This window comes from Microbacterium sp. AC145, from assembly GCF_979258505.1.
The window spans coordinates 1,526,286-1,752,206 of the sequence record NZ_OZ409859.1; the positions used below are offsets into that span (position 1 = coordinate 1,526,286).

Annotated in this window: 214 protein-coding genes, 4 tRNA genes, 1 other RNA gene and 1 pseudogene (2 of these 220 running past the window's edge); 76 read left to right on the plus strand and 144 right to left on the minus strand. The window is 67.4% G+C overall.

Translation table 11 applies throughout. The features are described 5' to 3' along the window. On the minus strand, positions 1–1,379 hold the start of the coding sequence (gene smc, locus ACZZZN_RS07535; RefSeq protein ID WP_463504548.1) for a chromosome segregation protein SMC. Its footprint begins 2,167 nt before the window's first position; 1,379 of the gene's 3,546 nt are visible here — the first part of the coding sequence; the start codon lies at positions 1,377–1,379; its stop codon lies off the left edge, out of view. A 542-nt stretch (positions 1,380–1,921) separates the two neighbouring features. Between smc and ACZZZN_RS07540 the strand changes: the two genes are divergently transcribed. From ACZZZN_RS07540 to ACZZZN_RS07560, 5 genes are all read left to right on the plus strand, one after another. Further along, positions 1,922–2,200: a hypothetical protein gene (locus ACZZZN_RS07540; protein WP_463504549.1), complete on the plus strand. Its 279-nt coding sequence runs from the start codon at positions 1,922–1,924 to the stop codon at positions 2,198–2,200. Positions 2,201–2,213: 13 nt separating this feature from the next. Then, positions 2,214–3,302, plus strand: coding sequence for a GNAT family N-acetyltransferase (locus tag ACZZZN_RS07545; protein ID WP_463504550.1), 1,089 nt, complete (start codon positions 2,214–2,216; stop codon positions 3,300–3,302). Next, on the plus strand, positions 3,299–4,378 hold the full coding sequence (locus ACZZZN_RS07550) for a GNAT family N-acetyltransferase (RefSeq protein ID WP_463504551.1): 1,080 nt from the start codon (positions 3,299–3,301) through the stop codon (positions 4,376–4,378). The genes ACZZZN_RS07545 and ACZZZN_RS07550 overlap by 4 nt, the downstream gene beginning before the upstream one ends. A gap of 85 nt (positions 4,379–4,463) precedes the next feature. After that, on the plus strand, positions 4,464–5,159 hold the full coding sequence (locus ACZZZN_RS07555) for an ABC transporter ATP-binding protein (RefSeq protein WP_463504552.1): 696 nt from the start codon (positions 4,464–4,466) through the stop codon (positions 5,157–5,159). Further along, positions 5,156–6,478, plus strand: coding sequence for a permease (locus ACZZZN_RS07560; RefSeq protein ID WP_463504553.1), 1,323 nt, complete (start codon positions 5,156–5,158; stop codon positions 6,476–6,478). Before ACZZZN_RS07555 ends, ACZZZN_RS07560 begins: the two co-directional genes overlap by 4 nt. 6 nt (positions 6,479–6,484) lie before the next feature. Here the strand turns inward: ACZZZN_RS07560 and mutM are convergent, their stop codons facing one another. From mutM to ACZZZN_RS07590, 6 genes are all read right to left on the minus strand, one after another. Beyond that, the gene (gene mutM / locus ACZZZN_RS07565) at positions 6,485–7,348 is read right to left on the minus strand and encodes a bifunctional DNA-formamidopyrimidine glycosylase/DNA-(apurinic or apyrimidinic site) lyase (protein WP_463504554.1); all 864 of its coding nucleotides are present in this window, start codon (positions 7,346–7,348) and stop codon (positions 6,485–6,487) included. Further along, positions 7,341–8,033 (minus strand): ribonuclease III, encoded by a 693-nt coding sequence (gene rnc, locus ACZZZN_RS07570; protein WP_463504555.1) that lies wholly within the window; start codon positions 8,031–8,033, stop codon positions 7,341–7,343. Before rnc ends, mutM begins: the two co-directional genes overlap by 8 nt. A 17-nt stretch (positions 8,034–8,050) precedes the next feature. After that, positions 8,051–8,260 (minus strand): 50S ribosomal protein L32, encoded by a 210-nt coding sequence (gene rpmF / locus ACZZZN_RS07575; protein ID WP_017830754.1) that lies wholly within the window; start codon positions 8,258–8,260, stop codon positions 8,051–8,053. 2 nt (positions 8,261–8,262) lie between these two features. Then, positions 8,263–8,757 carry a YceD family protein gene (locus ACZZZN_RS07580; protein WP_463506564.1) on the minus strand — a complete coding sequence of 165 codons (495 nt, stop codon included), beginning with the start codon at positions 8,755–8,757 and terminating at the stop codon, positions 8,263–8,265. 135 nt (positions 8,758–8,892) lie between these two features. After that, the gene (gene coaD, locus ACZZZN_RS07585; RefSeq protein ID WP_463504556.1) at positions 8,893–9,390 is read right to left on the minus strand and encodes a pantetheine-phosphate adenylyltransferase; all 498 of its coding nucleotides are present in this window, start codon (positions 9,388–9,390) and stop codon (positions 8,893–8,895) included. A gap of 30 nt (positions 9,391–9,420) precedes the next feature. Further along, complete coding sequence (locus ACZZZN_RS07590; RefSeq protein WP_463504557.1) at positions 9,421–11,595, minus strand: ATP-dependent DNA helicase RecG; 2,175 nt, start codon at positions 11,593–11,595, stop codon at positions 9,421–9,423. Between the two features lie 67 nt (positions 11,596–11,662). On the opposite strand from ACZZZN_RS07590, the gene rsmD reads away from it, so the two are divergent. After that, positions 11,663–12,256 (plus strand): 16S rRNA (guanine(966)-N(2))-methyltransferase RsmD, encoded by a 594-nt coding sequence (gene rsmD, locus ACZZZN_RS07595; RefSeq protein ID WP_463504558.1) that lies wholly within the window; start codon positions 11,663–11,665, stop codon positions 12,254–12,256. Here the strand turns inward: rsmD and thiL are convergent. Beyond that, complete coding sequence (thiL, locus tag ACZZZN_RS07600; RefSeq protein ID WP_463504559.1) at positions 12,226–13,221, minus strand: thiamine-phosphate kinase; 996 nt, start codon at positions 13,219–13,221, stop codon at positions 12,226–12,228. The two genes, rsmD and thiL, sit on opposite strands and share 31 nt — an antisense overlap. Before the next feature lie 23 nt (positions 13,222–13,244). Here thiL and ACZZZN_RS07605 point away from each other — a divergent pair, with 23 nt between their 5' ends. Further along, positions 13,245–13,739: a DUF3515 family protein gene (locus ACZZZN_RS07605; protein ID WP_463504560.1), complete on the plus strand. Its 495-nt coding sequence runs from the start codon at positions 13,245–13,247 to the stop codon at positions 13,737–13,739. 19 nt (positions 13,740–13,758) lie between these two features. Here the strand turns inward: ACZZZN_RS07605 and ACZZZN_RS07610 are convergent, their stop codons facing one another. The 6 genes from ACZZZN_RS07610 to leuC all read right to left on the minus strand — a co-directional run bounded on the left by ACZZZN_RS07610 (position 13,759) and on the right by leuC (position 20,112). Continuing rightward, complete coding sequence (locus ACZZZN_RS07610; RefSeq protein ID WP_463504561.1) at positions 13,759–14,841, minus strand: D-alanine--D-alanine ligase family protein; 1,083 nt, start codon at positions 14,839–14,841, stop codon at positions 13,759–13,761. Then, positions 14,747–15,880: an NAD(P)H-dependent glycerol-3-phosphate dehydrogenase gene (locus ACZZZN_RS07615; protein ID WP_463504562.1), complete on the minus strand. Its 1,134-nt coding sequence runs from the start codon at positions 15,878–15,880 to the stop codon at positions 14,747–14,749. Before ACZZZN_RS07615 ends, ACZZZN_RS07610 begins: the two co-directional genes overlap by 95 nt. Further along, complete coding sequence (locus tag ACZZZN_RS07620; protein ID WP_463504563.1) at positions 15,870–16,625, minus strand: lysophospholipid acyltransferase family protein; 756 nt, start codon at positions 16,623–16,625, stop codon at positions 15,870–15,872. The genes ACZZZN_RS07615 and ACZZZN_RS07620 overlap by 11 nt, the downstream gene beginning before the upstream one ends. Before the next feature lie 5 nt (positions 16,626–16,630). Then, entirely contained in the window at positions 16,631–17,998 is a 1,368-nt protein-coding gene (gene murA / locus ACZZZN_RS07625; protein WP_463504564.1) for a UDP-N-acetylglucosamine 1-carboxyvinyltransferase, read from the minus strand. A 63-nt stretch (positions 17,999–18,061) separates the two neighbouring features. After that, entirely contained in the window at positions 18,062–18,658 is a 597-nt protein-coding gene (leuD, locus tag ACZZZN_RS07630) for a 3-isopropylmalate dehydratase small subunit (RefSeq protein ID WP_463504565.1), read from the minus strand. 2 nt (positions 18,659–18,660) lie between these two features. Next, positions 18,661–20,112: a 3-isopropylmalate dehydratase large subunit gene (leuC, locus tag ACZZZN_RS07635; protein WP_463504566.1), complete on the minus strand. Its 1,452-nt coding sequence runs from the start codon at positions 20,110–20,112 to the stop codon at positions 18,661–18,663. A 187-nt stretch (positions 20,113–20,299) separates the two neighbouring features. Between leuC and ACZZZN_RS07640 the strand changes: the two genes are divergently transcribed. Together ACZZZN_RS07640 and ACZZZN_RS07645 are read left to right on the plus strand one after the other, a co-directional pair. Then, positions 20,300–21,595: an O-acetylhomoserine aminocarboxypropyltransferase/cysteine synthase family protein gene (locus ACZZZN_RS07640; protein ID WP_463504567.1), complete on the plus strand. Its 1,296-nt coding sequence runs from the start codon at positions 20,300–20,302 to the stop codon at positions 21,593–21,595. Beyond that, entirely contained in the window at positions 21,592–22,905 is a 1,314-nt protein-coding gene (locus ACZZZN_RS07645) for an LLM class flavin-dependent oxidoreductase (protein WP_463504568.1), read from the plus strand. The genes ACZZZN_RS07640 and ACZZZN_RS07645 overlap by 4 nt, the downstream gene beginning before the upstream one ends. 18 nt (positions 22,906–22,923) lie before the next feature. Here the strand turns inward: ACZZZN_RS07645 and ACZZZN_RS07650 are convergent, their stop codons facing one another. Next, positions 22,924–23,421 carry a DUF427 domain-containing protein gene (locus ACZZZN_RS07650; protein ID WP_463504569.1) on the minus strand — a complete coding sequence of 166 codons (498 nt, stop codon included), beginning with the start codon at positions 23,419–23,421 and terminating at the stop codon, positions 22,924–22,926. A gap of 86 nt (positions 23,422–23,507) precedes the next feature. Between ACZZZN_RS07650 and ACZZZN_RS07655 the strand changes: the two genes are divergently transcribed. Beyond that, a complete protein-coding gene (locus ACZZZN_RS07655) occupies positions 23,508–24,101 on the plus strand; it encodes an LON peptidase substrate-binding domain-containing protein (RefSeq protein ID WP_463504570.1) in 594 nt (197 codons plus the stop codon). A 12-nt stretch (positions 24,102–24,113) separates the two neighbouring features. Here ACZZZN_RS07655 and ACZZZN_RS07660 read toward each other — a convergent pair whose 3' ends face one another. Further along, positions 24,114–25,118, minus strand: a complete 1,005-nt coding sequence (locus ACZZZN_RS07660; protein WP_463504571.1) for a TerC/Alx family metal homeostasis membrane protein — start codon at positions 25,116–25,118, stop codon at positions 24,114–24,116. Between the two features lie 276 nt (positions 25,119–25,394). On the opposite strand from ACZZZN_RS07660, the gene ACZZZN_RS07665 reads away from it, so the two are divergent. The 3 genes from ACZZZN_RS07665 (at position 25,395) to ACZZZN_RS07675 (ending at position 28,440) form a co-directional block, all read left to right on the plus strand. Continuing rightward, positions 25,395–25,952, plus strand: coding sequence for an RNA polymerase sigma factor (locus ACZZZN_RS07665; protein ID WP_463504572.1), 558 nt, complete (start codon positions 25,395–25,397; stop codon positions 25,950–25,952). After that, complete coding sequence (locus ACZZZN_RS07670) at positions 25,949–27,037, plus strand: DUF4349 domain-containing protein (protein ID WP_463504573.1); 1,089 nt, start codon at positions 25,949–25,951, stop codon at positions 27,035–27,037. Before ACZZZN_RS07665 ends, ACZZZN_RS07670 begins: the two co-directional genes overlap by 4 nt. 83 nt (positions 27,038–27,120) lie before the next feature. Beyond that, the gene (locus ACZZZN_RS07675) at positions 27,121–28,440 is read left to right on the plus strand and encodes an acyltransferase family protein (protein WP_463504574.1); all 1,320 of its coding nucleotides are present in this window, start codon (positions 27,121–27,123) and stop codon (positions 28,438–28,440) included. Between the two features lie 73 nt (positions 28,441–28,513). Here the strand turns inward: ACZZZN_RS07675 and ACZZZN_RS07680 are convergent. Then, positions 28,514–28,586, minus strand: a tRNA-Glu gene (locus tag ACZZZN_RS07680). Between the two features lie 153 nt (positions 28,587–28,739). Here ACZZZN_RS07680 and ACZZZN_RS07685 point away from each other — a divergent pair. Both ACZZZN_RS07685 and ACZZZN_RS07690 read left to right on the plus strand, forming a co-directional pair. Further along, on the plus strand, positions 28,740–29,378 hold the full coding sequence (locus tag ACZZZN_RS07685; protein ID WP_463504575.1) for an MBL fold metallo-hydrolase: 639 nt from the start codon (positions 28,740–28,742) through the stop codon (positions 29,376–29,378). 2 nt (positions 29,379–29,380) lie between these two features. Next, positions 29,381–30,259: an aminoglycoside phosphotransferase family protein gene (locus ACZZZN_RS07690; protein WP_463504576.1), complete on the plus strand. Its 879-nt coding sequence runs from the start codon at positions 29,381–29,383 to the stop codon at positions 30,257–30,259. Here the strand turns inward: ACZZZN_RS07690 and pepN are convergent. After that, positions 30,226–32,739 carry an aminopeptidase N gene (gene pepN / locus ACZZZN_RS07695; protein WP_463504577.1) on the minus strand — a complete coding sequence of 838 codons (2,514 nt, stop codon included), beginning with the start codon at positions 32,737–32,739 and terminating at the stop codon, positions 30,226–30,228. The two genes, ACZZZN_RS07690 and pepN, sit on opposite strands and share 34 nt — an antisense overlap. An 88-nt stretch (positions 32,740–32,827) precedes the next feature. Between pepN and ACZZZN_RS07700 the strand changes: the two genes are divergently transcribed. Continuing rightward, positions 32,828–33,274: a MarR family winged helix-turn-helix transcriptional regulator gene (locus ACZZZN_RS07700; protein ID WP_463504578.1), complete on the plus strand. Its 447-nt coding sequence runs from the start codon at positions 32,828–32,830 to the stop codon at positions 33,272–33,274. A gap of 35 nt (positions 33,275–33,309) precedes the next feature. Then, on the plus strand, positions 33,310–34,167 hold the full coding sequence (locus ACZZZN_RS07705; protein ID WP_463504579.1) for a 3-hydroxyacyl-CoA dehydrogenase: 858 nt from the start codon (positions 33,310–33,312) through the stop codon (positions 34,165–34,167). Between the two features lie 4 nt (positions 34,168–34,171). Here the strand turns inward: ACZZZN_RS07705 and ACZZZN_RS07710 are convergent, their stop codons facing one another. The 4 genes from ACZZZN_RS07710 to gltX form a co-directional block, all read right to left on the minus strand. Next, on the minus strand, positions 34,172–35,131 hold the full coding sequence (locus ACZZZN_RS07710) for a DNA topoisomerase IB (RefSeq protein WP_463504580.1): 960 nt from the start codon (positions 35,129–35,131) through the stop codon (positions 34,172–34,174). A 150-nt stretch (positions 35,132–35,281) separates the two neighbouring features. Next, positions 35,282–35,770, minus strand: a complete 489-nt coding sequence (locus tag ACZZZN_RS07715) for a DUF2087 domain-containing protein (RefSeq protein ID WP_463504581.1) — start codon at positions 35,768–35,770, stop codon at positions 35,282–35,284. A gap of 90 nt (positions 35,771–35,860) precedes the next feature. Continuing rightward, positions 35,861–35,932: transfer RNA gene (locus ACZZZN_RS07720), tRNA-Gln, on the minus strand. A gap of 173 nt (positions 35,933–36,105) precedes the next feature. Further along, positions 36,106–37,611, minus strand: a complete 1,506-nt coding sequence (gene gltX, locus ACZZZN_RS07725; RefSeq protein WP_463504582.1) for a glutamate--tRNA ligase — start codon at positions 37,609–37,611, stop codon at positions 36,106–36,108. Between the two features lie 188 nt (positions 37,612–37,799). Here gltX and ACZZZN_RS07730 point away from each other — a divergent pair, with 188 nt between their 5' ends. Then, on the plus strand, positions 37,800–39,044 hold the full coding sequence (locus tag ACZZZN_RS07730) for an acyl-CoA dehydrogenase family protein (RefSeq protein ID WP_463504583.1): 1,245 nt from the start codon (positions 37,800–37,802) through the stop codon (positions 39,042–39,044). Positions 39,045–39,107: 63 nt separating this feature from the next. Here the strand turns inward: ACZZZN_RS07730 and ACZZZN_RS07735 are convergent, their stop codons facing one another. The 5 genes from ACZZZN_RS07735 to ACZZZN_RS07755 all read right to left on the minus strand — a co-directional run bounded on the left by ACZZZN_RS07735 (position 39,108) and on the right by ACZZZN_RS07755 (position 45,042). Then, positions 39,108–40,367, minus strand: coding sequence for an MFS transporter (locus ACZZZN_RS07735; RefSeq protein WP_463504584.1), 1,260 nt, complete (start codon positions 40,365–40,367; stop codon positions 39,108–39,110). Further along, positions 40,364–41,140: a fumarylacetoacetate hydrolase family protein gene (locus ACZZZN_RS07740; RefSeq protein WP_463504585.1), complete on the minus strand. Its 777-nt coding sequence runs from the start codon at positions 41,138–41,140 to the stop codon at positions 40,364–40,366. The genes ACZZZN_RS07735 and ACZZZN_RS07740 overlap by 4 nt, the downstream gene beginning before the upstream one ends. Before the next feature lie 86 nt (positions 41,141–41,226). Beyond that, on the minus strand, positions 41,227–42,327 hold the full coding sequence (locus tag ACZZZN_RS07745) for a branched-chain amino acid aminotransferase (RefSeq protein WP_463504586.1): 1,101 nt from the start codon (positions 42,325–42,327) through the stop codon (positions 41,227–41,229). A 60-nt stretch (positions 42,328–42,387) separates the two neighbouring features. Then, the gene (locus ACZZZN_RS07750) at positions 42,388–43,431 is read right to left on the minus strand and encodes a 3-isopropylmalate dehydrogenase (RefSeq protein WP_463504587.1); all 1,044 of its coding nucleotides are present in this window, start codon (positions 43,429–43,431) and stop codon (positions 42,388–42,390) included. Between the two features lie 75 nt (positions 43,432–43,506). Beyond that, the gene (locus tag ACZZZN_RS07755) at positions 43,507–45,042 is read right to left on the minus strand and encodes an MFS transporter (RefSeq protein WP_463504588.1); all 1,536 of its coding nucleotides are present in this window, start codon (positions 45,040–45,042) and stop codon (positions 43,507–43,509) included. 111 nt (positions 45,043–45,153) lie between these two features. Between ACZZZN_RS07755 and ACZZZN_RS07760 the strand changes: the two genes are divergently transcribed. Continuing rightward, a complete protein-coding gene (locus ACZZZN_RS07760) occupies positions 45,154–45,699 on the plus strand; it encodes a TetR/AcrR family transcriptional regulator (protein ID WP_463504589.1) in 546 nt (181 codons plus the stop codon). 79 nt (positions 45,700–45,778) lie between these two features. Here the strand turns inward: ACZZZN_RS07760 and serA are convergent, their stop codons facing one another. The 3 genes from serA to ACZZZN_RS07775 form a co-directional block, all read right to left on the minus strand. Next, positions 45,779–47,383 (minus strand): phosphoglycerate dehydrogenase, encoded by a 1,605-nt coding sequence (gene serA, locus ACZZZN_RS07765; RefSeq protein ID WP_463504590.1) that lies wholly within the window; start codon positions 47,381–47,383, stop codon positions 45,779–45,781. A gap of 114 nt (positions 47,384–47,497) precedes the next feature. Continuing rightward, positions 47,498–47,851, minus strand: a complete 354-nt coding sequence (locus tag ACZZZN_RS07770) for a hypothetical protein (RefSeq protein WP_463504591.1) — start codon at positions 47,849–47,851, stop codon at positions 47,498–47,500. Further along, entirely contained in the window at positions 47,848–48,384 is a 537-nt protein-coding gene (locus ACZZZN_RS07775; RefSeq protein WP_463504592.1) for a hypothetical protein, read from the minus strand. Before ACZZZN_RS07775 ends, ACZZZN_RS07770 begins: the two co-directional genes overlap by 4 nt. A 29-nt stretch (positions 48,385–48,413) precedes the next feature. On the opposite strand from ACZZZN_RS07775, the gene ACZZZN_RS07780 reads away from it, so the two are divergent. Beyond that, complete coding sequence (locus ACZZZN_RS07780; protein WP_463506565.1) at positions 48,414–49,412, plus strand: hypothetical protein; 999 nt, start codon at positions 48,414–48,416, stop codon at positions 49,410–49,412. Positions 49,413–49,478: 66 nt separating this feature from the next. Here the strand turns inward: ACZZZN_RS07780 and ilvC are convergent, their stop codons facing one another. Genes ilvC through ACZZZN_RS07815 form a run of 7 tightly spaced genes read right to left on the minus strand, consistent with a single transcriptional unit; the run spans position 49,479 to position 58,234 of the window. Continuing rightward, entirely contained in the window at positions 49,479–50,528 is a 1,050-nt protein-coding gene (gene ilvC / locus ACZZZN_RS07785; RefSeq protein ID WP_463506566.1) for a ketol-acid reductoisomerase, read from the minus strand. 27 nt (positions 50,529–50,555) lie between these two features. Next, the gene (ilvN, locus tag ACZZZN_RS07790) at positions 50,556–51,065 is read right to left on the minus strand and encodes an acetolactate synthase small subunit (protein ID WP_056278631.1); all 510 of its coding nucleotides are present in this window, start codon (positions 51,063–51,065) and stop codon (positions 50,556–50,558) included. Positions 51,066–51,067: 2 nt separating this feature from the next. After that, positions 51,068–52,870, minus strand: a complete 1,803-nt coding sequence (locus ACZZZN_RS07795) for an acetolactate synthase large subunit (RefSeq protein ID WP_463504593.1) — start codon at positions 52,868–52,870, stop codon at positions 51,068–51,070. A gap of 60 nt (positions 52,871–52,930) precedes the next feature. Next, positions 52,931–54,649 carry a dihydroxy-acid dehydratase gene (ilvD, locus tag ACZZZN_RS07800; RefSeq protein WP_463504594.1) on the minus strand — a complete coding sequence of 573 codons (1,719 nt, stop codon included), beginning with the start codon at positions 54,647–54,649 and terminating at the stop codon, positions 52,931–52,933. Positions 54,650–54,658: 9 nt separating this feature from the next. After that, on the minus strand, positions 54,659–55,456 hold the full coding sequence (gene otsB / locus ACZZZN_RS07805) for a trehalose-phosphatase (RefSeq protein WP_463504595.1): 798 nt from the start codon (positions 55,454–55,456) through the stop codon (positions 54,659–54,661). 50 nt (positions 55,457–55,506) lie between these two features. Further along, positions 55,507–56,916, minus strand: coding sequence for an alpha,alpha-trehalose-phosphate synthase (UDP-forming) (locus tag ACZZZN_RS07810; RefSeq protein WP_463504596.1), 1,410 nt, complete (start codon positions 56,914–56,916; stop codon positions 55,507–55,509). A gap of 31 nt (positions 56,917–56,947) precedes the next feature. Then, a complete protein-coding gene (locus tag ACZZZN_RS07815; protein ID WP_463504597.1) occupies positions 56,948–58,234 on the minus strand; it encodes an MFS transporter in 1,287 nt (428 codons plus the stop codon). Positions 58,235–58,455: 221 nt separating this feature from the next. Here ACZZZN_RS07815 and ACZZZN_RS07820 point away from each other — a divergent pair, with 221 nt between their 5' ends. After that, positions 58,456–58,731 (plus strand): hypothetical protein, encoded by a 276-nt coding sequence (locus ACZZZN_RS07820; RefSeq protein WP_463504598.1) that lies wholly within the window; start codon positions 58,456–58,458, stop codon positions 58,729–58,731. Positions 58,732–58,735: 4 nt separating this feature from the next. Here the strand turns inward: ACZZZN_RS07820 and ACZZZN_RS07825 are convergent, their stop codons facing one another. Genes ACZZZN_RS07825 through ACZZZN_RS07835 form a run of 3 tightly spaced genes read right to left on the minus strand, consistent with a single transcriptional unit; the run spans position 58,736 to position 61,379 of the window. Further along, positions 58,736–59,938, minus strand: coding sequence for an acetyl-CoA C-acetyltransferase (locus ACZZZN_RS07825; RefSeq protein WP_463504599.1), 1,203 nt, complete (start codon positions 59,936–59,938; stop codon positions 58,736–58,738). Between the two features lie 18 nt (positions 59,939–59,956). Beyond that, positions 59,957–60,604 carry a CoA transferase subunit B gene (locus ACZZZN_RS07830; protein WP_463504600.1) on the minus strand — a complete coding sequence of 216 codons (648 nt, stop codon included), beginning with the start codon at positions 60,602–60,604 and terminating at the stop codon, positions 59,957–59,959. A gap of 1 nt (position 60,605) precedes the next feature. Beyond that, complete coding sequence (locus ACZZZN_RS07835; RefSeq protein ID WP_463504601.1) at positions 60,606–61,379, minus strand: CoA transferase subunit A; 774 nt, start codon at positions 61,377–61,379, stop codon at positions 60,606–60,608. 104 nt (positions 61,380–61,483) lie between these two features. Between ACZZZN_RS07835 and ACZZZN_RS07840 the strand changes: the two genes are divergently transcribed. Genes ACZZZN_RS07840 through ACZZZN_RS07855 form a run of 4 tightly spaced genes read left to right on the plus strand, consistent with a single transcriptional unit; the run spans position 61,484 to position 64,509 of the window. Further along, entirely contained in the window at positions 61,484–62,272 is a 789-nt protein-coding gene (locus ACZZZN_RS07840; RefSeq protein WP_463504602.1) for an IclR family transcriptional regulator, read from the plus strand. A gap of 52 nt (positions 62,273–62,324) precedes the next feature. After that, entirely contained in the window at positions 62,325–62,762 is a 438-nt protein-coding gene (locus tag ACZZZN_RS07845) for a MarR family winged helix-turn-helix transcriptional regulator (protein WP_463504603.1), read from the plus strand. After that, positions 62,759–63,985: an MFS transporter gene (locus ACZZZN_RS07850; protein ID WP_463504604.1), complete on the plus strand. Its 1,227-nt coding sequence runs from the start codon at positions 62,759–62,761 to the stop codon at positions 63,983–63,985. The genes ACZZZN_RS07845 and ACZZZN_RS07850 overlap by 4 nt, the downstream gene beginning before the upstream one ends. 50 nt (positions 63,986–64,035) lie before the next feature. Beyond that, positions 64,036–64,509, plus strand: a complete 474-nt coding sequence (locus tag ACZZZN_RS07855; RefSeq protein ID WP_463504605.1) for a YbaK/EbsC family protein — start codon at positions 64,036–64,038, stop codon at positions 64,507–64,509. A 6-nt stretch (positions 64,510–64,515) separates the two neighbouring features. Here the strand turns inward: ACZZZN_RS07855 and ACZZZN_RS07860 are convergent, their stop codons facing one another. Both ACZZZN_RS07860 and ACZZZN_RS07865 read right to left on the minus strand, forming a co-directional pair. Continuing rightward, entirely contained in the window at positions 64,516–64,926 is a 411-nt protein-coding gene (locus ACZZZN_RS07860; protein WP_463504606.1) for a hypothetical protein, read from the minus strand. Between the two features lie 101 nt (positions 64,927–65,027). Continuing rightward, a tRNA-Lys gene (locus ACZZZN_RS07865) sits at positions 65,028–65,100 on the minus strand. 147 nt (positions 65,101–65,247) lie between these two features. Between ACZZZN_RS07865 and ACZZZN_RS07870 the strand changes: the two genes are divergently transcribed. The 3 genes from ACZZZN_RS07870 to ACZZZN_RS07880 all read left to right on the plus strand — a co-directional run bounded on the left by ACZZZN_RS07870 (position 65,248) and on the right by ACZZZN_RS07880 (position 67,532). Next, the gene (locus tag ACZZZN_RS07870; RefSeq protein WP_463504607.1) at positions 65,248–66,045 is read left to right on the plus strand and encodes an inositol monophosphatase family protein; all 798 of its coding nucleotides are present in this window, start codon (positions 65,248–65,250) and stop codon (positions 66,043–66,045) included. 20 nt (positions 66,046–66,065) lie between these two features. Beyond that, a complete protein-coding gene (locus ACZZZN_RS07875; RefSeq protein WP_463504608.1) occupies positions 66,066–66,635 on the plus strand; it encodes a hypothetical protein in 570 nt (189 codons plus the stop codon). Positions 66,636–66,833: 198 nt separating this feature from the next. Then, complete coding sequence (locus ACZZZN_RS07880) at positions 66,834–67,532, plus strand: transposase (protein ID WP_463504609.1); 699 nt, start codon at positions 66,834–66,836, stop codon at positions 67,530–67,532. A 102-nt stretch (positions 67,533–67,634) separates the two neighbouring features. Here the strand turns inward: ACZZZN_RS07880 and ssrA are convergent. Continuing rightward, positions 67,635–68,004, minus strand: a transfer-messenger RNA (tmRNA) gene (ssrA, locus tag ACZZZN_RS07885). Between the two features lie 144 nt (positions 68,005–68,148). Between ssrA and ACZZZN_RS07890 the strand changes: the two genes are divergently transcribed. Further along, the gene (locus tag ACZZZN_RS07890) at positions 68,149–68,817 is read left to right on the plus strand and encodes an SIMPL domain-containing protein (RefSeq protein ID WP_463504610.1); all 669 of its coding nucleotides are present in this window, start codon (positions 68,149–68,151) and stop codon (positions 68,815–68,817) included. 6 nt (positions 68,818–68,823) lie between these two features. Here ACZZZN_RS07890 and hflX read toward each other — a convergent pair whose 3' ends face one another. Then, positions 68,824–70,335 (minus strand): GTPase HflX, encoded by a 1,512-nt coding sequence (hflX, locus tag ACZZZN_RS07895; protein WP_463504611.1) that lies wholly within the window; start codon positions 70,333–70,335, stop codon positions 68,824–68,826. Between the two features lie 68 nt (positions 70,336–70,403). On the opposite strand from hflX, the gene ACZZZN_RS07900 reads away from it, so the two are divergent. Further along, a complete protein-coding gene (locus tag ACZZZN_RS07900) occupies positions 70,404–71,057 on the plus strand; it encodes a class I SAM-dependent methyltransferase (RefSeq protein ID WP_463504612.1) in 654 nt (217 codons plus the stop codon). Between the two features lie 66 nt (positions 71,058–71,123). Here ACZZZN_RS07900 and dapF read toward each other — a convergent pair whose 3' ends face one another. The 16 genes from dapF to ACZZZN_RS07980 all read right to left on the minus strand — a co-directional run bounded on the left by dapF (position 71,124) and on the right by ACZZZN_RS07980 (position 85,851). After that, positions 71,124–71,996: a diaminopimelate epimerase gene (dapF, locus tag ACZZZN_RS07905; protein ID WP_463504613.1), complete on the minus strand. Its 873-nt coding sequence runs from the start codon at positions 71,994–71,996 to the stop codon at positions 71,124–71,126. A 22-nt stretch (positions 71,997–72,018) separates the two neighbouring features. Continuing rightward, positions 72,019–72,459, minus strand: a complete 441-nt coding sequence (locus tag ACZZZN_RS07910) for a GNAT family acetyltransferase (protein ID WP_463504614.1) — start codon at positions 72,457–72,459, stop codon at positions 72,019–72,021. 16 nt (positions 72,460–72,475) lie between these two features. Continuing rightward, positions 72,476–73,012, minus strand: a complete 537-nt coding sequence (locus ACZZZN_RS07915; RefSeq protein WP_463504615.1) for a dihydrofolate reductase family protein — start codon at positions 73,010–73,012, stop codon at positions 72,476–72,478. Positions 73,013–73,069: 57 nt separating this feature from the next. Next, the gene (gene miaA, locus ACZZZN_RS07920) at positions 73,070–73,993 is read right to left on the minus strand and encodes a tRNA (adenosine(37)-N6)-dimethylallyltransferase MiaA (RefSeq protein WP_463504616.1); all 924 of its coding nucleotides are present in this window, start codon (positions 73,991–73,993) and stop codon (positions 73,070–73,072) included. After that, a complete protein-coding gene (miaB, locus tag ACZZZN_RS07925; protein ID WP_463504617.1) occupies positions 73,990–75,537 on the minus strand; it encodes a tRNA (N6-isopentenyl adenosine(37)-C2)-methylthiotransferase MiaB in 1,548 nt (515 codons plus the stop codon). Before miaB ends, miaA begins: the two co-directional genes overlap by 4 nt. 64 nt (positions 75,538–75,601) lie before the next feature. Beyond that, the gene (locus tag ACZZZN_RS07930) at positions 75,602–76,477 is read right to left on the minus strand and encodes a regulatory protein RecX (protein WP_463504618.1); all 876 of its coding nucleotides are present in this window, start codon (positions 76,475–76,477) and stop codon (positions 75,602–75,604) included. A 2-nt stretch (positions 76,478–76,479) separates the two neighbouring features. Further along, positions 76,480–77,523 (minus strand): recombinase RecA, encoded by a 1,044-nt coding sequence (gene recA / locus ACZZZN_RS07935; RefSeq protein ID WP_463504619.1) that lies wholly within the window; start codon positions 77,521–77,523, stop codon positions 76,480–76,482. A 266-nt stretch (positions 77,524–77,789) separates the two neighbouring features. Further along, entirely contained in the window at positions 77,790–78,014 is a 225-nt protein-coding gene (locus ACZZZN_RS07940) for a DUF3046 domain-containing protein (RefSeq protein ID WP_463504620.1), read from the minus strand. 21 nt (positions 78,015–78,035) lie between these two features. Then, a complete protein-coding gene (locus tag ACZZZN_RS07945) occupies positions 78,036–78,344 on the minus strand; it encodes a helix-turn-helix domain-containing protein (RefSeq protein WP_463504621.1) in 309 nt (102 codons plus the stop codon). Positions 78,345–78,485: 141 nt separating this feature from the next. Beyond that, positions 78,486–78,968, minus strand: a complete 483-nt coding sequence (locus ACZZZN_RS07950) for a CinA family protein (protein ID WP_463504623.1) — start codon at positions 78,966–78,968, stop codon at positions 78,486–78,488. Continuing rightward, positions 78,965–79,540, minus strand: coding sequence for a CDP-diacylglycerol--glycerol-3-phosphate 3-phosphatidyltransferase (pgsA, locus tag ACZZZN_RS07955; protein WP_463504624.1), 576 nt, complete (start codon positions 79,538–79,540; stop codon positions 78,965–78,967). Before pgsA ends, ACZZZN_RS07950 begins: the two co-directional genes overlap by 4 nt. Beyond that, the gene (locus ACZZZN_RS07960; protein ID WP_463504625.1) at positions 79,540–82,263 is read right to left on the minus strand and encodes an FtsK/SpoIIIE family DNA translocase; all 2,724 of its coding nucleotides are present in this window, start codon (positions 82,261–82,263) and stop codon (positions 79,540–79,542) included. Before ACZZZN_RS07960 ends, pgsA begins: the two co-directional genes overlap by 1 nt. 82 nt (positions 82,264–82,345) lie before the next feature. After that, complete coding sequence (locus tag ACZZZN_RS07965) at positions 82,346–82,840, minus strand: N-acetyltransferase family protein (RefSeq protein ID WP_463504626.1); 495 nt, start codon at positions 82,838–82,840, stop codon at positions 82,346–82,348. 67 nt (positions 82,841–82,907) lie between these two features. Then, positions 82,908–84,584: a ribonuclease J gene (locus tag ACZZZN_RS07970; RefSeq protein ID WP_463504627.1), complete on the minus strand. Its 1,677-nt coding sequence runs from the start codon at positions 84,582–84,584 to the stop codon at positions 82,908–82,910. Between the two features lie 68 nt (positions 84,585–84,652). Then, on the minus strand, positions 84,653–85,630 hold the full coding sequence (gene dapA, locus ACZZZN_RS07975; RefSeq protein ID WP_056308113.1) for a 4-hydroxy-tetrahydrodipicolinate synthase: 978 nt from the start codon (positions 85,628–85,630) through the stop codon (positions 84,653–84,655). 29 nt (positions 85,631–85,659) lie between these two features. After that, positions 85,660–85,851, minus strand: a complete 192-nt coding sequence (locus ACZZZN_RS07980; protein WP_463504628.1) for an EF-Tu/IF-2/RF-3 family GTPase — start codon at positions 85,849–85,851, stop codon at positions 85,660–85,662. A gap of 18 nt (positions 85,852–85,869) precedes the next feature. Between ACZZZN_RS07980 and ACZZZN_RS07985 the strand changes: the two genes are divergently transcribed. Together ACZZZN_RS07985 and ACZZZN_RS07990 are read left to right on the plus strand one after the other, a co-directional pair. Further along, entirely contained in the window at positions 85,870–86,046 is a 177-nt protein-coding gene (locus ACZZZN_RS07985) for a hypothetical protein (protein ID WP_463504629.1), read from the plus strand. Positions 86,047–86,141: 95 nt separating this feature from the next. Then, positions 86,142–86,681 (plus strand): NUDIX domain-containing protein, encoded by a 540-nt coding sequence (locus tag ACZZZN_RS07990; RefSeq protein WP_463504630.1) that lies wholly within the window; start codon positions 86,142–86,144, stop codon positions 86,679–86,681. A 37-nt stretch (positions 86,682–86,718) separates the two neighbouring features. Here ACZZZN_RS07990 and ACZZZN_RS07995 read toward each other — a convergent pair whose 3' ends face one another. Genes ACZZZN_RS07995 through ACZZZN_RS08005 form a run of 3 tightly spaced genes read right to left on the minus strand, consistent with a single transcriptional unit; the run spans position 86,719 to position 88,762 of the window. Next, entirely contained in the window at positions 86,719–87,480 is a 762-nt protein-coding gene (locus tag ACZZZN_RS07995) for an SDR family NAD(P)-dependent oxidoreductase (protein ID WP_463504631.1), read from the minus strand. Then, positions 87,480–87,956, minus strand: coding sequence for a dihydrofolate reductase (locus ACZZZN_RS08000; RefSeq protein ID WP_463504632.1), 477 nt, complete (start codon positions 87,954–87,956; stop codon positions 87,480–87,482). Before ACZZZN_RS08000 ends, ACZZZN_RS07995 begins: the two co-directional genes overlap by 1 nt. Further along, entirely contained in the window at positions 87,953–88,762 is an 810-nt protein-coding gene (locus ACZZZN_RS08005; protein WP_463504633.1) for a thymidylate synthase, read from the minus strand. Before ACZZZN_RS08005 ends, ACZZZN_RS08000 begins: the two co-directional genes overlap by 4 nt. Before the next feature lie 96 nt (positions 88,763–88,858). On the opposite strand from ACZZZN_RS08005, the gene ACZZZN_RS08010 reads away from it, so the two are divergent. The 3 genes from ACZZZN_RS08010 (at position 88,859) to ACZZZN_RS08020 (ending at position 90,370) form a co-directional block, all read left to right on the plus strand. Beyond that, positions 88,859–89,272, plus strand: coding sequence for a thioredoxin family protein (locus ACZZZN_RS08010; protein ID WP_463504634.1), 414 nt, complete (start codon positions 88,859–88,861; stop codon positions 89,270–89,272). 22 nt (positions 89,273–89,294) lie between these two features. Further along, the gene (locus tag ACZZZN_RS08015) at positions 89,295–89,861 is read left to right on the plus strand and encodes a DUF4395 domain-containing protein (RefSeq protein WP_463504635.1); all 567 of its coding nucleotides are present in this window, start codon (positions 89,295–89,297) and stop codon (positions 89,859–89,861) included. A gap of 83 nt (positions 89,862–89,944) precedes the next feature. Further along, positions 89,945–90,370: an OsmC family peroxiredoxin gene (locus ACZZZN_RS08020; protein ID WP_463504636.1), complete on the plus strand. Its 426-nt coding sequence runs from the start codon at positions 89,945–89,947 to the stop codon at positions 90,368–90,370. A 6-nt stretch (positions 90,371–90,376) separates the two neighbouring features. Here the strand turns inward: ACZZZN_RS08020 and ACZZZN_RS08025 are convergent, their stop codons facing one another. The 5 genes from ACZZZN_RS08025 to ACZZZN_RS08045 all read right to left on the minus strand — a co-directional run bounded on the left by ACZZZN_RS08025 (position 90,377) and on the right by ACZZZN_RS08045 (position 95,834). Next, positions 90,377–90,811, minus strand: coding sequence for a hypothetical protein (locus ACZZZN_RS08025; RefSeq protein WP_463504637.1), 435 nt, complete (start codon positions 90,809–90,811; stop codon positions 90,377–90,379). Then, complete coding sequence (gene dapB / locus ACZZZN_RS08030) at positions 90,811–91,551, minus strand: 4-hydroxy-tetrahydrodipicolinate reductase (RefSeq protein WP_463504638.1); 741 nt, start codon at positions 91,549–91,551, stop codon at positions 90,811–90,813. Before dapB ends, ACZZZN_RS08025 begins: the two co-directional genes overlap by 1 nt. A gap of 86 nt (positions 91,552–91,637) precedes the next feature. Next, positions 91,638–92,240, minus strand: a complete 603-nt coding sequence (locus ACZZZN_RS08035) for a histidine phosphatase family protein (RefSeq protein WP_463504639.1) — start codon at positions 92,238–92,240, stop codon at positions 91,638–91,640. A 79-nt stretch (positions 92,241–92,319) separates the two neighbouring features. Next, positions 92,320–93,348 carry an aldo/keto reductase gene (locus ACZZZN_RS08040; RefSeq protein WP_463504640.1) on the minus strand — a complete coding sequence of 343 codons (1,029 nt, stop codon included), beginning with the start codon at positions 93,346–93,348 and terminating at the stop codon, positions 92,320–92,322. Between the two features lie 215 nt (positions 93,349–93,563). Further along, complete coding sequence (locus ACZZZN_RS08045; RefSeq protein WP_463504641.1) at positions 93,564–95,834, minus strand: polyribonucleotide nucleotidyltransferase; 2,271 nt, start codon at positions 95,832–95,834, stop codon at positions 93,564–93,566. 363 nt (positions 95,835–96,197) lie between these two features. On the opposite strand from ACZZZN_RS08045, the gene ACZZZN_RS08050 reads away from it, so the two are divergent. Beyond that, positions 96,198–97,508 carry a UDP-glucose dehydrogenase family protein gene (locus tag ACZZZN_RS08050; protein WP_463504642.1) on the plus strand — a complete coding sequence of 437 codons (1,311 nt, stop codon included), beginning with the start codon at positions 96,198–96,200 and terminating at the stop codon, positions 97,506–97,508. 33 nt (positions 97,509–97,541) lie between these two features. Here the strand turns inward: ACZZZN_RS08050 and ACZZZN_RS08055 are convergent, their stop codons facing one another. Further along, complete coding sequence (locus ACZZZN_RS08055) at positions 97,542–99,467, minus strand: GDSL-type esterase/lipase family protein (RefSeq protein ID WP_463504643.1); 1,926 nt, start codon at positions 99,465–99,467, stop codon at positions 97,542–97,544. A gap of 154 nt (positions 99,468–99,621) precedes the next feature. On the opposite strand from ACZZZN_RS08055, the gene ACZZZN_RS08060 reads away from it, so the two are divergent. Both ACZZZN_RS08060 and ACZZZN_RS08065 read left to right on the plus strand, forming a co-directional pair. Continuing rightward, positions 99,622–100,191: a DedA family protein gene (locus ACZZZN_RS08060; RefSeq protein ID WP_463504644.1), complete on the plus strand. Its 570-nt coding sequence runs from the start codon at positions 99,622–99,624 to the stop codon at positions 100,189–100,191. A 38-nt stretch (positions 100,192–100,229) separates the two neighbouring features. Then, on the plus strand, positions 100,230–100,406 hold the full coding sequence (locus ACZZZN_RS08065; protein WP_311243353.1) for a DUF5302 domain-containing protein: 177 nt from the start codon (positions 100,230–100,232) through the stop codon (positions 100,404–100,406). A gap of 61 nt (positions 100,407–100,467) precedes the next feature. Here ACZZZN_RS08065 and ACZZZN_RS08070 read toward each other — a convergent pair whose 3' ends face one another. Further along, positions 100,468–101,907 (minus strand): cation:dicarboxylate symporter family transporter, encoded by a 1,440-nt coding sequence (locus ACZZZN_RS08070; protein ID WP_463504645.1) that lies wholly within the window; start codon positions 101,905–101,907, stop codon positions 100,468–100,470. A 161-nt stretch (positions 101,908–102,068) separates the two neighbouring features. On the opposite strand from ACZZZN_RS08070, the gene ACZZZN_RS08075 reads away from it, so the two are divergent. Continuing rightward, a complete protein-coding gene (locus tag ACZZZN_RS08075; protein WP_463504646.1) occupies positions 102,069–103,349 on the plus strand; it encodes a sensor histidine kinase in 1,281 nt (426 codons plus the stop codon). Then, positions 103,346–104,044: a response regulator gene (locus ACZZZN_RS08080; protein ID WP_463504647.1), complete on the plus strand. Its 699-nt coding sequence runs from the start codon at positions 103,346–103,348 to the stop codon at positions 104,042–104,044. The genes ACZZZN_RS08075 and ACZZZN_RS08080 overlap by 4 nt, the downstream gene beginning before the upstream one ends. Before the next feature lie 76 nt (positions 104,045–104,120). On the opposite strand, the gene ACZZZN_RS08085 is transcribed toward ACZZZN_RS08080, so the two are convergent. The 3 genes from ACZZZN_RS08085 to ACZZZN_RS08095 all read right to left on the minus strand — a co-directional run bounded on the left by ACZZZN_RS08085 (position 104,121) and on the right by ACZZZN_RS08095 (position 107,423). Further along, positions 104,121–105,473: an FAD-binding oxidoreductase gene (locus ACZZZN_RS08085; RefSeq protein ID WP_463504648.1), complete on the minus strand. Its 1,353-nt coding sequence runs from the start codon at positions 105,471–105,473 to the stop codon at positions 104,121–104,123. Between the two features lie 80 nt (positions 105,474–105,553). After that, on the minus strand, positions 105,554–106,198 hold the full coding sequence (locus ACZZZN_RS08090; RefSeq protein WP_463504649.1) for an FMN reductase: 645 nt from the start codon (positions 106,196–106,198) through the stop codon (positions 105,554–105,556). Between the two features lies 1 nt (position 106,199). Then, positions 106,200–107,423, minus strand: coding sequence for an LLM class flavin-dependent oxidoreductase (locus tag ACZZZN_RS08095; RefSeq protein WP_463504650.1), 1,224 nt, complete (start codon positions 107,421–107,423; stop codon positions 106,200–106,202). A gap of 109 nt (positions 107,424–107,532) precedes the next feature. Between ACZZZN_RS08095 and ACZZZN_RS08100 the strand changes: the two genes are divergently transcribed. Continuing rightward, positions 107,533–108,690 (plus strand): acyltransferase family protein, encoded by a 1,158-nt coding sequence (locus tag ACZZZN_RS08100; protein WP_463504651.1) that lies wholly within the window; start codon positions 107,533–107,535, stop codon positions 108,688–108,690. After that, positions 108,687–109,550 (plus strand): serine hydrolase domain-containing protein, encoded by an 864-nt coding sequence (locus ACZZZN_RS08105; protein ID WP_463504652.1) that lies wholly within the window; start codon positions 108,687–108,689, stop codon positions 109,548–109,550. The genes ACZZZN_RS08100 and ACZZZN_RS08105 overlap by 4 nt, the downstream gene beginning before the upstream one ends. A 13-nt stretch (positions 109,551–109,563) precedes the next feature. Here the strand turns inward: ACZZZN_RS08105 and efeB are convergent, their stop codons facing one another. From efeB to efeU, 3 genes are read right to left on the minus strand one after another with little or no spacing between them, the layout of a single operon-like run. Beyond that, entirely contained in the window at positions 109,564–110,853 is a 1,290-nt protein-coding gene (efeB, locus tag ACZZZN_RS08110) for an iron uptake transporter deferrochelatase/peroxidase subunit (protein ID WP_463506567.1), read from the minus strand. A gap of 46 nt (positions 110,854–110,899) precedes the next feature. Next, positions 110,900–112,132, minus strand: coding sequence for an iron uptake system protein EfeO (gene efeO, locus ACZZZN_RS08115; RefSeq protein ID WP_463504653.1), 1,233 nt, complete (start codon positions 112,130–112,132; stop codon positions 110,900–110,902). Further along, complete coding sequence (gene efeU, locus ACZZZN_RS08120; RefSeq protein ID WP_463504654.1) at positions 112,129–113,079, minus strand: iron uptake transporter permease EfeU; 951 nt, start codon at positions 113,077–113,079, stop codon at positions 112,129–112,131. Before efeU ends, efeO begins: the two co-directional genes overlap by 4 nt. A 155-nt stretch (positions 113,080–113,234) precedes the next feature. Between efeU and ACZZZN_RS08125 the strand changes: the two genes are divergently transcribed. Then, positions 113,235–114,239 carry an isopenicillin N synthase family dioxygenase gene (locus ACZZZN_RS08125; RefSeq protein ID WP_463504655.1) on the plus strand — a complete coding sequence of 335 codons (1,005 nt, stop codon included), beginning with the start codon at positions 113,235–113,237 and terminating at the stop codon, positions 114,237–114,239. Positions 114,240–114,245: 6 nt separating this feature from the next. Here the strand turns inward: ACZZZN_RS08125 and ACZZZN_RS08130 are convergent, their stop codons facing one another. The 3 genes from ACZZZN_RS08130 to rpsO all read right to left on the minus strand — a co-directional run bounded on the left by ACZZZN_RS08130 (position 114,246) and on the right by rpsO (position 115,852). Beyond that, positions 114,246–114,575: a transcriptional regulator gene (locus ACZZZN_RS08130; RefSeq protein ID WP_463504656.1), complete on the minus strand. Its 330-nt coding sequence runs from the start codon at positions 114,573–114,575 to the stop codon at positions 114,246–114,248. Next, positions 114,568–115,428, minus strand: coding sequence for a hypothetical protein (locus ACZZZN_RS08135; RefSeq protein ID WP_463504657.1), 861 nt, complete (start codon positions 115,426–115,428; stop codon positions 114,568–114,570). Before ACZZZN_RS08135 ends, ACZZZN_RS08130 begins: the two co-directional genes overlap by 8 nt. 154 nt (positions 115,429–115,582) lie before the next feature. Next, on the minus strand, positions 115,583–115,852 hold the full coding sequence (rpsO, locus tag ACZZZN_RS08140) for a 30S ribosomal protein S15 (protein WP_017203073.1): 270 nt from the start codon (positions 115,850–115,852) through the stop codon (positions 115,583–115,585). 185 nt (positions 115,853–116,037) lie between these two features. Between rpsO and ACZZZN_RS08145 the strand changes: the two genes are divergently transcribed. Next, the gene (locus ACZZZN_RS08145) at positions 116,038–117,330 is read left to right on the plus strand and encodes an MFS transporter (protein ID WP_463504658.1); all 1,293 of its coding nucleotides are present in this window, start codon (positions 116,038–116,040) and stop codon (positions 117,328–117,330) included. A gap of 29 nt (positions 117,331–117,359) precedes the next feature. On the opposite strand, the gene ACZZZN_RS08150 is transcribed toward ACZZZN_RS08145, so the two are convergent. From ACZZZN_RS08150 to ACZZZN_RS08165, 4 genes are all read right to left on the minus strand, one after another. After that, on the minus strand, positions 117,360–117,914 hold the full coding sequence (locus ACZZZN_RS08150; RefSeq protein WP_463504659.1) for a YceI family protein: 555 nt from the start codon (positions 117,912–117,914) through the stop codon (positions 117,360–117,362). Positions 117,915–118,097: 183 nt separating this feature from the next. Continuing rightward, positions 118,098–118,466 carry an FKBP-type peptidyl-prolyl cis-trans isomerase gene (locus ACZZZN_RS08155; protein ID WP_463504660.1) on the minus strand — a complete coding sequence of 123 codons (369 nt, stop codon included), beginning with the start codon at positions 118,464–118,466 and terminating at the stop codon, positions 118,098–118,100. 224 nt (positions 118,467–118,690) lie between these two features. Continuing rightward, on the minus strand, positions 118,691–119,383 hold the full coding sequence (locus tag ACZZZN_RS08160) for an alpha/beta hydrolase (protein WP_463504661.1): 693 nt from the start codon (positions 119,381–119,383) through the stop codon (positions 118,691–118,693). 13 nt (positions 119,384–119,396) lie between these two features. After that, entirely contained in the window at positions 119,397–120,680 is a 1,284-nt protein-coding gene (locus ACZZZN_RS08165) for a PrsW family intramembrane metalloprotease (protein ID WP_463504662.1), read from the minus strand. An 89-nt stretch (positions 120,681–120,769) separates the two neighbouring features. Between ACZZZN_RS08165 and ACZZZN_RS08170 the strand changes: the two genes are divergently transcribed. Further along, a complete protein-coding gene (locus ACZZZN_RS08170; protein ID WP_463504663.1) occupies positions 120,770–121,639 on the plus strand; it encodes a fumarylacetoacetate hydrolase family protein in 870 nt (289 codons plus the stop codon). A 67-nt stretch (positions 121,640–121,706) separates the two neighbouring features. On the opposite strand, the gene ACZZZN_RS08175 is transcribed toward ACZZZN_RS08170, so the two are convergent. The 4 genes from ACZZZN_RS08175 to ACZZZN_RS08190 all read right to left on the minus strand — a co-directional run bounded on the left by ACZZZN_RS08175 (position 121,707) and on the right by ACZZZN_RS08190 (position 125,895). Further along, complete coding sequence (locus ACZZZN_RS08175) at positions 121,707–123,167, minus strand: aspartate ammonia-lyase (RefSeq protein WP_463504664.1); 1,461 nt, start codon at positions 123,165–123,167, stop codon at positions 121,707–121,709. Positions 123,168–123,260: 93 nt separating this feature from the next. Continuing rightward, a complete protein-coding gene (locus tag ACZZZN_RS08180) occupies positions 123,261–124,175 on the minus strand; it encodes a metallophosphoesterase (RefSeq protein ID WP_463504665.1) in 915 nt (304 codons plus the stop codon). A gap of 44 nt (positions 124,176–124,219) precedes the next feature. Further along, positions 124,220–124,555 carry a peptidase gene (locus ACZZZN_RS08185; protein ID WP_463504666.1) on the minus strand — a complete coding sequence of 112 codons (336 nt, stop codon included), beginning with the start codon at positions 124,553–124,555 and terminating at the stop codon, positions 124,220–124,222. Next, positions 124,552–125,895 carry an anion permease gene (locus ACZZZN_RS08190; RefSeq protein WP_463504667.1) on the minus strand — a complete coding sequence of 448 codons (1,344 nt, stop codon included), beginning with the start codon at positions 125,893–125,895 and terminating at the stop codon, positions 124,552–124,554. The genes ACZZZN_RS08185 and ACZZZN_RS08190 overlap by 4 nt, the downstream gene beginning before the upstream one ends. A gap of 156 nt (positions 125,896–126,051) precedes the next feature. Between ACZZZN_RS08190 and ACZZZN_RS08195 the strand changes: the two genes are divergently transcribed. Together ACZZZN_RS08195 and ACZZZN_RS08200 are read left to right on the plus strand one after the other, a co-directional pair. Beyond that, the gene (locus ACZZZN_RS08195) at positions 126,052–128,151 is read left to right on the plus strand and encodes a S9 family peptidase (RefSeq protein WP_463504668.1); all 2,100 of its coding nucleotides are present in this window, start codon (positions 126,052–126,054) and stop codon (positions 128,149–128,151) included. Positions 128,152–128,761: 610 nt separating this feature from the next. After that, positions 128,762–129,193 (plus strand): endonuclease domain-containing protein, encoded by a 432-nt coding sequence (locus ACZZZN_RS08200; protein ID WP_463504669.1) that lies wholly within the window; start codon positions 128,762–128,764, stop codon positions 129,191–129,193. A 148-nt stretch (positions 129,194–129,341) separates the two neighbouring features. Here the strand turns inward: ACZZZN_RS08200 and ACZZZN_RS08205 are convergent, their stop codons facing one another. From ACZZZN_RS08205 to truB, 6 genes are all read right to left on the minus strand, one after another. Next, complete coding sequence (locus ACZZZN_RS08205; RefSeq protein WP_463504670.1) at positions 129,342–130,370, minus strand: ATP-dependent 6-phosphofructokinase; 1,029 nt, start codon at positions 130,368–130,370, stop codon at positions 129,342–129,344. 212 nt (positions 130,371–130,582) lie between these two features. Continuing rightward, a complete protein-coding gene (locus tag ACZZZN_RS08210; RefSeq protein ID WP_463504671.1) occupies positions 130,583–132,739 on the minus strand; it encodes a DEAD/DEAH box helicase in 2,157 nt (718 codons plus the stop codon). 217 nt (positions 132,740–132,956) lie between these two features. Continuing rightward, the gene (locus ACZZZN_RS08215; RefSeq protein WP_463504672.1) at positions 132,957–133,910 is read right to left on the minus strand and encodes a bifunctional riboflavin kinase/FAD synthetase; all 954 of its coding nucleotides are present in this window, start codon (positions 133,908–133,910) and stop codon (positions 132,957–132,959) included. Further along, entirely contained in the window at positions 133,907–134,326 is a 420-nt protein-coding gene (locus tag ACZZZN_RS08220; protein WP_463506568.1) for a hypothetical protein, read from the minus strand. Before ACZZZN_RS08220 ends, ACZZZN_RS08215 begins: the two co-directional genes overlap by 4 nt. An 82-nt stretch (positions 134,327–134,408) precedes the next feature. Further along, positions 134,409–134,777, minus strand: a complete 369-nt coding sequence (locus ACZZZN_RS08225; protein ID WP_463504673.1) for a hypothetical protein — start codon at positions 134,775–134,777, stop codon at positions 134,409–134,411. Further along, positions 134,774–135,667, minus strand: a complete 894-nt coding sequence (truB, locus tag ACZZZN_RS08230; RefSeq protein ID WP_463504674.1) for a tRNA pseudouridine(55) synthase TruB — start codon at positions 135,665–135,667, stop codon at positions 134,774–134,776. Before truB ends, ACZZZN_RS08225 begins: the two co-directional genes overlap by 4 nt. A gap of 75 nt (positions 135,668–135,742) precedes the next feature. Between truB and ACZZZN_RS08235 the strand changes: the two genes are divergently transcribed. Continuing rightward, positions 135,743–136,642 carry an HhH-GPD family protein gene (locus ACZZZN_RS08235; RefSeq protein WP_463504675.1) on the plus strand — a complete coding sequence of 300 codons (900 nt, stop codon included), beginning with the start codon at positions 135,743–135,745 and terminating at the stop codon, positions 136,640–136,642. Positions 136,643–136,660: 18 nt separating this feature from the next. On the opposite strand, the gene ACZZZN_RS08240 is transcribed toward ACZZZN_RS08235, so the two are convergent. The 5 genes from ACZZZN_RS08240 to nusA all read right to left on the minus strand — a co-directional run bounded on the left by ACZZZN_RS08240 (position 136,661) and on the right by nusA (position 143,614). Continuing rightward, on the minus strand, positions 136,661–138,811 hold the full coding sequence (locus tag ACZZZN_RS08240; RefSeq protein ID WP_463504676.1) for a LuxR C-terminal-related transcriptional regulator: 2,151 nt from the start codon (positions 138,809–138,811) through the stop codon (positions 136,661–136,663). Positions 138,812–138,930: 119 nt separating this feature from the next. Continuing rightward, positions 138,931–139,365: a 30S ribosome-binding factor RbfA gene (rbfA, locus tag ACZZZN_RS08245; protein ID WP_463504677.1), complete on the minus strand. Its 435-nt coding sequence runs from the start codon at positions 139,363–139,365 to the stop codon at positions 138,931–138,933. Positions 139,366–139,440: 75 nt separating this feature from the next. Beyond that, complete coding sequence (infB, locus tag ACZZZN_RS08250) at positions 139,441–142,221, minus strand: translation initiation factor IF-2 (RefSeq protein WP_463504678.1); 2,781 nt, start codon at positions 142,219–142,221, stop codon at positions 139,441–139,443. Between the two features lie 95 nt (positions 142,222–142,316). Then, positions 142,317–142,571 (minus strand): YlxR family protein, encoded by a 255-nt coding sequence (locus ACZZZN_RS08255; RefSeq protein WP_463504679.1) that lies wholly within the window; start codon positions 142,569–142,571, stop codon positions 142,317–142,319. A gap of 59 nt (positions 142,572–142,630) precedes the next feature. Continuing rightward, a complete protein-coding gene (gene nusA / locus ACZZZN_RS08260) occupies positions 142,631–143,614 on the minus strand; it encodes a transcription termination factor NusA (protein WP_463504680.1) in 984 nt (327 codons plus the stop codon). Between nusA and ACZZZN_RS08265 the strand changes: the two genes are divergently transcribed. Beyond that, positions 143,613–145,100, plus strand: a complete 1,488-nt coding sequence (locus ACZZZN_RS08265) for a flavin monoamine oxidase family protein (protein ID WP_463504681.1) — start codon at positions 143,613–143,615, stop codon at positions 145,098–145,100. The genes nusA and ACZZZN_RS08265 overlap by 2 nt on opposite strands. Here ACZZZN_RS08265 and ACZZZN_RS08270 read toward each other — a convergent pair. Then, the gene (locus ACZZZN_RS08270; RefSeq protein WP_463504682.1) at positions 145,069–146,109 is read right to left on the minus strand and encodes an LOG family protein; all 1,041 of its coding nucleotides are present in this window, start codon (positions 146,107–146,109) and stop codon (positions 145,069–145,071) included. The two genes, ACZZZN_RS08265 and ACZZZN_RS08270, sit on opposite strands and share 32 nt — an antisense overlap. A 124-nt stretch (positions 146,110–146,233) precedes the next feature. Here ACZZZN_RS08270 and ACZZZN_RS08275 point away from each other — a divergent pair, with 124 nt between their 5' ends. Next, positions 146,234–146,737, plus strand: a complete 504-nt coding sequence (locus tag ACZZZN_RS08275) for a pyridoxamine 5'-phosphate oxidase family protein (protein WP_463504683.1) — start codon at positions 146,234–146,236, stop codon at positions 146,735–146,737. A 72-nt stretch (positions 146,738–146,809) separates the two neighbouring features. On the opposite strand, the gene ACZZZN_RS08280 is transcribed toward ACZZZN_RS08275, so the two are convergent. Next, entirely contained in the window at positions 146,810–148,567 is a 1,758-nt protein-coding gene (locus ACZZZN_RS08280) for a proline--tRNA ligase (protein ID WP_463504684.1), read from the minus strand. Between the two features lie 43 nt (positions 148,568–148,610). Beyond that, positions 148,611–149,381: an isocitrate lyase/PEP mutase family protein gene (locus tag ACZZZN_RS08285; RefSeq protein WP_463504685.1), complete on the minus strand. Its 771-nt coding sequence runs from the start codon at positions 149,379–149,381 to the stop codon at positions 148,611–148,613. Between the two features lie 198 nt (positions 149,382–149,579). Between ACZZZN_RS08285 and ACZZZN_RS08290 the strand changes: the two genes are divergently transcribed. Further along, positions 149,580–151,010, plus strand: a complete 1,431-nt coding sequence (locus tag ACZZZN_RS08290; RefSeq protein ID WP_463504686.1) for an RNB domain-containing ribonuclease — start codon at positions 149,580–149,582, stop codon at positions 151,008–151,010. A gap of 22 nt (positions 151,011–151,032) precedes the next feature. Here the strand turns inward: ACZZZN_RS08290 and ACZZZN_RS08295 are convergent, their stop codons facing one another. Both ACZZZN_RS08295 and ispG read right to left on the minus strand, forming a co-directional pair. After that, positions 151,033–151,899, minus strand: a complete 867-nt coding sequence (locus tag ACZZZN_RS08295; protein ID WP_463504687.1) for an alanyl-tRNA editing protein — start codon at positions 151,897–151,899, stop codon at positions 151,033–151,035. A gap of 85 nt (positions 151,900–151,984) precedes the next feature. Further along, the gene (gene ispG, locus ACZZZN_RS08300; protein WP_463504688.1) at positions 151,985–153,136 is read right to left on the minus strand and encodes a flavodoxin-dependent (E)-4-hydroxy-3-methylbut-2-enyl-diphosphate synthase; all 1,152 of its coding nucleotides are present in this window, start codon (positions 153,134–153,136) and stop codon (positions 151,985–151,987) included. 230 nt (positions 153,137–153,366) lie between these two features. Here ispG and ACZZZN_RS08305 point away from each other — a divergent pair, with 230 nt between their 5' ends. Beyond that, positions 153,367–155,250 carry a chorismate-binding protein gene (locus ACZZZN_RS08305; protein WP_463504689.1) on the plus strand — a complete coding sequence of 628 codons (1,884 nt, stop codon included), beginning with the start codon at positions 153,367–153,369 and terminating at the stop codon, positions 155,248–155,250. Positions 155,251–155,269: 19 nt separating this feature from the next. Here ACZZZN_RS08305 and ACZZZN_RS08310 read toward each other — a convergent pair whose 3' ends face one another. Continuing rightward, entirely contained in the window at positions 155,270–156,586 is a 1,317-nt protein-coding gene (locus ACZZZN_RS08310; protein WP_463504690.1) for a M50 family metallopeptidase, read from the minus strand. 81 nt (positions 156,587–156,667) lie between these two features. Between ACZZZN_RS08310 and ACZZZN_RS08315 the strand changes: the two genes are divergently transcribed. The 3 genes from ACZZZN_RS08315 (at position 156,668) to ACZZZN_RS08325 (ending at position 159,708) form a co-directional block, all read left to right on the plus strand. Continuing rightward, the gene (locus ACZZZN_RS08315; protein ID WP_463504691.1) at positions 156,668–157,240 is read left to right on the plus strand and encodes a hypothetical protein; all 573 of its coding nucleotides are present in this window, start codon (positions 156,668–156,670) and stop codon (positions 157,238–157,240) included. A gap of 88 nt (positions 157,241–157,328) precedes the next feature. Further along, positions 157,329–157,997, plus strand: coding sequence for a YcnI family copper-binding membrane protein (locus ACZZZN_RS08320; RefSeq protein WP_463504692.1), 669 nt, complete (start codon positions 157,329–157,331; stop codon positions 157,995–157,997). Positions 157,998–158,085: 88 nt separating this feature from the next. Then, positions 158,086–159,708 carry a Mur ligase family protein gene (locus ACZZZN_RS08325; RefSeq protein WP_463504693.1) on the plus strand — a complete coding sequence of 541 codons (1,623 nt, stop codon included), beginning with the start codon at positions 158,086–158,088 and terminating at the stop codon, positions 159,706–159,708. A 13-nt stretch (positions 159,709–159,721) separates the two neighbouring features. On the opposite strand, the gene dxr is transcribed toward ACZZZN_RS08325, so the two are convergent. Then, positions 159,722–160,804, minus strand: a complete 1,083-nt coding sequence (gene dxr / locus ACZZZN_RS08330; RefSeq protein WP_463504694.1) for a 1-deoxy-D-xylulose-5-phosphate reductoisomerase — start codon at positions 160,802–160,804, stop codon at positions 159,722–159,724. A gap of 37 nt (positions 160,805–160,841) precedes the next feature. Continuing rightward, entirely contained in the window at positions 160,842–161,831 is a 990-nt protein-coding gene (locus ACZZZN_RS08335) for an FKBP-type peptidyl-prolyl cis-trans isomerase (RefSeq protein WP_463504695.1), read from the minus strand. A 123-nt stretch (positions 161,832–161,954) separates the two neighbouring features. On the opposite strand from ACZZZN_RS08335, the gene ACZZZN_RS08340 reads away from it, so the two are divergent. Continuing rightward, positions 161,955–162,734, plus strand: a complete 780-nt coding sequence (locus tag ACZZZN_RS08340) for a lysophospholipid acyltransferase family protein (protein ID WP_463504696.1) — start codon at positions 161,955–161,957, stop codon at positions 162,732–162,734. Between the two features lie 21 nt (positions 162,735–162,755). Here the strand turns inward: ACZZZN_RS08340 and ACZZZN_RS08345 are convergent, their stop codons facing one another. Continuing rightward, complete coding sequence (locus ACZZZN_RS08345; protein WP_463504697.1) at positions 162,756–163,250, minus strand: OsmC family protein; 495 nt, start codon at positions 163,248–163,250, stop codon at positions 162,756–162,758. 82 nt (positions 163,251–163,332) lie between these two features. On the opposite strand from ACZZZN_RS08345, the gene ACZZZN_RS08350 reads away from it, so the two are divergent. After that, positions 163,333–164,328 (plus strand): asparaginase, encoded by a 996-nt coding sequence (locus tag ACZZZN_RS08350; protein WP_463504698.1) that lies wholly within the window; start codon positions 163,333–163,335, stop codon positions 164,326–164,328. A gap of 40 nt (positions 164,329–164,368) precedes the next feature. Here ACZZZN_RS08350 and ACZZZN_RS08355 read toward each other — a convergent pair whose 3' ends face one another. The 16 genes from ACZZZN_RS08355 to prmC all read right to left on the minus strand — a co-directional run bounded on the left by ACZZZN_RS08355 (position 164,369) and on the right by prmC (position 180,335). Beyond that, positions 164,369–167,119: an FtsK/SpoIIIE domain-containing protein gene (locus ACZZZN_RS08355; protein WP_463504699.1), complete on the minus strand. Its 2,751-nt coding sequence runs from the start codon at positions 167,117–167,119 to the stop codon at positions 164,369–164,371. A 58-nt stretch (positions 167,120–167,177) separates the two neighbouring features. Next, complete coding sequence (locus tag ACZZZN_RS08360) at positions 167,178–167,975, minus strand: PP2C family protein-serine/threonine phosphatase (protein WP_463504700.1); 798 nt, start codon at positions 167,973–167,975, stop codon at positions 167,178–167,180. A 262-nt stretch (positions 167,976–168,237) separates the two neighbouring features. Then, positions 168,238–169,068, minus strand: a complete 831-nt coding sequence (locus ACZZZN_RS08365; RefSeq protein ID WP_463504701.1) for a large exoprotein — start codon at positions 169,066–169,068, stop codon at positions 168,238–168,240. A gap of 119 nt (positions 169,069–169,187) precedes the next feature. Further along, positions 169,188–169,934 (minus strand): YaaA family protein, encoded by a 747-nt coding sequence (locus tag ACZZZN_RS08370; RefSeq protein ID WP_463504702.1) that lies wholly within the window; start codon positions 169,932–169,934, stop codon positions 169,188–169,190. A 75-nt stretch (positions 169,935–170,009) separates the two neighbouring features. Next, positions 170,010–170,270 (minus strand): F0F1 ATP synthase subunit epsilon, encoded by a 261-nt coding sequence (locus ACZZZN_RS08375; RefSeq protein WP_056308253.1) that lies wholly within the window; start codon positions 170,268–170,270, stop codon positions 170,010–170,012. A gap of 2 nt (positions 170,271–170,272) precedes the next feature. Beyond that, positions 170,273–171,727, minus strand: coding sequence for a F0F1 ATP synthase subunit beta (gene atpD, locus ACZZZN_RS08380; RefSeq protein ID WP_045255375.1), 1,455 nt, complete (start codon positions 171,725–171,727; stop codon positions 170,273–170,275). A gap of 21 nt (positions 171,728–171,748) precedes the next feature. After that, positions 171,749–172,648 carry a F0F1 ATP synthase subunit gamma gene (locus tag ACZZZN_RS08385; RefSeq protein ID WP_463504703.1) on the minus strand — a complete coding sequence of 300 codons (900 nt, stop codon included), beginning with the start codon at positions 172,646–172,648 and terminating at the stop codon, positions 171,749–171,751. Positions 172,649–172,668: 20 nt separating this feature from the next. Continuing rightward, positions 172,669–174,309, minus strand: coding sequence for a F0F1 ATP synthase subunit alpha (gene atpA, locus ACZZZN_RS08390; protein WP_045255377.1), 1,641 nt, complete (start codon positions 174,307–174,309; stop codon positions 172,669–172,671). Positions 174,310–174,356: 47 nt separating this feature from the next. Beyond that, positions 174,357–175,145 carry a F0F1 ATP synthase subunit delta gene (locus ACZZZN_RS08395; RefSeq protein WP_463504704.1) on the minus strand — a complete coding sequence of 263 codons (789 nt, stop codon included), beginning with the start codon at positions 175,143–175,145 and terminating at the stop codon, positions 174,357–174,359. Beyond that, positions 175,145–175,699 carry a F0F1 ATP synthase subunit B gene (locus tag ACZZZN_RS08400; protein WP_463504705.1) on the minus strand — a complete coding sequence of 185 codons (555 nt, stop codon included), beginning with the start codon at positions 175,697–175,699 and terminating at the stop codon, positions 175,145–175,147. The genes ACZZZN_RS08395 and ACZZZN_RS08400 overlap by 1 nt, the downstream gene beginning before the upstream one ends. A gap of 27 nt (positions 175,700–175,726) precedes the next feature. After that, a complete protein-coding gene (gene atpE / locus ACZZZN_RS08405; RefSeq protein ID WP_042541851.1) occupies positions 175,727–175,963 on the minus strand; it encodes an ATP synthase F0 subunit C in 237 nt (78 codons plus the stop codon). Positions 175,964–176,006: 43 nt separating this feature from the next. Further along, positions 176,007–176,792, minus strand: coding sequence for a F0F1 ATP synthase subunit A (gene atpB / locus ACZZZN_RS08410; protein ID WP_463504706.1), 786 nt, complete (start codon positions 176,790–176,792; stop codon positions 176,007–176,009). Between the two features lie 146 nt (positions 176,793–176,938). After that, complete coding sequence (locus ACZZZN_RS08415; protein WP_463504707.1) at positions 176,939–177,517, minus strand: hypothetical protein; 579 nt, start codon at positions 177,515–177,517, stop codon at positions 176,939–176,941. Further along, positions 177,514–178,686, minus strand: coding sequence for an MraY family glycosyltransferase (locus tag ACZZZN_RS08420; RefSeq protein WP_463504708.1), 1,173 nt, complete (start codon positions 178,684–178,686; stop codon positions 177,514–177,516). The genes ACZZZN_RS08415 and ACZZZN_RS08420 overlap by 4 nt, the downstream gene beginning before the upstream one ends. After that, positions 178,683–179,390: an L-threonylcarbamoyladenylate synthase gene (locus ACZZZN_RS08425; protein ID WP_463504709.1), complete on the minus strand. Its 708-nt coding sequence runs from the start codon at positions 179,388–179,390 to the stop codon at positions 178,683–178,685. The genes ACZZZN_RS08420 and ACZZZN_RS08425 overlap by 4 nt, the downstream gene beginning before the upstream one ends. Before the next feature lie 84 nt (positions 179,391–179,474). Then, the gene (gene prmC, locus ACZZZN_RS08430; RefSeq protein ID WP_463504710.1) at positions 179,475–180,335 is read right to left on the minus strand and encodes a peptide chain release factor N(5)-glutamine methyltransferase; all 861 of its coding nucleotides are present in this window, start codon (positions 180,333–180,335) and stop codon (positions 179,475–179,477) included. 99 nt (positions 180,336–180,434) lie between these two features. On the opposite strand from prmC, the gene cysK reads away from it, so the two are divergent. Continuing rightward, the gene (cysK, locus tag ACZZZN_RS08435) at positions 180,435–181,373 is read left to right on the plus strand and encodes a cysteine synthase A (RefSeq protein ID WP_463504711.1); all 939 of its coding nucleotides are present in this window, start codon (positions 180,435–180,437) and stop codon (positions 181,371–181,373) included. A gap of 8 nt (positions 181,374–181,381) precedes the next feature. Then, a complete protein-coding gene (epsC, locus tag ACZZZN_RS08440; protein WP_463504712.1) occupies positions 181,382–181,951 on the plus strand; it encodes a serine O-acetyltransferase EpsC in 570 nt (189 codons plus the stop codon). A gap of 27 nt (positions 181,952–181,978) precedes the next feature. Here the strand turns inward: epsC and ACZZZN_RS08445 are convergent, their stop codons facing one another. Beyond that, positions 181,979–182,380: a hypothetical protein gene (locus ACZZZN_RS08445; protein ID WP_463504713.1), complete on the minus strand. Its 402-nt coding sequence runs from the start codon at positions 182,378–182,380 to the stop codon at positions 181,979–181,981. An 88-nt stretch (positions 182,381–182,468) separates the two neighbouring features. Next, complete coding sequence (locus ACZZZN_RS08450) at positions 182,469–184,013, minus strand: CitMHS family transporter (protein WP_463504714.1); 1,545 nt, start codon at positions 184,011–184,013, stop codon at positions 182,469–182,471. Between the two features lie 164 nt (positions 184,014–184,177). On the opposite strand from ACZZZN_RS08450, the gene ACZZZN_RS08455 reads away from it, so the two are divergent. Beyond that, the gene (locus ACZZZN_RS08455; protein WP_463504715.1) at positions 184,178–185,836 is read left to right on the plus strand and encodes a sensor histidine kinase; all 1,659 of its coding nucleotides are present in this window, start codon (positions 184,178–184,180) and stop codon (positions 185,834–185,836) included. Next, on the plus strand, positions 185,833–186,489 hold the full coding sequence (locus tag ACZZZN_RS08460; RefSeq protein ID WP_463504716.1) for a response regulator: 657 nt from the start codon (positions 185,833–185,835) through the stop codon (positions 186,487–186,489). Before ACZZZN_RS08455 ends, ACZZZN_RS08460 begins: the two co-directional genes overlap by 4 nt. Before the next feature lie 37 nt (positions 186,490–186,526). Here the strand turns inward: ACZZZN_RS08460 and prfA are convergent, their stop codons facing one another. The 5 genes from prfA to lysA all read right to left on the minus strand — a co-directional run bounded on the left by prfA (position 186,527) and on the right by lysA (position 193,494). Next, positions 186,527–187,606, minus strand: coding sequence for a peptide chain release factor 1 (prfA, locus tag ACZZZN_RS08465; RefSeq protein WP_463504717.1), 1,080 nt, complete (start codon positions 187,604–187,606; stop codon positions 186,527–186,529). An 11-nt stretch (positions 187,607–187,617) separates the two neighbouring features. Beyond that, positions 187,618–189,576 (minus strand): transcription termination factor Rho, encoded by a 1,959-nt coding sequence (gene rho / locus ACZZZN_RS08470; protein ID WP_463504718.1) that lies wholly within the window; start codon positions 189,574–189,576, stop codon positions 187,618–187,620. A 197-nt stretch (positions 189,577–189,773) separates the two neighbouring features. Further along, a complete protein-coding gene (gene thrB, locus ACZZZN_RS08475) occupies positions 189,774–190,703 on the minus strand; it encodes a homoserine kinase (protein ID WP_463504719.1) in 930 nt (309 codons plus the stop codon). Between the two features lie 2 nt (positions 190,704–190,705). Beyond that, positions 190,706–192,013 carry a homoserine dehydrogenase gene (locus ACZZZN_RS08480; RefSeq protein WP_463504720.1) on the minus strand — a complete coding sequence of 436 codons (1,308 nt, stop codon included), beginning with the start codon at positions 192,011–192,013 and terminating at the stop codon, positions 190,706–190,708. 59 nt (positions 192,014–192,072) lie between these two features. Further along, positions 192,073–193,494, minus strand: coding sequence for a diaminopimelate decarboxylase (gene lysA / locus ACZZZN_RS08485; RefSeq protein WP_463504721.1), 1,422 nt, complete (start codon positions 193,492–193,494; stop codon positions 192,073–192,075). 146 nt (positions 193,495–193,640) lie between these two features. On the opposite strand from lysA, the gene ACZZZN_RS08490 reads away from it, so the two are divergent. Continuing rightward, a complete protein-coding gene (locus ACZZZN_RS08490) occupies positions 193,641–194,699 on the plus strand; it encodes a YihY/virulence factor BrkB family protein (RefSeq protein ID WP_463504722.1) in 1,059 nt (352 codons plus the stop codon). A gap of 3 nt (positions 194,700–194,702) precedes the next feature. On the opposite strand, the gene ACZZZN_RS08495 is transcribed toward ACZZZN_RS08490, so the two are convergent. Both ACZZZN_RS08495 and argS read right to left on the minus strand, forming a co-directional pair. Continuing rightward, positions 194,703–195,557: an LmeA family phospholipid-binding protein gene (locus ACZZZN_RS08495; RefSeq protein ID WP_463504723.1), complete on the minus strand. Its 855-nt coding sequence runs from the start codon at positions 195,555–195,557 to the stop codon at positions 194,703–194,705. A gap of 40 nt (positions 195,558–195,597) precedes the next feature. Beyond that, entirely contained in the window at positions 195,598–197,262 is a 1,665-nt protein-coding gene (gene argS, locus ACZZZN_RS08500; RefSeq protein ID WP_463504724.1) for an arginine--tRNA ligase, read from the minus strand. A gap of 70 nt (positions 197,263–197,332) precedes the next feature. Here argS and ACZZZN_RS08505 point away from each other — a divergent pair, with 70 nt between their 5' ends. From ACZZZN_RS08505 to ACZZZN_RS08515, 3 genes are all read left to right on the plus strand, one after another. Continuing rightward, positions 197,333–198,139, plus strand: a complete 807-nt coding sequence (locus tag ACZZZN_RS08505) for an SGNH/GDSL hydrolase family protein (RefSeq protein WP_463504725.1) — start codon at positions 197,333–197,335, stop codon at positions 198,137–198,139. A gap of 16 nt (positions 198,140–198,155) precedes the next feature. Next, positions 198,156–198,228: transfer RNA gene (locus ACZZZN_RS08510), tRNA-Arg, on the plus strand. 216 nt (positions 198,229–198,444) lie between these two features. Continuing rightward, positions 198,445–198,936, plus strand: coding sequence for a DUF1269 domain-containing protein (locus tag ACZZZN_RS08515; protein ID WP_463504726.1), 492 nt, complete (start codon positions 198,445–198,447; stop codon positions 198,934–198,936). Between the two features lie 42 nt (positions 198,937–198,978). Here ACZZZN_RS08515 and ACZZZN_RS08520 read toward each other — a convergent pair whose 3' ends face one another. The 3 genes from ACZZZN_RS08520 to ACZZZN_RS08530 are packed head-to-tail and all read right to left on the minus strand — an operon-like array spanning position 198,979 to position 200,510. After that, the gene (locus ACZZZN_RS08520; RefSeq protein ID WP_463504727.1) at positions 198,979–199,494 is read right to left on the minus strand and encodes an N-acetyltransferase family protein; all 516 of its coding nucleotides are present in this window, start codon (positions 199,492–199,494) and stop codon (positions 198,979–198,981) included. Between the two features lie 39 nt (positions 199,495–199,533). After that, positions 199,534–199,920 carry a hypothetical protein gene (locus tag ACZZZN_RS08525; protein WP_463504728.1) on the minus strand — a complete coding sequence of 129 codons (387 nt, stop codon included), beginning with the start codon at positions 199,918–199,920 and terminating at the stop codon, positions 199,534–199,536. Beyond that, positions 199,917–200,510, minus strand: coding sequence for a dihydrofolate reductase family protein (locus ACZZZN_RS08530; protein ID WP_463504729.1), 594 nt, complete (start codon positions 200,508–200,510; stop codon positions 199,917–199,919). Before ACZZZN_RS08530 ends, ACZZZN_RS08525 begins: the two co-directional genes overlap by 4 nt. Before the next feature lie 72 nt (positions 200,511–200,582). On the opposite strand from ACZZZN_RS08530, the gene ACZZZN_RS08535 reads away from it, so the two are divergent. Next, positions 200,583–201,167: a TetR/AcrR family transcriptional regulator gene (locus ACZZZN_RS08535; protein WP_463504730.1), complete on the plus strand. Its 585-nt coding sequence runs from the start codon at positions 200,583–200,585 to the stop codon at positions 201,165–201,167. 15 nt (positions 201,168–201,182) lie between these two features. Here ACZZZN_RS08535 and ACZZZN_RS08540 read toward each other — a convergent pair whose 3' ends face one another. From ACZZZN_RS08540 to aztA, 8 genes and pseudogenes are all read right to left on the minus strand, one after another. Further along, on the minus strand, positions 201,183–207,923 hold the full coding sequence (locus ACZZZN_RS08540; protein WP_463506569.1) for a DUF5979 domain-containing protein: 6,741 nt from the start codon (positions 207,921–207,923) through the stop codon (positions 201,183–201,185). 11 nt (positions 207,924–207,934) lie between these two features. Further along, the gene (locus ACZZZN_RS08545; RefSeq protein WP_463504731.1) at positions 207,935–210,160 is read right to left on the minus strand and encodes a COG1361 family protein; all 2,226 of its coding nucleotides are present in this window, start codon (positions 210,158–210,160) and stop codon (positions 207,935–207,937) included. Between the two features lie 166 nt (positions 210,161–210,326). Next, positions 210,327–210,902 (minus strand): annotated as a pseudogene (locus ACZZZN_RS08550) (NADPH-dependent FMN reductase). Further along, positions 210,899–211,051 (minus strand): hypothetical protein, encoded by a 153-nt coding sequence (locus ACZZZN_RS08555; RefSeq protein WP_463504732.1) that lies wholly within the window; start codon positions 211,049–211,051, stop codon positions 210,899–210,901. The pseudogene ACZZZN_RS08550 and the gene ACZZZN_RS08555 overlap by 4 nt, the downstream one beginning before the upstream one ends. Continuing rightward, positions 211,048–212,028 carry a zinc-binding dehydrogenase gene (locus ACZZZN_RS08560; RefSeq protein WP_463504733.1) on the minus strand — a complete coding sequence of 327 codons (981 nt, stop codon included), beginning with the start codon at positions 212,026–212,028 and terminating at the stop codon, positions 211,048–211,050. Before ACZZZN_RS08560 ends, ACZZZN_RS08555 begins: the two co-directional genes overlap by 4 nt. Beyond that, positions 212,025–212,462: a MarR family winged helix-turn-helix transcriptional regulator gene (locus ACZZZN_RS08565; protein WP_463504734.1), complete on the minus strand. Its 438-nt coding sequence runs from the start codon at positions 212,460–212,462 to the stop codon at positions 212,025–212,027. Before ACZZZN_RS08565 ends, ACZZZN_RS08560 begins: the two co-directional genes overlap by 4 nt. Before the next feature lie 54 nt (positions 212,463–212,516). Further along, entirely contained in the window at positions 212,517–214,121 is a 1,605-nt protein-coding gene (locus ACZZZN_RS08570) for an MFS transporter (RefSeq protein ID WP_463504735.1), read from the minus strand. Between the two features lie 10 nt (positions 214,122–214,131). Then, positions 214,132–214,809 (minus strand): zinc ABC transporter ATP-binding protein AztA, encoded by a 678-nt coding sequence (gene aztA, locus ACZZZN_RS08575; protein ID WP_463504736.1) that lies wholly within the window; start codon positions 214,807–214,809, stop codon positions 214,132–214,134. A 55-nt stretch (positions 214,810–214,864) separates the two neighbouring features. Here aztA and aztB point away from each other — a divergent pair, with 55 nt between their 5' ends. From aztB to aztD, 4 genes are read left to right on the plus strand one after another with little or no spacing between them, the layout of a single operon-like run. Beyond that, positions 214,865–215,734 carry a zinc ABC transporter permease AztB gene (gene aztB / locus ACZZZN_RS08580; protein WP_463504737.1) on the plus strand — a complete coding sequence of 290 codons (870 nt, stop codon included), beginning with the start codon at positions 214,865–214,867 and terminating at the stop codon, positions 215,732–215,734. After that, positions 215,731–217,008, plus strand: coding sequence for an ABC transporter (locus tag ACZZZN_RS08585; RefSeq protein ID WP_463504738.1), 1,278 nt, complete (start codon positions 215,731–215,733; stop codon positions 217,006–217,008). The genes aztB and ACZZZN_RS08585 overlap by 4 nt, the downstream gene beginning before the upstream one ends. A gap of 3 nt (positions 217,009–217,011) precedes the next feature. Next, positions 217,012–217,929: a zinc ABC transporter substrate-binding protein AztC gene (gene aztC, locus ACZZZN_RS08590; protein WP_463504739.1), complete on the plus strand. Its 918-nt coding sequence runs from the start codon at positions 217,012–217,014 to the stop codon at positions 217,927–217,929. Positions 217,930–217,958: 29 nt separating this feature from the next. Beyond that, positions 217,959–219,161, plus strand: a complete 1,203-nt coding sequence (gene aztD, locus ACZZZN_RS08595; protein WP_463504740.1) for a zinc metallochaperone AztD — start codon at positions 217,959–217,961, stop codon at positions 219,159–219,161. A gap of 79 nt (positions 219,162–219,240) precedes the next feature. Here aztD and ACZZZN_RS08600 read toward each other — a convergent pair whose 3' ends face one another. Beyond that, positions 219,241–219,657 (minus strand): hypothetical protein, encoded by a 417-nt coding sequence (locus tag ACZZZN_RS08600; RefSeq protein ID WP_463504741.1) that lies wholly within the window; start codon positions 219,655–219,657, stop codon positions 219,241–219,243. 255 nt (positions 219,658–219,912) lie between these two features. Between ACZZZN_RS08600 and ACZZZN_RS08605 the strand changes: the two genes are divergently transcribed. The 6 genes in view from ACZZZN_RS08605 to ACZZZN_RS08630 are tightly spaced (at most 48 nt apart) and all read left to right on the plus strand, a layout consistent with a single transcriptional unit that may run on beyond the window. Next, a complete protein-coding gene (locus ACZZZN_RS08605; protein ID WP_463504742.1) occupies positions 219,913–220,389 on the plus strand; it encodes a GtrA family protein in 477 nt (158 codons plus the stop codon). Further along, positions 220,386–221,858, plus strand: a complete 1,473-nt coding sequence (locus tag ACZZZN_RS08610; protein WP_463504743.1) for a glycosyltransferase — start codon at positions 220,386–220,388, stop codon at positions 221,856–221,858. Before ACZZZN_RS08605 ends, ACZZZN_RS08610 begins: the two co-directional genes overlap by 4 nt. Next, positions 221,855–223,864: an ArnT family glycosyltransferase gene (locus ACZZZN_RS08615; protein ID WP_463504744.1), complete on the plus strand. Its 2,010-nt coding sequence runs from the start codon at positions 221,855–221,857 to the stop codon at positions 223,862–223,864. The genes ACZZZN_RS08610 and ACZZZN_RS08615 overlap by 4 nt, the downstream gene beginning before the upstream one ends. 48 nt (positions 223,865–223,912) lie before the next feature. Continuing rightward, on the plus strand, positions 223,913–224,755 hold the full coding sequence (locus ACZZZN_RS08620; protein ID WP_463504745.1) for a DUF4397 domain-containing protein: 843 nt from the start codon (positions 223,913–223,915) through the stop codon (positions 224,753–224,755). Further along, positions 224,755–225,912: a glycosyl hydrolase family 8 gene (locus ACZZZN_RS08625; RefSeq protein ID WP_463504746.1), complete on the plus strand. Its 1,158-nt coding sequence runs from the start codon at positions 224,755–224,757 to the stop codon at positions 225,910–225,912. The genes ACZZZN_RS08620 and ACZZZN_RS08625 overlap by 1 nt, the downstream gene beginning before the upstream one ends. After that, a protein-coding gene (locus tag ACZZZN_RS08630; protein WP_463504747.1) for a class F sortase crosses the window boundary here: on the plus strand, positions 225,912–225,921 show its beginning. Its footprint extends 614 nt past the window's final position; the window shows 10 of its 624 coding nt (coding positions 1–10); its start codon is at positions 225,912–225,914; its stop codon lies beyond the right edge, outside the window. Before ACZZZN_RS08625 ends, ACZZZN_RS08630 begins: the two co-directional genes overlap by 1 nt.

Sequence of the window (225,921 nt, forward strand, 5' to 3'; positions counted from 1 at the left end):
TCTGCAGCTGTCGCCGCCCGCTGCGCGGTCTCATACGCAGCCGAATGCTCAGCCGCCGTTCCCTCAGGGGCTTCCGCATCGTCGATCGTCTCCAGTGCTTCAGCGGCCTCACGGCGACGAGTAGTCGCGGCGTCCAGCGCGTTCTCCTGACGCAGCACGGCACCGCGCACTGCGGCAAGGGCGGATGCCGCAGCGTCAGCCGTTCCGCGGAGCGTGCTGAGCCGCATGTCGTACTCGGAGACCAGAGCGCTCTGCTCGGCGATGTCCACATCGAGCGTGTCGAGCTCGGCGCGTGCATGCACGACCTCGCGACTTGCGACCGTCGCCGCATCCTGGGCGTCGCCGAGGCCCGCCGAGATCTCGGTGATCTCGTCCTGCGCCTCGTCGATCGTGCTCTGCGTCACGGTCACGGCGGTGACAGCGGCGTCGTCCTCTTCGGATCCGAGGAGCGCGAGCCGCTGGTTGGCGAGAGTGAAGAGCCCCCGCATCCGCTCCTGAACCTGCTCCAATCCGAAGGCCACTCCCCTCGCCTGGTCGACGGCGACCGAGTTCTGGTCCTGCTCGAGGCGCGCGATGCTCCCTCGCACGGCCTCCGCCTGGTCCGACAGCACCAGGCGCTCGGTGTGTCGTTCCTGCTCGGTGCGCGTGTGATCGGCGAGAGCGGTGCGGAGCGCCACGACGTCGTCTGCGAAGATACGCGCCTTGGCATCCCGGACGACCGCCGCGATGGTCTGCGCCTCGCGGGCGATCTCAGCCTGTCTGCCGAGCGGCTTGAGCTGACGCCGGATCTCTCCGGCGAGGTCGCTCAGGCGCGTCAGATTGGTCTCCATCGCATCGAGTTTGCGAAGGGTCTTCTCCTTGCGGCGCCGGTGCTTGAGGATGCCGGCAGCCTCCTCGATGAAGCCGCGACGGTCCTCCGGCGATGCCTGGAGCACCGTGTCGAGGCGCCCCTGCCCCACGATCACGTGCATCTCGCGGCCGAGACCGGAATCGCTCAGGAGTTCCTGCACATCGAGAAGACGACAGTTCTCGCCGTTGATCGCATACTCGCTCGAACCGTTTCGGAACAGCGTTCTGCTGATCGTGACCTCGGCGTAGTCGATGGGCAATGCACCGTCGCTGTTGTCGATCGTGAGCTGCACCTCGGCGCGCCCCAGCGGACCGCGAGTCGACGTGCCCGCGAAGATCACGTCTTCCATCTTGCCGCCGCGGAGCGTCTTCGCCCCCTGCTCGCCCATGACCCAGGCGAGAGCATCGACGACGTTCGACTTGCCTGACCCATTGGGGCCGACGATGCAGGTCACGCCCGGTTCGAAGACGAAGCTGGTCGGCTGCGCGAAGGACTTGAACCCTTTGAGGGTCAGGCTCTTCAGATGCATGCGCGGGCCGCGCTTCCGGGGTGAATCACGCCCATACGCTACCGGAATGACGGCTCAGGACAAGGATCCCGCGCGGGTTCCGAACGAACCGGTGCACGGCGCGACACGCCGGGCCGCGCTGCAGATGCTTGACGGACACGCCCGGGTTTCGCTACCGTAACCTCCGGATCGCCACACGAAAGGAGGTTACCGATGATGATCACACTCAACGCTCAGGCCACTGGCCTCGCCGCGCCATTCGCGCCGCGTCTTGCGCACTCGGTAACCGCCGGCGTCCGCACCACTGCGCTTTCGTAGAACCGCAGCAAGAGGACTCCGCCCTGCTTCACCCGCAGGGCACCGCCCCGTGAAGGGCAGACCTCAGCCGCGTGTCACCGCGCCCACCCGCTGATCCCTCCGCGGATCATGGATTCCCGCCGACCCCGGCGATCGCCTGCCGCGACGCCCGGGCTCTCGACCTTCTGTGCCCCTCCGGCCGCCTCTCGGCGGTCCGCGCCGGCGCTCCGACCCCCACCGACACCACAAGATCTCGAAGGATCACCGTGAACACCACGCTGCACCACACAACCACCCACCCACCGGATACCGAGGACCAGCAGGTCCTCCACCTCCCCGCACCCGACGAGCTGCGGCGCCTGGCGCTCGCCGATCGTCTCTCCCTCAAGATCGGCCTCTGGCTGCTCCGACGAGCACAGCGACCGCACAGAGAGCGGCGACCGGCGATCTCCGCTGACGATTCGGTCCGCCTGGACCGGAGACATCGCCCCGTCGACGACCCCTTGGCGCTGATGATGTTCGACCTGCAGCGCCAGCTGCGCTGATCTGGAGAGGACCATGAGCATTCACCTCGTCGACGGTGCATCGCTGCATCCGCTCGTGCTGCCTGCACGGGCGGATGCCGCGGATGCGGGCGAGTTCCGAGAACTCGCCCGCCTCCGCAATGCCGTCTATCGCGAGCTCACCGGACGCAGGGAGCAGGACCTGACGCCTCAGGCCCTGCTCCCGATCCTCCGCTCCCGGAAGGAGAGGACGACCGCGGTCTGGGTGGTACGCGCTGACGGCGAGATGGTCGGACGCGTCGTCGTCGACATTCCGCACGAGACGGGTTCCCGAGTCGCCATCGCCACCATCGAGATCCATCCGCGTGCGTGGGGTCGCGGCATCGGTACAGCGATCGTGCCGCACATCGAGGCGTTCGCCCGCGACCACGACCGCACCGTCATCCAGAACTGGACGGAACAGCAAGCCAGCGACGGGCCGCGCATAGACGCACTCACCGGGTTCGGCAGCGTGCCCGACGATCATGTCGCCCGTTTCCTGACTCGACAGGGATTCACCCTCGAACAGGTGTACCGGATCAGCCGACTCGATCTGCATCGCGCTGCGCTGGACCGTGCTGCCGCTCTCGTGGAGGACGCTCGCCGGCTCTCGACGGAGTACCGGGTGCTGCAGTGGTGCGTAACGACTCCGGCCGAGCATGTCGAGGCATACGGGTGGCTGAAGTCGAGGATGTCGACGGATGCGCCGTCTGCCGACCTCGAAACCGATGAGGAGTCCTGGGATGCAGAACGCCTGAGGGCGATGGAGGATCGCATCGCGGAGATGGAACAGACGATGCAGGTGACCGTCGCGCAGCACATCCAGACAGGTGAGCTCGCAGCATTCACCGAGCTCGGCATCGGCCCGGACCGCGACGCGACGACGCACCAGCACGACACTCTCGTGCTGAAGGAGCATCGGGGCAATCGTCTCGGCCAGCTCGTGAAGTGCGCCGCCCTGCTCTCCTGGGGAGATATCGCACCCGCCTCGCAGGAAGTCATCACCTATAACGCCGAAGAGAATCGGCCGATGCTCTCCATCAACGAAGCCATGGGCTTCACCGCCATCGCCTACGAAGGCGCCTGGAAGAAGGAACTGACATGACGACCACCGCGCTGACGATCTCTGCGCTGATCGTCCCCACGTCGATGGACGACGCCGACGGCGCGGACTTCCGCGCGTACGGGGATCTCAACCGCCAGATCTGCGACGAGCTCGTCGGCCTGCCTGAGATCGCGCCCGACGCCGCGCAGCTGCTGGCAGGGTGGCAGGACAGTACCGACACTCTGCACACCGGATTCGTCGCGCGACTCGGAGACGAGATCGTGGGGATGATCACGATCGATTACGCACAGGAGGAAGATGCCCATGCGGCGGAGATCGATCTGATGGTGCCGGAGCGGCTCTGGGGACGCGGCGTCGAAGATGCGCTGCTCTCGCTCGCGGAGACGGAGGCGCGCGCACACGGTCGCTCGCTCGTGCAGACCTGGACGCTCCACCGCCCTGTCGAGGCCGACCGGATGATCGTTCCCAGAACAGGATGGGGCCGCATCCCGGCGATCCCGCTGTCGGATGCACTCGAGGCCCGCGGCTACGAGTTCGAGCAGGTCGAGCGCAACAGCGAGTTCGATCTGCGCTCGGACCCTGCTCCGCTCCGCGCGGCATTGTCGGCGGCTCAGACCGCTGCCGGACCTGACTATCGCGTGATCCAGTGGATGGCTCCGACGCCCGCGAGCCGCAGAGAAGGTTACGCGGCGATCCTCGCGCGCCTGTCGACGGACGCCCCGAGCGGCGACATGGACTTCGTCGCCGAGGTCTGGGATGCCGACCGGGTGGTCCGTCGCGAGCACCGACTCACCGGGGCAGGTCAAGCGCTCTCCGTCGTGGTGGTGGAGCACGTGCCCAGTGGCGCGATCGTCGCGTACAACGAGCTGCTCGTCGGTGCCGACCGGACGGGCATCACCCATCAGCTCGGCACGCTCGTCGTGAGCGAACATCGCGGACACCGCCTCGGAACCATCGTCAAGTGCGCCAACCTGCTGCATTGGCAGGACCGGATGCCGCTGTCCCAGGCCGTCTCCACCTTCAACGCGGAAGAGAACCGTCCGATGCTGAGCATCAACGAGGCCGTGGGCTTCACACCGGTGTCGTACGCCGGAGCGTGGCAGAAGAGACTCTGAGATCATCCGCTCGGCGTATCCGTCCGACGACGGATACACCGAGCGACCGATGCGGCGGTCGGGTGCCCACCGCGACGCTGGAGTCATGAACACCTCTGTGCTCGAAGCCCGCTCCCTGACCAAGACCTACGGCACGACACGTGCACTCGCCGGGGTGGATCTGACGATCCGCCGCGGCGAGTCCGTGGCGATCATGGGAGCGTCGGGGTCGGGGAAGACCACGCTGCTGCACGTCCTCGCCGGGATCATCACCCCGGACTCGGGCACCGTCACCTTCCAGCCGTCTGCGGGCGATCCGGTCGACGTGGGCGGGCTCGGCGAATCGGCTCGGTCCCGTCTGCGCCGCGAACGATTCGGGTTCGTCTTCCAGCAGGGTCTGCTGATCCCGGAACTCACTGCGGTCGAGAACGTGGCGCTCGCATCGATGATCAACGGCGTGAAGCGCGCGGATGCCGTCTCCCACGCCGCCTCCTGGCTCGTCGCACTCGGACTCGGAGGCATGGAGGAGCGCCGCATCGGTGAACTGTCGGGCGGCCAGGCCCAGCGAGTCGCGATCGCTCGCGCTCAGGCGACCGGCGCCGACCTCGTGTTCGCGGACGAGCCGACCGGAGCACTCGACTCGCAGACGTCTCACGAGGTGATGGACGCCCTGCTGTGGTCGACGACAGGGCAGGGACGCACGCTCCTGGTCGTCACACACGACGCCGAAGTGGCTGCGCGGTGCTCCCGCACGGTCGCAGTGCGCGACGGCCGGATCGTCGGGACGGAGGTGTCTGCATGAACGCACAGACACTCATGCTGCTGCTCCGCCCGGCGAAGCAGCAGAGCGCAGTGCTCGTCCTCCCCGTCGTGGCCTTCTCCATCGTGACCGCGCTCGTGCTGACCGTCGTCGGAGGCGCCCAGGCCTTCTGGTCGTGGACCGATCCGGAGGCACCCGTCTACCAGGCGCTCGCTGCCATCGCACTGGTCCTCCTGGTCGTGCCACTGATGAATCTGGGAGGAGCGGCGGCACGCCTCTCCGCCCGCCGACGCGACGAACGTCTCTCCACTCTGCGGCTGCTGGGTGTGACGCCCCTCGGCGTCGGCGTCGCGACGATCCTCGAATCGGTGCTGGTCGCCACAGCCGGCGCTCTCATCGGGGTGCTCGTGCACCTCGCCATCTCACCCCTCGTCGGAATGATCCCGTTCCGCGGCATCCCGCTCGGCCTCGATTCGGTGCTCCTCTCTCCGCTCGGCGGCGCGGGTGTGGTTCTCGTGGTCCTGCTCGTCTCAGCGGCCAGCGCAGCGTTCGGGCTCCGTCGCGTGATCATCTCTCCGCTCGGTGTGCGTCTGCGCACGACGGCGTCGCGCGTGCATTGGCTTCGCGCGCTCGTCGGAGCGGCAGCCCTGGCGGGCATCTTCGTGATGATGAAGGTGTTCCCCTCGATCGCCGACCTCGGAGTGACGATCGCGGTGCTGGCCTCCCTGTTCGGAATCGCGCTCGCCGTGCTCAATGTGATCGGTCCGTGGATCCTCAGAATCGGAGCCTCCCGTCGACTGCGCCGGGCACAGCACCCGGCAGGGCTGCTCGCGGCTCGCCTCGTGCTCGACTCTCCCAAGTCTGCGTGGCGTCAGGTGAGCGGCATCGCGATGACCAGCTTCATCGCCGTGTTCGTGGGCACCGGTGTCTCACTTCTGAACGTGATGTCCGGCGAAGACGTCAACGCCGCCGATGCTGCACTCGCCACCGACATCCGCACCGGACTCATCATCACCCTCAGTGCATCGTTCCTCATGGTGGCAGCGTCCGTCGGGGTGAATCAGGCGGCATCCGTGCTCGACCACCGCGAACTGCACGCCAGTCTGCATCGCTTGGGAATGCCGTTCGAGACCATGGACGAAGCCCGACGATCGGCGATCATGTCACCCCTGCTCACCGTCGCGATCGGCTCGGCCGTGTGCGCGGGGGTCCTGGTGTTCCCACTCCTCGGGATCGCCCTGATCACCACCCCCGAGTCGCTGCTCACGATCGCAGTCGTCTTGGCAGTCGGAATCGCCCTGGTCTGGGCGAGCACGCGGGCGACAAGGCCTCTTCTCGCCGGAGCGTTCCATGAGGCGTGATCCCGGTCAGCGACGGCGCTGGCACCTCGGGCAGTAGTGGCTCGAGCGATTCATGAACGCCTCGCGCCGGATCAGGCCCCCGCAACGCGGGCAGGGCTGGCCGCCGCGGCCGTAGGCGTTGAGCGAATGCGCGAAGTACCCGGCCTGACCGTTCACATTCACGTACTGCGCGTCGAAGCTGGTGCCGCCCTCTGCGAGAGCTTTCGCGAGGACGGAGCGGACCTCGGCGAGCAGCCTCATCACGGCTCGAGCCGAGAGCCCACTCGCCGCGGAGTCAGGGTGAATCCGCGCGGCCCAGAGCGACTCGTCGGCATAGATGTTTCCGACGCCGCTGATCACCTGCTGGTCGAGCAGTACACGCTTGATCGCGCTCCCCCGCCTGCGGGTGGCCCGAACGAAGACGTCATCATCGAAGAACGGGTCGAGCGGATCCCTCGCGATGTGCGTGACCTGAGTCGGAATCGACGTCGGACCGTCGGGCACGAGCAGATCCACGGCGAGGGACCCGAAAGTGCGCTGGTCGGCGAACACCACGGCCAGCTCCCCGTGCCGAGGGTGCTCGATGGTCAGGCGGATGCGCTCATGCCGCTCTGCACCTGCATCGGGAGCGCGGAGCAGCATCTGCCCGCTCATCCCGAGATGCGCGATGAGCGCCGAGTCGCCATCGTCGAGCGGAAGCCACAGGAACTTTCCACGACGCGCAGCATCGGTGAATCTGCGGCCTTCCAGACGAGCGACGAAATCAGGGGCGCCCGCCGCGTGTCTGGTCAGTGCGCGCTCATCGAACACGCTGACGCCTGTGATCATCGAGCCGGTCGTCGCCGGTGCGAGCCCGGCTCTGACGACCTCGACCTCGGGAAGCTCAGGCACTTTCGTCGAGTACACGCCACGCGCTGAGCGCGGCGGCCATCTCCGCCGTCTTCTTGCTGCTGCCTCTGCCTGTCATGGTGAGTTCTCCGACGACCACCGTCGCCACGAACCGGCGATCGTGATCGGGACCGCTCGCTTCGACGGAGTACTGGGGAGGGGCACTTCCCTGACGAGCGGCGATCTCCTGCAGGCTCGTCTTCGGATCCATCGCGGCGCCATAGCGCTCCGGGTCCGCGAGCAGCGGTGCGGTCAGACGGAGCACCAGCTCGGTCGCGGCCTCCGGGCCCGCCGACAGATAGGTGGCACCGATCACCGCTTCCATCGTGTCAGCGAGGATCGAGTCCTTGTCGCGACCGCCGGTCTGCTCTTCGCCGCGTCCGAGACGAAGATGGCTGCCGAGGTCTATGCCACGGGCTACTTCGGCGAGGGCGACCGTCGAGACGACGCTCGCGCGCCGTTTGGCCAGCGACCCCTCATCGAGCTCGGGAAGGGTCGTGAAAAGCATCACGGTGACCGCCTGGCCGAGAACGGAGTCGCCGAGGAACTCCAGTCGCTCATTGTGCGGAATCGCACCGTGCTCGTACGCGTACGAGCGATGCGTGAGCGCCAACTCCAGAAGCTCCGCGTCGATATCGACGCGGAGCTTCTCGGGGAGAGGTCTCGACGCTCCGTCGACCTCTGTCACAACCGTGATGTCGCGACTCAGACGTCGGCGACCTTGCGGCCCTTGTACTCGAGGAACAGCTCGGTGCCCTGCGAGTCGGTGACGACCTTCGCCTGGTGGGGACGGCTGTAGACGACCTGGCCGTTCTCGATCGTCTTGACGAGCGCGACGGGCGCCGCCTTCCACTGCGCGCGGCGCGAGCGGGTGTTCGAACGGGATACCTTGCGCTTCGGGGGGTTACCAGCCATGACTAGCTCTCTTCTTTCTCGGCGGCGCGAGATTCTTCCGCGCCGTCTTGGTCTGTGATGTTCTGGAGCGCACTCCATCGAGGATCGATGGGAGCGGCCTGCTCCATTCCGGTTCTCTCGGTCAGCCTCTCGCCCGTTTCCGGGTCGAGACCCGGGCAATCCGGCTGACAGACCGGCTGAAAAGGAAGTGCCAGTACGGCAGCATCCCTGACCAGAGTTTCAAGATCCACGTGGTCGTCTTGAACCTCGAAGTCAGTTTCTTCCTCACCAGGATACGCGAAAAGCTCCTGGAACTCGACTTCGACGGGCCGAGTGATGTCGATGAGGCATCTTCCGCACACACCGGAGTAGTCGGCGTCGAGCGCTCCCGACACCAGAATGCCCTCGTGGACGGACTCCAGACGCACGTCGAGGTCGAGCTCGGAACCTGCCTCATAGGACACGATTCCCTCGCCCCAGGCCTCGGGAAGCGTCACTCTGAATTCATGCTCGCGCATCTCCCCCGGCTTGCGGACGATGTCGCGGACGGGGAGGACGAAGGGGCCATTGAGTCGGGAACGCACCCCGCAATGGTACCGGCTCCACGGACTCCTCGGCTGGTTCCGAGCTGAGCGCGAGGACCGGGACCTCGCTCAGATGCCGCGGGATCCCGTGTCGAGGAACGCCGCGACAGCCCGCGGAACGAACGGCGCGACATCGCCGCCGAGGCCGGCCACCTGCCGCACGAGAGAACTCGACACGAGTGCGTGCGCGGGATCCGGCAGCAGGAAGACGGTCTCGATATCGGCGAGGTGGCGGTTGACGATGGCCATCGGCGACTCGTACGCGACGTCGATCTGAGAGCGGATGCCTTTGACGAGTACCCCGGCACCCACGTCACGCGCATAGTCCACGAGCAGGCCCATGCTCCACGAGCCGATGACGACATTGCCGTCCATCCCGTCTTCGGCGATCGACTGCTCGAGCAACGACATACGCTGCGAGATCGGCAGCATCGCCTCCTTGCCCGGGTTGTGCACGACGAGCACATGGAGCTCGTCATACAGCTTGGCCGCGCGACGGATCACGTCGAGGTGACCCAGGGTCGGCGGATCGAACGAACCCGGGACGACGGCGATCCGACTGCTCATGCCAACAGCCTAAAGCACTCCTCGGGCGGCTCAGTTCTTGGCGAGCGCGGCACGATCCTCGTCGCTGACGCGGCGAGTGATGGCTGCCTTGAGCCCGGGGTTCGCCTCGAGGTCGGGGTCCTCCGCCAGAATCACCTCTGCGAGCTCGCGGGCCCTCACGATGAGACGGGAGTCCTTCACGACACGGAGGAGTTTGAGCGAGGAGCGCACGCCCGCCTGCGCGGCACCGAGCACATCGCCCTCACCGCGCAGCTCCAGATCGACCTCCGCGAGAGCGAACCCGTCGAGTGTGGCCGCGACCGCTTCGACGCGCTCACGCGCGACGGATCCCTCTTCGGCCTCCGTCACGAGGAGGCACAGACCCGGGACACCGCCTCGTCCGACGCGACCACGGAGCTGATGAAGCTGCGACACGCCGAAGCGGTCGGCGTCGAGGACGATCATCGTCGACGCGTTCGGAACGTCCACGCCCACCTCGATCACCGTGGTCGCCAGCAGCAGGTCGATCTCGCCACGCGCGAACGCCTGCATGACCGCGTCCTTCTCGTCGGACGGCATCCGTCCATGCAGCACCGCGCGCCGTAGACCTCCCAGCGTCGGGTGCGTCGCGAGCGCTTCGTCGAGCTGTACGACTCCCCATCGTGGGCCCGAAGCGCCCTCAGGCTGGACAGCGACGGGCTCGCCCGCTTCCGCGGTCTTCTTCGTCGTATCGATCGCCGCACACACCGCGAACACCTGGCGGCCCTGAGCGATCTCCTCGGCTGCACGCTCCCACACTCGGTTGAACCACCCCGGATGCTCGGCGAGTGGCGCCACGAACGACTCGATGCCCGCACGTCCCTTCGGCATCGTGCGGATCACGGAGGTGTCGAGATCGCCGAACACCGTCATCGCCACGGTGCGCGGAATCGGGGTCGCCGTCAGCACCAGGGCGTGTGGACTCGATCCTTTGGCCCGCAAGGCCTCGCGCTGCTCGACACCGAAACGGTGCTGCTCGTCGACCACGACGAGGCCGAGATCGGCGAAAGTGGTCTTCTCGCCCAGCAGCGCATGCGTTCCGACCACGATGAGCGCCTGCCCGGACGCCACGCGCAGCGCCGCCTTTCGACGTTCGGCAGCCGGCATCTGTCCGGTCAACAGCGTCGGCATCACGAGCGGTGCGAGCTGGGGGCCGAGCATCTTGGAGATCGAGCGCAGGTGTTGTCCCGCCAGAACCTCGGTCGGGGCGATGAGTGCGGCCTGCCCGCCGGACTCGGCGACCTGAAGCATCGCTCGCAAGGCCACGAGGGTCTTGCCGGAGCCCACCTCGCCCTGCACCAAGCGATTCATCGGCCAGGATCCGACCAGATCGGCCGTGACCTGTTCTCCCACCGTCTGCTGATCAGGCGTCAACGAGTACGGCAATGATGCGTCGAACCGCTCGAGCAGCCCCCCGCTCTTCGCAGGTCGGGCCGTCGCCGCGAGCGAGCGCACGGCGTCACGCTGCTGGAGCAGCGCGGTCTGCAGCGTCAAGGCCTCGTGCATGCGCAGGGTGCGCACCGCGGGGTCGATGTCGTTGCGGGTCTTGGGTCTGTGGATCTGCTCGAGAGCATCGCGCGCGGTGAGCAGCTCTTCGCGGGCACGCACGTCGGCGGCGAGCGGCTCGGGAACATCGTCGACGGCGTCCAGCACTCGCGTGACGAACTTCGCGATCTGCCACGTCTGCAGGCTCGCCGTGGCCGGATAGATCGGGATCAGAACGGCAGCTCGGGCATCGGCACGGCGCCGTGCTGCGTCTTCGTCATCGAACAGCTCATACTCGGGATGCGCGAACTGCGTGACGCCGTTGAACTCCCCCACCTTGCCGGAGAAGACGCCGCGCCGGCCCACGGCGAGGTCTTCCGAGCGCCATTTCGCCGCGCCGAGATTCTTCGCGAAGAAGGTCAACGACATCTTGCCGATGCCGTCTCCGATGACCACGTCGACCATCGCGCCGCGTCTGTTGCGCATGGCGCGCGCGCTCGAGGACAGCACCTCGGCGACGATCGTGACGGTCTCGCCGAGCGGCAGCTCACGAATCGGCGTCAGCTCGCCGGGGTCTGCATAGCGCCGCGGGTAGTGCGAGAGAAGATCACCGACCGACTTCAGCGCGAATGCCCGCTCCAGGCTCTTCGCCGGGGTGGCACCGAGGGCCTCCTCCAGTGAGGAATCGAGCGTGAGCGACATGGAATGAGTCTAGAAGGCGACGCCGACACTGCCGATCACGCGACCGCCCGCCGTATATCGTGAACGGGTGACGAGGATCATCGCAGGCAAGGCGCGTGGAGCCCGCTTGGGCGTGCCCCCCGCAGGGACCCGCCCCACGAGCGACAGGGTACGAGAGTCTCTCTTCGGCGCCCTCGAGTCGATCGACGTCTTCGCCGGGGCGCGCGTCCTCGATCTCTACGCCGGGTCCGGTGCCCTGGGCCTGGAATCACTCAGTCGTGGCGCGTCCACGGCAGATCTGGTGGAGTACGGCCGCCCTGCGGCCGCCGTGGTGCGCCGTAACGCCGAGACCGTCGCCAGGGCCGGAGACCTGCCCCTCGCACGTGTGCACGAGAGCACAGTTCGCTCGTTCCTGCAGCGCAGCGCGGGAACGTTCGATCTCGTGTTCTCCGATCCGCCGTACGATCTGGCCGACGAGGCCATGACAGCCGACCTCATGGCACTCGCAACGCTTCTGTCGCCGGATGCTCTCGTGATCATCGAGCGCGCGCGGCGTTCGACACCCCCCGAGCTCGCTGCGGCAGGCCTCGAGCTGATCCGCGAGAAGAACTACGGCGACACGACCCTCTGGTGGGCGGAACCGGTGATCCCTCAGCCCGACGCGGAATCCCAGTCCCGGTAGGGATCCCATCCCGTCACGTCGACGGGCACGCCATCGACCAAGACTCCCTCGTCGCTCCGTGCAACCACTGATCCGATGCCACGGAACCCCGGCGGCAGCGACCCGGCGGGGAAGGTCGCGAGGAGCGCATGGTCCTCCCCACCTGCAAGGGCTCGTTCGGGATGCTTCCCCAGAGCCGTCCCGTCGAGGGACAGAGTGATCCCGGACGCTGACGCGAGACGTCGGGCGTCGAGCACCAGCCCGTCCGAGACGTCCATCATCGCGGTCGCGCCCGCCAGCGCGGCGACGGGACCGAGGCCGATCGGCGGGGAAGGTCGCAGCTGCGCGACGAGCGCCGATCTCTCGCCCTCGCCGAGCCGTCCGACGTCGACAGGGATCGGGAGCTCGCCCTCGCGGAAGCGACCGAAGAGAACCGCGAGCCCGTGCGCGGCATGTCCCAGCTCACCGGCCACGGCGACGACGTCGCCGACGTTGGCTCCAGCCCGGGTGACGGGTGCGCGCCCCTCGAGATCGCCCAGGGCCGTCACTGCGACCGTGAGCACGTCCGACACCGTCAGATCGCCCCCGACGACGGCGCAGCCGGGGGCGAGAGCCTGGCAGGCTTCGCGAAGGCCGTCGGCGAGACTCTCCACGAATGACAGGCGCAGATCTCGAGGCACGGCCAGCGCGACCAGCAGCGCAGTGGGGCGAGCACCCATCGCCGCGACGTCCGCGAGATTCACGGCCGCAGATTTCCAGCCCAGGTCGTAGCCGCTCGACCAGGCCAGGCGGAAGTCGGGGCCGTGCACGAGAGTGTCGGTGGTGGCGACGATGCTCCCGGACGGGGCCGCGATCACGGCGGCGTCATCACCGGGCCCGAGGAGGGTGTGCGATCCGGGCGCGGTCCGCGCGAGGATCGCACGGAGGATCTCTCCCTCAGAGAGGTCTCCCAGGCGCGGATCGTCATCGTCAGGTCGGGAGGGCATGCAGTCAAAGGTAGCCTGGATGCATGCCCCGCTTCCGCCGTCTCACCGTCGTCGCCGGCGCACTGGCATTCGTCGCGGCGCTCTCCGGGTGCTCGACCACGATCCACCTCGAGCCCGCGTCGAACGCGAATGATCCGGGGTGCGCCGAAGTCTCCGTTCTGCTGCCCGACGCGGTCGGTGAACTGGATCGCGTCTGGACTGACGCGCAGGCGACCGGAGCCTGGGGCGACCCGACCGTCGTGCTCCGGTGCGGTGTCGAGCCGCCCGCGCCCTCCACCGAGGTCTGCACGACGATCGGCAGCGTGGACTGGCTCGTACTCGAGCAGGAGGAGGAGCGGCAGCGACTCGTGACCTACGGTCGCGATCCGGCGATCGAGGTCATCATCCGCCGCGGCGACTCCATCGACTTCCGCACCGTCGTCGAGAGCCTGTCGACGAGCATCCAGTCAGGGCTCGCACCCGCCACCGCACGGTGCACGGATCGAGTGCCGACCACAGGCGAGTCCGAGGCGGGCTGAACGCCCACCTCGGCGGCACTCAGCGGCGCAGCCCTGCCTCGATCAGCTCCGAGATCAGGTCGCCATAGCTGAGCCCCGAAGCCACCCAGCACTTGGGGAACATCGAGATCGGCGTGAACCCGGGCATCGTGTTCAGCTCGTTCACGACAAGCTCGCCCGTTCCGGTGAGGAACATGTCGACCCGGGCCAGGCCACGGCCGTCGACGGCCTCGAAGGCACGGACCGCTGCCTCCTGGATGGCCGCGATCTCCGAGTCCACGAGCTCCGCAGGGCACACGACGTCGACGCCGTCGCCACCGAGGTACTTTCCCTCGAAGTCGTAGAAACCGCGTGAGGTCAGCACGATCTCGCCGGGCAGCGAGGCGCGGATGCCGTCTGCGCCCTCGAGGACTGCGACCTCGATCTCGCGCCCTGACACGCCCGTCTCGATCAGTACCTTGTCGTCCTCCGCGAAGGCGATGGCCAAGGCCCCGTCGAGCTCTTCAGGTGATTCCACTTTGGAGACGCCCACGCTCGACCCCGCACGCGCGGGCTTGACGAACAGCGGCAGACCGAGATCAGTCGCCGAGGCGCGAACCGACGCCGGGTCCTGAGCCCAATGCCGTGCGCGCACCGTCACCCACGGCGCCACGGAAAGGCCGGCCGCCTGCAGAGCGATCTTCATGAAGTGCTTGTCCATGCACAGGGCGGAGTCGAGCACTCCACCGCCGGCGTAGGGAACCTCGATCGTGTCGAAGTATCCCTGGATCGTGCCGTCCTCGCCGTGCGGACCGTGCAGGATGGGGAGCACGATGTCGATCTCGCCGAACCCCTCGGTGGTGCCGTCGGATCGCACCACGCGAAGCGTGCGGTCTCCCCCGGGCTCGGGCCACAGCACGCGCGTTCCGTTATCGGCGACCTCGGGCAGATGTGCCGCATCCAGCGGGAACTTGGCAGGATCGTCGTCCTCGAGGACGAAAGCGCCCTCGCGAGTGATCCCTACGGGGATCACGTCGTAGCGGTCACGATCAATCGCGCCCAGCACTCCTCCCGCCGTTGCGGAACTGATCGAATGCTCGCTGGAGCGCCCGCCGAAGAGCACCACCACCGTCTGCTTGTCCATGGTTGGTCCTCTCACCCTGTGGGGTGTCGTCATCCGTCGTCAGGTGGGGTGCGATGTCGCGCGGGTTCATCTTGCCGTCGAGCACCATCTTCACCTGCTCGACGATGGGCATGTGAACGTCCGACTCGCGGGCGAGCTGCAGAACCGGAGCGACGGAGGCCAGCCCCTCGGCCGTCTGCTGCATCTGCTTCACGACGTCTTGAAAGCTGTACCCCTGGCCGAGAAGGCGACCGGCGGTGTTGTTGCGGCTCAGCGGAGACTGACATGTGGCGATCAGGTCGCCCAGACCCGCCAGGCCCTGCAGGGTCTCGGGGTGCGCACCGTTGGCCACAGCGAAGTCGGTCATCTCCACGAGACCTCGTGTGATGATCGACGCTTTGGTGTTCTCGCCGTAGCCGACGCCGTCGACGATACCGATGGCGACCGCGATCAGGTTCTTCAGCACTCCGCCGAATTCGGTTCCGATGACATCGGTGTTCACGAACGTGCGGAAATAGCTGTTGCGCGCGGCGCGCGCGACCTCTTCGGCCGTCTCTCGGCTGCGCGACGAGATCACGGCGGCGGTCGGCTGCTCCCGGGCGATCTCGAGCGCGAGGTTCGGCCCCGAGGCGACCGCGATGCGATCGGGGTCGCACCTCAGCTCCTGCTCGATCACCTGGCTCATGCGAAGTCCGCTGGTGCGCTCGACGCCCTTCATCAGACTGACGATCTTCGCATCGCTGTCAGCGATCAGCGGCCTCAGCGCCTTGAGGTTCTCCCGCAGCGACTGGCTGGGAACCGACAGGTACACCTGATCGACGTCGCGCAACGCGATGGCGATCTCATGCGTGGCCGCCATGGTTCGCGGGAGATTGATGCCCGGCAGGTATCGCGAGTTTCGCTTGGCCTCGTCGATCTCGTGCGCCAGCTCGGCGCGTCGAGCCCACATCGTGACCTGCGCGCCGCCGTCGGCGAGGATCTTCCCGAAAGTGGTCCCCCAGCTGCCGGCGCCGATCACGGCGACTCGGGGACCCGTGGCCGCGTTTCGCTTAGGAGTCAAGGCGACCCGTCTCCTTCTGGCCGTGGGATGACGGGTTCCATCGCTCCGCAGGCGCCTTCTCGCCGCGCAGGTCTTCGAGCAGCGCGGTGATGGCGTTCATCAGGCGGTTCGTGGCCTCGTTCAGCGCTGCAGCCTCACCGGCCCGACCGCGGAGGTCGGAGACATCGACGGGATCGCCGATGATGATGTCGACGGGCTTGCGGAGAGGCCAGAGGCTCAACCCCTTCTGATAGCGCCCCATGATCTCCTGTGTGCCCCAGTGGGCCATCGGGATGAGTGGGATTCCATCGGTCAGCGCGAGCCGCACGGCTCCGGATTTGCCCCGCATCGGCCACATGTCGGGATCGCGGGTCAGCGTCCCTTCGGGATACACGATCACGCCACGTCCGTGTTCGACCAGCTCGGCAGACTGCTTCAGCGTCTGCTTCGCGGCCGAGGCCGACGAGGAACGTGCCACCGGGATCATGCCCGTGCGGCGCAGGATCCCGCCGAGAACGGGCACCGAGAAGAGGCTTTCCTTGGCCATGAACCGCGGCGCACGACCGATACGCCAGACCGCGAGTGCGACGACGAGCGGATCGAACTCGGAGTAGTGGTTCGGCGCGAGCACGAACGCCCCCTCACGCGGCAGCTTCTCAGCGCCGGTGATGCGGAGCTTCGCGATCAGCGAGATCAACGGCACAGCGATCGCCGCGACCGGCCAGAACGCACTGGGCCGCGTGGTCTCCGATGACCGGGAACCCATCCGCGTCACCGGATGACGTCGAAGTCGGCGCCGAGCGCGTCGAGCTTTGCGAGGAACTTCTCGTATCCGCGGCTGAGGATGTCGACTCCCGAGACCTTCGATTCGCCCTCGGCCGTCAGCGCCGCGATCACGTGGCTGTACCCACCGCGGAGGTCGGGCACCACGATGTCGGCGCCGTGCAGAGGCGTCGGCCCTGTGATGACGGCGGCCTGCTCGAGATCGCGTCGCGGCACCCGTCGAGCGTCGTCCTGGAGTCCTCGCGGATGCACGACGATGTCAGCACCCATCTTGACCAGCGCTTCGGTGAAGCCCATACGGTTCTCGTACACGGTCTCGTGCACGACCGAGCGGCCGTTCGCCTGGGTCAGAGCGACCACGAGCGGCTGCTGCCAGTCAGTCATGAACCCGGGGTGCACGTCTGTCTCGACGACGACCGGCTTGAGCTCGCCCTCGCGACGGAACAGGATCCCGTCCTCCTGGATGTCGAACCAGCCGCCTGCCTTGCGGAAGACGTTGAGGAAGGTGAGCATCTCCTGCTGCTTGGCACCGCCGACGAAGATCTCGCCGTCCGTCGCCAGAGCCGCAGAGGCCCACGACGCCGCCTCGTTGCGATCGAAGATGGATCGGTGGTCGTAGCCGCGGAGCTTCTCGACGCCCTCGATGAAGATCACCCGATTCGGCTCGTACGAGATGATCGCGCCCATCTTCTGCAGCACCGCGATCAGGTCCATGATCTCGGGCTCGATGGCGGCATTGCGCAGCTCCGTCGTGCCCTCGGCGCGGACGGCGGTCAGCAGCACCTGCTCGGTGGCTCCGACACTCGGGTACGGGAGGTGGATCTTCGCACCGTGCAGACGCTCGCCACCGGTGGAGAGACGGATTCCGCTCGGCAGCTTCTCGACGACAGCGCCGAATTTGCGCAGCGCGTCGAGGTGGAAGTCGATCGGACGGTCGCCGATGCGGCAACCACCGAGATCCGGGATGAACGCCTGCCCGAGGCGATGAAGCAGAGGTCCGCAGAAGAGGATCGGGATCCGTGACGCACCGGCATGGGCGTCGATCTCCTCGAAGTGAGCCGACTCGACGCCGACCGGGTCGAACACCAGCGAGCCGGGCTCATCACCGGGGGTCACCTGGACGCCGTGCACCTCGAGCAGCGAACGCACGACGGCGACATCGCTGAGATCCGGGACGTCGCGCAGCGTGCTCGCCGTCTCGCCCAGGAGAGTGGCGACCATCGCCTTCGTCGCGAGGTTCTTCGCGCCCTTGACGTCGACGCGTCCGCGAAGCGGGCGCCCTCCGCGAATGGCGAGGACGTCTCCGGTGAGAGCGGGTGCTCCGTCGGGGAGAGCGTCGCGCACGGGTGTCGTCATTCGGGCCTCACTTCGTTCAGGGAATTCGGGGCGGGTCGCCCTTCAGCTCACCCGCCCCGCCGTTCACTGAACGGGAAGGGTGCGGGGCCGCCACGACTCGCGACGGGCCTCGAACTGCGCGATCTTGTCTTCGTTGCGCAGTGTGAGCCCGATGTCATCGAGCCCTTCGAGGAGCCGCCATCTAGTGTAATCGTCGATACCGAGGTCAGCCTGGATATCGCCGATCGAGGCGATCCTCTCCTCGAGGTTCACCGTGATCTGAGCCCCGGGATTCCGGTCGATCTCGGCCCAGATACGCTCGAGATCCTCCTCGGAGATCGTCGCCGCGAGCAGCCCCTGCTTGCCGGAGTTGCCTCGGAAGATGTCGGCGAAGCGGGGGCTGAGCACCACTGAGAAGCCGAAGTCGCGAAGTGCCCAGACCGCGTGCTCGCGGCTCGACCCCGTGCCGAAGTCGGGACCTGCGACGAGGACGGATGCGCCCTGGAAGGCCGGCTGGTTGAGCACGAAGTCCGGGTCCTGTCGCCATCCGTGGAAGAGCGCGTCTTCGAAGCCCGTCTTGGTGACCCGCTTGAGGAACACCGCAGGGATGATCTGATCGGTGTCGACGTTCGAGCGCTTCAGCGGCGCGGCGATGCCCGTGTGGGTGGTGAACTTCTCCATGGTCAGACCTCCGCCATCTCGTTCAGGTCGCTGGGGCTCGAGAGTGTGCCGCGGATCGCGGTCGCCGCAGCGACCAGCGGTGACACCAGGTGCGTGCGTCCGCCCTTGCCCTGTCGACCCTCGAAGTTGCGGTTGGAGGTCGACGCGCAGCGCTCCCCCGGGGCGAGCTGATCGGGGTTCATGCCGAGACACATCGAGCAGCCGGCGAATCGCCACTCGGCGCCGAAGTCCTTGATGATCTGGTCGAGGCCCTCGGCCTCCGCTTCGAGGCGCACCCGAGCGGAGCCGGGAACGACCATGACGCGGACGCCGTCGGCCTTCTTCTTGCCTGCGACGATCGATGCGAAGGCGCGGAGGTCCTCGATGCGGCTGTTGGTGCACGAGCCCATGAAGACGGCGTCCACGGGAACGTCCTTGAGAAGCGTTCCCGGTGTCAGATCCATGTACTCGAGGGCCCGCTCTGCTGCCGCGCGCTCGTTGGCGTCGACGATCTCGGCGGGGTCGGGGACGGCGGCGGAGAGGGAGCTGCCCTGACCAGGGTTCGTTCCCCAGGTCACGAACGGCTCGAGCTCGTCGGCGTCGATGAACACCTCGGCGTCGAACGTCGCCCCCTCGTCGGTGGGGAGCGTGCGCCAGTAGGCGACGGCGTCGTCCCAGTCCTGACCCTTGGGCGCGTGCGGGCGTCCCTTCAGGTACTCGAACGTCGTCTCGTCGGGGGCGACCATGCCTGCGCGGGCGCCGGCCTCGATCGACATGTTGCAGATCGTCATCCGGCCCTCCATCGACAGCGCGCGGATCGCGCTGCCGCGGAACTCCAGGACGTAGCCCTGACCGCCGCCGGTGGTGATCTTCGCGATGACGGCGAGGATGATGTCCTTCGCCGTGACACCGGGACGCAGGGTGCCGTCGACGTTGATCGCCATCGTCTTGAACGGCTTCAGCGGCAGCGTCTGAGTCGCCATCACGTGCTCGACCTCGCTCGTGCCGATGCCGAACGCCATGGCGCCGAAAGCGCCATGGGTCGACGTGTGCGAGTCACCGCAGACCACCGTGATGCCCGGCATCGTGAGTCCGAGCTGCGGGCCGACGACGTGCACGATGCCCTGCTCGGCGTCGCCGAGCGAGTGCAGACGCACGCCGAACTCGGCGGCGTTGCGGCGCAGCGTCTCGATCTGCGTGCGACTGGTGAGATCCGCGATGGGCTTGTCGATGTCCCACGTCGGGGTGTTGTGGTCTTCGGTGGCGATCGTGAGATCGAGCCGGCGCAGAGGGCGGTCCTCAGAGCGCAGGCCGTCGAAGGCCTGCGGGCTGGTGACCTCGTGCACGAGGTGCAGGTCGATGTAGATGAGGTCCGGCTCGCCGTTCTCGCCCTTGACGACGAGGTGGTCGTCCCAGACCTTCTCGGCGAGGGTCCTGCGGGGTGCGGGAGCAGAGTCTGCTGCGGGCATGTTCATTGCGTTTCTCCTGAAGCTGGCGGTTCGGCCCACGTTGGACTCCGCGACGAGGAGGGGCTCAGAACGAGGTCTCGTCGCGGCCGCTAAGAAGGAGCACGATCCGCATGACGTCAGATTACCACCGCTTCAGCGCGCCGAGTCGCCGCGTGACACGCTACTGTCACCCGCACCTTCGAGAGGCACCCGCATGACCGACGAGACCACCGGCTTCGCCACCAGGGCCGTCCACGCCGCCAGGAATCAGGGTGCCGCCTCCTCTCGCGCGACTCCCATCTATCTGACGGCGGGCTTCGAGTTCGACGACTTCGATCACGCGGCGAATCACTTCGGAACGGGCGCAGGGTTCGGCTACACGCGCACCGGCAATCCCACGATCCACGCGGTCGAGCGCCAGCTCGCCGCGCTGGAGTCCGGGGCGGACGCGGTTCTCGTCGCCAGCGGCCAGGCAGCGGTCGTCACCGCGCTCCTGACGGTGGCAGGCGCGGGCGATCACATCGTCTCGTCCACCCATATCTACGAGGGCACCCGCGGGCTGCTGCTCGACAATCTCGCCCGCCTCGGCATCGACGCCACGTTCATCGACGACATCGGGAACCCCGAGGCCTGGCGGCAGGCCATCCGTCCGAACACCAGAGCGCTGTTCGCCGAGTCGATCGCGAATGCCCGCAACGACATCATCGACATCGCAGCCGTGAGCGCCGTCGCCGACGACGCGGCGATCCCGCTCATCGTCGACAACACCCTCGCCACACCTTTCCTGGTGCGTCCTCTGGAGCATGGCGCCGCGATCGTGGTGCACTCCGCCTCGAAGTTCCTGGCCGGCCACGGATCGGTACTCGGCGGGGTCATCGTCGACGACGGACGCTTCGACGCCGAGAAGGCCGGTCACAATGCGCCGCACCTCGTGCTCCCCGGCCGCGGGGGGTTTCCGAGCGTCGCCTCCCGACATGGCGGCAAGGCCCGCATCGCCTATGCGCGAGAATCCGTGGCGCCCCGTTTCGGCGCCTCACCGTCTCCCCTCAACGCCTTCCTGATCGGGCAGGGCGCCGAGACGCTCGGCCTGCGGGTCGAACGCCAATCCCGCAACGCTCTCGAGGTGGCCCGCTGGCTCGCCGCACAGGACGCGGTCGAGAGCGTCGACTACGTGGGACTCGAGACGCACCCCGACCACGCGCTCGCGCAGAGGTACCTCCACGGCGGTCACGGCTCGATCTTCACGTTCACCCTCCGCGGCGGACTCGACGCGGCACGCGCCTTCGTCGAGAGCGTCGACGTCTTCACCCACATGACCCACATCGGCGACGTCCGCTCGCTCGTCCTCCACCCCGGCACCACCAGCCACGCGCACCGCACGCAGGAGGAGCGGGATGTCCTGGGCGTCCAACCCGGGACTCTCCGCGTGTCGATCGGCATCGAGGACGTCGCCGACCTCATCTCGGACCTCACCCGCGTGCTCGAGCCGGCACGGGAGGCTGTCGCATGAGCAGGCCCCAGCACTTCGGCTGGTTCCTGGCGCGTGGCTTCGGACCGCAGGGCTGGGGATACCCGTCACTCGACTGGGACTACGACTGGACGCGCCCCGAGATCTATCAGGACGCCGCCCGCACTCTGGAGCAGGCGGGGTTCGACCTCGTCATCATCGAGGATGCGCCCTCTCTCGGATCCGTCGAGACGATCGATCTGCGTGTGCGGCACGCGTTCGGCGGCCCGAAGCACGATCCGCTCCTCCTCGCTCCCTTCCTCTTCCAGGCGACCCGCCATCTCGGGGTCGTGCCGACCGTCAACCCCGCGGCATACCTGCCGTACACCGCGGCCAGGCAGTTCTCGACGCTGCAGCACCTCAGCGATCACCGGCTCGGTCTCAATGTCGTCACCGACACCGGAAGCGCGCGTCATTTCTCCGCCGCGGACCAGCTCGGCCACGACGCCGCGTACGACCGCGCCGAGGAGTGGCTCGACGGCATCCGATCGCTCTGGCGCAGCTGGGGCGAAGGCGCGCTCGTGCAGGACCGCGAGACGGGGGTGTTCGCCGACGGATCCAAGCTGCACGCCGTCAGGCACCGCGGCGAGCACTTCGCGTTCGACGGCCCCCTGAACGCCGTCCCCTTCACCGGTGGCGAACCGGCGATCGTCTCCCCCGGCGGCTCAGGCCGTGGACTCGGATTCGCGGGCGCCAACTCCGACGTGCAGCTCGCACTCGCACCGCTGGACGAAGCATCCGTCCGCGCGTACCGGGCGAAGATCCATGACGCCGCGATCGCTGCCGGCCGCTCCCCCGCCGACATCACGATCCTGTTCGCGATCCAGCCGGTCATCACGTCGTCGCCGGAGGAGGCGGATCGCATCGTCGCCGCATCCGCCCATCCCGACGACGCGGCCCTGGTGCAGATCGCTCGCAAACAGTCGAGCGATCTCGAGACCGATCTGACGTCGCTCGATCTCGACCGCCCACTCGATCAGTCCCTCTTCGGAGAGCACGTCTCGCAGGGCAGCATCAGGCGCCTGATCGGCGACCGCGGAGACGACGCCCCGCTGCGCGCACATCTGACGGCTCTCGCGCGCACCGGTCGGATCGCCGACCGATCGGGTTTCGTCGGGACGGCTGAAGAGTTCGCCGACCTCATCGAGGAACTCGGAGACTGGGGCAACGACGGCGTTCTCCTGTGGGGCGACTTCCACCCGGTGTCGCTGCACCGCACGCTCGACGAGCTCGTACCCGTGCTGCGACGCCGCGGAATCCTGCGCCGGGAGTACGTCGAGGGCGGGCTGCAGGCGAATCTGCGCGCTTTCTGAACCGACGGCGTCGGCCGGTCACCACCCCATGGAGCCGGGCACACCTTTGAACGGGCCGACGACGGAGGAGGTCACCCAACCGCCGTAGAAACCGCCCGGCTGCGGAACCACCGTCTCGCCCCCGACGATGCACTCGTCCATCGGTCCCGCGTACACGGCGACTCTCTTCGCCAGCATCTCGAACCCGGGCGTGGGATCGGGATAGTTCCAGGCGGCCCCTGCTGCGATGAGGCCCCCGCCGCGCACGTCGAGATACCGCGCGGCTCCCTTGAACTCGCAGAACGACGACCCCGGGGCATCTGTGAGCGCTCCCTCGACGAAGTCGGCGATCGGCAGGTAGAACACGGGCGGATGACTCGTCTCGAGAACCCGCACCGCATCATCGGTGTCGGCGATGAGCTCACCGCCCAGGCGGATGGTCACGCGCTCTCGCACCGGCTCCACCCGCGGCGGCCGAGGATAGTCCCACACGGATTCCTGTCCGGGAGCCGGGGTGATCGGATCGGGTCTGCGCATGACCTCACTGTACGGCGCTGTATCCGCTCGACGCCGTTCTCCGCTCGATGCTGTTCACACGAGGGCGTGCGGTGTTGACTGGGCCCATGGTCCCGCTCCCCATGTTCCCGCTCGGCTCGGTGCTCTTTCCGCACACGCCAGTGCTGCTCCGTGTGTTCGAGCCGCGCTATCTGACGATGATCGGACAGCTCCTCGACCAGGAAGACGCTCATTTCGGCGTCGTGCTGATCGAGCGCGGCCACGAGGTCGGAGGCGGTGATCGCCGCAGCAGCGTCGGCACGACGGCCAGACTCGCCACCGTGTCTGCGGATGCAGACGTACTGCACATCATCGCCGTGGGCACCGACCGGTTCACTGTCGAGCAGTGGGTGGAAGACGACCCCTACCCGAGGGCAGAGGTCGATCCATTGCCCGAGTTGACCTGGAACGATGCGCTCACCCCGCTGCGCACCGAAGCGGAGGTGATCGTGCGGCGAGTCCTCGCCCGTGTCGAGGGGCCGTGGGATCCCGAGACCGAGCTGTCGGACGACCCGATCGCCGCGTCGTGGCAGCTCGCAGCCATCGCGCCGCTCGGAGAGTACGACCGGCACGCACTGCTGCGGGCGACGACTGTCGGCGCCCTGCTGCGCCAGGTCATCGATCTCACGCTCGAGGCCGAGATCCTCTGGTCGGCCGAGTGACGGGCCTCGCTCCTACTCGACGATCGCCGCCTTCTTCGCCGCCGACTTCTCGCGCGACGCCGCGATCAGGCTGGCGACAGTGGCGACGGTCATCGACACGATGATGACACCGAGCGAGACGAGGTTGTCGATCTCGGGCACCCATTCGACGTGCTGGCCGCCGTTGATGAACGGCAGTTCGTTCTCGTGCAGGGCGTGCAGGATCAGCTTGATGCCGATGAACCCCAGGATCACGGCGATGCCGTAGTGCAGGTAGCGCAGGCGGTCGAGCAGGTCTCCGAGCAGGAAGTACAGCTGACGCAGGCCCATCAGAGCGAAGATGTTCGCCGCGAAGACGAGGAAACCGTTCGTCGTGATCTCGAAGATCGCGGGGATCGAATCGATCGCGAAGATGAGGTCGGTGACGCCGATCGTGATGAACACGATGACCATCGGGGTCCACATGCGCTTGCCGTCGACGGTGGTGCGGAGCCTGGCGCCGTCGTAGGTCTCGCTGATGTCGATACGGCGGCGCAGCAGACGCACGATGAAGTTCTCGCGCTTGATGTCGTCCTCGTGCTCGCCCTCGGGCATCGCCTGCTTGATCGCGGTGTAGATCAGGAAGGCGCCGAAGATGTAGAAGATCGGCGAGAAGTGCTCGATCACGGCCACGCCCACCAGGATGAACGCTCCGCGCAGGATGAGAGCGATGATGATGCCGAACATCAGCACCTGCTGCTGCAGACGTCGCGGCACGGCGAACTGCGCCATGATCAGCACGAAGACGAACAGGTTGTCGATCGAGAGGCTGTACTCCAAAGCCCACCCGGTGATGAAGTCACCGGCGTTGCGCCATCCCGCCACGTTGCCGAGGAGTACCGCGAAGAGCAGAGCGAGCCCGACGTAGAAGACGACCCACAGCGTCGACTCCTTCGTCGAGGGGATGTGCGGACGGAGGCGGATGAGGAGGAGGTCTCCGATCAGGATGATCGTGAGGACGACCATCGAGGTGATCTCGAACCAGACAGGAATGTCCAAGGGTGCTCTGCACCTTTCAGGGGGGCCGAATAATCGCAGGGGTCGGAAAACTGCCGAAAGTCTCTCCCACGCATGGAATGCGTCGCACGACCGGAGCAGCGATGACGGTGCTCGTGATGACGGTGGATGCGCTTGCGGGATACTCCCTCTCGCGTCCACGATTCTAGCCGGGCGAACGCGGAATGGCGGAACAGTTCCGTGCGACCCGTGAACTGATCTGAGACGATGAGGAATCCGTCGACACTTCCCAGGTGAGAGACACCGAACGGAAACGGGATGCCCGTGCAGACGAGTGATCAGAAATGGGTGGCGCAGGCCGCGACAGGTGACGAGAGTGCCTTCCGCGAGTTGTACCGCTCACATGTCCGACCGGTCTATTGGATCGCCCACGGCCTGCTGGGCTCACCCGCCGATGCCGAGGACGTGACGCAGGAGACGTTCGTCACCGCGTGGCGCAAGCTGCCGGGACTCGAGCTGCAGGGAGAGTCCCTGCTCCCCTGGCTCGCGACGATCTGCCGCTTCCAGGCCGCGAACCGTCTGCGACAGCGCAGACGCGACCAGGCGAACACGACGGATGCCGTCGATGACACCATCCCCTCGACGAGCAGCGTCGAGGAGCAGGTGATCACCGCAGCCCTGGCGGCGCGGATCGCGGCTGAGGTTGGCACCCTGAGCGATCTCGACCGCGAGATCTTCCGCCTCTGCGCAGCAGAGGGGTACGCCTACCAGGCTGCGGCCGACGAGCTCGGAGTGAGTCATGCCATCGTCCGAAACCGTCTCTCCCGAGTCCGCACCCAACTGCGCGGTGCCGTGAAGGAAGCGAGCGACGCATGAACGACAAGACCACCTCCGACGACCTCCCCGAGCTCTCGGATGCCGCGATGACCCGCATCGAGCGCGCGGTGTTCGCGGAGATCGCGACCGAGCGCCCTCGCGAGACCCCGGCGGCAGCCCGATCGCGAGCGCGCCGCCGCCGCTGGCTGACCGGCACCGGTATAGCCGCAGCGTTCGTGGTGGGAGTCCTGATCACTCCCCCGATACTCGGCATCGTGGGCGGGAGCGCCATGAGCACTGCGGGGAGCGGAGAGATGCCCTCAGGCGTGGCCCTGGAGGATTCGCGCGCAGGATCCGTCGACCAGAGCGCGCCGGGAGCCGCATCCGACTCTGCGGAGTCGTCGAGCCTGGTTCCGGGTGCCGTCGACGCCACGGACCGAGAGATCATCGCCACGGCGAACGCCATGGTGCAGGTGAACGACATCGGCGACGCCGCGGCCGCGATCACCGCACTCGCCGAGTCGTACGGCGGTTATGTCGAGAGCACCGAGATCGGCCAGAACGTCGACGCCACCTCGGAGCCTGCACCCGCCGATGCCGGGTACGGCTGGATCAGCATCCGCGTACCCTCGGCCGATCTCGCCGCCGTCGTCGACGAGCTCGCGGACTCGGGCGACGTTCTCTCCTCATCGATCTCGAAGCAGGATGTCACCTCCACGGCGATTGACCTGCGTGCGCGTGTCGATGCCACCAGGGCATCGGTGCAGAGATTGACCGAGTTGATGTCCCAGACCGGCACGGTCGCGGAACTCATCGAGGCCGAGGTCGCGCTCACCGATCGCCAGGCGCAGCTCGAGTCCTACGAGCAGCAGCTCGCCTCGCTGGACGACCAGGTCGCCATGTCCAGCCTGCAGGTGCAGCTGACGCGCACGACTCCACCGACGACCGCCGATCCCGCCGGCTTCGCAGACGGTCTGCTCGCCGGCTGGAACGGCCTCGTGGTGTCGGTGAACGCGCTGGTCGTCGCGGTCGGCTTCCTCCTGCCATGGCTCGCCCTCGCCGGCGCGGTCGTGCTGGTGATCTGGCTCATCCGTCGCGCACGGCGCACTCGCCGTGCAGCCGGCGAACCGCCCGCCGAGGACTGAGCCACAGGCGCCGAAGGATCCGCCCCTCCCGCTCCTGCGGCCGCTCCCGTCGGCAGCCTCCCGTCACCGCTAGAGTCGTCGGCATGAGCAGCGCCGCCACCGATTCGACGACCCGTACGGTCCCCGCAGGTCGCGATCTCACCCTCGATCTGGCACGGGTCGTCTGCGTCGTCCTGGTCGTGTTCGTGCACATCCTGTTCACGGGCGTCGGCCGGGCGCCGGACGGGTCGCTGCTGATCGAGCGCACCGTCGAAGCGCAGTCCTGGTTCACGGCGGCGTCCTGGATAGCGAACATCATGCCGCTGTTCTTCGTCGTCGGCGGATACGCTGCCCGCGCGGGATGGCGATCCGCGTCGACCCGCGGAGACTCCGCGGAGGACTTCGTGCGGGTGCGTCTTCTGCGACTCGCGCGCCCCGCGCTCCCCCTGTTCGTCTTCTTCACCGTCGTTCTCGGCGCGACGCGGTTGATCGGCATCGATCCGACGCTCGTCGACACCGTCGCCATCGGTGTCGGCTCTCCTCTGTGGTTCCTCGCCGCGTACATGATCGTCCAGGCGCTCGCACCGGCGATGATGCGGCTGCACGAGCGGTACGGCGCCTGGGTGCTTCTCGGCCTCCTCGCGGGCGCCGTGCTCGTCGACACCTTCCGGTTCACCGTCATCGGCGGATTCCTCGGCATCCAACCTGTCGCCGGAACGGGCTACGGGCTCGGCCAGGAGCTCTTCGGCATCCCGAACATCGTGTTCGTCTGGCTGTTCGCGCAGCAGATCGGGTTCTTCCTGTTCGACGGCTGGTTCGGTGCGTGCCGCTGGTGGCAGCTGCTGCTGCTCATCGGCGCCGGCTACGCGGCGCTCTGGGGCCTCGTGTCGATGGGCGGATACTCCTGGAACATGCTCGGCAACCAGTGGCCTCCGACCACAGCCATGGTCATGCTCGCCGTCATACAGGCCGCCGCCCTCACGCTGCTGCACGCACCCCTGACGGCGCTCATGAGGCATCGAGCGGCCCAGGGCGTGGTCTTCCTGATCGGCTCACGACTCATGACCATCTACCTGTGGCATCTGCCGATGATCATGGTCCTGATCGGCATCCAGCTCGCCCTGCCTATCCCGCTTCCGGCACCGGGAAGCGCTGTCTGGTGGTGGACCCGGCCGCTGTTCCTCATCGTCGTCCTCGCCGCCGTCTGGGTGCTGTCGCTCTGGCTGATCCGGTTCGAGAAGGTTCCGGCCGCGGGCCCCGCTCGTTTCTCATCGAAGGCCGCTGTGGTCGCCGCGGTGCTGGTCTTCATCGCACCGATCATCGCCATCACCGCGTACGGCCTCGACTTCCCACTCGCCGCATTCGCGCTCGCATGCACCGCTCTCGCGCTGTGGCTGACAGGGGCGCGACAGAATGCTGCCTGACGTACTCGCGGGCAGCGATGCGCGCCGGATACGACGAAAGCCCTCGGAGAACCGAGGGCTTTCGTGTGTTGTGTGACCCCAGCGGGATTCGAACCCGCGTTACCGCCGTGAGAGGGCAGCGTACTAGGCCGCTATACGATGGGGCCGTCTGGCAGAACGTTTCCGTGCCGCGACAACTGTTCAAGTATGCCACGACGATTCTCACGTCGCCAAATCGAGCCCGAACCTGCTCGATTCCCGGGCGTGGCGCGCCCGCTCGAGGGTTTGCCACGGACGCCGGGAAGGAGTTGACTCGTCCCATGCGCGTCACGAAATTCGAACATGCTGCTCTCCGCATCCAGCAGGGGGATGACCTCCTTCTCATCGATCCGGGTTCGTTCACCGCTCCTCTGAACGATCTCGCCGGCCTCGTCGCCGTCGTCATCACCCATGAGCACCCGGATCACTGGACCCCCGAGCACCTGGACCGCATCCTGCGCGCGGCTCCCGGCACACCGATCTACGCACCGGCCGGTGTCGCGCGCGCGGCCGAGGGCTACGAGATCTCGGTGGTCGCACCCGGCGATACCGTGGAGGTCGGAGCGTTCTCGCTGCACTTCTTCGGCGGTACGCACGAGGTCATCCACTCGTCCCTCCCGAGCGTCGAGAACGTCGGGGTTCTGGTGAACGATGAGTTCTACTACCCCGGAGACTCCTACGCCGTGCCAGAGGGCATCGAGGTCGGCACCCTCGCCGCGCCCCTCGGCGCTCCGTGGCTCAAGATCGGCGAGGCGATGGACTACGTCCTGGCTGTGAAGCCGCGTCGTGCGTTCGGCACGCATGACATGACGCTCTCGGTGGCAGGAAAGACGATGCACCGTCAGCGTCTGCAGTGGGCGACAGAGCAGGGCGGCGGCGTGTTCTCGGTGCTCGAGCCGGGCGAGTCGCTCGACATCTGAGCATGGCCGACTCCCCCTTGGCTGAGTTCTCGCTCGACGAAGACGGCGTGCGCGCGCTGCTTCGAACGGCGGCGCCCCAGTGGGCCGACCTTCCGCTCAGCCTCTTCGCCGAGGGGTGGGACAACGCGATGTGGCGTCTCGGTGCGGACCTCGTCGTGCGGCTGCCGCGGCGAGCCCTCGCAGTGCCGCTCATCACGAACGAGGAGCGCGCCCTGCCCGAGATCGGGCCGGCGCTGGCGGCGCTCGGCATCCGCACTCCGATCCCCGTGCTCGCCGGAGCTCCGAACGACGTGTTCCCCCGGCCGTGGTCGGTGATTCCCTGGATCGACGGGGCGAACGCCCTCGCGTCGTCGCGGGTCGAGAACTCCTCGTGGGCGCCACGGCTCGCAGAGGCGCTTCGCGCCCTGCACGCTCCGGCCCCCGACGACGCGGCGATCAATCCCGTGCGCGGTCGAGAGCTGGCCACTCGCGACGGCGCCATGCGTCCTCGCCTCGACGCCCTCTCGACTCGGTCGGCGTTGCGCGATGCCTGGGCCGCGGGGCTGGCGGCGACGCCGAGTGTCGAGCGCGTCTGGATCCACGGAGACCTTCACCCGGGCAACATCCTGGTGCACGCGGGCTCACTCGCGGCACTCATCGACTTCGGTGACGTCACCGTCGGCGACCCCGCCTACGACCTCGCGTCGGCATGGATGCTCTTCGATGCGCCGGGGCGCGAGGCATTCCGGGCAGCCGCAGGTTCTCGCTACGACGACGCGACATGGGTGCGCGCACGCGCCTGGGCCGCCTACATCGCGCTCGTGCTGCTGACGCAGAGCGACGATCGCCCCGACCACCTCGCGGTGGGTCAGAGCACCGCCGCGGAACTCGACGCCGACTGACCCTGCGCTGCCCGCACGCGAAGGTCACGGGCGAGGTGATCGCGCTGCTCGACGACGAGACGCCGCAGAGCGGCGGGTGCCGAGGCGTTGTCGGCGATCCAGGTATCCACCGGCGCAAGGCTGGGCGCGGCCGGGAACAGCCCGACCACCAGGCGCCGCGCCAGCTCGATGCTCCGCTCAGACCAGGCGCCGCCGAGCCTTGCGAAGTACTCGTCGTCGAAGACCGCGATCAGGTCGCGTCGTCCACCCGCGCGGAATCCGCTGATGACCGCGTCGAGATGATCGTTGCTGAGCGACTCGTCGTTCCACGCCTGCTCCCAGGCGGCGGCGCGCACGACGGCGTCCGGAAGCGATGCGAGCGCCCGGCGCGCCGCGGTACGGCCACTCCCGGTGTCATCGGACTGCTGCTCCGCCGTGATCTCGTCCACGCCGGCATGACCCGTCGTCACGAGAGCGGTCAGCAGCTGCCACCGGAGGTCCGGATCGACGACGAGTCCCTCAGGCGTCGCTCCGTCGAGGATCGCACGGATGTCTCGGGCGCGTGTGTCATCGAAGGCGGACGCCGCCGCGAGAGCGCGCGCCCACGAGAGCTGCGCGTCGCTGCCGGCATCCGCCGACTGGAGTGCACTCCACGCCGCCTCGATCCACTGCCTCTGCTCCTGTGCCCGGTCGTCGTCGGCGACATAGTGCCGGATCGCGAAGAGCGAGTTAGCGAGCACGCCGCTCAGGAGCCCGATGTTCGACTCATGAGCAGCATGTGCCCTCACGATCGACGTGTACCTGGTCGCTGCGAGCTCTCCGTCCCTGGTGGCGTTCCAGAGAGAGGACCAGATGACCGCTCGTGCGAGCGGATCCTCGACGGCGGACAGCGAGTTCTGCACAGTCGTCAGCGATGCCTCATCGAGGCGCACCTTGGCGTAGGTGAGATCGTCGTCGTTGAGCAGCACGAGGGAGGCGTCGGGCAGCTCCACCGGAGTCCGCTCGTCGTGGATGTCGAGCGCGATCTGGTCGCGGCGCACGACGCGGCCGTCGATGTCGTCGTAGAGACCGATGCGCAGCCGATGCGGGCGCGGGTCCGTCTGCACGAGCACGGATGCCCCGTCGGCATCCTTCTCGATCCACAGCGTCGAGACCCCGGTGGTCTGCAGCCAGGCGCGCGACCACTCGGACATGTCTCGGCCGGACACCGCGCTGAGCTGCACGAGGAAGTCGTCGAGCGTCGTGTTCCCGAACGCGTTCTCGGCGAAGTACCTGCGCGCGCCGTCGAAGAACGCGTCATCGCCGACGAAGGCGACCAGCTGCTTGAGCACGGCGGCGCCCTTGGCGTACGTGATCCCGTCGAAGTTCAGTTTGGCGGCTTCGAGGTCGGTGATGTCCGCGACGATCGGGTGGGTTGTCGGCAACTGGTCCTGCTGGTACGCCCAGGCCTTGCGGTTGGCGGCGAACTTCACCCAGGCGTCGTGGAAACGCGTCGCGACTGCGGACGCGTGTGAACCCATGTAATCGGCGAAGGACTCCTTGAGCCACAGGTCGTCCCACCACTTCATGGTCACGAGGTCGCCGAACCACATGTGCGCCATCTCGTGCAGGATCGTGTTCGCCCGAGCAGCCCGCTGGGCGTCCGTCGCCGCGCCCCGAGAGAGGTAGGCCTCGGTGAAGGTGACGAGCCCCGGGTTCTCCATCGCACCGAGGTTGTACTCGGGGACGAAGATCTGGTCGTACTTGCCCCAGGGATACGGGTACGCGAAAGCATCCGTGAAGAAGTCCAGACCCTGACGCGTGACATCGAGGATCTCGTCCGACTCCAGGTACTGCGCCAGCGATCGCCGCACGAACACGCCGAGCGCGATGTGCTGCTCGTCGCGCCGCCACTCGCCGTGCACGCGGGCGTACGGGCCCGCGGCGACAGAGGTGATGTAGCTCGAGATCGGCAGCGTCGAGGCGAACTCGACGCGCTGCACCCCGACGCCGGCGTCGACCGTCGCGGCGGACTGATTGGAGAGGACCTCCCATCCAGCCGGCGCGTCGATCACGAACGTGTAGGGAGCCTTGATGTCCGGCTGCTCGAAGCACGCCATGACGCGCCGAGAGTCGGCCGGCTCATACTGCGTATAGAGGTAGGTGCGGTCATCGACAGGATCGTGGAAGCGGTGCAGCCCCTCACCGGACCGACTGTAGATCCCGACCGCCTCGACGCGGATCGTGTTCACGCCCGCGAGATCGTGCACGACGATCCGGGCGCCGTCGTAGACGATCTCCTGGTCGACGCCGTTCACGACGACGCGCTCCACGCTCTCGCCGATGAAGTCGAGCCAGGTCGACGAGGTCGTCGATGCGAACTCGAGCGTCGTGACCGTCGGGAACCCACTGCGCGCCCGCTCGGGCGCTCCGGTCAGATCGAGTTCGACGCGGATGCTGCGAACGGAGATGGTGGCGGATCGCGCAGCGGTCTCCTCTCGCGTGAGGTTGGCGGTATGCATGTCTCCATCCTGTCATCCGGCACCGAAGACCATGCCCCCTACCCGTGCGCGCGTTGCGCTATGCAACAATCGGGTCTAGAGTTGCATTATGCAACAGGTGGATGAGTCGGACGCACGAGGTCAGGACAGCGCCACAGTACTGCGGTCCCTGCTGGCGATCACCCGCCGCGGCCTGGTCGATGCCCGGTCCGGCGAGACTCGACTCTCGATCACCGACCAGTCGATCGTGATGGCCATCGCCGACGAGCCCGGTATCCGCTCGACCGACATCGCCCAGATGTTCCGGCTCAACCGATCCACGGTGTCTCGGCAGCTCTCGTCCCTCATCACCCTCGGGCTCGTGCAGGAGATGCCCGCGACGGCAGGGCGCGGGCGCCCGCTGGCACTCACACCCGAGGGCGAAGAAGCCTTCCGGGGAACGCTCGACACGCTGCAGCACGTGATCGACACCCATCTCGCGCAGTGGTCGGATGCTGAGGTGTCGCGCTTCGCGCACGACCTCCAGCGCTTCGACCGCGGCGACGCCGCATCATGACCACGGCCCACAAGGCCATCGGAGAAGGAAGAGAAATGAAGAACATCACCGTTCTCGGCACCGGCGTCCTCGGATCGCAGATCGCGTTCCAGACCGCCTTCCACGGATTCGACGTCGTCGCATACGACATCGACCAGGCAGCGCTCGACCGTGCTGCCGAGCGTTTCGAAGCGCTCGCCGCGCGTTACGTCGCCGACGGCATCGAGAACGCGGCGGACGGTGGCGCGCAGGCGGCCGTCGGTCGCATCCGCCTCACCTCAGACCTCGCGGATGCCGCGGCGACCGCCGACCTCGTGATCGAGGCCGTCCCGGAGAGCCTCGAGCTCAAGCAGGGCATCTACCGCACCCTCGCCCTCGCGGCGCCGGCGACGACGATCTTCACGACGAACTCCTCGACCCTGCTGCCCAGCGCTCTGTCGGAGTCCACGGGCCGGCGGGATCGCTTCCTCGCACTGCACTTCGCGAACGAGATCTGGTCGCACAACACCGCCGAGGTGATGGGCACGCCCGACACCGACCCTGCCGTCTACGAGAAGGTCGTCGAGTTCGCCACGCAGATCGGCATGGTCCCGATCCAGATCAAGAAGGAGAAGGCGGGATATCTGCTGAACTCCCTCCTCGTGCCGTTCCTCGAAGCCGGAGCCGAACTCCTCGTCGACGGGATCGCAGAGCCCGAGGCGATCGACACCACCTGGCGCATCGGCACCGGCTCTCCCGCCGGTCCCTTCGAGATCTACGACATCGTGGGTCTGACCACCGCGTACAACATCTCCCGCATGGGCGGAGAGAAGCAGCAGCGCTTCGCCGACCTGCTCAAGGAGCAGTACATCGACAAGGGAAAGCTCGGCGTCGCCACCGGCGAGGGTTTCTACACCTACCCGCGGGAGAGCTGAGCGATCACTTCCCGAGGAGCTTTCGGATCGCCGTCTCGGGCGACACCGTGAGATCGAGGGTGCGACCGCGGGCGTATTGGCGGAACACTCGGGGGTCGATGTAACTCCCCCGCGCGACCGCCAGGGTGTTGCCGAGCCCCGAGGCCGTCGCCTGCACGGCGAGGCGCTCGGCACGCCGACGTTCATTCTTGGTCTCGAGACGGCCGATGCGAGCCAGAGCATCCGCCGCGAGGATCGTTCCGTGCAGCGTGCGGAAGTCCTTCGCCGTGAAGGCTGCACCGGTGATCTGTCGAAGATAGCCGTTCACCTCGCCCGAAGACAGCCGCACTCGGCGCCGACCCTTGCGGTACGCCAGCAGGGGTGCGCGAGGAGAACCGACGGCGAACTCCGAGAGGGCCTCAGCGAGGGCGGCATCCGCGATCTCGATCGAGGCGAGTTGACGGCTCTTGGCCGGGAAGCTCAGCGCCACGGTGCTGCCCTCGACTCGCACGTCGTGCCGACGCAGTGTGCTGAGTCCACGACTCCCGTTCTTGACGAGGTACCGCTCGGAGCCGATTCGCAGCGCCGCGTCGTCGAGCAACCGGAACGCGACGGCGAGGGCGCGTTCGCGCGTCAGACCGTCCTGAGTGATGGCCCGAGTGACCTGTGCTCTCGCCGAGGGCAGCGCCGCGGCGAGCCGCAGCGCTCTCGCGAACTTGCGCTGATCGCGTCCCGCACGCCAGAGCGGGTGGTAGAGATACTGCCGACGCCCCGCATCATCCGTGCCCACCGCCTGGATGTGCGCGAGCGGATCGGCCGCGATCCACACCTGCTTCCACGCGGGCGGGATGACGAGATCGTGGATGCGCTCACGATCGGCCTCGCCGACCGGCTGCTCTGCGGCGTCGACGTAGCGGAAGCCTGCACCTGAGCGGATGCGGCGGATGCCGGGTTCCTCGCCGGGTACCACTCGTCTCAGTGCCATCGTCGTCTCTCTCCGGCGCTCGTGTCGAGAAGAGCGTCCGAGCATGAGCATCCCGGGTGGTGGCGTTTCGGAGAAGGGCATGGCGTCAGGCGCGACGAACCTGCTATGCCGATGCTCTCCACTCGCCCACGTGCTTTCGCTGTGACGGCCTCAGTCGATCGCGGCGATCGGATCGCTCCCGGTCAACATGTACTCGCTTCCATCGGAGCGGCGCTCGACGAGTTGATAGTCCACAAGGTATCGACGGAGCACGGCGACATCCGCGGAGTACGAGAGAAGCCTGTCGTTCAGTTCACGTTCGGTCATCATCTCGTGAGCCGTGAAGACTCGGCTGGCCACCCATGCAAGGAGCTCGCCTCGTTCCCGCAGATTCGCCGGATATTGCCTGATCCGGGTGCCGTCCAGGAAACGATCGATCCCCCGCTTCTGAGGCAGGGCCGTCGAGTCAAGGACCCTCCGGAACACTTCAGGATCGATTGTCTGGGTGTCGACGTCGACAAGACCACTTCGCACGAGGGCCTCAGCCACACGTCGATGCCGCGACGGCGACAGACCCGCGGTGACCGACTCGACGGTGCCGCCCAGCATCAGCTCCGCGGCGGCACGACGGGTCTCCGGGTTCGCCAGAATCGCGATCAACGGACGCCACGTGTTCGAACTGTCCATCGTCGGACTTCTTCCGTGAGGTGAAAACAAGAAAACCCGCGGAAATCCGCGGGTTTTATCTTGCTGGGGTACCTGGACTCGAACCAAGAACAACGGAACCAGAAACCGCCGTGTTGCCAATTACACCATACCCCAAGGGCGAAACCGGAGCCTCGCACCGAGAGTCAAGCCTACCCGAGCCGCAGCCATAATGCCAAAACGCGGCGGGCAGTCCGGGCGCGTCGCCCGAACGGCGACTCCCCGAGGGCGCCAGGACGACAGGAGACGAGAGTGAGGGCACCGCCGGATGCCCTCACCCTCGTGACCTTTCAGTTCGCGAGGAACTCCGACAGCGCGCGAAGGCGTCGCAGCGACTCCTCCTTGCCCAGCAGCTCCATCGACTCGAACAGCGGCGGCGAGATGCGCCTGCCGGTGATCGCGACGCGCGGCGGCCCGTAGGCGATGCGCGGCTTCAGCTCGAGACCCTCGACCAGAGCTGCAGCGAGAGCATCCTGGATCTTCTCCGGAACGAACTCGGACACCGGCTCGAGAGCCGCGACGCACGCATCGAGCACCTCGGCCGCGTTCGCAGGGAGACCCTTGAGCGCGTCGGCGTCATACGAGACATCATCGGCGAAGAGGAATCCGACCATGCCAGGGACCTCGCCGAGGAGCTGTACGCGTTCCTGCACGAGCGGCGCGACACGGAAGGCCATCACCAGCTGCTCGTGCGTGGGCTCGTCGAACAGGCCGGCGGCAGCGAGGTACGGGATCGTCCGCTCCGCGAAGTCCTTCTCACCGAGTCGGCGGATGTGATCGCCGTTGATCGACTCGGCCTTCTTCTGGTCGAAGCGAGCCGGGTTCGGGTTCACGTTCACGATGTCGAACGCGGCGGTGAACTCATCGAGCGAGAACACATCACGGTCGGGACCGATCGACCAGCCGAGCAGCGCGAGGTAGTTCAGCAAGCCCTCATGGATGAAGCCGCGATCACGATGCAGGAACAGGTCCGCCTGCGGGTCGCGCTTGGAGAGCTTCTTGTTGCCGGTCTCCCCCAGCACGAGCGGCATGTGCGCGAAGCGCGGCATGAAGGTCGTGACGCCCGCCTCGATCAGCGCGGCGTACAGGGCGAGCTGACGTGCGGTCGAGGGCATGAGGTCCTCGCCGCGAAGCACGTGGGTGATGCCCATCAGTGCGTCGTCGACCGGGTTCACGAACGTGTACAGCGGAATGCCGTTGGGGCGAACGACGACGAAGTCGGGGAAGGAACCTGCCGGGAAGGTCACTTCGCCGCGGATGAGGTCGACGTATGTGAGGTCTTCGTCCGGAACCCGCAGCCGCAGCGCGGGCTGGCGCCCCTCAGCGCGGAAGGCGGTCTTCTGCTCATCGGTGAGGTCACGGTCGAAGTTGTCGTAGCCGAGCTGCTTCGCACGTCCCGCGGCCTCGTTGCGGGCGTCGATCTCATCAGCCGTCGAGTAGCTCTCGTAGAGGGCCCCCGCCTCGATGAGCTTGTCGATCACGCCACGGTAGATGTCGTGACGCTCGGACTGCCGGTACGGTGCGTGCGGGCCGCCGACTTCGACACCCTCGTCCCAGTCGATCTTGAGCCAGGTGAGCGCGTCGACGAGCTGGCGGAAGCTCTCTTCGCTGTCGCGGGCCGCATCGGTGTCCTCGATGCGGAACACCATCTTCCCGCCCGTGTGACGGGCGTAGGCCCAGTTGAAGAGAGCCGTCCGGACCATGCCGACGTGCGGCAGTCCCGTCGGTGAAGGGCAGAAGCGGACGCGGACGTCGGCACCACCGGCGGTCGTGGTGAGGGGGTGAGGAGTAGCCATAGCTCTTCGATTCTAGTTCCCGTCATGCTTCCTCCCACCGGCGATCGATCGAGGTCTCCGTGCGTGGAATCCGGTCACGGCGGGTAACAGTCACTCGCCCTGGGTAACAACCTGTACTCCGAGCCGGTGGGGTCTTAGCGTGGCGGCAATCCTCAGACCACGCATCACCCCACTCGAAAGGGAAGAACATGACACTCACAGATGCAGCAGCGGCCGCGCTCGACGATCGGTGGCGAGACGCAGAACGCCCCAGGAACAGCGCCGACTGGCTCGACCGCGCTCGAGAGGTGGCGGACATCCTCGCCGTCGACGCCGTCGAACGCGACCGAGCCAATGCGACGCCTCACGCCGAAGTTCGACTGCTCAAGGACTCCGGCCTCGTCACGCTGCTCGGTCCTGCCGCCCACGGCGGCGCCGGCGAGAGCTGGGACACCGCGTACAAAGTGATCCGTGCTGTTGCCCGAGGCGACGGATCGATCGGCCAACTGCTCGGATACCACTATCTCTGGGCGTGGGCCGCGCGCCTCGTGGCGACAGAGGATCAGATAGCTGCCGTCGAGGAGCTGTACACGACGAACGACTTCGTCTTCGGCGGAGCCGTGAACCCCCGCGACTCCGACCTGGTGGTCAGGGAAGACGGCGACGAACTCGTCTTCTCAGGGCGAAAGTCCTTCTCCACCGGTGGGCGAGTCTCCGACCTGACCGTGCTGGAAGGAGTGCTCGAAGGTACAGACACGCATATCTTCGCGATCGTCCCCACAGCGCAGGAAGGCATCGTGTTCGCCGGCGATTGGGACAGTCTCGGACAGCGGCTCACCGAATCCGGTTCTGTGGAGATCCGTGATGTGCGTGTGCCCTGGGCCGCCGCGGCAGGGTTCGTGGACAAGGAGTTCCAGCCGCTCACCTACAACACCCTGAACGTGCCTGCGATCCAGCTCGTGTTCGCCAACTTCTACCTCGGAATCGCTCAGGGCGCGATCGAGACGGCGTCCGCCTACACGCGCTCGGTGACTCGACCGTGGCCGTACGGAGGCGACGACAAGCAGCACGCCACAGACGAGTGGTACCTGCTCGAAGGCTATGGCGAGCTCGCATCCAAGCTCTGGGCCGATGAGGCCCTGCTGGATGCCGTCGGCGCAGAGATCAGCAGTGTGCTGCACGCGCCACGGGAGGAGCTCACCGCCCGCCGTCGAGGTGAGATCGCCGTTCGGATCGCGGCGGGCAAGCTGCGGATCGTCGACGACGGCCTGGAGGCCACGGCGAAGGTCTACGAGCTCACGGGGGCCCGTGCATCCGCGAACTCCGTCGGTCTCGACATCTTCTGGCGCAACCTGCGCACGCACAGCCTGCATGACCCGATCGCCTACAAGAAACGAGAGGTGGGCGGCTACGTGCTCCTCAACGACGTGCCCGAACCCACCTGGTACACCTGAGCCAGCGCCGTCGGTGTCGTATCGCGGCCGCCAACGCCCGATGACACGACACCGACGGCGTCATCACCGTGCCTTCGCGACTCCGAACGGCGCGAGCGCCACGATCGCGATCACCAGCACGGATGCCGCGATCCCGAGGCCTGCGTACTGGAAGTTCGACAGGATCACGCCGGCAAGCACGGCACCTGCGGCAGCCGACAGGCTCATCAGCGAATCGCTTCGCCCCTGCCGCCGGGTGCGGAGCTCGGGAGCGCTCGATTCGGTCAACAGCGCCGCGCCGGCGACCGTCGCAGCGCTCCAACCGAGTCCCAGCAGGATGAGCGCGACCATGACGCCCCATTCCTGGTCGTTCACGAACACGGCGAACGCCAGCGCGCCTCCCAGCAGCACCTGGCCGAGCAGCACGACGCGCAGGCGCCCCCAGCGGTCGGCGAGGATTCCGAAGAGGGGCGACAGGGCATACATGCCGCCGACGTGCAGAGCGATCGTGATACCCACGAGCGCCGAGACGTCTGCCGGCGTCGGGGCCATGCCGTGGCTGCCGTGCGCCATGTGCGCGAGGTGCACGGGAGTCATCGCCATGACGGATGCCATCACGACGTGCGAGCCTGCGACCGCGAAGATCGCGTATCGAGCCACCACCGGGCGGTCCGCCACGATCTTTCCCGTGGCGGCCGTCGCGGCCGTCGCGAGCCGCTGCGCCGAGAGCAGCGGATCCGGTCGCAGGGCGATCAGATAGAGAACGAGAGCCGCACATTGCGCCACGAAGGAGAAGGCATAGGACCCTGTCTGCGGCGGCATGCCGATGGCTGCCCCGACGATCTCGCCGGGCCCCAGCAGCAGGGGTCCCGCGACGCCTCCGATCGTCGTCGCCCACACCACGATCGAGAGGTCGCGACCGCGATGCCGGGGTGCGGCCAGGTCGGTGGCGGCGAATCGCGATTGCAGGTTGCCGGCGTTGCCTGCACCGATCATCAGGATGCCGACGAGCAGAAGCGGGAACACCCGGAGCGACGCGGCCAGGATCACCACCGCGATGCCGACGAGCGCGAACAGGTTGCCGAGGGTGAGCGCACGACGACGACCGACTTTTGAGGCCAACCGTGCCAGCGGGATCGCGCAGAGAGCTGCGCCGAGCGTGACGGACGCCGTCGCCAGTCCGGAGAGCGCATCGCTGCCCGAGAGGTCGGCGGCAAGCAGCGCACCGAGCGAGACCGTCGCTCCGAAGGCGATGCCGCCGAGCACCTGGCCCGTGGACAGCACGAGGACCGTGCGCCGCTGCACCACCACCTGCTGCCCGGCGGTCAGCGCGGCGGTGGTCATGACGCGCGCACGGCGTCTCGCACTGTGTTGCGCAGGATCCCCAGCCCGGTGATCTCGACCTCGACGGTGTCCCCCGCACCGAAGGCACCGACGCCGGCGGGAGTTCCCGTCAGGATGACGTCGCCGGGAAGCAGCGTGAACACGGCAGATGCGTACTCGATGATCGCCTCGACGGAGTGGATCATGTCGGTGAGCGGCGCCTGCTGTCGGACCTCTCCGTTGACCCGGGTCTGGATGGTCGCCGTCGACGGGTCGAAATCCGTGCTGATGGTCGGGCCGAGAGGGCAGAACGTGTCGAAGCCCTTCGCACGTGACCACTGGCCGTCCTTGCGCTGCAGGTCGCGAGCGGTGACGTCGTTGGCGATCGTGTATCCGAGCACGTGGTCCAGAGCGTTCGCCCGGGTGACGTTCTTGGCCACCTTGCCGATCACGACGGCGAGCTCGCCCTCGTATTCGGTCTGGTCCGAGATCGACGGACGCACGATCGCATCGCCGGGGCCGATGACGGCGGTGTTGGGCTTGAGGAAGAGCAGCGGCTCCTCGGGGGCGACTCCCCCCATCTCGGCGGCGTGGTCGTGGTAGTTCTTGCCGACGCAGACGATCTTCGAGCGCGGGATCACCGGTGCCAGAATAACCGCGTCGGCGATCGGCACACGATCGCCCGTCGGCTCGTATCCGGCGAAGAGCGGATCGCCCGAGAGGACGACGAGGTCGGTGTCATCGACGATCCCGAAGAGGATGGCGTCGTCATGGCTGAATCGGGCGATCTTCATGGCATCCAGCCTAGCCAGCGTCACGGACGACGAGACCCCGTCGCGCAGAGTTGGCGCGACGGGGTCTCGGGAGATCGTTCAGGTGGTCAGGCGTCGAGGCGCAGCAGCCATCCGTGCTTGTCCTCGCGGCGTCCGTACTGGATGTCGGTGAGCTCTTCGCGCAGCGACAGCGCGAGCTCGCCGAGCGGCTGCGGCTCGTCGAATCCGTCACCCACCAGCGCGCCGATCGGGGTCACGACAGCAGCGGTGCCGCAGGCGAAGACCTCGACGATGTCACCGGACGCGACGCCCTCGCGCCACTCGCCGATGGAGATCGGTCGCTTCTCGACCGTGTAACCGCGGTCCTCCGCGAGCTGCAGCAGCGAGTCGCGGGTGATGCCCTCGAGGATGCTGTCGGACTCGGGGGTGACCACGCGGCCGTCCTTGAACACGAACACGACGTTCATACCGCCGAGCTCCTCGACGTTGCGCTGCTCGTTGAGGAACACGACCTGGTCGCAGCCCTTCGCGCTGGCCTCGCTCTGTGCGAGCAGGCTCGACGCGTAGTTGCCGCCGGTCTTCGCCTTGCCTGTGCCGCCCTTGCCCGCACGGGCGTAGTCCTCGGAGAGCCAGATGCGCACGGGCTTCACTCCCCCGGTGAAGTATGCGCCCGCCGGGCTCGCGATGACGTAGTAGGCGACCTTCTGGGCTGCGCGGACCCCGAGGAAGGCCTCCTTCGCGAACATGAAGGGGCGCAGGTACAGGCTCTGATCGGCGCCGGACGGCACCCAGCGCCCGTCGACGGCGATGATCTCGCGCAACGACTGGATGAAGTACTCGGTCGGCAGCTCGGGCAGTGCGAGTCGGCGCGCGCTGGCCTGAAGGCGTGCGGCGTTGCGGTCGGGGCGGAACGTGTGGATGGAGCCGTCGGCATGGCGGTACGCCTTGATGCCCTCGAAGATCTCCTGCGCGTAGTGGAGCACGGATGCGGCGGGGTCGAGCGGGATCGGACCGTACGGCTGAACCCGTGGACGATGCCAGCCGCCCTTGACCGACCAGCAGATGTCGACCATGTGATCGGTGAAGACGACACCGAACCCAGGGTTCTCATGGACCTCGGCGACCCGGCCGGGGGTCGCTGCGGTCAGGTTCTTCGTCACCGCGAACTCCAGCGGAGCCACGGTGGTCTCGGCGTCGATGGTCGTCATCTCGTCATCCATTCCTCGTGCGGCGCGCATCCTCGCGCCGTCTCAGCCTACGCCTGTCGTTCAGAGCAGAGCGGTGATCGCGGAGCCGACCTCCGCGGTGGTGCGCGCCCCTGTGCCGGACGCGATGTCGGACTCGACGGCGGCACTCACGCGAGCAGCTTCTTCGGTGAGCCCGAGGTGGTCGAGCAGCAGCGCGACCGAGAGGATCGCGGCGGTGGGGTCGGCCTTCTGCTGACCCGCGATGTCGGGCGCCGATCCGTGCACCGGCTCGAACATCGACGGGAACGCACCCGCGGGGTTGATGTTGCCCGAGGCGGCGAGCCCGATTCCGCCGGTGACCGCTCCCGCGAGGTCGGTGAGGATGTCGCCGAACAGGTTGTCCGTCACGATCACGTCGAAACGAGAGGGATCGGTGACCAGGAAGATCGTCGCCGCATCGACGTGCAGGTAGTCGACCGTGACGTCGGGGTGCTCGGACGCGACCTCGTTCACGATGCGCTGCCAGATCGCACCCGCGTGCACGAGCACGTTGGTCTTGTGCACGAGCGTGACCTTCTTGCCGCGCCGCTCGGCGAGGTCGAAGGCGTAGCGCACGACCCGCTCGACGCCGAAGGCGGTGTTGACCGAGGTCTCATTCGCGACTTCGTGCGGCGTGCCCTTGCGGATCGCACCGCCGTTGCCGACGTAGGGACCCTCAGTGCCCTCTCGGACGACGACGAAATCGATGTCTCCCGGGTCAGCGAGCGGTCCCGCGGCCCCGGTGAAGAGCTTCGACGGCCGCAGGTTCACGTAGTGGTCGAGCGTGAAGCGGAGCTTGAGCAGCAGCCCGCGCTCGATGTTCGCGTCCTTGAGGCGGGGGTCGCCGGGCGTGCCCCCGACGGCTCCGAGCAGGATCGCGTCGTGCTCCGAGATCGCCTGAAGGTCGTCGTCGGTGAGGGTGTCGCCCGTCTCGAGGTACCGCGCGGCACCGAGCGAGAAGCGTGTCTTGTCGAATGTCACATCGCTGGACGCGGTGACCGCATCGAGCACCTTCTCGGCTTCGGCGACGACCTCGGGGCCGATTCCGTCACCGGGGATGACCGCCAGCTTCACGACACGCGACATGACACTCCTTGCATCGGGATGAACCGGCCGACGCTCGAGCGGATGCCGAGCGGGCCGGTTCTCCCAGCGTACTGGTCAGTGCGTGGGGGTCTTGCGCAGTGTGACGGCGGCGATCAGGCCCGCCAGCACCACGAGCCCCGCACCGATGAGCGAGGTCACCAGGACACCCGAGCCGAAGGCCGCGGATGCGGCATCCCAGAGCGCATCGCCGATCTGTGCCGGCAACTCCTGCGCGGCGGTGTAGGCGCCGGCAAGCGTCTCCTTCGCCGCGTGCGCCGCATCTGCCGGTATGCCCGGCGGGATGACCAGCGCCCCGCGGTAGAACGCGGTGATCAGGCCGCCGAGCACGGCTGTGCCGAGCACAGCGCCGAGCTCGTAGGCCGTCTCGGACACCGCGCTCGCGGCCCCTGCCTTCTCGGCCGGGGCGCTCGAGAGGATCAGCTCGTTCGAGATGGTCTCTGCGGCGCCGATCCCGATGCCGAGCACGACGAACGCGATGATCAGCGGCGCGACACCGTGGTCCGACGTCGTGAAGGCGACGAGCAGGTATCCGGCGAGGGAGAACACGAGTCCTGCCGGTACCAGGACGTGCGGGCGAACCCGACGCGAGATCGGGACGACCGAGAGTCCGGCCACGATCATCGCGAGCATTCCGGGCACGAGTGCGGCTCCGGCTGCCATCGGCGACAGGCCGAGAACCAGCTGCAGATGCTGCGAGACGAAGTAGAGGAAGCCGACGAGCGCGACGACGCTCAGCAGGTTCACCAGGATCGCACCGGAGAAGGAACCGCGGCGGAACAGCGCCATGTCGAGCATCGGCACCTCGGCATGCAGCTGGCGACGCACGAACAGGTAGCCCATCACGATGCCGAGCAGCGCCCAGCCGCCGGCCGTGAGGCTCGGGCCATCGACAGCGAGAGACTTGATGGCGTAGACCACAGGGATCATCGCGGCCATCGACAGCACGATGCTCACGATGTCGATGCGACCGGGGTTCGGGTCGCGGCTCTCGGGAACGAGCAGCGGCGCGGCGATGAGCAGCGGGATGAGCACGGGGACGGCGATCAGGAACACCGAGCCCCAGTCGAAGTGCTCGAGCAGGAAACCGCCCACGATCGGGCCGAGGGCGGATCCGGCGGAGAATGCTGACGCCCACACGGCGATCGCGAGGCGACGCTGGTCGCGGTTCTGGAAGATCGAACGCAGGAGCGACAGGGTCGACGGCATCAGCATCGCACCGAAGAAGCCGAGGAGGGCGCGGGCAGCGATCAGCAGGCCGGCGGTCGGGGCGAAGGCCGCGAGGGCCGACACCGCGGCGAAGCCGGTCGCCCCGATCAGCAGCATCCGCCGACGTCCGAAGCGATCGCCGAGGGTTCCCATCGTCACGAGGAGTCCGGCCAGCACCAGCGGGTAGACGTCGATGATCCACAGCTGCTCGGCGCCGGTGGGCGCGAGCGCGATGGATATCTCGGGGAGCGCGAAGCTCAGCACCGTGTTGTCCACCGACACCAGGAGCACTGGCAGCATGAGGACGACGAGCGCCGCCCAGCCTCGGGCTCCGACGCGGGGAGCATCCGTCTCTGTCGTCGGGATCGACGCAGTACGGGTCATGGAACACCTCTCAGGATCACGACGGCATCGTTACTAAACCGTCCAGATGGTATAGTAACAGAATCGTCACACTGCCGCGCTACTGTGATGCAAGACGAACAGAGGACCCCGATGCCCCGACCTCCCCTGGCCCGAGAACGCGTTCTCGACGCCTTCGAAGCGATCGTCATCGAAGACGGTGAGCGTGCAGCCACCCTCGACGCGACAGCCAAGGCCGCCGGCGTCTCGAAGGGCGGGCTGCTCTACCATTTCGGCTCCAAGGAAGACCTGGCCGCGGGGCTGATCGAACGTCTGGATGCACTCACGACAGTCGATCTCGAGCGAATGACGACGGCTGACGAGGGGCCGGTGGCGTATTACGTGCGCACGTCCGTCATGGAGGATGACGCCCTGGACCGCGCTCTGATCGCCGCGACCCGCCTCGCGCAGGGTGGCTCGACAGCCGCCGCCGACGCGCTGCGTCGCAACAGGGACCGCTGGGAGGACACGATCCGACCCCACGTGCGCGATGCCGCGAGCCTCGATCTCGTGATGCTGCTGAGCGACGGCCTCTACTTCAACAACTCACTCGATGTGCATGGTCCCGAACGCCTCGTGCCACGAAGCGATGAGCTCTCAGATCTCATCGCTCTCGTACTGCGCGCGACAGCGCCCTGACACGGCCCTCACGAACGAGAGAGCGGGAGGGGCAGCCGTACAGCTGCCCCTCCCGCTCTCATGAGATCGGTTCGCCCGATCAGACCTCGGTGATCTCGATCTGACGGAAGAGATCTGCGTCGATCGCGGCGCTCACCTCATCGAGCAGCTCATCCGACACCGGAGAATCAAGGGTCACGACGCTGAGCGCCTGATCGCCGGCACCGAGGCGAGAGATCTGCATGCCTGCGATGTTGACCCCGGCCTCGCCGAACTTCTGACCGTAGACGGCGACGATTCCGGGGCGGTCGGTGTAGAGCATCACGACGTGGTGCTTCTCGATCGGGAGCTCGAGGGCATGGTCGTTGATGGCGACCAGCTTCTCGGTCTGCTTCGGGCCGGTGAGCGTGCCCGACACCGAGAGCTGCGACCCGTCGGAGAGCGCTCCGCTCAGCGTGATGACGTTGCGGTACTCGTCGCTGACGTCGTCCTTGAGCAGACGAACGGCGATACCGCGCTGCTCGGCGAGCAGCGGAGCATTCACATACGACACCGTCTCACTGACGATGTTCGTGAAGACGCCCTTGAGCGCTGCGAGCTTGAGAACGCTGACGTCGTAGGCGTTCAACTCGCCATGCACCTCGACGTCGAGGCTCGTGAGGGGCGACGTCGAGAGCGCGGCGAAGATCTGGCCGAGCTTCTCGACGAGCGAGATGCCGGGGCGCACGTACGGGTCGATGATGCCACCCGCGACATTGACAGCATCCGGCACGAGGTCGCCACCGAGAGCGAGACGCACGGATCGGGCGACCGATACTCCGGCCTTCTCCTGCGCCTCCTCGGTGCTGGCTCCGAGGTGCGGGGTGACGACGACGTTCGGAAGGTCGAGCAGCGGACGAGCCGTGCCACCCTCGGCCGGGGGCTCAGAGGTGAAGACATCGAGCCCTGCACCGGCGATCTCGCCGGCGACGAGGGCTGCGTGAAGAGCCTCCTCGTCGATGAGTCCACCACGAGCGACGTTGACGACGAACGCCGTCGGCTTCATGGCCTTGAACTGCTCGGCACCGATCATTCCGGTGGTCTCGGGCGTCTTCGGCATGTGGATCGTCAGGAAGTCGGATTCGGCGACCAGCTCGTCGAGGGACAGCAGCTGAACACCGAGCTGCTGTGCGCGAGCCGAGGTGACGTAGGGGTCGTAGGCGACGACGCGCATGTCGAATGCCGCGAGGCGCGCGGCGACGAGTGCGCCGATACGGCCGAGACCGATGATGCCGACGGTCTTCTCGAAGAGCTCCGCGCCCGTGAACGAGCTGCGCTTCCACTGGCCCGCGGCGAGCGACGCGTGTGCGGCCGGGATGCGGCGAGCGAGGCTGAGGATGTGTCCGACAGTGAGCTCCGCGGCCGAGACGATGTTCGACGTCGGCGCGTTCACGACCATGACGCCGGCCGTCGTGGCGGCCTTGATGTCGACGTTGTCGAGTCCGACGCCCGCACGGGCGACGACCTTCAGCTTCGGCGCGTGAGCCAATGCCTCTTCATCGATCTGGGTCGCAGACCGGATGAGCACCGCGTCAGCGTCCGCGAGCGACGCGAAAAGCGCTGCACGATCGGTGCCGTCGACGTTGCGGACGTCGAAATCGGGGCCCAGAGCCTCGATCGTGGCGGGAGAGAGAACTTCGGCGAGGAGCACGACGGGCTTCGGCACAGGGATCCTTCGGGGCAGCGCGACAGGGGGCCGATGCGCCGCACACCGTGGGGGCGCGATCACTTCAACTGTACCCGAGCGACTCCGCTGCTCCGTGCCGTGTGACGCTCGGGATCAGGACGCGACCGTGACCAGATCCGACATGTTGAGGATGCTGTACCCGATGAGGCTCAGCCAGAAAACCGCCACGATCCCGAGGCCTGCCAGCAGCACGAGCCCGAGTTCACCGGCGTTCCGCCGTCTGCCGATCGCATAAGCGAACACGAACACGATCGCCGGGAAGATGACCCCGAAGACCAATGTCACCCACCCGACACCCGTCAGTCCGTTCTGGGCCATCGAGATCAGGTGCGCCACCGCGTTCCAGATCGCGTAGGCGTAGAAGAGGCCCGCAAGCCCGAGCACCGCTGCGCTGAGCCAGCGTGGAGAACCGGAGTGCGACGTAGCCTCTGTCTTCATCTCGGTCATGATCCGATCACCCCCACAGTCACGAAAGGCCACGGCACGAGCAGAACGACACCGACCAGCAGGAGCGCGATCCGGATCCACCCCGCCTTGGCCCTCGTCAGCACCCACGTCGCCAAGAACCACAGCGCGGGCGCGGCGACGGCGAGGACGAACCAGGGCAGGTACATCGCGTCGGCGACGATCAGGTTGGCGAGCGGCTTGAGACGCAATCCGCCGATGACCCAGCCCACGCTGTAGAGGAGGTAGACGCCGCCCACGATGCCGAGAGTCAGCAACATGCCTGTGCCGAGCGGCAGACGTTCGTCGTCGCCGGGGGCCTCTGCATGCGACATCGCGTCGCTTCCTCTTCCTACAGCGTTCCAGCCGTCAGGAAGGTCTGCGGCGGCTTGCCCATCGGCCGACGACTGTGCAGCCGTCTGCGGAGATCTCGTCGCCTCGGCCGGCGTCGGAGAGCGCTCCCCCGACGCGGGCTTCGGCGGAGCATCGCTCTCGTCTCCGTCCCAGCTCAGGGCGTCGTCGGAATCGGAAGTCATGTCTCCCAGCGTAGGACACCGTGTCCACTATGCTCGGTGGCATCTGGGCCGCCGAGGCCCCGGCGGGAGGGATCACCGTGGCTGAGAAGAACAAGGCTGAGCAGAACGAGGTCGTCGAGCAGAGCCCGACGGACGGCTCCGGCGGCGAACCCGCCGCGGGATGGAAGCCGACCGCTGCGGCGAAGACGAAGGCCACGACCTTCCGCTGGATCGCCGCCGCGCTGTGGGCCGTCGCGATCGCCGCTGAGGCTGTCGGCATCTTCTGGCTGCTTCGTCAGCGGGTGTACGTCGGAGAAGACGGCACTCTCGTGCGTGATCCTGACACCGGGTTGCTCGAGGAGCAGGGTGTCACGGCGCAGTTCCCACAATGGGCCTTCATCACACTGCTCGTGCTGCTCGTCGTCATCGCCGCACTCGCGATCACGGGTTCGATCCTGTGGAAGAAGGCGAACCGACTGGATCCCGCTCGGAAGTCCGAGACGGTGCGCTTCTTCGTGCAGAACCAGCTCGGCGCGATCATCGCGATCGTGGCGTTCCTCCCCCTGATCATCCTGATCTTCCTGAACAAGGACATGGACAAGGGCCAGAAGACGACTGCCGGCATCGTCGGAATCGCCCTCGCAGTCCTCGCCACGGTGATCGGAGTCGACTTCACGCCGCCTTCGGTCGAGCAGTACACCGCCGACCAGTCGACCGTGATCCAGCTGCTCGGCAAGGACGAGGTCGTCTGGGTCGATGGCGGAGCGGTTTATCACGTGTGCGACGAGGTGTCCGACATCCAGACCGGCAGCGAGAAGCGCACAGGCACCACAGCCGAGGCCGTCGAGGCAGGCAAGAGCCGCCTCACGCTGAAGTTCGCATCCGAGCTGCGGACCTGCGGCCTGGCGGTCCCTGAGAACGCGGAAGACATCGAGTCCGCCCTGCGCGAGATTCAGGCAGGGCAGGTCGACACGCTGCTTCCGGCGCCGGTCTGGGCGGACCCCGCTGACGCACCGATCGAGGTCGAGGACGCTGCTCCGTCCGAGTGATCGGCGGATGACACACGAAGGGCCCGGTGCGATCCGCACCGGGCCCTTCCTCATGTCGGCTGAGTGTCAGCGCGCAGCGCTGCCGTCGACGTAGTCGTCATCCTGCTGCTTCCAGGCGAAGAGCGACCGCAGTTCCTTGCCGGTCTCCTCGATCGGGTGCGTCTCCTCCTTCGCGCGCAGCGCCAGGAACTCCTCGGCTCCGTTGTCCTGGTCGTCGATGAAGCGCTTCGCGAAGGCGCCGCTCTGGATGTCGGCGAGGACCGCCTTCATCGACTCCTTGACCTCGGGCGTGACGACGCGGGGGCCCGAGACGTAGTCGCCGTACTCGGCCGTGTCGGAGATCGACCAGCGCTGCTTGGCGATGCCGCCCTCCCACATGAGGTCGACGATGAGCTTCAGCTCGTGGAGAACCTCGAAGTACGCGATCTGCGGCTGGTATCCCGCCTCGGTCAGCGTCTCGAATCCGGCCTGCACGAGGTGGCTGACGCCACCGCAGAGCACTGCCTGCTCGCCGAAGAGGTCGGTTTCGGTCTCTTCGGTGAACGTGGTCTTGATGACGCCGGCGCGGGTGCCGCCGATGGCCTTCGCATACGAGAGCGCGGTGTCCCACGCGTGGCCGGAGGCGTCGCGCTCGACGGCGATGATGTCCGGGATGCCACGACCCGCGACGAACTCACGACGCACGGTGTGACCCGGTGCCTTCGGAGCGACGAGGATGACGTCGACGCCCTCAGGCGCGTCGATGTAGCCGAAACGGATGTTGAAGCCGTGGGCGAACGCGAGAGTCTTGCCCTCGGACAGGTTCGGGGCGATCGATTCGCTGTAGATGCCGCGCTGGTGCTGGTCCGGCGCGAGGATCATGATGAGATCCGCCCACTTCGTCGCCTCGGCGACGGTCTTGACCGCGAATCCGGCCTCTTCCGCCTTCGGCGCGGACTTCGAGCCCTCCTTGAGGGCGATCGCGACCTCGACACCCGAGTCGCGAAGGTTCTGCGCGTGCGCGTGACCCTGCGATCCGTAGCCGACGATCGCGACCTTCTTGCCCTGGATGATCGACAGATCGGCGTCTGCGTCGTGGAAGATCTCGGTGCTCACTGGTTTCTCTCCTTGATTGATGTTCGTGTACGTGTGTGATGTATGTGTTCAGCCGCGCAATACGCGCTCGGTGATGCTCTTGCCGCCGCGACCGATGGCGAGGAGACCGGACTGCGCGATCTCCTTGATGCCGAAGGGCTCGAGGGCGCGCAGCATGGCGTCGACCTTGCCCCGGTCACCGGTGACCTCGATCACGAGTGCGTCGGACGCGTAGTCGACGACCGAGGCGCGGAACAGGTTCGCGACCTCGATGACATTCGAGCGAGTCGCGTTGTCGGTGCGCACCTTGACGAGCATGTGCTCGCGCTGCACCGAGGTCGGGAAGTCGAGCTCGACGATCTTGATGACGTTGATCAGCTTGTTGAGCTGCTTCGTCACCTGCTCGAGAGGAAGATCCTCGAGATCGACGACCACGGTGATGCGGGAGATCCCCGGCACCTCGGTCACTCCCACCGCGAGGGAGTCGATGTTGAAGCCGCGACGGGCGAAGAGCCCTGCGACTCGGGTCAGCAGCCCCGGGGTGTTCTCCACGAGGAGGCTCAGCACGTGAGTCGACATGGTCAGTCCTCCTCGTCGAATGCGGGCGCGTGCTCGCGGGCGTACTGGACGTAGCTGTTGCTCACGCCCTGGGGAACCATCGGCCAGACCATGGAGTCCGCGCTGACGACGAAGTCGATGACCACGGGGCGATCGTTCGTCTCGAGAGCGAGCTTGATCGCGGCATCCACCTCCTCTTCCTTCTCCACGCGGATGGCGAGGCAGCCGTAGGCCTCCGCCAGCTTCACGAAGTCGGGGATGCGCACGGTTCCGTGCCCCGTGTTGAGGTCGGTGTTCGAGTGGCGTCCGTCATAGAACAGCGTCTGCCACTGGCGCACCATGCCGAGCGACGAGTTGTTGATGATCGCGACCTTGATCGGGATGTTGTTGATCGTGCAGGTGGCGAGCTCCTGATTCGTCATCTGGAAGCAGCCGTCGCCGTCGATCGCCCACACGACGCGGTCGGGCTCCGCGACCTTCGCTCCCATGGCGGCGGGCACGGAGTAGCCCATGGTTCCCGCTCCCCCGGAGTTCAGCCAGGCGTTGGGACGCTCGTACTTGATGAACTGCGCGGCCCACATCTGGTGCTGTCCGACGCCTGCGGCGTAGATGCCCTCCGGGCCGGTGAGCTCGCCGATCCGCTGGATCACGTACTGCGGCGCGAGCAGACCGTCGGTCGTCGGCGCGAAGCCCAGAGGGAACTCGTTGCGGAGTCCGTCGAGGTACGACCACCATTCCTCGGTGTCGGGTGTGGTCGTGGTCGTCGCCGTGCGGAAGGCGGACTCCAGGTCGACGAGCACATCGCGGACGTCGCCCACGATCGGCACGTCGGCCATGCGGATCTTCGAGATCTCTGCGGGGTCGATGTCGACGTGCACGACCTTGGCGTTCGGAGCGAAGAGAGCGGCCTTGCCGGTCACGCGGTCGTCGAACCGCGCGCCGAGCGACACGATCAGGTCGGCTTCCTGCAGTGCCAACACCGCCGGAACGGTGCCGTGCATGCCCGGCATGCCGAGATGCTGCTGGTGCGAGTCCGGGAAGGCGCCGCGCGCCATGAGAGTCGTCACGACGGGCGCGTTGGTCGTCTCGGCCAGGGTGAGCAGCTCTGCCGATGCGCGACCGCGGATCACTCCGCCACCGACGTACAGCACCGGCTTCTTGGCCTCTGCCAGCAACGCGGCCGCAGCCTGGATCTGCTTGCCATGGGCCTTGGTCACCGGACGGTAGCCCGGGAGATCGAACTTCGCGGGCCAGACGAACGGGGCCATGGCCTGCTGAGCATCCTTGGTGATGTCAACGAGCACGGGGCCGGGGCGACCGGTCGACGCGATCTCGTAGGCAGCGGCCAGGGCGCCGGGGATCTCGGAAGCGTCCTTCACGAGGAAGGAGTGCTTCGTCACCGGCATCGTGATGCCGACGATGTCGGCCTCCTGGAACGCATCCGTTCCCATGAGCGTCGAGAACACCTGGCCGGTGATCGCCAGCAGCGGCACCGAATCCATGTAGGCATCCGCGATGGCCGTCACGAGGTTGGTGGCACCAGGACCCGAGGTCGCGATGCACACGCCGACCTTGCCGGACGAGGAGGCGTACCCCTCGGCCGCGTGGCCGGCTCCCTGCTCGTGGCGCACCAGGATGTGCCGGAGCTCGGAAGCGTCCATGAGCGGGTCGTAGACGGGCAGGATCGCGCCGCCGGGGAGGCCGAAGACGTCCTTGACGCCGAGGAGCTCGAGCGTGCGGACCACGGCCTCGGCTCCGGAGATCTCCGGCGCGGCGGACTTGGGTGCGGGCGGCCTCGGCACAGCCGAGACGGTGTCAGCAGTCATGACACTCCTTCTGGTGGTCTGTTGGCGACGTCGGAGGCGGGAAGCCGGAGCCGACGCGGATCAGCCGGTCGTCGCGCCCTCGGCGGCGGACCGCACGAGACGCGAGTACTTGGCAAGAACGCCACGGGTATAGCGCGGGGGTAGCGGCTCCCAGCCAGAGCGGCGGGAGGCGAGCTCCGCCTCGTCGACGAGTAGGTCGAGAGAGCGAGCTGCGATATCGACCCGTATCAGATCACCATCGCGCACGAAGGCGATAGGACCTGCGTCCACCGCTTCGGGTGCTATGTGGCCGATGCACAGGCCGGTTGTGCCGCCTGAGAATCGTCCGTCAGTCAAGAGTAGTACATCTTTTCCGAGCCCAGCGCCCTTGATGGCCGCGGTGATCGCCAGCATCTCGCGCATGCCCGGACCGCCCTTGGGCCCTTCGTAGCGGATCACGATGACGGTGCCGGCCTCGATCTCGCCGTTGGCGACGGCATCCATCGCCGCGCGCTCGCGCTCGAACACGCGCGCCGGGCCCTCGAAGACCGCAGCGTCGAAGCCGGCGGTCTTGACGACGGCGCCCTCGGGAGCCAGCGACCCGTGCAGGATCGTCAGGCCGCCGGTCGCGTGGATCGGGTTGTCGAAGGTGTGGATGACTTCGCCGTCGATCGGCTGAGGATCGAGGTCCGCGAGGTTCTCGGCGAGCGTCTTGCCCGTGACGGTGAGAGCGTCTCCGTGCAGCAGGCCCTCATCGAGCATCGCTTTCATGATGACCGGGATGCCGCCGTGTCGATCGACGTCGTTCATGACGTACTTGCCGAAGGGCTTCATGTCCGCGACGTGCGGAACCTTGTCGCCGATGCGGTTGAAGTCGTGCAGGCTCAGCTCGACCTCGGCCTCGCGAGCGATGGCGAGGAGGTGCAGCACGACGTTCGTCGAACCGCCCAGAGCCATCGCGAGCGCGATCGCGTTCTCGAACGCCTCCTTGGTGAGGATGTCGCGTGTCGTGATGCCCTGACGGAGCAGGTTGACCACGGCCTCGCCGGAGCGGTGCGCGAAGTAGTCGCGGCGGCGGTCCGCCGCGGGCGGCGCAGCCGATCCCGGAAGGCTCAGGCCCAGGGCCTCGGCGACCGATGCCATCGTGTTGGCGGTGTACATGCCACCGCAGGCGCCTTCACCCGGGGCGATCGCGCACTCGATGCGCTTGAGGTCCTCTTCGCTCATGAGCCCGGCACGGCACGCGCCGACGGCTTCGAACGAGTCGATGATCGTGACGTCCTTCTCGGTGCCGTCCGAGAGCTTCACCCAGCCCGGAGCGATGGAGCCGGCGTAGAGGAACACGCTCGACAGGTCGAGTCGCGCGCTGGCCATGAGCATGCCGGGGATCGACTTGTCGCATCCGGCGAGCAGTACGGAGCCGTCGAGGCGCTCGGCCATCATGACCGTCTCGACGGAGTCGGCGATGACCTCGCGCGACACCAGCGAGAAGTGCATTCCCTCGTGGCCCATCGAGATGCCGTCCGAGACTGAGATCGTGCCGAACTGCAGCGGGTAGCCGCCGCCGGAGTGCACGCCCTCCTTGGCGCCCTGCGCGAGCCTGTCGAGGCTCAGGTTGCAGGGGGTGATCTCGTTCCAGCTGGAAGCGATGCCGATCTGGGGCTTGTCCCAGTCGGCGTCGCCCATGCCGACGGCACGGAGCATGCCTCGGGAGGTCGTCGCCTCGATGCCGTCGGTGACGACGCGGCTGCGGGGCTTGATGTCGATGGGCGCGCTGGTGGAGGGATCATGCGAGGACATGACGGAAGTCTATTCCCGCTGAGAGGTGCGCTCGTCCGCGAGGGCCTCCAGAAGCTGAGCCATCTCTTGTGGATTCTCCACACGGAGCACGGCGGCGCTCTCCCCCGGGCCCACGCGCACGCCGAGATCGCCGTCGGTGAGCACTCGCATCGCGTCCTCATCCGTGACGTCGTCGCCCGCGAACAGGATGCCGGTCGCGTCGAAATGCTCGCGGAGCGCAGCCATCGCGGCGTCCTTGCCCTCGTTCCTCGACGAGAACTCGAGAACGCGGTGCCCTGCACGTCGGCGCCAATGCGGGAAGCGTTCGGCCACGAGAGCGTCGATCTCGGCGAAGACCTCCTTCTCGACCTCGCGCGTGGCCGTGCGGGTGTGCACGCCCATGCCGAAGGTCTTCGGCTCGAACTCCGCACCGTCGTAGCGGTCGATGATCGGCCGGGCAGCGGCCCACAGGGCTTCGCGCTCGCCTTCGCCCGTCTCGGGCCCCGTGGCGTCTGCGTCGCCACTGCCGGGGTACCAGTACTGCGCACCGTGCGAACCGGCGAGAGCGATCAGCGAGTCGTCGGTGTGCTCGGTGATCACGCGCAGGTCGTGCATGCTGCGGCCTGAGACATAGGCGACGACGGTGCCCGGGAGCTCGGAGAGGCGTGCGACCTGCGCCGCCACTTCGGGCAGCGCCCGAGCGGCCATCGGATCCGGGACGAGCGGGGAGGCGGTTCCGTCGAAGTCGAGCGCAACGACGAGTCGGGGCGTGGCTGCGATGGCGCTCAGCGCGGCGTCGGTCGATCCAGGGGTCCAGGTGCGGGTCACGGGTGCTCCATTCGAGACGGGTTCATCTTCGGCATCGCAATGCGCGAGGTTCAGCGCTGACGGATGTCGGCCAGCGCACGGAGGAACGACGAGGACCAGGCGTCGACGTCGTTCTCGAGCACGCGGCGACGCAGCGAGCGCATCCGCTTGCCCTGCTCCGCGGGGGTCATCGCGACAGCCGTCATGATCGCATCCTTCAGACCTGCGATGTCGTGCGGGTTGACCCGCACGGCCTGGCGCAGCTCGTCCGCCGCGCCGGTGAACTCGCTCAGCACGAGTACGCCGCGGTTGTCGGCGCGCGTCGCCACGTACTCCTTGGCCACGAGGTTCATGCCGTCACGAAGCGCCGTCACGAGCATGACGTCGGCGGCGAGGTACAGCGCCACCATCTCCTCGCGCGGATACCCCTGGTGGAGGTAGCGGATGGCGGTGTGCCCCATCGTGTCGTGGTCGCCGTTGATGCGCCCGACTGCGAGCTCGATCTCATCGCGCAGGTGCACGTACGCGTCGACGCGTTCACGGCTGGGGCTCGCCACCTGCACGAACGTCACGTCTTCGACGCTCAACAGGCCGTCTTCGAGCAGCTCGCCGTACGCCTTGATGCGGTGGCGGATGCCCTTCGTGTAGTCGAGCCGGTCGACGCCGAGGAGGATCTTCTTGGGGTTGCCGAGGCTCTCCCTGATCTCTGCGGCACGTGCCTGCACATCGGGGCGCGCGGCGAGTTCGAGGTACGGGGTCGTGTCGATCGAGATCGGGAACGCCCTGGCGATCGCCGTGCGCGACCCGCCGTCCTCCGTCGGGATCGCGACCGCGGACCCCTTGACCTCGTAACGCAGGCGGCGGCGGACGGCCGTGAGGAAGTACGTGGCGTCCTGCGCGCGCTGGAATCCGATGACGTCGGCGCCGAGGAGACCCGTGAGCACCTGATCACGCCACGGGAGCTGGGCATAGAGGCCATGAGCGGGGAACGGGATGTGGTGGAAGTAGCCGATGGTGACGTCGGACCGGATCTCCCTGATCATCTGCGGCACCAGCTGCAGTTGATAATCGTGGATCCACACGGTGCCGTTCGGAGCGGCCACGGCCGCGGCCGCCTCCGCGAAGCGACGATTCACCCTGACGTATGCATCCCACCACTCGCGGTGGTACTGCGGCGGCGCGATGACGTCGTGGTAGAGGGGCCAGATGGTGTCGTTCGCGAAGCCCTCGTAATAGTCGGCGACCTCTTCGGTGCTGAGCGGGACCGGTACCAGGTCGATCCCGTTGATCTCGAACGGCTCGAGCTCGACATCCGGTTGTCCGGGCCAACCGACCCACGCACCGTGAGCGCTCCGCATCATCGGCTCGAGCGCAGCGACCAGACCGCCGGGAGACGTCCGCCATTCATCCCCACCGTCGGGGCCCACCACCCGGTCGACGGGGAGTCGATTGGCGACGACGACGAAATCTGCGGCTGGCATGGGGCTCCTGACGAGGCAGTGGGGATGAACCTCAGGCTACCGAGGCTCTTTCCGAGCGTACGCGAGGTGTGGTCGCACTCAGCCGCCAGTTGACAAGCCCTGCCGCGAAGGCTATCCCGGCGGCGATGATCGGAAGGAGCAGCGCGCTTCCGGTTCCTGCATTCTCGGCGAGCTCTCCCGCGACCGCGGCGCCGAGCGACTGGCCGACCACGATCCCCGACCCCAGCATGGTCATGACGGTGGCCGAACGACCGAGCGGGCTGCGGGCGGCTCCGAAGCTGTATTGAGTGACCAGTGTCGGGCCGATGCCGATTCCCATGATCGCGAGCGCGAGCATCATCATCGCGGGAGTGTCCACGAAGAGCAGCAGCAGACTGCCGGCGAGCAGGATGCCGGAGAACACCAGCCAGCGGCCACGCAGTGAGAATCGCGCGGGCAGCCAGGCGACACCGAGCGCGAGGATCGCCGACCCGACGCCCATGACGCCGTAGAGGAGACCCGCCTGCTCGGGGGCACCACGGTCGGCCATGAACGACGTCAGCGAGGTGAGCATGGTGCCGAAGAACATCCCGACGCCCAGGATTCCGATCACGACGATCAGCAGGCGCGGGCTGAACAGCTCCGACACGGCCGACGGTGCGCGGCCGTCGCTGTCTCGGTGAGCGGACACGACGCGCGCGCTGGGATGGAGCGCGAACGCCCCGACGAAGATCACGGTGAGCACGGCGGCTCCGACGAGCGGTGCCCAGGGAGCGAGGGCCGACGCGAGGACGCCCACGATGAAGGGACCGAAGACGAACACCGTCTCGTCCGCGGCGGATTCGTAGGCCATCGTCCCCGAGGTGGTGCGGGTTCGCACCGTCTCGGGCATCCGGTCGGCGATCATCGTGACCAGCCTCGACCGCGACATGGGTGCGACCTGCGGGGCCGTTGCGCCGATGCCGAACGCGGAGAGTAACACCAGAGCGTCGGCGGCTCCCGCGTACACGACGACCGTGAACAGGACGAGCATCGCCCCGTTGGCGATCGCCAGGATCAACAGGACGGTCCGCTGACCGAAGCGATCGGCGGCGGCGCCGAGCAGTGGTCCGAAGCAGGCGGTGCCCAGCCCCACGGCCGCGGAGGTCAGCCCACCGAGAGACAGTGAACCGCGCGCCGAGACGACGACGGTGAGCACGCCGACCACCATCATGGCGAAGGGCAGTCGCGCGACGAATGCGATGAGGAAATAGGGCAGGCCGGCGATGCGGAGAAGACTGGGCGCATCCGTCGCCTGCGTGCGGATGTCGGATCGCTCCTGTGATGATGCGTGTGTCATGGCTCTCGCGCGCCCGGAGACGCGGGGTCGGGTGCCGCCGCTGTCCGTCGGAGAGCCGACGGCCGGTAGATACACGGGTTGCGGACGCGGACGAACCGCGACCCGACAAGGGTATCGCAGTCCTCTGCGAGCGTGCTGGGCGCCGGCTTCAGTGCGTGGCAGACCGCGCATCCGCTGTCAAGGCTCGGCGCTATGGATGTCGGTGAGGGTAGCGTGAAGGCATGAACTACCTCTCGGGTACCGGACTCATCGGCGCGGTCATGACCGGAGTGACTCTGCTCCGCGGCTCCCGTGACACGAAGATCACCTGGCGCTCGGCGCTCGCGTGGGTGAGCTGGGCGATCAGCCTCTCACTCGCGATCGGCGCTGTCGTCGACACTCGTCGCGCCAGGCATGGACGCCCGGTCTCCCCGGACTCCCCCGTCTACGCGAAGCAGCAACGGGAGCAGGAGAAGGACGCCAAGCGCTCTGCGAAGGTGAAGCCGATCAAGCGCTGACGACTCAGCGTGTGAGGATCAGCGCTTCGCCCTGACCTCCGCCACCGCACAGGCCGACCGCGGCCACGCCCGTGCCTCGACGCGAGAGCTCGTGCGCCACGTGCACGACCAGACGCGCTCCCGACGCCCCGATCGGGTGACCCATGGCGATTCCTCCGCCATGGATGTTGACGATGTCGCTCGTGATCCCGAGCTCGACCTGCGATCGCGACACGACCGCGCCGAACGCCTCGTTGATCTCGACGAAATCGAGATCCGTCGGCGAGATCCCCTGCTTCTTGCACGCACGCTCGATCGCACGGGCCGGCTGCGCCTGCAGCGAATTGTCCGGTCCCGCGGTCTGCCCGCTCGCGCCCACGGTCACGAGCACAGGCCATCCCGACGCCTCGGCCCGGCCACGCGTCGTCACGACGACGGCCGACGCGCCGTCCGAGATCTGCGATGAGTTGCCGGCGGTGATCGAGCCGCCCTCCGCGAACGCCGCCCGAAGGCCGCTCAGCGACTGGACGGTGGTGTCTGGCCGGATGCCTTCGTCAGCCGACACGAGGACTGGCTCTCCACGCCGTTGCGGGACCGCGACCGCGACGACCTCGTCATCGAAGACCCCCGCCGATCGGGCGGCGGCCGCTCGCTGGTGCGAGAGCGCGGCGACCTCGTCCTGCGCCTCGCGAGTCAGTTCGTACCGAGCGTTGTGGCGCTCCGTCGACGCTCCCATGCTCTCGCGGTCGTAGGCGTCGGTGAGCCCGTCGAAGGCCATGTGGTCGAGGACCTCGATGCTGCCATAGGTCCATCCGTCGCGGGATCCCATGAGCATGTGGGGCGCTCGGGTCATGGATTCCATCCCTCCCGCAACGATGACCTCGGCATCGCCCACGCGGATCATGCGTGCGGCATCGATGATCGCGGTGAGGCCCGACAGGCAGACCTTGTTGACCGAGTGCGCGGGCACGTCCCACCCGATCCCTGCGCCGATCGAGGCTTGACGAGCGGCGTTCTGACCGGATCCGGCAGCGAGCACCTGCCCCATGATCACCGCGTCCACCTCGGTGCTGTCGACACCCGCCTGCTCCAACGAACCGAGGATCGCGAAAGATCCGAGCTGGGGTGCCGTGAAGCTCGCCAGTTGCCCCTTGAGGCGCCCCTGAGGCGTTCGCGCAGCGGCGACGATGACGATGTCTTGTTCGGCAGTACGCGTGATGTCGCTCATCCCGAGATTCTCCCTCTGTCAGTCTTCAAGATCCCGATGCACGATCAGCATCGGCTCGGTCGCGGCGACCACCTGCTCGACGGAGACACCGGGTGCGGTCTCGACCAGCACCAGACCCTCGTCGGTCACATCGATCACCGCAAGGTCGGTGATGATCCGATCCACCACGCGACGCCCCGTGAGGGGCAGCGAGCACTGCTCGACGATCTTCGCCGACCCGTCCTTCGCGACGTGCTCCATGAGCACGATCACACGGCCCGCTCCGTGAACGAGGTCCATCGCCCCGCCCGGCCCCTTGACCATCTTCCCGGGGATCATCCAGTTCGCCAGGTCACCGGCGGTCGAGACCTGCATGGCTCCGAGGATCGCCGCATCGATCTTGCCCGCGCGGATCATCCCGAAGCTCAACGCCGAATCGAAGAACGCCGCTCCCGGGAGCACGGTGACGGTCTCCTTGCCCGCGTTGATGAGGTCAGGGTCCACCGCCTCCTCCCGGGGATAGGGCCCGACACCCAGGATGCCGTTCTCCGACTGCAGTACGACAGTGACGCCATCCGGCACGTGATTGGGCACGAGCGTCGGCAGACCGATCCCGAGATTCACGTACGAGCCGTCCTGGAGTTCGGCGGCGGCGCGCGCCGCCATCTCGTCACGCGTGAGCGCCATCTCAGGCTCCTTCCACGGCGACGGTGCGCCGTTCGATGCGCTTGGTGATGTCGCCGCCGACCTCGACGATCCGATGCACGTACACACCCGGCAGGTGGATACGGTCGGGGTCGAGATCGCCGGCGTCGACGAGATGCTCGACCTGGGCGATGCACACGCGCCCGGCCATCGCGGCAAGCGGGTTGAAGTTGCGCGCCGCCTTGTTGAAGATCAGGTTGCCGTGGCGATCGCCCGCCACTGCGTGCACCAGCGAGAAGTCGGTCGTGATCGCCTCCTCGAGCACATAGTCGCGGGAAGTGCCGTCCACATCGAAAGAACGGACGTCCTTGACCGGTGATGCCACGGCGACCGTGCCGTCGGAGTGATACCGCCTCGGCAGCCCTCCCTCGGCCACCTGAGTGCCCACGCCGGTCTGCGTGAAGAACGCGGCGATGCCGGATCCCCCCGCGCGCAGCTTCTCCGCGAGTGTGCCCTGCGGAGTCAGTTCGAGTTCCAACTCCCCGGAGAGGAACTGACGCTCGAACTCCTTGTTCTCACCCACGTACGACGAGGTCATCTTGCGGATCCTTCGCGCGCCGAGAAGCACCCCGAGCCCCCAATCATCGACGCCGCAGTTGTTGCTCACGATGCTGAGATCAGTCGTCCCCTGAGCAAGGATCGCCTCGATCAAGGCGATGGGATTGCCGGACAGGCCGAAGCCGCCCACCGCGACGGATGACCCGTCGGGAATGTCTGCCACGGCGTCCGCCGCCGACGGCATCTGCTTGTCGATCACGTGTACTCCTTCGAAGACGCGCCTTCGTCCAGCATCCGCCCTTCGCGCGTCTCGCGCGACTTCGCTCTTGCGATGTGGTTCGATCCATCGGTAGCGTCCACATTATGGAACCCCGAGTCCGAACCGTGCCTGGCGCACAGGCGATCTCCCGAGCTGCGTCCTTGATGCGGCTCGTCACGCAGAGCGGATCCGAGGGTGCGGCACTGCACGATCTCGCCCGTGCATCCGGCCTCACCCGATCCACGGTGCACAGACTCCTCTCCGCTCTTCGCGCCGAGGGACTCGTCGACCGGGACGAGGGATCCACTCGCTGGATGCCCGGGCCCGAGCTCTTCCTCATGGGCACCGTGGCGGCCGCTCGCTACGACGTCACCGCTCTCGCGCGCGACGTCGTGCGTTCGCTCGCGGTGAAGACCGAGGAGAGCGCGTTCCTCTCGGTCCGACGCGCGGACGAGACCGTGTGCCTGGTACGCGAAGAAGGCTCATTCCCCATCCGCTCGTTCGTGCTCAGTGAAGGAGTTCGCTTCCCCCTCGGTGTGGCGAGCGCGGGGCTGGCGATCCTGGCGTTCCTTCCTGACCACGATGTGGACGCCTATCTCGAACGCCATCCCGATCTCGACCGGGACTGGGGCGCATCCCACGGCATCCGGCCGCTGCGCTCCCGCCTCGCCGAGACGAAGGAACGGGGGTACGCGGTCAATCCGGGCCTCATCGTCGAGGGCAGCTGGGGCCTCGGTGCTGCGGTGTTCGATCGGTCGGGACGCCCGGAGTGGGCACTCAGCCTGACAGGCGTCGGGTTCCGGTTCGGACCGGATCGCCTCCCGGATCTCGGCCGCACCCTTCTCGCGCACGCACACCAGCTGTCCGCGCGCATTGCGGGGGCGCGACGGTAGACCTCGTCCCGGGGAACCACTTTTACATACCAGCAGGTATATACTTTTTGGTATGAACCGTATCGACGTGATCCCGTCACTCGTGCTGTCCGGGTATGCGCTGGGCCGCATCGCAGCCCAGGACGCCGGGAACGATGCCCCTGCCGCGCAGTGGCGCATCCTCAACCTCCTCGAACAGTCCGGACCGAAACGGGTCGGCGAACTCGCCGCCGCCGCTCGGACGACCCAGCCGGGCATGACCAGGCTCATCGGCACTCTCGAGCGGGACGGGTTCGTGCTGCGCTCCCCCGTGCCGGAGGACTCACGGGCGATCGCCGTCGAGATCACCGGGGCAGGTTCCGAAGCGCTGTCCGCCTGGCGCACCGAGTTCCGCGACACGCTCGCCCCCCGCTTCGCCGCCCTCGACGACGACGACTGGAGCGCCCTCACCCGCGCAGCCGAGATCCTGGCCGCACACACCGCAATCGAATCGACAGGAGCACAACGGTGACAAGCACCACCACATCCATCTGGAAGCAGCCCGCACAGGTCTGGGCGGTCGCGTTCGCATGTGTCGTGGCATTCATGGGTATCGGATTGGTCGACCCGATCCTGCCCGCGATCGCCGAGTCGTTGCAGGCCAGCCCCTTCGAGACCGAGCTGCTGTTCACCAGCTACCTCGCAGTCACCGGTGTCGCGATGCTGGTGACCAGCTGGATCTCGAGCCGCATCGGAGCGAAGAAGACGCTGCTGATCGGACTCGCGCTCATCGTGGTGTTCGCCCTGTTCTGTGCCCTGAGCGGTAGCGTCGATGCAGTCATCGGCTTCCGCGCCGGATGGGGACTCGGCAACGCGCTGTTCATCTCGACCGCGCTCGCCACCATCGTCGGCGCAGCGACCGGAGGCAGCGGCGCGGCGATCATCCTCTACGAGGCGGCGCTCGGCCTGGGTATCGCCATCGGCCCGCTGCTCGGAGGCATCCTGGGCGAGCAGAGTTGGCGCGCACCGTTCTTCGGGGTCGTCGTGCTGATGGCGATCGCATTCCTGGCTGTGCTCGTGCTGCTCCGCGGCCCGGAGGGCCCCCGCACGCCCGTCCCGTTCTCAGCGCCGTTCAAGGCTCTCGGCCGCCCCGCTCTCGCGATCCTGGCCGTAGCAGCCTTCTTCTACAACATCGGCTTCTTCATTCTGCTCGCGTTCTCGCCGTTCCCGCTCGGCTTCGGTGCGATGGGGATCGGCTTCACCTTCTTCGGTTGGGGCGTCGCCCTCGCGGTCACGAGCGTGTGGGTCGCTCCCCTTCTGATGCGCCGGATGTCGCGCACCCGAGTGATCCTGATGGTCCTGCCCCTCCTCGCCATCGACCTCGTCGTCGCGGGTCTGCTGGTCGAGTCCGCGCCGGCCCTCGTCACCTGCATCGTGATCGGCGGACTGCTGCTCGGCATCATGAACACCGTGCTCACCGAAGCGGTGATGGAGGCGACCGACCTGCCGCGCTCCGTCGCCTCGTCGGCATACTCCTCAGTGCGATTCCTGGGCGGAGCGGTCGCGCCGCCGCTGGCGGCCGCCCTGTGGCACGCCTTCAGCGCGACCATCCCTTATCTGGTCGCGGCCGCCGCTGTCCTCATCGCCGCAGCCGTCATCTTCTTCGGACGCCGGGTGCTCGCGCACATCGACGACGAGCCAGAGGATGTGGCTGCGGAAGACGCCGAGGCGATCCTTCTGGGTGACGCCGCCTGACCACGACGTATGCAGCGGACGAGCCTGCTGACGTTCGATACGGTGGGGCGATGACCGCCCTCCCCGAACGCAGCAGGCTCGTGCAGCAGCATCTCGACGAGGCAGGGATCCGCGCTGAGATCCGCGTACTCCCCGACTCCGCCCGGACCGCAGCTGAGGCAGCAGCGGCCATCGGATGCGATCTGGCGGCGATAGCGAACAGCCTGGTCTTTCTCGCCGACGGCTCCCCCGTGTTGGTGATGACGAGCGGCGGCCACCGTGTCGACCTCCGCACTCTCTCGGCCGGCATCGGAGCACAGGAAGTGACGATGGCACCCGCATCCGTCGTGCGCGAAGCCACCGGTCAGGCGATCGGCGGCGTGGCGCCCGTCGGGCACCCTGCGCCTCTCCCCACATTCATCGACGAAGCCCTGAACGCCCCCGATCAGATCTGGGCAGCCGCAGGGCACCCACATACGGTCATGCCGCTGACGTTCATCGAGTTGCAGGAACTCACGAACGGCACCGTCATCGCAGTGGTCTGAGCGGGTTCACTTCACCGTGACGGCGATCTCGGCGGAGCGGCGATCCTGCGGATCTTCCGGCACCGAACCGCGGAAGTGGAAGTCGAAGCGAACCACGGTCGTCCCGCCACCGATCGCAGCGAATCGGTAGCTCACGTCACTCGGCGCACCGGTCTCGCCGTCGTCCCCCAGGTAGCGATTGCGCTCATCGCCTTCCCCCAGGACGGTGGGGTCCGGCTCTCGCGTGAGGACCCACGAGTCGCCGACCGTGGTGTTCACCTCGCCGAAATCGACGATCAGCACCTCGCCGAGCCCGAGCGACACTGACGAGGCCGTATGGTCGACGTGCTTCTCGACCGTCGCGCCGCACCCGCCGAGCCCCGCCACGAGCAGAATGGCAGCCAGCGCGGTCGCCGCTGCTCTCCCCGTATCGCGCATCGCCGTCCCCCAAGCGTTGGCATCACGCTAGCGCAACGCTCGAGGTCTGGACAGATGCAGAAGAGCCCCGATGACTGGCGAGAGTCATCAGGGCTGATCCGTGCACCCCCTCGGACTTGAACCGAGAACCCACTGATTAAGAGTCAGTTGCTCTGCCGATTGAGCTAGAGGTGCGTGGCCCGGGAATTCCCCGGCCGAGGAATTACATTACCAGCCGATCACGTCGAGACGAAATCGGGGCGGCACATCGACGTGCGCCGCGCGTGTCGCCTCGTTTCCGAGGCAGCGGGTCAGGAGATTCCGGGCGGTTATCCTGAACTGGTGACCGCCTCCACACGCACCGCAGACCTGTCCCCGGATCTCGCGCTGGCGCGCCGTCTCGCAGACGCCGCCGACGCCCAGTCGCTGCCGCGGTTTGACAGTGCCGACCTGAAGATCTCCACGAAGGCGGATCGATCGCACGTCACGGATGCCGACCTCGCGACCGAGCGCGCCATCCGCGAGATACTCGCGATCGAGCGTCCGGACGACGGAATCTTCGGAGAGGAGTTCGGCGCGGAAGGCAGTACCGAGCGCCAGTGGATCATCGATCCGATCGACGGTACGGCGAACTTCCTTCGCGGCGTTCCGCTGTGGGGCACGATGATCGCGCTCGCGATCGACGGAGTGCCGCAGGTGGGCGTCGTGAGCATGCCCGCGCTCGGAAGACGGTGGTGGGCGTCGACGGGCTCGGGAGCATGGACTGCGACCGACGACGGGCCCCGTCGACTTCACACGTCTGCGGTGACGTCGCTGGACGACGCCAGCGTCAGTTTCCAGAGCATCACGCAGTGGGCCGACGCCGGACGACTCCCGCAGCTGCTGACTCTCGCTGATCGAGTGTGGCGGGATCGTGCGTACGGCGACATCTATGCGTACATGCTCCTCGCAGAAGGGCGCCTCGACATGGTCGCCGAGTTCGGCGTGAAGGAGTACGACATCGCGGCCGCTGTGCCGATCGTGCGCGAAGCGGGAGGTCGCATGACCGGCTTCGACGGCGCCGAGACGATCTCCGATCTGTCGACACTCGCCAGTAACGGCACGTTGCACGAGGCATTCCTCGCACTGCTGCACGACTGATCTCACCACGAAGGCCACCGATGACCCCCCGCATCATTTCGACCGCCATCGGCGCACTGCTGTTGGCGATCGCTGTGGTCGGGTGCTCCGCATCCGCACCCGACACGGCGACGCCTTCCCCCGAGGCTCCGAGGCCGTCGGACACAGCGTCCACGCAGCCCGTGGCCACTCCGTCTCCCCAGACCACTCAGTCATTGCCGACGTGCGACACGATGATCTCGGAGGGCACCGTCGAAGCGCTCACCGACGTGGGCTGGTCATTCGAACAAGAAGAGGAGTTCGTGATCGGCGACGTCACCATGTCCGACGGACTCCTGTGCTTCTGGGCCGACTATTCGGTCGCATCGGACCACGGCCAGCTGTACGGGTGGTCACGGATCACACCCGAGGATGCCGCTCGCGCGCAGGCGTCACTGCTGACCCAGGGATGGACCCGTGAAGACGGCCCTGACGGCATCTACATCACCGAGGATCCTCCCTCACTGGGCACGGACGAAGCGGGGTACGGAATGACCTATCTCTTCGGAGACGGGTGGGTGAAGTTCGCCGACACCCGCGAGGGACTCATCCTCATCGACTGGGCGGGCTAGCGCGCGCGGACGTCGCCGGACGAGCGACGGTAGTGTCGCAGTCATGACACGAGCGCTCTCGTTGACGCAGATCGCCTCGGAGCTGTACGCCGGCTCGCTCGAAGATTTCGTCTCGGCACGGAACAGGCATGCCAGCGCGGCGACTGATGCTGCGCTCGCAGCCGAGATCCGAGAACTCCGCAAGCCTTCGGTCGCCGCATGGGTCGTGAACGTCTTCGCCGCCGAACGGGGGAACAGCTCGCCGAAGCTCTCGAGTTGGCCGAACAGCTGCGGGAGGCGCAGGACGACCTGGACGCCCGCGCGCTCAGCCGGCTCGGTCGGGATCGGCGCGCGCTGACAGCGCGACTGGCTGCCGCGGCTGCCGACCTCGCCGAGACACGAGGCGAGCGCGTCACGGATGCCACCCGCGATTCGGTGCAGCAGACCCTGACCGCGGCGTTCTTCGACGAGGATGCCGCTGCTGCGGTGTCGTCCGGGCGTCTCGTCCGGGCCCTCGAACCTCAGGGCACCTTCTCGGCGGCTCTGGAGACGATCATCGGCGGCGGCCCGCCCGCGTCCTCGGCACGCACAGATCGACCGATCGATGAGGTCACCGCCCGTCGACGACGACGCGACGCAGAGCGAGCGCTGCGAGACGCGCAGAGGAGGCGTGAGCGAGCCGCGGAGGATGCAGCGGTGGCCGAGCGCAGACATCGGGAAGCCCTCCGCGACGCTGACGCGCTGACGTCTCGTGCGGCGGACCTGGAGAAGGAGCTCGCCGCGGTGAGACATGACACGGAGCTGTCACGCCATGCGGTGGAACGCGCCGAGGAGACACGGCACGTGGCAGCCGATCGGCTCGTCGACGCGCAGGGTGACCTGAGCCGAGCGGAAGACACCCTCGAGAAGCTCGACTGACTTCGACAGGGTTCCGTCACGTCATGCACGGCGGGCACAGGAAAGCCCCCGTGCGATCGTCTGAGACGATCGCACGGGGGCTTGACCACTGTGACAGCGACCTGGTGGAGCTGGGGGGAATCGAACCCCCGTCCAACGCTGAGTCTCCACGCCTTCTCCGGGCGCAGTCTGTGCAGACGTTCTACTCGGCTCCGACCTTTGTCACAGACACCTAAGTCGACAAGCCCAGCCTGGGAAGAGTCCCACGTGACGTCCAGACGCCATCACGCAGCAAGATTCCTAGATGACGCCAGGATCCGTATCGGAATCACATACGGCCTGACGGACTATCGGGCTCGCTTATGCAGCGAGGGCGAAGTCGTTGCGCTTGGTTTCGGCAACTATTTTTTTGCAGAGAGCGTTTACGAGATAACTCTGCATCCTCGGCCCGCTTCTCGTGGATTCACAGGCGCTGTCGAAACCGATCAGCCCCGTGGTCCCTCTTTCGAAGGAGCCGCTGTCACACTATGGAGTTTCCAACTTCGGGAACCGAGGTACCCGAGCATCACAGCTTACAACGTTCGTCGCACCTTCGCCATTCCGCGGTGACGCGGAAGCGCTGGCGTAGAGTCGCCCCATGAGCGAAGTCACCGTCACCGTCCGCGGCGAGCACGAGGCGCGGGTAGCGCCGGAGCGCGCGACCATCCGTGTCAGCGTCCGCGCGGAGGGGCCGGAACGTGCATCGGTGGTCGATCGGGTGATGCGACTGACTGAACCCGTCCGCGACAGCATCACCTCGCGACACGACACGGGCGTCGTCGTCGACTGGTCGAGCAAGCGACTGTCGGTGCGGGCCGAGCACCCGTGGAACAACGAGGGCAAGCGTCTCGCCCCCGTCTATTACGCGAGCATCGACCTGACCGCGACGTTCACCGAGGCATCCGAGCTCTCGCTCTGGGTGTCGGACGTATCGCCGTGGGAAGGAGTCGAGGTCGGATGGGTCAACTGGCATCTCACGACCGAGACGAGCTCACGGATCGAACGCGAGGTCGCGGCGGCTGCGGTCGGAGTGGCCGTGACGCGCGCGCAGGCGTACGCCACGGCGCTCGGACTCGGCACCGTCGTCCCAGTGGAGATCGCCGATGTCGGACTGATCGCGCCCACCCCCGCCCAGCCGTTCACCGGCATGGCGAAGATGCGAGGGGCGATGCTTCAGGAGTCAGACGCAGGCAACGCCTCGATGGAGTACGAACCAGACGAGATCGTCATCTCCGCGACCGTCGAGGCGCGCTTCCTCGCCCGCTGAGCCGGCTCAGGCGTCCTCTGAATACGGAGCGAGGTCCGCGGCCAGACGCTCGGACACCCGAGCATGAACGACAGTGCCGTCCTCGCTGTGCTCGACGGACAGCAGCATCCCGGTCTCATGGATCGCTGCGACCAGGTCACCGCGGTCATAAGGAACCACCGCATGCACCTCGACCGCAGGCTTCGGAAGAGCCTCCTCGATGGCTGCTCGGAGCTCCTCCACGCCTTCGCCCGAGCGGGACGAGACGAAGTGTGCGGTGGGCTCGAGGCCGCGGAGAACGAGCCGCTCCCCCTCGTCGATCAGGTCTGCTTTGTTGAACACGACGAGTTCCGGCATGTCGCGCACACCGACGTCGCCCATCACATCGCGCACGGTCTGCAGTTGACCAGCGGGATCCGGGTGCGAACCATCGACCACGTGCAGCACGACATCTGCCTCGCCGACCTCTTCGAGCGTCGAGCGGAACGCCTCGACGAGCTGATGCGGAAGGTTGCGCACGAAGCCGACGGTGTCGGTGAGCGTGTACACGCGACCATCTGAGGTCTCCGAGCGGCGCACCGTGGCATCCAGAGTCGCGAACAACGCGTTCTCGACGAGCACCCCGGCGCTCGTGAGCGCGTTGAGGAGGCTGGACTTGCCGGCGTTGGTGTAACCGGCGATGGCGACGGACGGAATTGTGTTGCGCTTGCGCTCGGCTCGCTTGGCTTCGCGTGCCGGGCCGAAGTCGCGGATCTGACGCCGCAGTAGAGCCATCTTGGTGCGGATGCGTCGACGATCGAGTTCGATCTTCGTCTCACCGGGACCACGCGAACCCATACCGGCCCCACCGGCACCGACCTGGCCACCGGCCTGACGGCTCATCGAGTCACCCCAGCCACGCAGGCGCGGGAGCAGGTACTCGAGCTGAGCGAGCTCGACCTGCGCTTTGCCCTCACGACTCTTCGCGTGCTGGCTGAAGATGTCGAGGATCACCGTGGTCCGGTCGATGACCTTGACCTTCACCACGTCCTCGAGAGCACGTCGCTGGCTCGGCGCGAGCTCGGTGTCCGCGATCACGGTGTCTGCGCCGGTCGCTGCGACGATGTCCTTGAGCTCCTGCGCCTTACCGCGACCGATGTACGTCGCGGCGTCGGGGTGAGGACGACGCTGCAGCACTCCGTCGAGAACGACGGCGCCTGCGGTCTCCGCGAGCGCGGCGAGCTCACGCAGCGAGTTCTCGGCATCTTCCTGAGCACCCTGCGGATACACCCCCACGAGCACGACGTTCTCGAGTCGAAGCTGGCGATACTCGACTTCGGTGACGTCTTCGAGCTCGGTCGACAGACCACCGACACGCCGCAATGCGTGTCGGTCTTCAAGATCCCACTGGTCACCGTCTGAGGAGGCGTGCGACGCTGTGGACGCGTCCTGAAGCGCCTGAGCAGACCCGAACACACGGGCCTCCGTACGCTTCTCCGCGTTCGCGAGCACGCGCTCGACCGCTCCGTCGTCAGTGGTGGGTGTGGTGCTGTCCGTCATCCGGTCCTTGTCTCTGGGTTTTGTTGCGAGCCTTAACCTTAGCCCGCACTGTCCGCTACGCTCACGGTATGGGGTCCGACCATTACTTCACCGCGGCCCCGGCAAGCCCCGAGAACCTGCGTTCGCTCCGTGTGACGCTCGCAGGCCGTGAGCTGGACGTCACAACTGCTGGTGGCGTCTTCAGCCCGGATCGGCTGGATGCCGGTACTGCCGTCCTACTCGCCAACATGCCGCCTGTCCCGCCGGGTGGCAATCTTCTCGACCTCGGCAGCGGATGGGGTCCCATCACGCTGTCGATGGCTCTTGCATCGCCCCACGCCGCCGTCTGGGCCGTCGATGTCAACGAACGTGCTCTCGACCTCGTCCGGCGCAACGCGAAGGCGCTGGGCCTCGACAATGTCAACGCCTCACTGCCCGGAGATGTTCCCGAAGGCCTGACATTCCGCACCATCCGTTCGAATCCCCCGATCCGCGTCGGAAAGAGCGAACTGCATGGTCTGCTCGAGAAGTGGATCCCGAGGCTCGATGAGCGCAGCGACGCATGGCTCGTGGTCCAGCGCAACCTGGGCGCGGATTCCTTGCAGCGGTGGATCGCCGCGACCTTCCAGCCGGGTTTCAGCGTGCACCGTACCGCCACGGCGAAGGGCTACCGGGTGCTGAAGGTCCGCAAGCACGGATCCCCTCCGACGGAACCGATCGCGCTCGCAGGACTCGAATCCTGATCGCAAGCCGATCGCTCCGCGGGGCGCTCTCGCGGATCACCGATTCGGCAGCTCCGGCATCCGTCGTCAGATCAGGTCGACCTCGCCGCTGAACACCAGCTGCGCGGGGCCCGACAGTGCGACGTGCTCGCCATCTTCCGCCGGGAACATCCGAACTCCGAGGGTGCCGCCTGGGACCTCGACTCGCCAGTGGTTCGGCGCCTGCTCCCCCGCCCAATACCGAACAGCGAGAGCGGTCGCCGCGACGCCGGTTCCGCAGCTCAGGGTCTCCCCGACGCCTCGTTCGGATACTCGCATGCGCACGTGGCCGATACCGTCACGGACGAGCGGCTCCCCCGGCACCACGAACTCGACATTCGCCCCCGCGGGCAGGTGCGGCTCGAGCTCGGGCGCACGGTGCAACTCGAGCGATGCGAGTTCGACGTCCGAGGCGAGTGCCACCACGACGTGCGGGTTTCCGACGTCGATACCGAGGCCCGGACGGGTGACCTCCAACCCCTCGGTCGTCACGAGAGGGTCGTCACCCGAGAGCTTCCACAGCCCGAGATCGACCTGGTAGCCGGTCTCGCTGCGAGTCACATCGCGCACACCCGCGCGGGTTCCGATCGGCAGGGTGGTTCCCGGTTCGATCGATGCGAGGCCGGAGCGCACGAGGTAGTGAGCGAAGACGCGGATGCCGTTACCGCACATCTCGGCGATCGAGCCGTCGGCGTTGCGGTAGTCCATGAACCACTCCGCATTCGGCTCTTCGTCGAGCGCGGCCCGTCCTTCAGCGATCGCCGTCGATCGCACGACCCGGAGTATGCCGTCGGCCCCGATGCCGAAATGGCGATCGCACAACACGGCGACCTGCTCGGCGCTCAGATCGAGCGCGCCATCGGGGTCGGCGATGATCACGAAATCGTTGCCGGTGCCGTGTCCTTTGGTGAATGCGACCATGCGACCAGTCTAGGGATTGTCGTCAGGCGTCGAGCACGAGGCGCTTGCCGGTGTTCGACACGGTGAACTGCTCGTAGCCGAGGCCCTCGTAGAAGCCGAGGACGCTCTCGTTGCCCTCGCGGATCATCAGCTGCACCTTGGGGCAGCCCATCGCGAGGAGTAGGCGCTCTGCCTCCTCCACCAGCGCACGGGCGACTCCGCGGCCACGATGCGACGAGGACGAGGCGAGATAGTAGAGCCAGCCGCGGTGACCGTCGTATCCGGCCATGACGCTTCCGACGATGGACGGGCCGGAGCTTCCCTCATCAGGCTCCGCGACCAGGAAGAGTTCCGGCTGCACGGAGAGCTTGCGCTCGATGTCGAGCCGGGGGTCGTTCCACGGCCGGGTGAGGCCGGCATCTGTCCACAGCGTCACCACCGCATCGGTGTCGGTTCGGTCAAAGGCGCGGATCGTCCAGCTCATCTCTCCGAGTCTAGATTCAGAGGTTCACGTCCCGGACCACTCGGTAGCGGCCGCACATGAAGTCGCTGTTGCGAGCCACCTCGAGGAGTTCGAGGTCGAGCGCGCGCGGCAGAAGTGGCGCTCCGGCTCCGAGGGTGACAGGTGCGTACTGCACCCACACTTCGTCGAGGAGCCCGGCGTCGGCGAACTGGCCCGCGAGATCGCCGCCTCCGACGACCCAGAGGTCCTTTCCCTCGGCGGCGTCGACCATCTCGCTGTGCAGCGTCGCGACGTCGCCCTCTGCGCGACGCACGTCAGCCCCGGGAGGGATCTCGATGTCTCGATGTGTGAAGACCCACGTGGGTTGGGTGTAGCCCCAACGGCCGTCTTCGTGACGCATCACCCACTCGAAGGTCGACGCTCCCATGGCCAGCGCACCGACGTTCTTCTCGAAGGACGGATAGGCCATGGGGCCGTCCTGATCGATCTGCTGCTTCAGCAGCCAGTCGAGGGAGTGCTGGGTCGTCGCGATGAAGCCGTCGAGGCTCGATGCCGTGTAGTAGTGGGTGCCCATGCCTCCAGACTCCCACCTGCCACCGACATCGGGCGAGCAGTCGCCGCTCAAGTGCTCTCAGGCGTCGAGAAGGTCGCCGACGCGGATCGGCACGTCGTGCCAGGCGAGTTCCGGGTATCGCTTGAACCACGAGACCTGGCGTCGCGCATAGCGGCGCGTGAGTGCCTGAGTCTCAGCGATGGCCTCGTCGGGGCTGAGGCGACCCTCGAGCTGCGCGAGCGCCTGTGCGTACCCGATCGCGCGCTGGGCCGTCACACCTTGCTCGAGCCCGTGGGCGCGGAGCGATTCGACCTCCGCGACGAGACCCGCCTGCCACATGTGCTCGACTCGGCGGTCGAGTCGGTCGACGAGCTCAGCGCGATCGAGATGGAGACCGACGATGCGCGTACTGGCCTGCCAGAGGGCCGGACGGTCAGGCAACACGGCACCATGCGTCGTGCTCCCCTGCTCGAGCACCTCGAGTGCACGGATCACTCGGCGTCCGTTGCGAGGGTCCACGCGCGCGGCCGTGACGGGATCCAGCGCCCGAAGCCGTTCGAGCAGGGCATCGATGCCTTGCGAGTCCATCTCACGTTCGAGCCGTTCACGGATCGCGGCGTCTCGAGGCGGGAACGAGAAGTCGTAGATGACGCTCGAGACATACAGACCGGAGCCTCCCACGAGGATCGCGTCGCCACCTCGCGCCTGGATGTCGGCGACGGCGGCGCGGGCCAACGGCTGGTACCACGCCACCGCTGCTTCCTGGTCGACTCCGCGGACATCGAAGAGATGATGAGGGATTCCCCGACGTTCGTCCTCGGGGAGCTTCGCAGTCCCGATGTCCATGCCTCGGTACAGCTGCATGGCATCGGCGTTGACGATCTCGGCCGGGTTGCCGCGGTCGCGCAGCGCCTCAGCGAGATCGAGAGCGAGGTCGCTCTTGCCTGTTCCTGTCGCGCCGACGACCGCCCACAGGCGCGGCTGAAGAGGCGCCTCGGTCACACGCCCACGCGAAGCGTCGGCAGCCCGAGCGACACCGCCCGCGGCGCCCCGTCGGCACTCGACGTCGGCACCGCGCAGGACTCGGCCTGACCGCGATCCCAGGCATCCCCGCCCCGAGTGCGGCGGATCCGCAGCGGAGCACCCGTCGGATCGTCTGCGAGCAGATGGAAGGGCGCGCCATGCGAGATGGTCACGGTGACGGCATCGCCCGGACGCGGCATCGCCGACCCCGGCGTCACCTCGAAGTGCACCAGCCGATTGTCCTGAGCCCTGCCGGTGAGACGGTGCGTCTCGGTGTCCTTCTTCCCCTCGCCTGTCGAGACGATGAGCTCGACCTCGCGACCGACCTGCCGCTGATTCTCCTCGAGAGAAATGCGCTCCTGCAGCGCGAGAAGGCGGTTGTACCGTTCCTGCACGACTGCCTTCGGAACCTGATCCTCCATCACCGCGGCGGGGGTGCCTTCTCGAATCGAGTACTGGAATGTGAAGGCGCTGGCGAACCTCGCCTGCTCCACCACCCGCATCGTGTCCTCGAAGTCCTCGTCGGTCTCGCCGGGGAAGCCGACGATGATGTCCGTGGTGATGGCAGCGTTCGGGATCCGGTCGCGAACGCGGTCGAGAATACCGAGGAACTTCTCGCTCCGGTACGAACGGCGCATCGCCTTGAGAATGCGGTCGCTGCCCGACTGCAGCGGCATGTGCAACTGCGGCATGACGCTGGGCGTCTCAGCCATGGCGTCGATGACGTCGTCGGTGAAGGCCGCTGGGTGCGGACTGGTGAATCTGATGCGTTCCAGCCCCTCGATCTCCCCCGCGGCACGCAGCAGCTTTCCGAACGCCTGGCGATCACCGAACTCCACGCCATACGAGTTGACGTTCTGACCGAGCAGCGTGACCTCGATCGCACCGTCGTCGACGAGGAGGCGAATCTCGTTGAGGATGTCACCGGGACGACGGTCCTTCTCCTTGCCGCGAAGACTCGGCACGATGCAGAACGTGCAGGTGTTGTTGCACCCGACGGAGATCGACACCCAGCCGCTGTGCGCAGACTCGCGCTTCGTCGGCAGAGTCGAGGGGAAGACTTCGAGCGATTCGAGGATCTCGAGTTCAGCCTCACCGTTGTGGCGCGCACGTTCGAGAAGCCCCGGAAGCGAACCCATGTTGTGCGTGCCGAAGACCACGTCGACCCAGGGCGCCTTGTCGATCACAGCCTGCTTGTCCATCTGTGCCAGACAACCACCGACCGCGATCTGCATCCCCTCCTTGCGACGTTTCACGGACGCCAGCTGACCGAGGGTGCCATAGAGCTTGCCTGCGGCGTTGTCGCGCACGGCGCATGTGTTGATGATCACGACGTCGGCCTCGTCGCCGGCAGTCGCGCGGATGTACCCGGCGCTCTCGAGCGAGCCCGACAGCCGTTCGGAGTCATGGACGTTCATCTGGCAGCCGAAGGTGCGTACCTCATACGAGCGCTGGCGCCCGTCGAGATCGACTGCTGCTGACGACGATGTGATGATCGTCGGTTCACTGCGCGGAATACTCATGATGGTCCATTCTACGAGCGACCGCCGATGCGACGGCCCTGGCCCGATGTCCGCGTCGAAACCGTCAGTCCGACTCGATGAACCGCACGCCTGCTGTCGGTCGGCCACGCGTGTTCTCGCCGAGAGCCGTCTTCGCTGCAGACATCGCAATGCCCCCGTTGTACCCGCGCCGAGCGAGCTGACCGACGAGACGACGAAGCGCCGTGTCGTGATCGAGGCGAGCCAGCGATGATGCCTTGGTTCGTGCGAAATCCAGAGCGCGCGCAGCGTCATCATCGGGAAGCTCCGAGAGCGCGGAGTCGATCACATCTCGGGTGATGCCGCGCTGTGCGAGCGCTCGGGACAATGCCACTCGTCCTTGACCTTTGCGTTCGACTCCTGCGCTGATCAGCTGTTCTGCGAGGACGTGGTCATCGAGGTATCCGCGCCGACAGAACTCATCGAGAACATCGTCGATCTGCGCGGTCTCGAGTCGTGCGCCATCTCTCTCGAATCCTCGGAGCACAAGACGTGCCTCTGAGATCGAGAGCGAGCGAGTGCGCAGCTTGCGAACGAGCAGCTCTTCCGCTGATTCTCGGAGCTGGTCCGGACTCGGTGCATCGTCGTCGACCGCAGGCTCGTCCTCGATCTGCAGCGCGCGCAGACGTGGTGCGGACTTCGTCCCGCCTCGGGCCGGGTGCCTGTCGCTCGGAGATCCGTCGGATGCAGCGTTCGACGAATCCGCCCGCGGAGCGACTCCTCGCGTGCTGGAGGCGCCACCACTCCACGTGGAACGCCACGCCGCAGCGTCGGCGACGAGCTCGGACTGCCCGCGCTCGTCACCGGCTCCGGGTCGCGGCCGCACCCCCGGCACCTCGGCGGTGCCCGGTGATGGCGCGCCGAAGAGCGGGATGACGGGAGCGAGCCGCTCGGACTCGCCCCCGCCTTCACGATCGACCATGGTCAGGCCGGGCGACGCTCAGCGAGCTCGTCGGCAGGAGCCTCAGTGGCGCCGCCGATTCCGAGCTTCTGCTTGATCTGTGTCTCGATCGCCAAAGCGACGTCCGGGTTCTTGAGGAGGAACGATCGCGCGTTCTCCTTTCCCTGTCCGAGCTGATCGCCGTCGTAGGTGTACCAGGACCCCGACTTCTTGACGATGCCGTGCTCCACGCCGAAGTCGATCAGGCTTCCCTCGCGGGAGATGCCGACGCCGTACAGGATGTCGAACTCTGCCTGCTTGAACGGCGGCGCCATCTTGTTCTTGACGACCTTGACGCGAGTACGGTTTCCGACCGCGTCCGTGCCGTCCTTCAGCGTCTCGATGCGACGGATGTCCATTCGGACAGACGCGTAGAACTTCAGCGCCTTGCCACCGGCGGTGGTCTCGGGCGATCCGAAGAACACACCGATCTTCTCGCGCAGTTGGTTGATGAAGATCATCGTGGTGTTGGTCTGGTTGAGCCCACCGGTCAGCTTTCGCAGTGCCTGCGACATGAGTCGTGCCTGCAGACCCACGTGCGAATCACCCATCTCGCCCTCGATCTCAGCACGCGGCACGAGAGCCGCGACGGAGTCGATCACGATGAGGTCGATGGCGCCGGAGCGCACGAGCATGTCCGCGATCTCGAGAGCCTGCTCACCCGTATCGGGCTGCGAGACCAGAAGCGCGTCGATGTCGACTCCGAGCTTGGCCGCGTAGTCGGGGTCGAGCGCGTGCTCGGCGTCGATGAACGCGGCGATACCGCCGGCACGCTGAGCGTTCGCGATGGCGTGCAGGGTGAGCGTCGTCTTTCCGGACGACTCAGGGCCGTAGATCTCGACGATGCGGCCACGCGGAAGACCACCGACGCCGAGGGCGACGTCGAGGGCGATGGAGCCGGTCGGGATGACGGCGACGGGTGCGCGCTCGTCGCTGCCCAGTCGCATGACCGAGCCCTTTCCGAACTGACGATCGATCTGAGCGAGTGCGGTCTCGAGGGACTTCTCGCGGTCAGCGGGTGATGGCATGACGTGCTCCTAATGCTCGCGTGGTGCCGCCTGTAGGCTGTCGCGGTCCTCCCGGTTGGGCGGAACTCTCCGACAAGGCGTATGGCTGTTCGGCTTGTCTTCACCGTACGAGGAGCCACCGACATTACGTCGCCGGCAACCACAGATTCGGGATGACGAGACCTCTGAACCACTTGTGCAGAAGACTACGCCCGTTTCGAACACATATTCGACGACACGCCGCATCAGCGTGTCGTCATACCGAACACATCGAACGCGTCAGGCAGTCACTTCTTGCGAGGCTCGAGGCGCCCGGCGCCATGACGGCGCTCGATCGGCACATCCGTCTCAGCACACAGTGCGAGCCAGATGTCGCGCGGCGGGTAGCCGGCATCCAGAGCCTCGTCGGCCGTCCGGCCGGAGAGCTGCGTCAGGATGAGATCGCTGACCAGAGATGAGCCGCGCCCTCCGAACTCCGCATCGACGGCGCGGAGGAATTCACTGCGACGCATGAAGAGCGGGAACCTCGCCGATCAGTGGAGCGTGAGCTCGGGCTCGATCGAGGCGACCAGATCGTCGGGCACGACGTCTGGGAACACCTGGATGCCCTCGAGGACGGAGATGCGATCTCCGACTTCGCGCATGATGATCGAGATGGGCACGTCGAGTGCATCCGCCACAGAGGCGAGGATCTCACTCGATGCCTCTTTCTGGCCCCGCTCCACCTCGCTGAGGTAGCCGAGCGCCACAGAGGCCTTGCTTGCGACCTGCCGGAGCGTACGCCCCTTCTGCAGGCGGAAGTCCCTCAGCACATCGCCGATTTCCTGTCGTACAAGAATCATCGGAACCTCCTCCCAGATCGTCTTCTCGAGGTCTCCCCCAAGGAGATCGCCAGTCTAGTCCTACCGACCTTCACAAAATCTACCTTCGCACGCTGTGCTTTCGGTGTGAGCACATCGATGACAACGGAACTCATGGCCCGACTATTCCCTGACGACTCGAATGAGCAGAGCGAGCGCTGCGTCGGCGGCCTGTGCGCGGATCGCTGCACGATCGCCGGGGAACGTGTGGGGCTCGGTCACGGATGCGGTCGGCGTCACGACGGCGATGTGCACCGTGCCGACCGGCTGACCGTCGGGCGACTCCGGTCCGGCGATCCCGGTCGTCGCTACCCCGACGTCTGCGGGACGCCCGTCGACGCTCACCGCGCGCCGAACACCGTCGGCCATCTGTCGGGCGACCTCAGGGTGCACCGGACCATACGCGGACAGGAGGTCGGCATCGACCCCGAGCAGACTGCCCTTCACGGGGGTCGCGTAGGCCACCACCGCACCCAGCAACACCGCAGACGCCCCGGGGACGGAGACTATCTCGGCCGCGACGGCACCGCCCGTCAGGGATTCCGCCACACCGAGCGTCCATCCGCGCGCGATCAACCCACCGAGAGCCTCCGAGGCGGCGGTCACGACGGCTGCCGAGACCCTCGCACCTGCGCGACGATGTAGTCGATCCCGCTCGCGACCGTCAGGATCAGCACGACGATCATCAGGAGCGTCGTCACGATGATCCAGGGCTCGAGACCGATGAGAACATGCAGTGGGAGAAGTGCCCAGGAGAGTGCGACTCCCTGCACCGCCGTCTTCACCTTTCCCATCCAGGCTGCCGCGACGACGTGTTCCTTCGCCACCATGAGGCGATGGACGGTGATGCCGACCTCGCGGACGAGGATCACGATGACCAGCCACCAGTTCAGTTCGCCCAGCACCGCGAGACCCACGAATCCCGCGCCGGTGAGCAACTTGTCAGCGATCGGATCCCAGAGTTTGCCGAAGTCGCTGACGATGTCGTATCTGCGAGCGAGGTAGCCGTCGACCCAGTCGGTCGAGATGGCGATGATGAAGAGCACCGCCGCGACCCACCGCATCACGAGGTCGTCTGCGCCGTAGGTTCCGCCGATGAGGAGCAGGACGAAGAAGATCACCGCGAGCGGGATGCGCGCGACCGTGATCGCGTTGGGGAGCTGCCGGGGAATCGCCATCAGTCGCGCCCCGTCAATCCCCAGGCGTCTTCGTCGCCGTCTCCGTCGGCCTCGACCACCGGCAGCCCCTGGAACTGTGCTTCGACCGGATCGTGCGGTGTGCCCGCAGCAGTGGCCGATTGAGCGGCTTCCGCAGCCGGCTTCGCCGGAGCATCATCTCCGCGGAGCTTCGCCATCACCTGTGGGAGCTGCTCGACGGTCGCCAGCACGTCGCGCGCCTTCGATCCCTCGGAGGGACCGACGATCTCGCGCGACTCGAGGAGATCCATCAGGCGCCCCGCCTTCGCGAAGCCGACACGCAACTTGCGCTGGAGCATCGAGGTGGAGCCGAACTGCGACGAGATGATGAGCTCGGCGGCAGCGAGCAGAAGCTCCAGGTCATCGCCGATGTCTTCGTCGACTTCCTTCTTCTTGGCCGGCTCCATAGCCTCGGCCACGTCGGACCGGTAATCAGGACGCGCCTGACGCGTGACGTGCTTGACGACCGCGTCGATCTCCTTCTCATCGACCCATGCGCCCTGCAGACGGAAGGGCTTCGACGAGCCCATGGGAGAGAACAGCGCGTCTCCCTGGCCGATGAGCTTGTCGGCACCGGGACTGTCGAGGATCACTCGGCTGTCGGTGACGCTGGTCACAGCGAAAGCGAGGCGAGAGGGAACGTTGGCCTTGATGAGGCCGGTGACGACGTCGACGCTGGGTCGTTGAGTCGCGAGAACCAGGTGGATCCCGGACGCTCGGGCGAGCTGGGTGATGCGGACGATCGAGTCCTCGACATCGCGAGGGGCGACCATCATCAGGTCGGCGAGCTCGTCGACGACGACGAGCAGATACGGGTACGGCTTGAGCACTCGCTCGCTCCCGACCGGAACCTCGACCTCCCCCGCACGCACAGCGCGGTTGAAGTCGTCGATGTGACGGAAGCCGAAGGACGCGAGGTCGTCGTACCGCATGTCCATCTCCTTCACGACCCATTGCAGCGCCTCGGCGGCCTTCTTGGGGTTCGTGATGATGGGGGTGATCAGGTGCGGGACTCCGGCGTAGCTGGTGAGCTCCACGCGCTTCGGGTCGATGAGCACCATCCGGACATCGGTCGGACGGGCGCGCATCAGGAGGCTGGTGATCATCGAGTTGACGAAGCTCGACTTTCCGGATCCGGTGGATCCGGCGACCAGGAGGTGGGGCATCTTCGCGAGGTTGGCCGTCACGAAGTTACCGCCGACGTCCTTCCCGACGCCGATCGTCAGCGGGTGCGTGTTCTTCAGTGCCGCCTGCGAGCGAAGCACATCTCCGAGCGCCACCGTCTCACGATCGGTGTTCGGGATCTCGATGCCGATCGCGCTCTTGCCGGGGATCGGCGAGAGGATGCGCACGTCGTTCGAGGCGACGGCATACGCGAAGTTGTTGCTGAGCTGGAGGATCTTCTCGACCTTGACGCCGTGACCCACCTCGACCTCGTACTGCGTGACCGTCGGCCCGCGAGAGAAACCCGTGACCTTGGCGTCGACGTTGAACTGCGACAGCACACTCGTGATCTGCTCGACGATCCGATCGTTGGCCTCTGATCGGGCAACGGACGGTGGCCCCTCGGCGAGAACGCCAGGAGAGGGAAGGATATAGGGCGCGACCGGCGCCTGCGGGCCGCGCTCCCCCGGCCCGTCGGTACCGAACCCGTCGAGCCCCGGCAGCTCGGGCATCTCACCGGTGTCCGACTCGTCGTCCAACAGCGCCGTGGACTGCTGCTCCGCCAGCGCATCGGTCACTGAGCGCACATCGGACAGCACCTCGGTGGCGGCGTCGGAGCCCACCGCCGGGTTCACGACCGTGACCGCCTGGTCGTAGGCAGGGGTCGCGTCGGTCGTGGTGAGGAGCGCGGTGATGTCGTCGGAGCCGAGGGTGCCCTCGTCGGGATCCTCTTCACGACCCGTTCTGTTGCGTCGCCACCACGGCAGCACATCGGGATCGTCGACCTTGTCGGACTCATCGATGGCCGCGGCGTCCTTCGCGGGCTTCTCGACCCGCTCGGCGTCGAACATCCACGTGTAGAGGTCGCCGAGTCGCTGCCCGATGCGGTTCGGCGGAGTCTTCGTGAGGATCAGCAGACTGAGGACCGCCAGCAGCGAGAGCACGATATACGCCGGAATCGTGGTCAGATAGCTCAACGGCTGGCCGATGATCCACCCGAACAGTCCGCCGGCGGCGCTCAATGCGACCATGCCCTCCTGCGGCTGTGGCAGGCCCCCGGCGATGTGGCAGAACCCGGCGAGTGTGACCATGAGCAGACCGAAGCCGATGCCGATCCGGCCGTTGTCGTGCACGGACGACGGGTGCCGGAACAGCCACCCCGCGAGGAAGAGCAGCAGCACGGGGAAGATGAACGCCATACGACCGATGAGAAGCCCCACCGAGTATGCGCTGATGTTGGTGGCCACCTCATTGCCGATGAAGAACCACTCGTTGACGGCACCGGCGACCGCGAGCATGACGAGAAGCAACGGGAATCCGTCGCGACGGTCGTCTTTCTCGAGGGTCTCCGGGCCGAAGGCACGGAACAGGCCGCCCACGCCGTGGGCGAGACCGGTCCATGCACGCACCGCCACCGGGGGCCGGTCGAGTTCGTCGATGTACTTCTTCGGCGCAGCCTGGGTCTTCGGAGCAGCCTGCCTCTTCGGGCGAGGCGTGGCGCTCTCGGACGCGCGCGCTGACTTCGTGGAACTCCTGGCCATGCTCTCACGTTACGGCCAGCCGCCGACAAAGCCCCGCAATGACGCGGCATTCCGGACTCTTCGCCAGGACCGACGTCGCCGCTCAGGACATCCGGTGGACCATGGTGTCGCGGACCTCCCCGATGTCCGTGACCACGAACCCCTCCGACCGGTAGAGCGTCCGCGCGAAGTTGTCGTGTTCGACGCTCAGGCTGATGCGCGGATGCCCCTGCTCTCCCGCGTGGACCACGAGCCTGCGGAGCAGGGTGCGACCGACACCGTGCGCACGCCAGATCGGCTGCACGCCGATGATGAGCTCCGGCACCGCCGTACCGACGAAACCGAACCCCGGGTCGTCTTGGGACAGCATCCGGTACCAGGCGGCCCCGATCGGCCTGTCATCGGAGTCGACGGCGACGAAGCCCGCATCCGCGGGGCGCATCCACCCGGTGATGTACCGGAGATGCTCGGTCGTCGTGAGGATCTCGTGACGAGCCCTCGCTCCGCCCGAACGCCAGTTCGCCGCCTCGACGACCATGTCGCCGAGGAAGCTCCCGTCGGCCTGGGCGGCGGGCCTGATCGAGTAGGCGTCGGACATGTCCAGAGCCTACGCTGCGCGAGTTACAGCCGGGTGTCGCCCGACTGTGAACGCGCGACCACCGTGCTCACGCCTCGATGACGAGCGGGACGATCATCGGACGACGGCGGAGCTTCTGGTTCACCCAGCGTCCGATCGTCCGGCGGATGACCTGCGAGAGCGCGTGAGTGTCCCGCACACCGTTGCCCGAGGCCTCCTTGAGCGCGGCGATGATCTTCGGCGTGACGTCGTCGAAGACGGAATCGTCTTCAGCGATGCCCCGTGCGTGGATCTCGGGCCCCGAGATGATGCGGCCGGTCTGAGCATCGACCACGACGATCACCGAGACGAAGCCCTCTTCGGCGAGGATACGGCGATCCTTGAGATCGGCGTCGGTGATGGCTCCGACAGTCGAGCCGTCGACGTAGACGAACCCGAGGTCGAGTTGGCCGACCACACGGGCGTCTCCGTTCTTGAGGTCGATCACCGTGCCGTTCGACGCGATGATCGTGCGCTCGGCCTCGACTCCGGTGTCCTGAGCCAGCTTCGCGTTGGCGATCAGGTGGCGGTACTCACCGTGGACAGGGAGGACGTTCTTCGGCTTGAGGATGTTGTAGCAGTAGATCAGCTCGCCGGCGGCGGCGTGCCCCGAGACGTGCACCTTCGCGTTCGCCTTGTGCACGACGTTCGCGCCGAGCTTGGTCAGGCCGTCGATCACGCGGTAGACGGCGTTCTCGTTGCCGGGGATCAGGCTCGACGCCAGGATCACCGTGTCGCCGGGACCGGGCTCGATCGCGTGGTCGAGGTTCGCCATGCGGCTGAGCACGGCCATCGGCTCACCCTGCGAGCCCGTGGACATGTAGACGATCTTGTCGTCGGGAAGGTCGCGCGCCTTCTTGTAGTCGATGAGGAGACCGGCCGGAACCTTCAGGTACCCGAGGTCCTCGGCGATCGTCATGTTGCGCAGCATGCTCCGCCCGAGCAGCGCGACACGGCGCCCGTGCGCGTGGGCTGCGTCGAGGACCTGCTGCACTCGGTGCACGTGGCTGGAGAAGCTCGCGACGATCACGCGGCGCGGAGCCTTGCCGATCACCTGGTCGAGCACCGGTCCGATCGAGCGCTCGGTGGGCGTGAAGCCGGGCACGTCGGCGTTGGTGGAGTCGACGAGGAACAGGTCGACACCCTCTTCACCGAGACGTGCGAACGCACGGAGGTCGGTGATGCGTCCGTCGAGCGGAAGCTGGTCCATCTTGAAGTCACCGGTTGCCAGCACGAGGCCTGCGGGCGTGCGGATCGCGACAGCGAGAGCATCCGGAATCGAGTGGTTGACCGCGACGAACTCGAGGTCGAAGGGCCCGACCTGCTCGCGCTGTCCTTCCTTCACCGTGAGAGTGAAGGGCTTGATCCGATGCTCCTTGAGCTTGGCCTCGACGAGTGCGAGCGTGAGGCCCGAGCCGATCACGGGGATGTCACTCTTCAGCCGCAGGAGATACGGGACCGCTCCGATGTGGTCTTCGTGGCCGTGTGTGAGGACCACGCCGACGATGTCGTCGAGACGTCCCTTGATCGGCTCGAAGTCGGGCAGGATCAGGTCGACGCCAGGCTGGTGCTCCTCGGGGAAGAGCACGCCGCAGTCGACGATGAGGATCTTGCCGTCGAACTCGAAGATCGTCATGTTGCGGCCGATCTCGCCGAGCCCGCCGAGCGGAGTGACCCGCAGCGTTCCGTCGTCGAGGGCTGCGGGTTCTGCGAGCGGGATGGACATCGTGTCTCCTCAGTCGGACACTTCGCGTGTCCGTTCGTTCGTTGTGGCGCGGCTCACCGCGCCCGGTGTCAGCGGGTAGTGCCGTGCACCTTCGGCAGGGCGCCGCCTGCGGCCGCATTGCGGTCGGGGCGGAAGTTGGAGAAGTCGGCGCCCGGGACGTCCTTCACGAGATCGAGCTCGTCCTCGATGAGGGCGGCCTCCCACTCTTCGGGTCCGACCAGCGGCAGACGCACACGCGGACTCGAGATGCGGCCGAGTCCGTGCAGGATGTACTTCGCCGCGACGGTGCCGGGCACGTGCGTCATCACGGCGCGCACCAGCGGCTCGAGCCGCTTGTGCTCTGCGGTCGCGGTGGTGAGGTCGCCGCGGTTCACCGCGTCGATGATCGTGCGATACGGAGTCGCAGCGATGTTCGCGGTCACGCCGATCAGACCGGTCGCGCCGATCGCGAGGTGCGGGAGCACATTCGCGTCGTCGCCGGAGAAGTACATGAGGTCTGTCTGATTGAGCACGCGGCTCACCTCGGAGAAGTCGCCCTTGGCGTCCTTCACAGCGAGGATGTTCGGGTGCTTCGCGAGCCGCAGGATCGTCTCGTACTTGATCGGCACGCCCGTACGCCCCGGGATGTCGTAGAGGATCACCGGGAGATCGGTGGCATCGGCCACCAGACGGAAGTGCGTCAGGATGCCGGCCTGCGTGGGCTTGTTGTAATACGGCGTGACGATCATGATGCCGTCGGCGCCGGCCTTCTCGCTGGCCTTGTACAGCTCGATCGCGTGCGCGGTCTCGTTGGACCCGCCACCCGTGATGATCTTGGCGCGGCCGGCAGAGACAGACTTGCCGATCTCGACGAGCTTGAGCTTCTCGGGGTCCGTCAGGGTGGAGGTCTCGCCGGTCGTTCCCGTCACGACGATTCCGTCAGCACCGGCGGTGATGACATCATCGATGTGCTTCTCGACGGCGGGCCAATCGACTTCACCGTCGGCTGTCATCGGAGTGACGAGCGCGACGAGAACCTGTCCGAAAGGGTTGCCCGAGTGCGTCATGCCCTCCAGCGTATCGGTTCGCGTGCCGCTCACGCGGACGTGACCGGGCGGATCAGATCACCGCGGGCGATGTCAGCCCTCTCCCGGAGCACCAGACCGGCGAAATCCCCCACAGCGACCTCGTTCACGTGCTTGCGGAACATCTCGATGCCGGTGATGCGCGTTCGCGCCTGCACAGCACCGTCACGCAGTACGAGGATGTCGTCATCCACCCGGAGCACCCCGTCCTCACTGTGCCGGTGGCGACCGTCCCCCGCCCGGTGATCGTGAACACGTCCTCGACCGAGAACTCGGCCGAGTTCGAGGGCGCCGACAGCGGTGCCGACGCCGGCGCGACGATCCTGTCCCCCGATGCCGCACCATCCGCGGTGCCTACGGTGATCGCAGCGAGGCGTGCCGCTTCTGCCTCGTTGTAGCGGCGGAGCACCTCGTTGGCGTCTTCGGAGTCTCGTCTCCTGCCGAACAGCCATCCCATGCAGTCGATCCTACGGATCCGCATAGGGTCGATTCCATGGCATGGGTCACACACGAGTCGTCGACGAAGTACGAGAACCGGTGGATCGAGGTGCGGGAGGACCAGGTCACCGGCCCCGGGGGCGACGGGATATACGGCGTGGTGACCATGCGGCATCCGGCGGTCTTCGTCGTCGCGCTGGATGACGAAGACCGCGTCTGCCTCGTCACGCTCGAGCGCTACACGACCGGCGTCTCGATCGAGGTGCCTGCTGGCGGGAGCGACGGCGAGGACCCACTCGTCGCGGCTCAGCGCGAGCTGCTCGAGGAGACGGGGTTCGTCGCCGAGCACTGGACGCCGCTCGGAACCATGAACGCTCTGAACGGCATCGCCCACGCGCCCGAGCACGTGTTCCTCGCCCGCGGTCTGACACCGGCCGACGACTCGGCGCACACTCAAGCGGAGGAGGGCATCGACGCCGTCACCTGGGTGCCGTTCTCCGAGGCTCTGGGCATGATCGCCGACGGCCGGATCACCGATGGGGAGACAGTGGCAGCGATCGCCTACGCAGGCATCCGTCTGGGCAGATTCCGCTGATCCACACGCTGATGGCGGAGGGCCATCGGCGTTCGGGTCAGACGCGACCTCGGCGAGCGACGCCGGACGTCACCGAGCTCGGCAGCAGGCTCGCGATCGCGACGATCGCCTTGTAGCGCAACGACGGGATCGAGACGGCTTTGCCTCGCGCCGCATCGCGGAGCCCTTCGCGGACGACATCACGTGCGTCGAGCCACATGAATGCCGGGACGCCCTCGTGCCCGGGTGCGAGCCCCATCCGCTCGTGGAAGGTAGTGTGCGTGAAGCCGGGGCACACGGCGGTCACGCTGACCCTGTCGGAGGCGTACTCGACGTTGGCCCATCGGCTGAAGCCGATGAGCCAGCTCTTGCAGGCCGAATACGTCGAGCGGGAGATGAATCCGGCGACGGATGCGACATTGATGATGCGGCCACCGCGGCCTCGCATCGACCCGAGCGCCGCATGCATGAGGCGCATCGATGCCTCCACATGGACTCGGAGGTGCCGCACCTCATCGTCGATGTCATTGTCGGCGAACTGCAGCGGCAGCCCGAAGCCTGCGTTGTTGATCAGCAGATCAACCGCGTCTGAGGTGTCACGGAGACGGTCAGCGACCCGGTCCACATCGGCGGCCTCGGAGAGGTCCGCGACGAGGATCTCGACCGCGATGCCGTATTCGCTGCGCAGTTCTGCCGCGATGCTCTCGAGAGCATCCGCCGACCGGGCGACCAGCACGAGGTCGGCGCGCCGACGCGCGAGCTGGCGGGCGAACTCGACGCCGAGTCCGGCGCTGGCTCCTGTGATGAGTGCGGTGGGCATCAGCGCTCGTATCCCAGGAAGCGGTAACGGACGTCGGACCGTGAGGTCTGCCACTCCCCCTCATCGACCAGACGCCATCCGGCCCGCGACGGGGCGTAGGCGTCGCCGGCGATGTCGAGGTCGAGTTCGGTGACCTCGAGCCGATCGGCGTCGGCGATCACGAGTCGGAAGATCTCCGCTCCGCCGATGATCCAGACCTTCTCGTGCCCGCGCACGGCATCGGTCACGGTGGCTGCGCGTCTGACGCCCTCTTCGGCCCAGTCCTGCTGCCGCGTGATGACGATGTTCTCGCGGCCTGGGAGGGGGCGGAACCGCTCAGGCAGGGAGTCCCAGGTCTTGCGACCCATGATCACCGGCGTGCCGAGCGTCTTCTCCTTGAAGTGCGCGAGATCTTCGGGGACGTTCCAGGGCATGCCGCCTTCGGCTCCGATGACGCCGCGCTGCGCTTCGGCCCAGATGAGGCCGACCCAGGTCACACCGCCACCGCCGCCCGGATCGGGGCGTGGTGCTGATAGTCCTCGACGATGAAGTCGTCGTATGCATAGTCGAAGATGGACTCCGGCTTGCGTGCGAAGCGCAGCGACGGGTACGGATACGCATCACGGCTGAGTTGCTCGCGCACCTGATCGAGGTGGTTGTCATAGATGTGGCAGTCGCCACCCGTCCACACGAAGTCGCCCGGCTCGAGCCCGACCTGCTGCGCCACCATGAGCGTCAGCAGAGCGTAGGACGCGATGTTGAACGGGACGCCGAGGAACAGATCTGCGCTGCGCTGGTAGAGCTGGCAGGAGAGCTTTCCGTCTGCGACGTAGAACTGGAAGAGCGCGTGGCAGGGGGCGAGCGCCATGTCGGGGATGTCGGCGGGGTTCCACGCCGACACGATCAGGCGTCGGGAGTCCGGAGCCTTGCGGATCTGATCGATCACGTCGCTGAGCTGGTCGATGCTCTCGCCGTCTGGCGTCGGCCAGGACCGCCACTGCACGCCGTAGACGGGACCGAGATCGCCTGAGGCATCGGCCCACTCGTCCCAGATCGTGACGCCGTTGTCCTGAAGCCACTTGACGTTGGAATCACCCCGGAGGAACCAGAGGAGCTCATAGGCGATCGACTTGAAGTGCACGCGCTTCGTCGTGATCAGCGGGAAGCCCTGCGCGAGGTCGAAGCGGATCTGCCTGCCGAAGACGCTGGTGGTGCCCGTGCCGGTGCGATCCGACTTGTGGGTGCCGGACTCCAGCACGTCTCGGAGCAGGTCTTCGTACGGCGTCGGGACGGCTGCGCTCATGTCTGCCAGACTACCCGCCCGCGGGGACCGAGAGTCTGTTCGTCACGATGCGACATATCGGCCCCGGCGTGTTCGAGCCGCGCATATTCTCTATCCATGTCGCCCGGAATCGCCCTCGCCGTGATCGGAGCGCTCCTCGCGATCGCCGCCGTCGTCGGAATCGTGCTGCGCCTCCTCGACGGACGCCGTCGAGGAGGCGGGCACCTCCTTTTCGATCCCGCCGATGCGCACGCCGATCGGCTGGGCTCGCGTGCCACGCTCGTGCAGTTCAGCACCGAGATGTGCGCGCGCTGCCCTCAGGTGCGCAGAATGCTGACGAGCTACGTCGAAGACGCCGACGGCCTGCATCATCTCGAGGTCGACCTCACGCATCGACCCGATCTCTCGGCGCGGTACAAGGTGCTGCAGACCCCGACGACGTTCGTGGTGGACGGCTCCGGCGCCGTCCGCGCACGATTCCACGGCGTACCGCACCGCCACGCTCTCACCGAAGCACTCTCCGCCGTCTGAGGCGTGAACGACTGGAGCAGAGATGACCACTCCCGCAGGTATCGACCCCCGTGGCCCGCGCTTCGCCGCGACGATCACGGCGGTGCTGCTGCTCGGCGCGACGTTCCTCGGTCTCGTCGGCATCTCGACGGCGCGTGCCTTCGGCTGGTTCGCCTATCAACCGCTCGCGGCGGCGGATTTCGCCTCCGACACGTGGGCGATCGTGGCGGCATCCCCCGCCCAGCGCGCGCTCGATCCCGGCTTCCTCCTCACGACAGTGATCGCCCTGCTCTTCCTCTGGAGCGTGCTCTCCCCGTCGACCGCGCCATGGGGGGTCCTGTTCCGCCGGTTCGTGCGCCCGCGGCTCGCACCGCCCACCGAACTGGAGGACCCTCGCCCTCCGCGCTTCGCGCAGGGCGTAGGCCTCTTCGTCGTCACGATCGGACTCGTCCTGCACCTGATCGGCGCGCCGTGGGCGCTGCCGATCGCGACGGCCGCCGCATTCATCGCCGCCTTCCTCAACGCCGCGTTCTCCTTCTGCCTCGGCTGCCAGATCTACCTGCTGCTGCAGCGTGCCGGCGTCCTCGGTCGCACGGCTTCCGCGGCCTGAACGCGGTTCCGCCCGACGCACCCGGTCGATAGGCTGGGCCGATACGCGAGCGCACATCCCGCGGCGCGAGAACCGGAGGAATCATGCCCGTCACCAGCGAAGCCACCACCACCTGGACCGGATCCCTCGCGGAAGGCTCGGGCACCGTCGCCTTCTCCTCATCGAAGCTCGGCACCTTCCCGATCAACTGGAAGGCCCGCAGCGAAGGCAGCGACACCACCACCACGCCGGAGGAACTCATCGCCGCGGCTCACGCTTCGTGCTTCAGCATGGCCCTCTCGCACGCTCTCTCCGAGAACGGCACCCCGCCGGAGCGCGTCAACACCAGCGCATCGGTCACCTTCAAGCCGGGCGTGGGAATCACCGGGAGCCACCTCAACGTCAACGCCGTCGTGCCGGGACTCAGCCCTGAGGCGTTCCAGACGATCGCGGCCGAGGCCAAGGTCGGCTGCCCCGTCTCTCAGGCTCTCGCCGGCATCGAGATCACGCTCGAGGCCACACTCGCCTGAATCGGGTCAGCCCCGAGCGATGCGGATCGCCGCGCGGATGCTGGCGCGGGCGTCCTTGCGGCGCCCCGCCGCATCCTGCACGACGCCCAGGCGATAGCGCGCCCGCCAGTCCCCCGGCGCCGCATCAGCGTCTGCGATGTACCGCTGGATCATCGGATCGGCATCCGCACGGGCGATCCGCCCGCTGGGGGTGAGTTCGGTCTCCGCTTCGGGCATGCCGCCCTCGGCATCCAACTCGCGCCCCAGCCGATCGGCCGCGAAGCCGAACTGCATCTCACGAACGAGAGCCCAGGCGCCGATCGGCGCGAGCACGATGAGTGCGATCCCCATTCCTATCGACACGGGCGTCCCGACCGCGAAGAACATCACGGCCAGCCACACGCACACTGCCAGGTACACGAGCAATGCGCCCGCCATGAGCGCGACGCCGATCCTCGACATCACGGGCGGATACCGAGGTCGATCATGTTCTCCAAGCCGACGACGACTCCCGCCGCAGTGGCCGCGAAGGGAACAGCGATCCGAATGCCGGGCGCGTAGGCGAGAGCGGGCTCGACCGTATCGTGAGTGAACGTCAGCGACTCGCCGGGGCCCGAAAGGATGACTTCCTGCTTGGCGATCACGCCCGGTCGGCGCAAGGAGTGGATGGGCACGCTGCCCACCTGCTGTCCCCGGGCTCGCTGGTCTGCATGCGGGGCACTGACCGGCCCCTGCTCCGCTCTCGCGGCTGCGATCAGCTCTGCGGTCCGCACCGCGGTACCGCTCGGCGAGTCGACCTTCTTCTCATGATGAGCCTCGACGATCTCAGCCGACCCGAAGAACGGTGCCGCGGCCGCCGACAGCACCGAGCCCAGCACTGACCCGAGAGAGAAATTCGGGATGAAGACGATCCCGATCCCGGCTTCTTCTGCCAGCGGACGGACGAGCGCGATGCGCTCGGCCGACCATCCGGAGGTCGCGACGAGAACATTGATGCCTCGCTCGACCGCGGCCCTGACGACGTCGATGCTGACCTGCGGAGTGGTCGCGTCGATCACGAGATCAGCGCCATCCAACTCGGCCAGGTCGCTGCGGGAGGTGAGCACACGGCTCACCTCGAAACCTTCGAGCCCGTCGACCACGGTCCGGATGATCGAGCCGAGTTTTCCGGTGCCGCCGACGAGTGCTACCTGGGTGGTCATGCGCCCAGTCTATTTCGCGAGAGCATGCGCCCTCCGTTCCCTGCGCGGCGCGGCGGATCGCCCCGGCTCGGTCAGCGAGACGGCGCTCAGACCGGCATCTGATCGGGGATTCCGGTGCGCAGCTCGACCGGGAGGTGCCCGGTGTCGTTGTGAGTGAGGAGCGTCCAGGGCCGCCCCTGCTTCTGCGCGATCACGGTGAGCCCGCAATGCGCCTGGTTCAGAGTCATCCAACGCCATTCCGGTGCACCGAGCACCTCACGGACGAACCAGGAGATCACGAAGTTGTGAGTGATGAGAACCTCATGCACGTCGCCCGGCTTGCGCACCAGGAACTCGTTGACAGCGTCGAACATCTGCGCGCGCCCGGCCTCGATCTCGGCATCGGTGATCGAGCCGAAGAACGGCTCGTAGGCCGCGGGCGTCTCGTCTGTCATCCCTGTCGGCACGCAGTCGAACAGCAGCGCGGTCGGCGCAGGATCGACGGACGGCAGGCGCTCGGCGATGGCACGCGCCGTCTCATTGGCGCGAAGCAGGGGGGAATGCCACACCGCATCGAGGGGAAGCCCCGAGAGGCGGTCTGCGATCAACTCGGCCTGGCGCTGGCCCCGCGGCGAGAGCGGGCCATCGGTGAGGCCGTGCTCGGCGTCCTGATGCTCGCCATGCCTGACCAGATATATGTAATGCGTCACTCACTCGCTCGCTTCGTCGACAGCGTCCTCCGGAACCACTCCACCCTATGCCAGGTATGTGACAGCGGTATGTCGACGCTCAGTTGCCCGCCCGAGTGAGGTCGGCGATCTGCACGCGCGACAGCGCGACCCCTGCGCCCTGCATGAGCTCGTCGACGTGATCGGCGGCGAAGGTGTTGACGATCGGGGCGACGACCGTCCGCTGGGCGAGAAGCCATGCGATCGATACCGCGGCGACCGGAACGTCCAGCTCTGCGGCGACCTGATCAAGAGCGCGGAGCACCTTCGTGCCACGCCGGTTGAGGTTTCCACGCAGCTGTTCGCCGCGGACACCGCGCGACGTCAGCGACTTGCTGCGGTGTCGTCCTGACAGGAAGCCGTGCTCGAGAGCATGAGACGGCGTGACCGCGAGGTTCTGAGCGCCCGCGACGAGCCGCAGATCTCCCTCGTACGCCTGTCGTCGGATGAGGTTGTACGGCGAGTCGACGACCTCGACCCGCGGGTATCCGGCGGATGCGAGTATGCGTGCCTCGACAAGGCGCTCGGGCGCGAACCCGTAAGCACCGAGCGCGCCGACCTTGCCCGCCTCCACGAGCCATTCGACAGTCGCCAACGTGTCTTCGAGGTTCGTCGTCGCGTCGAGAGTCGCGTCGAGATAGAGCACATCGATGCTCTCGACGCCGAGGCGGGTCAGCGATCCTTCCACGGCACGCACCAGATTGGTCGACCCCAGTCCGGGATTGTCGGCGTGCGCACCGATGCGCACGCTGAGCAGGGCGTTGTCGCGGAGACCACGAGAGCGCAACCACTGCCCGATGATGTGCTCGCTGCGCCCGCCGGAGAATCCGTCTGCGGTGTGGATGGCGTTGCCGCCGAACTCGATGTAGCGATCGAGTATCCCGTGGCTGGTCTCGAGATCGACGTTCCAGCCGAACTCTGCGGCACCGAGCATCAAGGGGAAGGTGTCGAACCCGGTTTCTCCCAGCGGGACGCGAATGCCCTCGCCGACTCCGGGGCCGACGATCGGAATGGGAGCCGACGGGTGCTCGGCGGGGTGCGTCTGTGCGCGTTCGTGCGGCGTACCTGCTCCTGCACTGAACAACCGCATTTCCTCACCCCCGCGTGGATCGGCGCTAACCGATCTGCGTCACTGCCTGTGATGCACCCCCCGGTGCGTACTTCGAGGGTATTCGAGAACCGCGAACGCGCCGACCAATCCGCGGAACGGCGGGAGAACTTCCAATAACGGTTTGGTCACATCGGATACGACGAAGCCCGGACCGTCCTTGCGGACGGTCCGGGCTCGTGTCGAAGCGTCGGCGATTACTCGGCGGCAGTCTCCTCGGCGGGAGCCGCGTCGGCCGCATCGTCGAGAACAGGCTCGAGCGACAGCTTGCCGCGGTCATCGATCTTCGTGATCTTCACGAGGATCTTCTGACCGACCGACAGCACGTCGTCGACGTTCTCGACCCGCTTGCCACCGGCGAGCTTGCGCACCTCGGTGACGTGGAGCAGACCGTCCTTGCCCGGGAGCAGCGAGACGAATGCACCGAACGTCGCGATCTTCACGACGGTTCCGAGGAACTGCTCGCCCACCTCGGGGTTGGTCGGGTTGGCGATCGCGTTGACCTGAGCGCGGGCGGCCTCGGCCGACGGGCCGTCGGTCGCGCCGATGTAGACGGTGCCGTCCTCCTCGATGGAGATCTGCGCGCCCGTCTCATCCTGGATCGCGTTGATCGTCTTGCCCTTCGGGCCGATCAGCTCACCGATCTTGTCGACCGGGATCTGCACGCTGATGACGCGAGGCGCGGTCGGCGCCATCTCGTCGGGCGCGTCGATCGCGGCGTTCAGGACGTTGAGGATCGTCAGACGAGCGTCGCGGGCCTGCGTGAGCGCCCCTGCGAGCACCGACGTCGGGATGCCGTCGAGCTTCGTGTCGAGCTGGATGGCGGTGATGAACTCACCGGTACCCGCCACCTTGAAGTCCATGTCACCCAGAGCGTCTTCCGCACCGAGGATGTCGGTCAGCGCCGCGTAGCGGGTCTCACCGTCGACCTCGTCGGAGACGAGACCCATGGCGATGCCGGCGACGGGTGCGCGCAGCGGCACGCCCGCGTTCAGCAGCGACAGGGTCGACGCGCAGACAGAACCCATCGAGGTGGAGCCGTTGGAGCTCAGCGCCTCGGAGACCTGACGGATCGCGTACGGGAACTCCTCGCGGCTCGGCAGCACCGGCACGAGTGCGCGCTCGGCGAGGAAGCCGTGCCCGATCTCGCGACGCTTCGGCGAACCGACGCGACCGGTCTCACCGGTCGAGTACGGCGGGAAGTTGTAGTGGTGCATGTAGCGCTTGCTCGTGACGGGAGACAGCGAGTCGATCTGCTGCTCCATCTTGAGCATGTTCAGCGTGGTGACACCCAGGATCTGGGTCTCGCCGCGCTGGAAGATCGCAGAGCCGTGCACGCGCGGGATGACCTGCACCTCGGCGTCGAGCGGACGGATGTCCGCCAGGCCACGACCGTCGATGCGAGCGCCCTCGGTGAGGATGCGGCCGCGGACGATCTTCTTCGTGACGGACTTGTACGCCGCGGAGAACTCGAGCGGAGCAGCGGCCGGGAGCGAGCCCGACTCGGTCGCCTCGATGAGCTGCGCCCTGACGCGGTCCTTGATGGCGTCGTCGGCGGACTGACGCTCGGACTTGTCGGCGATCTGGTAGACACCGACGAGGTCGTCGTAGGAGCGACCGGCGACGAAGTCGTAGACCTCCTGGCTGTATGCCGGGAAGACCGGGTAGACGCCCGGCTCCTTCGACGAGGTGGCTGCGAGCTCTGCCTGAGCCTTGACCAGCTGCGCGATGAACGGCTTCGAGGCCTCGAGGCCCTGCGCGACGATGGACTCGTCAGGCTTCGTGGCTCCCGCCTTGATGAGGTTCCAGCTGCCCTCGGTCGCCTCAGCCTCGACCATCATGATCGCGACGTCTTCGGTGCCGTCGGCCTTGGTGACGACACGACCGGCGACGATCAGGTCGAACACGGCTTCGCTGACCTGCTCGGCGGTCGGGAATGCGACCCACTGGTCGGCGTGCTCACCGTGGCCGGGGACGAACGCGAGGCGCACGCCGGCGACCGGACCAGAGAAGGGCAGGCCGGAGATCTGGGTCGACGCGGAAGCGGCGTTGATGGCCAGAGCGTCGTAGAACTCGCCCGGAGCGATCGACATGACGGTGATGACGACCTGGACCTCGTTGCGGAGGCCGTCGACGAACGACGGGCGCAGCGGACGGTCGATCAGACGGCAGACCAGGATCGCCTCGGTGGAGGGACGACCCTCGCGACGGAAGAACGAGCCGGGGATCTTGCCAGCGGCGTACGAACGCTCTTCGACGTCGACCGTCAGCGGGAAGAAGTCGAAGCCCTCGCGCGGGTGCTTGCCTGCGCTGGTGGCCGAGAGGAGCATGGTTTCGCCGTCGAGGTATGCGGCGACTGCGCCCTGAGCCTGCTGCGCGAGGCGGCCGGTCTCGAAGCGGATGGTGCGAGTGCCGAAGCGGCCGTTGTCGAGAACGGCCTCGGTGGCGGTGATTTCAGGACCTTCCAAGAGGTCTCTCCTTCTTTGTTTAGACTCGCGAGTCCGTGTGACGCGCGAGCGCATTCATGAAGGAGCGGATACGGCCGGATACGGGCGCGCGGGCAATCCCGCGAATCTCACCTGCGCTGGCCACCAGTAGAAAGCCACCCGACGTCGCGCCGAGGAACCCACCACAGGGGACCAGCTCTCCGCCGATCGCTCCATGAGTCGATATGAAGTTGTGCAGCCGACAGACGTCGACCTCGTCCAGCCTACCAGCGGCACCCCGAAAACCCCCGCGACCGCGCCATCCGGACGTTCGGACACGCGTCGTCCATGAGTCGTTCACCCACCGGATGCCGGCTCGTGAGGAGCATCCGCTGTCCTGACACCATGCGCATGTCAGTGATCGGATGCGGGTACCTCGGTGCCGTGCACGCCGCAGCGATGGCCTCGATCGGACACGATGTCATCGGGATCGACGTCGACGCACAGAAAGTCGCGGCGCTGGCAGACGGCACCGCGCCGTTCTTCGAGCCGCAGCTCGGTGAGCTCCTGCAGGAGGGCCTCGCCTCTGGGCGACTGCGGTTCAGCACCGAGATGTCGGACGCCGCCGGATCGGATGTCCACTTCCTCGCCGTCGGCACTCCGCAGGTGCCGGGCGGTCACGCCGCCGACCTGCGATTCGTCGACGCGGCTGTGGAAGCGCTGCTCCCCCATCTGCGACCGGGCGACGTGGTCGCCGGGAAGTCCACGGTGCCCGTGGGAACGGCCGAGCGTCTGAGCGCGGCGATCACCGACCTCGGCGCGACCCTCGTGTGGAACCCCGAGTTCCTCCGCGAGGGGTGGGCGGTGCACGACACGCTCACACCCGACCGTCTGGTGGTGGGGGTGCCGTCCGGCGGCGCCGGTGAACGTGCCGCCGCTGTGCTCCGCGAGGCCTATCGCCCCGCCGTGGAGGCCGGTACGCCCTTCCTCGTGACGGATCTGGCCACGGCCGAGCTCGTGAAAGGCGCCGCGAATGCCTTCCTCGCCACCAAGATCTCCTTCATCAACGCGATGGCCGAGATCGCCGAGGCGTCAGGCGCCGACGTCGCGCTGCTCGCGGATGCCCTCGGACACGACACCCGCATCGGGCGCCGGTATCTGGGCTCGGGCATCGGGTTCGGCGGCGGCTGCCTGCCGAAGGACATCCGCGCCTTCGCCGCCCGCGCAGAGGAGCTCGGACGCGGAGAGGCCGTGGGGTTTCTCCGCGAGGTCGACTCGATCAACCTCCGGCGGCGCGAGAGAGCAGTGCAGCTTGTCGTCGACGCCCTCGGTGGGCTGGTGTTCGGACGCCGGATCGCGGTGCTCGGAGCCGCGTTCAAGCCGTTCAGCGATGACATCCGCGACTCCCCCGCTCTCGATGTCGCGGTGCGGTTGCGCGGCCTCGGCGCGGACGTCGTCGTCACCGACCCGGCCGCTCTCGACAACGCCGCGGCGGCGCACCCCCAGCTCGGCTACGCGGCTGAACGCGACGACGCGCTCCGTGACGCCGACGCAGTGGTGATCGTCACGGAGTGGGACCTCTACCGCCGCGAGATGACTCCCGAACACGCCGGTTCGCTCGTCGCGGGGCGCGTGATCGTCGACGGCCGGAACTGCCTGGATGCCGCCGCCTGGCGGGCTGCCGGCTGGAAGTACCACGGTATGGGTCGTCGCTGACGCCGCCCACCCGCGTGGTCGCAGCCCGAGCAGTCAGCCGACTGAGATCCCGCGAGGAGCACGAGAGCGACCGAGATAGACGTAGTCGTCGTGCTTCGCGACCCGTCCGTCGCCTGCGGCGCGCCCGTTCATCCGGCGCCAGACCCAGGGCAGCGCATGTCGCCGCCACCAGAGCCCCACGCCGATCGCCTCGTTCTCATGCAGCGCCGCGTCGAGCACGCCGAGCGCATCAGCGTGCGGAACGGCGAGCACCTCTCCTGCCCGATACGCGAGGAACCGGTGCCCACGGCTGCTGAGGTGCACCAGATCCTCGCCCCAATTGGGGCGGTCCGGGAGCGTCGGGTACACATCGGTGTCGATCAGGATCGCCCCTGTCCGAGCGGCGATGCCGGCGAGTGCCGTCGCGAAGGCCGCGAACCGGCGGGTGTACATCGCAGCGGCACGCCGGCGAGGGAGGAACGGCGTGACCAGCACGACATCCGCTCCGATGCCGCGAAGTCGCCGCACCGCGCCTTCGAGTTCTGCGGCGAGCGCCGATATGTCGACGGACGGTTTCACCAGGTCGTTCGCTCCGATGAGGATCGACACGAGATCCGGTTCGAGCTCGAGGGCGCGCGGGAGCTGGGTCTGGCACACGTCACGCACCCGTTTTGATCTGATCGCGAGGTTCGCATAGTGCAGGCCACCGCGCGCGGCGAGAAGCAAGGCGAGGCGATCGGCCCACCCGCGCAGGGCTCCGTCCGGGGCCGGGTCGCAGAGCCCTTCGGTGAGCGAGTCACCCATCGCCACATAGCGGTGCCAGCGACGCGTATCGACAGGAGCCGCGATCTCGGGGCGGGTCAGGCGACGCGCGCGGAGCCCCGAGTCCACGGCGCGGAGCGTCCGTGCCTCGTCGAAGTGTCCGAGCAGCTGGTCGCACACACTCGACCAGCTGCGCCCCTGCACTGCCTGGTGTCCTGCCTCGCCGAACGCCCTGCGCTTGCGCCCGTCTCCGGCGAGGTCGGCGACCCTCATCCGCAGATCCTCGAGGTCGCCCGGACGGTACAGCCATCCGTCGATCCCCATCCGCACCAGGTCCAGGGGACCGCCACGCCCGGTGGCGACGACGGGGACCCCGCTCGCGTGCGCCTCCTGCAGGGTCTGACCGAACGTCTCGCTCTCCCCCGGGTGCACGAACACGTCGAACGATGCGGTCGCCTCCGCGAGCGCTTCTCCGTCGAGATGGCCGAGAAAGAGCGCGTGAGGCATCAGCGCGGTCAGCTTCATCCGGCTGGGCCCGTCTCCGACGATCACGAGTCTGGCTCCGGGGATGCTCTGCAGCACCGCGAGGTCTTCGACCTGCTTCTCGGGCGCGAGGCGGCCGACGTATCCGATGACGACATCCCCGCCCCACTCTGCTCGCAGCGTCTCACTGCGTCGGGAGGGCTGGAATCGCTCGGCGTCCACCCCTCTCCCCCACCGACGCACCCGATCGACTCCCAGCGAGGCGAGACGCTGCGCGGAGTCCGCCGACGGCGCGAGCGACAGAGTCGCCCGACGGTGGAGCCTGGCGATGTGCGCATGCGCGACACCGGTCGTCGCAGGCACCCGGTATCTCTCCGTGTACGCCGCGACATCGGTCTGATACGCCGCGATCGCAGCGATGTCGAGGCGCTCTGCGGCGAGCGCTCCACGCCAGCCCAGTGCGAAGGGCGAAGCGAGATGAACGACGTCCGGCTGGAATTGACGAAGAGATGCGGCGACGCGGTGGGCGGGCGAGGTGCCCACTCGCACGTTGCGGTATCCGGGGAGCGCGACGCTCGGGATGGGCTCGATCACGGCACCGGCGATCTCGATGGGCATGCCGGCGGCATCCGGTGCGATCACATGTGCCTCATGGCCCGTGCGCTCGAGGTGCTTCAGGATCTGCAGGACGGATCCGGTGACACCGTTCATGTGCGGAAGGAAGGACTCTGTCACGATCGCGACTCTCACATGCCCAGGATGCCGTCGACGACAGACGTCGACTGCTGCAAATGCCTCAGAACACCAGAAGTTCACCGGATGCTGGATCGCGCGTCACCGGCTATCCGGCCGTTGGTTCCCGTTCACCTGCGCCGAGCACTCTGGAACCGTGTCCGATCTGCTCTCCGACCCCTGGGCCCTCGCCGTCATGAGCCTCCTGGTTCTCGGAGATTCCTTCTTCGTCGTCGTGCCCGGAGAGATCGCCGTCACCGCGCTCGGAGCCGTCGCGTCGTCGTCGGGGACTCCGCCCCTGTGGGCGGTGATCGTCTGTGCGGGAGTCGCGGCCGCCGCGGGAGACACCGCCTGCTATCTGATCGGTCGCACTGTCGGCACCGAACGCTGGCGATGGATGCGGGCACCCCGGGTGCGTCGGGCACTCGAGTGGGCGCGACGCCGACTCGAGAGCGGAACGGCGACCGTGCTCTTCACCGCACGCTTCGTGCCGTTCGCGCGCCTGGCCATCAACCTCGTCGCCGGCGCCTCGCGCATCCATCCGGTCCGATATCTGTGCCTGGTGAGTGTGGCGGCATTCGGGTGGGCTGCCTATCAGGCGTCCGTGGGTGCGATCGTCGCTGCCCTCGTCCCCGGTGGCCCGGTGGTGGCCGTCGTGGTGTCCGTGACGGTCGCACTCGGCCTCGGTGCGGTGATCGACATCGTCTCCCGCGGAGCGCGGAGGTGATCCCCCACCTGTCAGAGGCGTGCCCTAGGCTGGCGAACATGAGCACCGAAGAAGGCGCCTCCTCCAGTGAGGACATGAAGCGCAAGTTCAAGGAAGCGCTCGAGAAGAAGAACGCGCACCACCGGCAGGGCGAGGCCCACCTGGACGGCGACTCCGCTGTTCACGGCGCGGCAGCCCCGCAGACGCGGCGCGAGTTCCGACGCAAGAGCGGTTGACCGCACGGATGCGGGAGCCGGCGACGCCGACTCCCGCATCCTTCTTCTTCCGGCCGGAGGCTCAGTTCCGTGCGGCGCGGAGACGCGCACGCTCCTCTTTCGCCGCCATCTCGTCGAGGGCCGATTCCTTGAGCCCCTGGATGTCCACGGCCTTGCTCTCGTCGGCCATCCCGTGCTCGTCGATCCCGTCGAGCTGCGACTCCTCGAAGGGAAGCGCGCCGCTCAGCACCTGCTGCACCCGATCACGATCGATCTGACGGGTCCATGTGCCGATCAACAGCGTCGCGACCGCGTTGCCGGTGAAGTTGGTGAGCGCGCGCCCCTCCGACATGAACCGGTCGATGCCGACGATCACTCCGACGCCGTCGACGAGATCGGGACGGTAGGCCTGCAGACCGCCGGCAAGCGTCGCAAGGCCGGCACCCGTGACACCGGCGGCTCCCTTGCTGGCGATGATCATGAAGACCAGCAATCCGATCTGCTCTCCGATCGTCATCGGCTGCCCCATGCCCGTCGCGATGAACAGAGAAGCCATGGTGAGGTAGATCGCCGTGCCGTCGAGGTTGAACGAGTACCCCGTGGGAACCGTGATCCCGACGACCGGCTTCGAGACGCCGATGTGCTCCATCTTCGCGATGAGACGCGGAAGAGCGGATTCCGACGACGAGGTGCCGACGATCAGCAGGTACTCGCGGGCCAGGTACTTCACGAGGCTGAAGATGTTCACCCGGGTGACGGCGAAGAGCAGCGTCCCGAGCACCACGACGATGAACAGGAAGCAGGTGATGTAGAACGCGATCATGAGCACACCGAGGCTCCAGATCGCCGCGATGCCCGTCTTGCCGACCACCGCGGCGATCGCTCCGAACGCGCCGAGCGGGGCGAGCCACAGGATCATGCCGAGGATGCGGAACACCAGCTTCTGGAGGTTCTTGACCGCGTCCATGATCGGGGCGCCCTTGTCGCCGAGCCCCTGCAACGCGAAGCCCACGAGCAGAGCGATGAACAGGACCTGCAGGACGCTCTCACCCGTGAAGGCCGAGAAGAAGGTCGTCGGGATGATCCCGAGGATGAATTCCGTGGTCGTCTTCGCCTCGGTGTCGGTCGCGTCATAGTTGGCGTTCGCCATGTCGAGGCCGGCACCCGGATGGATGATGTTGCCGACGACCAGGCCGATCGCGAGCGCGAACGTGGACATGACCATGAAGTAGAGCAACGCCAGGCCGCCGATCTTGCCGACCGTCGCCGCCTTCGCGATGGACCCCACGCCCACCACGATCGTGCAGAAGATGATCGGCGCGATCATCATCTTGATGAGGGCGACGAAGCCGGTGCCGATCGGCTCGAGGCTCTTACCGACCTCGGGCCAGATGAGGCCGACGGCCGCGCCGAGCACGACGGCGATGATCACCGAGACATACAGCCAGGTGTGCCTGTCCCACGCCTGCTTGCCGCGGCGCCAATGGAATCCGGGAAGGGAGAACCCCGTCGTGATGGCCATGTTTTCCTCCTTGATCATGAACGTCTTCGTCTCATGCCCTCAGGCGTCCTCGCCTTCGGTAAGCTCACCGTCGCGGACTTCCCCCGGCAGCACCATTTGTGGTCGTATTGGTCACCACCGATATCCCGGACTCCGCGATCACCGACGATCGGAAGGACGCGATGAGACACGCGCGCGACACGAGGAGCATCGCTTCCCGGGTCTTCCTGGTGCTCTTGGCGGCCGCGGTGGTGGTCGGTGCACTGGTGGCCGTCTTCCTCGTCGTCGATGCCCAACGCGCCACCCATGCGGAGGCGGAGCGGGTCACGGCCGCGACAGCGGTGACGCTCGCATCGTCCCCCCTCGTCGTCGAGACTCTCGCGACAGACCAGCAGGCGGACGCGACCCGCACGCTCGAGCCCTACACACTCGATGTCATCGCGAACGCCGACCTCGATTTCGTGACGATCATGACGCCCGAGGGCACGCGCCTCACGCATCCCGACGTCGACCAGATCGGCGGGGTGTACCTCGGCACCATCCCCGACTCGCCGCGCACACTCACCGAGGTGTTCACCGGCACCCTCGGACCCTCGGTGCGGACCATCGTGCCCGTGGTCGCATCCGGCGGTGAACTGCTCGGCTGGGTGTCATCCGGCGTGACCATCGAGTCCATCTCCGAGACCCTCGTTCGCCGGCTGCCGCTCTCGATCGGCATCACCGTCGGGCTCGTGGGCCTCGGCGCTCTCGGCGCGTGGATCGCCCGTCGGTTCACACGCGGCATCGCGGGAGACCTGCCGCCGGGGCAGGTGCGGGACGCCGTGTCGTCATACGAATCCCTGCGCACCCTGGGCGACGCGCTGCGCGCTCAGACGCACGAACACGGCAACCGCATGCACACAGCCGTTGCGCTTCTCGAGTTGGGGCGCAGCGATGAGGCGATCGAGATTTTGACCGAGACGTCGCGCCAGAGTCAGTCGCTCGTCGATCAGGTCACCGCACGACAGGCCGGGGACCCCGCCGTCGGTGCTCTGCTTCTCGGCAAGGCATCCCAGGCCAGAGAGCGCGGGATCGACTGGCGGGTGAGCATCGCTCCGGACACCCCCGCCTCCCCGCTCTCCCCCGTCGACAGCGTCGCCGTGCTCGGCAACCTGATCGACAATGCCATGGATGCCGCCGCCACCGGCGCCGAACGCTGGGTGGAGGTCTCGCTGCGCCCCTCGACGCAGGGCGGAATCGTCCTCGAGGTGTCGGACGGCGGCGACGGCATTCCGTCTGAGCTGCGCGAGCGGGTGTTCACCCAGGGCTTCTCGACGAAACCGTCAGGCGACCACGGCCGGGGAGTCGGCCTCACCCTCGTCCGCGCGGTGGTGGCCGGTGTGGGCGGCACCGTGGAGGTCTCCGCTCATCCGACGATGTTCACCGTCAACCTTCCGCCGGTGAGAGGACGCAAGAGCCCATGATCCGCACGCTGATCGTCGATGACGACGCTCTGACACTCGAGCTCCACCGCTCGTACCTCGAGAGGATCGACGGGTTCGTCGTGGGCGGGGAGTGCACCGGCGCTCGGGCCGCGCTCGCCGCGGTGCTCGATCAGCCCCCTGACAGGCCGTTCGATCTCGTGCTTCTCGACATCACGATGCCCGACGGCTCGGGCATCGATGTGCTGCGCGGGCTTCGCGCCCGAGCCGCGGCCGTGGACGTGATCACGATCACCGGCGTGCGCGACGCGGACACCGTCCGGCAGATGGCAGCTCTGGGCGTCTACCAGTACCTCGTCAAACCGTTCCCCTTCGCGGTGTTCCACGAGCGCCTCACCGCCTACCGCGCCCATCGCGAGCAGGCGCGGTCGACGGCCGGGGAGGCGACCCAGGCGGAGATCGACGCGCTTCTCGGACGCACGACCGGGACGATCCCGATTCCCAAAGGGCTGTCGGCCGCGACACTGCAGAAGGTGACCGCAGAGCTGCGTTCATCCGGCGCCGCGGTGTCGGCGAGCGAAGCGGCCGCGCGGCTCGGGATGTCGCGCGTGTCCGTGCGGAGGTACCTGGAGCATCTGACCGATTCCGGCATCATCAGCCGCAGCGCCCGCTACGGTGCGCGTGGGCGCCCAGAGACGGAGTACCGCTGGACCCGACGCGCCGACAGCGACGACTGACGCCGGCGCGGTACTTGCGTCCGAGGCTCGCCATGTGGACGACGCGGATCCCGTTCGCCGGACACGGCACTCGCGCTCAGCGCGGGAGCCGCCCCTCGTGCAGCAGCGAGTCAGGGTCGGCGGCAGCTCTGATCGTGCGCAGGCGATCGATCGCCGCCGGATCACCGCAGCGCTCGAGAGTCTCGCCCGGCCCCAGGAATGTCGGGACGGTGTGCGGCGCGATCGCATGCGCCAGCGCCTCGCGGAAGCCCGCCATACTCGCATCGCCCGGTTCGCTGGGCGCCCCCGGGAAGACAGGCACCAGCGCGTGGAGCAGCCAGTCGACGCCCTGGAGCGTCGCGAACCCCGCCCGGCGAGGTTCATTCAGTGCACCACCGAGCATCCGGATGTCGATGCCCATGATCGGCCACTGCTCGGGAAGCTCGCGGAAGCGGAAGAGTTCGTCGATCGTCGCGTCGTCGAGCGACGAGAGCGCAGCAGACACGCCTCTGCCCGGCGTCGGTTCGGTGGGTTCGCCGCTCGATGCGGCGACGGACTTCGGCGACGTGGCCCCGGAGACCTCGCGGCGAACGGCGCCGGCCCGCCGCACCTGCTCGATCAGATCATCGGCGGCACCGACCGTCGACAGCGCCTGCACGGTGACGAAGCTGCGTCCGCGGATCTCCTCGGGAAGCTGCGGAGCGTCGGGCATGCGCATCGAGTTCACGAACACGTTGAGCGATGCCGGGGCCTCTGCGGACAGATCGCGGACGGCCCGCATCACCGACGCCGCGTCTGCCGCGTCGAAAGTGAGCTCGGTTCCCCACAGCGTCGGCGCGGGGACCAGGTCGATCTCGAGGGACGTCACGATTCCGACGATGCTGCCCGCTCCGCGAAGTGCCCACATCGCCTCGGGGTCGCTCTCGTCGTCGACCCGCTCGTGTGTCCCATCGCCCCGCAGGACCCACGCGGCCCTGAGATTGTCGGACCCGAGTCCTGCCGTGCGACTGAACCAGGAATGCCCGCCGCCCAGGGTGTAGCCCGCGACGGCGACGACCGGGCTCGTGCCGGCAGGAGCCACCCAGCCTGTTCCTTCGAGCGCTTCGACGATGGCACCCCAGCGGACTCCGCTGCCGACCCGCACCACTCCGGAACCGAGGTCGACCGACAACTCGTCGAAGGCCGCCATTCGGACGATGAGGGCACCGGCCAGGTCTCCGCCGGCGCCGTGCCCGGTGGGCTGCACCGCGAGCGTCACGCCCCCGTCGCGAGCGGCGTCGAGCAGAGCGCGCAGGTCGCGCAGATCGGCCGGCGCGGCCACGCCCGCCGGATGCTGTTCGATCGCCAGGTTCCACGGACGACGCGCCGCATCGAAGGAATCGTCGCCGGGGAGGATGAGGGCGCCGCGCAGAGCATGCCGTGCGGAGTCGAGCACAGAACGAAGGGCCATGAGGTCACCGTACGACGCCCTTCGGACATCGTCTACGGCCTCATGGCCCTGCATTCGTTCCCGGTCGTGCCGGGAATCGGTCATTCTCCGGCGAGACCGCCGAGCATGTGACCGAATGATCGCCCTTCACCGAGGTAGGTGGCCGGATCATACGGATCGGCGACCGAGGTCGTCTCGCGCCGCGCGATGGCCTCTGCGAGCTCGCGGGCACCCTTCTCGACCCGCTTCGCGAGCGGGGCGACGTCATCGCCGGATCCACCCCAGTCGCTGGACGCTGCGAACACGCCCGTCGAGACGGCCTCAGCGTGCAGGTAGGCGAACAGCGGGCGGATCGCGTAGTCGATCGCGAGCGAGTGTCGGGCCGTGCCAGCGTTGGCTCCGATCAGCACAGGCTTGCCGGTGAGCGCGTCGGGATCGAGCACGTCGATGAACGACTTGAACAGTCCGTTGTAGCTCGTCGAGAAGATCGGCGTCACGGCGATCAGGGCATCTGCTGAGACGACCGTGTTGATCGCGGTCTCCAGTGCGGGCGGCGCGAATCCGGTCAGCAGGTTGTTCGTGATGTCATGCGCGTAGTCACGCAGCTCGATCACGTCGACGCTGGCGTCGATGTCGTGCGCGGCGAGCGCCTTCACGGTCTCGGCCGCGAGACGATCAGCGAGCATCCGCGTCGACGAGGGGTTCGAGAGCCCCGCGGAGACGACGGCGATCCGGCGAGTGGCCATCTCAGGCCTCCTTCCGGCTGAGTCCGAACGCTGCTCCCGCGGGAGCGGGAGAGTCCTGATAGGGCGAGTCGCCGGTCAGGTTGTCACCGCGGTTGGCACCGGGGCGTGCCTGACGCGTGGGACCGTCGCCGAACTCGGCCTTCACCCGCGACGCGTGAGTCGGGGCATCCGGCACGCTCACCGGACGGTCCTTCGCGAGCTCCTTGCGGAGCACCGGCACGACCTCGGAACCCAGGATGTCGAGCTGCTCGAGCACCGTCTTCAGCGGCAGGCCGGCGTGGTCGATCAGGAAGAGCTGGCGCTGGTAGTCGCCGTAGTGCTCGCGCATCGCCGCGTACCGGTCGATGACCTGCTGAGGGGAACCCACCGTGAGCGGGGTCATCTCGGTGAAGTCCTCCATGCTCGGACCGTGGCCGTAGACGGGGGCGTTGTCGAAGTAGGGCCGGAACTGGTTCACGGCATCCTGAGACTTCGCCGCCATGAACACCTGCCCTCCGAGACCGACGATCGCCTGCTCCGGCGTGCCGTGTCCGTAGTGTGCGTAGCGCTGGCGGTAGAGCTCGATCAGGCGCTGGTAGTGCTCCTTGGGCCAGAAGATGTTGTTCGCGAAGAAGCCGTCGCCGTAGTACGCGGCCTGTTCGGCGATCTCGGGCGTGCGGATCGATCCGTGCCAGACGAACGGAGCGACGCCGTCGAGGGGGCGAGGAGTCGAGGTGAAGCCCTGCAGCGGCGTGCGGAACTTTCCTTCCCAGTTCACGACGTCCTCACGCCACAGCTTGTGCAGCAGGGCGTAGTTCTCGATCGCGAGCGGGAGACCCTGACGGATGTCCTGTCCGAACCAGGGGTAGACCGGCCCGGTGTTGCCGCGGCCGAGCATGAGGTCCATGCGACCGTCCGAGACGTGCTGCAGCATCGCGTACTCCTCGGCGATGCGCACGGGGTCGTTCGTCGTGATGAGCGTCGTCGAGGTCGACACGATGAGTCGCTCGGTCTGGGCGGCGAGCGCCGCAAGGAACGTCGTGGGGCTCGAGGACCAGAACGGAGGGTTGTGGTGCTCGCCGATCGCGAAGACGTCGAGGCCGACCTCTTCGCTGTGCTTGGCGATCGCCAGCGTCGCCTTGATGCGTTCCTGCTCACTCGGCGTGACTCCGGTGGTGGGGTCGCGGGTGATGTCGCTGACCGACATGATGCCGAACTGCACCGGGACGCCTGCCTGCTCACTCATGATTGCTCCGTCTTCTCCGAATCGGGTGCGCTGCATCCGGTTCTATTCATTTGAATGTATCTGAGTCAACGCGATGCGAGCAACTTTATTCCCCGAGTAGCCTCAGAGCATGCACAGCGCCGGATCCGACACGACGAACCCCGCCACCGGAACCGTCCAGAAGCCCCGCAAGCGGGTCCCGTTCTGGGACAACGCCCGGTACGCGTGCATCGTCCTCGTGGTTCTCGGACACGCGATCCAGCGGCTCACCTACGACTCCGACATCGCCCTCGCGGCCTACCTGGCGCTGTACGCCTTCCATATGCCTGCGTTCGCGATCATCTCCGGGTACTTCTCGAAGTCGGGCTCCCCCACACGCGTGCAGATGGCCCGCGTCATCACGGACATCCTCGTCCCCTATGTGATCTTCGAGTTCCTCTGGACCCTCACGAAGTGGCTCGTCGAAGGACAGGCCGACCCCAACTTCACCAAGCCGTCGTGGACGCTCTGGTTCCTGCTGGCACTCGGTATCTTCCGTCTCGTCCTCCCCTACCTGGCGCTGCTGCGCTGGCCGCTGCTGTGGACGGTCATCATCTCGATCGGCGTGGGCTATCTGCCCAACGTCGACAGCACCTTCTCGTTGTCGCGGACGCTGGGCCTGCTGCCGTTCTTCGCTCTCGGCTGGTGGCTGCGCGAGCGCGACATCGTCAACCGGTTCCGGCTCCTCGACGTCCGCCCGTGGTGGATCCGTGCGGTCAGCATCCTGCTGCTCGGCGCCGCAGGATTCGCCGCCTGGCGCTGGATCGACGTCTGGGAGCAGATCGACCTGCGCCACTGGTTGTTCTACGAAGACGCGTATGCGGACCTCGGCGGAGAACAGTGGTGGGCCGGCGGTGTGCGTGTCGCACTGATGCTGCTGGCGGTCATCCTGAGCGCAGCATTCTTCGCTCTGATCCCCCGAGGCACCCACTGGTGGACGAGGTTCGGTCAGTACACGATGTATGTGTTCCTGCTGCATTCGTTCGTGCTCTACCCCTTCCGCGAGACCGGGGTTCTGCGCGACCTCGACCCGACGTGGCTGTGGCTGCCGCTCGTGACCCTGCTTTCGGTGGTGCTGGCCCTCGCCCTCGCCACCAGGCCCGTGCGCTGGCTGTTCCGTCCTCTGGTCGAGCCGCGCCCGCAATGGCTCTTCCGCGACCCCGAACTCGCTCGACGCGAGGGGCATCGCAGCGACCCCACCGGATCTCGTCGGCCTCGTCAGGGAGCAGCGGCTAGCCTGAAGGAGTGACCAGAGCCGAGACGATCCGCGACCGCCTCGTCGACCACGCCGAGACGTCGGGATTCGGCGCCCACGGACTCCACGTCCGCGTCGGCAGCGATGTCGCAGAGCACCGGTGGGCCCCCGACGTCCGCGAGGAGATCCACTCCGTCGCGAAGGGCGTGTGCGTGCTCGCGGCAGGTCTCGCCGCCGACGAGGGCCTGATCTCGCTGGACGCACCTGTCGCCCAGTACCTGCCGGACTTCACGCTCGGCGACGGCGTCGATCAGGTCACGCTCCGACACCTGCTGTCGATGTCGAGCGGCATCGACCTCCCCTGGTCCGAGACCCTGATGACCGACTGGCCGGATCTGGCGCGTGAGTTCCTCTCACGCGCATCGCGCGGCCGCGTCTTCCAGTATTCCAATGCCAGCACCTATACGGCGATGACCGCGCTCGCCACAAGAGTCGGCGACGTCGTCGAATACCTGCGCCCGAGGCTGCTCGAACCGCTCGGCATCGACGACGTCGAGTGGGAGAGATGCCCCCGGGGGCGCATCGTCGCCGGGAGCGGCATCTCGTTGCGTACCGAGGAGCTCGCGCGCCTCGGTCAGCTGATCCGCGACCGTGGCGAGTGGGAGGGGCGCTGCCTCGTGCCCGCGTCGGTGATCGACGCGATGCACTCCGATTGGGTGGTGGCGGGCGAGAACCCCGCCTATGAGCGCTATGCGCTGGCGGGATGGGACGGCCCAGACACTGCCTGGCGTCTGCACGGCGCCTACGGGCAGCTGCTGATCTTCTGCGATGACGCGGTCGTCACCATCACGGCGGAGGACCATTTCGGCGCGGACGCGATGGCCGCATTCGCCGTCGAGACCCTCAGCGCCTGAGCGACCTCGCGGGTCAGGCGAAGAGCTCGGCGCCGACGTACGATCCCGGCGTCGCACCGGCGGGTATCGCCCAGATCCCCGAGCCCACGTGTCTGATGTACTCGTTCATGAGATCGGTGGACAGCCGTCGCTGGAGAGCGACGAACTGCGCGGGGTCTCGCTGGTACGACAGGAAGAACAGCCCGGCATCAAGGCGCCCGAGGTCGTTGTTGCCGTTGACGTAGTTGAACCCCCGGCGGAGGATGCGGATGCCGTCGTTCTGGTCGGGGTGCGCCAGTCGCACGTGAGCGTTGGCATCGATGGCTGAGGTGCCGAAGTCGGGTGCCGCGAACTCGTCACCGCCCGACAACGGGGCGCCCACCCCCTTGTCACGCCCGATGATCGCATCCTGCTCGGAGAGCCGCACACGATCCCACGTCTCGATCAGCATCGCGATCTTGCGGGCCACCAGGTACGAGCCGCCCGCCATCCATGCGGGTTCGTCCGACGACCCCACCCAGACGTTCGCGTCGAGAGCGGCGGAGTCGTCGGCGAGGATGTTCGCGGTGCCGTCCTTGAATCCGAAGAGGTTTCGCGGGGTCGCCTGATCCGATGTCGTACGAGAGGTCTTGCCGAAGCCGAGCTGCGACCAGCGCAGCTTCGCGCGCCCGAAGGCGATGCGGCTGAGATTGCGGATCGCGTGGACGGCGACCTGAGGATCATCCGCGCAGGCCTGGATGCAGAGGTCGCCGTGGGACGCCTGCGGGTCGAGGTCGTCGCCGAGGAAGGCGGGCAGGCGCTCGAGGGAGGCCGGACGCCTGTCCGCAATGCCGTACCGGTCGCCGTCCTCGTTCTCGAACAGTCCTGGGCCGAAGCCGATCGTGATGGTGAGACCTGCCGCGGGCAGCCCGAGCGCCTCGCCTGTGTCGTCGGGCGGGACTTCCGCATCACCGCCAACGGCACCGGTCGCACTCACCTCGAGCCCCTGGGTCATCCGAGAGGCGGCATAGGTCCAGTCCTGCAGCAGCGTGATCAGGTCATCGCGATCGGTGCGCGGCATCATGTCGAACGATGCGAAATGCAGATGCTCCTGTACGGGGGTGGTGATGCCGGCCTGATGCGCACCGAAGAAGTCGTACGCGTGTTCGGCCTCGGCGTGAGCCCTGGCACGGCCGAGAGCGACTCCGCCGGTCAGCCCTGCTCCCACTCCGACCGCCAGAGAGGCCACTCCGCCGCCGAGCGCCAGGCCGAGGAGTCCTCGTCTGCTGAGACCTGTCGGCGCGGTCGCCGCGGCCGCCTCCTCCGTCAGGGAGTCGGCGGCCACGGCATCCTTCGAGCTTTGTTCCACCTGCGAGATCGTACCCGTCGGATCAGTCGAGGACCGTGCCGGTGAGCTGCGAGAGCGGCTCGGCGAGGGCGTTGATGAGGTCGGTGAACTCGCGCTTGTCGGCATCGGTCAGCTCGGCGTATCCGACGAATCCGTCGGCCAGCGAACCGTGAGCCGCCAGTGACGTCTCGAGAGCCGCGTATCCGTCCTCGATCTCGGTGACGAGCGCCTCGCCGTCGTCGCCCTGCGCCGTGGCGAAGTCCTGCACGAGCGAGAACGCCATCTTGGAGCCTTCGACGTTCGCCGCGAAGTCGTAGAGGTCGGTGCCGGACCACCAGTCCTCTTCGCCGGAGATCTTGCCGGTGGCGACCTCATCGAGCAGCGCGATCGCACCGTTCGAGATGCCGCCGATGCCCTGGTCGTCGAGCGCCGTCGTGAAGTCGTCCGAGTGCACGTAGTCGTACAGCTCCTGCACGTCGGCGATCAGCTGGTCCCCGTATTCGACCCGCTCCTCCGCCGTCGACGGTGCCCAGTCCTGCCAGGCCGGCGTCTCTCCGTCGGCGTTCAGCGCGTCCTGCGCGGGCACCCAGAGGTCCTTCTCGATGCGGTGGAAGCCCGTCCAGTCGAGCCCCTCGGCCACGGCATCCACCTCGCGGTAGTCGATTCGCGGGTCGAGTGTGCCGAGAGCCTCGGCGACCGGCTCGATGCGCTCGTAGAAGGCTCGCGTCTGGGGGAAGAGGGCGCGTGCCGTTTCGTCGTCGCCCGACTCGTAGGCGGCGACGAGCTCGTCGACCGACGGGACGAGCTGGCCGACCTGGTCCTTCACGAACGCGGCGTACAGATCGACGGCCTGCTGCTTCTGCTCGGCATCCTCGCCTGCGACGGCGACCCGGTCGCCCGTCACAGTGAACTCGGACTTGCCGACGCCTTCGCCGATCATGCCGGGCTTGCACAGCGTGAAGTACGTGCCGGGCTGAGCCACGACCGTCAGCGTCCGCGACGCGGAGGGGGCGATGTTCTCGACCTCTCCGACGATGCGCAGGCCGTCGTCGGCGAGCAGATAGAACTCGGACGTCTGACCGCTGTCGTTCGTGACGTCGAACGTGAGGGTGCCGCTCTTCGCGGTCGCTCCGGACACGGCGCACTCCGCGTCGGTGGACGAGACGTCGAAGGCAGCGCCCGCCGCGACGTCGCTCTTGGCGACGCAGCCGCTGAGGAGAAGTGCGGCAGCTCCAGCGGCTGCGACGGCACCGAGGATTCGGCGAGAGGTGGTCATGCTGCTCCTTGCTGGGTGAGAGTGGATGCCGACGCGTCCTCGTCTGCGGAGGTCGGCGAACGAGGTATGACGGCCCTGCGGGTGCGAAGCCCGCGGACGAAGAAGAATCCGACGACGGCCATGTAGACCACCCAGGCGGAGACCTGGAGCCAGGTCATGCGCGGCATGAAGCCGACGGTCGCCTGGAGGATCGTCGCCCAGACGCTGTCGGGGGCGATGACGTTCGTGACATCGAACGCCCAGCCGAACGGGAAGGCCGCCCAGCCGAGGGCGACTGCACCCGTCACAGCATCGATCGGGGCGACGGCGGTGAACGGCCCTGGTAGCACGCCTGCCTCCTGCAGGTCCATGATCGCGTAGGCGAGCACGCCCGCGGCGACGATCACGAGGAAGCCGCTCGTCCAGGTGAAGAAGCGACGGAGATCCAGCCGCACGGCGCCGCGCGCGAGCAGCCACCCGATCACGACGGCGGCGAGAAGACCCAGCACCGCACCGAGCAGCGCCGAGGGAGCGTCCCCGAAGGACTGGACCATCGACCACAGCAGCAGCGTCGTCTCGATGCCCTCTCGCGCGACCGAGACGAAGCCGATCGCGATCAGGGCCCAGATGCCCCCCTGAGTGAGCGCCCGGTCGAGTCCACCCTCGAGCGTCGCTTTCATCGTGCGGCCGGCCTTCTGCATCCAGAAGATCATCCAGGTGACCATGCCGACGGCGAGCAGCGACAGCAACCCGCCGATGAGCTCCTGCGCCTCGAACGTCAGCGAATACGCGCCGAACGTGAGAACCGCGCCGATGCCCAGCGCGAGCGCGATCGCGAGTGCCACACCCGCCCAGAGTCGGGGCAGTGCATCGCCTCGACCGAGGCGCCGGAGGTAGGCGATGAGGATGCCGACGACCAGCGCGGCTTCGAGGCCTTCGCGGAGACCGATGAGAAAAGTGGCGAGCACGGAGGGACACTCTCTGACAGGAATTAAGGTAAGGCATCCCTTACTTCAGAGAGGTTAGCACCTCGCCCGACCACCCCATTCACGCAGTTCCGTGACAGACGGTAATTCGACGCAACACTCGACCTCGCTCCCCGCAATCGATCTACGCTCGGTGAATGGCTGATCTCTCGCTCCCCATCCTCGACCTGTCCCAGCTCGATGCCGGCCCCGAAGCCGCCGCCCGGTTCCGTGAAGACCTGCGGGCAGCCACCCACGACGTCGGCTTCTTCTACCTCACCGGCACCGGCATCTCACCGGAGCTCGAAGCGCGCCTGCATCAGGCTGCCCTGGACTTCTTCGCCCTGCCGGACGAGGACAAGCTCGCGATCGAGAACGTGAACAGCCCGCACTTCCGCGGGTACACCCGGATCGGGGGCGAGCGGACGCAGGGCAAGGTCGACTGGCGCGAGCAGATCGACATCGGACCGGAGCGCGAGCCCGTCGAGGGCGGACCGGCGTTCAACCGCCTGGTGGGCCCGAACCTGTGGCCCGCCGCGCAGCCCGAACTCAAGACCGTCGTCACCGAGTGGCACGACACACTGACCGAGATCGCGCAGAAGCTGCTGCGCGCCTGGGCCACGACCCTCGGAGCCGAAGAGACGTACTTCGACGAGCCGTTCCGCGACCCGTCGACCCTGATCAAGATCGTTCGCTACCCGGGCACCCACGAGCCGGAGCCCCAGCAGGGTGTCGGCGCGCACAAGGACTCCGGTGTCCTCACCCTGCTCTGGGTCGAGCCCGGCAAGGGTGGACTGCAGGTCGAGCGCAACGGCGAGTGGGTGTCGGCTCCCCCGGTGCCCGGCGCGTTCGTCGTCAACATCGGAGAACTGCTGGAGTACGCGACCGGCGGCTACCTCAAGGCGACCAATCACCGGGTGATCTCCCCCAGGGCGCCGGAGGAGCGCATCTCGATCCCGTTCTTCTTCAACCCGGCACTCGATCAGCAACTGCCCCTCCTCGAGCTGCCGGAAGATCTGGCCGCCGAGGCGACCGGCATCACCGAGGATCCGAGCAACCCCATCCACGCCACCTACGGCGAGAACGCCATGAAGTCGCGGCTGCGTGCGCATCCAGACGTGGCGGCGATCCACCACCCCGACCTGGTCGGCGCCAACGTCTGACCCCGGTCACAGCGCGGGGCCGGTTCCGAGCGCGACGATCTCGCGCAGGGCCTGCAGGTGTCCGGCGAAAGCCGCACGCCCGGCCGCGGTCGAGTGGACCCACGTGCGAGGGCGACTGCCGAGGCTGCCCTTGCGCGCGACGACGTACCCCGCAGCCTGAAGGTGCGAGATGGCCTTGCTCAGCGGCGAGTCACCGCACTGAAGGATCTCGCGCAGCGTGGCGAAGTCCAGCTCGACGCCGTCACCGAGTGACGCCAGGAGCGAGAAGCGGATAGGCGACGCGAAGTTGTCGTCGAGTCGGATCCGAGGGTGCGGCGCCGACGGCAGGTCAGCCACGGAGATCATGTCCGGGGGCGAATGAGACGGCGATGAACAGCGCGATCACGCCCAGTCCACCGAGCACTCCCACGAGAACCGGAATGTCGTCGACGAGCACGACCAGCGACAGCGCGCAGGTCGATGCTGCGAAGGCGACGAGGTGGGGCCAGCGCCACGCGGCGCCGACCGCCGGCAGACCCATCTCCGTGCGCGCGGCCACGATCCAGGCGAACAGCATCAGCACGACGAGCAGAAGAAGGATGCTCGTGAGCACCCCGTCCGGTGCGGAACCGAGCATCATCAGAAGGCCGACCGCGACCCCGACGAGCACCGTGCCCCAGCGGGCGCCCCGCGAAAGCATGCTTCGTGCTGCTGGGGGCCTCCGAACATCGCCGGATGCCCTGATGAGTTGGACCACGCCGTAGCCGCCGAATCCGATCACGACCAGTGCAACGGGGATCACCATGCCGATCACCGGGAAGTCCGGATCGAAGGCGGCGAACCCGAAGATCACTAGTGCCGCAGCCAGTAGGGCTGCGCCGGCCACGACCACGGGCCAGCGCGACCATGTCATCCGCCATTGCATGCCACTGCGCTGAGCCGCTCCGCTCGCGAGCTGTCCCCACATGAGGAAACCGAAGAGGACCACCTGATACGTCCCACTGACGTCAGAACGGATGGCCACAGTCGCCGCCGTCAGGAAGACAGCAGTCACGAGGCAATTGATGATCTGCAGCCAGGCCAACGCTCGACGGTCGACGGAGCGCTCGCGTCGGATGGCGACGGCGTCTGCCTCATCGAGATATTTCTGAGCGATGTCCGCACTGGGCGGCGCCAGCAGCTCCTGGCCCTGGACCGGCTGATGTTCCATGATGCGACCCCCTTCGCTTTCCATGAGGAAAGCTCACTACTTTCCTACGGGAAAGCGTGCGAGAGATCAACCCCGGACATGACGAAGGCCGCCCCACACCTGGGACGGCCTTCTCAAGAATGTTCTGCGCGATTGTACGCTGGCTCGCTCCGCGTTATCGGCGAAGGCCCAGGCGTGCGATCAGCGAGCGGTAACGCTCGATGTCGACGCTCTGGAGGTAGCCGAGCAGACGGCGGCGCTGACCGACGAGCAGGAACAGGCCACGACGCGAGTGGTGGTCGTGCTTGTGCTCCTTCAGGTGCTCGGTGAGGTCCTTGATGCGCTGCGTCAGCATCGCGGCCTGCACCTCGGGGGATCCGGTGTCACCGGGGTGCGTCGCGTACTCTTCGATGATCGCCTTCTTGACGTCTGCTTCCAGTGCCATAGATTCGATCCCCTCTCTGCTTGTTGCGCGGCGCCCGACGCCTGATGCGAGGGCTCTCTTTATCCGCGGCCGATCGAACGGCAACCTGAAGAGTCTACCAGGACTCGATGCTGCCGCGTGACCGCCGACGGGCTTCGCTCCGCTCACCTCGGATACGCTCGGATCATGCATGACAGGCACGCGGCGTGAGCACGGCTCGCAGCCATCTGATCGATCTCAGTCCGCTCAAGGCCAGCCCGGCGTTCGCCCGCATGTGGACCGGCTCCGTGCTCGCCGGCATCGGCGGTCAGCTCACGATCGTGACCGTGATGCTGCACGTGTTCGCACTCACCGGAAGCACCTTCGCGGTCTCGATGATCGCCGTGGCTGGGCTCGTGCCGATGATCCTCGCCGGACTCTACGGAGGGATGCTCGCCGATGCGTTCGATCGGCGTCGCGTCGCGCTGATCGCCGCGACCGTGACCTTCGCGTCGACCGCTCTGCTCGCCGCTCTCACCTGGACGGGCGCCGAGACGATCTGGTGGCTGTACATCCTGAGCATCGTGAACTCGGCCGCCAACTCGGTGGGAATGGCGACCCGCACCGCGATCGTGCCGCGCCTCATCCCCCGCGACCTGCTGGCTGCGGCATCCGCGCTCAACGGCGTCGCCTTCGGCCTCACCGTGATGGCGGGGCCTGCACTGGCCGGCATCCTCGTCGCCCTCACCGGATACGGGTGGACCTACACGATCGACGTCGTCCTGATGCTCTCGATGTTCCTCGGCCTCTGGACGCTGCCCACACTGCGCCCCGAGGGCGAGATCGTACGTCCAGGACTCGCTTCCCTGGTGGACGGGTGGAAGTTCCTGAAGCGAGCCAGCAACATCCGCACGCAGTATGTCATCGACATCATCGCCATGACCTTCGGACAGCCCCTCGTCCTGTTCCCCGCCCTCGGCACCGTGCTGCTCGGCGGCGGGGCGGTGACCACGGGCATCCTCACGGCAGCGGTCGCCGTCGGCACGTTCGCGTCGAGCCTGTTCTCGGGGCGCGTGGTGCAGTACCGCTGGCACGGCCGAGGTATCGAGCGCGCGGTCGAGGCGTATGGCGCATCGATCCTCGCCTTCGGCGTCGTACTGCTGATCGGCGCGTTCTCGGATCCGGCGACGGAGAAGATCCCGAACGTCGCACTGATCGTCGCCGCGTGCATCGCCCTCGCCCTGTCGGGCGCGTCCGACAACGTGAGCTCGATCTACCGGAACACCATGATGCAGGCGGCCGTGCCGGATGCCATGCGCGGGCGGTTGCAGGGCGTCTTCATCATCGTCGTCGCCGGCGGACCACGGATCGGCGCTCTGTACGCCGGAGCCCTCGCGTCGATCACGACGCTGTGGTTCCCGCCTCTGCTCGGCGGGTTGCTGGTGATCGCCCTCGTCGCACTGCTCGCGCGCCGCAGTTCGCGATTCCGCGGATACGACGCAGAGAACCCCGAGCCCTGAGGCCCGGGGTTCTCGAAATCAGTTGGTGATCAGTCCTGCTGCAGAGCGCCCTGCAGGTCGAGGCTGATCGTGACGTCCTTGCCGACGAGCACGCCACCGGTCTCGAGCGCCGCGTTCCAGGTCAGGCCGAAGTCCTCGCGGTTGATGACGGTCTTGGCCGACGCGCCGGCCTTGTAGTTGCCCCACGGGTCGGAGCCGAAGCCGCCGAAGTCGAGCTCGAAGCTCACGGGCTTGGTGATGCCGCGGATCGTCAGGTCTCCGTCGACGAACAGCTCGCCACCCTCGGTGCGGGCACCGGTGGAGACGAACTCCATCGTCGGGAAGTTCTCGGTGTCGAAGAAGTCGCCCGAGCGGAGGTGCTGGTCGCGGCCCTCGTCCTTGGTGTCGATCGAGGTGACATCGACGCTCGCCTCGACGCGGGCCTCGAGGGGGTTCTCAGGAGCGACGAGGGTCGCGCTCTTCACACCGAAGGTGCCGCGCACCTTGGAGATCATCATGTGGCGAACGCTGAAGGTGACCTCGCTGTGCGACGGGTCGAGCACCCAAGTGCCTGCGCGGTAACCGGGAATGTCGATGCTGGTCATGGTTTCTCCTCTGGAGACATCAGCCGCATTCTGCGGCAACGGATGAGGGGCCGTGTTCACGGCGTCACGGGTTACAACTTACATGCAGATGCATGTATTCCCCTGTGCGCGGAAGTTTCTCGACGGAATGACGACGAAGGCGCCGCGCCCCTGGGGACGCGGCGCCTTCGTTCGCGGATCGACTCAGCCGACGGCAACGAGGTCGATGATGAAGATCAGTGTCTTGCCGGACAGGAAGTGGCCCCCACCGACGGGCCCATAGGCCAGGTGCGGCGGGATGACGAGCTCACGGCGTCCGCCGACCTTCATGCCGGGGATGCCGTCCTGCCAGCCCTGGATGAGTCCACGGAGCGGGAACTGGATGGTCTCGCCACGGCCCCACGAGGAGTCGAACTCCTCGCCGGACTCGAACTCCACACCGGCGTAGTGGACGGTGACGGTGTCACCGGGCTTCGCCTCGGTGCCGTCTCCTTCGATGATGTCGCGGATCACGAGCTCCGCGGGGGCGGGGCCGGACGGGGCGTCGAACTCAGGCTTTGTGCGATCAGTCATGTCTTCCATCCAACCCGAGCCGCGTGCCATGGGTCAACGGGATCGCTCCGCTGAGGGCGAAACGCCACCCGCTCAGTGCACGATCGAGGGGCCCTTGACAGTCGCGCGCACCGGGTGCACCCTATTCATAGACCAACTCAGCGCCCGGTAGACATGCAGGCATCGCCGCAGCACCGGGCGCTGAGTCTTTCCACCCTAGGCACGAGCACACGGCGGAGCGAACGTCAGTGAGCGGCTTCCTCGGCGTAGCCGACCAGCAGGGAAGCGAGTTCGTCCGGCCTGCTCAGGGCGACGCAATGGCCCGCCCTGATCTCGTCCGCGACGACCCCGAGCCGTTCGAGTGCCAGGTCGACGAGGAATGCCCGAGGGAAGAACCTGTCTTCCGTGCACGCGATGAATCTGGTGGGCGTGGCCGGCCACTCGGTCAGCGGCCAGGTCGCAGTCATCGCCACCTCGGAAGGGTGCGCGCGTTCTCGACTCATCGCTTCCTCAGCCAGCACCCTCGGTACGTCGTGATAGAAGCCGACGAACGGATCCTCGCTGCCCGTCACACCGCCATCTCTCGCGGCCTGCGCGCGAACCGCTGCGACGAACCCGGTGTTCTCCCACCAATCCCCTGGAGACTCCCCCGGAGCCGGGATCATCGCTGCGAGCAGCACGAGAGCGTCAGCCGACACGCGTTCCGCCACGAGGGGCGCAGTGAAACCACCGAATGAGTGGCCGACCACGATCCCACCCCGTCGCCCGCCTGCGGCCGCCACGACTGCATCCGCGTAGTCGCCGAGCGTGAGCGTCTCGTCATCGCCCGGGAGGTCAGGCGCGAGCACCTCATGACCTCGGGCCTCCAACGCGGCCGCGACCCGGTGCCACGCCCAGCCTGTGTCTCCCGCTCCGTGCACGAGGATGAAGGTGGTCATGGCGATCCCTCCCTCAGTACGCCAGCAGAGCAGCCCTGGTCGCCCGAGTACGCGCGAGCAGAGCCTGCTCATCCGCAGGAGCCATCGGGTCCCGACCCGTGATCGCTCGCTGACGGACGGAGGCGAGCATCGTCGCATCCTTGATGAACTCGCGCATCAGCGGGCGACGGTCACCGCGCAGCTGCGCCGCCCACCGGAGTCCGGTCTTGCGCCCCGCCGCGGTCGCGAGCATGACGACCTCTTCCGGGGTGAACCACCCCGCAGCCGCATACTCGCCGAGTCGGGCTTTCGTCACTCTCGCCTCCTCGCGCCGCAACGCCACGATTCCGAGGATGAACGCGACGAACAGTGGCACCTGGAGCACGAAGTACAGCAGGAAGAAGTTCGCGAAGGACGACCCGTTCCACAGTCCGTGCAGGATGATCGCCCCGAGCAGGCCGAGAAGCCCGGCTCCGAGCACCGCGGCTGCGGAAGCGTGGCGACGCGCAGCCAGACCGATGGCCAGACCGGTGAGGGATGTGAACATCGCGTGCGCGAACGGCGACATGATCGCCCTCAGGATGAACGTGACGGTGAGCTGGCCGCTGCCTCCCTCGATCAGGCTGATCGCGAAGTATTGGATGTTCTCGGTGAAGGCGAACCCGGCGCCGACCAGGGCACCGTAGACGACGCCGTCGACGGGCCCGTTGAACGATCGACGGGCGATCAGGAACACGATGAAGACGCCGACGCCCTTCCAGAGCTCCTCGACGATCGGAGCCTGGATGACGGCACTCGCGACCTCGCCGCGGTAGCCGAAGACGAAGGTCAGCCCCAGGTCGACGAGAAGAGTGAGTCCGACGGCGGCGATCGCCCCCCAGGCGACGGCGAAGAAGACGAGCGACTTGGGCTCCGGCTCCCATCTGTCGATCATGCGGACGACGAAGAAGACGATGGCGAGCGGCACCAGTGCGAGAACGAGCCCCACCACCGACGCGAATGTCCCCAGGAAAAGGCCGAAGTATGCGATGAGCCCCAGCATCAGCAGACCGAGGACGGCGAACAGGATGTACAGAGTGACCCGACCACCGTTCCGCCCGGCCGGAAGAGAAGGCAGCCCGGGCGCAGGCGCCGGCGCGACGGGAGCAGGTGGCGAATACGCCGTCGGCTGGGCGAGCACGGACGCGTATCCCGGATGCTGCGAGTACTGCTGAGGCGTATAGGGCGAACGCGCATACTGTTCGGGCGAGTACTGCGACGGCTGCTGAGCCGGTGGCGGCGTGTACGGCGATGGCTGGGACGGTCCTCCGGAACTCATGGGAACGAGCATATTGGCAACAGACATGTTCGCCCGCGTCTGGAGACTTCCTCCCGCCATTACCGCGTGGCACCGGATAGCGTAGAGCCATGCGGTTCGCTCATCTGCGTCGTGCCGACTCCACCGTTGCGAATCTCGCAGTGGTGGAGGGTGCCGACGCCATCCTCGTCTCCGATCTCCTCACCGACCCGCCCGCGACGCTCCAGCAGCTGATCGACGGCGGCGACTCGATGCTCGACTCCCTGCGTTCCGCGCTCGGTCGCAGTGACGTCGCCCGGCATCCGCTCAGTGACTGGGAGTTCGACTCTGCGGTGATCTCGCCACCCGCAGTGCTCGCGGTCGGACTCAACTACGCTGCGCATTCGTCAGAGCTCGGTCTCAAGACCGACGCTGCTCCCACGGTCTTCACGCTCTGGCCGAACTCTCTGGCCGGGCACGAGCAGACGACGTCGTGGCCGCGCTCGCTCAGCGAGGCCGTCGACTACGAGGCTGAGCTCGGAGTGCTGATCGGAAGTCCGGCGAAGGATGTCACCGAGGAGGACGCACTCTCCCACGTCTGGGGTTACACCGTCGTCAACGACATCACGGCGCGCAACGTGCAGTTCTCCGAGGCGCAGTGGTCACGCTGCAAGTCATTCGACGGCTTCTCCCCCACCGGGCCCTTCGCCGTCACCGCCGACGAGATCGTCGACCCGCAGGATCTGCATATCTGGGCCGTCGTCGACGGGCAGACCGTGCAGGACGCCAGCACCGGCCAGATGGTGCGCTCGGTCGCGAAGTTGATCGCGCACCTCTCGCAGTCGCTGACTCTGCTTCCGGGGACGCTGATCTCGACCGGCAGCCCCGGGGGCGCCGGGTACTCACGCGACCCGCAGATCTTCCTCCGGGACCGCTCGACGGTCACCGTGGGCATCGACGGCATCGGAGAGCTGACCACGCACTGCCGCGTCCTCGACTGATCGGCTGTGCTGCCCTACGGCACATGAAGGAGGCCCCGGCGATTCGCCGGGGCCTTCTGAATCCGGATCAGATCTCGATGAGGTCTTCCGCCGCGATCACGGGGATCGCGGCAGTCACGGCTTCCAGTCCGGACAGACGCGCGGGAGAGAGCTGCTTGGTGACTTCGTCACGCGACATGAGACCGGCCTCGACGACGAGGTCGGCGACGTTGCGGTTGGTCAGCAGAGCGGTCTTGGCGAGCGCCGCAGCTGCCGCGTAGCCGATGAAGGGGGTGAGCGCCGTGATCACACCGACCGAGGCTCCCACCATCGCGCCGAGGCGATCGCGGTTCGCGGTGATGCCGTCGACGCAGTTGACTCGAAGCGTCCACATCGCCTGGCGCATCCAGGTGATCGACTGGAATATCGAGTGCGCGATCACGGGCTCGAACGCGTTGAGCTGAAGCTGACCGGCCTCGGCCGCCATGGTGACGGTCATGTCTGCGCCCGCGACCGCGAAGGCCACCTGGTTCACGACCTCGGGGATGACCGGGTTGACCTTGCCGGGCATGATGCTGGAGCCCGCCTGCATCGCAGGCAGGTTGATCTCGCCGAAACCCGCCTGCGGCCCGGACGACAGAAGCCGAAGGTCGTTGCAGATCTTCGAGAGCTTCATCGCATTGCGCTTCAGCGTCGACGAGAACGACATGAACGAGCCGGTGTCGCTGGTGGCCTCGACGAGATCGGCCGATGTGACCAGGTCGAGCGACGTGATCTCGCGCAGGTGCTTCAGCACGGCGGGCGCGTAGTCGACGTGGGTGGTGATGCCGGTGCCGATCGCCGTCGCTCCCATGTTGATCTCGAACATGAGCGAAGCGTTCTCGGTGAGTCGCGTGTGGTCGAAACCGAGGGTCGAGGCGAAACCGTGGAACTCCTGACCGAGGGTCATCGGCACGGCATCCTGCAGTTGCGTACGGCCCACCTTGAGCACGTCGTGGAACTCGTGCGACTTGTGCAGGAATGAGATCCGCAGCAGATCGAGCTCCTCGAGCAGCGAACGCAGGGTGAGCGACAGTCCGATCTTGACCGCGGTCGGGTAGACGTCGTTGGTCGACTGGCTGCGGTTGGTGTGGTCGATCGGCGAGAGGTAGGCGTAATCGCCCTTCTCGCGCCCGGCCATCTCGAGCGCGATGTTGGTGATCACCTCGTTCGCGTTCATGTTGGTCGAGGTCCCCGCCCCGCCCTGGATGACGCCGACGGTGAACTGGTCATGGAACTCGCCGTCGATCACGCGCTGCGCGGCGCGGTCGATGAGATCGGCCCGCACGGGATCGAGAACGCCGATCTCACGATTCGCCCGAGCGCTCGCCTGCTTGACCATCGCGAGCGCGATGACGAGATCCGGATAGACCGAGATCGGACGCTTCGTGATCGGGAAGTTCGCGTCGGCACGGGCGGTGTGGATCCCCCAGTACGCGTCGGCGGGGATCTCCATACTCCCGAGTGAATCGGTCTCGGTACGGGTGGGAGCGGGCGCGGCAGAAGCCATGTCACATCCTTGTGGGTAGTGGCGAGTGTGGACTGCGGGGGATGCCACCATCCTACGCCCGGGTGCATGCACGGCCGAGGATACGTCCGCGAGTCACCGTTTGCGCGAGAACGCCTCGAGTCTCTCCTCAGGGGTGAGCGCCGCCATCCGCTGCAGCCATGCCTCGGAGAAATGATCTCCTGTGGGCGCGTCGACGACAGGCACCACCGTGTGGGTGATCGTTTCGGGCCGCACGTGGATGATCTGGAATGCCTGAGCGGCATCCATGCCGTTGACTTCAGCCGCCGGGCGCGCGACGTTCATGGTGTAACACGTCGCTGAGGCGACGCTCACGGGGATGCCGGCGAACGTGCCGTGCGCGGAGTAGTGGAGGTGCCCCGCGAGTATTCCCCGGACATCCGTGCCACGGATCACACGCGCGAGCTCGTCCTGATGTCGGAGTTCGAGGATGTCGAACAGCGGGACGTGACTCGGCAGCGGCGGGTGATGCATGGCGAGCAGGGTCCCGTGCGGAGCCGGCTCCCGGAGAACCTCGGCGAGCCACGTGAGCTGCGCGTCATCGATGTCTCCGTGATGCCAGCCGGGAACGCTCGTGTCGAGGGCGATCAGTCGCAGGCCGTCGAGGTCCCACACCCCCGTGACCGGTTCATCGGTCGGCTCCAGGTCGAGCAGACCCGCTCTCAGCGCCGGCCTCTCGTCGTGGTTGCCGGCGACCCAGATGACAGTCGTTCCCAGCGATTCGGCGACAGGTTCGACCGCGGACCGGAGCCGCCGGTAGGCGTCCGGCTCACCCAGATCGGCGAGATCACCGGTGACGACGATCGCCGCCGGATTCGGATGCACCGTCGTGATGGCGGCCAATGTGCGGGCGAAGTTCGACTCGACGTCGTAACGCCCACCCAGCTTCACTCCCCCGGCGAGGTAGTGCGGATCGCTGACATGGATGATGACGTGCGAAGGCTGTTCATGACGGCCGAAGACAGGCGAACTGCCGGAGGACGCGGGCATGCCCTCAGCCTAGACGGCCGTGAGATACGACGCGACGACGCTGCTCAGTGACCGACCACGATGATGAGGATGCCCACCACCACCGCCACCGCGCAGAGCGCGAAACAGGCATAGGCGCCGAACAGCGAGACCCGCTTCTGCGCGTCGGTGAGAGGGCTCTTGCGCGCGGCCTTCGCTGCCTGCTTGGCTGCCCGCTTGAGCTCTTTCTCCGTGATCACGGTGATGGCGTCGGTGAACTCGGCAGGACTCACCACGGGCGCATGACCGCTGCGGACCAGGAGCCGGAGGCCGAACGCGTAGAACGCCACGACGGCGCATGCTCCGAGCAGCGCGGCGAAGAAGACCAGGACGAACGCGCTCCAGTCGATGTCGACGCTCACTTCGACTCCTCGCTCTTCGTGTCGTCCGCCTCAGTCGGGGCATCGATCGGATCGTCGTCCGTCGGCCTCGTTCCGACACCGGTCGTCTTTCCGCCCGACTTCGCAGCTGACTTCGCCTCAGCCCCTGCCTTGGCACGCGCCTTCGCCTGCGCGACTCGCTGCTGCCGACGCGTGGGCGGCGGGCTGTCGGGCAAGTCGACCGCCAGACCGGACTCGGCGACGTCGCTCATGGCGTTCGCGGAGGTCACCGCGTCCTTCCGCGAACGCAGGAACAGACCGATGATCACGGCGAGTGCGAGCACGGCATCGATCGCGATCCCCCACAGGCCGAGCCAGGTGATGAGCAGTGCGGCGAATGCACCGACGGCACCGGCCGCGGGAAGCGTCAGCAGCCACCCGATCGCGATGCGACCGGCGGTGCGCCAGCGGACGGTCGATCCGCGGCGGCCGAGGCCGGAGCCGATCACCGAACCCGATGCCACCTGCGTGGTGGAGAGCGCGAAACCGAACGCGCTGGAAGCCAGGATGGTCGCGGCCGTCGAGCTCTCTGCCGAGAAGCCCTGCGCGGGCTTGACCTCGGTCAGCCCCTTGCCGAGTGTGCGGATGATCCGCCATCCGCCGAGATAGGTCCCGAGCGCGATGGTCACGGCACAGGCGATGATCACCCAGAGATAGGGGTCGGCCTGCTCGCTGTTCTGCCAGCCGACCGTGATGAGCGCCAGGGTGATGACTCCCATCGTCTTCTGCGCGTCGTTCGTGCCGTGTGCGAGTGCGACCAGGGATGACGTGAAGATCTGGCCCCAACGGAAGCCGTCGCGTCCGTCCGGCTTGCCGTCGTAGCGGCGTGTGATCGAGTACGCGAGCTTGGTGGCCGCGAAGGCGATGATGCCGGCGGTCAGCGGAGCGATCAGAGCAGGGAGGATGATCTTCGAGAGCACCATGCCGAAATCGATGCCGGCGACGCCGACGCCGACGAGCGTGGCACCGATGAGACCGCCGAACAGGGCGTGCGACGAGCTCGACGGCAGACCGAGCAGCCAGGTCAGCATGTTCCAGGTGATCGCGCCGATGAGCCCCGCGAAGATCATCGGCAGGAACGCATCCCCCTGGATGGTGTCCTCGCGGATGATGCCGTGCGAGACCGTCTTGGAGACCTCGGTCGAGAGGAACGCGCCGACGAGGTTCAGGACAGCGGCGAGAAGCACCGCGGTCTTGGGCTTCAGCGCACCGGTCGCGATGGGGGTGGCCATCGCGTTCGCGGTGTCGTGGAACCCGTTGGTGAAGTCGAAGAAGAGTGCCAGCAGGATAACCAGCACGACGATGAGGGCTGCGGTTTCCACCGTTCGCTTTCGGTCGTTGAGGAAAAGGAAGGTGTCGACGGGATCGACGTGATGAACGAAGAGTTCACCGTGGGTTTGTCTTCCGTTAACCGGCCCCGGTAGATCCTCCCACCCTGTCGGGTGCCGGTCAACTCGACCTCGACTAGCGTGGGGTGGGTGACTGACGCTCCGATCGCTGACCGCCGCTCGACCCTGCGCACCCATCACGGGGACACCTTCGACGATCCGTACGAATGGCTCCGCGACAAGGAGTCCGCAGAGCTGATCTCCCACCTCGAAGCCGAGAACGCGCACACCGAGTCCGAGCTCGGCCACCTGGCAGCGCTCAGGCAGACTCTGTTCGAGGAGATCAAGGGCCGCGTGCAGGAGACCGACCTCTCGGTTCCGACACGGCGTGGAGACTGGTGGTACTACAGCCGCACCGAGGAGGGCTCTCAGTACGGCATCCACTGCCGCACCGCTGCCGCCGCAGACGACTGGACTCCCCCGGTGCTCGAACCCGGCATCCCTGTCCCCGGCGAGGTCGTCCTGCTCGACGGCAACGCCGAGGCGGAGGGGCACGACTTCTTCTCGCTCGGGGCCTTCGACACCTCGGACGACGCCACGAAGCTGCTCTGGGCGACCGACTTCGACGGCGATGAGCTCTACACGGTGCGCGTGCGCGACCTCTCGACCGGAGAGACGCTCGCAGATGAGATCCCGAACACCGCGGGGGCGTTCTTCACGCCCGACGGCACCGGGATCCTGTATACGACCCGTGACGATGCGTGGCGTCCGGACACACTGTGGCTGCACCGCCTCGGAACCCCCGTCGCCGATGATGTGAAGCTGTTCCACGAACCCGATGAGAAGTTCTGGCTCGGCGCAGGGATCACCCGCAGCCGCCGCTATCTCGTGATCGCGGTCGGCTCGAGCATCACCAGCGAGGAGTATCTGGTCGATCTGACCGGAGACCTCGCCGTCGCCCCCACGGTCGTCTGGCCGCGCCGGGAGGGCGTCGAGTACTCCCTCGAACATGCCGTCGTCGATGGCGAGGATCGCCTCTACATCCTGCACAACGAGGATGCGCTCGACTTCGAGCTCGTGTCGGTGAGCGCATCCGAGCCTCAGGGAGAGCGTCGCGTCGTGCTCCCGCACGAAGCCGGACGCCGACTGCTGGGCATGGACGCGTTCCGCGATTTCGCGACGATCGAATACCGTCGCGAAGGACTCGAACGCGTCGGGATGCTCGACTACACGACGGATGCCGTCGAAGACATCCTGTTCGACGAGCCGCTGTACTCGGCGGGCGTCAGCGGAAACCCCGAGTGGCACTCGCCGTTCCTGCGCCTCGGCTACACGTCTTTCGTGACCCCCGGCACGGTCTTCGAGCTCGACCTCGCGACTCACGAACTCGTGCTGCGCAAGCAGGTCGCGGTGCTCGGCGGATACGACCCGCAGGAATACGGCCAGGAGCGTGCGTGGGCCACGGCTTCCGATGGCACCCTGGTGCCGATCTCGCTCGTCTGGAAACGGTCATTCGGCACGCCCGGCTCCGCGCCCAGGCCGGTGCACCTGTACGGGTACGGGTCGTACGAGCATTCGATCGACCCCGGGTTCTCCGTCGCGCGTCTCTCCGAGCTCGACCGCGGCATCGTCTTCGCCGTCGCGCATGTGCGGGGCGGTGGTGAGATGGGTCGGCAGTGGTACGAAGACGGCAAGCTGCTCAACAAACGCAACACCTTCACTGATTTCATCGCCTGCGGGGAGCACCTCGTCAGGGCGGGGATCACGAGCCCCGAGATGCTCGTCGCAGAAGGAGGAAGCGCCGGAGGACTGCTCATGGGAGCCGTCGCGAATCTCGCGCCCGAGCTGTTCGCGGGCATCCTCGCCGGAGTCCCCTTCGTCGACGCGCTCACGACGATCCTCGATCCGTCCTTGCCCCTCACCGTCGTGGAGTGGGACGAATGGGGCGACCCGCTGCACGGCGCCGACGTCTACGAGTACATGAAGTCGTACTCCCCCTACGAGAATGTGCGGGACGGGGTCGAGTATCCGCGCATCCTCGCTGTCACCTCGCTCAACGACTCTCGCGTTCTGTATGTCGAACCCGCGAAGTGGGTCGCCGCATTGAGGTACGCAGGCGCGAAGGACGTGCTTTTGAAGTGCGAGATGGTCGCCGGACACGGGGGCGTGAGCGGACGCTACAACTCGTGGAAGGAGCGCGCGTTCGAGCTCGCCTGGCTTCTCGACACCGTGGGACTCGCGGAGAGCTGATCGGCGAACCCTCGCGCGTTCTCACCACGCGAGATCCGGCGAACCGCGCGAGACACGGCTGCGATGCACGCTGCCCTCCGCATCCGGGGCGGTTCGCCGGATCTGAGTCGCGGACACCTCTTCTGCACCGGGGGTCGATCACGGAGGCTTCTCTCTCTGCGTGGGGCGACGCTCCGGGCGTTGGTCCGCCACCGGTCAAAGTGGACGGATGCATCTGGACGAATGGCTCGGTTTACGCGAGGGCGTTGCCCACACATCGGAGATCTACGCCGCGGGGTTCAGCCGGCATACGGTCGACACGGGGGTCGCACGAGGTCGGATGCAGCGGGTGCGCCGATCATGGATCTCTTTGCAGCCCGGTGACGACGAACTGCTCGCCGCCGTCGCAGCAGGAGGACGCCTCACGTGCGTGAGCGCCGGTCGCAGACTGGGTCTGTGGGCGCCCGCGCATGATGTGCACCATCTGGCGGTACCGGCTGGTGCGGGGAAGACCAGAGGGACGGACATCCGCGTGCACTGGTCTCGTGGCCCGGCGCCGGTCCACCGGCGTCAAACCGTCGACCCGCTGATCAATGTGCTCCATCATGTCGCTCGGTGTCAGGAGCCCTCCGTGGCACTGGCCATCTGGGAGTCAGCGCTGAACCGTCGACTGATCGGCGCTGAGGTCCTGGAGCGCGTCGCTTGGCAGGGGGCACGGGCTCGCCGACTCGCCGGAGTCGCCTCCAGCCTCTCGGACTCGGGGCTCGAGACCGAGTTCCTCCTGCTGATGCGGTCAATCGGAGTGGTGGTGCAACAGCAGATGCGGCTTGACGGACGCCGCGTCGATGCTTTGATCGGCCAAAAACTCGTCGTCCAGCTGGACGGGTTCGCACACCACAGCGATCCGGCGTCACGCCGTCGGGACATCGAAGCCGACGCTCGTCTGCGTCTGCGCGGCTACACCGTGCTGAGGTTCGATTACCACCAGGTGTTCTTCATGCCGGACCTCGTTGCCGACATCGTTCGCGCAGCCCTCGCTCAGCGCCTGCACGTCGACCGCTGACCTCGCGGACCCGAGAACACGAGCAACGCGAGATCCGGTCGACCGCTCGAGATACGGATGCTCGACACTGAAGCGTCCGCATCTCGAGCGGTTCGCCGGATCTCCGCGTGCGCTCGCAACGGCGAGTCCGGGCCGGCGCGAACCGCACTCAGCCGAAGAGCGCAGCGGCCTCGTCGTAGCGACTGCGCGGCACGGTGTTCAGCTCGCCGAGGGCCTCTGCGAACGGCACGCGCACGATGTCTGTGCCCTGCATCGCGACCATCTGTCCCCACGCACGGTCCATGATCGCGTCAGCGGCGTGCAGGCCCAGCCGAGTCGCGAGGACGCGGTCGAACGCCGACGGCGATCCGCCGCGCTGGATGTGGCCGAGGATGGTCGCTCGTGTCTCGATGCCGGTGATGCGTTCGATCTCGGGCGCCAGCTGGTCGCCGATACCTCCGAGCCGCGGGCGGTTGAAAGCATCCAGACCCTTGTCGCTGTATGCCTCCTCCATACCCTGCAGCGTGAATCCCTCAGACACGACGACGAGCGGGGCGCGTCCTCGATCGTGGGCACTGGTGACGAGAGCTGCGACCTCGTCGAGCGTCTGGGGGACCTCGGGGATCAGGATGGCGTGCGCGCCCGCTGCCATGCCGGCGTGCAGCGCGATCCATCCGACGTGGCGCCCCATGACCTCGGCGACCATGCAGCGCTGGTGCGAGTCGCCCGTGGTGCGCAACCGATCCATCGCATCGGTCGCGATGTTCACCGCGGTGTCGAAGCCGAAAGAGTAGTCGGTGGCGCGCAGGTCGTTGTCGATCGTCTTGGGGACGCCGATGACGTTGATGCCGTCCTTCGCCAGACGATCCGCCGCTGCCAGAGTCCCCTCTCCGCCGATCGCGATGATGCCGTCGATCCGGTGACCGTAGAGAGTCTTGGCGATGTTCTCGGCTCCGCCTCGCTCACCCTCGTACGGATTCGTCCGGCTCGTGCCGAGGATCGTACCGCCCACCTTGGACAGACCCTTCACCTCGTGTCGGGTCAGCGGGAAGAAGTCTCCGTCGACCACGCCACGCCAGCCGTCGCGGATGCCCACGAATTCGACGTCGTACGTCGTGGTGCCCTTGAGCACGATTCCGCGGATGACCGCGTTGAGTCCGGGGCAGTCGCCGCCGCTCGTCAGGATGCCGATCTTCATGCTTGCCTCAGACGGTCAGGAAAGGGGGAACAGGCGACACTGCCTGCGAACGACACTAGCGCCCGGGCCGAGAGTGCGCCATTCGAGGCGGCGAAAACCGTGGATCTTGCGATGATTCGAGGGCGATTCGATGAAAGTTCACGAACGCAGTATCGGGAACGGAAAATCGGCGTCAAGAACCGAAGTTCTTAACGCCGATTTCCCGTTCTGTGTCACGCCGCTCCGAGGGCCTCCCGCAGGAGATGCATCAGCGCGCCGAGCTGCACCGGCTCGGCGGCGACCTCGTCGAGGGCTTCGCCGTCGAGTGCGCGCGCCGCGAGCCCCTGCTTCTGGTCGATGAGCTCAGCGATCTTCGCGTCAACGGTGTGCGCAGCGATGATGCGCCACGCGGTGACGGGCTCGTCCTGTCCGATACGGTGCACGCGGTCGATCGCCTGGGTCTGCTCGGCTGCCGTCCACGAGAGCTCCGCGAGGACGACGTTGGACGCCGCCTGCAGATTGAGTCCGACGCCGGCCGCGGTGAGCGAGCACACCGCGATGCCGACCTCGGGGACGCCGTTGAAGTCGTCGATGGCCTGCTGCCGTGCCGTCGAGGTCTGGTCGCCCCTGATCGACACCGAGCGGATGCCGGCCGACGCGAAGTGCGCCTCGGCCTGATCCATCACGTCGATGTGCTTCGCGAAGAACACGACCTTGCCGACCGAACGCTGCAGCTGCGCGGCGTAGTCGGCGGCGAGATGAGCCTTCGCCTGGCCGATGCGACGCACCATGGTGAAGACGTTGTCTCCGCCCGTTCCCGCGGCCTTCGACTCCTCCAGCTCATTCTGCGCCACGAGACGCACGATGTCGTCGTCGATCTCGCCCGCCGCCACGCGAGACGAGCCGGTCGACGAGGTCCGCGCCTCGACGATCCGTCGATAGCGGGCGGCGAGGCGTTCGCCGAGTTCGCGCTCCGCCTGACGGATGCTTCGCCCGAACTCGTCGTCGAGTTGCACCGGGAGATCTGCGATGAGCTTGTCGGGCAGATCCGCAGCGACGTCTTTCTTCTTGCGCCGCACGATCCCCATCGAGATCACAGCCTCGCGTGCCTCGGGATAGAAGGCTTTGTCGGCCGGTGTGAGGCCGGTCGCGTCAAGCTTCTCCATGAGTTCCGGCCCGGGCTTCTCCCCCGTGGTCCAGTCGAGGAATCGCCAGATGGCGTCGAAATCCTCGACGTCATTGATCAGAGGCGTTCCGGTGAGCGCCAGCAGAAGCGGCTTGCCGCCGGGCGTGCGCTCGCGCACACGCGAGGCGAGCGTCAGCACGTTCTGGGAGCGCTGCGAGCTCAGGTTCTTGATGAAGTGCGCCTCATCGACGACCATCCCCCGAAGGCCGATGGAGGCCAACCATGACATGTGCCGGTCGAGGATCTCGTAGTTCACGATGAAGACGTCGGCGAAAGCATCGATATCGGTGCCGTCACCCTGGATCACCGTGGCCCGACGCTGTGGCGTCCACCGCTCGACCTCGCGCGCCCAGTTCATCTTCACCACGTTCGGCACGACGACGAGCAGCGGGTACGCCTCGGCGACGGACGCGGCGAGCAAGGACTGCGCCGTCTTGCCGAGACCGGGCTCGTCTGCGAGCAGGAAGCTCCGGTGCCCGGCGCGGACCGCTTCGAGGAAGCGCGACTGGTGCACCATGACCTCGAGCCCCTTGGGCGAGAGGTGGTCATACTCGGGCGCAGGCGGCAGATCCATGCTCGCCGCTGCTCCCCCAGCACCGGTCTCGAACGCCTTGTACAGCGGCCCCATCAGCTCCCAGCCGTCGAGGCGGCGGCGAGGCGTCGTGGCGGCCCGAGGCGTGAGGTCGGGTGCAAGGAACGGATTGGCCAGCTGACGTGCCTCGACGGACGGCGGCGTGACCTGACGCTCGGCGATCGCCGCCGGCACCATCGGCATCTGCACCGGAGCGATGTCGGCGATGATCAGCTCGTCGGGAGCGAGCTCCGCACCGGACTCGAGCAGCCAGTCGCGTCGCATGCGCTTCGCGACCGGGGAGGTGGCCTGGTCGGCCTCGAGCAGTTGAATCAGGGAGGTGTCGCGCGCGGCGGTCTTCGCGAGTATCGTCGCGACGCCGTCGAGCCGCTTGAGCAGTTCAGAGCGCGCACCGTCCGCGATCTCCGAGTCCGCCTTGACCCGCGCACGCTCCTCGCGCACGAGGAAGGCGATCACCTGGAACTTCACACGATTGGTGGGGCCCAGCTTGCCGCGCTGCGACTTGGCCTCGATCTCGCGCACCTTGCGCGCCAGGATCGGGATCAGCGGTGCCTCGTCATCACGACGAGATGTCTTCTTGCGCCTCGTGGCGGCGGTTGCCGTGGTCGGCATGCTCCTCCTGAGCGTGAAGGCCAGCGCATCGGTGATGCGACGGCCGTTCTCGATGTCCGCGTGTGGCGTGAGCCAGGACCGTACGAACAGTGGTTCCGGTTCCCGACGATGCGCGATACCAACCGCGAAGATCGAAGGCAACCGTTGCCCATACTATGCCATCACCCCGCGAGGGCGCTGAATCCGCCCCGGAGAGTTCGGAGGACGTTCACCCGGTTCAGGCGGTTCGCGATGCGAGGACGCGCTCGGCATCGGCGACGTCGGCAGCCATCTGCGACATGAGCTTCTCGATGCCTTCGAATGCGACCATGCCGCGCAACCGGGACACGAACTCCACAGTGACGTCGTGGCCGTACAGATCGAGCTCGGTCTCGCCCAGCACATGCGCTTCGACCTGACGCTCGAGGACGTCGTCGAAGGTGGGGTTGGTGCCGACGGAGATCGCCGCCGGATGCCGGATCCCGGTCGCGTGATCGTGCAGCCACCCCGCATACACGCCGTCCGCAGGAACGAACGAGTCGACCGACGCCGAGAGGTTCGCGGTGGGAAAACCGAGCTCCCTGCCGCGCTTGAGGCCGTGCACGACCTCACCGCGCACATCGACGTTTCGGCCGAGCACGAGGGCGGCTGTCGTCACGTCGCCGTCCATCAGCAGTTCTCGGATCCAGGTGGAGGACACCCGGCGATCCGACCCGTCGAGGAAGACATCGTCGACGACCTCGACGGCGAAGCCGTGGATCGGTCCGAGCTCACGGAGCAGAGCCGGGGTTCCCGCTCCGCCGCGTCCGAAGCGGAAGTCCTGCCCGACCAGCACGGTCGACACGTGCAGTGCGCCGACGAGGATGTCGGCGACGAAATCCTCGGCGGTGCGAGAAGCGAGTTCCTCATCGAAGGTCAGCAGGAGCGTGGCGTCGAGTTCGAGCTCGCCGAGCAGCTCGAGCTTGCGCTCGACAGTCACGACGTTCTCGGGGCAGCGGTCGGGTCGCAGGACCGCCAGCGGGTTTCGATCGAACGTCACCGCGACGGATCGTTCTCCGGTTTCCGCAGCCTTCTCCCGCAGTCTGCGGATCACGGCTCGATGACCTGCGTGGACGCCGTCGAACTTGCCGATCGCGACCACCGACGGGCCGAAGCCGGCGGGAACCTCGTGCGGATCGCGGAAGACGATCACGCCTTCACCTCGGCGCGTTCGGAGTCTGCGGACCGGCTCGACGGCCGGTGGGTCCGAAGCCACCAGATCCCGCACACCGGAAGCACGAGCGGGATGAACAGATATCCACGACCGAACATCGACCACACGGTGTCGTGCGGGAAGAGGTCGGGGAAGAACACACTCAGCGCGCCCACCACGATGACACCGGTGAGCTCGAAGACGATGGCGATCCATGCGATCGCGTACCACTTGCCCCTGTCGGCGAGCACCAGTGCGAGGGTGGCGAGGACATAGACGGCGGCTGCGAGAGCCGACAGCGAGTACGCGAGCGGCGCCTCGTCGAACTGGCGGAAGATCTGCACGAAGCTTCGCCCGGTCGCAGCAAGAGCCATGACGGCGTAGACGATCACGAGGACACGGCCGATGCCGGTCATCCGAGAGGAGGAGACGGAGGTGCTCATAGCGCCCTCCATTCTAGGCGCGGCCCGGTGGTCCCGGATGCGTGCGACTGCGGCGTCAAGCGATCTGAACCGTCCAGATGACATGCATACGCCACACCATGATGGCCACCGCGATCGCGGCCACCCCGAGTATCACCGTGCTCCACCTGCTGCGCTCCATGAGCGCCCAGAGCACCGCGCCGATCGGCAGCAGGACGGCCGAGACGAGATAGACCCAGTACTCGAGCAGATCGCCTGTGGGCGGGTTGCCGGCGAACGGAGCGACCACCGCCACCACCACCTGGACGACCAGCAGGAGTTCCACGAGGGCGAGCGCGCCGACCGAGAAGTCACTCGGTCGTCGCCCGAGGAGTCCGAGCACGATGCAGAAGAGGCCCGCAGCGACCGCCACAGCGATCTGCGTGATCGTCAACCAGAGGATCATCGCGCGGTCTCCGGCATGTTCATCGCGCTCTTGAGATCCGCCCCACGCTTCTCCATGACCCCGACGAGGATCCCGTCCTCGTCGATCGCCGCCGCCAGCGCCGCAGTCAGGCGCGTGGCCTGGCCCACGAGACGCTTTCCGTGCCTCAGGTCGGTGGCCTCCCCGGCCGAGACATCGATCACGTCGAGAACGCGGGCCGCTGCCGCAGCGGGGGTCATCAGCGTCGCGCCTTCGAGATCGTCGAGTCGCACAGCGTCCGCCACGTCGAAGTCGCCCACTCGCGAGCGTCGGAGCGCGGTGAGGTGACCGCCGACTCCGAGATCTGCGCCGAGATCGCGGGCGAGAGATCGGATGTAGGTGCCCGAGGAGCATTCGACGACGACATCGAGATCGAGGAATCCAGCTCCCTCTCGCTGAGCGAGCACCTCGAACCTCGAGACCGTGACCTCTCGGGCCGCGAGCACGACTTCCTCGCCCGCGCGCACGCGGTCGTAGGCGCGACGGCCGTCGACCTTGATCGCCGACACGGAACTCGGCACCTGCGAGATCTTGCCCGTGAGTGCCCGCACGCCTGCCATGACGCTGTCCGCCGTCACCGCACTCCAGGCATCGTCCAGTGCGTGGACGAGGACCTCGCCGTCCGCATCATCGGTGTGCGTGGTCTGCCCCAGCCGAATCGTCGCCTCGTAGGTCTTGTCCGCCCCGACCACGTAAGTGAGAAGACGGGTCGCGCCCTCGACGCCGATCACGAGCAGCCCGGTGGCCATCGGGTCGAGGGTGCCGGCGTGACCGACCTTGCGGGTGCCGAGCGCGCGCCGAGTCCGAGCGACCACGTCATGGCTGGTGAGTCCAGCAGGCTTGTCGACGAGCAGGATGCCGGGTGAGACCATCCGTCCAGAATACGGTGCCGTCACCGGGGCTCTCGTACCCGTGGGTGCGGTTCGTGGTCGCATAGGCTGGCATCCGTGCTCCCGAACACTCGACCCGCCGATGCACTGCTCGTGCCGCTCATCGACTGGTACCGCCGGACCGCACGCGATCTGCCCTGGCGCCGCACGGTCTTCCACGAGTCATACGGCGCGTGGGGAACTCTGGTCAGCGAGTTCATGCTGCAGCAGACACCGGTGAACAGGGTGATACCGCATCTCGAAGCCTGGCTCGATCGCTGGCCGACGCCCGCCGCACTCGCCTCCGCGACTCCCGCCGAGGTCGTGCAGCAGTGGGCGAATCTGGGCTACCCGCGCCGCGCGCTCTGGCTGCACCGCGCGGCGATCGAAGTGATGGACAGACACGGCGGCATCGTCCCGCGTGACGTGGATGCGCTTCTCCAGTTGTCCGGCATCGGGGACTACACCGCGAGAGCCGTGGCCGTGTTCTCCTACGGCGACCGTCACCCGGTCGTCGACACCAACACACGCCGGGTATTGGCTCGTGCTGTGCTCGGTCAGGCGCATCCGGGCTCTCCCTCGCGCCGCGACCTCGGGCTGATGGAGTCGCTGCTGCCCGCGACGGACGCCGAATCCGCGGTGTTCAATGCCGCCGCGATGGAACTGGGGGCTACGGTGTGCACAGCACGCAACCCGCGGTGCTCCTCGTGCCCGCTCGTCGGCACCTGCGCCTGGGTCACGTCGGGGCGACCCGATACCGGCGATACCAGGCGACGTCAGGCCGCGTTCGAGGGCTCCGACCGTCAGGCGCGGGGCGCCGTCCTGCGGGTGCTGCGGGCCGCATCGCCCGGGCAGGTTCCCCTCGACGCCGTGATCCCGGAGTGGGCAGATCCCCTGCAACGCGACAGGGCCATCGACTCCCTCATCGCCGATGGACTGGCCGAGGCCGACGGGGACATGCTGTCCCTCCCCCGGTGACGTCTCGGCTCGTGCGTCTCAGACGTACTGGCCCACGCGATGCGCGAGTACCGTCAGTTCGACTCGCGTGCGCACCTCGAGCTTCGCGAACACACGGCCGAGATGGACCTCGACGGTCCGCACCGACACATGCAGCGACGCTGCGATGTCTCGGTTCGAGGACCCCGCCACCGCGAGCATGGTGACCTCGAGTTCGCGCGCCGTCAGCATCGGCTCCCAGATGCGGCGAGATGAGGCGAGCGGGTCGCCGGTCGCCGAGCCGCCGACCACGTCGGCCTGCAGCCGAAGGAGCCGGACGCCCACCGCTCGGGCCCATGCTTCGGCGCCCGACACCTCCAGCAGGCTCCGAGCAGCTTCGAGGTGTTCTCTGGCGCGGGCGACGTCGCCGGTGATCAGACAGCGGGTGCCGATCATCGCCTCGACCCTTCCGCGGGAGAACGGTGAGGGCAGAGTCCTGGCCGCGGCGACGACAGCCGCACGCTCGGACCGCCATTCCTCGTCCGAGCATCTCAGCATGCGCGCACGGAGGTCCTGGGCGAGCGAGATACCGGGCGGTTCGATTCGTCGTGGAGATGAAGGGGCGCGATCTCCGACGAGCACGGCCTCCTCGAGTCCAGGCACGGAGAGAGTCGTCTGCGGAGCACCCGCATCCCGCCAGAGGCGCATGAACGTGGCCGCCTGCTCGAACGAGCCGGCGAGGAAAGCCTCGATGCCCCGGTCGACCAGATCGTCGATGCGCATCGCCGGAGGAAGCACCACCGTCAGCGAGCGCGCGAACGGGCCCAGGCGCCCGAGAACCGCGAGATCGAGTCGCCGTGCGATGACAGCGGCGAGCCCCGCGAACGGAATCACGACCGGCAGCTCGAGGGACGCGCGGATCAGCTTCGTCCGGGCTGTGCCGATGTCACCGCTCCACATGAGCAGAAGCACCTCGACGATCGCCCGATAGGCGCCGACGAGCGGACTCCGTTCGAACCCCGCGACGAACGGATCGACCTCGGCGCCGATCCCGGATTCCCCGGCGGCGAGGATGCGCAGGCCCTCATCGACATCGCCGTCCATCGCTGCGTGCAGCGCACGCAGCATCCCCCCGGTCAACGGCCCGGTCCCATGGACCTCCACGTCGACGTCCCGATCTCCAGCGATGAGCCACGCGAGAGCCACGACGGGATCCCGCAGCTCCGACACCGATGCGCTCCTGTCGGCACCGTCCCGGAGCGCGGCGATCCAGGCGCGCATCCCCTCTCGATCGCCGCGCTCGGCGCACAGCACCGCAGCGAATGCTGCAGCTCGCGCCCAGAGGTACCAGGCATCTCGCGTCTCGCCACGCGGACGCAGCGACGTCAGATCGATACGGGGAACTGCACCCTGCAGGTGAGTCTGCGCGATGAGCATCGCACCGAGTGCCTGAAGCCGGTACTGCTCGGCCCCGTCGGGAAACAACCCGGCGAGTCGGTCGACCGCCTCGACGGCGAAGCCGGCTGCCATCGCGGACCGACCGGCGACGGCGAGTGCCTCATCGCGTTCGACCCCACTCGCATGCGCTGCGGCTTCTGACGCGAGGTGCATGGCTCTCTCGTTCGCACCGGCTTCGGAGAGATCCCTGGCGATGCGAGTCAGATCGGACGCGGTCTCGGGAACCCCGAACATCGACGCCCGCGCACGATGCCAGTCCGCATCCACGCGCTCCCCACGCGCCTCGAAGACCCCGTGCAGACGAGCGTGCACGCGCGCAGCCGCCGACGGAACGGTGGTACCACGCAACCAGATCGCAAGTCGCGGGTCGGCCAGCCGTACACGACCCGCGTGCACGACGAGGAGATCCGACACCCCGCACACGGCCAGATCGTCGGCCGAACGGCCGTCGAAGTCGAGCAGCGGCGCCAAGCGGTCATCCAACCGCATGGACGCAGCGATCAGGAGGTCCCGGTCACGCGGTGCCAGCTCGAGGTCGCGGAACCTCGCCGCGATGGAATCGACCATCGGCAAGGGAGAAGGCAACGGACGGAGACCGTGGCGTTGCTGTCGGCCGAGCAAACCCGCCACAGCGCGCACGCTGGACACGTCGGCAGTGACCTCAGCCACGATCCGCACCACGACATGTGGTGCGCAGCCGAGGTCGTGGGCGAGCAGATCATCGAGGAGTACCTCGATGACAGCCGGTGTCACGGAAGGCGCAATGCGCGCACCAAGAACGTCGATTCCGAACCCCCCAGTCCGAACGAGCATGCGCTCGTCAGGCTGAGGGTATCAAGGCACTCGACCGGATCAGCCGACGTGCTGGTATATCACGCCGGAGCGTCCTCGTCGTCCTGACGGAGGTACGGATCGGCCTCACCGGCATGCGATGCCGACGACGCCAGCTTCGCCACTTCAGCATCCCGCTCCTGCGCCTCGCGGAGCAGCGCGGAGATGTGATCGGCGTTCTCGGGAAGCGCGTCAGGGATGAACTCGAGCGTGGGCACCAGACGCGTGCTCAGCTGCTTGCCGACCTCGCTGCGCAGCATTCCGGTCGCGGACGTGAGAGCGGCCCCGCTGGAGAGCCGCTCTTCCTCGGTGCCGAGCACCGTGTAGAAGACCGAGGCGTGCTGCAGGTCTCCACTGACTCGGACATCCGTGATCGTGACGAAGCCGAGGCGCGGATCCCGCAGCCCCTTCTCGAGCCTTTCGGCGATGATCACACGAATACGATCAGCCAGACGGGCCTGTCGTTCACCAGCCATTGTTCTCTCCCTCTACGTACCCTTCGGGCGAGGATGCATGATGCATCCTCGCCCGAAGACATATATCTGACTAGATCAGCCGCGAGGCTTCTCGACCAGCTCAGTGGTCTCGATCTCGTCACCGATCTGGATGTCGTTGAACTTGCCGAGGCCGATACCGGCCTCGTAGTCCGTGCGGACCTCGGTGACGTCATCCTTGAAACGACGCAGCGACTCGATGGCGAGACCATCGGCGATCACCACACCGTCGCGGATGACGCGAGCCTTGGCGTTTCGCGTGATCGTCCCCGAGCGCACGATGACACCCGCGATGTTGCCGAACTTCGAGGAGCGGAACACCTCGCGGATCTCGGCGACACCCGACTGGACCTCTTCGTACTCCGGCTTGAGCATGCCCTTGAGCGAGCTCTCGATCTCGTCGATCGCGTTGTAGATGACCGAGTAGAACCGGATGTCCACGCCTTCACGCTGAGCGCGCTCGCGCGCCTTCGTGTCGGGGCGGACGTTGAAGCCCACGATGATCGCGTTGTCGATCGTCGCGAGGTTGACGTCGGACTCCGTGATCGCACCGACACCGCGGTGGATGATGCGGAGCTGCACCGAGTCGTCGACCTCGATCTTGAGCAGCGACTCCTCGAGTGCCTCGACGGCACCGGAGACGTCACCCTTGATGATGAGGTTGAGCGACTCGACCTTGCCGTCTTCGAGAGCACGCGTGAAGTCCTCGAGCGAGATGCGCTTGCGGGCCTTGGCCAGCTGGGCATTGCGCTCGACCGCTTCACGCTTCTCAGCGATCTGGCGAGCCATGCGGTCTTCCTCGGTGACGATGAAGACGTCGCCGGCGCGGGGCACGGAATTGAGGCCCTGCACCTGCACCGGACGCGACGGGTAGGCCTCGAGGACCTGCTCGCCGTTCTCGTCGGCCATCGCACGCACTCGGCCGTAAGCCGTTCCGGCCACGATCGCGTCTCCGACGCGGAGAGTTCCGGACTGGATCAGCACCGTGGCGACCGAACCGCGACCCTTGTCGAGCTTCGCCTCGATCGCGACACCGCGGGCACCCTTGTTCGGGTTGGCCGTGAGGTCGAGACCGGCGTCAGCGGTGAGCAGCACCGCATCCAGCAGATCCTGGATGCCGGTGTTCGCCCGAGCCGACACGTCGACGAACATGACGTCTCCGCCGTACTCCTCGGCGACCAGACCGTATTCGGTGAGCTGCTGGCGGACCTTGCCCGGGTTTGCGTCGGGCTTGTCGACCTTGTTCACCGCGACCACGATCGGCACGTTCGCAGCCTGGGCGTGGTTGAGCGCCTCGACCGTCTGCGGCATGATTCCGTCGTCGGCCGCGACCACGAGGATCGCGAGGTCGGTGACCTGCGCTCCACGGGCACGCATGGCGGTGAACGCCTCGTGACCGGGGGTGTCGATGAAGGTGATGGCACGCTCGATGCCCTCATGCTCCGTCCACACCTGGTACGCACCGATGTGCTGCGTGATGCCGCCGGCCTCGCCGTCGATGACGTTGGTCTGGCGGATCGCGTCGAGCAGTCGGGTCTTACCGTGGTCGACGTGACCCATGACGGTGACAACCGGAGGACGGATCTCAAGGTCGTCCTCGCTCTCCTCCTCGAGCTCCTGCTCGAGGTTGAGCCCGAAGCCCTCGAGGAGCTCCTTGTCCTCGTCCTCGGGCGAGACCATCTGGATCTTGTAGCCGAGCTCTTCACCCAGGACCTCGAACGTCGCCTCGTCCAGCGACTCGGTGGCCGTGGCCATCTCGCCGAGGTTGAAGAGGATCGTCACGAGGGTTCCCGGCTGAACCGTGTAACCGGTCAGCGTCTCGATCTTGTCGGCGAAGTCCGCGATCGACGCGCCACGGCGCATGCGGATGGTCTCCCCGTTACCGCGGGTGACGTTGACGCCACCGACGATCGGGGCGCTCCGCATCTCGAATTCCTGCCGCTTCGCCCGCCGCGACTTGCGCTGCTTGCTCTTGCCGCCACCCTTGCCGAAGGCACCTGCGGTACCTCCGCCGGGGCCACGGCCACGACCGCCACCGCCGCCGGGACGGCCTGCGAAACCGCCGCCGCCGCCAGGACGGGCACCGGGGCCACCACCGGGTCCACCGGCACCGCCCGGCCGACCGGGACCACCCGGACGCTGCTGGAACGGTGCGCCGGGACGACCACCCTGACCGCCGCGCGGAGCGCCGGGACGGGGGGAACCGGGACGAGGCGCGCCCGGACGCGGAGCGCCGGGACGAGGCGCCTGCGGACGCGGGATGTTGCCGGGCGTCGGGCGCTGCCCCATGCCCTGCGCGGATGCGAACGGGTTGTTGCCGGGACGCGGACCTGCCGGGCGCTGGCCCATGCCCTGCGCCGACGAGAACGGGTTGTTGCCGGGACGCGGTGCGCCAGGCTTCGGAGCAGCGTCGCCTGAGGGCTTCGCCGCAGCATCGTCACCCGATGCGGGAGCTGCGGGAGCAGCCGGAGCGGGTGTCTCGGCCGGAGCTGCCGGGGCCTCGGTGACCGGAGCCTCGGGAGCCGGCTTCGGAGCGGGCTTCGGGCCGGGCACAGGTGCGCCGGGCTTCGGGGCACGACCCGGTGCGGCCGGCTTGGCGCCGGGCGCAGCGGACTTGGCGCCGGAAGCCGAAGACGCCGCTGCCGGAGCAGCGTCGCCGGACGACTTCAGAGATGCATCGGACTCGATGGCAGCGCGCAGCTTGCGCGCCACCGGAGGTTCGATGGTCGAAGAGGGGCTCTTGACGAACTCTCCGAGTTCCTTGAGCTTTGCAAGTGCGATCTTGCTGTCGACGCCGAGTTCGGCGGCGATCTCGTGTACGCGTGGTTTACCAGCCACAATTCTCCTGTCTGGGGTCGGTCCACCCAGACAGGGCAGACCACTAGTCGCGGACGGGTCTCATTTCGAGCCGTTCACTTTGTTTCCATAGCCGTTCAGCCTTTGTTTCTTGGTGGGTGCTGTTCGATGTTCCGCGTGTCCAGATCGCTGGAGACGCGCAGTGCTCTTCCGAAAGCCCGACGCCGCAGAGCGGCATCCATGCATTCCGGTGTCGGATGAACCCACGCGCCTCGCCCCGGCAGGACAGCACGCTCATCGATGATGAGCGTCTCGTTCTGGGACACCACCCTGAGAAGAGCGGTGCGGGGAGCACGCGTGCGACAGCCGACGCACATTCGTACGGGTTCCATCTTACACCTGTGTTCCCGTCCGACTCGCGCGAGGGGCGCGAGTCGGACGTGACGAGCGATCAGTCCAGGACGCTGTCGGGCTGAATGTCGATCTTCGCGCCGGTGAGCTTGGCGGCGAGGCGGGCATTCTGCCCCTCCTTGCCGATCGCGAGCGAGAGCTGGTAGTCGGGCACCAGGGCACGCACGGCCTTGGTGCCGGCGTCCAGGATGAATGCGCTCGTCACCTTCGCCGGCGAGAGAGCGTTGGCGACGAACGGCGCGAGCTCCGGATCGAAGTCGACGATGTCGATCTTCTCCCCTGCTAGCTCCTCGGTCACGGCACGGACGCGACGGCCCATCTCGCCGATGCAGGCGCCCTTGGCGTTGATGGCCGGGTCGTTCGCCCGGACGGCGATCTTCGTGCGGTGGCCGGCCTCGCGGGCCAACGAGACGATCTCGACGAGCCCGGCGGCGATCTCGGGGACCTCCAGCGCGAACAGCTTGCGCACGAGTCCAGGGTGAGTGCGCGAGACGGTGATCTGCGGCCCCTTGAGACCCTTCGCGACGCTGGTCACGTACACGCGGAGCCGCGACCCGTGGGTGTACTCCTCGCCCGGCACCTGCTCCTCGGGCGGAAGGATCGCTTCGACCGCTCCCAGATCGACGTGGATCATGCGCGGGTTCGGTCCCTGCTGGATCACACCGGCGACGATGTCGCCTTCCTTGTCCTTGAAGTCTCCGAGCACCACGTCGTCCGCGATGTCGCGCAGACGCTGGCTGATGACCTGCTTGGCGGCGAATGCCGCGATGCGTCCGAAGTCGTCCGGCATCGCATCTTCTTCGCCGATGATCGCACCCTCTTCGTCCTTGACGACCTGCAGCACGGCGACGTGCCCGGTACGACGATCGAGTTCCACGCGAACACCCTCGGGTGTGGCGCCGTCTGCGAAGACGTGCTTGGCGTATGCGGTCAGGATGGCCTGCTCGATGATGGCGACGAGTTCGTCGAAGGGAATCGCCTTCTCCTTCTCGATCCCACGCAGCAGACTCAGTTCGATATCCATGACGGCTCCCTATTCAGCTCTCGTCACGCGGGTGTTCACGCGCGACATCCCCACCACGATACCCTGTGCCCACCGCCCGTACCACGGCGGCGGCCGCACCGGAGCGGTGCCTGAGGCGCAGGAGGACCCCATGACCACGTACGACACCATCGTGATCGGGGCGGGGATGTCGGGCGTGACCGCGGCTCGCATGCTCGCCGACGCCGGCGAGAACGTCATCGTCCTCGAGGCGAGGGACAGGGTCGGCGGCCGGATGCATACCGATCGTTCTGCCGGCTTCCCCGTCGATCTCGGCGCATCGTGGGTGCACGGCATCGAGGGCTCCCCGCTGTGGGACCTCGTGCAGGCGCTCGGTATCCCCACGCTCGAATACACCGTCGGCAGTTTCCAGGCCGGAGGGCGGCAGATCGAGAACTTCGATGGCGACGGCAGGGCGATGGATGCCGCGAGCACGTCTCGGTGGGTCTCCGACGTCGATGAGGCCGATCGCCTGCTGGCCGACGAGATCGCGCGTTCCTCCCCCGGCGACACCTATCTCGATGTGACGGAGCGCGCGTTGGACCGCTCCGGGTTCGATCCCGAGCGCATCGATGAGATCCGCGAGTTCTTCCGCCACCGAGTCGAGGAGCAGTGCGGAGCTTGGATCGGCGACCTCGACGCCCATGGACTCGACGAGGACGCGATCGACGGCGATGAAGTCATCTTCCCTCACGGCTATGACGAGATCCCGCGACGCATCGCCGCCGGTCTCGACATCCGTCTGCGGAGCGTCGTCACACGCATAACGCGCACGGATGCCGGAGTCGCGGTGTCGACCGAGAGCGGCGAGTTCTCCGCACGCCGCGCGCTGGTCACCGTGCCGCTCGGCGTACTCAAGGGGGAATCGATCGAATTCGTCCCTCCCCTGCCCGATGCTGTCGCAGGGCCGATCGAACGACTGGGGATGGGGGTGTTCAACAAGATCTTCATCCAGTTCCCCGAGCGTTTCTGGGACGAGGACAGCTATGTCCTCCGGGCGCTCGGCGAAGCCGGCGAGCATTGGCACTCCTGGTACGACGTGTCGGCGGTCAGCGGCGTTCCCACACTGCTGACCTTCGCTGCCGGGCCGTTCGGACGCCGGGTGCAGGAACTCTCCGATGACGAGATCGTCGCGGATGTCGTGTCAGCGCTTCGGGTGCTCTATGGCGACGCGGTCGGCGCGCCCTCTGCGCATTGGGTCACGCGATGGGGGCACGATCCGCTCTCGAACGGCTCGTACTCGCACCTGGCCGTCGGATCGTCCCATCACGACCATGACGAACTCGCGGGACCGGTCGACGGTGTGCTGCACTTCGCTGGAGAAGCCACCTGGGGCGATGAACCCGCGACGGTGGGAGCCGCGCTGTACTCCGGTCATCGAGCAGCCGAGCGGATCCTAGGCCGTTCGATCGCCTTCGCCGACTTCTCCGAGAGCATCAGAGCGAGGGAGCAGTCCCCAGCTCATTGACGGCAGCGATCAGACGGAACAGGTTTCCGACCTGCCGCTGGTCCAGATGCAACGCGAGTCTCGGGAGGTGGAGCACGTCGTCATCGGCGACCTCGGGCTGACGAGGTGCCGTGCGCTCGATCCGACCGTCGGCGAGCATCCCGGAGAACCGATCGTTGAGGCCGTCGAGCTCGTCATCGGTCGGTTCGGCTCGAAGGCGCAGGACGAGCGTGTCCCCCACCCATCGCAGCGAGTCGTAGTTGCGCCAGAAGCCCGCGATCACGGCCGCGGCCGAATCCACCGAATCGGTGATGACGACGCGGTCGAAGTCGCCTTCGGAGATCACTCCGGTCGGCGCGAGGTCCTCGTCTATGAAGCGCTTCAGGCCGTGCCAGAACGATCCGTCCGGCTCGTCGAGCAGAACGATCGGGGTCGGCTCTGCCTTGCCCGTCTGTTGCAGGGTCAACAGCTCGAACATCTCGTCGAGCGTGCCGAATCCGCCGGGGAGACAGATGAACCCGCTCGACTCCTTGATGAGCATGAGCTTGCGGGTGAAGAAGTACTTCATCGCCACGACGTGCTCGCTGGCGGCGATCAGACTGTTCGCCTTCTCTTCGAACGGCAGCCGGATCGACACCCCGAGCGAGAGCGCGGGGCCCGCACCCTCGGCGGCAGCCTGCATGATCCCGGGTCCGGCGCCGGTGACCACCATCCAGCCGTCCGCGGCGAGAGCAGCTGCGACGTCTCGAGCCTGCACGTAGAGCGGGTCGTCGTGACGGGTCCTCGCAGAGCCGAAGACCGTGACCTTCGGCACGCCCTCGAACGGTGCGAACAGGCGGAAGGCATCCCGCATCTCGGCGAGGGCCGCAGAGGCGATCTTGAGGTCGAGGCGGTTCGTCCCGTCCTCTCCCAGCAGCACCGCCGTGCGCATCATGCGCATGACCAGCCTGCGATCGGCTTTCACTCCGGCCTCGTCCAGGACGTTGTTGATCTCGGCGCTGAGCGATTCCGGCAGTGGTTCGTCGGTCATGCCCTCAGCCTGTCACGATCGGCTGTTGAGCGGGTCGACGCAACGCCGCCCGCCTCCCTCACCACGCTCATGGCTCGGTGTCAACGCCCGTGCGGAGTCGGACTCCCTGCGGCACAGTGGCCGCATGACAGAGATCACTGGACCGGAAGCACTGGCGCGCGTGACCGAGCTCGTCGAAGACATCGACTTCACGATGCTGACGACGACGGACGATGACGGAAACCTGGTAAGCAGGCCGATGTCGACCAGGCAGATGGACGATGCCGGAGACATCTGGTTCTTCACGGCTGAGGACACCGAGAAGGTCGAAGAGGCACGTGCCCACCACCAGGTCGGCCTCTCCTATTGCGACGCCAAGGGCATGCGATACGTGTCGGTGGCGGGCACTGCGTCCGTGGTTCACGACCGCGCGAAGATGGAAGAGCTGTACTCGCCCTCGCTCGACATCTGGTTCGAGGACGGGCTCGACACCCCTGGCATCGCTCTTCTGAAGGTGACGCCGACGGTCACCGAGTTCTGGGAGCCTACCAAGGGCAAGATCGCGATGGCGGCGGGGGCACTCAAGGCGCTCGTCACCAAGGACACGCCCGATGACGACATCATGAATCACGGCCGCATCGTCTGCTGACGCGACCGCACGCTCCGAACAGACGGAATGCCGGGCACCTCCGACGAGGTGCCCGGCATTCTCTGCCTGGGGTCAGCGGCGGGTCAGCTGCTGCACGGCCTCGGCGACGGACACCGCGCTGCGATCGCCCGTGCTGCGCTCCCACAACTCGACCTGCCCCTCGGCGGCCCCGCGGCCGACGATGACGATCTTCGGCACACCCACGAGCTCGGCGTCACCGAATTTGACCCCGGGCGACACCTTGGGACGATCGTCGTAGAGGACATCGAGACCTGCGGTCTCGAGCTGCGCCGACAGGTCAGCGGCCACGTCGAAGGCGACCTGGTCACGACCGGCGGCGACGACCTGCACGTCGAACGGTGCGACGGACTGCGGCCAGATGAGCCCCTTCTCGTCGTTGTTCAGCTCGGCGATGATCGCCAGGATGCGGGTGACCCCGATGCCGTAGGAGCCCATCGTGACGGTGACGAGCTTGCCGTTCTCGTTCAGCACCTTGAGACCGAGGGCCTCGGCGTACTTGCGTCCGAGCTGGAAGACGTGGCCGATCTCCATGCCCCGTGCGAGCTCGACGGGTCCGGAGCCGTCGGGCGCGGGGTCGCCTGCGCGGACGTTCGCGATCTCGACGATGCCGTCCGCGAAGAAGTCGCGACCGGCCACCACCGAGTGCGCATGCTTCTGGTCGATGTTCGCGCCGGTGATCCAGCTGGTGCCCTCGCTCACGCGGGGATCGACCAGATAGCGGATGCCTGTGGCGGACTCTTCGCCGAGCACGGCTCCGGTCGGCGACCAGGGACCGATGTAGCCCTTGACGAGCAGGGGGTTCTTCTCGAAGTCGTCTGCCGTGGCGGTCTCCACCTCGGCCGGCGCGAATGCGACCTCGGCTCGCTTCTCGTCGACCTCACGGTCGCCGGGAATGCCGACGACGACGAGTTCACGAGTGCCGTCGAGATGAGTGAGCGCGAGCACCACGTTCTTGAGCGTGTCTGCGGCCGTGTAGTCGCCGTCGAGGTGGTCGTTCGAATGCGCCACGAGCGTCTCGATCGTGGGCGTGTTAGGCGAGTCGAAGACCACCGGTGCCGCATCGGCGTCGAACGCGATCGCTTCGGGCACCGCCGTCGTGAACGCTTCCACGTTGGCGGCGTATCCCCCGGCGCTGCGAACGAACGTGTCCTCGCCGACCGGAGTCGGGTGAAGGAACTCCTCGCTGCGCGAACCGCCCATCGCTCCGGCATCCGCCTGGACGATGACGTACTCGAGACCGAGGCGCTGGAAGATCCGCTCGTAGGCATCGCGCTGCGCCTGATAGCTCACGTCGAGGCCCTCATCCGAGGCGTCGAACGAGTAGGCGTCCTTCATCGTGAACTCACGTCCGCGAAGCAGGCCGGCACGGGGACGCGCCTCATCGCGGTACTTGTCCTGGATCTGGAAAAGCATGAGCGGCAGATCCTTGTACGACGAGTAGAGGTCCTTCACCAGCAGAGTGAAGGCTTCTTCGTGCGTCGGGGCGAGCAGGTAGTCGCCGCCCTTGCGGTCCTGGAGCCGGAAAAGCAGGTCGCCGTACTCCTCCCAACGGCCCGTCGCCTCGTACGACTCACGCGGCATCAGGGCCGGGAAATGCACCTCCTGCGCACCCGCGGCGGCCATCTCCTCGCGGACGACCGTCTCGATCTTGGCTTTGACGCGGAGACCGAGCGGCAGCCAGGCGAAGATGCCGGCAGCCTGCGGTCGGATGTATCCGGCGCGGATCAGCAGCTTGTGGCTCGCGATCTCTGCGCCAGCAGGGTCTTCGCGGAGCGTGCGGAGGAAGAATTTCGAAAGACGAGTGACCACGGGCCAAGTCTACTGACCGGTGGTCACTCGCCCACACGATGCGTCAGTTGAGCGCGGGAAGCCCGTTGGGGATCACTCCGCCGGCGTACAGGCTCGCGGCGAGGTCCTGCACGGCGGTGAGCGCCACGCGCTGCGGAAGGGGCCCGTAGGAGATACGCGCGACGCCGAGCTTCTCGTACTCCGACGCCGCGAGGGTTCCGGGAAGGCCGATCACGCTGAGCTTGCCTTCTCCGAGGCCCTCTACGAGCTGACGCGTGATGTTCGCGTCGAGCATGCCGGGAACGAAGACCGCGGTGGCCCCGGCGTCGAGGAACGCGCGCCCGCGCTGGATCGCGTCGGCGACGCTCTCGGCCACCGGTCGGTGGCCTGCGCGCACGAACGCGTCGGTGCGGGCGTTGAGTGCGAACGGAACGCCCTCGGCCTCGGCGGCCTTGACGATGGCCTCGACCGCGGCGACGGATTCGTCGAACGGCTTGAGGCGGTCTTCGACGTTGGCACCGACGACACCGGCGCCGATGGCGAGACGTGTGGTCTCTCCCGCGTCACCGTATCCGTCGTCCAGGTCGGCGGTCACCGGCACCGAGACGGATGCTGCGATGCGGCCGACCATGTCGATCATGATGTCGCGCGTGATCGCGCCGTCCTCGAATCCGAAGGAGGCAGCGATGCCGTGGCCTGCGGTGGCGATCGCCTTGGTCTCCGGGAGCTTCGCGACCGCTCGGGCGGACACGACGTCCCACACATTCACGACGCGGAGGATCTCCGGCGCTTCGTAGAGTCCGATCAGGGTCTGGGCTTTCGCAGCAGTGGTCATGCCCCCACGCTAACGCCCAGTATTCCGGTCGGGGCCGGACGGACACGGAAATCACAGGTTCTGGCTGGCGCGCATCGCGGCGACTCCTGCCGATGCCACCGCTCCCCGAGACACCACATCCCTGGCACGTCGCGCGCCTCGGCGACGACGTCTTCGTCTGGACCACCCGACGGGAACACTGGACATAGTGTGGGGGTCATGCCTCAGCGCCGATCCCACGTTGGTCCGTCCGCCGCCCAGACGGAACTCACCGCGGCGCTCGCCGCGCTCAAGGAATCTCTGGACGCTCCCGCAGAGTTCCCTGCTGCGGTGCTGGCCGAGGCGGCCGTGTCGGATGCCGCGACTCCCCAACTCGACCTGCGTGACGTGCCGTTCGCCACACTCGACCCGCTCGGCTCGCGCGACCTCGATCAGGCCTTCCACCTCGAGCGGCGCGACTCCGGATACACCGTTCGCTATGCGATCGCCGATGTGCCCGGATTCGTGACCCCCGGCGGCGCGGTGGACGCGGAGGCCCGTCGTCGAGGTCAGACGCTGTACGCAGCGGACGGCACGATCCCCCTGCATCCGAAAGTCCTGAGTGAGGATCGCGCGTCACTGCTGGCAGACGTGGATCGCCCCGCACTCGTGTGGACCTTCGCCCTCGACCCCGCAGGAGTCGTCGAGGACTTCCGGCTCGAGCGAGCCCTGATCCGCTCGCGCGCGCAGCTCGACTACGCCAGCACCCAGGCGGCCCTCGACCGGGGCGAGGAGGGCCCTGCCCTGCTGCTCCCCGAGATCGGCGCGCTGCGGATCGCGCAGGAGAAGCTCCGAGGCGGAGCGAGTCTGAACCTCCCTGACGAGGAGGTCGTTCGAGGCGTGGACGGGACCTACTCGATCGAACGTCGACACCCGCTTCCCGTCGAGGAATGGAACGCTCAGCTGTCCCTCATGACGGGGATGGCGGCAGCTTCCCTGATGATCGAGGCCGGCATCGGCATCCTGCGGACGATGCCTCAGCCCGACGAGAAGTCCTTCGACGCGTTCCGTCATCAGACCGAGGCACTCGGCCGCCCCTGGACGACGGGCCGATACGGCGACTACCTGCGCGAACTGGATCGCTCTGACCCCCTGACTCTGCCGATTCTCGAGGCGGCGGCGTCACTCTTCCGCGGAGCGGGGTATGTGACCTTCGACGGCTCTGTGCCGTCCGACACGGAACAGGCGGCGATCGCCGCACCGTATGCGCACGCCACGGCACCTCTTCGGCGTCTCGTCGATCGCTGGTCGCTCGCGATCTGCCTCGCCGTGTCCGAGGGGCGTGAGGTGCCGGGCTGGGTCCGAGAGTCCCTCGCCGATCTCCCGGCGCTGATGCAGGAGTCGGGTCAGCGCGCGTCCAGACTCGATTCCGCGACGATCAACTGCGTCGAGGCCGCGTTGATGACTCCCCTGGTCGGCTCCGCGCTCGATGCGACCGTGATCGAGATACGCGGTGAGCGGGCGACGGTCCAGATCGCCGACCCTGCCGTCACCGCCTCCGCCCCGGTTCCGGACGGCGCCGTCCCCGGAGCCGTCGTACGGCTCCACGTCGTGCGCGCCGACGTCACTCGAGGGGAGATCGAGCTCACCGCCTCACCGCCTGGGCGCTGAGCGACCTCGAACGCCGACCGCCTCAGGCGGCGGGGACTGCCCGCGTCGTCATGACCAGGAGCTGCGGATCCGTCAGGTCGAGCGTCACCGAGATCGAGACGAACTCGGAGAGGGACGCCACGTGCGTGCCTCCACACAGGATCTCAGCCGTGCCGCCAGGAAGTTCGCAGTGCCAGCTGCGACGGTCCACGATCGTCGACCCCTCGGTCACCACGCGGCTCGGCGCATCGGAGGCGACCCAGTCGGCCAGCCGAGCATTGATGGCCGCTTCGCGGTCAGCGAGTGTCGCTGCGAACGTCTCGGTGTCGAACCCCGCCCTGCGCAGGCTCTTGCCCAGGCGGTACTCGTCGACCGCGCCGTCCGGGTGGATCCGGCTGGATTGATTGGCCTTGCCCTCGAAGTTCGGCGCGCCCAGAGCATCCTCGCCCGGATCCTTGCGCCACAAGTCCGCAAGGGCGAGATCGAGTGCCAGGGACGCCAGATGACACGCGGTGTGACCTCGGCTGAGACCGGCCCGACGGGACGAGTCGACCGACAGTTCCACGCGTGCGCCCTCCACCAGCCAGGACGGGGTCTCTCCTTCGATCGGATGACCGACGAGCCAGGTCCACCCCTCAGCGCCGCGCTTCACGGGGATGTCGGAACCGACGGCGAACTGGCCCGCATCCGAGACGGCCGCCATCACAGCCTCGGATACGCGGACCGCGGACCCGTCGAGCGTGATCTCTCCGCTGTCGCCCGGCTGATCCGGCCACGTGTGATCGACAGGGTGGAACGGCGTCGCGTCCACGACGACGACGGCTCCCTCGACTGTGGACTCGACCCGGGTGACGGTGCTGGATCCCGAGACATCGCCACCGGCGAAGGACACGACGGTCGACGAGGACATGGGACTCCTTGAGATGTTCATGACGAGCGCCGCCGCGTGCAGAAGGGGACGAGCGACCGAGTCGGTGTGGGAAGCGTTCCCGAGGTCAGACCGTGACGACCTGCGCGGTGCCGAGGGGCGCTTCGGGCCCCATGTCGGCCGCGATACGGTTAGCCTCTTCGATCAGCGTCGCGACGATGTCGGCCTCGGGCACCGTCTTGATGACCTCGCCCTTGACGAAGATCTGGCCCTTGCCGTTGCCGGAGGCGACACCGAGGTCTGCCTCTCGAGCCTCGCCAGGACCGTTCACGACGCAGCCCATGACCGCGACGCGCAGCGGCACCGTCATGTCTTTGAGGCCCTCGGTCACGTTCTCGGCGAGCGTGTACACATCGACCTGTGCGCGGCCGCACGACGGGCACGAGACGATCTCGAGCTTGCGCTCACGGAGGTTGAGTGACTGCAGGATCTGGTGACCGACCTTGACCTCTTCGGCAGGAGGCGCCGAGAGGGACACGCGGATGGTGTCGCCGATGCCCTCGCCGAGGAGGATGCCGAACGCCGTGGCGCTCTTGATCGTGCCCTGGAACGCGGGCCCGGCTTCTGTCACACCGAGGTGCAGCGGCCAGTCGCCCCGCTCGGCGAGCAGACGGTAGGCCTTCACCATGACGATCGGGTCATTGTGCTTGACCGAGATCTTGAAGTCGTGGAAGTCGTGCTCCTCGAACAGCGAAGCCTCCCAGACGGCGCTCTCGACGAGGGCCTCGGCGGTCGCCTTGCCGTACTTGGTCAGGATGCGGCGGTCAAGTGATCCGGCGTTGACACCGATGCGCAGCGAGACGCCCGCGGCCTTGGCGGCCTCGGCGATCTTGCCGACGTTGCCGTCGAACTCGCGGATGTTGCCCGGGTTCACTCGGACCGCACCGCACCCGGCGTCGATCGCGGTGTAGATGTAGCGCGGCTGGAAGTGGATGTCGGCGATCACCGGGATCTGGCTCTTCATCGCGATGATCTTCAGCGCGTCGGCGTCATCCTGATGGGGGACGGCGACACGGACGATCTCGCATCCTGATGCCGTGAGCTCGGCGATCTGCTGCAGAGTCGCGTTGATGTCCGTCGTCTTCGTGGTGGTCATCGACTGCACGGTCACGGGGGCATCGCCGCCTACGAGGACCTTGCCCACCTTGATCTGGCGGGACTTGCGTCGCGGGGCGAGGACTTCGGGGACCTTCGGCATCCCAAGATTCACTGCTGGCACACCCCCAGCCTACGCCGCCCGGATGCACGCGGGCTGGATGTCGTGCGGCTCGGATCGACAGTCATGCGGCCGGGCGAGCGTCCGACGGTGTGATAGTTTTCAGCCCATGCTCGCGAACTTCACCTGGTGGCCCGCCTCCTAGGCGGTGTGTTCGCGTTCCCACGAATCCAGACCGCCTCCGGGGCGGTCTTTTCGTTGAGCCGAGCCGGAGCCACGCACAGGAGACACCGATGACCCTCTCACGTCTTGCCGAGCTCACCGCAGATCCCGCGGCGGCGTTCGTGCTGATCGCTCGCGACGGCGCCGACACCGTCGAGCTGCTCACGGGCGAGGTCGTCGACGTCGATCTGCTCGCCGACATCCCCCTCGACATCGACGGCGTTCCGCGCGAGGTCTTCGCGATGGTGCCATACCGCCAGGTGCGCGAGCGCGGCTTCGTGGCCCAGGACGACGGTGCGCCGCTGCGCTGCATCGTGATCGACGAGCATCTGCAGCTCGAGACCCCGTCGCTCCTCGCCGACCTTCCGGCCACGCCCGTGCCGCTGCGCGACGGCGGCTTCGACATCGGCGATGAGGAGTACGCGTCGATCGTGGAGACCGTGATCGCCGACGAGATCGGCCGTGGCGAGGGCGCGAACTTCGTCATCCGCCGCGACTACACCGCCGAGATCGACGTCGATGATCGCACCGCCGCCCTCACCTGGTTCCGCGCACTGCTCACCCACGAGCGCGGGGCCTACTGGACCTTCGCGGTGATCACCCCCGGGCACATCGCCGTCGGTGCGAGCCCCGAAGCGCACGTCGTGGCACGCGGAGGTGTCGTCACGATGAATCCGATCTCGGGCACCTTCCGGCACCCTGCGGGGGGCGCCACGAAGGAGACTCTGGTCGACTTCCTCTCCTCCACCAAGGAGACCGAGGAGCTGTTCATGGTCGTCGATGAGGAGCTCAAGATGATGAGCGCCGTCTGTTCCGACGGCGGACGCATCACCGGTCCGCACCTCAAGGAGATGTCGCGTCTCACCCATACCGAGTACATGCTCCGGGGCAGGAGCTCGCTCGACCCCCGCGACATCCTGCGCGAGACGATGTTCGCGCCGACCGTCACCGGCTCCCCGATGCAGAACGCCTGCGCCGTGATCCGCCGTCATGAGACGAAGCCGCGCGGGTATTACTCCGGCGTCGCAGCGCTCTTCACCCCGAACAGTGGCGGCGGGCACGATCTGGACGCTCCTATCCTCATCCGCACCGTCTATCTTCGGGACGGCTCACTGAACGTGCCGGTGGGCGCGACGCTCGTGCGCCATTCCGACCCGCACGGTGAGGTGTCGGAGACGCACGGCAAGGCAGCAGGTGTCCTCGGCGCCATCGGCGCGATCGACCGCGACGAGGTCTCCGTCGCCCGCGAGGACGCGGACGCCCCCGGCGAACACCTGTCGCTCGCTGCCGACCCTGCCGTCGAGGCGCTGCTCGCTTCGCGCAACTCACGTCTGGCCGAGTTCTGGCTGAACCCTCAGGGCGAGGACTTCACAGGCCCGTTCGCGGGACGAACGGCCGTCGTCGTCGATGCCGAAGACCGGTTCACGACGATGCTCGCGCATCAGCTCCGCCATCTGGGCCTCGACGTCACCATCAGTGCGTGGAACGACGTCGACGATTCCGACCTCGATCTCGCCGATCTCGTCGTCGCGGGCCCGGGGCCGGGCGACCCCAGAGACGAGGACAGCGATCGCATCACGCGGATGCGTCATGTGGTCTCGCACCGGATCGATTCCGGGGCGCCGCTGCTCGCAGTCTGCCTGAGCCACCAGATCCTCAGTGATCGCCTCGGCATCGCTCTCACCCCGCTGGATGCCCCTCACCAGGGACTGCAGAAGGCCGTGCCGGTGTTCGGCGAAGACGCCTCGATCGGCTTCTACAACACGTTCACTGCGCGGGTGGCGCCGGGCACCGCATCCGTCGGGCTCGCCGAGGTGTCATCCGACCCGTCGACCGGTGACGTCTACGCGCTGCGGGGCGAGCACTTCGCATCGGTGCAGGGTCACCTCGAGTCGATCCTGTCGCGCGACGGGATCCGCACGCTGGAGCGCCTGGTGGCGCACGCGCTGGCCTGAGCCTCGGTCGAAACCTGGCTCAGCCCCCGAAGATGTCCACCGGGTTGAACAGGTCGGCGAGCAGGAGCAGGGCCCCCATGGCGATCAGCAGCGTCGCGACCACGACTGTGAGGGGAACGAGCTTGGTGGCGTCGACAGGCGCCGGCGGCGGACGCCGGAACAGGGCTGCCCATGCCCTGCGGATGCCGTCCCACAGCGCGACGACGATGTGGCCGCCGTCGAGGGGAAGCAGCGGGATCAGGTTGAACACGAACAGCGCGACATTCAACGACCCGAGCAACCCGAGCAGCACCGAGAAGCGATTGAGGACCGGGGCATCGGTCGCCGCGACCTCGCCCGCGATTCGTCCGACGCCCACGACGCTCAGCGGGCCGTTCGGATCGCGTTCACTGCCTGTGACCAGCGAGACGCCCACATCCCAGATGCGCACCGGAAGCGTCAGGATCATGGAACCCACCCGGGCGACCGTGTCTGCGGCCATCTGCGGCCCTGCGGACAGAGGCTGTTGCACGAAGCCCATCTGGGCCCCCATGCCGACGTAGCCGACCTCCTTCACGACCGGTTCGCCGTCATCGCCCAGGATCGGCTGGCCACTGGCATCGGTCAGCGTGCGCTCGGCGTCGACCGGGGTGATGCTCAGGTCCGTGTCGACGCCGTCACGGCGCACCACGAGCGCGAGTTCCTCACCCGGTGCCGCCTGGACGATCGCCGTGGCCTCCGCGAAGGTCGAGACCGGTCGGCCGTCGATCGCGACCAGGACGTCGCCCGGCTCGATGCCGGCCTCGGCTGCCGGCGTGGGCGGGTCGTCAGCGGCGCACTCGGTCGCTGTGGAGCCCGCCGGAAGAACGCACTCGTTCACCGTCGCGATGGTCGTCGTGCCCTGCTGGACTCCGATGCCCGAAACGAGCACCGTGAAGATCACGACGGCCAGGATCAGATTCATGAGCGGACCGCCGAGCATGACGATCACGCGCTTCCACACCGGAAGCCGATAGAAGACCCTGTCTTCCGCGCCTTCTGCGATGGTCTCGTCGTTGGCCGCGCGCGCATCCTGCACGAGTGATCGGAAGATCCCGCTCGCGGGCCCCGCCGTCTTCGATGCGGGGTACATGCCGGACATCGAGATGAATCCGCCGAGCGGCAGCATCTTGAACCCGTACTCGGTCTCGCCGATGCGCTTGGACCAGAGCCTCGGTCCGAATCCGATCATGTACTGGCCGACGCGCACGCCGAACACCTTCGCGGGCAGGAGATGCCCGACCTCGTGCAGGCCGATCGAAACACCGAGGCCGATCAGCATGAAGAGGATGCCGGCCAGGTAGAGCAGGATTTCCACTCCCCCAAGTTAGTGCTCGCCGCCTAGGAATGCGCCGCATGCGCGTGAGCACTGACGACGGGCGGCCGGTAGGCTGAAATCGTGACCCCCCGCCAGCTGCGACTCCTGCGCGCAGCATCGGCATCGACAGTGGCCACGACCCTCGCCGCGGTGTCGCACACGATCGCCGGCGGATCCCCGCCGCATCCGCTCCTCGTGATCGCGATGGCGTCGTTCCTCGTGCCGCTGGCAGCGGTCCTCCTCGGGGCTCGTGCCTCGCGCTTCCGCGTCGCGGCGACGGTGCTCGTGAGCCAGACGCTGTTCCACGCCGTGTTCCAGGTGCTGGGCGCCCCGACCGGGACCACGATCGTCTCCGGTCATCAGCACCACATCGATCTCGGCACGCTGGGCACGGCTTTCTCCGCCGCAGCCCCCGATTCGGTGATGCTTCTCGGCCACCTGGTCGCCGCGGTGCTGACGACCGCCGCTCTGTGGCATGGCGAGTCGATGGTGCGCGTGATCGCCGGGTGGGTGGAGGCGCGTCTGCGTCGCGCGATCCCGGTCTTCCGCCCGCCGCACGAGAGCCCCGCCTCACCGATCTTCGCCGTACCGCTGCTGATCGACGTCGCGCTCTGCACGTCGGTATCGCGCCGCGGACCCCCGCTGCCGTCCTGATTCCGCTTCCGCCTCGTCGAGGCGTCCCCCTTTCCGCGGATGCCGCGCACATCAGCGCGCCCGCACATCAGCAATCAGGAGTACCACCATGCGTTCCACCACCCGCCGCAACCTGACCACGGGCCTCGTCGCAGGCGCGATCCTCGCTCTCGCCGTGCCCGCCGTGGCCAGCGCCCATGTGAGCGTCTCGCCCGACGAGCTGTCAGCCGGCGACCACGGCGTTCTCACCTTCTCGTTCGCCCACGGCTGCGACAGCTCGCCGACCACCGCACTGAGGATCACGATGCCCGAGGGGCTGACCTCTGTCGCACCGACCATGGACAGCGACTGGGCGATCGACATCGAACGAGGCGACGACGGACTCGTCAGCGCGGTGACCTACACCGCTGTCGCGCCGGTTCCCAACGATCTTCGAGGAGCGGTCAGCATGTCGGTGGGGCTCGACGAGAGCACCCCGGATTCCCTGGCCTTCCCCGTGATCCAGACCTGCGTCGAGGGCAGCACCGAATGGACCCAGCTGGCCGAGGACGGCGAGAACGCGCACGACCTCGACTCCCCCGCACCGGTCGTGACGGTCGGTGCCGCGGACGCGGCGCACGCGAACCACGGCGAGGAGGCGACCACCGAAGCCGAGAGCACGGAGGTCGAGGCTTCGGCGGCACCGGATGCTCTGCCCACCGTGCTCGGTGCGGGTGGCCTTGTGGCCGGCCTCGCCGCACTGATCGTGTCCGTGCTCGCCTTCCGCCGCCGGGCCTGAGCAGTGGCGCGTCTCCCGGTCAGCTCGGCCGATCGGGAGACGCGCCGCACCCGGCTCGCGTGCGACGACGTGAGATCATGGGAGAGACATGTCGATTGAACAACAACCGAGCCTGCCTCCCGTGCTCCGCCCCGCGAACCCGCCCCGGCGTGAGCTGTCCGAACTCGCCTCCCGATTCGCCCGCGACGTGCGCGGCGACACGGCCGGTGTCGACGTGACGGGAATCACCCTCGCCACTGCCGACCTCCGGCCGGGGGAAGCCTTCGTCGCCATCCGGGGGGTGAACCGGCACGGCGCCGAGTTCGCCGCCTCGGCCGCCGAGAAGGGTGCGGTCGCGATCATCACCGACGACGCGGGCGCTGAGATCGCCGCGTCCGTCGGGCTCCCGATCCTGATCGTGGACGACCCGCGCGGCGTTCTCGGCGCGCTCAGCGCGTGGGTCTACGGCACCGGCGCTGACGACGCGCTGCCCCTTCTCTTCGCGACCACCGGGACGAACGGCAAGACGAGCGTGTCCCACCTGCTCGAGGGCATCCTCGATCAACTGGGCGTGGTCACCGGACTCTCCTCGACTGCCGAGCGCCACATCGCGGGCGAGGTCATCGTCTCGCGGCTCACCACGCCCGAGGCCTCCGAGATGCATGCGCTCCTGGCGCTGATGCGTGAACGCGACGTCGAGGCGGTCGCCGTCGAGGTGAGCGCACAGGCCCTGTCGCGACACCGCGTCGACGGCATCCGCTTCGATGTGGCCGGCTTCACCAACCTCAGCCACGACCATCTCGACGACTACGCCGACATGGAAGAGTACTTCGAGGCGAAGCTGCCCCTGTTCCGCCCCGACCGCGCCCTGCGTGGCGTGGTCTGCATCGACTCCACCTCGGGCGCGACGGTCGTCGAGCGCGCCGAGATCCCGATCGTCACGGTCGGCACCCCGTCGATCGCCGCGGACTCGGACGCTGCATCCCGAGCAGACTGGGTCGTCGTGATCGACGACGAGAGGACGACCGGCACCACCTTCACCCTCACCGGTCCCGCCGGATCGCTGACGACCATCGTGCCCGTGATCGGTCCTCACATGGCGGCGAACGCCGCGCTCGCGATCGTCATGCTCCTCGAGGGCGGATACCCGTGGGACCGCATCGTCACCGCACTCGAGCGCGACGGCGGCATCGAGGCGTATCTTCCCGGCCGCACGCAGCTCGTCTCGGGTGACACAGGCCCTGCCGTCTTCGTCGACTTCGGCCACTCTCCAGACGCCTTCGAGAAGACTCTGGCGGCCGTGCGACGTGTGACACCCGGCAAAGTGCTGATGCTCTTCGGCGCGGACGGCGATCGCGACGCCACGAAGCGGTTCGACATGGCTCGCACCGCTGTCGACGGCAGCGACATCCTGGTCGTGACCGACCATCACCCGCGATTCGAGGACCCCGACTCGATCAGGGCCACCCTGGTCGAGGGCGCTCGCAGGGCGCGGCCGGACGCGGAGATCCACGAGTTCTCGCCGCCGGAGAAGGCGATCGTCGCTGCTGTCGGCCTCGTGGGCGAGGGCGATGCGATCCTCTGGGCAGGGCCCGGGCATCAGGACTACCGCGACATCCGCGGCATGCGCACGCCGTACTCGGCACGCGAGCTGGCTCGACGAGCACTTCGCGCCGCAGGCTGGCCAGTGCCCGACTCACGGTGGCCGGTCCCCTACGCCGACGAGGCCTGAGAGCCGGAGCGCGTCAGGCCTGAGAGATCAGCTGGTCCGCCTTGCGGCGCGCCCAGGCTTCGGCATCGGCGAGCGACTCGACGGTGAGGCTCTGCGGAGGCTCGTGAGAGTCGATCACCCTCGCGATCGTCTCCACGATCGCGAGGAACGACAGACGCCCCTCGTGGAAGGCATCGACGGCCTGCTCGTTGGCCGCGTTGTAGACGGCGGGGAAGGTCGCACCGGCGCGCCCCACCGACTTCGCGAGGTCGACTGCGGGGAAGGCCGAGTCGTCGAGCGGTTCGAAGGTCCATGAGCTCGCCTTCGTCCAATCGAGCGGACGACCCACGCCGCCGACTCTGTGGGGCCAATCGAGCCCGAGCGAGATCGGCAGCCGCATGTCGGGGGGAGACGCCTGTGCGATCGTCGATCCGTCGATGAACTCGACCATCGAGTGGACGATGGACTGCGGATGCACGACCACGTCGATGTCGTCGTAGGCGACGTCGAACAGCAGATGGGCCTCGATGACCTCGAGACCCTTGTTCACGAGGGTGGCCGAGTTCGTGGTGACCATCCGCCCCATATCCCAGGTCGGGTGAGCCAGAGCCTCCTGCGGCGTGATGTCGTGCATCTGATCCCGCGTGCGACCGCGGAACGGCCCTCCGGACGCCGTGACGACCAGTCGCCGCACCTCGGAATGCGTGCCGCTGCGAAGAGCCTGCGACAGCGCAGAGTGCTCTGAGTCGACGGGAACGATCTGCTCCGGCTTCGCGGCGGCGAGAACGAGCTCTCCGCCCACGATGAGTGATTCCTTGTTCGCGAGCGCCAGCGTGCGTCCGGCCTTCAGCGCAGCGAGCGTGGATCCGAGGCCGATCGACCCCGTGATGGCGTTGAGCACCACGTCGGCCTCGACATCCGCGACGAGCTGCTCCGCCTCTGCGGCACCGAGAGCCGTGTCTTCGACCTGGAAGGCTGCGGCCTGCTCTGCGAGCATCTCGGCATTCGATCCCGCAGCGAGACCGACGAGCTCGAACCGGCGGGGATTCGAGCGGATGACGTCGAGTGCCTGAGTGCCGATGGAGCCGGTGGAGCCGAGGACGATGATGCGACGCATGCCGCCAGCCTATGGCACGTCCCCGGCTCCCCCCGTGCTACTGGACCTGCTCGAGAGGTGTGGTCCCGAGGATGTCTACGACGAACACGAGGCTCTCGCCCACGAGATCGGTCTCGTTGATCTCGCCCTCGCCGTAACCGTCCTTCGGCGGCATCGTGACGATGACCTGGGAGCCGACCTTCTGTCCTTCGAGGGCCGTCTTGAACCCGGTCACGACACCGGTGGTCGGGAACTGCGCCGGTGCCGCGTCACGGCTCCAGCTCGAGTCGAACTCGCTGCCGTCCGACCACTTCACACCGCGGTACTGCACGGTGACGAGATCTCCGGAGGCGACGACCTCGCCGTCGCCCTCCTTGAGGACCGCGACCTCGGTCTCGGCCGGCGCGTCGCCGTCCGGCAGGGTGATCGTCGGCGAACCGGCATCATCGAGCTCGACGGTCGGCATACCCTCGGTGGCGTCGACCTCGGTGCCCGTGGCGACGGTCGGCAGCTTCTCGATCGTCTCGACGTAGAGAACGCTCGGATTGGACCCTTCCTGCGCCGCGGGCAGGGTCAGGACGACGCTCGATCCCACCGGAAGGCACTCGGCTGCGACGGTGAAGACCGTCGACTGAGTGGGGTCGACCATCTGCTGGGACTGCTGCAGGGCGAGAAGGGCGGGCAGCACACCGTCGGGGCCGCGCTCCGATGTGCTCAGGACCTCGTTGGTCGTGGCATCCACGAGCTGGTAGCGCAGCGAGACGAAGTCACCGGGGAACAGCTCATCGCCGTCGCCCTCGGAGATCACGGTGCGCTCTGCGGCTGCCAGGTCGGCCCCCTCGGGAACGGTGATCTTTGCGGATGCGCCGCTGCCCTCGACCGTCACGGCGTCGGAACCTGCTCCGGAAGGCAGATCGGCGAGGCAGGACGGGTCGGCCGACGCTCCGGGCGTCGACGTCGACTCGGGGGCCGCGTCACCGGAACACCCCGCAAGGAGAAGGGTCGCCGCAGCGACGGTGGACAGGACGATGAGCGGACGCTTGCGCACAGTGAGACCTCAGGATCGCGGGCGGGACACACCATCTTCTCGCATGGGCCTTTGCCGAGGCTGGGAGACGCGCGCAGGGCGACCATTCCCGGTTCGGCATGGATCCGGGAGTAATCTGCTCTGATGACGTCAGAGCAGTCCGTGGAGCCCGAATCCTCGCCCGCAGAGACTCAGACGCCTCGTCATGCGGGGTTCGCGTATGCGCTGGGGCGCAGTCTGATCACTCCGCTCGCCCGCTCGATCTACCGGCCCCGGATCGAGGGCCGCGAGAACGTTCCTCGTGAGGGCGCGGTGATCTTCGCCAGCAACCACCTGTCTTTCATCGACTCGATCGCCATCCCGGTGGCGGCCCCGCGCCCCGTGCACTTCCTCGCCAAGTCCAGCTACTTCGAGGGCACCGGCCCGCGCGGCTGGCTCAGCAAGACCTTCTTCGAGTCGATCGGCGCCATCCCGGTCCGCCGCGGAGCGGGCCAGGCGGCGCTCGACGCACTCGAACTGCAGCGCCAGCTCCTCGATGAGGGACTCGCAGTGGCGCTGTATCCCGAGGGGACCCGCTCGACCGACGGGCGCCTGTACAAGGGGCGTACCGGAGTGGCCTTCCTGGCTCTGCAGACGGGCGCGCCCGTCGTCCCGGTCGGTCTGATCGGCACCGACAAGGTGATGCCGGTCGGCGCGAAGATGCCGACGCTGAAGGAGCGGATCACCGTACGCTTCGGGGAGCCGCTGGATCTCTCGCCGCACGGGCCCGCGTCCAGCGGTCGCGCGCGTCGACTCGCGACCGACGAGATCATGGCGGCGATCCATGCGCTCTCGGGTCAGGAACTCGCCGGCAGCTACAACGAAGCACCCGCGCAGAACGCGATCGAGAAGATCAAGCAGGCGCTTCCGCACGAGCGACGCTGAGCCCCGCACGGACGAAGGCGGTCATGCGCTCTGCGCCGTGACCCTGGCCTCGTGACGAACGGGGAAGTTCATCGAGTTCGCGATGAAGCACCATTCGTTCGCCTGTGCGTGCGCACGCTCAGCAGCCTCGACCATCGACGCGTCGGCGACGACGACCTCGGGGTGCAGCATGACTTCGACGAATGCTCCCCCACCGGAGCCGTCCTCGCGCATGAAACCCGTGGCCGTGTCACGATACGAGACGACGACGACCCCCACCGTGACGCACGCGTGCAGGTACGAGAGCAGATGGCACTCCGAGAGCGACGCGAGCAGCAGGTCTTCCGGGTTCCACCGGGTCTGATCGCCACGGAACGGTTTGTCCGCCGAAGCGAGCACGTCAGGCTTGCCCTCGACGTGGAGCGTGACGTCACGGCGGTAGTCGCGGTAACCGCTGGTGCCGGTGCCGGTGTTTCCGGTCCACGTGGAGGTGAGGGAGTAGTGGTGCTCGCCGAGAGCCGGGTGACGATCTGCCATGCCCACAGTCTGCCAGCCCCTTCCGACACGTCGGCGCGCCCCGGACTCCGGAGACGCCTGCGGTCGACGGTATCCTTGGCTGGTGCTGGAAACTCTCACCGTGCAGGATGCCGTAGAACTCGCCGTCGTCGAACGGAGCGGATTCATCGAGTCGCGCCATGCGGGAGCGGCGGTGGTCCTCTCCCCCGACGGCGAAGTCATCGCCCGACATGGCAACACCGAGGCGCTCATCCTTCCTCGCTCGAGCCTCAAGCCCCTGCAGGCCGTCGCCTGCATCACCGCGGGCGCTGTGCTCGAAGGCGAGCAGCTCGCGCTCTCCACCGCGAGCCACACGGGCACCGATCGCCACGCAACCGTCGTGCGCGACATGCTCACAGAGGGCGGGCTGACCGAGGATGATCTCGGCTGCCCTCCCGCCTGGCCGACGGACACCGCGACGCGCGACGAGATGGTGCGCGAGCACGTCGCGCAGGCCCGCATCCGGATGAACTGCTCGGGGAAGCACGCCGCCATGCTCCGCGCCTGCGTCGCGACGGGCTGGCCCACCGACGGCTATCTCGACGCGTCTCACCCGCTGCAGGCGCACATCCGCGACGTGATCGAGCGACTCACGGGCGAGAAGATCGCGCACACGGCGATCGACGGCTGCGGCGCTCCCGTGTACGCGCTGACCCTGACCGGACTCGCCCGTGCGATCCACCGCATCGGTACGGCCTCGGATCGCTCACCGTTCGCCCTGCACCGAGTCGCGGGGTCACTCGTCCGCGCTGTGCGCGAGCACCCGTGGACGATCGAAGGACCCGGACGCCCTGACTCGATCGCGATCGAGAAGCTCGGGGTGTTCGCGAAGGGCGGTGCGGAGGGCGTCATGGTGATGGTCGCCCCAGACGGCACGACCGTCGCCCTCAAGATGCTCGACGGCTCGTCCCGCGCATCCACGATCGTCGCGGCCACCCTGCTGGCGAAGGCTGGTGCTCTCAGCGACTCCGACGTCGCGACCCTCTCCGCCGCGCTCCCTCTGGCGGTCCTCGGTGGCGGCCAGGACGTCGGCGTCGTGCGCCCCGGCAGCGGCATCTGACGCTCGCGAGGTCAGCGGTCGGCACGGCGCGCGTCGCTCGTCACCGCGGAGCGAGCGCCGGAAGCACCACCCGTCGGGGAGAACCGTCGGCCAGCAAAGACCAGGCACGCCCCTGGTGCGGTCTGGCGTACGGAGGAAGCTGGCGCACACCGGCGAGCTGGCGGAGCTCGACCGGGTTCTCAGCCCGGATCAGGACCTCGCCCTCGTTGCGCGCCCGCTGCCACAGGCTCCACTCTCGCTGCCATGTCTCCGCCTCGGCGACGACGATGACCCGTCGGTCAGCGGTGTCCACCTCCGTGCGCTGTCCTGAGCCCACGACCACCATGCAGTCGGGGTGCGCGGCGGCGAGGACCTCGGCCACCGGTCTTGCGCCTGTCGTGACGAGTGCGGTCAGCGGCATCGACGGCGACCACGGCTCCGCCGTCGACAGCGTCCTGGTGTCTTCCGGAAGAGGGTCGGCCGCGACCGCCCATGCAACCTGCACCTGACGGTCTCCGAGCACCGCTCTCCCTGCCGGACGCTCACGCTCGAACGTCTGCGCGTCGCCGCCGGCAGCGAGATGTTCGACACGATTGGGCATCCGCAACAGCGCCCGCCGCGGCAGCGCATCGAGGATGCGCCCGACCGCTCCTGATGATCGCGACGCCGTGAGGACGAACGTCGTCGTGGCGCAACTGCGGATCAGCTGCTCCCAGAGCTGCGCGAGATGCTGAGCATGCTCGAGCGGCAGGTCTCCGAGGTGCACGTCGATGTCGTCGCACAGGATCAGAGGCGGCGCCGCCTGAGATCGCTCGACGAGGCGTGTGACCGTGTCCCACGAGGATTCCGCGTCGTGCGGTACCCAGAGTGCGCCCGTGCACTGCTCCGCGAGCACACGCAATGCCGAGGTCCGACCGCTCCCGGGGGCGCCGAGAATCGCGAGGCCGCGATCGATTCCCGGCCGGATCAGCTCGAGCGGCTGACTCTGACGCTGCGGATCGTCGGCCCGCCCGAGCACGAGCGCCCCCTCTGGCACGGCGTCGACGATCTCGGCGAGCGGGATCCTCTGCGCGAGCGCAGGCAACCACGGGCTCACGGCCTGCCTCGTGTGCGACCACCTCACCGCGGCCGCACGAAGGTCGACGACGCCAGTGAGCGCGACCCGCATCGCCATCGGCTCCCGGTCACGCGGCCGCCGGAGGAATGCGATCCCCCGTGATTCGAGACCCCCGGGCAACTCGGATGCCGCGTCCGTACCCAGGACCAGCCGACTGTCTCCCGCATCGCTCACGCGCAGGCTGAGCCGCAGCGGACAGTTCGCCGCGAGAGCGTCGCGGATGACGCCGGAGGCGCGCTGCGTGCCGATGATGAGATGCATACCGAGGGCGCGTCCGCGGGCGGCGATGTCGGTGAACACTCCCCCGAGCTCGACGTGCTCCTGCAGCAGCGCAGCGAACTCATCGACCACGATCACGAGTCGAGGCATCTCCACACCGCTGATGTCACGGGCACCGGCCGCCGCGATGATCGATTCACGCCGTCGCAGCTCCGCGCCGAGACTGGACACGCCGCGGCGCGCGCCGTCTTCGTCGAGATCGGTGATCACGGCAGCCACGTGGGGCAGCACACGCAGCGGTTCGAACGCCGTGCCGCCCTTGAAATCGGCGAGGACGAACAGGACACGATCCGGACCGTACACCGTGGCCATCGCGGTCACCCACGTGACCAGGAGCTCGCTCTTGCCCGTCCCGGTGGTCCCCGTCACGATCGCATGCGGACCGTCGTCCACGAGGTCGAGCATCATCGTGTCGCGATCGCCGCGTCCGATCGCCACCGGCAGGCCCTGCGGCGATTCGTGCTGCGTCAGCTCTGCCAACATCACGGCGTCCGGAAGCACGTCGAGGTCGTCGGCTTCTCCGGCACGACGCGCAGAGGCGGCTTCTGCCTGCGCGAGAGAAAGCGCCTCGGCATCGACGTCGACGATCCCCATCGGTGTGCGCACGGTCGCGCCTCGGAGCTGAGGCACATCCATGACGGTGGTCACCCCCTCCGGCACTTCGTCACCGGTGCGCAGCAGCCAGATCATCGCCTCGCAGTCCGGGGGCATCTCGCCTCCGCGAACGATCCCGAGACGGTATACCCCGCGACGCGGCGCACGGAGGTTCGGAAAGCCGCTCACTCCGACCGGGGAGGCCGAACTTCCCACCAGGGTGAGCTGTCGCGGTCCGAACCTCAGGCAGAGCTGTACGACGAGGGCCCGAGCCACTGCTGCGACAGTAGGCACCGGACCCCGCAGCGCGATTCCCCCTCCGAGGGGTACTGCGATCGGCACCCCGACGATGGTCGCGCACCGACGCTGGAAGTCGCGCTCGCGGTCACCATCACCGCCGGCGGCCCGGAGGCCGCTCGCGGACGCACCGCTGCCGACGACGAGCTCGGTCGTCGCGTCGGGCTGCTCGTTGCCCCTCAGCGGAGGCTGCGCCAGACATACCGCCGCATCGGGATGACGATGCCAACGCCTCACCCGCTCCTCGTCGTGACGCGACGCCAGCTCGCTCTCGGCCTCGAGCCATGCCTTCTCACTCGAGATCGTCGCGTCGCGACGTGCCTTGCGCCGGGCACGCGCCCCGTCGACGAGCGAGGCGAAGATCATGAGGGGGCCCAGCGCCGCGAAACAGAGCGCATAGAGAGAACCGGTGATCCACCACAGCAGGACTCCCCCAGCGACAGGCACGAGAGCCGCCACGATCGGAACGGGCGGCCTGCGCGGATCTGCGGGCGCAGCGGGAATGGCAATCGGGAGGGAGTCCATGCCCTCCAGTGCACAGGATTACGTGCGCTGCCGGGAGCCGTCCACAGGCCGTGGCGAACTAGTCGTCGGCGTCGGCTGATGTGGAGGAGGATTCCCCGGCGACCTGAACGATGACCAACGTCACATTGTCGCGGCCGCCGTTCTCGAGAGCCGCGGCGAGCATCGCGTCGACTGCATCGGCCGGATCGGCGTTCGCGCGGAGAAAGTGCTGGATTCCGTAGTCGGTGAGCTCTTTGGTGAGTCCGTCGGAACAGATCACGAATCGGTCGCCCGCGCGCACGTCGAGCGCCACGTAATCGGGGGCCGTCAGCTCGCTGGCCCCGACCGCACGTGTGATCACATTGCTGTACGGGTGCCCCTCAGCCTCTTCCGGACTGATCTTTCCCGAAGCGATGAGTTCCTGCACGACGGAGTGGTCGGTCGTCACCTGCACGAGCCGGTCTTCGCGAAGAAGATATACACGGGAATCGCCGATGTTGAGTGCCACCCAGTGCGGTTCTCCATCGGAAAATTCTAGGAAGATGCCTGTGAGGGTCGTTCCTGTGCCCTCGTCGGTGGTCTCCGGATGGTCTGCGATGTCAGCCACCGCGAGGTGGAGAGCGCCTTCGATGGACGAACGTCCGACATCTCCCGCCGCAGCGATCGCCTCGAGTCGCTTGACCGTGCTGGAGCTTGCGATCTCGCCGCCGGCGTGGCCGCCCATTCCGTCGGCGACGATGAACAGCGGGAACTCTGCGAGGAACGCGTCCTGGTTGGTCTCGCGGCGCCGCCCCACGTCGGTCACGCCGGCCCAGGAGACCGTGAGGTCGCCCTGCGAAACAGTGACGCCGTGCGTCTTCGTCGTCGTCTCAGCCACGCGTCGCCTCCGAATTGCCCGCGAGTCGGGCGGCCCCAGCATATCCACACATCGTAGTGGAGGCCGACTGCCGGGAGACGGATCTGCCGATGACTACGCTCCTCGGAACTGTGGCCGGCACGGGCAGTCCGGGTGCGCCGTCACGGCGCTGCGAGGTGACCATGCTCCCACGCTATCGTCTCAGACCGCATCCGCCGCATTCCAGACCTGTTCCGCACACGCACAGAGCCCCCGACCGCGGTCGGGGGCTCTGTGGACGATCTCAGGCGGGGGGCTGGGTCGGGTCCGTCGGAGGTGCCGGCGGTGCAGCCGGCGGGGCGGGAGGCCCAGCAGGAGGTGCCGGAGGCCCCGCCGGAGGCGCCGAGGGGGCAGCCGGGGGTGCCGACGGAGCAGCCGGAGGTGCCGACGGAGCAGCCGGAGGAACACCCGGTCCCTGCGGCGACGACGGGGCTGCGGGCGGAGCATAGCCCGGCTGTGCGGGCGGAGCGTACCCCTGGGGAGCCGGAGGAGCGTAGCCCTGAGGGGCTCCGTGTCCCTGCGGAGCTCCGTACCCCTGCGGAGCGGCCGGACGCGGCTGGACCGGAACACCCTGCCACACCGTGGTGTCGGCGAGGAGCTTGTTGGTGCCCCACGAAGCGGGCGCGATGTTCGGGTTCCACCGCGACTTGTCGAACGCGTTGATGCCGAGCCACACGACCGGCAGGAAGAAGTAGAGGATGACCCATACTGCGTCCTTCTGCAGCTTGAGCCCCACTCGCCATGCGGCGATCAGATCGAGGATGCGCGCGGCGATACCCACGATCGGCAGGATGAGGAACCAGCCGAGGAACGGAATGATCGCTCCCAGGATGCCCGCGCCGACCAGGTACAGAAGCAGCCAGGGGCTGAGGTCACCGAGCTTGTAGAAGATCATCGAGTTGTAGACCGGGACCCAGGCGCGCCACTTGCCCTGAACACCCGCCTTCTCGAAGACCTTCATGTAGAACCACGAGTAGATCGCGTAGATGGCCAGAGGCAAGACCGTGTAAAGCAGAATCAGGGCGACCAGAGCGCCGCCCGAAAGCCCGCCGTAACCGTAGTAATCGTCGTACATGATCCCCTCCGGATCCGATGGAGCGGCGCCGTGCGCGCCGCGACACCCACCATAGCGGTGCGCCGATATTACGGGCAACGACCCACGCCGCGGGCTGTCACACGATTCGTCATGCCCGCTCAGTCGGCGACGACGAGCTCGAGCACACCGTCCGCCCCTGACTCACGCAGCACGATCCCCTGAGCATCAGCCCAGCGGCGGAGTGCGCGCACCGAGCGGATGGTGGGACGGTGCTCTGCAAGCGAGCGCACGAGCATCCCCTTGGACTTCTTGTTGAAGTGGTTGAGCGCGCGCCCGTGTTCCGTCACGACGCGGACGTATGCCGAGGGAACGGACGAGGGCACCGGAGCGAGCGCGACGTACGCTTCGCTGCGCAGATCGAGGATCACTGCCGGCGCCTCCGCAGCAATGGCTGAGCTCGTCACCTCGGCCCAGTGTGTGCGCAGCGAGGGGAATCCGGGAAGAGAGGTACCCGCGGCGAGACGGTAGGCAGGAATCCGATCGAGCGCACCGACGGGCCCGAATGGCGCAGAGTGGATCCAGACGTGCGATCCCAGCCACCGTCGAGATGTCGCTGACAGCGTGGCGGCATCCAGAGCGTCGTAGAGGACACCCGTGTAGCGATCGACCGCAGGCATCGTGGCCGACGAGAGCAGCGCACGATTGTGTGCGACGTCACCGGCCTGTTTGGCGCTCAACTTGAGGACCCTGCGCGATTCGTCCTCATCGGCAGCGAGCTCGATCAGAGCATCCGCCACGGCCCGCCGGCGGTCGAGCAGGCCGGGCAGCGCGAGCGTTCCCAGATCGAGAGGAGCATCCGCGCCACCGGCGCGCTTGGTCTCAGAGGGGGGAAGCAGGATCTTCATGGAACCTCGGTATACAGACGCGTCCGCCCCGGCCCCCACTGAGGGGGCCGAGGCGGACGCGAAGAACTGAACTGATCAGGCGATGAGAGCCGCGTTGCCTGCCACGATCGTCAGGACGTCGCTCTCCATGGAGAGGAAGCCGTCCTGCGCGTTGGCGAGCACCTTGGTGCCATCCGTCTGCGTGATCCGGACCTCGCCCTGGGCGAGGATCGCCAGGACCGGCTCGTGGCCGGTCATGAAGCCGATCTCACCCTCGACGGTCTTGGCGACCACGAGGCTCGCCTCTCCCGTCCAGACCTCCGCATCCGCGGAGACGAGGCTGACGTGCAGTGCCATGGTCAGCCGTTCTCCTTCTGGATCTTCGCCCACTGCTCTTCGACGTCGGAGATGCCACCGACGTTGAAGAAGGCCTGCTCGGCGACGTGGTCGAAGTCACCGCGCGTGATCGCATCGAAGGACTCGATGGTCTCCTTGAGCGGGACGGTCGAACCCTCGACACCAGTGAACTTCTTGGCCATGTAGGTGTTCTGCGAGAGGAACTGCTGGATGCGACGTGCACGCGACACGACGATCTTGTCCTCTTCGGAGAGCTCATCGACACCGAGGATGGCGATGATCTCCTGCAGTTCCTTGTTCTTCTGGAGGATCTGCTTGACCGTGGTGGCGACGCGGTAGTGGTCCTCGCCCAAGTAGCGGGGGTCCATGATGCGCGACGTCGAGGTCAGCGGGTCGATGGCCGGGTACAGACCCTTCGACGCGATCTCACGCGAAAGCTCCGTGGTGGCGTCGAGGTGGGCGAACGTCGTCGCCGGGGCCGGGTCGGTGTAGTCATCGGCGGGCACGTAGATCGCCTGCAGCGAGGTGATCGAGTGGCCACGGGTCGAGGTGATGCGCTCCTGGAGGAGGCCCATCTCGTCGGCGAGGTTCGGCTGGTAACCCACGGCGGAGGGCATGCGGCCCAGCAGCGTGGAGACCTCGGAACCGGCCTGCGTGAAGCGGAAGATGTTGTCGATGAAGAGCAGCACGTCCTGCTTCTGCACGTCACGGAAGTACTCCGCCATCGTCAGAGCCGAGAGGGCGACGCGCAGACGCGTTCCCGGCGGCTCGTCCATCTGGCCGAACACGAGGGCCGTCTTGTCGAAGACACCCGCCTCTTCCATCTCGTGGATGAGGTCGTTGCCCTCACGGGTGCGCTCACCGACACCGGCGAACACCGACACACCACCGTGGTCCTGCGCGACGCGCTGGATCATCTCCTGGATGAGGACGGTCTTTCCGACACCGGCTCCACCGAACAGACCGATCTTTCCACCGAGAACGTACGGCGTCAGGAGGTCGATCGACTTGATGCCGGTCTCGAACATGGTGGTCTTCGACTCGAGCTGGTCGAAGTTCGGAGCCTTGCGGTGGATCGGCCAGCGCTCGGTGACTTCGATCGTCTCACCGGGCTCGAGGTTCAGGACCTCGCCGATCACGTTGAAGACCTTGCCCTTGGTGACGTCACCGACGGGGACCGAGATGGCCTCTCCGGAGTCGCGCACTTCCTGGCCGCGGACGATGCCGTCGGTCGGCTTCAGGGCGATGGCACGAACGAGGTCGTCGCCGAGGTGCTGAGCGACCTCGAGCGTGATCTCGACGGACTCGTCGCCGATCGTGATCGTGGTCTTCAGCGCGTTGTAGATGTCGGGGATCGAGTCGTGCGGGAACTCGATGTCGACAACCGGACCGTTGACGCGTGCGACGCGCCCGACGACCGCGGTCGCCGGCTGGTCAGCCGTGGCGGTGGTGGTCATTTTCGTCTCTTTCCTGATGGTCTATTTGCTCGACGAGAGTGCGTCGGCGCCGCCGACGATCTCCGCGATCTGCTGCGTGATCTCCGCCTGACGCGCGTTGTTGCGCAGACGGGTGTAGTCGGTGATGAGCTTGTCGGCGTTGTCGCTGGCCGACTTCATCGCCTTCTGCGTCGCAGCCTGCTTGGCAGCAGACGACTGCAGGAGAGCGTTGAAGACGCGGCTCTGGATGTACACCGGCAGGATCGCGTCGAGGACTGTCTCGGCATCCGGCTCGAACTCGTACAGCGGGTAGACGGCGCTTCCCGCCTCCGAGTCATCGGCTTCCGCGATCTCCAGCGGAAGCAGGCGCACGGATTCCGGCGACTGCGTCATCATGCTGACGAAGCGGTTGTACACGAGGTGGATCTCGTCGACGCCGCCCTCGTCCGCACCGCGAGAGAAGTCCTCGAGCAGCTGCGCCGAGATCTCCTCTGCCGTGTGGAACGACGGGGTGTCGGTGTCGCCGGTCCACTCCGCTGCCGCCGCGATGCGACGGAACTGGAAGTAGCCGACGGCCTTGCGACCGACGAGGTAGAACACCGGCTCCTTGCCCTGGCTGCGCAGAAGCTCCGCCACCTCGAGACCCTCACGGAGGATCTGCGAGTTGAAGGCTCCGGCAAGACCCCGGTCCGACGAGAAGATCACGACCGCGGAGCGGCGGATCGTCTCGGGCTCGCGGGTGAGCGGGTGGTCGACGTTCGAGTGCGTCGCGACGGCGGACACGGCCCTCGTCACGGCACGCGCGAAGGGACTGGACGCTTTGACACGTCCCATCGCCTTCTGGATGCGCGAAGCCGCGATGAGTTCCATCGCCTTCGTGATCTTCTTGGTCGTCTGAGCAGAAGAGATCTTCTGCTTGTAGACCCTGAGTTGAGCGCCCATGAAATCAGTTCCTCACGCGATTACGCGCGACGACCCTTGACGATCTTCTCCTGGTTGACGTCGTCGGCCTCAGCCGCACCGTGCTCCTCGTGGCCGGGAGCGCCGATGGCCTGCCCCTTGCCTCCCTGGAATTCCAGGAGGAAAGCATCCGTGTGCTTCTCGAGCTCAGCGACCGTGTCGTCATCGAGGACGTTCGTCTCGCGCAGGGTGTCGAGCACCTTGGTGTTGCGACGCAGGTAGTCCAGGAGCTCGCGCTCGAAGCGAAGGACGTCCGCGACCTCGATCGTGTCGAGCTTGCCCTTGGTTCCGGCCCAGATCGAGACGACCTGCTCCTCGACGGGGTACGGCGAGTACTGCGGCTGCTTGAGCAGCTCGGTCAGACGCGCACCACGCGAGAGCTGACGACGCGACGCCTGGTCGAGGTCGGACGCGAACATCGCGAAGGCCTCGAGCGAGCGGTACTGAGCGAGTTCGAGCTTGAGCGTTCCGGACACCTTCTTGATCGACTTGACCTGAGCGTCACCACCGACTCGCGACACCGAGATACCCACGTCGACCGCGGGACGCTGGTTGGCGTTGAAGAGGTCGGACTGCAGGAAGATCTGCCCGTCGGTGATCGAGATCACGTTCGTCGGGATGTAGGCCGAGACGTCGTTGGCCTTGGTCTCGATGATCGGAAGACCGGTCATCGACCCTGCGCCGAGCTCGTCGGAGAGCTTCGCGCAACGCTCCAGCAGACGGGAGTGCAGGTAGAAGACGTCACCCGGGTATGCCTCGCGGCCCGGCGGACGACGCAGCAGCAGCGACACGGCGCGGTAGGCCTCGGCCTGCTTCGACAGGTCGTCGAAGATGATCAGGACGTGCTTGCCGCCGTACATCCAGTGCTGGCCGATGGCCGAACCGGTGTAGGGGGCGAGGTACTTGAAACCGGCGGGGTCGGAGGCGGGAGCTGCCACGATCGTGGTGTACTCCAGGGCACCGGCCTCTTCGAGCGCGCCCTTCACCGAGGCGATGGTCGAGCCCTTCTGGCCGATCGCGACGTAGATGCAGCGCACCTGCTTGTTGACGTCGCCGGACTCCCAGTTGTCCTTCTGGTTGATGATCGTGTCGATCGCGATCGCGGTCTTGCCGGTCTGGCGGTCGCCGATGATCAGCTGACGCTGGCCGCGGCCGACGGGGATCATGGCGTCGATCGCCTTGATGCCGGTCTGCATCGGCTCGTGCACGGACTTCCGCTGCATGACGCCGGGCGCCTGCAGCTCGAGCTCACGCGAGCCCTCGGTGGCGATCGAGCCGAGGCCGTCGATCGGGTTTCCGAGCGGGTCGACGACGCGACCCAGGTAGCCGTCACCCACGGGGACGGAGAGGACCTCACCCGTGCGGGTGACTTCCTGTCCTGCTTCGACACCGGTGAAGTCGCCGAGGACGACCACACCGATCTGGTCCTGGTCGAGGCTCAGCGCGAGGCCCTTGGTGCCGTTCGCGAAGGCCACGAGCTCGTTGGCCATGACGCCGGGCAGGCCCTCGACGTGCGCGATTCCATCCGCTGCGTCGATGACGGTGCCGACCTCGGTCGCCGCTGCCCCGGTGGGCTCGTAGGCGGCGGCGAAGTCCTTCAGCGCGTCACGGATGACGTCGGGGCTGATCGATAGTTCTGCCATTGTCTTCCCTTTGTATCTGGGTGCGCGGTTCCCCGCGCGAAGTCGTGTTAGCCCGCGAGCTTCTGGCGAAGGTCGGCGAGTCGAGCGGAGATGCTGCCGTCGATGACGTCATCGGCGATCTGCACGCGCAGGCCTCCGACGACGGCGGGGTCGAAGACCTCGTTGAGGGATACGTTGCCGTCATAGCGACGCGAGAGTGCGGCGCTCAGGCGGGTGCGCTGTGCGTCGGTCAGCGGCTTCGCGGTGTGGACGGTCGCCACCACCCGATCGCCCTGGTCCGCGACGATGCGCGTCGCCCGCGACAGCATCTGCCGGATGCGACGCTCACGCGGCTGACGGACCAGCGACGAGACGATCAGCGCGGCGGCGTCGCTGACGCCTCCGGCGAGAAGTCTCTCGACGAGAGCGCCCTTGGCGTCCTCTCCCCCGAGGCGCGTTCCGAGCGCGAGCTCGAGATCCGCGTTCGCAGCGATCACCCGGGAGAAGCCGAACAGCTCTCCCCCGATGTCAGCCTGCGGAGTGGAGATCGCTGCCGCACGGATGGCCAACTCCTCGACGCCGTCGACGAGCTGCGACGAGGAGGACCAGCGCTGAGCCACGACGGTCTTCAGGATGTTCTGCACGTCCTGAGAGAATCCGCCGAAGATCGCCGACACGACGTTCTGTCGCGCATCGGCCGGAGCCGAGGGATCGGTGAGCGCGCCGCTCAGCTGAGACGACTCCGCCACGGTCCTGGCAGCTGCGAAGAGCTCCCTGGCCGAGTCGAGAGTGACGTCCTTCGCTGCGGCAAGCGCCTGAGTGGATGCCGCGAGTGCCTGAGTGGTCGCGCTGCCCATTACTGAGCCGCCTTCTCGGATGCTTCGAGGTCGGCGAGGAAGCGGTCGACGACCGCCGTCGCGCGAGCATCGTCCGAGAGCGTCTCGCCGACCACGCCGCCGGCGAGGTCGATGGCGAGCGAGCCCACCTCGCTGCGCAGCGAGACGAGAGCGGTCTGACGCTCGGCCTCGATCTGCGTGTGCGCGGTCGCCGTGATGCGAGCTGCCTCGCTCGACGCGGTGTCCTTGGCCTCGGAGACGATCTTCTTGCCGTCCTCACGGGCGGCCTCACGGATCTCTCCGGCCTCGGTGCGCGCCTCGGCGAGCTGCCGGGTGTACTCCTCGAGAGCGGCCTCAGCCTGCTTCTGGGCCTCGTCTGCCTTGGCGATGTTGCCCTCGATGGCGGCGGACCGCTTGTCGAGCATCGCCGTGAACTTCGGAAGGGCGACCTTCCACACGACGACGAGGATGACGAGGAACCACAGGCCCGACCAGATGATGTCGTACCACGCAGGGATCAGCGGGTTGGGTGTTTCACCCTCTGCTGCGAGGTTCGTGACAAGAGCGTTCAGCATCCTGTCTCCTTCAGAAGTCGGTTCGGATTACGGGAAGGGGATGAATCCGACGGCGATGCCGACGAATGCAAGCGCCTCGGTGAAGGCGATACCGATCCACATGAGGACCTGGAGGCGGCCGGCCAGCTCGGGCTGACGAGCGACACCCTCGATGGTCTTGCCGACGACGATGCCCACACCGATGGCCGGACCGATTGCAGCGAGGCCGTAGCCGACCGAAGCGAGGTGACCGTTGATGTCTGCGAGAACCGTAGTAGCGTCCACGGGTTTTTCCTTTCGTTGGGTGGGACGGCAGTTGCCGCCCCGCTCAGTGCTCTTCTGCGACCGCGAGCTGGATGTAGACCGCGGTGAGGACGGTGAAGACGTATGCCTGGAGGACGGCGACCAGAATCTCGAACAGAGTGAAGGCGCCGCCGAAGGCGAGGGTTCCGACACCGAGGACGGCCCAGCCGCCACCTGCGGTGAAGAAGAAGAACTGGGTGGCCGCGAAGCACAGCACCAGGAGCATGTGACCGACGACCATGTTCATCAGGAGTCGGAGCATCAGGGTGACGGGACGGATGATGAAGGTCGAGAGGAACTCGATCGGCGTCACGATGATGTAGACCGGCCAGGGCACGCCTGCCGGGAAGAGCGCGTTCTTGAAGAAGCCGAGCGGGCTCTTCTTGATACCCGCGTAGATGAAGGTGACGTAGCTCACCAGGGCGAGCGTGAGCGGCACGGCCGCGATGCTCGTACCTGCGATGTTCAGGAACGGGATGATTCCCGTGATGTTCATGAACAGCACCATGAAGAAGATGGTGGTGAGGATCGGCAGGAATCGGGTGCCGTCCTTGCGTCCGAGCAGGTCGTGCGCGATGTTGGTGCGGACGAAGTCCAGACCCATCTCGACGACGCTCTGGAAGCGTCCGGGCACGATCTTCATGCGACGGGTTCCGAGGACCAGGATCAGCACGACGGCGATCACGGCGAGGAACTGGACGAGGTGGATTCGATGGACGGGGATACCCGCCACTTCGAAGAGGATCTCCGGGAAGAACTCGTCGATCGAAGGTCCGTGGAACTCGCCGTCAGAGGACGCGAGTTTGGGCATCAGGGTCGCAGCAAGATTGAACAGCGCGGGCTCCAGCTTCGGGGCACCGGTCAGAACCGGGGCGACGATGGTCGGTGTGCTTCAAGCGCAAGCGCTCGCGGGCGAGCGGCGGGCACTCGTCAACACTATCAGAATAAGAGGGTGTCCTAAGACCGCGGAGCCTCTTCGGTCGGGTCCTCCTGGTCGACGGACTCCGGCACGATGTGATGCCGCCCGGGTGCACGATCCTCGGGCACGACGGTCGGCAGCTGCACCCCACCCGGAGCGTGGTCGGCCGGCGCCTCGGACGGCAGCGATGCGTCGCTCACGTTCGGCAGCCGCATCTTCGTGATGACGATCACGTCGATCACGAGGGTCGCGACGACGCCGGTGACGATCGACAGGAAGAAGACCATCGGGCTGACCCACGGCTGTCCGCTCAGCACGATCATGATGACGACGAACAGCCCGAGTTTGAGGAGCCATCCGCCGAGCACGATCGCGAAGAACAGCTGCACGTAGAGCGGGTCGCCGAACCATCGGTTCGCGATCAGGATGCTGAGTGCGGTGATACCGAGGAAGAGCATCGCGAGGACGACGCCGAGCAGACCGCTGACGAGGCCTTCCACCCCGTCGACGAGCAGACCGATCCCCCCGGCCACGATCGCGAGGCCCACCATCGAGAACGCGGACCAGAGCAGCGTCTTCCGCAGGATCGGGTTGCTGGAAACGGGGCTCGGGCTCACGGGGACTCCACGGGTTTCGGGTCGGGCTCAGCGGACGCCGCGGTCTTCCGTCGGCGCGAAGGGTTCAGGGTGATGACGAGGCAGGCGGCGATGCCGATCACGCCGAAGGCGACGCCGGGCAGGTACTGTCCCGGCCAGTCTTCGCGCGCGCCCACGTACATCAGCAGCACGGCGAGCGAGATCACAGCGGTCCAGGCATAGAAGATGAGCACGGCGTCGCGGTCGCGGTGCCCGAGATCGAGCATCCGGTGGTGCAGATGCTTGCGATCGGGAGAGAACGGGGACTTGCCGGCGTTCATGCGACGAAGGACCGCGAGTCCGAAATCGAGGAGCGGCAGGAGCACGACCAGGAGCGGGAGCAGGATCGGGATGAACGCACCGAGCAGCTGGGAACGGCCGAGTCGTTCGAGGTCGAGTGCTGACGGTTCGAGCTGACCGGTCACCGCGATGGCCGAGGTCGCCATGAGCAGACCGAGCACCAGTGCGCCCGAGTCGCCCATGAAGAGCTTGGCAGGGCTCCAGTTGAAAGGCAGGAATCCCAGGCATGCGCCGATGAGCACCGCCGCGAGGAAGGATGCGAGGTTGAAGTAGCTCGAGGCACCCGTGTCGCGCGTCAGGATGTAGGAGTACGCGAAGAAGACACCGTTCGCTATCAGGCAGACCCCGGCGACCAGACCGTCGAGACCGTCGATGAAGTTCACGGCGTTCATGACGATCACGATCGCGAACATCGTGATCGTGATGCTCAGCCAGCTCGAGAAGACGATGAGATCTCCGAAGGGCAGCGAGAGGATCTGCAACCCGCCGCCGACGGTGATGATCCCGGCCGCGAGGAACTGCGCTCCGAGCTTGATCATCCAGTCGAGATCCCACAGATCGTCGACCACACCGATCACGGCGATCAGGAATGCCGCGGCGAGGATCGACCACATCGTCTGCGGCGGCATCCAGATCGTCGCGAAGAAGGGGTTCGCCGCGGAGACAGCCATCGTGATGGCTATGCCCAGGAAGATCGCCACCCCGCCGAGGCGGGGCGTCGGAGTCGTGTGGACGTCGCGCTCACGGATGCTCGGGTACAGCTTGAAACGCAGGCTCAGCTTCCAGACCGCCCAGGTCAGAGCGAACGTGACCGCGGCGGTGATGATGACGGTGAAGAGATACTGCTTCACGAATCCCCGTCCGCGTCCTCCTGCGCAGAAGCCGGCTCGAGCAGATCTCCGAGCACGTCGTGAAGCTGCTCTCGGCTGATCGCTCCCTCACGGAGAATGCGCACCGCCCCCGTTGCGGGATCGGGCGCACGCGCCACGAGCGACGTCGCGTCGATGATCGTCGAGGCGATGCCGGTCTGGCTGACGCCGTCGGCGAGATAGACCGACACGCTGTCGCCGAGCATCCGCTCCGCGTCTTCAGCAGACGTCGCTGCATCGCGACCGGTGAGGTTGGCGCTCGAGACGGCGAGAGGTCCGGTCTCGGCGAGCAGCTCGAGAGCGACCCGCCCCTCGGGCATGCGCACGGCGACCGTGCCCAGAGTGTCGCCGAGGTCCCAGGCGAGCGACGGCTGAGCCGGAAGCACGATGGTCAATCCGCCGGGCCAGAAGGCATCGACCAGACGCCGAACGGGCTCGGGCACGGACTCGGCCAGGGCTTCGAGTGTCTCGACCGAGCCGATGAGCACGGGCGGCGGCTGGTTGCGTCCGCGACCCTTCGCATCGAGCAGCCGCTGCACGGCCTGCGGTGAGAAAGCGTCGGCGGCGACCCCGTAGACGGTGTCGGTGGGGATGACGATGAGTTCGCCGCGACTGATGGCCTGGCGCGCGTGACGCATTCCGGCGAGGAGCTGACCGTCGTCGCCGCAATCGAAGATGGAGGACATGACGACTCGATTCTAGCCGGGGTCTGCCTGAGCGCTCGGTGACGGCGCGATCAGGGGCGGAGTGCTTTCATGGGCGGAGTGGGTTCATGGGCGAAGTGCGGTCGTGGCGCGGTCTCGGAGCGTGAGATCGCGGTGCGTGGCAGCGGCTCTCCAGCCGTCACGGGTGAGGATGCTGCGGATCTCCTCTCCCTGCAGTTCACCGTGCTCGATGACCAACAGTCCTCCCGACCGCAGGAGCTCGAGCGCGCGCACGCTGAGCACCCGCACGATGTCGAGTCCGTCCGCTCCCCCGTACAGCGCCATGGCGGGGTCGAACAGGCGGACCTCGGGGTCGCGCGGGATCGCCGCATCCGGGACGTAGGGAGGGTTGGAGATCACGACCGAGACGGTGCCGTCGAGATCGTGGAACGCATGCGCGAGGTCTTCGTTCACGAGCGTCAGGTTCGTGATCCCCTCGACGTTGCGTCGCGCCCACGGATAGGCGTCCGGCGAGAGCTCCGTCGCATACACACGCGAATGCGGCACCTCGGTCGCCATCGCCAGGGCGATGGCTCCGCTGCCGGTGCCGAGGTCGACCGCGACGGGTTCGGGCTCGGGAGCGTTCAGGAGCGCATCGATCGCGAACTGCACGACCGTCTCGGTCTCGGGGCGCGGCACGAACACGCCGGGGCCGACGGCGAGTTCGAGATGCCGGAACGGCGCCGTGCCCGTGATGTGCTGCAGGGGTTCCCTCGCCGCTCGACGCGTCACCAGCACCTCCAACTCGGCGGACTCGGACTCGTCGACCGTGTCGCCGCGGATGATCGCGGCCTGCACCTCGCCTCGCCGCGCACCACGCAGATGTCCCACCAGCAGCTCGGCGTCGACGAGCGGGTCGGCGACTCCTGCCGCGGCCAATCGCTGGGCCGCGGCGTGGACGAGGGCAGCGAGGGACGTCTCAGGCATGTGCTCCAGCGTAGGGCCGGAACGGTGTCACAATGCCCTTCACCCCTACCCCCTCCCATAGGCTGGAGCAGCAGTCCCCCACCACAGGAAGGCCTTCTCATGTCCGGCATCCACCCCGACATCACCACCGCGTTCGGCAACACCCCCCTGGTCCGTCTGAACCGCGTCACCGAAGGTCTGGGCGCCACGGTGCTCGCCAAGCTGGAGTTCTACAACCCGGCATCGAGTGTGAAGGACCGACTCGGCATCGCGATCGTCGACGCGGCGGAGGCGTCCGGCGAGTTGAAGCCGGGGGGCACGATCGTCGAGGCGACGAGCGGCAACACCGGTATCGCGCTGGCGATGGTCGGTGCGGCGCGCGGCTACACGGTGATCCTCACGATGCCCGCGTCGATGTCGAAGGAGCGCCGCATGCTCCTGAAGGCATTCGGTGCCGAGGTCGTCCTCACCGACCCCACCAAAGGCATGACGCACGCGGTCGCCGAGGCGGAAGCCATCGCCGCACGGACGCCGGGTGCCGTGCTGGCGAAGCAGTTCGCCAACGAGGCGAACCCCGCCATCCACCGCCGCACCACCGCCGAGGAGATCCTCCGCGACACGGAAGGCTCCGTCGACTACCTCGTCGCCGGCATCGGTACCGGCGGAACCATCACCGGGGTCGGCCAGGTGCTGAAGGAGCGCGTCCCCGGCGTTCAGATCGTCGCCGTCGAGCCCAAGGACTCCCCCATCCTGACCGAGGGGCACCCGGGACCGCACAAGATCCAGGGCATCGGGCCGAACTTCGTGCCGCCCATCCTCGACCGTGACATCCTCGACGAGGTCATCGACGTCACCTTCGACGATGCCATCCGCGTCGCACGGGAGACAGCGAGGAGTGAAGGCATCCTCGTGGGCATGTCGAGCGGCGCCGCGATCTGGGCAGCTCTCGAGGTCGCGAAGCGTCCGGAAGCCGCGGGCAAGACCATCGTCGTGATCATCCCCTCGTTCGGCGAGCGCTACCTCTCGACCGCGCTGTACGAGCACCTGCGCGAATCCTGATCCGTCCGATGGGCATGATCGGCCGAATGCGCGAGGACATCGCGGCAGCACGACTTCGCGACCCCGCCGCTCGCAGCGCTGCAGAGGTGGCGCTGCTCTATCCCGGCCTCCACGCGATCTGGGCGCATCGCGTCTCGCATGCGCTCTGGCGCCGACGGCTCCGTCTGCTCGCCCGCGCGACGTCGCAGGTCTCGCGCTGGCTGACGGGCATCGAGATCCACCCCGGCGCGCAGATCGGGCGGCGATTCTTCATCGACCACGGCATGGGCGTGGTCATCGGCGAGACCGCCGAGGTCGGCGACGACGTCATGCTCTATCACGGGGTCACGCTCGGCGGCCGCACTCGCGACCACGGCAAACGGCACCCCACCCTTCAGGACGGCGTAGCCGTGGGCGCAGGAGCCAAGATCCTCGGACCCATCACCATCGGCGAAGGATCGGTGGTCGGCGCGAATGCCGTGGTCACACGCGACGCGCCCCCCGACAGCATCCTGGTCGGGATCCCGGCGAAAGCGCGGGCGCGCATCCTCGGCGAGGACACCAAAGCAGTGCTGACCGCGCCGGAGTACTCGATCTGAAGTCCGTCCGGCGCCTGCCGAGACGTCTCAGCGGGCCCGCGCCTTCTCGACCTTCTTGCGCAGGAAGATCAGCGGCAGCAGCACGCTGCCGACTGCCGTGACCAGCCAGACGATCACAGCGCCGAGCAGCCAGCCCGCGAGATCGACGATTCGCAGACCACCGATCGGCAGCAGCACGACGACCACGAGAGCGATGAGCGTCGACACGATTCCGATGCCGCCCATCAGCACCGGCGCGTAGCGGTCGGCGATCTTGCTGACCCACGGCGCGAGGATGCTCTGCACGATCGCGAAGATCAGGATGCAGATGACGAAGCCCCACCACTTGTCCCATTGGATCTGGAATCCGTCGAGCACGAGGTCGGCGACGATGAGGCCGAGACCCGCAGAGACGACGTACAGGAGCGCTCGGAAGAGGAACGTGATCACGGGCTGAGCCTATCGCTCTCGTGCAGCGCAGCGGGGAACCGGGTCGCGCCCGATCCCCCGCCGTCGCATCACGGAGAGGTGCGACGGATCACTGCGCGACGAAGAACGGGATCGCACCAGAGAGGATTCCGATCCCGAGCATCACCAACGACACGATCGTCGCCCGCCAGAGAACCTTCCTGTGGTGATCACCGAGGTTCACGCTGGCCAGAGACACGAGCAGCAGGATCGCGGGCACGAGCGGGCTCTGCAGGTGCACCGGCTGTCCGATGATCGACGCCCTCGCCATCTCGACGGGATCGATGCCGAATGCCGCGGCGCTCTGCGCGAGCACCGGCAGGATGCCGAAGTAGAACGCGTCGTTCGACATGAAGAACGTGAACGGGATCGACAGCAGCCCGGTGATCGGTGCGAGGAAGGGCCCGAGAGCCGGGGGAAGGACATCGGTGATCCAGGTGGCCATCGCGTCGACCATGCCGGTGCCCGACAGGACGCCGACCAGGACGCCTGCGGCGATCACCATCGAGACGACGCCGACGATGCTCGGGGCGTGCGCGACGATCTCGGACGCCTGATCCTTGATGCCCCGGAAGTTGACCAGCAGCGCCACAGCCGCTCCGACCATGAAGACGTACGGAAGCGGCATGATGTCGAGCACCAGCAGCACCATGACCGCGACGGTGAGCGCCAGGTTGAACCAGATCAGCTTCGGACGCAGCGTCGGCCGCGCAGGATCGAGCATGGTGTCGGCCATGGCGGTGTCGGCGAGGTCGACGCTCGCGGCGGCGACGGGTCCTCGGCCGCCGGAGACCACGACGATGTTGCCGGTGCGCAGAGCCGCGCGTGCGCCGGGCGTCGCGTCGGAGCCGCGGAAGAGCTTCGGCGCGGACGACAGCGCGCCTCCGTCGGAACCTGCGAGGAGTCCGGCGGAGTCGAGACGCCCGAGTCGACGACGCTCCCCCAGACCGAGCATCCAGGCGAACCCGAGGGTCACGACGATGCCCGCGCCGAGAGCGGGGAGCATCGGGACGAAGATGTCCGTCGGCTGGAGGCCGAGGGCCGTCGCCGCGCGCACTGTCGGCCCACCCCAGGGCACGATGTTCAGCGTGCCGTTCATGAGCCCGGCCACACAGGTGAGCACAACGGGACTCATCCCCAGACGGAGGTAGATGGGGAGCATGGCCGACGTCGTGATGATGAAGGTCGTCGAGCCGTCGCCGTCGAGCGAGACCGCGCCCGCAAGGATCGCCGTACCGAGCACGACCTTGGCCGGGTCGTCTCCGAGGAGACGCGTGATCAGGCGGATGAGCGGATCGAACAGGCCGACGTCGATCATGATGCCGAAGAACATGATCGCGAACATGAGCAGCGCGGCGGTCGGAGCCATCGTGGCGATCGAGTCGAGGATCATGTCGCCGAGGCCGAGGCCGGCTCCGGCGAACAGACCGAAGACGGTCGGAACCAGGATCAGCGCGACCATGGGAGTGAGTCGCTTGGTCATGATGAGCGTCATGAACGCCAGCACCATGGTGAACCCGAGGAGCACGAGGAGCCACTCCGGCGGCACGAAGGCCACGTCGTACGTGGGCGCCTCTTCTGCGGCCATGACCAGGCCGGTGAACACGTCGGGCATACGGTGACTCCTTCGTCGTCGCACCGTCGTCTGCGACGGATCCTGACGAGACTAGGCAAAGCGGCGGGTCCGAGCGCGGTATCACGCATTACTCGGCGTTATGCGCGTAGCGTGAGTTCTGCGCATATTGCGCGATGGAGCGCGGACGGATGGGAGCGCCGACGATGACGAGCGTCAAGCCGCGATTCGCGACTCGCGCCCTGTTGCTGCACCTGGCGACGGTCGCTCTCGTCGTCACGCTGTGCACGGGCGTCTATCTGGCGCTCACCGTGCAGCAGCTGCGGGCCGAGGCCGAGTCCACGGCGCTCGGGATCGCGCGGACGCTGGCAGAAGACCCCGACGTGCGTGCCGGCGTCACGCAGATCTCCTCCGCCGCCGAGCGCCCCGATGCCGAGACGCTCCGCAGCGGCGATCTGCAGAGCATCGCACTCGATGTCGCCGAGCGCACCGACGCGCTGTTCGTCGTGATCGCGGATGACGAGGGCATCCGTCTCGCGCATCCGATTCCCGCGCGCATCGGCGAGGTCGTCAGCACCCCGTTCGAGGAAGTGCTCGAGGGGAATGAGGTCGTCGATTGGCAGACCGGCACGCTCGGCGACTCCGCTCGGGCGAAGGTGCCCGTGCTCGACCAGAGCGGCACACCGGTCGGCGAGGTGAGCGTCGGATTCGAGCGCACCGGCGTCTTCGACGATCTCCCTCCCCTGCTCGTCGTGATCGGTCTCACTGCCGTCGGGGCGCTCGCACTCGCCCTCCTCACCTTCCTCCTTCTGCGTCGGCGCTGGGAACGACTCACCCTGGGAGTGCAGCCGGAGGAGCTCGTCGCGCTCGTCCAGAACCAGACGGCCGTCCTCAACGGCGTCGACGACGGCGTGCTCGCCGTCGACTCGACGGGCGTGGTGCAGGTCAGCAACGACGCAGCCGACCGGATGCTCGGCCTCGAGGCACCGGTCGGGCGGCGCCTCGCCGACCTCGAACTTCCGTCCACCGTCCTCGAGCTGCTGAGCGGTGGACGTGCGCGATCCAGCGCGGTGGTGGACGAACGCGTCCTCTACCTCGATTCGAGACCCGTCGTGCGCGATGGCCGCGCTCTGGGCGACGTGCTGATCATCCGCGATCGCACCGCTCTCGTGGGCCTGACCGAGAGGCTCGAGACCGTCCGCACGATGACCGCAGCCCTGCGCGTTCAGCGGCACGAGTTCGCGAACCGCATGCACGTCGCCGCAGGTCTCATCGATGCAGCGCGCGTCCCGGATGCGCGAGCCTTCCTCGGCGAACTCGTCGAGCGCGGCTCCGTCGACTTCCCTGTGACTGGCCTCGAGCTCCTGAGCGACCCGTTCCTGCAGTCCTTCCTCGGCGCCAAGGGCATCGAGGCCGGCGAGCGAGGAGTCGCGCTGCGCATCGCAGAGGAGAGCCAGCTGATCGGCAGCGTGACGGAGCCCGAAGACGTCGCGACTGTGCTCGGCAACCTCATCGACAACGCGGTGACCGCCGCAGTCTCCTGCGACCGCGTCCCTCGGTGGGTCGAAGTGGCGGTGCTCGGAGACGGCGACGCGCTCGTGATCACGGTGGCCGACTCCGGCCCAGGACTCGTCGACCAGGACGCGGTGTCACACGCCACGTCGCACACGGACACGGACACGGACACGCCCGAGCACATCCACGGTCACGGCCTCGGTCTGCCGCTGTCGAGAGAGATCGCACGCCGCCGCGGCGGTGATCTGTGGATCATCGACGAGGGCGGCACCGACCACGGCGCGGTCTTCGCGGCTCGCCTGTGCGGCGCAGTCACCGACATCCCGACGAGCCACCAGGAGCGACGATGACCGACCACCACCTTCGCGTACTCATCCTCGATGACGACTTCCGTGTGGGGCAGTTGCACCGGGACATCATCGACGAGCAACCGGGGTTCGTCTCGCTCGATCCCGTGCGCTCGATCGCCGAGGCCCGCGACACTCTGCGAACGACCCGGCCCGACCTGCTCGTCGCCGATGTCTTCCTGCCGGACGGCGACGGGATCTCCCTGGTCCGGGATGCCGGCCTCGACGCCATCCTGATCTCGGCGGCAGACGACGCACCGACGATCCGCCGGGCGCTGCGAGCGGGCGCCGTGGGGTATCTGCGGAAGCCCTTCGACAGACGCGCTCTGACCGGCCTGCTCGACCGCTACGCACGATTCCGCAACCTCCTCGCGGGCGATCGACCGCTGCACCAGGAGGACGTCGACCGCGCGCTGGCGATCCTGCACGGGTCAGGCGAACCGGTGTCCGTCTCACGCTCCGCGACGGAGCAGCTGGTGCTCGCAGCACTGGGCGACGACGAGGCGTCGGCCACCGAGATCGGGGAGCGGGTGGGCATCTCCCGCGCGACGGCGCAGCGCCACCTGGCAGCGCTCGCCGCGAGGGACGTCGTGGAGGTGCGTCTGCGCTACGGTGCCACCGGACGGCCTGAGCACCGGTACGCGGCACGCTCCTGACCGGCCGCAGACAGCGCCGGTCGCGTTCGAGGTCGGTTCAGGATTCCGAGCCGACCGCGGCGAGACGAGCTTCTTCGTCGGTCTGGATCGCGCTCTCGATGATCGGCTCGAGAGCACCGTCCATCACCTGATCGAGGTTGTAGGCCTTGAAGCCCGTGCGGTGATCGGCGATGCGGTTCTCGGGGAAGTTGTAGGTGCGGATGCGCTCGGATCGGTCCATGCCACGGATCTGCGACTTGCGAGCATCCGACGCCGCGGCATCGAGCTCCTCCTGCTGCTTCGCGAGCAGACGAGCACGGAGCACGCGCATGGCCGCCTCGCGGTTCTGCAGCTGCGACTTCTCGTTCTGCATGGAGACGACGATGCCCGTCGGCACATGGGTGATGCGCACCGCCGAATCGGTCGTGTTCACCGACTGACCACCTGGTCCGGAAGAGCGGAACACGTCGATCTTGAGATCGTTCTGGTTGATCGCGATCTCGTCGGGCTCGTCGACTTCGGGGAACACCAGCACGCCGGTGGTCGAGGTGTGGATGCGCCCCTGCGACTCGGTCGCGGGCACGCGCTGCACCCGGTGCACGCCACCCTCGTACTTGAGGTGCGCCCAGACCCCCTGCGCCGGATCGGTCGATGATCCCTTGATCGCGACCTGAACGTCCTTGTACCCGCCGAGGTCGGACTCGTTGCGTTCCAGCAGCTCGGTCTTCCAGCCCTTCGACGCCGCGTACTGGATGTACATCCGCAGCAGGTCGGCAGCGAACAGCGCCGACTCGGCACCGCCCTCCCCCGCCTTGATCTCCATGATCACGTCGCGCGCGTCGTCGGGGTCTCGAGGGATGAGCAGGCGCCGGAGCTTCTCCTGCGCCGCCTGCACCCCTTCTTCGAGACCGGGGACCTCATCGGCGAACGCGTCGTCCTCACGGGCGAGCTCGCGCGCGGCCTCGAGGTCATCGACGGCAGCCGCCCACGCATCGTGTGCGGCGACGATGCGCGAGAGCTCGGCGTAGCGGCGATTCACGCGCTTCGCGCGAGCAGCGTCGGCGTGCACCGCCGGGTCGGAGAGTTCCTCCTGTACCCGACGGTGCTCGTCGATCAGAGTCTGGACGGACTCGAACACACCGGCTCCGCTCAGCGGATGTTGCTGTCGTGCCCGTGACCGCCGGCAGGCAGCGTCGGGATCGACTTCTGCATCTGCACGAGGAACTCCACGTTCGAGTGGGTCTCCTTGAGCTTGCCCAGCACGACCTCGAGAGCCTGCTGCTGGTCGAGACCCGCGAGAGCGCGACGCAGCTTCCAGGTGATCTTGACCTCATCGGTCGAGAGCAGCATCTCTTCGCGGCGGGTGCTCGATGCGTTGACATCGACGGCCGGGAAGATGCGCTTGTCGGCGAGCTGGCGCGACAGGCGCAGCTCGCTGTTGCCGGTGCCCTTGAATTCCTCGAAGATGACCTCGTCCATCTTGGACCCGGTCTCGACGAGAGCAGTGGCGAGGATCGTGAGCGATCCGCCGTTCTCGATGTTGCGCGCCGCTCCGAAGAAGCGCTTGGGCGGGTACAGCGCCGAGGCGTCGACACCACCCGAGAGCACGCGGCCGGATGCCGGAGCCGCGAGGTTGTAGGCGCGGCCGAGGCGGGTGATCGAGTCGAGCAGCACGACGACGTCGCGGCCCAGCTCGACGAGACGCTTGGCGCGCTCGATCGCGAGCTCGGCGACCGTGGTGTGGTCTTCTGCCGGGCGGTCGAACGTCGAGGCGATGACCTCGCCCTTGACCGTGCGCTCCATGTCCGTGACCTCTTCGGGGCGCTCGTCGACGAGCACGACCATGAGGTGGACCTCGGGGTTGTTCTGCGCGATCGCGTTGGCGATCTGCTGCAGCACGATCGTCTTACCGGCCTTGGGCGGCGCGACGATGAGTCCGCGCTGGCCCTTTCCGATCGGGGCGACGAGGTCGATGATCCGCTGGGTCAGCTTCTCGGGCGCAGTCTCGAGACGCAGGCGCTCCTGCGGGTAGAGCGGGGTGAGCTTGCCGAACTCGACGCGGGTGGCCGCATCGTCGATCGACAGGCCGTTGATCGAGTCGACCTTCACGAGGGCGTTGTACTTCTGGCGCCCCTGCTGGTCGCCCTCACGCGGCTGCTTGATGGAGCCGACGATCGCATCGCCCTTGCGGAGGTTGTACTTCTTGACCTGGCCGAGCGACACGTAGACGTCGCTGGGTCCGGCGAGATAGCCGGTCGTGCGCACGAAGGCGTAGTTGTCGAGCACGTCGAGGATGCCGGCGATCGGGATCAGGACGTCGTCCTCGCCGATCTCGGTGTCGAACTCGTCGGTCGGGGCTGCCCCGCGGCGCTTGTTGCGCTGGCGGTTGCGTCCGTTGCCGCCCTCGTCTTCTGCCGGCGCGCTCTGCTGCTGAGGCTGCTGCTGCTGCTGATCGCCGCCCTGAGCGTTGCCGTTCTGACCGCGCCCCCGGTTGCGGCTGCGGTTGCGGTTGCGGCCGCGTCCACCCTGCTCGTCGCCGTCGCCGGAGTCGGCGGTCGCGTCGGTGGCCTGGTTGGCGCCCTGCGAGTTCTCGGCGGGAGCTTCTGCTGCGGGCTTCTCCGCGGCAGGAGCCTCGGACTCGGCTGCGGGCTTCTTGGCGGTGCGGCGACCGCGGCTCGGCTTCTTCGGCTCGTCCGAAGACTCGGCACCCTCGGATGCGGATGCGGCGGCCGGTGCCGCTGCCTTCTCGGCGGCGGGTGCTGCGGCCGGAGCCTCCGCGGATGCGGACTCGGCGGATGCGGCAGGAGCCTCGACATCGGCCTTCTTGGCCCGGCTGCGGCGCGGGGCCTTCGCCTTCGGCGCCTCGGCGGTCTCGGCGGCGGGCGCGTCGCCCGCGGGCTTCTCGGAAGCGGCGGGAGCGGTGCCCGCGTCCGCGTTCTCAGCCTTGGCTGCCGCAGTCGCGGTCGTCGCGCGACGCGGGGCGCGCTTGCGCGGCGGCGCCTTCTCGGTGGCGACGGCGCCGGATGCGGCGTCGGAACTCACGGACTTCGCCGGAGCCTCGGCGGCGGGCGCCGCCTGGTCGTTCTGGGTCTCGGAGAAATTCTCCACGAGTACTCCCTCTTTGGTCTCGAAGACATGAGCGGTACGCGCACAACGGGTGCTGCGCGCGATCGCACGGGCTGGCGCTCGGCGCCAGCAAGCCTTGGCACCGGACCGACGAAGAGAACTGAGCTCTCAGAAGGGACAGTGCATCAGGGATTCACGTGCGGGTCTTGCAGAGTTGCAATGGGGCCAGATTCACGCAGTTACGTGGAGCCCTCCGCTCGGTTCCCCACTGTACCACCACGCACGTCGACTGCGAGCAGCAGCGCTTCCCACGGGGTGTCGGTCGTCGATTCAGCGAGTTCGACGGCATCCTGGCGACTGCCCGGACCGTCTGCCAGCACCAGCACACTGGGCCCGGCACCGGAGACGACGGCGGCGAAACCGGCGCTCCGCAGCGTCTGTACCAGGCGCTGCGTCTCGGGCATGGCCTCGGCGCGGTAGTCCTGGTGGAGTCGGTCTGCGGTGGCGTCGAGAAGAAGTTCCGGGCTCTGCATCAGCGCTGCGATGAGGAGAGCCGACCGCGAGACGTTGAAGACCGCATCCTCCGTCGAGACGTGCGGCGGCTGCAGCGAGCGGGCCTTCGACGTCGACATCGTGTACGAGGGTACGAGCACGAGCGGCGAGACGCCTCGGTGCACGAGGAGCTTCTTGTGCTGCGGGCCACGCTCGCCCACCCAGGCGATGGTGAGGCCGCCGAACAGTGCCGGCGCGACGTTGTCGGGGTGTCCCTCGATCTCGGTCGCGAGTCGCAGCATGTCGGTGTCGCTGATCTCGACGTCGCCCTCGAGCAGCCCCTTGGCCGCGAGGATCCCAGCGGTCACAGCCGCTCCCGAGGAGCCGAGTCCGCGACCGTGCGGCACGCCGTTCTCGGCGACGATGCGCAGGCCGGGCATCGGGCGATCGACGTCGGCGTACACGTGCGCGATCGTGCGCACGATGAGGTTCGACTCATCACGCGGGATCTCGCTCGCCCCCGAACCCGTGACCTCGATCTCGAGCTCCCCCGCGGCGAGCTCGGTCACGAGCAGGGTGTCGTAGATGCTGAGGGCGAGTCCGAGCGTGTCGAACCCGGGGCCGAGGTTGGCGCTCGTCGCCGGCACGGTCACCTCGACCGTGCGCCCTGCGGCCATCGTCACTCGCCTTCCACGCGCAGCACGGAGACCACGCGCACGACGACGGAGCTGTCGGCCAGAGCGGCGACGGTGGCGCTCAGCGCCTGATCGGTGGCTCGATGGGTGCCGATGACGAGACGTGCAGTGGTCTCGTCCTCCCCCTCGACCGTCTGAACCACAGTCGCGACGGAGACACCGCCGTCGCTGAGGATGCCGGCGACCGTCGCGAGGACGCCGGGAGCATCCGACACCTCGAGCGTGACCTGGTAGCGGGTGGTGACGTGGCCGATCGGGACGACCGGCAGGTTGGCCCGCGTCGATTCTCCGACGCCGACGCCTCCGGCGATGTGTCGGCGCGCCGCGGACACGACGTCTCCGAGAACCGCGGACGCCGTCTGCACGCCACCGGCACCGGCGCCGTAGAACATGAGCGATCCGGCGGCCTCAGCCTCGACGAAGACCGCGTTGTTGGCTCCGTGCACGGCAGCCAGCGGGTGCGACTGCGGGATGAGCGCCGGGTACACGCGCACCGAGATGGACTCGCTGCCGTTCGCCTCGATGCGCTCGCAGACGGCGAGCAGCTTGATCACGAAGCCGGCCGCGCGCGCCTCCTCGATCATCGACGCCGTGACCGAGGTGATCCCCTCGCGGTAGACCGCATCGAGGGGAACGGCGGTGTGGAAGGCGAGGCTGGCGAGGATCGCGGCCTTCTGCGCCGCGTCGAAGCCCTCGACATCGGCCGTCGGGTCGGCTTCGGCGTACCCGAGGCGCTGCGCATCGGCGAGGACGTCGCCGAAATCGGCGCCCTCGGTGTCCATGCGGTCGAGGATGTAGTTGGTCGTGCCGTTCACGATGCCCATGATGCGCACGACGCGGTCGCCGGCGAGGGAATCGCGCAGCGGCCTGATGATCGGGATGGCTCCGGCGGCAGCGGCCTCGTAGTACACGGAGGCGCCGACGCGGTCTGCGGCCTCGAAGAGCTCGGGGCCGTGCGTCGCGAGAAGCGCCTTGTTCGCCGTGACGACGTCGGCGCCGGATCCGATCGCCTGAAGGATGCTCGTGCGTGCGGGCTCGATGCCACCGATGAGCTCGATGACGATGTCTGCGCCGAGGATCAGCGACTCGGCATCGGTGGTGAACAGCTCCTTCGGCAGATCGGTGTCGCGAGGGGCGTCGAGGTTGCGCACCGCGATGCCTGCCAGCTCGAGCGAGGCGCCCGCGCGATCCGCGAGTTCGTCGCCGTGGCGCAGCAGGAGTGCTGCGACCTGTGAGCCGACCGCTCCGGCGCCCAGCAGCGCCACGCGAAGTCGTCGGTACTCAGTCGTCATTGCTTCTCCTTCGGAGGGTGGTTCGGTGATGAATCGTCAGACCGCGGGTTTCGCGTGTCTCACTCGGCGGCGTCGTCGCCTGCCGCGGCCGGGTCGATCCCGGCATCGCGCGACAGCACATCGGCGATGGTCTCGCCGCGCACGATGACGGTCGACCGTCCGTCGCGCACCGCCACCACGGGCGGGCGGGGAACGTGGTTGTAGTTGCTCGCGAGAGGCGCGCAGTAAGCCCCCGTGGCGGGAACCGCCAGGAGGTCGCCCGGCGCCACGTCATCCGGGAGGTACTCGTGATCGATCACGATGTCTCCCGACTCGCAGTGCTTGCCGACCACGCGGCTCAGCTGAGGGGATCCGACTCCGGCGCGCGATGCGAGGCGACCCGAGAACTGCGCGCCGTAGAGGGCGGTGCGCGCGTTGTCGCTCATGCCTCCGTCGACGCTGATGTAGCGTCGGGTCGCGCCCGAGCCGAGCTCGACGTCTTTGGTGGTGCCGACCTCGTAGAGCGTGACCCCGGCTGTGCCGACGATCGCACGACCCGGCTCGAACGACAGCGCGGGAACCGCGATGCCGCGAGCGGCGCATCCTTCGGCCACAGCTGTCACGATCTCGCCGGCGAGCGTCTCGATGGGTGTCGGGTCGTCGACCCTCGTATAGGCGATGCCGAACCCGCCGCCCAGATTGAGCTGCGGCACGGGCCCACCCTCGAGCAGGGCGGCATGGAGCTCGAGCACACGCTCCGCTGACTCGCGGAACCCGGCGACGCCGAAGATCTGGGAGCCGATGTGGCAGTGCAGTCCGGCGAAGTCGAGGCTCGGGATCTCTCGAATCCGCGCCACCGCCTGTTCTGCCTCGGGGAGCGGGAAGCCGAACTTCTGGTCTTCGTGCGCGGTGGCGAGGAAGTCGTGGGTCTCTGCGTGCACGCCGCTGATCACTCTCACGAGCACGCGCTGCGTGGCGCCGGTCCGCGTGGTGATGGCCGCGAGACGTTCGATCTCGATGGCGCTGTCGACGATGATCGTGCCGACTCCGACCTCGACCGCGCGGGTGAGCTCGGCCACCGACTTGTTGTTGCCGTGGAAACCCAATGACGACGGTGCGACCCCGGCCGCCAGAGCGACCTCGAGCTCTCCACCGGTGCACACGTCGACACGCAGCCCCTCATCGACGACCCACCGGGCGATCACAGTGCTGAGGAACGCCTTGCCCGCGTAGTAGACCTGCGCGGTCGTGCCGTGATCTGCGGCAGCAGCGTCGAAAGCCGTGCGGAATGCACGTGCGCGGTCGCGGACCTCGTGCTCGTCGATCACCAGCACCGGCGTCCCGTGCGTCTGCGCGAGAGTGATCGCCGAGATGCCGGAGAGCGTGAGAGCTCCGTCGGCGTTCCGTCCCGCGGACGCCGGCCACACCGCAGCGGGGAGATCGTTCACGTCATCGGGGACGACGAGCCATTCCGGGGCGAGCGAATCTGCAGGGGAAAGCACAGGGCACCAATCGTGGACGGTCTCGGCGCGAGGGGAAGCGCGAGGTTGACCCGATTCTAGGGCACCTCGTATGCCACCTCCGTCATGGTGACTCCCCACGTCAACCCCCTGTGGACAGCGCCCGTCGACTCGTAGGGTGGATGTCGATGAGCACCGACACCGCGCCCCAGAAGACCGAGCAGCCTGGCCTCGTCGCGCGCGTGAGCGCGAAGGCGATCCGTTGGGCGCTCGAGCGCCGGCCCGTTCGCGCCGTACTCCTCTACAGCGAGCGACGTGGCCCCATGCTGGCCGACAGCGTCACCTATCGGGCCCTCTTCAGCGTCTTCGCAGGCGTGCTTCTCGGGTTCTCGATCGCGGCGCTCTGGCTGGCCGGCAATCCCGAGGCATGGCGCGCCATCATCGACGCCGTGCAGTCCGTCGTCCCCGGCCTGATCGGCGACGACGGCGTGATCGACCCGGACGACCTCCGCGTACCGCTGTCGCTTTCCATCGCCGGAATCGTCTCGGCTGTGGCGCTCGCGGGGTCGGCGCTCAGCGCAGTCGGTTCTCTCCGCACAGCGGTGAGGGTGATCTCCGGCACGGCACAGGATGACATCCTCTTCATCTGGGTCATGCTGCGCAATCTGCTGCTCGCGGTCGGCGTCGCAGTGCTCTTCATCGCATCCGCCGCCGTGACCTTCGTCGGACGGCTCGGCATCACCTGGATCACGGGCCTGATCGGGCTCGACGCGGACTCGGTCGTCGCGACGTGGGGCGTACGGATCGTCTCGCTCCTCGTCGTGCTGGCGCTCAACACCGTGCTGATCGCCGGCGTCTTCCGGTTGCTGTCCGGAGTCTCGGCATCCGCACGTTCGCTGTGGACCGGTGCGCTGATCGGCGGAATCGGCCTGCTGGTGCTGCAGGAGCTGTCGAGTCTCTTCATCGGCGGCGCGACCAGCAACCCGCTGCTGGCGTCGTTCGCGTCACTGCTCGCGCTCCTCATCTGGCTCAACCTGTCGACCCAGGTCATGCTGGTCGCGTGCGCGTACATCGTCACCTCGGAAGACGAACGACACGATCGTGTGCATGCCCGCTTCGGCGCGAAGACCTTCGAACAGCGGCGTGTGCAGCGCGCCGAGGCCGAGGTCGCGCTCGCCACCGCGACGCTCAGGACCGCACAGGAGGCTGAGCGCGCAGCGCGCGGAGTCGAGCCGAAGGCCGACTGATCGTCAGTTCTGCGGGCAGACGCCGGGCTGCTGCAGGCTCTCGTCGGTGACGATCGCGCCGTCGACGTCGACGTCGATCGCGGCAACGCTTCCGTCGATCCTGAGGCCCGTCAGCGAGAGCCCAGCCGGCAGCTGATCCGCGATGCACACCGTCTGGGTCTGGGTGAGGTTGGCGCCGAGCGCGCCGAGCGAGGACCCGACCTGTTCGGCGTCGATCTCGAGACCCCCGACCGTGAGCCCCACCGGAGTGAGCTCGAGGTCGCCGTCTGCGACGCCGGGCTCCACGGTGAGAGAGATCGGAATCGCGACGCCCAGCACGCTGACCGAGCCGGACACCGTGGCGTTCGGGGCATCGAAAGTGACGGTGTCGACGGGGAGATCGGTGTCTGCGAGCAGCGTCGTGAACTGCGACTCGTCGACACGGATCGTGCCGGTCGCTCCGTCGAGGTCTCCGCCCCGCAGCGGCACGCCCTCAGCCGTCACATCGACCGCGCCGGTGAGTCCTTCAAGAGTGACCGAGTCGGTGGAGAGCTGCAGACTGTCGAGACGCCCGCCGATGAGCTGCGGAAGGAGGATGCCCTCTGTCTGGACATCGAGCTGCTGGTCGGCGGGGAGATCGAGCTGCTCGATCACGATCGATCGGACGGTGCCCGGGAGCACTGCTCTGGCGATGAACTCCGCGGCGACCACGAGCCCGACGAGCACGACGACGACGATCGCGAGGATCCACGGCCAGCGCCGGCGTCGGCGCGGCGCGGGCGAGGCAGCATCCGCTTTTCCGTCATCGCCGGGGACGACAAGCGTCGGATGCTCGGAATCGGCCGACGGGTACGGCAGCGTGGGGTTGTCGTCGCTCATGGTGCCATCCTGCCCTACGCCCACGCGGGCAGTCGACGCGCTACATCCGCTCGGGAGCGGAGACACCCAGAAGGTCGAGACCGTTGCGGAAGACCTGGCCTGAGGCGTCATTGAGCCACAGGCGGGTGCGGTGCACGGTCTCGATCGGGTCGTCACCCTGCGGGATCACCCGGCAGTTGTCGTACCAGCGGTGATACAGGCCGGCCAGCTCCTCGAGATAGCGCGCCACACGGTGCGGCTCGCGCACCTCCGCCGCGAAGGCGACGATGCGCGGGAACTCCTGCAGAGCACCGAGCAGCGCGGCCTCGGCCTCGTGGGTGAGAGTCTCGGGTGCGAACTCCGAGCGGTCCACACCGGACTCCGCTGCGTTGCGTGCGACGTTGTGCGTGCGGGCGTGAGCGTACTGCACGTAGAACACCGGGTTGTCGTTCGTGCGCTTCTGCAGCAGCTCGGGGTCGAGTGCCAGAGGAGAATCCGCGGGCGAGCGCTCGAGCGAGTAGCGCAGCGCGTCGGTGCCGAGCCATTCGCGCAGGTCGTCCATCTCGATGATGTTGCCCGCGCGCTTGCTCAGGCGAGCGCCGCCGACCGAGACCAGCTGGCCGATCAGCACCTCGACGTTCTTCTCGGGGTCTTCTCCTGCGGCACCGGCGATCGCCTTGAGGCGGTGCACGTAGCCGTGGTGGTCGGCGCCCAGCAGGTACAGCTTGTATTCGAAACCGCGGTCGCCCTTGTTCAGGTAGTACGCGGCGTCGGCGGCGAAGTACGTGTACTCGCCGTTCGAGCGACGGATCACGCGGTCCTTGTCGTCGCCGAAATCGGTCGTGCGCACCCAGACGGCACCCTCGTCGTCGAAGACGTGTCCCTGCTCGCGCAGGCGATCGACGGCTTCATCGACGAGGCTCACGCCCTGGTCGTTCTTGTCATGCAGGACGCGCTCCGAGAACCACACGTCGAAATGGACGTTGAACTTCGCGAGCGACTGCTTCTGCTCCTCGAGCTGGAATTCGTAGGCCAGTTCACGTGCGACCAGTGCCTGCTCGGCCAGCGGAAGGTCGAGAAGGTCGGGGCGCGCGGCAACCACCCTGGCGGCGAGGTCGCCGATGTAGCTTCCTGCGTAGCCCCCCTCGGGAGTCGGCTCACCCTTGGCCGCAGCGAGCACGGAGTTCGCGAAGCGTTCCATCTGCACACCGGCGTCGTTGATGTAGTACTCGCGGGCGACGGTCGCACCCGATGCCGAGAGCACTCGCGCGATCGCATCTCCCAGCGCCGCCCAGCGAGTGTGGCCGATGTGCAGCGGACCGGTCGGGTTCGCGCTCACGAACTCGATGTTGATGCTCTGCCCGGCCTGGGTCTCGTTGTGACCGTACGTCGCCCCGGCGTCGACGATGACCTTCGCAAGCGCACCCGCCGCGGCCGCGTCTAGGCGGATGTTGATGAATCCCGGCCCTGCGACCTCGGCGCTCTGCACGCCGTCGACCTGAGCGAGGCCGTCGGCGATCTGCTGTGCGAGCTCACGGGGGTTCGTGCCGAAGGGCTTCGCGAGACGCATCGCGATGTTCGAGGCCCAGTCGCCGTGGTCGCGGTTGCGCGGACGCTCCAAGACGATGTCGGAGGCGGCGACGGCGAGCGGCTCGCCGGGACGTCGTTCCTCGGCGATGGGTGCGAGGACGGCGAGAAGGGCTTCGGCGAGCGTTTCAGGGTTCATAGGCATCCCAGTTTACGGCTCGTGCCGTGCCGGAATTTGCGTCAGGAGATTCGTGATCTACAGTCATGCCATGTCCCCCGCCGCCGCCCGTCGTCGCCTGCCCGTCGCGGGCATCGCGGTGGCCGTGATCCTGGCTCTCGTGGCCGTGGCGCTCGGAGTGTGGCGGCCATGGTCGCCACAGCCCACGTCGGCACCCGTGGGAGCGGCATCGAACGGTGAGGATGCGGTCGCGATCTCGCCCGCTCCCCTGCTGCTGCCGGACCACCCGACCGTGCTCGTCTTCGGCGATTCCTGGACGTACGGCTCCGCGGCGACCGTTCCCACCGAGGGCTACGCGTACGTGCTGGCGGATCTTGTCGACGGCGAGACGATCGTGAACGGCGTGCGAGGCAGCGGCTATCTGAAACCCGGCATCGACGGGCCGACTTTCGGCGAGCGGATCGTGGCTCTCGACCCGACGCTCACTCCCGACCTCATCATCATGCAGGGATCGATCAACGACCGCGAGCAGGGCGAAGCCGGGTACCGAGAAGCAGTGACCGCCGCCTGGGACGCGATGTCGGCGAAGTACCCCGATGCCACGATCGTGGTGCTCGGTCCCGCCCCGCACGAACTCCCGGTCGGTGTGGCGACTGCTCGTATCGACGCGGACCTCTCGGAGCTGGCCGCCGGGCGCGGATGGTGGTACATCTCCCCTGTCGCGCAGAACTGGATCACCGAGCAGAACTACCTCTCGGTGATCGACGTCGACCTCGGTCGCAAGCACCCCTCCACCGACGGCCACCGCTACCTCGCAGAGAAGGTCGCCGCGGCACTCGCCGAACTCGGCGACGCGCCCGTGACCGAGGCCGGGTCGGAGACCACTGCCGAGCAGTGATATTGTCGACCGGTACGCCTCCGTAGCTCAGTGGATAGAGCGCCGGTTTCCGGTACCGTAGGTCGCTGGTTCGATTCCAGTCGGGGGCACATCGGGTTGTACGCCTAACCCCAAGCACGAGAAAAGCCGCCTGGTTTCAGGCGGCTTTTCTCGTATCCAGAGGCCTGGCGCGCGCGGCGCGGTTCACCCTGCGGAGGTGAGGCCATGACGCGCGGCGCACCGAGCTGCAGCATCCTGGAACCGATCACCTCGCGCTGCGCGTGCTTCACGCGTCGCGCGCCCTTCGATTGGAAGCAGGAACACTCATGGCTGACCTCATCGTCATCGCGTACGACTCCGAGACCGACGCGGAGGCCGCGTACAACCGTGTGCAGGAGCTGCAGAGCGACCTCGTCGTGGAGCTCTCGGGCCTCGCCCTGGTCAAGGTCGACGGGGATGGCAAGACCAAGGTCGAATACCCCGGAACGACAGGCAAGATCGGCGCAGGCGCCGCTGGCGGCGCCCTGTTCGGAGCACTGATCGGCATCCTCTTCTTCGTCCCGTTCGCTGGCCTCATCTTCGGCGGCCTGTTCGGCGCGCTCTTCGCCGGGCTCGACAAGACGGGCCTGGATGCCGAGTTCCGCGACCGTGTGAAGTCGACCGTGAGCGCAGGAAAGTCCGCCGTCGTGATCTATGCCATCAAGCTCACCGAGGACAAGTTCGCGGCCGCCCTCGCGCCGTACAACGGCACCGTCGTTCAGACCTCACTGTCGGAGGAGGACGAGAAGGAACTCATCCACGACCTGGACACGCACTGACTTCGTCTGTCGCAGGCGTCGCGCCGCACGCCATGCCGGCGTTCAGTCCCACGCCAGGTTGATCAGCCGCTGGAAGGTCTCGTAGCCCGCTCGCGAGAACGCGTTCGCCATGGGCAGATTGCCGACGTCGGTCGAGGCCCGGATGTGCGAAGCTCCGGCCTCGGCGAGGATGCGTGTACCTTCGGCGAGGATGCCGTCGATGTATCCCCTGCCCCGATGCTCGGGCAGCACGCCGACGTACGCGACGATGTGGTGGTACGAGTTGCGCGCGGGGAACACGAAGCCGACGGCCTCGCCTGACTCGTCTACGGCCACCTGCCACCACTCCCGTGGGGTCGTGTACGTCGCGAACTCCGCATCGAACTGGGCGCGAGCGACTTCGCCCGGTGATGCGTGGTCGAGTTCGCCGCGACTGTGCGCGTCGAGCGTCCCGCTGAGGGCACGTGTCGTCAACTCGAGCACCTCCTGCTCTCCCTCGAAACCACGGAAGGTCAGTCGTGGATCCGCCGTGGCCGCTCCCGACTCCGGCCGCCACTGGAGGCGCAGCCGCTCGACCACGAATCGGGCACCGGATGCTTCGAGAACGGAGATGACGGTCTAGGTCGCGCGTCGCACTGCTGGGCGGTCGCGCCAGTCGGCAGGCAGGTAGCGGGCGAACTCGGGCGCGGTCGGCTGGCCTTCGAGCACCTCACGCTGCGCCGCGTCGAGAAGGGCCTCACCCACCGCACGCTGCTCGTGGTCGGAGAGCTGGTCGTCGAGGTCGAAGACGTCGAGTCGCGTGGCATCCGTCGCCCCAGGCGGGCTCCAGAGCGCGAGCCGGCCCAGGATGCGCTCGTCGCTCATCGCGATCCAGGTCCACTCGAGGCGTCGTCGTCCTTTCTCGAGATCGTCGGCGATCTCGTCGTTCAGCGCGTACGGGAAGCTGTTGAAGAGGTCGACCTCGTATTCGCCGGCGAGGTGGCGGATGTCGAAGGAGGCGCTCATGCCGCGGCCGTCGCCGCGGGAATCCTGGAGTAGAACTCCACGACGTTGCCACCGTCGAACGAGCGCACCTCGTCGAGCGCGAACACCGTCGGGCGGAACTCGGAGCCGAACGCGGTCATGCCGGCCCCTGCGACGACGGGGTAGCGCTTGATGACGAGACGATCGATCTCGTCGAGCAACTGGCCCGCGAGGATGCCGCCGCCGGCGAGGTAGATGTCGAGTACCGAGTCCTCCTGCTTCAGCGCACGCACGGCTGCGACCGGGTCGCTCGCGATCATCGTCACCGCCGGATCCAGCTGATCGAGACTTGCCGACACGACGAACTGACGGAGGTGTGAGTACGGCGACTCGATGCCGAGCTGCAGGCCAGGCTCGTAGGTGCGACGACCCATCACGATGGTGTCGAAGCGGCTGAGCGGAACATCCGAGATGCCGAGCTGCGCCCGCGCATGCGTGGGCAACGCATCGCCGTACTCGCCGACCATCCACGCCATGTAGTCGTCGGAGCCGGGGAAGAAATCGACCTCGTCGCCGGGACCGGCGATGAAGCCGTCGATGGAGAGCGAGATGTAATACGTGAGGTTTCTCATGGGTCCTTGGGTTCGAGATGAATCATCAACAACTATAGTTGTAGTGGTAAAACTCGAAAAGGGGAAGTCGCCATGACCAGGAACCCGGAACGACGTCGAAGTCTGCTGGATGCAGCAGTCGAGGTGATCGCCGCTGAAGGCGGCCGAGGACTCACCTTCGGCGCTGTCGACCGCACAGCCGCGGTGCCTGCGGGGACCGCATCGAACTACTTCGCGTCTCGCGATCAGCTGCTCGCCGAACTCGCCGAGCACGTCTTCGTCAGGCTCGCTCCGGATCCGGACGAGGCGGCGGCGCGCATGGCGGCCCCGCCGACGCGTGCGAGCGAGCGCGAACTCATGCTGTGGCTCGTCGACAGGGCACTCGCCGATCGGTCTGCTCATCTCGCACTGCTCGAACTCCGGCTCGAGGCGACCCGGAATCCGCGCGTCGCACCCATCGTGACAGCGCGATTCGCCGACAACCTCGCGGTCGCGACCTCGGACCACGTCGACAACGGGTTCCCCGGCGACCGATCGACCGCCCTCGTGCTCTACCTCGCGATGAGCGGCCTGCTTCTCGACCACCTCACGATGTCCGAGATGCTGGGCGAGGACGCTGTGTCGCAGATCGTCGACGAGATCGTGACCGCCGTCGTACCCGACCAGAGCGCCGCCTGAGCTCTGCGCCGCAGGTCACCCGTCGAGTGCCCAGGCAACACGACGCCGCTTCGCCCGAATGAGCAGCAGAATTCCCCCACCGAGCACGGCGATGCCGGCGCCGATCCCGAGCCAGGTCGCCCGAACGTCGATTCCCGTGGCAGGAAGAGGCGCGATGAACGTGTTCGTGAAGACGATGCCGGTGGTCCCGTTCGAGATCGTGACAGCGCTCGACGCTCCGGCCGACTGCTGACCGTCGACCGCCACAGTGGTCTCCGTCGCTCCCCCGGTGTCCGTCTCGCTGATCACACAATCGCTGCCGGTCGGAAGACCCTCGATCCGTGCCGTCGATCGGCTCGGACCCCCGATCTCGTACGTCGAGTCGGAGACGACGAGGCCCGGGTCCGGATGGGAGGCGTCGACGAGCACGCAGGTCACCTGCACCGGGAACAGTCGCGAGACCCCGCCTGCGCCCGACCCGTCGACGATCTTCGCGATGCTGAGCACCCCCGTGGTGAACACGTTGGTGATCGCCACAGACGTCTGCTCCGGCGAATCCACGGCGGGCAGTGGCGCGAATTCGGCTGTCGTGCCGGTGACGGCATCCCCGGTCTGCCCCTCCTCCGTCACGACGACTGTGGTGTATTCGGCGTCCGCCGAATCCGTCTCGGAGACTGCGCACTCAGCGCCCTGCGGGAGTTCGGTCCAGGTGACCGTCTCTCCGTCGGTGATCGACCGGGTCATAGGCTCCAGGGCCTCCACCTGCTGCTCGTCCCAGACACACTCGAGGATCACTTCGAATGGCCCGTACTCCACCGGGTCGCCGTCTGCCGCGACCGCGCCTCCGTCGTCCACCGTCTTCGACACCGAGACCTGCGCGAGGTCGAAGGTGTTCTGCACGTCGAGCTCCGGTTGCGGTTGATCCTCGACGCTCAGGATCGACGGATCCGTCCGCACTGTGAAGGAATAGCTCTCGCCATCGCCGGCGACGACCTCTCCCGCGGAGTTCAGGATCTCCGTCGAACTGGCACCGCCATCGTCGACTTCGGTCAGGCGGCACTCGGACCCGGTCGGCAGCGCCTCCCACAGTGCTGTCGGCGACCCAGCACTGACAGTGCGCACGTCTCCGCCGGGAATGGCGACCGTCTCGCCGTCGCGGACGCACGTGACCAGCAGCTCGTACTCCGCCGTGCCGAACTTCACCGCTCCGTCGCCCGCGAAGGTCTTCGTCACCGCGAGTGAGCCGGTGAGATACCAGTTGGTCGCCGTCACCGTGACGAGGCCGCCGGTCACCGGCACCACGCCGATGCCGACCGAGGTGTCCTCGCCGTCATTGGGCTCGATCACGACGGCATCCGCCCCCGCGAGATCGTCCTCCGTGATCGTGCACTCGGATCCCGGCACCACATCGGTGAGCGGCGTCGACCACCCGTTCTCCGCGTTGAGCTCCACGGAGGCCGAGAGCACCGTCTCGCCGGCGAGCCGGCAGTCGACGCTGAAGGGGAAGGTCTGGTCAGCGCCGAACTGTTCGGCTCCCCCACCCTCCAGCTCCTTCACGAGCAGCAGCGCGGTGGCGTCGTAGAGGTTCGTGTACGTGACGGTGTTGACACTGGTGTCTGTTCCCGGCTGCAGTTCGGGGATCACCACGGTCCGGTTCTCCTGGTCGATCTGCGGTGCCAGCTCCCCGTCCACTCCGGTGACCTCGGCAGCGGTGATCGTGTCATCCGCCCCCCGGTCATCGATCTCGGTGACCGTGCACTCCGATCGCGCGGGGATGGGCGAGATCACTTCACTCTGCCCTGCATCGAGCGTGAATGTGTCGTCGACGACGGTCTCCCCCCGATACGTGCACACGACCTCGAACTCGAAACCGGTGGGCACGAACGGACTGTCCGACTCGACGATCTTGCCGACCTCGAGCGAAGCCCACTCGTACGAGTTCTCGACGGCGAGTGCGAACACCTGATCCGCTTGCGTCACGGTGACGGTCTCAGGAGTCACGACGGTGGCCGTCTGGCCCGCGTCGTCTTCCGCGACGGCGCACACAGAGCCGACCGGGACGTCGGGGATGATGACAGGGGCCGCCCCCGGGACGAGCGTGACCGCCCCATCGTCGACCAACGGCACCGCGGTGCCGAACCAGTCGCACGACACCGTCGCGGTGTACTCGGCTGGCACGGGGAACCCGTCGGGAGCGTCCACCGTCTTCTCGATGGACACGGAGCCGTTCTCGAACTCGTTGGTGACAGACACCTCGATGGGTGTGGTCCCTTCGCCGATGATCACCGGCTGCGCGGGAGTGATCGTGGTCGCCGTGGCGTGCCCTGCATCCGGCTCGGAGACCGTGCACGCGGCGCCGGTCGGAAGCCCCTGGTAGAGGGCGCTTCCGGCACCGGAGATGGTGCGAGTCGCGCCACCGGGAATCTCGACGTCCGTCGTGACGCCGTCGACGTCTCGAGTGCAGGCGAGGCTGACCTGGTAGTCATCCTGCGTCGCCGGGTCCAACTCCATCGCCGGCATTCCGTCGAGTTCCTTCTGCACTTCGAGCGCACCGACGGTGAACGTGTTCGTGACGTCAGCCTGCACCGGCGTCGTGGGGTCGTCTCCGACGACGACCGTGACCGGACCGGTGTTCGAGTTGGCGCCACCGTTCGCGGTCTCCGTGACGGTGCACTCGGCCCCGGTGGGAAGATCCTCGACCAGCCAGGTGGGATCGTCTCGGCTGAGGGTCGCAGAACTTGCGTACACCGGGTCCGGACTCGCGCCATCGAGCGTGCACACCATCTCGGCGGTGAAGGTCGCGCCTCCCCACAGATCTCCCCCGGCTCCCTCGACGAACTTCGTGACCTCGACGGCCCCGGTGGTGAACGTGTTCTCGACGGTGACGACGGTCAGCGCCGCAGACGATCCCTCGTCATACGGGAGAACCGTGAACGACGTCTCGTCGTCGACGACCTCGTCGCCGGCCTCTCCGTCTTCGGTGAGGACGATGCTGGTCTCTGCCGCGCCACCGGCGTCGGTCTCGGACACCGAGCACTCGGCCCCGGCGGGGATGTCGGAGAAGGTGCGGGTCTCCCCGTCCTGAAGGGTGAACTCTCGATCGGGGGCAGGAATCGCCTCTTGGTCGAGGTAGATGCAGCTCGCCTCGAACGAATACGTGCGGGTGTACGCGACGGGATCACCGTTCCCGTCGGTGGCGCCGCCGTTGTCGACGCTCTTCACGACCGAGAAACCGCCGGAGGCATACTCGTTGACGACGGTGATGGCCGACTGCTCGGGGTCGCCGCTGTAGGGATCCCAGATCGACGGCTCGCCGCTCCAGTCCCGATCGGCAGTCACGCCGTCGGCGGGATCGACCGTGACCGTCACCCCGGGGATCAGCGGGTCTTCGGCGACAGTGCAGGTCGAGAAGAGCGGCAGGTTCACGGGTCCGGTCTCGCTGTTGTACTCGAGCACGGTGCCGTCGGCGTCGACCGACGGCCGACTCGCATCGCTGCCGTCGGCGCGCAGCAGAGTGACGTCGTCACCGCCCGAGGTGCAGGTGACGAGAAGCGGGTAGTTCGCCGGCAGCTCGATGTCGGTGGCGAAACCAGGCGACTGGACGTCTTTGGCCAGGAGCAGCTGGCCGGTGGCCGCTGCGACGCCGACCTTCTGCGGTTCGACGACGAGCGAAGGCCGCTCCGGCTGCGACACGGTGGCATTCGACCGGGATGCGGTGGCGAACGAGTTGTAGGCGACCGGGAGACCTGACGGCACGGCGGATGCTGCGGGCAGCACGAACGGCGTCTGAGTCTCGAAGGTGAGGCGCAGCGTCTCTCCGGGACGCAGGCCAGGCGCGGGTGAGAGCGCTTCCGGGTTGTCGTACTCCAGCACGAGAAGCACGCTGCGCGCGGCGGCCAGCGTCTCGGGCGGCGTGGTGTCACCGGCGAGGGTCCACCCGAAGTCACAGGCGGGGTCAGCGGCGGCATCCTCTGTGAACACCTTGATCGCGTTGTCGTTGCAGGACTGGCTGAGTTGAGCCGGCGAGAGGTAGATGCCGTAGGTGGCATACGCGCTGTCCTGCAGGGAGGCGAAGTTCGCGGCGAGTGTTCCCGACAGTGTCACCGGGAACTGTGAGCCGCGGTCCGCCGCGACGATCACGCCCTGGTCGCCGACCGTGGGCAGGGTGTCGACCGCCGCCACCACTCGGGCGCTCGTGTTGCCGTTGTTCGTGAAGTCGATGCGCCAGGACTCCTCCCCGCCGGGGCGCGTCACCGGGGCGCATGGGAAGGAATAGTAGCCGTCGTCCACCACACCAGGCAGTGTCGGGTCGCACGCCGCCGCGTCGCCCTCGACATTGAGCACGCCGAGGTCGTCGTCGGCCGTGGCCGGATCACCGGCCGCCGTTCCCTTGACATACTTCTTCGCCGAGATCGCCGCGCTCGCAAGCGGCGTGACCTCGGTATCGGCCGAGCAGCTCGCGACGCCGGACTCGGGGGTCTTCGGCGAGAGATCCACGCCGTCGACCACCGTCGTGCCCTGGCAGGTCTCGAACAGGCGGTCGGAGGTGACGGTGACCGTGTTGCCGACGGTCGTGTCCGGGGTGAGGTCGTCGCGGAATCGCAGCGGCGCTGTCACCGTCAACGTCCACCCGGCCTCGAACACGAAGTCATCGGGAGCCGAGATGGTGAGCTGGCCGGTGCTTTCGTCCAGCGCAGCGCTGAAGCCGGGATCCTCGGTCGGGGCACCGGGCCCGCTGAGCACGAAGGAATACGCCGGCGGACTGGGTTCGACGAGCAGCGAGCCCTCGGCATCCGTCTCGATCTGGTCGACCACCTCGAAGCCGGTCATATCCCACTGCCCGGTGTTTGCGACCGTGATGACGTACGGAATCGTGCCGGAGGCGCTCACGAGGGCAGACGAGCCGCGGGTCTTGGTGACCTCGACCGTGTTCGGTCGATGCAGCACGACGGTGGAATCGGATGCTTCGCCCTGCTGCTCGAACGCCTGATCGGGTCCGAACTGAGCCGTGCTGAACGACTGCACATCGTCGCTGATGACACCCAGCTCCGCCTCGCCAGGGTTGGGCTGCAGATCGGGACGGGTGGTCGAGACGAGGATGTCGGGATCGCTGCGCAGGAACTCGCGTCGCTCGGTGGTGAGCGAGAACGTGAGCTGCGGGTTGAAGGGACGCTCCCACTGCACGACGTCGCCGTCTGCGTCGACCTGACGTGCGCTGAAACGCACGCCCACGATCGTGTCGGCGTCGATACCTGTCGGCGGGTCGAACTGCACGGTCGAGGGAGTGGGAGAGGCGACCCAGTCACCGCTCACCCAGCACGGAGAGGCATCGGTCACCGGTGCGCCGTTGCAGGTCGCGACCAGGACGCCCACATTCTCGGCATACTCGACATCACGTGCCCCGTCGTCGTCGACGAGCACGTCCATGGCCACCTCGTTCACGGGTGCGGGGACCGCGATCTCCGCTCCGACGAAGTCCATCGTGTTCCAGAAGGTCGGTGTGCTGTCGGTGAGCTCGAAGAAGGTGGTGCGCGCGGTCCCTGCGGGGCGGCCCCCGAGCTCGGTGACGTACGTGGTCGATTCGTCTTCATAGACGGATTCGGGAGTGATCGTCTTGGTGGTCTCGATCGCGTAGCTCGCTGCGACGATCGCGAACTCGTCGGCGGCATCCGCGATGCCCGTTCCGCACTGGTTGTCGGCGCAGCCGTCGAGCACGGGAGTCTCGAGCTGCACGTGAGCGTCGTTGACGATCGACTCGCCGGCAGGCGTCACGGTGACGGGTTGAGCAGGATTCGACCTCAGCACGTCACGCAACTGCCAGGTCACGAGGAGTCGCCCCGAGGCGCCGGTCGGAATCGCCGGGGTGCCGTCGTCCGAGCGGAATGCGACGGAGAGCCCGGTCACGTCGGCGAGGTCGGCTGCGTCGAGCTCGTCGACGGCTTCGGCGTAGGTGTACTCCGTCGAGCCCGCACCGCGCGTCAGAGTGACGGTCGTCTCGGCTTCGGAGATACCGGCCGGGAGCCCGATCTCATCGATGTCGTGAAGATCGAGAGTGTCGAATGCGGTGTCCGCAAGCGCTTCTCCCGCGGTCGGGTCCTCGATCACCATGCCGGACACGCGAGCGGCGGAGATGTTCGTCGCCACCAGGGTCGCGCTGATCAGCGGATAGTCGTCGGGGTCGGCCGGTGGGTCCACTGCGGGCAGGCCCAGCTGGTCTTGGTCGAAGGTCTTGGTGAGGGTTGCATTGATCGGCTGGTCGACGATCAGGATCGTGTCGTTCGCTCCGTCGAGGCTGTCGACTCCCGTGGCCTCGTTGACGCCGCGGGCGCTGGCGGTGTTGTCGACGAGCCCTGCGTCGTCGGTGTTGTAGGGGTAGTCGTGGAAGTTGCCCAGCACGGCTTGGGAGGGAACGCTGCGCAGCGTGTCGCGCAACTGGAACCGCAGGTCGAGAGGGCGTCGTTCGTAGGAGGACCCGACTCCTTCACCGTCAGTCCCCTCCGAGATCACGATCCTGACAGCGAGCGCATCCGCGCTCTGCGCCCCGCTCAGCGTGTAGCCGCCGAACTCCCCCTCGCAGCCTTGTGCACATGCCTCCGCCGTGATGTCGGCCCATCCCGCACCGTCCAGATACAGGGAGACCTCTGAGACGACGTCGCCCGCGATCAGCGGGTCGGTCGCCGTCGTGATCGGATCGATGGCGACGAGGTCCCAGGCGTCGTAGACCGACTGCGCCGTATCGGCCGGATCCGCTGTCTCGTCGATGTCGGTGAGCGTCATGCTGCTGACATTCACCCCCTCGGTCGACCACAGAAGCCGCGCCGTGCGCTGCTCGCCCGACAGCGCGGGGACGTCGTCCTGCAGCCACAGCTTGTCGAGGAAGTCCGGGCCATCCCCGCCGTCGATGGGCAGAACGTCCACCTGATCGGATGCGTCTGCGGTCTTCTCTCCCCCGCATCCGGGTTGTCGACGAGCGACTGCGCGGTGTTGGTGAACGTCGTCGCCTCGTCCTGCGTGTCGGTCACCTCGACGCCGATGTGCGAGGCCACCGTGAAACCGGGAGGAAGCAGGTCCGGGCAACCCTCTGCGTCCATCGGCAGGTACTCGAGCTGGATGCCGCCGATGTCGTCCTGGAGATCGGCAGGGATCTCATATGACCACAGGGATTCCGGACCCGGCACCTCCGTCGCGTCGGGGAAGTCCGTCCACGGTCCGCCGGGTTCCTGCCAATAGCGAACCGTGAGGGTCGTGCACGCGGGGATGTCGGTGTCGGTGATCTCGGTGGCTGTGAAGGAGTTCCAGAACGCCGACTCGATCTGCGGGAACGCGGGGTCCGAGATGACGAGCCGTTCGGATCCCGTCGTGGATTCGGGCGTGACGTTGCCCGTGAGGGTGACATCCGCATCCGTTCCCGGCACTCCCCAGACCGTGGCCGGGGTGATGGATTTCGTCACCGAGGTGTCGAGCGCGAGGGGGTCGATCGTGAACGGCGCCGAAGCGTCATCGATGCCGGTCTGACCGCCGCTGTTCTCGGCGGCGGTGTCGACCGCATTGGTGCTCGCCACCGGCTCGTCGGTCGCGAGCGCCGTGATGTCGATGGGGATCGCCGCGTATGAACCGGCGACGATCGCGTCGCCCTCGGCCGAGTACACGATGGTGAATCCCTCGACCGTGCACCCCTCGGTGGGCTCGGGGAGGGTGTCGGGGGTGCTCGTCGACTCCGTACTGGCGGCGCAGTCACTGTACTGGTAGGTGATCTCGGCAGCGGTCGCGGCGACGGGCCATTCCACATCCCCGAACCCGTCGAACTGCAACCCCTGCTCTGAGAACGTCGAGGTTCCCGCGGTCGGCTCAGTGACCGTGAGCGTCTGGACGTTCTGGGATCCGACGGTGGCGACGATGCTGGCACTGGCGCTCTGGCCGCTGACGAGGGTGTTGTCGCTGAACGACTTCTCGATCGTCACGTCGGGCAGGCGCTGGGCGATCACGATCTCCGCAGAGTCGATCGTGGGGTCGCTGGATTCTCCGGCGTTGGCGACCGTCGACGACGCGTCGTTCACGATCGTCACGTCGGTGTCGTCCGGAATCGAGGTGACGGCGTCGTTCGTGACGGTGTGGACCACGACCTCACCCGTCGCCCCGGGCGCGAACGTACCGGTGAAGGTCACGCGGACACCGCCGGACTCACTGATCGGATCCGGCGCTGTCGTCGTCCATGCATCGTCGACGAAGTACTCGGTCGTCGTCGCCTCGGTCCCGTCGGGTGGTGTGACGTCGTAGCCGGTCACATCGAGATAGCCGCCGAACTCGCCGGGCGGTGCGACCGGGTCCTGGATGACGATGGTGTCGACGTTCTGGTTGGAGGCGTTCCCCGGAGTGACCGTCCAATCGACCACCTGCCCGGGAACCGCGGGAAGCGTGCTCGTCGGCGCGACCGTCTTGTCGATGCTCGACTCGAGTGTCGTGTCGACGGCGAGCACGACATCCGCGGTCGCCGGTGTCGCCGGCGCATTGTCGGCGACCGCGGTGGCGGTGTTCGTCACGGTCGCGCCGTCCCATGTGCCGTCGATCGCCGGATCCACGATCGCGTTGACGGTCACGGTCATGCTGTACCCCGCGGGCCAGACGATCGGATCGGCCGCGAGATCGAGCCCCGGAGTGAGGGTGAAGCTGTTCCCTGCGGCGTCGACCTGGAGGTCGTAGTCGCCCGCGGGCTGCCCGGCGGGCGGATTGATCTGCACCGAGACCGGATTCTCGATGGCCGGATTGAACAGGAGCGGCTCGGGCAGGTCGTCGCTGAGCACGGTGTTCAGGCAGCCGGGATCATTCACCGATGAGCAGTTGACCGTGATCTGGTACGTCACCGTGTCGCCGGGTCCGAAGGGTCCGGCCTCGACAGCCGTCTTCTGGATCGAGAAAGCCGCCACGGCGAAGGCGGGCGCGGCCCCGAAGACCAAGGATGCCGCGGCCAGCGCGAGCACCGTGAGCCCTGCGAGAAACCGTCGTCGCCGTTGCATATGGATGCCCCCCTGAGCCTGCGCGGATGGCGCCAGCGTAGGAAGATCCCGAGGAAGTCGACAGGACGCCCTCACCCTCACGGGGTGACATGCTCGACGGTGCGCGTTCCGGAACCGGCGGAAGGGTCTCGCTGGAGCTCCGTGACTCCGCCCGAACGGACGGTGCTCAGCTCTCGGTCGAGCGCGGCAGAACGGTGAGGACTCGTTCGACGTGGTCGCGGAATTCCGCCATGTAGTCCCGCAGGAATGTGGCAGTACCCGCATTCTTCACGGTGCCGTCATCGGCGAAGGTATCGGTCGAGAACTGTATGTACGCCTCAGGCGCCGTCATCTGCCGGGCATTGCAGAAGCTCAGGACACCGCGCAGGCTCTGCTGTGCGACCGCCGTGCCGATCGCACCGACGGACGCGCCGATCACGGCCGCGGGAATGTGGTCGAACGAATTCTGCCCCCACGGACGAGATGCCCAGTCGATCGCGTTCTTGAGTCCGCCCGGGATCGATCGGTTGTACTCCGGTGTGACGAACAGGACCGCATCCGCCGAGTCGATGGCCTCTTTCAGCGCGACCGCGACCGGCGGGTAGTCCGCGTCGTAGTCCTGGCTGTAGAGCGGGAGATCTCAGATCGGGATCTCGAAGAACTCCAGGTCGTCCGGCGCCAGACCGATCAGCGCCGTCGCGAGGACGCGGTTGATCGAGGTGGACGAGAGACTTCCGACGAAGTATCCGACGCGGTAGGTCATGACAGCTCCTCTTCTCGTGTGACGTCTCCTGCGACACCGGATTCAGTCTCGTCCTGCCGCGCATCGACGTCCAGTGGCGTCTGCTCCGATCGCTCAGCGGCGCGGGCCGCGAGCACCCGGGCCTGAGCGATCTCGAGCGAGCCGATCATGTCAGCACCACGCCCTTGCCCCCGACGACGCCGGCCTCCATGTCGCGGTGCGCCTGTACGATCTCGTCCATCGCGTAGACGTGACCCACCGGGATCCGGGCCAAGCCCGCGGCCACCGCGTCGAGATAGTCCTGCAGCACCTGCGCATCGAGGTCGGAGGCCTCGCCCGAGTACGCCGTGAGCCGCACCCCATTGGGAAGCCAGTCCATCGGATAGAACTCCGGGATGGTCCAGTCGTCCGACAGCATCCCGGTGAAGCACACGGTGCCTCCCGTGCGCACGGCCCGGAGAGTGTCTCGCATGACGTTGACGCCGACCAGCTCGACTGCCCCGTCGACGCCGCCGGGCACCAGCTCTCGCACCAGGGAGGCCACTTCGCCGTCGTCGATGACGATGTGATCGACGCCGATGGATTCGAGCAGGGGCCGTGCCTGCTCGCGGCGGGTGGTGGCGATCACCGTGAGTCCACGCAGCTTCGCGAGCACGGCGGCGGCGAGCCCGACCGACGACGTGCCGCCGCGGATGAGCACCGTCTGTCCGGGCTGCGCCTGCAGACCGACCTGGAGAGAGCCGTTCGCGGTCTGCAGCATCTCGGGCACCGCTCCCAACTGCTCCCACGGCAGCTCGCTGCGGAACGGGATCACCTGCGCGGCCGGCACCAGGACGTGCTCGGCGTAACCCCCGTCGAACTCCCGTCCCATGCCGCCCATCATCGTCATGACCAGCGTTCCGGGCGCGAACTCGCCTCCCGGCGCTTCCACCACGACGCCGGTCGCCTCGATGCCGGGGATGCGCGGGAAGCTGCCGCTGTACGCGGCCCCACCGCGGAAATGCAGCTCGGAGCGGTTCAAACCGAACGCCTTCACCCTGATCAGCACCTCGCCGCTCGTGGGCGTAGGCACGGGAACGTCACGGAACTCGAGGGCCTCCGGACCGCCGGGATTCTCGACGACCACCGCTCGCATGGTGTCGCTCATGACACGTCTCCCTCTGCGATCCGCGCCTGGAGTCGCGTGAGGAGTTTCGTCGCCGCCGTGAGGTCCTCATCACCGATGGCCCTGTCCAGAGAGCGGACGAGAGTGCCCTCGCCCTCGCTCCTCGCCCGCTCCCCCGCCCCTGTGAGCGAGAGGAGCGACGAGCGTCGGTCCTCCGGATGCGGTGCTCGTGCCGCCAGTCCGTCGCGCTCGAGCCTGTCGACGAACTTGCTCGCCGCGCCGATCGTGATCCCGAGGTCACGACTCAGTTCGTTCACCCGCGCTGCGGGCGAGTGCCGCGCGATCACCCGCAGCGCCTGCAGCGTTCCGAGACCCATGCCGGTCTCGCGCTTGATGTCGCGCTCCGCGGCGTTCCAGAGGTCGGTCTCGTACCGGACGAGTGCGTCGAAGAAGTCCATGACATGGTCAACGCGCACCCCGTCGATTGCATTCCCGGGAAGCTACTTATCAGGAATGCACTCCTCCGAAGCTCAGCGGAGATCACCTTCGGACACATCCGTGTCCCGCCGCCGGTTCCCCGACCCCAGCGAGATCGTAGACAGCAGTCCGAGCGAGAGGAATCCCGCGGCCGTCCAGGCCGCGAAGCGCGTGCCGTCGGAGAACGCCGCCTTCGCATCGTCTGCGATGTCGGCCGTCTCGGGCTGAGCCTCGAGTCCGCTGATCGCCGCACCCGCGCTGTCGACCACGGACGACACGATCTGGTCTCGCTGATCGGCGGGCAGCCCGCGAGCATCCAACGACGACGCGAGGATGCCCGCGGTGCTCGTGAAGAGCACGGTTCCGAGCACTGCGACGCCGAGCGCGGCACCCAGCTGGCGCGACGTCGACTGCGTGCCGGAGGCCGCACCGCTGTCGGACACCGGAACGTCGGCCAGTACGACCCCGGTGAGCTGGGCGGTCGCGAGTCCGACGCCGAGTCCATAGACGAACAGGAACGGGATGAGGGGCACCCATGAGGCATCCGGAGCGATGACGAGCCCGACGCCAGCGACCCCGATGATCTCGGCGATGAGACCCGCGCGCACGACCCACACCGGAGCGATCTTGCCGCTCGCGGCGCCCGCCGCACCGCTGGCGACGAACGAGCCGCCGGCGAGCGCGAGAAGCAGCAGACCCGTCTGGAGCGCGTCGAAGCCGAGCACGAACTGCAGCCACAGGGGCAGCGCGAGGATGATGCCGAACTCACCGAGCGACACCACGGTCGCTGCGATGTTGCCGTTGCGGAAGGAGGGGATCGAGAACAGCCGCAGCGCGAGGAGCGTCGAGCGGCCCCGCCGCTCGCGGTGCACGCCCCACACGATGAACGCGACGAGCGCCAGAAGCGCGAGGGCGAACGCGAACGGGATGGGCGACAGGTCGAACGGCCAGGTCCAGTCACCGATCTGCGGACGCTGCTCGACCAGCCACCACCCGTAGGTGCGTCCCTCGATCAGGCCGAAGACGAGGCTGCCCATGGTCACGACGGAGAGGATCGCCCCCACGCCGTCGATCTTCGACGTGCGGTCGCTGCGCGATTCGGCCACCGTCAGCAGAACGCCGATCACGATGATGATCCCGAGCGGGATGTTGATGCCGAACGCCCATCGCCACGAGAACGCCGTGGTCAGCCAGCCTCCGAGCAGCGGACCGACCGCAGCCATGCCTCCGATCGTCGAGCCCCACACCGCGAAGGCGATGCCGCGTTCGCGACCGCGGAACGTCGCGTTGATGATCGACAGCGTGGTGGGCAGGATCATCGCGCCTCCGACGCCCTGCGCGAGACGCGAGAGGATGAGCATCCCTCCGTCAGGCGAGAGCGCAGCGAGGACCGACGAGGCAGCGAACACGACGACGCCGATGACCATGACACGGCGTCGACCGAACCTGTCGGCGAGCGTGCCGAACACCAGCAGCAACGCGGCGAACACCAGCGTGTACGACTCCTGCACCCACTGCACCTCGGTCGAGGTGATGCCGAGATCGTCGACGATCGCCGGGATCGCGACGTTGACGATCGTCGAGTCGACGATGATCAACGAGACGGCGATGCTGATGAAGACCAGTCCCACCCAGCGAAGACGTTCGTATCGTTCCATGACTACTAGCTTAGCTAGCAAAAAGCTCCGGCGGGTCGAGATCGGCCATCACACGCCCCTCGCTCAGACGAACGATGCGGTCGGCGTCTCCCAGCAACGCCGTGTCATGCGAGACGCAGGCGACGGCGACGCCGCGGTCCACCTCGTCGCGCAGAACCTCACGGATGCGCAGAGCACTCTCGGCATCCAAGCCTGTCGTCGGCTCGTCGAGCAGAAGAAGGTCGGCGCCCCGCGCGAGCCCCTGCGCGAGCAGCGCGCGTTGCTGCTGCCCACCCGAGAGGGTCGCGAACGGAGCCGATTCGAGTGCTGCGACACCCGTCCGCGCCATCGCTCGGTCGATGAGATCTCGCGCGACGGCATCCACGCGACGCCACCAGCCGAGGCGCCCCCACGCCCCCACGCTGACGACATCGCGCACCGTCACCGGAAGACGCTCCGGGATCGAGGTTCTCTGCGGAACGAAGGCGACCGCGCCGGCGACCGATCGCTCCCCCGCCCTCGGCTCACGCGTGCCCGCCACCACTTCTAGAAGCGTCGACTTGCCGGCTCCGTTCGGCCCCGCGATCACCACCAGCTCACGCGCTGAAAGACGCAGGTCCACACCACACAGCACATCGCGCCCGTCGAAGGCGACATGGATCTGCGACAGGCGGGCGGTCGTCGTCGCGGCCGTAGACGGTGGATTCATGGCTCTCACTTTACGAGTTTGATAATCATTATCAAAAACCTCTAGGGTCGGTGACGTGACCTCCACGCTCTCCGCTCCCCTGGCACCCTTCGCGCTCGACTTCGTCCAGCGCGGGTTCATCGGCGGTGCACTCGTCGCGGTGCTGTGCGGAGTCGTCGGCACCTGGGTGGTCATCCGCGGCATGGCCTTTCTCGGCGAAGCGCTCGCCCACGGCATGCTCCCCGGCGTGGCGCTCGCCACGGTGACAGGGCTGCCGGTCCTCGCCGGCGGCGCACTGAGCGCGATCGCGATGAGCGTGGGCATCGGTGCCCTGCAACGCCGCGCCAAGCTGTCGTACGACACCAGCATCGGCCTGCTCTTCGTCTCGATGCTGGCCCTCGGGGTCATCGTCATCTCGCATTCGGGCAGCTTCGCCACCGACGCGACGGCCATCCTCTTCGGCGACATCCTGGCCATCACCACGAGCGACCTGGTGCTCTTGGCCGCCGCCGCCGCGATCGGCGTCGCGGTGGCGATCATCTGCCACCGGTCATTCGTCGCGCTGGCTCTCGACACCCGCATCGCCTCCGTGCTGGGCCTGCGCCCACGACTCGCTCAGGCCGCGCTCGTCGGACTGGTCACCCTCGCCGTCGTCGCGTCGTATCAGGCGGTGGGATCGATGCTCGTGGTCGGGCTTCTGCTCGCCCCGGCCGTCGCCGCGGGCCACTGGACGACTCGCATCCCGAGCCGGATGCTGCTCGCCTGCGTCTTCGGCATCACCGCGGTGGCGCTCGGCCTGCTCGCCTCGTGGTACCTCGCGACCGCCGCCGGGGCATCCGTCGCTGCCGCGGCCATCGTGCTCGCCGGAGCATCGTGGTCGACGCGCGCCGCGATCGACGGCATCCGTCCGGCGACCCATGCCGCCGAGCCCGCCCTGTCGCGATGACCGCGCACCTCTCCCCCAGTTCGATCCGAAAGGCCCCTGTGCACTCCCGCATCACCGCTGTCGCCCTGCTCGGCGCTCTCGCTCTCACACTCGCGTCCTGCGCGGGCCAGCCGACCGCTGAACCGACGGCCGGGCAGGCCTCCGCGACAGGAGAAGCGGGACACGGCGCGGTCGCCGGCGCCGAAGAGCTCGCCGAGCCCCAGCTCGGCCTCACGACCATCGACCCGGAGGGGCTGGTGACCCACCTGGATCTGCTCGACGAGAGCGTGACAGAGATCGGCGAGGTGACGCCGCCCTCGGCGGTGGCGACCGACGGGCGATACCTCTTCGCCGACACCGGCGGCGGGGTCGAGATCGTCGACAGCGGTGTCTGGACGTGGGATCACGTCGACCACTTCCACTACTACCGTGCCGAACCGGGTTTGCTCGGCGCGGTCAGCGGCGAGGGACCGGCCTCGATCACCACGACGAACAGCTCTACGACCGGTGGCACCGGCATCTCGTTCGCCACGTCGGGTGACGCCGTGCTGCTCGACACCGAGGCTCTGTCGAAGGGCGAGATCCGCGAGCTCTTCCGACTCGAACGCGAACCGCACGATGGGCTTGTCGTACCCGTCGGATCGTTCGCGCTCGTGTCCGACGCCGACGCCGGAGCCGTGACCACGATCGCCGCCTACGACTCCGACGGTGAAGCGGTAGGCATCGAGCACCCGTGCGTCGACCCCGCGGGAACCATCACGACCCGCGTGGGTGCCGTCATCGGCTGTGCCGACGGCGCACTGCTCGCGCACGTCGACGGTGGCGATCTGAGCATCGAGAGCATCCCCTTTCCAGACGGTGCAGCACCCGCGGCGATCTCGACCTTCGACAACCGAGAAGGTCGCCCCACTGTCGCAGCCCTCGCTGGGCCCACCGACATCCGCCTGCTCGACACTCGGGAGCGCGCATGGACTCTGCTGACGGCTCCCACGCCCTTGGCGCAGGTCACTGCTGTCGATGACGAGACCGGGCATCTGCTCGCTCTCGCCCAGGACGGCCGGATGCTGGTGCTCGACGCTGCCGACGGATCTCTGCTCGCCGAGACCGCTCCGCTGGTCGCCGGATCCCTGTCGGCAGGTGCTGCACCGACGCTCATCGCCGACCAGCACCGCGCGTACCTCAGCGCCCCGGCCGAGCGACGACTGTACGAGATCGACTACGCCGACGGGGCACGCATCGCCCGCACCTTCGACACCGCCACCGAACCGGCCTTCATCGCCGAGACAGGACGCTGACCCATGCGGCTCACTCGCCTCCTGACCGCCCCAGCCGTGCTCGGTCTCGCCGCGCTGCCCCTCGCCGCCTGCGCGCCCCCCACAGACGACCGTCCTCTCATCGTCGTCTCCACGAACATCCTCGGCGACGTCGTCGACGAGATCGTCGGCGACCAGGCGCAGGTGGTGACGCTCATGAAGCCGAACGCGGATCCGCACTCCTTCGAGATCTCCGCACAGGAGGCGGCCACCCTGCGCGAGGCCGACCTCATCGTCTCGAACGGTCTCGGACTCGAAGAAGGGCTGCAGCAGCATCTCGATGCCGCAGCAGCCAGTGCAGTCCCGCTGTTCACCGCCGGAGACGCGATCGACGTCCTCGACTACAGCGCGGGCGACGCCGCAGGGATGCCGGACTCGCACTTCTGGACCGATCCCGCACGGATGACCGACGTCGTCGACGCGCTCGAACCCGCCCTGGCCGAGATCGACGGGATCGACGCCTCCAGGCTCTCGACGAGCGCGGAAGACTATCGCGGTGAGCTCGAGTCGCTCGACGGCGAGATGTCCGCCGCATTCGAGAGCATCCCGGACTCTCGCCGGGCACTGGTCACCAACCATCACGTGTTCGGCTACCTCGCTCAGCGCTTCGACTTCACGATCGTGGGCGCCGTGATCCCCGGTGGAACCACGCTCGCTGCCCCCTCGGCATCCGACCTGGCCGACCTCGTCGACGCGGTCGAGCAGACGGGAGTCTCGGCGATCTTCGCCGAATCGTCCTCCCCAGACCGCCTCGTCCAGGCGCTGGCCGCAGAGGCCGATGTGCACGTCGAGGTGATCGAACTCTTCACCGAGTCGCTGACCGAAGAAGACGGCGGCGCTCCCGATTACCTGACCATGATGCGCGCCAACACCGAGCGCATCACCTCCGGTCTCACCAGCTGAGACCTCCCTCAAGAAGAAGGAAACACAGTATGAAGACATCCTCTTTGCGACGAGCGGCCATGGGAGCGCTCGCCGTCGGAGCAGTCGTCGCCCTGGCCTCGTGCTCCTCGTCGACGAGCACGCCGACGAGCGAGGGCGAGACTCCTGCTCAGGCAGCCGGACCCCGCCTGGCGGTCGCCTATGACGGCGGCATCCTGGTGCTCGACGGCGAGACGCTCGAGACGGTGGACGACTTCGAGTCCGAGCCGTTCACCCGGCTCAACCCGGCGGGCGACGACCGCCACGTCATGGTGACCATGAGCGAGGGCTTCCAGGTACTCGACACCGCCGCGGGCTCCACCGACGACGCGGCGCTCACCGACGTCGTCTTCGCCGCAGACACTCCCGGTCACGTCGTGCGTCACGGCGGCAAGACGATCCTCTACGCCGACGGCACGAGCGACACCACGATCTTCGACACGGCCGATCTCGCCAACGCCGACGGTCTGCCCGTGACTCGCACCGTCGACGGCGTCGAGGCCCATCACGGCGTCTCCGTGCTGCTCGAAGACGGCACGTTCCTGACGACTGTCGGCAACGCGGACGGACGCAACGGCATCGTGGTGCAGGATGCCGACGGCGCCGAGATCGCCGCATCCGACCAGTGCCCCGGTGTGCACGGTGAGGGCACGGCCGCGAACGAGACCGTGGTCTTCGGCTGCGAGAACGGAGCTCTCCTCTACTCCGACGGAGAGATCACCAAGCTCGACGCCCCCGACCAGCCCTACGGACGCATGGGCAACGCCTGGGTCAGTGAGACCAGCCCCATCATCGTCGGTGACTACAAGAACGACGTGGACGCCGAGGGCTACCTGCTGAGCGCGGTGACCCTCATCGACACCGAGGCGAAGACCTACGAGGTCGTCGATCTGCCCGCCGGCGTCGAGTACACCTTCCGCGATGTGGTGCGCGGCCCGGAGGACCTCGCGTACATCCTCGCGTCCGACGGATCGATCCACGTGCTCGACCCGCAGACCGGTGAGATCACCGAGAACTTCCCGGTGGTCGACCCGTGGGAGAGCCCGGCCGAGTGGCAGGACCCGCACCCCGCGATCGTCGTCGCCGGCGACATCGCGTACGTGACGGAGCCCGCGGCGAACAGTGTGCATGCTGTGGACCTGACGACGGGCGAGGTGATCGCCAGCGCAGAGTTGGAGGTCACTCCGAACGAGCTGGCCCCCGCGGCAGGCTGACCGTCGAGATCGACCGACCGCACGACCGCGGCGGGTGGGAGCGTTCACGCTCTCACCCGCCGCTGTCGTAGGTGAGGGGCTACGGCCGCCCAGAGGAGTCTTCGCCGCTGCGCGCCGCGAAGACCATCCGCACTCCGCCCCTGACCAGCATCAGCACGATGATCAGCCCCGTGACCGCGAAGAATCCGCCGAGGTGCACCGCCTCGCCGAAGAGCAGGTCGACGAGCTCCAGCACCGCGAACTTGCTGCCCGGCATGAGCACGAGGAGCGATGCGATGTTCACGACGCGCACCCAGAGCGAGCGGGCGTCGCGGATGCGGGCGACGATCCGCTTCTTCATCAGCGTCACCACCTCGAGCACGATCTTGAGGAGCACAGCGGTCAGGAGCGACAGGACGAAGGATTCAGCGATCACCTCGGGGAAGAACTGGACGAAGAGTCCGAGAACGACGAGATAGACGAAGACATCGACGAGGTCGATCGGCCGGATGCGCACAGCCCTCAGGGTAGGCGATGGCTCCGCCCGGCGAGCGAGGGCGGTGCGAACGAACAGATGCCAGGTCTCTCGCTCGGCTAGAGACCTGGCATTCGGGCTGACGCCCGTCGCAGCATGTGCGAATCGTGAGTTCTGCTCATCTCCGAGTCGAAGCGTCGACGGTTCTCCAGCGAGGCGTCGTGATGGTCCGAGAGCGATTTCTCGGTCGGGCGAAATAATCCAATCCGCACCGCGGGAGGCCTCCGAACCGGCTGTATGACGCTCACCCCCTCCGCGCCATCGCTCCTGCTGTCTCGCCTCGTCACCGCGGTGCGAGAGGCCGCCCCCCAGCTCGCCACTTTCGGCGGTGTCGGGATCATCGCCTTCGTCGTCGACGTCGGCGGGTACAACCTGCTCCGGGCCACCGTGATGCCCGACCAGGTCATCTGGGCGAAGGTGATCTCGGTGGCCGTCGCCACCGGTGTCGCCTGGCTCGGCCATCGCTACGTCACCTTCCGCACGACCCGACGGCCGGCGGTCGCGAAGGAACTCGCGCTGTTCATCCTCGCGAACGGCGGCGGTCTGCTCATCGCATCCGGATGCCTGTTCGTCTCGCACTACATGCTCGGATTCACCTCGCCCCTCGCCGACAACATCTCGGGAAACGTCATCGGGCTCGTCCTGGGCACCCTCTTCCGGTACTTCACGTACCGATTCCTCGTGTTCCGCGCTCCTCAGGAGGCAACATCGTGATCTACCTCTCGTCACTCATCCCTCGCCGTCTCGAGAGCGACCCCGCTCCGGGGCCGCTCCTGACGCCCTCGCCCGATCAGGCGCCGGCCCCGCAGGGCGTGCCCAACCGCGAGGTCCTCGACCCCGGACTCATCGAGGCGCAGCAGAACGCGGGCGATGTCGACTGGGCCTCGGTCGTCGGGTACTCCGGCCTGATCCTCGTGGCCCTCGCCCTGACGGTGATCGCCGTGACGACCCTCTGGTGGATGCTCTACGCCTGGCGCTCCAAGAGCACCTACGACAGCACAGCCTTCTCGAAGGAGCCCCGTGCTCCGCAGCACACCTTCACTCTCCTCGTGCCCGGACGGCACGAAGAGGAGGTGATGGGGCAGACGCTCGACGCGCTGGCCGCCCAGACGCACCCTGACGTGCAGATCATCGCGATCGTGGGAGACGACGATCCCGGTACCACCGCGGTGGTGCGTGCGGCAGCCGCACGGCATCCCGATCGCATCGAGGTCGTCGTCGACGACAGCGTGCCCAAGAACAAGCCCAAGGCGCTGAACCGGGCGCTGCCCTACGCCGCCGGCTCGATCGTCGGCGTGTTCGACGCCGAAGATGAGGTGCACCCCGAGCTCCTGCGTCACATCGACTCGCGCTTCACCGAGACGGGAGCCACGGTCGTGCAGGGCGGCGTGCAGCTGATGAACTTCCGCAGCACCTGGTGGTCGCTGCGCAACGTGCTCGAGTACTACTTCTGGTTCCGGTCCCGCCTCCATTTCCACGCAGGAGCGAAGTTCATCCCGCTCGGTGGCAACACCGTGTTCGTGAAGCGCGATGCCCTCGAGTACAACCACGGGTGGGATGCGGAGTGCCTCGCCGAGGACTGCGAACTGGGAGTGCGTCTCTCGAGCCAGGGAGAGAAGGTCGTCGTGGCCTACAGTCCTGAGTACGTCACCCGCGAGGAGACGCCCGGCACGCTGAAGTCGTTCTACAAGCAGCGCACGCGCTGGAACCAGGGCTTCCTCCAGGTGCTGCGCAAGGGTGAATGGCGTGCGCTCCCCACCCGCGGACAGCGCCTCTTCGCCCGATACATGCTCGCGATGCCGTTCCTGCAGGCGGCGACGGGGTTGCTGATCCCGCTCTCGGTGTTCCTCATCCTCGTGGTGAAGGTGCCCACGATCGTCGCACTGCTGACGTTCATCCCCCTCGCACCGACGATCGTCACGGTCGCCGTCGAGATCGCCGGACTCGGCGAGTTCGGCAGGCTGTACGGGCAGAAGGTGCGGGTGATCGACTACATCAGACTGGTGCTCGGGACCATCCCCTTCCAGGTTCTCCTGGCGGGAGCGGCGATCCGCGCGGTCTTCCGCGAGTTCCGCGGCGAGCGCGGCTGGGAGAAGACCGAGCACACCGGCGCCCATCGCGATGAGGAGTCGATGCCCACAGGCGCAGCCTCCGTGCGGATCCCCCAGGAGGTGGCAGCGTGACCACGACACTCGATAAGCCCGTGCAGGCGGATCCGACCGATCGGGCCATGCCGTCGGCGGAAGCAGAAGGATCCGACCGCGGCCGGGGAGTCCTCAGCCGCCTCAGCGGCTGGATGCGTGCACACGCCCGTGACCTCTTCTGGCTCGTCCCGGTGCTGGCCGTGAGCGCCGTCGTCAACTTCCTCAACGTGGGCGGAGCCCCGCAGCGGATCGACGACGAAGGCACCTACACCGCACAGGCCTGGGCGGTCACCCACCTCGGCGAACTCGCCCACTACACGTACTGGTACGACCACCCGCCGCTGGGCTGGTTGCAGATCGCCGGATACACCCAGCTCACCGGGGCGTTCGAGCGCTGGGACATCGCGGTGCTCGCCGGGCGAGAGGCCGTGCTGGTCGCGGCCCTCATCTCGGTGGCTCTGCTGTGGGCGCTCGCCCGGCGACTCGGGATGTCTCGCGGGGCCGCCGCAGCCACCGGCCTCCTGTTCGCCCTCTCGCCCCTCGCCGTGCAGTTCCACCGCACCGTCTATCTCGACAACATCGCAGTGCCGTGGCTGCTGCTCGCATTCTTCCTCGCGACCAACCGGCGCGGCCAGCTCGCTGCCTTCGCCGGCTCCGCTGTGGCGTTCGGCATCTCGGTGCTGACCAAGGAGACGTTCCTGCTCGCCCTGCCGCTCCTGATCTGGGTGATGGTGCGGTCGGCACGGAGGGAGACCCGCCGCTACACGCTCTCGGTCGCGGCCAGCATCCTCGTCCTGATCGGGGGCAGCTATCTGCTGCTCGCAGCGGTCAAGGGCGAGCTGTTCAGCGGAGCCGGACGAGTGAGCCTCATCGAGGGCATCACCTTCCAGCTCGGCTCGCGCGAGGGCAGCGGCTCGATCACCGACCCCGACTCGCTGATCAATCGCACGCTCGGTATGTGGTGGCAGCTCGACCCCGTCGTCATCGTCCTCAGCCTGCTCTCTGCAGGCGCGGCGCTCTTCCTGCCCCGCCTCCGTCCGTATGCGGTTCTGGTACTGGCCATGACGGCGTTCATGTTCCGCCCGGGCGGATACCTGCCGGTGCCGTACGTGATCATGCTGATCCCGTTCGGCGCGCTCCTGATCGCCGGGGTCGTCGACTCCGCGATCGCCCGGCTCCGTCGCACAGGCGCGAGCCGCAGACCCCTGGCCACAGGCGCGGTAGCCGTGGCCGCGGTCGGTGCGATCGTCGCGGTGCCGCTGTGGACGACGCAGCTGCGCGGATTCGTGCTCGCCGATCTGGACGCGCCGCTGCGCAATGCACAGGAGTGGCTCATCGAGAACGCGTCCACCGATCAGCGTGTGATCGTCGACGACGCGATGTGGGTCGACCTCGTCAAAGCCGGCTGGGATCGCGACAACGTGATCTGGTACTACAAGCTCGACACGGATCCCGCTGTGCAAGCCGACTCGCCCAACGGATGGCGTGACGCCGACTACGTCGTCACCACCGACTCGATGCGGACGTTCCCCGGAGCATTCCCGCAGGTGCAGGAAGCCATCGACAACTCCGTCGTCGTCGCCACGTTCGGCGAGGGCACGCAGGCGGTCGATGTGCGACGAGTCACGATCGACGGCGCAGAGCAGGCGGCCGCATCGCTCGAGGCCGCTGCCGAGAACCGCGCCACCCTGGGCTCGGCGCTCGCCACCAACCCCGAGGTGCAGCTGAGCACCGCCGACAGGGATCGCCTGGCGGCCGGGCAGGTCGATGAACGGATCATCGCCGTTCTCGCGACGCTCGCGGGCGCCGGCTCGGTGAGCGTCACGGGGTTCCCCATCGTGGACGGCGAGGACGGCGGGACCTTCCGCCAGCTCGCACTCTCGGCGATCGCGGCATCGCCCACCGTCGTCGACGGCGAGCTCAGCCCCGATGCGGAGGCGCTCGTCAGCTCACTCACGGGGGTCTACGCGCCCGCATCCGTCGAGATCGACGGCGACGACGTCATCCTCCGCTACCCCGTCTCGCTGCAGCCGACACTGCCCTGAATCACGCACCACCGATCACCGGATCCACCCCCATCGAAGGAGCACATCATGAAGATTTCACGATTCCCGCACCTGACCGTCGCCACGGCGACCGGTGCGACGGCACTGCTCGTCCTCGTCGCCGCGCCTCTGCCCGCAGCGGCCGCGACGAACCCCGCGGCGAGCGCTGCCGCGCCCGCCGCCGTCAGCGAGCAAGCCGGCTGGCTGCGTCTGGGCCATCTCTCGCCCGACACCAAGTCCGTCGACGTGCGCGTCTCCGCGGTCAGCGGTGGATCCACACTGTTCGAGTTGGACGGCGTCGGGTACGGAGACGTCTCCGACTACCGGGAGCTTCCCGCTGGTAGCTACACCGTGAGCATGGTCCCCGCCGGCGCCTCCGGATCGAGCGTCCCCGTGATCTCGGAGACGGTGACGATCGAGAGCGGCACCGCGACGACCGTCGCCGCCTACGGGCCCACCGCGGACCTTCAGGTCCGCGCGTTCGACGACGATCTGACGGAGCCCGCCGCGGGCGCCGCGCGCATCCGACTCATCCAGGCGTCGACGGTCACCCCCGAGGTCGATGTCACGACCGCACAGGGCGACGCCATCGCGCAGGATGCCAAAGCAGGGTCAGCCACCGGGTATGCGGAGATCCCCGCAGGCGACTGGACACTCGACCTCGCCGGGGACGGGGTCGCGGACACCGCCGATGTGTCGGTCACCCCCGGCAGCGTCACCACACTCTTCGTCCTCGACACCTCGAGCGGCGGACTGACCATCCTGCCCATCCTCGACAGCGCATCCGTGGGCGACGTCCCCGACGGCGGCGTCGACACCGGCGGCGGGTACCTCTCCTCCTCGGAGGTGACATCGATCACGCGCGCGAGGTTCATGGGCGGGGTGCTCTGATGCGCCGCAACACGCTGATCCTCGTCGCAGCGGGAGCCGTGCTGGTGACCGCAGGTACCGCTGCGGTCGCCGTCGGGCTGAGCACATCGGACCATGCGCCGCCCGAAACCGCGCCGGAAGCCACCTCGACAGCACTCCCCCCTTCCGACGCCGAGGCTCCTGATCTCGACGCGCCTGACCTGGCGACCGCCTTCCTCGACACGTGGGTCGAAGAAGGCCGGGTCGTCCGGCACGACGAAGGCGGCGACACCGTGAGCGAAGGGCAGGCATACGGCTTGTTCGCTGCGGTGATAGCGGAGGACGAGGAGAGATTCGACGAGATCTGGGAGTGGACCCAGGACGAACTCGTGCGCCCCGACGGGCTGATGGCCTGGCGTTGGGATGACGGCGAGGTCGTCGACGACGAGCCGGCATCCGATGCCGATCTCGACGCCGCCCGCGCCCTGGTACTCGCGGGTGATCGATTCGGACGAGAAGACCTCCACGCGGACGGGGTCGCGCTCGCCACGGTGATCGCCGATCGCCTCACCGTCGTGACCGAGCGCGGGCGCATCCTGCTCCCTGGGCTGTGGGCTGCGGATCGCGAGCCCTACGCCTACAACCCGAGTTATGCCTCGCCCGTCGCATTCGAGATGCTCGGCGCCGCGACAGGAGATCCGCGATGGGCCGAGCTGCAGGCAGGGAGCGCGGCCGTGACGAGCGAGATCCTCAACACCACCGATCTGCCGCCGGACTGGGCGCAGGTGCACGCAGACGGCCTGATCGAGCCGATGCCCGGTCCCCTCGGAGAAGGGGACCCTGTGCAGTACGCCTTCGACGCTCCCCGGCTCCTGCTTCGCTACGCGGAGTCGTGCACACCGGGAGACGTCGCACTCGCAGGACTCCCGTACTCGACGCTGGACCGCGAGCCGGACATCTCTGCACGACTCGATCTCGGCGGTGGCGCGCTGATCGACGAGCAATCCGCTCTGGGGTTCACCGCTCGGGCGGCGTCCGCTCAGGCCTCGGGAGACGACACCGCTGCCACGTCCGACCTCGAACGCGCCGCTGACCTGGCGACCGAGTTTCCGACGTACTACGGGGCCGCGTGGGTCATGCTGTCGACGGCGATGCTCACGGACGACGCCCTCGGCGGTTGCGGGATGGGAGCCGCCTGATGTCCAGGA

Excerpts from the sequence above, each read along its gene's own strand:
- ACZZZN_RS07545 (WP_463504550.1), top strand. The coding sequence starts at position 2,214 with ATGAGCATTCACCTCGTCGACGGTGCATCGCTGCATCCGCTCGTGCTG.
- ACZZZN_RS07550 (WP_463504551.1), top strand. The coding sequence starts at position 3,299 with ATGACGACCACCGCGCTGACGATCTCTGCGCTGATCGTCCCCACGTCG.
- ACZZZN_RS07555 (WP_463504552.1), top strand. The coding sequence starts at position 4,464 with ATGAACACCTCTGTGCTCGAAGCCCGCTCCCTGACCAAGACCTACGGC.
- ACZZZN_RS07560 (WP_463504553.1), top strand. The coding sequence starts at position 5,156 with ATGAACGCACAGACACTCATGCTGCTGCTCCGCCCGGCGAAGCAGCAG.
- rpmF (WP_017830754.1), bottom strand. The coding sequence starts at position 8,260 with ATGGCTGGTAACCCCCCGAAGCGCAAGGTATCCCGTTCGAACACCCGC.
- ACZZZN_RS07580 (WP_463506564.1), bottom strand. The coding sequence starts at position 8,757 with ATGCGCGAGCATGAATTCAGAGTGACGCTTCCCGAGGCCTGGGGCGAG.
- coaD (WP_463504556.1), bottom strand. The coding sequence starts at position 9,390 with ATGAGCAGTCGGATCGCCGTCGTCCCGGGTTCGTTCGATCCGCCGACC.
- ACZZZN_RS07590 (WP_463504557.1), bottom strand. The coding sequence starts at position 11,595 with ATGTCGCTCACGCTCGATTCCTCACTGGAGGAGGCCCTCGGTGCCACC.
- thiL (WP_463504559.1), bottom strand. The coding sequence starts at position 13,221 with ATGCCCTCCCGACCTGACGATGACGATCCGCGCCTGGGAGACCTCTCT.
- ACZZZN_RS07605 (WP_463504560.1), top strand. The coding sequence starts at position 13,245 with ATGCCCCGCTTCCGCCGTCTCACCGTCGTCGCCGGCGCACTGGCATTC.
- ACZZZN_RS07610 (WP_463504561.1), bottom strand. The coding sequence starts at position 14,841 with ATGGACAAGCAGACGGTGGTGGTGCTCTTCGGCGGGCGCTCCAGCGAG.
- ACZZZN_RS07620 (WP_463504563.1), bottom strand. The coding sequence starts at position 16,625 with ATGGGTTCCCGGTCATCGGAGACCACGCGGCCCAGTGCGTTCTGGCCG.
- murA (WP_463504564.1), bottom strand. The coding sequence starts at position 17,998 with ATGACGACACCCGTGCGCGACGCTCTCCCCGACGGAGCACCCGCTCTC.
- leuD (WP_463504565.1), bottom strand. The coding sequence starts at position 18,658 with ATGGAGAAGTTCACCACCCACACGGGCATCGCCGCGCCGCTGAAGCGC.
- leuC (WP_463504566.1), bottom strand. The coding sequence starts at position 20,112 with ATGAACATGCCCGCAGCAGACTCTGCTCCCGCACCCCGCAGGACCCTC.
- ACZZZN_RS07640 (WP_463504567.1), top strand. The coding sequence starts at position 20,300 with ATGACCGACGAGACCACCGGCTTCGCCACCAGGGCCGTCCACGCCGCC.
- ACZZZN_RS07645 (WP_463504568.1), top strand. The coding sequence starts at position 21,592 with ATGAGCAGGCCCCAGCACTTCGGCTGGTTCCTGGCGCGTGGCTTCGGA.
- ACZZZN_RS07650 (WP_463504569.1), bottom strand. The coding sequence starts at position 23,421 with ATGCGCAGACCCGATCCGATCACCCCGGCTCCCGGACAGGAATCCGTG.
- ACZZZN_RS07655 (WP_463504570.1), top strand. The coding sequence starts at position 23,508 with ATGGTCCCGCTCCCCATGTTCCCGCTCGGCTCGGTGCTCTTTCCGCAC.
- ACZZZN_RS07665 (WP_463504572.1), top strand. The coding sequence starts at position 25,395 with ATGCCCGTGCAGACGAGTGATCAGAAATGGGTGGCGCAGGCCGCGACA.
- ACZZZN_RS07670 (WP_463504573.1), top strand. The coding sequence starts at position 25,949 with ATGAACGACAAGACCACCTCCGACGACCTCCCCGAGCTCTCGGATGCC.
- ACZZZN_RS07675 (WP_463504574.1), top strand. The coding sequence starts at position 27,121 with ATGAGCAGCGCCGCCACCGATTCGACGACCCGTACGGTCCCCGCAGGT.
- ACZZZN_RS07685 (WP_463504575.1), top strand. The coding sequence starts at position 28,740 with ATGCGCGTCACGAAATTCGAACATGCTGCTCTCCGCATCCAGCAGGGG.
- ACZZZN_RS07690 (WP_463504576.1), top strand. The coding sequence starts at position 29,381 with ATGGCCGACTCCCCCTTGGCTGAGTTCTCGCTCGACGAAGACGGCGTG.
- pepN (WP_463504577.1), bottom strand. The coding sequence starts at position 32,739 with ATGCATACCGCCAACCTCACGCGAGAGGAGACCGCTGCGCGATCCGCC.
- ACZZZN_RS07700 (WP_463504578.1), top strand. The coding sequence starts at position 32,828 with ATGCAACAGGTGGATGAGTCGGACGCACGAGGTCAGGACAGCGCCACA.
- ACZZZN_RS07705 (WP_463504579.1), top strand. The coding sequence starts at position 33,310 with ATGAAGAACATCACCGTTCTCGGCACCGGCGTCCTCGGATCGCAGATC.
- ACZZZN_RS07710 (WP_463504580.1), bottom strand. The coding sequence starts at position 35,131 with ATGGCACTGAGACGAGTGGTACCCGGCGAGGAACCCGGCATCCGCCGC.
- gltX (WP_463504582.1), bottom strand. The coding sequence starts at position 37,611 with ATGGCTACTCCTCACCCCCTCACCACGACCGCCGGTGGTGCCGACGTC.
- ACZZZN_RS07730 (WP_463504583.1), top strand. The coding sequence starts at position 37,800 with ATGACACTCACAGATGCAGCAGCGGCCGCGCTCGACGATCGGTGGCGA.
- ACZZZN_RS07735 (WP_463504584.1), bottom strand. The coding sequence starts at position 40,367 with ATGACCACCGCCGCGCTGACCGCCGGGCAGCAGGTGGTGGTGCAGCGG.
- ACZZZN_RS07740 (WP_463504585.1), bottom strand. The coding sequence starts at position 41,140 with ATGAAGATCGCCCGATTCAGCCATGACGACGCCATCCTCTTCGGGATC.
- ACZZZN_RS07745 (WP_463504586.1), bottom strand. The coding sequence starts at position 42,327 with ATGACGACCATCGACGCCGAGACCACCGTGGCTCCGCTGGAGTTCGCG.
- ACZZZN_RS07750 (WP_463504587.1), bottom strand. The coding sequence starts at position 43,431 with ATGTCGCGTGTCGTGAAGCTGGCGGTCATCCCCGGTGACGGAATCGGC.
- ACZZZN_RS07755 (WP_463504588.1), bottom strand. The coding sequence starts at position 45,042 with ATGACCCGTACTGCGTCGATCCCGACGACAGAGACGGATGCTCCCCGC.
- ACZZZN_RS07760 (WP_463504589.1), top strand. The coding sequence starts at position 45,154 with ATGCCCCGACCTCCCCTGGCCCGAGAACGCGTTCTCGACGCCTTCGAA.
- ACZZZN_RS07770 (WP_463504591.1), bottom strand. The coding sequence starts at position 47,851 with ATGACCGAGATGAAGACAGAGGCTACGTCGCACTCCGGTTCTCCACGC.
- ACZZZN_RS07775 (WP_463504592.1), bottom strand. The coding sequence starts at position 48,384 with ATGACTTCCGATTCCGACGACGCCCTGAGCTGGGACGGAGACGAGAGC.
- ACZZZN_RS07780 (WP_463506565.1), top strand. The coding sequence starts at position 48,414 with ATGCTCGGTGGCATCTGGGCCGCCGAGGCCCCGGCGGGAGGGATCACC.
- ilvN (WP_056278631.1), bottom strand. The coding sequence starts at position 51,065 with ATGTCGACTCACGTGCTGAGCCTCCTCGTGGAGAACACCCCGGGGCTG.
- ACZZZN_RS07795 (WP_463504593.1), bottom strand. The coding sequence starts at position 52,870 with ATGACTGCTGACACCGTCTCGGCTGTGCCGAGGCCGCCCGCACCCAAG.
- ilvD (WP_463504594.1), bottom strand. The coding sequence starts at position 54,649 with ATGTCCTCGCATGATCCCTCCACCAGCGCGCCCATCGACATCAAGCCC.
- ACZZZN_RS07810 (WP_463504596.1), bottom strand. The coding sequence starts at position 56,916 with ATGCCAGCCGCAGATTTCGTCGTCGTCGCCAATCGACTCCCCGTCGAC.
- ACZZZN_RS07815 (WP_463504597.1), bottom strand. The coding sequence starts at position 58,234 with ATGACACACGCATCATCACAGGAGCGATCCGACATCCGCACGCAGGCG.
- ACZZZN_RS07820 (WP_463504598.1), top strand. The coding sequence starts at position 58,456 with ATGAACTACCTCTCGGGTACCGGACTCATCGGCGCGGTCATGACCGGA.
- ACZZZN_RS07825 (WP_463504599.1), bottom strand. The coding sequence starts at position 59,938 with ATGAGCGACATCACGCGTACTGCCGAACAAGACATCGTCATCGTCGCC.
- ACZZZN_RS07830 (WP_463504600.1), bottom strand. The coding sequence starts at position 60,604 with ATGGCGCTCACGCGTGACGAGATGGCGGCGCGCGCCGCCGCCGAACTC.
- ACZZZN_RS07840 (WP_463504602.1), top strand. The coding sequence starts at position 61,484 with ATGGAACCCCGAGTCCGAACCGTGCCTGGCGCACAGGCGATCTCCCGA.
- ACZZZN_RS07845 (WP_463504603.1), top strand. The coding sequence starts at position 62,325 with ATGAACCGTATCGACGTGATCCCGTCACTCGTGCTGTCCGGGTATGCG.
- ACZZZN_RS07855 (WP_463504605.1), top strand. The coding sequence starts at position 64,036 with ATGACCGCCCTCCCCGAACGCAGCAGGCTCGTGCAGCAGCATCTCGAC.
- ACZZZN_RS07860 (WP_463504606.1), bottom strand. The coding sequence starts at position 64,926 with ATGCGCGATACGGGGAGAGCAGCGGCGACCGCGCTGGCTGCCATTCTG.
- ACZZZN_RS07875 (WP_463504608.1), top strand. The coding sequence starts at position 66,066 with ATGACCCCCCGCATCATTTCGACCGCCATCGGCGCACTGCTGTTGGCG.
- ACZZZN_RS07880 (WP_463504609.1), top strand. The coding sequence starts at position 66,834 with ATGGGTCGTGAACGTCTTCGCCGCCGAACGGGGGAACAGCTCGCCGAA.
- ACZZZN_RS07890 (WP_463504610.1), top strand. The coding sequence starts at position 68,149 with ATGAGCGAAGTCACCGTCACCGTCCGCGGCGAGCACGAGGCGCGGGTA.
- hflX (WP_463504611.1), bottom strand. The coding sequence starts at position 70,335 with ATGACGGACAGCACCACACCCACCACTGACGACGGAGCGGTCGAGCGC.
- ACZZZN_RS07900 (WP_463504612.1), top strand. The coding sequence starts at position 70,404 with ATGGGGTCCGACCATTACTTCACCGCGGCCCCGGCAAGCCCCGAGAAC.
- dapF (WP_463504613.1), bottom strand. The coding sequence starts at position 71,996 with ATGGTCGCATTCACCAAAGGACACGGCACCGGCAACGATTTCGTGATC.
- ACZZZN_RS07910 (WP_463504614.1), bottom strand. The coding sequence starts at position 72,459 with ATGAGCTGGACGATCCGCGCCTTTGACCGAACCGACACCGATGCGGTG.
- ACZZZN_RS07915 (WP_463504615.1), bottom strand. The coding sequence starts at position 73,012 with ATGGGCACCCACTACTACACGGCATCGAGCCTCGACGGCTTCATCGCG.
- miaB (WP_463504617.1), bottom strand. The coding sequence starts at position 75,537 with ATGAGTATTCCGCGCAGTGAACCGACGATCATCACATCGTCGTCAGCA.
- ACZZZN_RS07930 (WP_463504618.1), bottom strand. The coding sequence starts at position 76,477 with ATGGTCGATCGTGAAGGCGGGGGCGAGTCCGAGCGGCTCGCTCCCGTC.
- recA (WP_463504619.1), bottom strand. The coding sequence starts at position 77,523 with ATGCCATCACCCGCTGACCGCGAGAAGTCCCTCGAGACCGCACTCGCT.
- ACZZZN_RS07940 (WP_463504620.1), bottom strand. The coding sequence starts at position 78,014 with ATGCGTCGCAGTGAATTCCTCCGCGCCGTCGATGCGGAGTTCGGAGGG.
- ACZZZN_RS07945 (WP_463504621.1), bottom strand. The coding sequence starts at position 78,344 with ATGATTCTTGTACGACAGGAAATCGGCGATGTGCTGAGGGACTTCCGC.
- pgsA (WP_463504624.1), bottom strand. The coding sequence starts at position 79,540 with ATGGCGATTCCCCGGCAGCTCCCCAACGCGATCACGGTCGCGCGCATC.
- ACZZZN_RS07960 (WP_463504625.1), bottom strand. The coding sequence starts at position 82,263 with ATGGCCAGGAGTTCCACGAAGTCAGCGCGCGCGTCCGAGAGCGCCACG.
- ACZZZN_RS07965 (WP_463504626.1), bottom strand. The coding sequence starts at position 82,840 with ATGTCCGACGCCTACTCGATCAGGCCCGCCGCCCAGGCCGACGGGAGC.
- ACZZZN_RS07970 (WP_463504627.1), bottom strand. The coding sequence starts at position 84,584 with ATGTCCATCCCGCTCGCAGAACCCGCAGCCCTCGACGACGGAACGCTG.
- dapA (WP_056308113.1), bottom strand. The coding sequence starts at position 85,630 with ATGACGCACTCGGGCAACCCTTTCGGACAGGTTCTCGTCGCGCTCGTC.
- ACZZZN_RS07990 (WP_463504630.1), top strand. The coding sequence starts at position 86,142 with ATGGCATGGGTCACACACGAGTCGTCGACGAAGTACGAGAACCGGTGG.
- ACZZZN_RS07995 (WP_463504631.1), bottom strand. The coding sequence starts at position 87,480 with ATGCCCACCGCACTCATCACAGGAGCCAGCGCCGGACTCGGCGTCGAG.
- ACZZZN_RS08005 (WP_463504633.1), bottom strand. The coding sequence starts at position 88,762 with ATGAGCGCAGCCGTCCCGACGCCGTACGAAGACCTGCTCCGAGACGTG.
- ACZZZN_RS08010 (WP_463504634.1), top strand. The coding sequence starts at position 88,859 with ATGTCGCCCGGAATCGCCCTCGCCGTGATCGGAGCGCTCCTCGCGATC.
- ACZZZN_RS08015 (WP_463504635.1), top strand. The coding sequence starts at position 89,295 with ATGACCACTCCCGCAGGTATCGACCCCCGTGGCCCGCGCTTCGCCGCG.
- ACZZZN_RS08020 (WP_463504636.1), top strand. The coding sequence starts at position 89,945 with ATGCCCGTCACCAGCGAAGCCACCACCACCTGGACCGGATCCCTCGCG.
- ACZZZN_RS08025 (WP_463504637.1), bottom strand. The coding sequence starts at position 90,811 with ATGTCGAGGATCGGCGTCGCGCTCATGGCGGGCGCATTGCTCGTGTAC.
- dapB (WP_463504638.1), bottom strand. The coding sequence starts at position 91,551 with ATGACCACCCAGGTAGCACTCGTCGGCGGCACCGGAAAACTCGGCTCG.
- ACZZZN_RS08040 (WP_463504640.1), bottom strand. The coding sequence starts at position 93,348 with ATGCGGTTGTTCAGTGCAGGAGCAGGTACGCCGCACGAACGCGCACAG.
- ACZZZN_RS08050 (WP_463504642.1), top strand. The coding sequence starts at position 96,198 with ATGCGCATGTCAGTGATCGGATGCGGGTACCTCGGTGCCGTGCACGCC.
- ACZZZN_RS08065 (WP_311243353.1), top strand. The coding sequence starts at position 100,230 with ATGAGCACCGAAGAAGGCGCCTCCTCCAGTGAGGACATGAAGCGCAAG.
- ACZZZN_RS08070 (WP_463504645.1), bottom strand. The coding sequence starts at position 101,907 with ATGGCCATCACGACGGGGTTCTCCCTTCCCGGATTCCATTGGCGCCGC.
- ACZZZN_RS08075 (WP_463504646.1), top strand. The coding sequence starts at position 102,069 with ATGAGACACGCGCGCGACACGAGGAGCATCGCTTCCCGGGTCTTCCTG.
- ACZZZN_RS08080 (WP_463504647.1), top strand. The coding sequence starts at position 103,346 with ATGATCCGCACGCTGATCGTCGATGACGACGCTCTGACACTCGAGCTC.
- ACZZZN_RS08085 (WP_463504648.1), bottom strand. The coding sequence starts at position 105,473 with ATGGCCCTTCGTTCTGTGCTCGACTCCGCACGGCATGCTCTGCGCGGC.
- ACZZZN_RS08090 (WP_463504649.1), bottom strand. The coding sequence starts at position 106,198 with ATGGCCACTCGCCGGATCGCCGTCGTCTCCGCGGGGCTCTCGAACCCC.
- ACZZZN_RS08095 (WP_463504650.1), bottom strand. The coding sequence starts at position 107,423 with ATGAGTGAGCAGGCAGGCGTCCCGGTGCAGTTCGGCATCATGTCGGTC.
- ACZZZN_RS08100 (WP_463504651.1), top strand. The coding sequence starts at position 107,533 with ATGCACAGCGCCGGATCCGACACGACGAACCCCGCCACCGGAACCGTC.
- efeO (WP_463504653.1), bottom strand. The coding sequence starts at position 112,132 with ATGACCACCTCTCGCCGAATCCTCGGTGCCGTCGCAGCCGCTGGAGCT.
- ACZZZN_RS08125 (WP_463504655.1), top strand. The coding sequence starts at position 113,235 with ATGGCTGATCTCTCGCTCCCCATCCTCGACCTGTCCCAGCTCGATGCC.
- ACZZZN_RS08135 (WP_463504657.1), bottom strand. The coding sequence starts at position 115,428 with ATGGAACATCAGCCGGTCCAGGGCCAGGAGCTGCTGGCGCCGCCCAGT.
- rpsO (WP_017203073.1), bottom strand. The coding sequence starts at position 115,852 with ATGGCACTGGAAGCAGACGTCAAGAAGGCGATCATCGAAGAGTACGCG.
- ACZZZN_RS08150 (WP_463504659.1), bottom strand. The coding sequence starts at position 117,914 with ATGACCAGCATCGACATTCCCGGTTACCGCGCAGGCACTTGGGTGCTC.
- ACZZZN_RS08155 (WP_463504660.1), bottom strand. The coding sequence starts at position 118,466 with ATGACTGATCGCACAAAGCCTGAGTTCGACGCCCCGTCCGGCCCCGCC.
- ACZZZN_RS08160 (WP_463504661.1), bottom strand. The coding sequence starts at position 119,383 with ATGACCACCTTCATCCTCGTGCACGGAGCGGGAGACACAGGCTGGGCG.
- ACZZZN_RS08165 (WP_463504662.1), bottom strand. The coding sequence starts at position 120,680 with ATGAGTTCCGGAGGACCGTCCCAGCCATCGCCGTACACGCCGCCACCG.
- ACZZZN_RS08170 (WP_463504663.1), top strand. The coding sequence starts at position 120,770 with ATGCGGTTCGCTCATCTGCGTCGTGCCGACTCCACCGTTGCGAATCTC.
- ACZZZN_RS08175 (WP_463504664.1), bottom strand. The coding sequence starts at position 123,167 with ATGGCTTCTGCCGCGCCCGCTCCCACCCGTACCGAGACCGATTCACTC.
- ACZZZN_RS08180 (WP_463504665.1), bottom strand. The coding sequence starts at position 124,175 with ATGCCCGCGTCCTCCGGCAGTTCGCCTGTCTTCGGCCGTCATGAACAG.
- ACZZZN_RS08205 (WP_463504670.1), bottom strand. The coding sequence starts at position 130,370 with ATGAAGATCGGCATCCTGACGAGCGGCGGCGACTGCCCCGGACTCAAC.
- ACZZZN_RS08210 (WP_463504671.1), bottom strand. The coding sequence starts at position 132,739 with ATGCCGACCACGGCAACCGCCGCCACGAGGCGCAAGAAGACATCTCGT.
- ACZZZN_RS08220 (WP_463506568.1), bottom strand. The coding sequence starts at position 134,326 with ATGACCGGCATCGGCCGTGTCCTCGTGATCGTCTACGCCGTCATGGCT.
- ACZZZN_RS08225 (WP_463504673.1), bottom strand. The coding sequence starts at position 134,777 with ATGATCCTCTGGTTGACGATCACGCAGATCGCTGTGGCGGTCGCTGCG.
- truB (WP_463504674.1), bottom strand. The coding sequence starts at position 135,667 with ATGGTCTCACCCGGCATCCTGCTCGTCGACAAGCCTGCTGGACTCACC.
- rbfA (WP_463504677.1), bottom strand. The coding sequence starts at position 139,365 with ATGGCTGGTGAACGACAGGCCCGTCTGGCTGATCGTATTCGTGTGATC.
- ACZZZN_RS08255 (WP_463504679.1), bottom strand. The coding sequence starts at position 142,571 with ATGGAACCCGTACGAATGTGCGTCGGCTGTCGCACGCGTGCTCCCCGC.
- ACZZZN_RS08265 (WP_463504681.1), top strand. The coding sequence starts at position 143,613 with ATGACGGCTCCCTATTCAGCTCTCGTCACGCGGGTGTTCACGCGCGAC.
- nusA (WP_463504680.1), bottom strand. The coding sequence starts at position 143,614 with ATGGATATCGAACTGAGTCTGCTGCGTGGGATCGAGAAGGAGAAGGCG.
- ACZZZN_RS08270 (WP_463504682.1), bottom strand. The coding sequence starts at position 146,109 with ATGACCGACGAACCACTGCCGGAATCGCTCAGCGCCGAGATCAACAAC.
- ACZZZN_RS08275 (WP_463504683.1), top strand. The coding sequence starts at position 146,234 with ATGACAGAGATCACTGGACCGGAAGCACTGGCGCGCGTGACCGAGCTC.
- ACZZZN_RS08285 (WP_463504685.1), bottom strand. The coding sequence starts at position 149,381 with ATGACCACTGCTGCGAAAGCCCAGACCCTGATCGGACTCTACGAAGCG.
- ACZZZN_RS08290 (WP_463504686.1), top strand. The coding sequence starts at position 149,580 with ATGCCTCAGCGCCGATCCCACGTTGGTCCGTCCGCCGCCCAGACGGAA.
- ACZZZN_RS08295 (WP_463504687.1), bottom strand. The coding sequence starts at position 151,899 with ATGTCCTCGTCGACCGTCGTGTCCTTCGCCGGTGGCGATGTCTCGGGA.
- ACZZZN_RS08305 (WP_463504689.1), top strand. The coding sequence starts at position 153,367 with ATGACCCTCTCACGTCTTGCCGAGCTCACCGCAGATCCCGCGGCGGCG.
- ACZZZN_RS08320 (WP_463504692.1), top strand. The coding sequence starts at position 157,329 with ATGCGTTCCACCACCCGCCGCAACCTGACCACGGGCCTCGTCGCAGGC.
- ACZZZN_RS08325 (WP_463504693.1), top strand. The coding sequence starts at position 158,086 with ATGTCGATTGAACAACAACCGAGCCTGCCTCCCGTGCTCCGCCCCGCG.
- dxr (WP_463504694.1), bottom strand. The coding sequence starts at position 160,804 with ATGCGTCGCATCATCGTCCTCGGCTCCACCGGCTCCATCGGCACTCAG.
- ACZZZN_RS08340 (WP_463504696.1), top strand. The coding sequence starts at position 161,955 with ATGACGTCAGAGCAGTCCGTGGAGCCCGAATCCTCGCCCGCAGAGACT.
- ACZZZN_RS08345 (WP_463504697.1), bottom strand. The coding sequence starts at position 163,250 with ATGGCAGATCGTCACCCGGCTCTCGGCGAGCACCACTACTCCCTCACC.
- ACZZZN_RS08355 (WP_463504699.1), bottom strand. The coding sequence starts at position 167,119 with ATGGACTCCCTCCCGATTGCCATTCCCGCTGCGCCCGCAGATCCGCGC.
- ACZZZN_RS08365 (WP_463504701.1), bottom strand. The coding sequence starts at position 169,068 with ATGTACGACGATTACTACGGTTACGGCGGGCTTTCGGGCGGCGCTCTG.
- ACZZZN_RS08370 (WP_463504702.1), bottom strand. The coding sequence starts at position 169,934 with ATGAAGATCCTGCTTCCCCCCTCTGAGACCAAGCGCGCCGGTGGCGCG.
- ACZZZN_RS08375 (WP_056308253.1), bottom strand. The coding sequence starts at position 170,270 with ATGGCACTGCACGTCAGCCTCGTCTCCGCGGATGCGGAGGTCTGGACG.
- atpD (WP_045255375.1), bottom strand. The coding sequence starts at position 171,727 with ATGACCACCACCGCCACGGCTGACCAGCCGGCGACCGCGGTCGTCGGG.
- ACZZZN_RS08385 (WP_463504703.1), bottom strand. The coding sequence starts at position 172,648 with ATGGGCGCTCAACTCAGGGTCTACAAGCAGAAGATCTCTTCTGCTCAG.
- atpA (WP_045255377.1), bottom strand. The coding sequence starts at position 174,309 with ATGGCAGAACTATCGATCAGCCCCGACGTCATCCGTGACGCGCTGAAG.
- ACZZZN_RS08395 (WP_463504704.1), bottom strand. The coding sequence starts at position 175,145 with ATGGGCAGCGCGACCACTCAGGCACTCGCGGCATCCACTCAGGCGCTT.
- ACZZZN_RS08400 (WP_463504705.1), bottom strand. The coding sequence starts at position 175,699 with ATGCTGAACGCTCTTGTCACGAACCTCGCAGCAGAGGGTGAAACACCC.
- atpB (WP_463504706.1), bottom strand. The coding sequence starts at position 176,792 with ATGCCCAAACTCGCGTCCTCTGACGGCGAGTTCCACGGACCTTCGATC.
- ACZZZN_RS08425 (WP_463504709.1), bottom strand. The coding sequence starts at position 179,390 with ATGTCCTCCATCTTCGATTGCGGCGACGACGGTCAGCTCCTCGCCGGA.
- prmC (WP_463504710.1), bottom strand. The coding sequence starts at position 180,335 with ATGCCTGAGACGTCCCTCGCTGCCCTCGTCCACGCCGCGGCCCAGCGA.
- cysK (WP_463504711.1), top strand. The coding sequence starts at position 180,435 with ATGTCCGGCATCCACCCCGACATCACCACCGCGTTCGGCAACACCCCC.
- epsC (WP_463504712.1), top strand. The coding sequence starts at position 181,382 with ATGGGCATGATCGGCCGAATGCGCGAGGACATCGCGGCAGCACGACTT.
- ACZZZN_RS08450 (WP_463504714.1), bottom strand. The coding sequence starts at position 184,013 with ATGCCCGACGTGTTCACCGGCCTGGTCATGGCCGCAGAAGAGGCGCCC.
- ACZZZN_RS08455 (WP_463504715.1), top strand. The coding sequence starts at position 184,178 with ATGACGAGCGTCAAGCCGCGATTCGCGACTCGCGCCCTGTTGCTGCAC.
- ACZZZN_RS08460 (WP_463504716.1), top strand. The coding sequence starts at position 185,833 with ATGACCGACCACCACCTTCGCGTACTCATCCTCGATGACGACTTCCGT.
- thrB (WP_463504719.1), bottom strand. The coding sequence starts at position 190,703 with ATGGCCGCAGGGCGCACGGTCGAGGTGACCGTGCCGGCGACGAGCGCC.
- ACZZZN_RS08480 (WP_463504720.1), bottom strand. The coding sequence starts at position 192,013 with ATGACGACTGAGTACCGACGACTTCGCGTGGCGCTGCTGGGCGCCGGA.
- ACZZZN_RS08490 (WP_463504722.1), top strand. The coding sequence starts at position 193,641 with ATGAGCACCGACACCGCGCCCCAGAAGACCGAGCAGCCTGGCCTCGTC.
- ACZZZN_RS08495 (WP_463504723.1), bottom strand. The coding sequence starts at position 195,557 with ATGAGCGACGACAACCCCACGCTGCCGTACCCGTCGGCCGATTCCGAG.
- argS (WP_463504724.1), bottom strand. The coding sequence starts at position 197,262 with ATGAACCCTGAAACGCTCGCCGAAGCCCTTCTCGCCGTCCTCGCACCC.
- ACZZZN_RS08505 (WP_463504725.1), top strand. The coding sequence starts at position 197,333 with ATGTCCCCCGCCGCCGCCCGTCGTCGCCTGCCCGTCGCGGGCATCGCG.
- ACZZZN_RS08515 (WP_463504726.1), top strand. The coding sequence starts at position 198,445 with ATGGCTGACCTCATCGTCATCGCGTACGACTCCGAGACCGACGCGGAG.
- ACZZZN_RS08525 (WP_463504728.1), bottom strand. The coding sequence starts at position 199,920 with ATGAGCGCCTCCTTCGACATCCGCCACCTCGCCGGCGAATACGAGGTC.
- ACZZZN_RS08530 (WP_463504729.1), bottom strand. The coding sequence starts at position 200,510 with ATGAGAAACCTCACGTATTACATCTCGCTCTCCATCGACGGCTTCATC.
- ACZZZN_RS08535 (WP_463504730.1), top strand. The coding sequence starts at position 200,583 with ATGACCAGGAACCCGGAACGACGTCGAAGTCTGCTGGATGCAGCAGTC.
- ACZZZN_RS08540 (WP_463506569.1), bottom strand. The coding sequence starts at position 207,923 with ATGACGCTCACCGACATCGACGAGACAGCGGATCCGGCCGATACGGCG.
- ACZZZN_RS08545 (WP_463504731.1), bottom strand. The coding sequence starts at position 210,160 with ATGCAACGGCGACGACGGTTTCTCGCAGGGCTCACGGTGCTCGCGCTG.
- ACZZZN_RS08555 (WP_463504732.1), bottom strand. The coding sequence starts at position 211,051 with ATGATCGGCTCGCTCGAGATCGCTCAGGCCCGGGTGCTCGCGGCCCGC.
- ACZZZN_RS08560 (WP_463504733.1), bottom strand. The coding sequence starts at position 212,028 with ATGAGCGACACCATGCGAGCGGTGGTCGTCGAGAATCCCGGCGGTCCG.
- ACZZZN_RS08570 (WP_463504735.1), bottom strand. The coding sequence starts at position 214,121 with ATGGAACGATACGAACGTCTTCGCTGGGTGGGACTGGTCTTCATCAGC.
- aztA (WP_463504736.1), bottom strand. The coding sequence starts at position 214,809 with ATGAATCCACCGTCTACGGCCGCGACGACGACCGCCCGCCTGTCGCAG.
- ACZZZN_RS08585 (WP_463504738.1), top strand. The coding sequence starts at position 215,731 with ATGACCGCGCACCTCTCCCCCAGTTCGATCCGAAAGGCCCCTGTGCAC.
- aztC (WP_463504739.1), top strand. The coding sequence starts at position 217,012 with ATGCGGCTCACTCGCCTCCTGACCGCCCCAGCCGTGCTCGGTCTCGCC.
- aztD (WP_463504740.1), top strand. The coding sequence starts at position 217,959 with ATGAAGACATCCTCTTTGCGACGAGCGGCCATGGGAGCGCTCGCCGTC.
- ACZZZN_RS08605 (WP_463504742.1), top strand. The coding sequence starts at position 219,913 with ATGACGCTCACCCCCTCCGCGCCATCGCTCCTGCTGTCTCGCCTCGTC.
- ACZZZN_RS08620 (WP_463504745.1), top strand. The coding sequence starts at position 223,913 with ATGAAGATTTCACGATTCCCGCACCTGACCGTCGCCACGGCGACCGGT.
- ACZZZN_RS08625 (WP_463504746.1), top strand. The coding sequence starts at position 224,755 with ATGCGCCGCAACACGCTGATCCTCGTCGCAGCGGGAGCCGTGCTGGTG.